At 72.4% G+C, this 226,895-nt stretch carries 200 protein-coding genes, 2 tRNA genes, 9 pseudogenes and 1 riboswitch (2 of these 212 only partly in view); of the genes and pseudogenes, 97 read left to right on the forward strand and 114 right to left on the reverse strand.

The genetic code is table 11. From position 1 onward, the window contains the following. Together OG435_RS38105 and OG435_RS38110 are read right to left on the reverse strand one after the other, a co-directional pair. On the reverse strand, positions 1-191 hold the 5' end (the start) of the coding sequence (locus OG435_RS38105) for a hypothetical protein (protein WP_266884239.1). 844 nt of this gene lie to the left of the window's left edge; only the first 191 of its 1,035 coding nucleotides appear in the window; it begins with the start codon at positions 189-191; the stop codon falls past the left edge of the window. Between the two features lie 85 nt (positions 192-276). After that, positions 277-1,185, reverse strand: a complete 909-nt coding sequence (locus OG435_RS38110) for a helix-turn-helix domain-containing protein (RefSeq protein ID WP_266884241.1) — start codon at positions 1,183-1,185, stop codon at positions 277-279. Between the two features lie 116 nt (positions 1,186-1,301). Here OG435_RS38110 and OG435_RS38115 point away from each other — a divergent pair. Then, positions 1,302-1,673, forward strand: a pseudogene (locus OG435_RS38115) (SRPBCC family protein); the annotation flags it as partial. A 42-nt stretch (positions 1,674-1,715) separates the two neighbouring features. On the opposite strand, the gene OG435_RS38120 reads toward OG435_RS38115, so the two are convergent. Further along, positions 1,716-2,681, reverse strand: coding sequence for a pirin family protein (locus OG435_RS38120; protein WP_266884243.1), 966 nt, complete (start codon positions 2,679-2,681; stop codon positions 1,716-1,718). A gap of 130 nt (positions 2,682-2,811) precedes the next feature. Between OG435_RS38120 and OG435_RS38125 the strand changes: the two genes are divergently transcribed. From OG435_RS38125 to OG435_RS38135, 3 genes are all read left to right on the forward strand, one after another. After that, complete coding sequence (locus OG435_RS38125; RefSeq protein ID WP_266884245.1) at positions 2,812-3,180, forward strand: tetratricopeptide repeat protein; 369 nt, start codon at positions 2,812-2,814, stop codon at positions 3,178-3,180. A gap of 149 nt (positions 3,181-3,329) precedes the next feature. Then, positions 3,330-4,535 carry a methyltransferase gene (locus tag OG435_RS38130; RefSeq protein WP_266884247.1) on the forward strand — a complete coding sequence of 402 codons (1,206 nt, stop codon included), beginning with the start codon at positions 3,330-3,332 and terminating at the stop codon, positions 4,533-4,535. Between the two features lie 242 nt (positions 4,536-4,777). After that, positions 4,778-6,004, forward strand: a complete 1,227-nt coding sequence (locus OG435_RS38135; protein WP_266875563.1) for an IS110 family transposase — start codon at positions 4,778-4,780, stop codon at positions 6,002-6,004. Positions 6,005-6,094: 90 nt separating this feature from the next. Here the strand turns inward: OG435_RS38135 and OG435_RS38140 are convergent, their stop codons facing one another. Continuing rightward, complete coding sequence (locus tag OG435_RS38140; protein WP_266884249.1) at positions 6,095-8,893, reverse strand: penicillin acylase family protein; 2,799 nt, start codon at positions 8,891-8,893, stop codon at positions 6,095-6,097. Between the two features lie 144 nt (positions 8,894-9,037). Here OG435_RS38140 and OG435_RS38145 point away from each other — a divergent pair, with 144 nt between their 5' ends. Beyond that, on the forward strand, positions 9,038-9,355 hold the full coding sequence (locus OG435_RS38145; RefSeq protein WP_266884251.1) for a DUF2087 domain-containing protein: 318 nt from the start codon (positions 9,038-9,040) through the stop codon (positions 9,353-9,355). Here OG435_RS38145 and OG435_RS38150 read toward each other — a convergent pair. Beyond that, positions 9,328-10,092, reverse strand: coding sequence for a phosphodiesterase (locus tag OG435_RS38150; RefSeq protein WP_266884253.1), 765 nt, complete (start codon positions 10,090-10,092; stop codon positions 9,328-9,330). The genes OG435_RS38145 and OG435_RS38150 overlap by 28 nt on opposite strands. A gap of 94 nt (positions 10,093-10,186) precedes the next feature. Continuing rightward, positions 10,187-10,915, reverse strand: coding sequence for an SDR family oxidoreductase (locus OG435_RS38155; RefSeq protein ID WP_266884255.1), 729 nt, complete (start codon positions 10,913-10,915; stop codon positions 10,187-10,189). A 261-nt stretch (positions 10,916-11,176) separates the two neighbouring features. Between OG435_RS38155 and OG435_RS38160 the strand changes: the two genes are divergently transcribed. Then, positions 11,177-12,013, forward strand: a complete 837-nt coding sequence (locus OG435_RS38160; RefSeq protein WP_266884257.1) for a PIG-L family deacetylase — start codon at positions 11,177-11,179, stop codon at positions 12,011-12,013. Between the two features lie 100 nt (positions 12,014-12,113). Here OG435_RS38160 and OG435_RS38165 read toward each other — a convergent pair whose 3' ends face one another. The 3 genes from OG435_RS38165 to OG435_RS38175 all read right to left on the reverse strand — a co-directional run bounded on the left by OG435_RS38165 (position 12,114) and on the right by OG435_RS38175 (position 14,421). Further along, positions 12,114-13,022 (reverse strand): NADP-dependent oxidoreductase, encoded by a 909-nt coding sequence (locus OG435_RS38165; RefSeq protein WP_266886450.1) that lies wholly within the window; start codon positions 13,020-13,022, stop codon positions 12,114-12,116. A 357-nt stretch (positions 13,023-13,379) separates the two neighbouring features. Further along, on the reverse strand, positions 13,380-13,568 hold the full coding sequence (locus OG435_RS38170) for a hypothetical protein (RefSeq protein WP_266884259.1): 189 nt from the start codon (positions 13,566-13,568) through the stop codon (positions 13,380-13,382). 274 nt (positions 13,569-13,842) lie between these two features. Continuing rightward, entirely contained in the window at positions 13,843-14,421 is a 579-nt protein-coding gene (locus tag OG435_RS38175) for a hypothetical protein (protein WP_266884261.1), read from the reverse strand. Positions 14,422-14,738: 317 nt separating this feature from the next. On the opposite strand from OG435_RS38175, the gene OG435_RS38180 reads away from it, so the two are divergent. After that, positions 14,739-15,308, forward strand: a complete 570-nt coding sequence (locus OG435_RS38180; protein ID WP_266884263.1) for a TIGR03086 family metal-binding protein — start codon at positions 14,739-14,741, stop codon at positions 15,306-15,308. Between the two features lie 212 nt (positions 15,309-15,520). Beyond that, complete coding sequence (locus tag OG435_RS38185; RefSeq protein WP_266884265.1) at positions 15,521-16,699, forward strand: winged helix DNA-binding domain-containing protein; 1,179 nt, start codon at positions 15,521-15,523, stop codon at positions 16,697-16,699. Positions 16,700-16,802: 103 nt separating this feature from the next. Here OG435_RS38185 and OG435_RS38190 read toward each other — a convergent pair whose 3' ends face one another. The 5 genes from OG435_RS38190 to OG435_RS38210 form a co-directional block, all read right to left on the reverse strand. Further along, entirely contained in the window at positions 16,803-18,233 is a 1,431-nt protein-coding gene (locus OG435_RS38190) for a dihydrolipoyl dehydrogenase family protein (RefSeq protein ID WP_266884267.1), read from the reverse strand. A gap of 39 nt (positions 18,234-18,272) precedes the next feature. Further along, positions 18,273-18,746 (reverse strand): thioredoxin family protein, encoded by a 474-nt coding sequence (locus tag OG435_RS38195; RefSeq protein ID WP_323187989.1) that lies wholly within the window; start codon positions 18,744-18,746, stop codon positions 18,273-18,275. A gap of 135 nt (positions 18,747-18,881) precedes the next feature. Beyond that, a complete protein-coding gene (locus OG435_RS38200; RefSeq protein ID WP_266884271.1) occupies positions 18,882-20,321 on the reverse strand; it encodes an aldehyde dehydrogenase family protein in 1,440 nt (479 codons plus the stop codon). Positions 20,322-20,457: 136 nt separating this feature from the next. Beyond that, on the reverse strand, positions 20,458-21,657 hold the full coding sequence (locus OG435_RS38205; protein WP_266884273.1) for a thiolase family protein: 1,200 nt from the start codon (positions 21,655-21,657) through the stop codon (positions 20,458-20,460). 390 nt (positions 21,658-22,047) lie between these two features. Beyond that, positions 22,048-23,076, reverse strand: a complete 1,029-nt coding sequence (locus tag OG435_RS38210) for a LacI family DNA-binding transcriptional regulator (protein WP_266884275.1) — start codon at positions 23,074-23,076, stop codon at positions 22,048-22,050. A 318-nt stretch (positions 23,077-23,394) separates the two neighbouring features. Between OG435_RS38210 and OG435_RS38215 the strand changes: the two genes are divergently transcribed. After that, entirely contained in the window at positions 23,395-24,639 is a 1,245-nt protein-coding gene (locus OG435_RS38215; protein ID WP_266884277.1) for an MFS transporter, read from the forward strand. Positions 24,640-24,766: 127 nt separating this feature from the next. Continuing rightward, entirely contained in the window at positions 24,767-25,462 is a 696-nt protein-coding gene (locus OG435_RS38220) for an alpha/beta fold hydrolase (RefSeq protein ID WP_266884279.1), read from the forward strand. A gap of 75 nt (positions 25,463-25,537) precedes the next feature. Here the strand turns inward: OG435_RS38220 and OG435_RS38225 are convergent, their stop codons facing one another. Beyond that, positions 25,538-25,945, reverse strand: a complete 408-nt coding sequence (locus OG435_RS38225) for a RidA family protein (protein ID WP_266884281.1) — start codon at positions 25,943-25,945, stop codon at positions 25,538-25,540. Between the two features lie 79 nt (positions 25,946-26,024). On the opposite strand from OG435_RS38225, the gene OG435_RS38230 reads away from it, so the two are divergent. Continuing rightward, a complete protein-coding gene (locus tag OG435_RS38230) occupies positions 26,025-26,663 on the forward strand; it encodes a TetR/AcrR family transcriptional regulator (protein WP_266884283.1) in 639 nt (212 codons plus the stop codon). Beyond that, on the forward strand, positions 26,660-27,121 hold the full coding sequence (locus OG435_RS38235) for a type II toxin-antitoxin system PemK/MazF family toxin (RefSeq protein ID WP_266884285.1): 462 nt from the start codon (positions 26,660-26,662) through the stop codon (positions 27,119-27,121). The genes OG435_RS38230 and OG435_RS38235 overlap by 4 nt, the downstream gene beginning before the upstream one ends. On the opposite strand, the gene OG435_RS38240 is transcribed toward OG435_RS38235, so the two are convergent. Continuing rightward, a complete protein-coding gene (locus OG435_RS38240; protein WP_266884287.1) occupies positions 27,118-27,969 on the reverse strand; it encodes a TIGR02452 family protein in 852 nt (283 codons plus the stop codon). The two genes, OG435_RS38235 and OG435_RS38240, sit on opposite strands and share 4 nt — an antisense overlap. Positions 27,970-28,041: 72 nt before the next feature. On the opposite strand from OG435_RS38240, the gene egtA reads away from it, so the two are divergent. Genes egtA through egtD form a run of 4 tightly spaced genes read left to right on the forward strand, consistent with a single transcriptional unit; the run spans position 28,042 to position 32,670 of the window. Continuing rightward, entirely contained in the window at positions 28,042-29,436 is a 1,395-nt protein-coding gene (gene egtA, locus OG435_RS38245; RefSeq protein ID WP_430625816.1) for an ergothioneine biosynthesis glutamate--cysteine ligase EgtA, read from the forward strand. Continuing rightward, positions 29,433-30,764, forward strand: a complete 1,332-nt coding sequence (egtB, locus tag OG435_RS38250) for an ergothioneine biosynthesis protein EgtB (RefSeq protein WP_266884289.1) — start codon at positions 29,433-29,435, stop codon at positions 30,762-30,764. Before egtA ends, egtB begins: the two co-directional genes overlap by 4 nt. Continuing rightward, positions 30,764-31,621, forward strand: coding sequence for an ergothioneine biosynthesis protein EgtC (egtC, locus tag OG435_RS38255; RefSeq protein WP_266884291.1), 858 nt, complete (start codon positions 30,764-30,766; stop codon positions 31,619-31,621). Before egtB ends, egtC begins: the two co-directional genes overlap by 1 nt. Continuing rightward, positions 31,618-32,670 (forward strand): L-histidine N(alpha)-methyltransferase, encoded by a 1,053-nt coding sequence (gene egtD, locus OG435_RS38260; RefSeq protein WP_266884293.1) that lies wholly within the window; start codon positions 31,618-31,620, stop codon positions 32,668-32,670. The genes egtC and egtD overlap by 4 nt, the downstream gene beginning before the upstream one ends. Positions 32,671-32,903: 233 nt before the next feature. Here egtD and OG435_RS38265 read toward each other — a convergent pair. The 3 genes and pseudogenes from OG435_RS38265 to OG435_RS38275 all read right to left on the reverse strand — a co-directional run. Beyond that, positions 32,904-33,437: pseudogene (locus tag OG435_RS38265) on the reverse strand (lysophospholipid acyltransferase family protein); the annotation flags it as partial. Next, positions 33,434-34,270: a GNAT family N-acetyltransferase gene (locus OG435_RS38270; protein ID WP_266884295.1), complete on the reverse strand. Its 837-nt coding sequence runs from the start codon at positions 34,268-34,270 to the stop codon at positions 33,434-33,436. The gene OG435_RS38270 and the pseudogene OG435_RS38265, both read right to left, overlap by 4 nt. A gap of 140 nt (positions 34,271-34,410) precedes the next feature. Beyond that, positions 34,411-35,670 carry an extracellular solute-binding protein gene (locus OG435_RS38275; protein ID WP_266884297.1) on the reverse strand — a complete coding sequence of 420 codons (1,260 nt, stop codon included), beginning with the start codon at positions 35,668-35,670 and terminating at the stop codon, positions 34,411-34,413. Positions 35,671-35,836: 166 nt separating this feature from the next. Here OG435_RS38275 and OG435_RS38280 point away from each other — a divergent pair, with 166 nt between their 5' ends. Continuing rightward, positions 35,837-36,064, forward strand: a complete 228-nt coding sequence (locus OG435_RS38280; RefSeq protein WP_266884299.1) for a dodecin — start codon at positions 35,837-35,839, stop codon at positions 36,062-36,064. 133 nt (positions 36,065-36,197) lie between these two features. Here the strand turns inward: OG435_RS38280 and OG435_RS38285 are convergent, their stop codons facing one another. Beyond that, positions 36,198-36,692 carry a hypothetical protein gene (locus OG435_RS38285; protein WP_266884300.1) on the reverse strand — a complete coding sequence of 165 codons (495 nt, stop codon included), beginning with the start codon at positions 36,690-36,692 and terminating at the stop codon, positions 36,198-36,200. Between the two features lie 131 nt (positions 36,693-36,823). On the opposite strand from OG435_RS38285, the gene OG435_RS38290 reads away from it, so the two are divergent. Next, positions 36,824-37,894, forward strand: coding sequence for an MsnO8 family LLM class oxidoreductase (locus OG435_RS38290; protein WP_266884302.1), 1,071 nt, complete (start codon positions 36,824-36,826; stop codon positions 37,892-37,894). A gap of 18 nt (positions 37,895-37,912) precedes the next feature. On the opposite strand, the gene OG435_RS38295 is transcribed toward OG435_RS38290, so the two are convergent. Continuing rightward, complete coding sequence (locus tag OG435_RS38295; protein ID WP_266875534.1) at positions 37,913-38,764, reverse strand: IS5 family transposase; 852 nt, start codon at positions 38,762-38,764, stop codon at positions 37,913-37,915. 127 nt (positions 38,765-38,891) lie between these two features. On the opposite strand from OG435_RS38295, the gene OG435_RS38300 reads away from it, so the two are divergent. Further along, positions 38,892-41,312: an excinuclease ABC subunit UvrA gene (locus OG435_RS38300; RefSeq protein WP_266884304.1), complete on the forward strand. Its 2,421-nt coding sequence runs from the start codon at positions 38,892-38,894 to the stop codon at positions 41,310-41,312. A gap of 64 nt (positions 41,313-41,376) precedes the next feature. On the opposite strand, the gene OG435_RS38305 is transcribed toward OG435_RS38300, so the two are convergent. The 5 genes from OG435_RS38305 to OG435_RS38325 form a co-directional block, all read right to left on the reverse strand. Continuing rightward, complete coding sequence (locus OG435_RS38305) at positions 41,377-41,748, reverse strand: cupin domain-containing protein (protein WP_266884306.1); 372 nt, start codon at positions 41,746-41,748, stop codon at positions 41,377-41,379. A 75-nt stretch (positions 41,749-41,823) separates the two neighbouring features. After that, on the reverse strand, positions 41,824-42,471 hold the full coding sequence (locus OG435_RS38310; protein WP_266884308.1) for a hypothetical protein: 648 nt from the start codon (positions 42,469-42,471) through the stop codon (positions 41,824-41,826). Positions 42,472-42,613: 142 nt separating this feature from the next. Beyond that, positions 42,614-43,360 carry a succinate dehydrogenase/fumarate reductase iron-sulfur subunit gene (locus tag OG435_RS38315; protein ID WP_254380746.1) on the reverse strand — a complete coding sequence of 249 codons (747 nt, stop codon included), beginning with the start codon at positions 43,358-43,360 and terminating at the stop codon, positions 42,614-42,616. Continuing rightward, positions 43,357-45,309, reverse strand: a complete 1,953-nt coding sequence (locus OG435_RS38320; protein ID WP_266884311.1) for a fumarate reductase/succinate dehydrogenase flavoprotein subunit — start codon at positions 45,307-45,309, stop codon at positions 43,357-43,359. Before OG435_RS38320 ends, OG435_RS38315 begins: the two co-directional genes overlap by 4 nt. Before the next feature lies 1 nt (position 45,310). Further along, a complete protein-coding gene (locus OG435_RS38325) occupies positions 45,311-46,015 on the reverse strand; it encodes a succinate dehydrogenase (RefSeq protein ID WP_266884313.1) in 705 nt (234 codons plus the stop codon). A gap of 94 nt (positions 46,016-46,109) precedes the next feature. Between OG435_RS38325 and OG435_RS38330 the strand changes: the two genes are divergently transcribed. Then, a complete protein-coding gene (locus OG435_RS38330; protein ID WP_266884315.1) occupies positions 46,110-46,988 on the forward strand; it encodes a LysR family transcriptional regulator in 879 nt (292 codons plus the stop codon). 25 nt (positions 46,989-47,013) lie between these two features. Here the strand turns inward: OG435_RS38330 and OG435_RS38335 are convergent, their stop codons facing one another. Then, positions 47,014-47,373 carry a hypothetical protein gene (locus tag OG435_RS38335; RefSeq protein ID WP_266884317.1) on the reverse strand — a complete coding sequence of 120 codons (360 nt, stop codon included), beginning with the start codon at positions 47,371-47,373 and terminating at the stop codon, positions 47,014-47,016. Positions 47,374-47,377: 4 nt separating this feature from the next. Beyond that, positions 47,378-48,022, reverse strand: a complete 645-nt coding sequence (locus OG435_RS38340) for a TetR family transcriptional regulator (protein ID WP_266884319.1) — start codon at positions 48,020-48,022, stop codon at positions 47,378-47,380. A gap of 114 nt (positions 48,023-48,136) precedes the next feature. On the opposite strand from OG435_RS38340, the gene OG435_RS38345 reads away from it, so the two are divergent. Beyond that, positions 48,137-49,252, forward strand: a complete 1,116-nt coding sequence (locus OG435_RS38345; RefSeq protein ID WP_266884321.1) for an FAD-dependent oxidoreductase — start codon at positions 48,137-48,139, stop codon at positions 49,250-49,252. 75 nt (positions 49,253-49,327) lie between these two features. Here the strand turns inward: OG435_RS38345 and OG435_RS38350 are convergent, their stop codons facing one another. The 5 genes from OG435_RS38350 to OG435_RS38370 form a co-directional block, all read right to left on the reverse strand. Next, positions 49,328-50,074, reverse strand: a complete 747-nt coding sequence (locus OG435_RS38350; RefSeq protein WP_266884323.1) for a class I SAM-dependent methyltransferase — start codon at positions 50,072-50,074, stop codon at positions 49,328-49,330. A 299-nt stretch (positions 50,075-50,373) separates the two neighbouring features. Beyond that, positions 50,374-51,135, reverse strand: a complete 762-nt coding sequence (locus OG435_RS38355) for a hypothetical protein (protein WP_266884325.1) — start codon at positions 51,133-51,135, stop codon at positions 50,374-50,376. Between the two features lie 343 nt (positions 51,136-51,478). After that, entirely contained in the window at positions 51,479-53,668 is a 2,190-nt protein-coding gene (locus OG435_RS38360; protein WP_266884327.1) for a putative bifunctional diguanylate cyclase/phosphodiesterase, read from the reverse strand. Further along, positions 53,665-54,492, reverse strand: a complete 828-nt coding sequence (locus OG435_RS38365) for an SAM-dependent methyltransferase (RefSeq protein WP_266886454.1) — start codon at positions 54,490-54,492, stop codon at positions 53,665-53,667. Before OG435_RS38365 ends, OG435_RS38360 begins: the two co-directional genes overlap by 4 nt. Positions 54,493-54,946: 454 nt before the next feature. Further along, on the reverse strand, positions 54,947-55,240 hold the full coding sequence (locus OG435_RS38370) for a hypothetical protein (RefSeq protein WP_266884329.1): 294 nt from the start codon (positions 55,238-55,240) through the stop codon (positions 54,947-54,949). Positions 55,241-55,537: 297 nt separating this feature from the next. Between OG435_RS38370 and OG435_RS38375 the strand changes: the two genes are divergently transcribed. From OG435_RS38375 to OG435_RS38385, 3 genes are all read left to right on the forward strand, one after another. After that, the gene (locus OG435_RS38375) at positions 55,538-55,693 is read left to right on the forward strand and encodes a hypothetical protein (RefSeq protein WP_266884331.1); all 156 of its coding nucleotides are present in this window, start codon (positions 55,538-55,540) and stop codon (positions 55,691-55,693) included. 40 nt (positions 55,694-55,733) lie between these two features. Further along, positions 55,734-56,504, forward strand: coding sequence for a DUF4239 domain-containing protein (locus tag OG435_RS38380; RefSeq protein ID WP_250741860.1), 771 nt, complete (start codon positions 55,734-55,736; stop codon positions 56,502-56,504). Positions 56,505-56,752: 248 nt separating this feature from the next. Next, positions 56,753-57,367, forward strand: coding sequence for a hypothetical protein (locus OG435_RS38385; RefSeq protein WP_266884334.1), 615 nt, complete (start codon positions 56,753-56,755; stop codon positions 57,365-57,367). A gap of 159 nt (positions 57,368-57,526) precedes the next feature. Here OG435_RS38385 and OG435_RS38390 read toward each other — a convergent pair whose 3' ends face one another. Further along, positions 57,527-57,874 (reverse strand): hypothetical protein, encoded by a 348-nt coding sequence (locus OG435_RS38390; protein ID WP_323187990.1) that lies wholly within the window; start codon positions 57,872-57,874, stop codon positions 57,527-57,529. A 520-nt stretch (positions 57,875-58,394) separates the two neighbouring features. Between OG435_RS38390 and OG435_RS38395 the strand changes: the two genes are divergently transcribed. Further along, complete coding sequence (locus OG435_RS38395; RefSeq protein ID WP_266884338.1) at positions 58,395-59,084, forward strand: class F sortase; 690 nt, start codon at positions 58,395-58,397, stop codon at positions 59,082-59,084. A gap of 70 nt (positions 59,085-59,154) precedes the next feature. On the opposite strand, the gene OG435_RS38400 is transcribed toward OG435_RS38395, so the two are convergent. Together OG435_RS38400 and lysX are read right to left on the reverse strand one after the other, a co-directional pair. Next, the gene (locus tag OG435_RS38400; protein ID WP_266884340.1) at positions 59,155-60,072 is read right to left on the reverse strand and encodes a polysaccharide deacetylase family protein; all 918 of its coding nucleotides are present in this window, start codon (positions 60,070-60,072) and stop codon (positions 59,155-59,157) included. Between the two features lie 89 nt (positions 60,073-60,161). Next, a complete protein-coding gene (gene lysX, locus OG435_RS38405; protein ID WP_266884341.1) occupies positions 60,162-63,476 on the reverse strand; it encodes a bifunctional lysylphosphatidylglycerol synthetase/lysine--tRNA ligase LysX in 3,315 nt (1,104 codons plus the stop codon). A gap of 61 nt (positions 63,477-63,537) precedes the next feature. Between lysX and OG435_RS38410 the strand changes: the two genes are divergently transcribed. Both OG435_RS38410 and OG435_RS38415 read left to right on the forward strand, forming a co-directional pair. Continuing rightward, positions 63,538-63,999, forward strand: a complete 462-nt coding sequence (locus OG435_RS38410; protein WP_266884343.1) for a universal stress protein — start codon at positions 63,538-63,540, stop codon at positions 63,997-63,999. 167 nt (positions 64,000-64,166) lie between these two features. Next, positions 64,167-64,925 carry a DUF4328 domain-containing protein gene (locus OG435_RS38415; protein ID WP_266884344.1) on the forward strand — a complete coding sequence of 253 codons (759 nt, stop codon included), beginning with the start codon at positions 64,167-64,169 and terminating at the stop codon, positions 64,923-64,925. A gap of 85 nt (positions 64,926-65,010) precedes the next feature. On the opposite strand, the gene OG435_RS38420 is transcribed toward OG435_RS38415, so the two are convergent. Beyond that, a complete protein-coding gene (locus tag OG435_RS38420) occupies positions 65,011-66,225 on the reverse strand; it encodes a CapA family protein (RefSeq protein ID WP_266884346.1) in 1,215 nt (404 codons plus the stop codon). A gap of 319 nt (positions 66,226-66,544) precedes the next feature. Between OG435_RS38420 and OG435_RS38425 the strand changes: the two genes are divergently transcribed. From OG435_RS38425 to OG435_RS38435, 3 genes are all read left to right on the forward strand, one after another. Next, complete coding sequence (locus OG435_RS38425; RefSeq protein WP_266884348.1) at positions 66,545-67,084, forward strand: sigma-70 family RNA polymerase sigma factor; 540 nt, start codon at positions 66,545-66,547, stop codon at positions 67,082-67,084. A 53-nt stretch (positions 67,085-67,137) separates the two neighbouring features. Then, positions 67,138-67,635 (forward strand): class I SAM-dependent methyltransferase, encoded by a 498-nt coding sequence (locus OG435_RS38430; RefSeq protein WP_266884350.1) that lies wholly within the window; start codon positions 67,138-67,140, stop codon positions 67,633-67,635. 239 nt (positions 67,636-67,874) lie between these two features. Next, the gene (locus tag OG435_RS38435) at positions 67,875-68,339 is read left to right on the forward strand and encodes a hypothetical protein (RefSeq protein WP_266886456.1); all 465 of its coding nucleotides are present in this window, start codon (positions 67,875-67,877) and stop codon (positions 68,337-68,339) included. A 6-nt stretch (positions 68,340-68,345) separates the two neighbouring features. Here the strand turns inward: OG435_RS38435 and OG435_RS38440 are convergent, their stop codons facing one another. The 5 genes from OG435_RS38440 to OG435_RS38460 form a co-directional block, all read right to left on the reverse strand. Then, on the reverse strand, positions 68,346-68,750 hold the full coding sequence (locus tag OG435_RS38440; protein ID WP_266884352.1) for a hypothetical protein: 405 nt from the start codon (positions 68,748-68,750) through the stop codon (positions 68,346-68,348). Positions 68,751-68,776: 26 nt separating this feature from the next. Then, a complete protein-coding gene (locus tag OG435_RS38445) occupies positions 68,777-69,637 on the reverse strand; it encodes an Fpg/Nei family DNA glycosylase (RefSeq protein WP_266884354.1) in 861 nt (286 codons plus the stop codon). Positions 69,638-69,657: 20 nt separating this feature from the next. Continuing rightward, complete coding sequence (locus OG435_RS38450; protein WP_266884356.1) at positions 69,658-70,878, reverse strand: hypothetical protein; 1,221 nt, start codon at positions 70,876-70,878, stop codon at positions 69,658-69,660. 279 nt (positions 70,879-71,157) lie between these two features. Then, positions 71,158-73,221, reverse strand: a complete 2,064-nt coding sequence (locus OG435_RS38455) for a SpoIIE family protein phosphatase (protein WP_266884358.1) — start codon at positions 73,219-73,221, stop codon at positions 71,158-71,160. Between the two features lie 7 nt (positions 73,222-73,228). Beyond that, positions 73,229-74,497, reverse strand: a complete 1,269-nt coding sequence (locus OG435_RS38460; protein WP_266884360.1) for a DUF6777 domain-containing protein — start codon at positions 74,495-74,497, stop codon at positions 73,229-73,231. Positions 74,498-74,671: 174 nt separating this feature from the next. On the opposite strand from OG435_RS38460, the gene OG435_RS38465 reads away from it, so the two are divergent. From OG435_RS38465 to OG435_RS38475, 3 genes are read left to right on the forward strand one after another with little or no spacing between them, the layout of a single operon-like run. Further along, positions 74,672-75,694, forward strand: coding sequence for a YndJ family protein (locus OG435_RS38465; protein ID WP_266884362.1), 1,023 nt, complete (start codon positions 74,672-74,674; stop codon positions 75,692-75,694). Then, positions 75,691-76,287 carry a DUF1990 family protein gene (locus tag OG435_RS38470; RefSeq protein WP_266884364.1) on the forward strand — a complete coding sequence of 199 codons (597 nt, stop codon included), beginning with the start codon at positions 75,691-75,693 and terminating at the stop codon, positions 76,285-76,287. The genes OG435_RS38465 and OG435_RS38470 overlap by 4 nt, the downstream gene beginning before the upstream one ends. After that, a complete protein-coding gene (locus tag OG435_RS38475; protein ID WP_266884366.1) occupies positions 76,245-77,681 on the forward strand; it encodes a lipase maturation factor family protein in 1,437 nt (478 codons plus the stop codon). The genes OG435_RS38470 and OG435_RS38475 overlap by 43 nt, the downstream gene beginning before the upstream one ends. Positions 77,682-77,910: 229 nt before the next feature. Here the strand turns inward: OG435_RS38475 and OG435_RS38480 are convergent, their stop codons facing one another. Next, complete coding sequence (locus OG435_RS38480; RefSeq protein WP_266884368.1) at positions 77,911-78,894, reverse strand: NAD-dependent epimerase/dehydratase family protein; 984 nt, start codon at positions 78,892-78,894, stop codon at positions 77,911-77,913. A 184-nt stretch (positions 78,895-79,078) separates the two neighbouring features. After that, entirely contained in the window at positions 79,079-79,255 is a 177-nt protein-coding gene (locus tag OG435_RS38485) for a hypothetical protein (RefSeq protein WP_266884370.1), read from the reverse strand. A 312-nt stretch (positions 79,256-79,567) separates the two neighbouring features. Here OG435_RS38485 and OG435_RS38490 point away from each other — a divergent pair, with 312 nt between their 5' ends. Next, positions 79,568-79,930, forward strand: a complete 363-nt coding sequence (locus OG435_RS38490; RefSeq protein ID WP_266886458.1) for a hypothetical protein — start codon at positions 79,568-79,570, stop codon at positions 79,928-79,930. Between the two features lie 100 nt (positions 79,931-80,030). Here OG435_RS38490 and OG435_RS38495 read toward each other — a convergent pair whose 3' ends face one another. Beyond that, positions 80,031-81,518 carry an SDR family NAD(P)-dependent oxidoreductase gene (locus OG435_RS38495; RefSeq protein ID WP_266884372.1) on the reverse strand — a complete coding sequence of 496 codons (1,488 nt, stop codon included), beginning with the start codon at positions 81,516-81,518 and terminating at the stop codon, positions 80,031-80,033. Between the two features lie 200 nt (positions 81,519-81,718). Here OG435_RS38495 and OG435_RS38500 point away from each other — a divergent pair. After that, positions 81,719-82,447: pseudogene (locus tag OG435_RS38500) on the forward strand (DMT family transporter); the annotation flags it as partial. A 279-nt stretch (positions 82,448-82,726) separates the two neighbouring features. Here the strand turns inward: OG435_RS38500 and OG435_RS38505 are convergent. Continuing rightward, complete coding sequence (locus OG435_RS38505; RefSeq protein ID WP_266884374.1) at positions 82,727-83,956, reverse strand: transglycosylase family protein; 1,230 nt, start codon at positions 83,954-83,956, stop codon at positions 82,727-82,729. 208 nt (positions 83,957-84,164) lie between these two features. Here OG435_RS38505 and gndA point away from each other — a divergent pair, with 208 nt between their 5' ends. Then, positions 84,165-85,610 (forward strand): NADP-dependent phosphogluconate dehydrogenase, encoded by a 1,446-nt coding sequence (gene gndA / locus OG435_RS38510; protein ID WP_266884376.1) that lies wholly within the window; start codon positions 84,165-84,167, stop codon positions 85,608-85,610. Between the two features lie 353 nt (positions 85,611-85,963). Here gndA and OG435_RS38515 read toward each other — a convergent pair whose 3' ends face one another. From OG435_RS38515 to OG435_RS38540, 6 genes and pseudogenes are all read right to left on the reverse strand, one after another. Continuing rightward, positions 85,964-86,326, reverse strand: coding sequence for a GNAT family N-acetyltransferase (locus OG435_RS38515; protein ID WP_266884378.1), 363 nt, complete (start codon positions 86,324-86,326; stop codon positions 85,964-85,966). A gap of 14 nt (positions 86,327-86,340) precedes the next feature. Continuing rightward, positions 86,341-86,760: an aspartate 1-decarboxylase gene (panD, locus tag OG435_RS38520; protein WP_266884380.1), complete on the reverse strand. Its 420-nt coding sequence runs from the start codon at positions 86,758-86,760 to the stop codon at positions 86,341-86,343. Between the two features lie 247 nt (positions 86,761-87,007). Further along, positions 87,008-87,364, reverse strand: a complete 357-nt coding sequence (locus OG435_RS38525; RefSeq protein WP_266884382.1) for an AAA family ATPase — start codon at positions 87,362-87,364, stop codon at positions 87,008-87,010. 120 nt (positions 87,365-87,484) lie between these two features. Beyond that, positions 87,485-87,865: an MmcQ/YjbR family DNA-binding protein gene (locus OG435_RS38530; RefSeq protein ID WP_266884384.1), complete on the reverse strand. Its 381-nt coding sequence runs from the start codon at positions 87,863-87,865 to the stop codon at positions 87,485-87,487. Continuing rightward, complete coding sequence (locus tag OG435_RS38535) at positions 87,862-88,254, reverse strand: MmcQ/YjbR family DNA-binding protein (RefSeq protein WP_266884386.1); 393 nt, start codon at positions 88,252-88,254, stop codon at positions 87,862-87,864. The genes OG435_RS38530 and OG435_RS38535 overlap by 4 nt, the downstream gene beginning before the upstream one ends. A 135-nt stretch (positions 88,255-88,389) precedes the next feature. Then, positions 88,390-88,647 (reverse strand): annotated as a pseudogene (locus tag OG435_RS38540) (NADPH:quinone reductase); the annotation flags it as partial. Between the two features lie 84 nt (positions 88,648-88,731). On the opposite strand from OG435_RS38540, the gene OG435_RS38545 reads away from it, so the two are divergent. The 3 genes from OG435_RS38545 to OG435_RS38555 all read left to right on the forward strand — a co-directional run bounded on the left by OG435_RS38545 (position 88,732) and on the right by OG435_RS38555 (position 92,387). After that, positions 88,732-90,240 (forward strand): carboxylesterase/lipase family protein, encoded by a 1,509-nt coding sequence (locus OG435_RS38545; RefSeq protein WP_266884388.1) that lies wholly within the window; start codon positions 88,732-88,734, stop codon positions 90,238-90,240. Between the two features lie 265 nt (positions 90,241-90,505). Continuing rightward, positions 90,506-91,213: a tRNA-dependent cyclodipeptide synthase gene (locus OG435_RS38550; RefSeq protein ID WP_266884390.1), complete on the forward strand. Its 708-nt coding sequence runs from the start codon at positions 90,506-90,508 to the stop codon at positions 91,211-91,213. Further along, positions 91,203-92,387, forward strand: a complete 1,185-nt coding sequence (locus tag OG435_RS38555) for a cytochrome P450 (RefSeq protein ID WP_266884392.1) — start codon at positions 91,203-91,205, stop codon at positions 92,385-92,387. Before OG435_RS38550 ends, OG435_RS38555 begins: the two co-directional genes overlap by 11 nt. A gap of 27 nt (positions 92,388-92,414) precedes the next feature. Here OG435_RS38555 and OG435_RS38560 read toward each other — a convergent pair whose 3' ends face one another. The 7 genes from OG435_RS38560 to OG435_RS38585 form a co-directional block, all read right to left on the reverse strand. Beyond that, a complete protein-coding gene (locus OG435_RS38560) occupies positions 92,415-94,178 on the reverse strand; it encodes a glycoside hydrolase family 35 protein (RefSeq protein WP_266884394.1) in 1,764 nt (587 codons plus the stop codon). Positions 94,179-94,217: 39 nt separating this feature from the next. Next, a complete protein-coding gene (locus tag OG435_RS50465; protein WP_353962794.1) occupies positions 94,218-95,456 on the reverse strand; it encodes a cellulase family glycosylhydrolase in 1,239 nt (412 codons plus the stop codon). After that, positions 95,342-96,169, reverse strand: a complete 828-nt coding sequence (locus OG435_RS50470) for a cellulase family glycosylhydrolase (protein ID WP_353962795.1) — start codon at positions 96,167-96,169, stop codon at positions 95,342-95,344. Before OG435_RS50470 ends, OG435_RS50465 begins: the two co-directional genes overlap by 115 nt. A gap of 96 nt (positions 96,170-96,265) precedes the next feature. Then, entirely contained in the window at positions 96,266-97,111 is an 846-nt protein-coding gene (locus tag OG435_RS38570; protein WP_266884396.1) for a carbohydrate ABC transporter permease, read from the reverse strand. After that, the gene (locus OG435_RS38575; protein WP_266884398.1) at positions 97,108-98,109 is read right to left on the reverse strand and encodes a carbohydrate ABC transporter permease; all 1,002 of its coding nucleotides are present in this window, start codon (positions 98,107-98,109) and stop codon (positions 97,108-97,110) included. Before OG435_RS38575 ends, OG435_RS38570 begins: the two co-directional genes overlap by 4 nt. Further along, positions 98,109-99,386, reverse strand: a complete 1,278-nt coding sequence (locus OG435_RS38580; protein ID WP_266884400.1) for an ABC transporter substrate-binding protein — start codon at positions 99,384-99,386, stop codon at positions 98,109-98,111. The genes OG435_RS38575 and OG435_RS38580 overlap by 1 nt, the downstream gene beginning before the upstream one ends. Positions 99,387-99,537: 151 nt before the next feature. After that, entirely contained in the window at positions 99,538-100,722 is a 1,185-nt protein-coding gene (locus OG435_RS38585; protein ID WP_266884402.1) for an ROK family transcriptional regulator, read from the reverse strand. Positions 100,723-100,841: 119 nt separating this feature from the next. On the opposite strand from OG435_RS38585, the gene OG435_RS38590 reads away from it, so the two are divergent. Together OG435_RS38590 and OG435_RS38595 are read left to right on the forward strand one after the other, a co-directional pair. Next, on the forward strand, positions 100,842-103,007 hold the full coding sequence (locus OG435_RS38590) for an alpha-galactosidase (protein WP_266884404.1): 2,166 nt from the start codon (positions 100,842-100,844) through the stop codon (positions 103,005-103,007). A 65-nt stretch (positions 103,008-103,072) separates the two neighbouring features. Then, positions 103,073-103,915, forward strand: coding sequence for an alkaline phosphatase family protein (locus tag OG435_RS38595; RefSeq protein WP_323187991.1), 843 nt, complete (start codon positions 103,073-103,075; stop codon positions 103,913-103,915). A 78-nt stretch (positions 103,916-103,993) separates the two neighbouring features. On the opposite strand, the gene galK is transcribed toward OG435_RS38595, so the two are convergent. Together galK and galT are read right to left on the reverse strand one after the other, a co-directional pair. Beyond that, complete coding sequence (gene galK / locus OG435_RS38600) at positions 103,994-105,142, reverse strand: galactokinase (protein WP_266884406.1); 1,149 nt, start codon at positions 105,140-105,142, stop codon at positions 103,994-103,996. After that, complete coding sequence (gene galT / locus OG435_RS38605; RefSeq protein ID WP_266884408.1) at positions 105,139-106,185, reverse strand: galactose-1-phosphate uridylyltransferase; 1,047 nt, start codon at positions 106,183-106,185, stop codon at positions 105,139-105,141. Before galT ends, galK begins: the two co-directional genes overlap by 4 nt. A 127-nt stretch (positions 106,186-106,312) precedes the next feature. Between galT and OG435_RS38610 the strand changes: the two genes are divergently transcribed. Next, positions 106,313-107,125, forward strand: a complete 813-nt coding sequence (locus OG435_RS38610) for a DeoR/GlpR family DNA-binding transcription regulator (RefSeq protein WP_266884410.1) — start codon at positions 106,313-106,315, stop codon at positions 107,123-107,125. 82 nt (positions 107,126-107,207) lie between these two features. Here the strand turns inward: OG435_RS38610 and OG435_RS38615 are convergent, their stop codons facing one another. The 3 genes from OG435_RS38615 to OG435_RS38625 are packed head-to-tail and all read right to left on the reverse strand — an operon-like array spanning position 107,208 to position 111,026. After that, on the reverse strand, positions 107,208-108,530 hold the full coding sequence (locus tag OG435_RS38615; RefSeq protein WP_266884412.1) for an MFS transporter: 1,323 nt from the start codon (positions 108,528-108,530) through the stop codon (positions 107,208-107,210). After that, on the reverse strand, positions 108,527-108,943 hold the full coding sequence (locus tag OG435_RS38620; RefSeq protein WP_266884414.1) for a PaaI family thioesterase: 417 nt from the start codon (positions 108,941-108,943) through the stop codon (positions 108,527-108,529). The genes OG435_RS38615 and OG435_RS38620 overlap by 4 nt, the downstream gene beginning before the upstream one ends. A gap of 58 nt (positions 108,944-109,001) precedes the next feature. Continuing rightward, a complete protein-coding gene (locus tag OG435_RS38625) occupies positions 109,002-111,026 on the reverse strand; it encodes an NADPH-dependent 2,4-dienoyl-CoA reductase (protein WP_266884416.1) in 2,025 nt (674 codons plus the stop codon). A 188-nt stretch (positions 111,027-111,214) separates the two neighbouring features. Here OG435_RS38625 and OG435_RS38630 point away from each other — a divergent pair, with 188 nt between their 5' ends. From OG435_RS38630 to OG435_RS38640, 3 genes are read left to right on the forward strand one after another with little or no spacing between them, the layout of a single operon-like run. Further along, a complete protein-coding gene (locus tag OG435_RS38630) occupies positions 111,215-112,342 on the forward strand; it encodes a L,D-transpeptidase (protein WP_266884418.1) in 1,128 nt (375 codons plus the stop codon). Between the two features lie 24 nt (positions 112,343-112,366). Then, positions 112,367-113,065, forward strand: coding sequence for an alpha/beta fold hydrolase (locus OG435_RS38635; RefSeq protein ID WP_266884420.1), 699 nt, complete (start codon positions 112,367-112,369; stop codon positions 113,063-113,065). Beyond that, complete coding sequence (locus OG435_RS38640; RefSeq protein WP_266884422.1) at positions 113,062-113,856, forward strand: hypothetical protein; 795 nt, start codon at positions 113,062-113,064, stop codon at positions 113,854-113,856. The genes OG435_RS38635 and OG435_RS38640 overlap by 4 nt, the downstream gene beginning before the upstream one ends. Positions 113,857-113,881: 25 nt before the next feature. Here OG435_RS38640 and OG435_RS38645 read toward each other — a convergent pair. From OG435_RS38645 to OG435_RS38660, 4 genes and pseudogenes are all read right to left on the reverse strand, one after another. After that, positions 113,882-116,906 (reverse strand): annotated as a pseudogene (locus OG435_RS38645) (alpha-mannosidase). 71 nt (positions 116,907-116,977) lie between these two features. Then, positions 116,978-117,484 carry a carbohydrate ABC transporter permease gene (locus OG435_RS38650; RefSeq protein ID WP_266884424.1) on the reverse strand — a complete coding sequence of 169 codons (507 nt, stop codon included), beginning with the start codon at positions 117,482-117,484 and terminating at the stop codon, positions 116,978-116,980. A 378-nt stretch (positions 117,485-117,862) separates the two neighbouring features. Beyond that, a pseudogene (locus tag OG435_RS38655) lies at positions 117,863-118,755 on the reverse strand (carbohydrate ABC transporter permease). 221 nt (positions 118,756-118,976) lie between these two features. Further along, the gene (locus OG435_RS38660; RefSeq protein ID WP_266884426.1) at positions 118,977-120,269 is read right to left on the reverse strand and encodes an ABC transporter substrate-binding protein; all 1,293 of its coding nucleotides are present in this window, start codon (positions 120,267-120,269) and stop codon (positions 118,977-118,979) included. Between the two features lie 394 nt (positions 120,270-120,663). On the opposite strand from OG435_RS38660, the pseudogene OG435_RS38665 reads away from it, so the two are divergent. Then, positions 120,664-121,259, forward strand: a pseudogene (locus OG435_RS38665) (ABC transporter ATP-binding protein); the annotation flags it as partial. A 16-nt stretch (positions 121,260-121,275) separates the two neighbouring features. Here the strand turns inward: OG435_RS38665 and OG435_RS38670 are convergent. Further along, on the reverse strand, positions 121,276-121,749 hold the full coding sequence (locus OG435_RS38670; protein WP_266884428.1) for a winged helix-turn-helix transcriptional regulator: 474 nt from the start codon (positions 121,747-121,749) through the stop codon (positions 121,276-121,278). A gap of 119 nt (positions 121,750-121,868) precedes the next feature. Here OG435_RS38670 and OG435_RS38675 point away from each other — a divergent pair. Then, a pseudogene (locus OG435_RS38675) lies at positions 121,869-122,361 on the forward strand (PaaI family thioesterase). Between the two features lie 9 nt (positions 122,362-122,370). On the opposite strand, the gene OG435_RS38680 reads toward OG435_RS38675, so the two are convergent. Continuing rightward, on the reverse strand, positions 122,371-122,931 hold the full coding sequence (locus OG435_RS38680; protein ID WP_266884430.1) for a TetR/AcrR family transcriptional regulator: 561 nt from the start codon (positions 122,929-122,931) through the stop codon (positions 122,371-122,373). A gap of 115 nt (positions 122,932-123,046) precedes the next feature. Between OG435_RS38680 and OG435_RS38685 the strand changes: the two genes are divergently transcribed. Further along, positions 123,047-123,739: an SDR family oxidoreductase gene (locus OG435_RS38685; protein ID WP_266884432.1), complete on the forward strand. Its 693-nt coding sequence runs from the start codon at positions 123,047-123,049 to the stop codon at positions 123,737-123,739. Positions 123,740-123,790: 51 nt separating this feature from the next. On the opposite strand, the gene OG435_RS38690 is transcribed toward OG435_RS38685, so the two are convergent. Continuing rightward, positions 123,791-124,789, reverse strand: a complete 999-nt coding sequence (locus tag OG435_RS38690) for a universal stress protein (RefSeq protein WP_266884434.1) — start codon at positions 124,787-124,789, stop codon at positions 123,791-123,793. A 48-nt stretch (positions 124,790-124,837) separates the two neighbouring features. After that, positions 124,838-125,194 (reverse strand): hypothetical protein, encoded by a 357-nt coding sequence (locus OG435_RS38695; protein ID WP_266884436.1) that lies wholly within the window; start codon positions 125,192-125,194, stop codon positions 124,838-124,840. A gap of 194 nt (positions 125,195-125,388) precedes the next feature. Between OG435_RS38695 and OG435_RS38700 the strand changes: the two genes are divergently transcribed. Continuing rightward, positions 125,389-125,838: a universal stress protein gene (locus OG435_RS38700; protein ID WP_266884438.1), complete on the forward strand. Its 450-nt coding sequence runs from the start codon at positions 125,389-125,391 to the stop codon at positions 125,836-125,838. A gap of 62 nt (positions 125,839-125,900) precedes the next feature. On the opposite strand, the gene OG435_RS38705 is transcribed toward OG435_RS38700, so the two are convergent. Together OG435_RS38705 and OG435_RS38710 are read right to left on the reverse strand one after the other, a co-directional pair. Next, positions 125,901-126,851 (reverse strand): serine/threonine dehydratase, encoded by a 951-nt coding sequence (locus OG435_RS38705; protein ID WP_266884440.1) that lies wholly within the window; start codon positions 126,849-126,851, stop codon positions 125,901-125,903. Between the two features lie 57 nt (positions 126,852-126,908). Beyond that, on the reverse strand, positions 126,909-127,553 hold the full coding sequence (locus tag OG435_RS38710) for a TetR family transcriptional regulator (protein WP_266884442.1): 645 nt from the start codon (positions 127,551-127,553) through the stop codon (positions 126,909-126,911). A 180-nt stretch (positions 127,554-127,733) separates the two neighbouring features. Between OG435_RS38710 and OG435_RS38715 the strand changes: the two genes are divergently transcribed. The 4 genes from OG435_RS38715 (at position 127,734) to OG435_RS38730 (ending at position 134,152) form a co-directional block, all read left to right on the forward strand. Continuing rightward, complete coding sequence (locus tag OG435_RS38715) at positions 127,734-129,449, forward strand: ricin-type beta-trefoil lectin domain protein (RefSeq protein WP_266884444.1); 1,716 nt, start codon at positions 127,734-127,736, stop codon at positions 129,447-129,449. A 119-nt stretch (positions 129,450-129,568) separates the two neighbouring features. Next, on the forward strand, positions 129,569-131,875 hold the full coding sequence (locus OG435_RS38720; protein WP_266884446.1) for an alpha-N-acetylglucosaminidase: 2,307 nt from the start codon (positions 129,569-129,571) through the stop codon (positions 131,873-131,875). Positions 131,876-132,098: 223 nt separating this feature from the next. Beyond that, positions 132,099-132,455 carry a hypothetical protein gene (locus OG435_RS38725; protein WP_266884448.1) on the forward strand — a complete coding sequence of 119 codons (357 nt, stop codon included), beginning with the start codon at positions 132,099-132,101 and terminating at the stop codon, positions 132,453-132,455. 101 nt (positions 132,456-132,556) lie between these two features. After that, positions 132,557-134,152, forward strand: coding sequence for a molybdopterin-dependent oxidoreductase (locus OG435_RS38730; protein ID WP_266884450.1), 1,596 nt, complete (start codon positions 132,557-132,559; stop codon positions 134,150-134,152). A gap of 66 nt (positions 134,153-134,218) precedes the next feature. Here OG435_RS38730 and OG435_RS38735 read toward each other — a convergent pair whose 3' ends face one another. The 6 genes from OG435_RS38735 to OG435_RS38760 all read right to left on the reverse strand — a co-directional run bounded on the left by OG435_RS38735 (position 134,219) and on the right by OG435_RS38760 (position 140,382). Further along, positions 134,219-135,232 (reverse strand): iron-siderophore ABC transporter substrate-binding protein, encoded by a 1,014-nt coding sequence (locus OG435_RS38735; RefSeq protein WP_266886460.1) that lies wholly within the window; start codon positions 135,230-135,232, stop codon positions 134,219-134,221. A 78-nt stretch (positions 135,233-135,310) separates the two neighbouring features. Continuing rightward, positions 135,311-136,126, reverse strand: coding sequence for an ABC transporter ATP-binding protein (locus OG435_RS38740; protein ID WP_266886462.1), 816 nt, complete (start codon positions 136,124-136,126; stop codon positions 135,311-135,313). A gap of 83 nt (positions 136,127-136,209) precedes the next feature. Continuing rightward, positions 136,210-137,214 (reverse strand): FecCD family ABC transporter permease, encoded by a 1,005-nt coding sequence (locus OG435_RS38745; protein ID WP_430625845.1) that lies wholly within the window; start codon positions 137,212-137,214, stop codon positions 136,210-136,212. 101 nt (positions 137,215-137,315) lie between these two features. Continuing rightward, the gene (locus tag OG435_RS38750) at positions 137,316-138,329 is read right to left on the reverse strand and encodes a FecCD family ABC transporter permease (RefSeq protein ID WP_266884452.1); all 1,014 of its coding nucleotides are present in this window, start codon (positions 138,327-138,329) and stop codon (positions 137,316-137,318) included. 179 nt (positions 138,330-138,508) lie between these two features. Next, positions 138,509-139,546 carry a metallophosphoesterase family protein gene (locus OG435_RS38755; protein ID WP_266884454.1) on the reverse strand — a complete coding sequence of 346 codons (1,038 nt, stop codon included), beginning with the start codon at positions 139,544-139,546 and terminating at the stop codon, positions 138,509-138,511. Continuing rightward, a complete protein-coding gene (locus OG435_RS38760; RefSeq protein WP_266884456.1) occupies positions 139,543-140,382 on the reverse strand; it encodes a hypothetical protein in 840 nt (279 codons plus the stop codon). The genes OG435_RS38755 and OG435_RS38760 overlap by 4 nt, the downstream gene beginning before the upstream one ends. Before the next feature lie 234 nt (positions 140,383-140,616). Between OG435_RS38760 and OG435_RS38765 the strand changes: the two genes are divergently transcribed. The 3 genes from OG435_RS38765 to OG435_RS38775 all read left to right on the forward strand — a co-directional run bounded on the left by OG435_RS38765 (position 140,617) and on the right by OG435_RS38775 (position 142,403). Beyond that, positions 140,617-140,778, forward strand: coding sequence for a hypothetical protein (locus OG435_RS38765; RefSeq protein WP_266884458.1), 162 nt, complete (start codon positions 140,617-140,619; stop codon positions 140,776-140,778). Between the two features lie 165 nt (positions 140,779-140,943). Then, complete coding sequence (locus tag OG435_RS38770; protein ID WP_266884460.1) at positions 140,944-141,201, forward strand: hypothetical protein; 258 nt, start codon at positions 140,944-140,946, stop codon at positions 141,199-141,201. Positions 141,202-141,332: 131 nt separating this feature from the next. Beyond that, positions 141,333-142,403, forward strand: a complete 1,071-nt coding sequence (locus OG435_RS38775) for an alpha/beta hydrolase (protein ID WP_266884462.1) — start codon at positions 141,333-141,335, stop codon at positions 142,401-142,403. Here OG435_RS38775 and OG435_RS38780 read toward each other — a convergent pair. Then, entirely contained in the window at positions 142,380-143,627 is a 1,248-nt protein-coding gene (locus OG435_RS38780) for a cytochrome P450 family protein (protein WP_266886466.1), read from the reverse strand. The two genes, OG435_RS38775 and OG435_RS38780, sit on opposite strands and share 24 nt — an antisense overlap. A 151-nt stretch (positions 143,628-143,778) precedes the next feature. Between OG435_RS38780 and OG435_RS38785 the strand changes: the two genes are divergently transcribed. Continuing rightward, positions 143,779-144,702, forward strand: coding sequence for an SDR family oxidoreductase (locus tag OG435_RS38785; protein WP_266884464.1), 924 nt, complete (start codon positions 143,779-143,781; stop codon positions 144,700-144,702). A 13-nt stretch (positions 144,703-144,715) separates the two neighbouring features. Here OG435_RS38785 and OG435_RS38790 read toward each other — a convergent pair whose 3' ends face one another. Beyond that, entirely contained in the window at positions 144,716-145,486 is a 771-nt protein-coding gene (locus OG435_RS38790) for a TetR/AcrR family transcriptional regulator (protein ID WP_266884466.1), read from the reverse strand. 128 nt (positions 145,487-145,614) lie between these two features. Here OG435_RS38790 and OG435_RS38795 point away from each other — a divergent pair, with 128 nt between their 5' ends. Both OG435_RS38795 and OG435_RS38800 read left to right on the forward strand, forming a co-directional pair. Beyond that, complete coding sequence (locus OG435_RS38795; RefSeq protein WP_266886468.1) at positions 145,615-146,061, forward strand: VOC family protein; 447 nt, start codon at positions 145,615-145,617, stop codon at positions 146,059-146,061. Then, on the forward strand, positions 146,058-146,678 hold the full coding sequence (locus OG435_RS38800; protein WP_266884468.1) for a DinB family protein: 621 nt from the start codon (positions 146,058-146,060) through the stop codon (positions 146,676-146,678). The genes OG435_RS38795 and OG435_RS38800 overlap by 4 nt, the downstream gene beginning before the upstream one ends. A 27-nt stretch (positions 146,679-146,705) precedes the next feature. Here OG435_RS38800 and OG435_RS38805 read toward each other — a convergent pair whose 3' ends face one another. From OG435_RS38805 to OG435_RS38820, 4 genes and pseudogenes are all read right to left on the reverse strand, one after another. Continuing rightward, positions 146,706-147,764 (reverse strand): enoyl-CoA hydratase/isomerase family protein, encoded by a 1,059-nt coding sequence (locus tag OG435_RS38805; RefSeq protein ID WP_266884470.1) that lies wholly within the window; start codon positions 147,762-147,764, stop codon positions 146,706-146,708. Between the two features lie 82 nt (positions 147,765-147,846). Next, positions 147,847-148,860, reverse strand: coding sequence for a L,D-transpeptidase (locus OG435_RS38810; RefSeq protein WP_266884472.1), 1,014 nt, complete (start codon positions 148,858-148,860; stop codon positions 147,847-147,849). Positions 148,861-149,167: 307 nt separating this feature from the next. After that, positions 149,168-150,920, reverse strand: a pseudogene (locus tag OG435_RS38815) (FAD-dependent monooxygenase). A 93-nt stretch (positions 150,921-151,013) separates the two neighbouring features. Continuing rightward, positions 151,014-151,766 (reverse strand): AraC family transcriptional regulator, encoded by a 753-nt coding sequence (locus OG435_RS38820; protein ID WP_266884474.1) that lies wholly within the window; start codon positions 151,764-151,766, stop codon positions 151,014-151,016. Between the two features lie 54 nt (positions 151,767-151,820). On the opposite strand from OG435_RS38820, the gene OG435_RS38825 reads away from it, so the two are divergent. Further along, positions 151,821-153,077, forward strand: a complete 1,257-nt coding sequence (locus OG435_RS38825; RefSeq protein WP_430625817.1) for an MFS transporter — start codon at positions 151,821-151,823, stop codon at positions 153,075-153,077. Between the two features lie 120 nt (positions 153,078-153,197). Here the strand turns inward: OG435_RS38825 and OG435_RS38830 are convergent, their stop codons facing one another. The 4 genes from OG435_RS38830 to OG435_RS38845 are packed head-to-tail and all read right to left on the reverse strand — an operon-like array spanning position 153,198 to position 157,590. Next, positions 153,198-154,547 (reverse strand): TfuA-like protein, encoded by a 1,350-nt coding sequence (locus OG435_RS38830; protein WP_266884476.1) that lies wholly within the window; start codon positions 154,545-154,547, stop codon positions 153,198-153,200. After that, the gene (locus OG435_RS38835; RefSeq protein ID WP_266884478.1) at positions 154,547-155,815 is read right to left on the reverse strand and encodes a YcaO-like family protein; all 1,269 of its coding nucleotides are present in this window, start codon (positions 155,813-155,815) and stop codon (positions 154,547-154,549) included. The genes OG435_RS38830 and OG435_RS38835 overlap by 1 nt, the downstream gene beginning before the upstream one ends. Positions 155,816-155,834: 19 nt before the next feature. Next, complete coding sequence (locus tag OG435_RS38840; protein ID WP_266884480.1) at positions 155,835-156,644, reverse strand: ABC transporter permease; 810 nt, start codon at positions 156,642-156,644, stop codon at positions 155,835-155,837. A gap of 4 nt (positions 156,645-156,648) precedes the next feature. After that, complete coding sequence (locus OG435_RS38845) at positions 156,649-157,590, reverse strand: ABC transporter ATP-binding protein (protein WP_266884482.1); 942 nt, start codon at positions 157,588-157,590, stop codon at positions 156,649-156,651. Positions 157,591-157,921: 331 nt separating this feature from the next. Between OG435_RS38845 and OG435_RS38850 the strand changes: the two genes are divergently transcribed. The 6 genes from OG435_RS38850 to OG435_RS38875 all read left to right on the forward strand — a co-directional run bounded on the left by OG435_RS38850 (position 157,922) and on the right by OG435_RS38875 (position 165,097). Next, positions 157,922-158,755 carry a hypothetical protein gene (locus OG435_RS38850; RefSeq protein ID WP_266884484.1) on the forward strand — a complete coding sequence of 278 codons (834 nt, stop codon included), beginning with the start codon at positions 157,922-157,924 and terminating at the stop codon, positions 158,753-158,755. A 55-nt stretch (positions 158,756-158,810) separates the two neighbouring features. Then, the gene (locus OG435_RS38855; protein WP_266884486.1) at positions 158,811-159,260 is read left to right on the forward strand and encodes a helix-turn-helix transcriptional regulator; all 450 of its coding nucleotides are present in this window, start codon (positions 158,811-158,813) and stop codon (positions 159,258-159,260) included. 6 nt (positions 159,261-159,266) lie between these two features. Beyond that, positions 159,267-162,230 carry an AAA family ATPase gene (locus tag OG435_RS38860; RefSeq protein ID WP_266884487.1) on the forward strand — a complete coding sequence of 988 codons (2,964 nt, stop codon included), beginning with the start codon at positions 159,267-159,269 and terminating at the stop codon, positions 162,228-162,230. Further along, complete coding sequence (locus OG435_RS38865; RefSeq protein WP_266884488.1) at positions 162,221-163,099, forward strand: S8 family serine peptidase; 879 nt, start codon at positions 162,221-162,223, stop codon at positions 163,097-163,099. Before OG435_RS38860 ends, OG435_RS38865 begins: the two co-directional genes overlap by 10 nt. After that, positions 163,096-163,734: a GAF domain-containing protein gene (locus OG435_RS38870; protein ID WP_266884489.1), complete on the forward strand. Its 639-nt coding sequence runs from the start codon at positions 163,096-163,098 to the stop codon at positions 163,732-163,734. Before OG435_RS38865 ends, OG435_RS38870 begins: the two co-directional genes overlap by 4 nt. An 82-nt stretch (positions 163,735-163,816) precedes the next feature. Beyond that, positions 163,817-165,097 carry a helix-turn-helix domain-containing protein gene (locus OG435_RS38875; protein ID WP_266884490.1) on the forward strand — a complete coding sequence of 427 codons (1,281 nt, stop codon included), beginning with the start codon at positions 163,817-163,819 and terminating at the stop codon, positions 165,095-165,097. A gap of 15 nt (positions 165,098-165,112) precedes the next feature. On the opposite strand, the gene OG435_RS38880 is transcribed toward OG435_RS38875, so the two are convergent. The 5 genes from OG435_RS38880 to OG435_RS38900 all read right to left on the reverse strand — a co-directional run bounded on the left by OG435_RS38880 (position 165,113) and on the right by OG435_RS38900 (position 170,648). After that, positions 165,113-166,978, reverse strand: coding sequence for a S9 family peptidase (locus OG435_RS38880; protein ID WP_266884491.1), 1,866 nt, complete (start codon positions 166,976-166,978; stop codon positions 165,113-165,115). Next, positions 166,975-168,516, reverse strand: a complete 1,542-nt coding sequence (locus OG435_RS38885; RefSeq protein WP_266884492.1) for an NAD(P)/FAD-dependent oxidoreductase — start codon at positions 168,514-168,516, stop codon at positions 166,975-166,977. Before OG435_RS38885 ends, OG435_RS38880 begins: the two co-directional genes overlap by 4 nt. After that, positions 168,513-168,830: a PqqD family protein gene (locus OG435_RS38890; RefSeq protein ID WP_266884493.1), complete on the reverse strand. Its 318-nt coding sequence runs from the start codon at positions 168,828-168,830 to the stop codon at positions 168,513-168,515. The genes OG435_RS38885 and OG435_RS38890 overlap by 4 nt, the downstream gene beginning before the upstream one ends. Then, positions 168,811-170,310, reverse strand: coding sequence for a StsB family radical SAM/SPASM domain sactipeptide maturase (gene stsB, locus OG435_RS38895; protein WP_266884494.1), 1,500 nt, complete (start codon positions 170,308-170,310; stop codon positions 168,811-168,813). The genes OG435_RS38890 and stsB overlap by 20 nt, the downstream gene beginning before the upstream one ends. 71 nt (positions 170,311-170,381) lie before the next feature. Next, positions 170,382-170,648 (reverse strand): StsA-related sactipeptide RiPP, encoded by a 267-nt coding sequence (locus OG435_RS38900; protein WP_266884495.1) that lies wholly within the window; start codon positions 170,646-170,648, stop codon positions 170,382-170,384. Between the two features lie 352 nt (positions 170,649-171,000). Here OG435_RS38900 and OG435_RS38905 point away from each other — a divergent pair, with 352 nt between their 5' ends. From OG435_RS38905 to OG435_RS38940, 8 genes are all read left to right on the forward strand, one after another. Next, positions 171,001-171,717 (forward strand): AfsR/SARP family transcriptional regulator, encoded by a 717-nt coding sequence (locus OG435_RS38905; RefSeq protein WP_266884496.1) that lies wholly within the window; start codon positions 171,001-171,003, stop codon positions 171,715-171,717. Between the two features lie 369 nt (positions 171,718-172,086). Next, positions 172,087-172,386: an acyl carrier protein gene (locus OG435_RS38910; RefSeq protein WP_266884497.1), complete on the forward strand. Its 300-nt coding sequence runs from the start codon at positions 172,087-172,089 to the stop codon at positions 172,384-172,386. Between the two features lies 1 nt (position 172,387). Continuing rightward, entirely contained in the window at positions 172,388-178,633 is a 6,246-nt protein-coding gene (locus OG435_RS38915) for a type I polyketide synthase (RefSeq protein ID WP_266884498.1), read from the forward strand. Further along, positions 178,630-180,261 (forward strand): long-chain-fatty-acid--CoA ligase, encoded by a 1,632-nt coding sequence (locus OG435_RS38920; protein ID WP_266884499.1) that lies wholly within the window; start codon positions 178,630-178,632, stop codon positions 180,259-180,261. The genes OG435_RS38915 and OG435_RS38920 overlap by 4 nt, the downstream gene beginning before the upstream one ends. Continuing rightward, a complete protein-coding gene (locus tag OG435_RS38925) occupies positions 180,254-181,339 on the forward strand; it encodes an LLM class flavin-dependent oxidoreductase (RefSeq protein WP_266884500.1) in 1,086 nt (361 codons plus the stop codon). The genes OG435_RS38920 and OG435_RS38925 overlap by 8 nt, the downstream gene beginning before the upstream one ends. Before the next feature lie 68 nt (positions 181,340-181,407). Next, entirely contained in the window at positions 181,408-182,196 is a 789-nt protein-coding gene (locus OG435_RS38930) for a thioesterase II family protein (protein ID WP_266884501.1), read from the forward strand. Between the two features lie 71 nt (positions 182,197-182,267). Further along, positions 182,268-182,996 carry a TetR-like C-terminal domain-containing protein gene (locus tag OG435_RS38935; RefSeq protein WP_266884502.1) on the forward strand — a complete coding sequence of 243 codons (729 nt, stop codon included), beginning with the start codon at positions 182,268-182,270 and terminating at the stop codon, positions 182,994-182,996. Between the two features lie 85 nt (positions 182,997-183,081). Further along, positions 183,082-184,290 (forward strand): cytochrome P450, encoded by a 1,209-nt coding sequence (locus OG435_RS38940; protein WP_266884504.1) that lies wholly within the window; start codon positions 183,082-183,084, stop codon positions 184,288-184,290. A 111-nt stretch (positions 184,291-184,401) separates the two neighbouring features. On the opposite strand, the gene OG435_RS38945 is transcribed toward OG435_RS38940, so the two are convergent. Then, positions 184,402-184,764, reverse strand: coding sequence for a nuclear transport factor 2 family protein (locus OG435_RS38945; RefSeq protein WP_266884506.1), 363 nt, complete (start codon positions 184,762-184,764; stop codon positions 184,402-184,404). A gap of 273 nt (positions 184,765-185,037) precedes the next feature. On the opposite strand from OG435_RS38945, the gene OG435_RS38950 reads away from it, so the two are divergent. Both OG435_RS38950 and OG435_RS38955 read left to right on the forward strand, forming a co-directional pair. After that, complete coding sequence (locus OG435_RS38950) at positions 185,038-186,012, forward strand: diacylglycerol/lipid kinase family protein (RefSeq protein ID WP_266884508.1); 975 nt, start codon at positions 185,038-185,040, stop codon at positions 186,010-186,012. After that, positions 186,009-187,526 carry an MmgE/PrpD family protein gene (locus tag OG435_RS38955; RefSeq protein ID WP_266884510.1) on the forward strand — a complete coding sequence of 506 codons (1,518 nt, stop codon included), beginning with the start codon at positions 186,009-186,011 and terminating at the stop codon, positions 187,524-187,526. Before OG435_RS38950 ends, OG435_RS38955 begins: the two co-directional genes overlap by 4 nt. Positions 187,527-187,605: 79 nt before the next feature. Here OG435_RS38955 and OG435_RS38960 read toward each other — a convergent pair whose 3' ends face one another. Both OG435_RS38960 and OG435_RS38965 read right to left on the reverse strand, forming a co-directional pair. After that, entirely contained in the window at positions 187,606-187,776 is a 171-nt protein-coding gene (locus OG435_RS38960) for a hypothetical protein (protein ID WP_266884512.1), read from the reverse strand. 91 nt (positions 187,777-187,867) lie between these two features. Further along, a complete protein-coding gene (locus OG435_RS38965; RefSeq protein ID WP_266884514.1) occupies positions 187,868-188,866 on the reverse strand; it encodes a bifunctional lysylphosphatidylglycerol flippase/synthetase MprF in 999 nt (332 codons plus the stop codon). Between the two features lie 185 nt (positions 188,867-189,051). On the opposite strand from OG435_RS38965, the gene OG435_RS38970 reads away from it, so the two are divergent. From OG435_RS38970 to serS, 12 genes are all read left to right on the forward strand, one after another. Then, positions 189,052-189,138: transfer RNA gene (locus OG435_RS38970), tRNA-Glu, on the forward strand. Between the two features lie 215 nt (positions 189,139-189,353). After that, positions 189,354-190,952, forward strand: coding sequence for an aldehyde dehydrogenase family protein (locus tag OG435_RS38975; protein ID WP_266884516.1), 1,599 nt, complete (start codon positions 189,354-189,356; stop codon positions 190,950-190,952). A 32-nt stretch (positions 190,953-190,984) separates the two neighbouring features. Further along, positions 190,985-192,124: an acyl-CoA dehydrogenase family protein gene (locus tag OG435_RS38980; RefSeq protein WP_266884518.1), complete on the forward strand. Its 1,140-nt coding sequence runs from the start codon at positions 190,985-190,987 to the stop codon at positions 192,122-192,124. Next, positions 192,121-193,404 (forward strand): aspartate aminotransferase family protein, encoded by a 1,284-nt coding sequence (locus tag OG435_RS38985; protein ID WP_266884520.1) that lies wholly within the window; start codon positions 192,121-192,123, stop codon positions 193,402-193,404. The genes OG435_RS38980 and OG435_RS38985 overlap by 4 nt, the downstream gene beginning before the upstream one ends. A gap of 6 nt (positions 193,405-193,410) precedes the next feature. Next, positions 193,411-193,902 (forward strand): type II toxin-antitoxin system RatA family toxin, encoded by a 492-nt coding sequence (locus tag OG435_RS38990; RefSeq protein ID WP_266884522.1) that lies wholly within the window; start codon positions 193,411-193,413, stop codon positions 193,900-193,902. Between the two features lie 54 nt (positions 193,903-193,956). Next, on the forward strand, positions 193,957-194,478 hold the full coding sequence (locus OG435_RS38995; protein WP_266884524.1) for a hypothetical protein: 522 nt from the start codon (positions 193,957-193,959) through the stop codon (positions 194,476-194,478). Beyond that, positions 194,475-195,023, forward strand: a complete 549-nt coding sequence (locus OG435_RS39000) for a flavin reductase family protein (RefSeq protein WP_266884526.1) — start codon at positions 194,475-194,477, stop codon at positions 195,021-195,023. The genes OG435_RS38995 and OG435_RS39000 overlap by 4 nt, the downstream gene beginning before the upstream one ends. Then, the gene (locus tag OG435_RS39005) at positions 195,020-196,045 is read left to right on the forward strand and encodes a VlmB-like protein (protein WP_266884528.1); all 1,026 of its coding nucleotides are present in this window, start codon (positions 195,020-195,022) and stop codon (positions 196,043-196,045) included. The genes OG435_RS39000 and OG435_RS39005 overlap by 4 nt, the downstream gene beginning before the upstream one ends. Then, positions 196,042-197,052: a beta-ketoacyl-ACP synthase III gene (locus OG435_RS39010; RefSeq protein ID WP_266884530.1), complete on the forward strand. Its 1,011-nt coding sequence runs from the start codon at positions 196,042-196,044 to the stop codon at positions 197,050-197,052. Before OG435_RS39005 ends, OG435_RS39010 begins: the two co-directional genes overlap by 4 nt. A 50-nt stretch (positions 197,053-197,102) precedes the next feature. Then, entirely contained in the window at positions 197,103-197,342 is a 240-nt protein-coding gene (locus OG435_RS39015; RefSeq protein WP_430625818.1) for an acyl carrier protein, read from the forward strand. Beyond that, complete coding sequence (locus OG435_RS39020) at positions 197,342-198,562, forward strand: beta-ketoacyl-[acyl-carrier-protein] synthase family protein (RefSeq protein WP_266884532.1); 1,221 nt, start codon at positions 197,342-197,344, stop codon at positions 198,560-198,562. The genes OG435_RS39015 and OG435_RS39020 overlap by 1 nt, the downstream gene beginning before the upstream one ends. A gap of 20 nt (positions 198,563-198,582) precedes the next feature. Continuing rightward, positions 198,583-199,866 carry a serine--tRNA ligase gene (serS, locus tag OG435_RS39025; RefSeq protein ID WP_266884534.1) on the forward strand — a complete coding sequence of 428 codons (1,284 nt, stop codon included), beginning with the start codon at positions 198,583-198,585 and terminating at the stop codon, positions 199,864-199,866. Positions 199,867-199,909: 43 nt separating this feature from the next. On the opposite strand, the gene OG435_RS39030 is transcribed toward serS, so the two are convergent. Next, complete coding sequence (locus OG435_RS39030) at positions 199,910-200,686, reverse strand: AfsR/SARP family transcriptional regulator (protein WP_266886474.1); 777 nt, start codon at positions 200,684-200,686, stop codon at positions 199,910-199,912. Positions 200,687-201,155: 469 nt separating this feature from the next. On the opposite strand from OG435_RS39030, the gene OG435_RS39035 reads away from it, so the two are divergent. Both OG435_RS39035 and OG435_RS39040 read left to right on the forward strand, forming a co-directional pair. Next, complete coding sequence (locus OG435_RS39035) at positions 201,156-202,613, forward strand: MFS transporter (RefSeq protein ID WP_266884536.1); 1,458 nt, start codon at positions 201,156-201,158, stop codon at positions 202,611-202,613. Between the two features lie 88 nt (positions 202,614-202,701). Next, entirely contained in the window at positions 202,702-203,556 is an 855-nt protein-coding gene (locus OG435_RS39040) for an alpha/beta fold hydrolase (protein WP_266884538.1), read from the forward strand. On the opposite strand, the gene OG435_RS39045 is transcribed toward OG435_RS39040, so the two are convergent. Beyond that, positions 203,508-204,347: a helix-turn-helix domain-containing protein gene (locus OG435_RS39045; protein WP_266884540.1), complete on the reverse strand. Its 840-nt coding sequence runs from the start codon at positions 204,345-204,347 to the stop codon at positions 203,508-203,510. The two genes, OG435_RS39040 and OG435_RS39045, sit on opposite strands and share 49 nt — an antisense overlap. Before the next feature lie 258 nt (positions 204,348-204,605). On the opposite strand from OG435_RS39045, the gene OG435_RS39050 reads away from it, so the two are divergent. Together OG435_RS39050 and OG435_RS39055 are read left to right on the forward strand one after the other, a co-directional pair. Further along, positions 204,606-206,672 carry a phosphocholine-specific phospholipase C gene (locus OG435_RS39050; protein ID WP_266884542.1) on the forward strand — a complete coding sequence of 689 codons (2,067 nt, stop codon included), beginning with the start codon at positions 204,606-204,608 and terminating at the stop codon, positions 206,670-206,672. A gap of 193 nt (positions 206,673-206,865) precedes the next feature. Beyond that, positions 206,866-208,059: a PP2C family protein-serine/threonine phosphatase gene (locus tag OG435_RS39055; protein ID WP_266884544.1), complete on the forward strand. Its 1,194-nt coding sequence runs from the start codon at positions 206,866-206,868 to the stop codon at positions 208,057-208,059. A gap of 99 nt (positions 208,060-208,158) precedes the next feature. On the opposite strand, the gene OG435_RS39060 is transcribed toward OG435_RS39055, so the two are convergent. Next, positions 208,159-208,232, reverse strand: a tRNA-Pro gene (locus tag OG435_RS39060). A gap of 118 nt (positions 208,233-208,350) precedes the next feature. On the opposite strand from OG435_RS39060, the gene OG435_RS39065 reads away from it, so the two are divergent. Next, complete coding sequence (locus tag OG435_RS39065) at positions 208,351-208,863, forward strand: DUF309 domain-containing protein (protein ID WP_266884546.1); 513 nt, start codon at positions 208,351-208,353, stop codon at positions 208,861-208,863. Positions 208,864-208,919: 56 nt separating this feature from the next. On the opposite strand, the gene OG435_RS39070 is transcribed toward OG435_RS39065, so the two are convergent. Genes OG435_RS39070 through OG435_RS39085 form a run of 4 tightly spaced genes read right to left on the reverse strand, consistent with a single transcriptional unit; the run spans position 208,920 to position 212,182 of the window. Beyond that, positions 208,920-209,309 (reverse strand): VOC family protein, encoded by a 390-nt coding sequence (locus OG435_RS39070; RefSeq protein WP_266884548.1) that lies wholly within the window; start codon positions 209,307-209,309, stop codon positions 208,920-208,922. Positions 209,310-209,313: 4 nt separating this feature from the next. After that, positions 209,314-209,946: a LutC/YkgG family protein gene (locus tag OG435_RS39075; protein WP_266884550.1), complete on the reverse strand. Its 633-nt coding sequence runs from the start codon at positions 209,944-209,946 to the stop codon at positions 209,314-209,316. Further along, positions 209,943-211,430 (reverse strand): lactate utilization protein B, encoded by a 1,488-nt coding sequence (locus OG435_RS39080; protein WP_266884552.1) that lies wholly within the window; start codon positions 211,428-211,430, stop codon positions 209,943-209,945. Before OG435_RS39080 ends, OG435_RS39075 begins: the two co-directional genes overlap by 4 nt. Further along, complete coding sequence (locus OG435_RS39085; protein ID WP_266884554.1) at positions 211,427-212,182, reverse strand: (Fe-S)-binding protein; 756 nt, start codon at positions 212,180-212,182, stop codon at positions 211,427-211,429. Before OG435_RS39085 ends, OG435_RS39080 begins: the two co-directional genes overlap by 4 nt. 18 nt (positions 212,183-212,200) lie before the next feature. Between OG435_RS39085 and cobF the strand changes: the two genes are divergently transcribed. Then, complete coding sequence (gene cobF / locus OG435_RS39090) at positions 212,201-212,953, forward strand: precorrin-6A synthase (deacetylating) (RefSeq protein WP_266884556.1); 753 nt, start codon at positions 212,201-212,203, stop codon at positions 212,951-212,953. Positions 212,954-212,993: 40 nt separating this feature from the next. On the opposite strand, the gene OG435_RS39095 is transcribed toward cobF, so the two are convergent. From OG435_RS39095 to OG435_RS39105, 3 genes are all read right to left on the reverse strand, one after another. Then, positions 212,994-214,229, reverse strand: coding sequence for an aminotransferase class V-fold PLP-dependent enzyme (locus OG435_RS39095; RefSeq protein ID WP_266884558.1), 1,236 nt, complete (start codon positions 214,227-214,229; stop codon positions 212,994-212,996). A 114-nt stretch (positions 214,230-214,343) separates the two neighbouring features. Continuing rightward, on the reverse strand, positions 214,344-214,976 hold the full coding sequence (locus OG435_RS39100) for an anaerobic ribonucleoside-triphosphate reductase activating protein (RefSeq protein WP_266884560.1): 633 nt from the start codon (positions 214,974-214,976) through the stop codon (positions 214,344-214,346). After that, positions 214,973-216,361 (reverse strand): ribonucleoside triphosphate reductase, encoded by a 1,389-nt coding sequence (locus OG435_RS39105; RefSeq protein WP_323188027.1) that lies wholly within the window; start codon positions 216,359-216,361, stop codon positions 214,973-214,975. Before OG435_RS39105 ends, OG435_RS39100 begins: the two co-directional genes overlap by 4 nt. Positions 216,362-216,542: 181 nt before the next feature. Between OG435_RS39105 and OG435_RS39110 the strand changes: the two genes are divergently transcribed. After that, on the forward strand, positions 216,543-217,769 hold the full coding sequence (locus OG435_RS39110) for an IS110 family transposase (protein WP_266875563.1): 1,227 nt from the start codon (positions 216,543-216,545) through the stop codon (positions 217,767-217,769). Here OG435_RS39110 and nrdD read toward each other — a convergent pair. Both nrdD and OG435_RS39120 read right to left on the reverse strand, forming a co-directional pair. Next, on the reverse strand, positions 217,702-218,244 hold the full coding sequence (gene nrdD / locus OG435_RS39115; protein WP_266884562.1) for an anaerobic ribonucleoside-triphosphate reductase: 543 nt from the start codon (positions 218,242-218,244) through the stop codon (positions 217,702-217,704). The genes OG435_RS39110 and nrdD overlap by 68 nt on opposite strands. A 42-nt stretch (positions 218,245-218,286) precedes the next feature. Next, positions 218,287-218,427: riboswitch (cobalamin riboswitch) on the reverse strand. 102 nt (positions 218,428-218,529) lie between these two features. Beyond that, entirely contained in the window at positions 218,530-220,122 is a 1,593-nt protein-coding gene (locus OG435_RS39120; protein ID WP_266884564.1) for a glycoside hydrolase family 71 protein, read from the reverse strand. A gap of 413 nt (positions 220,123-220,535) precedes the next feature. On the opposite strand from OG435_RS39120, the gene OG435_RS39125 reads away from it, so the two are divergent. Next, on the forward strand, positions 220,536-220,988 hold the full coding sequence (locus tag OG435_RS39125; protein WP_266884566.1) for a hypothetical protein: 453 nt from the start codon (positions 220,536-220,538) through the stop codon (positions 220,986-220,988). A 116-nt stretch (positions 220,989-221,104) separates the two neighbouring features. Here the strand turns inward: OG435_RS39125 and OG435_RS39130 are convergent, their stop codons facing one another. Together OG435_RS39130 and OG435_RS39135 are read right to left on the reverse strand one after the other, a co-directional pair. Next, the gene (locus OG435_RS39130) at positions 221,105-223,327 is read right to left on the reverse strand and encodes an NADP-dependent isocitrate dehydrogenase (protein ID WP_266884568.1); all 2,223 of its coding nucleotides are present in this window, start codon (positions 223,325-223,327) and stop codon (positions 221,105-221,107) included. A 214-nt stretch (positions 223,328-223,541) separates the two neighbouring features. After that, positions 223,542-223,895, reverse strand: a complete 354-nt coding sequence (locus tag OG435_RS39135) for a DUF805 domain-containing protein (protein ID WP_266884570.1) — start codon at positions 223,893-223,895, stop codon at positions 223,542-223,544. A 271-nt stretch (positions 223,896-224,166) separates the two neighbouring features. On the opposite strand from OG435_RS39135, the gene OG435_RS39140 reads away from it, so the two are divergent. Next, on the forward strand, positions 224,167-225,171 hold the full coding sequence (locus OG435_RS39140; protein ID WP_266884572.1) for an NAD-dependent epimerase/dehydratase family protein: 1,005 nt from the start codon (positions 224,167-224,169) through the stop codon (positions 225,169-225,171). Between the two features lie 191 nt (positions 225,172-225,362). Here OG435_RS39140 and OG435_RS39145 read toward each other — a convergent pair whose 3' ends face one another. Together OG435_RS39145 and OG435_RS39150 are read right to left on the reverse strand one after the other, a co-directional pair. Next, entirely contained in the window at positions 225,363-226,517 is a 1,155-nt protein-coding gene (locus OG435_RS39145; protein ID WP_266884574.1) for a sensor histidine kinase, read from the reverse strand. Continuing rightward, on the reverse strand, positions 226,514-226,895 hold the 3' portion of the coding sequence (locus tag OG435_RS39150) for a response regulator transcription factor (protein WP_430625846.1). Its footprint extends 338 nt past the window's final position; the window shows 382 of its 720 coding nt (coding positions 339-720); its start codon lies off the right edge, out of view; the stop codon is at positions 226,514-226,516. Before OG435_RS39150 ends, OG435_RS39145 begins: the two co-directional genes overlap by 4 nt.

A 226,895-nucleotide genomic window follows, 5' to 3' on the forward strand; every position in this document is an offset into this window, starting at 1 on the left:
AACGCGATGTTCTCGGGCGTCTGTTGCCGGGCCAGGTCGAAGTGCGTGGCGATGTGCGCGCAGCTCAGCGGGGAGGAGACGGCCGACGCGACGCCGGGGGTGGCCGCGACGACCGCGGCCGCGGTCAGTACGACGGCTGCGGTCGTCGCGGCCGTCCTGGACAAGGTGCTCTTGTTCTTGTTCTTGAACATGGTTCCTTCACTGTTTTCGGGCATGCGGCAGCGGTACGCCGACGCACGGGGGTTGGGGTGGGGGGGTGCGGTGGTCTGTGCCGGGTCAGCTGGAGGAGGCCCGAACACCCGGGCGCGCCGGGCCGTGCTGCGAGGTGACCTGGTCGAGCAGGGCCAGCGTGGTCCGCGCGGGCGAATCGGCCTCGGTGGTGGCGACCACGATGTTCTGGCCCTGTTCCTGGCCCGGTCCCTGACTCAGGGTCTGCTGGGTGACGGTCAGCGGGCCGACCAGCGGATGCCGCATCCCGTAGGTCGCGACGGCGCAGGCCGTGACGCGGTGGTCGGCCCACATCGAGGCGAAATCCGCGCTCTTCGCGCTCAGTTCACCCACCAGGGCGTGGAGCGCGGTGTCATCCGGGTGTCGGCCCGCCACCAGACGCAGGTTCCCCACCACGGCCCTGGCCTTGGCCGGCCAGTCGGCGTACAGGTCACGGGTGTGCGCGTCGAGGAACACCAGCCGGGCCATGTTGGGCCGCTGTGCCGACCGGTCCGGGGCGCCCGGGTCCAGGTGTCCGGCGAACAGGGCATGGCCCAGCCGGTTCCATGCCAGGACGTCACCGCGGCGGCCGGTCACGAGCGCCGGGACCTGGGCCAGTACCTCCAGCAGCTGGCCGGTCGCCTCCGTCACCCGCTCCGGGGCGGGTCGGCGGCCTCGGCCCGAGCCTGGGCCCGTGGCCGACGACCGGGCCAGATTGTGTAGGTGCAGGCGCTCGGCCTCCTCCAACCGCAGGGCGCGGGCGATCGCGTCCAGCACCTGCGGTGAGGCGTTCAGAGACTGCCCCTGTTCCAGCCGGGTGTAGTAGGAGACGCTGACACCCGCCAGCGACGCCAGCTCCTCGCGTCGGAGACCCGGCACACGGCGCCGCTCCCCGAAGTCGGGTATCCCGAGATCCTCCGGCTGCAGCTGGGAGCGCCGCGTCTGCAGGAACTCCCCGAGCCGCACTTTTGCGTTCATGGATCCGAGTATGGGCCGGGCCCGATCGCACAGCCTGACCCTGCCGTGGATAGGCACCAGCGGGTCTGGCTCCCCGAAGGGACCGGTGGTGACCTGGGTGTCGCCCGACATGGCACCACCCCACCCGTCACCCGTCACCCGCTTTCGACCGGGGCGCCGGGCCCCGGGTCGGGTCCTGGTTCAGCGGCCGCAACCACAAGGACGGCAGGCAGTGGACCACCCGCTCCCAGGTCGTACGGGCCGACCCCGGCGCCGCCTTCACCTTCGTGGTCGGCGGCGCCGAGGACGGCAACGTGCAATGGAGCTGGACCTGCCGTCCCCGCGGACGCGGAACCGTCCTCGAGCAGTCCTGGCGACTCCTGCGCCTCGACCCCGTACTGGGCACCACCCGCGGCGACCTCGACGCCCTGCGCGCCTACATGACCGACAGCGTCGAAACCACCCTGCTCTCGCTCGCCCAGTGGATCGCCGAAACACCTGTCGGGTGAACGCCCCTGCGGATCCGTGCACCCCAGTAAAATCAGCGCAGTTCAGCGCACTCTTCCCCTGGGCTTCAGGCGAGTCGGCGGCAGTTCGGGAGCAGGAATCGGAGCTCCGTCGTAGCCCTTGACCTCGCCGTAGCGGGTGCCGTTCATCCAGTCCTCGCGGAAGCCTGCGATATCCTCTTGGGACCGTCCGATCCAGTTCCAGAACATCACGATCTCCTCGTCGAACGGCTCGCCGCCCAGCAGCATGAGGCCGGCGTCCGAGACCGCGCGCAGGGGGAGGTCGGTGCGGCCGCAGCCGAGGTAGAGCATCGCGCCCGGGAGGAGCGGTACGCCGTCGACATGGGCTTCTCCCGACATCGACAGGACCGCGTACTCGAAGTCCGGGTCCAGCGGGAGCCGGGTTTCCGTGCCCGCCGCCAGGGCCAGGTCCGCGCCGACGATCGGGGTGTACGCGGTTCCGGGCGAGGTCGCCGAGTCCAGGGTGCCCAGGATGACCGTCGCCGTCAGGCCCGGGGCGGTGACCTGCGGGAGGTCCGCGTGGTGCTGGAAGTGCGGGTCCACATCGCGGTGCGCGTCCGGGAGGGCCACCCACAGCTGCGCGCCGTGCAGGAACCGGGCGTGCGGGCGCGGGCTCTCCTCGGAGTGGCTGATGCCCCGGCCGGAGGTCATCAGGCCGAGCTCGCGCGGGCGGATCGTCGCCAGGCTGCCGACGCTGTCGCGGTGCAGCACCTCGCCCTCGTGGAGCCAGCTGACCGTCTGCAGGCCCGAGTGGGGGTGCGGGGCCACCGCCATGCCCGGTTCGTCGGCGATGTCGTCGGGACCGTAGTGGTCGACGAAGCACCAGGCGCCGACCATGCGGCGGCCCAGGTTCGGCAGGAGCCGGCGGACCTCGGTGGACTCGCCGAGTTTGAGGGTGCGCGGGCTCAGGAGCTCGCGCACGGGCTCGGCGACGACGAACCCGCGGCCGCCGCAGGTGGAGAGAGCGGGCTGGCGATCGAGATTGCTCATACCGCACAACTTAGTCCCGTCGGCACCGCCGGGGTCATGGGAATGTGCGTACGGATCGGCGTGTTGAGCAGCCGGACAGTGACATGCACAGGGCGGAGCAGGGCAGCACCTGTACGGCGGAAGGGATCCGATGGACGTCATCAGCGCGGTCGACGGGCAGCAGGCCTACCTGGAGCACGGCACCCCCGCCGAGCGCTGGGACCGCGGCCTGCTCTTCTTCGAGGCGAAGGAGTACGCGAACGCCGCCCGCGTTCTGCACGGCGTGGCCGCCGAGGCCCCCGAGCTGCTGGCTCCGCGGCTGCTGCTGGCCCGCGCCTACTACCACTCCGCCCAGCTCTCCAAGGCCGAGCGCGAGCTCCGCGCCGTCCTGGAGCGCTGGCCCGTGGAGGACTACGCGCAGCTGATGCTCGGGCGGACCCTGGAGCGCCAGGGCCGGTCCGCCGAGGCGGCTCCGTACCTGCGGATCGCCGCCGCGATGGCCGGGGACTTCCCGGAGTAGGGGCGGCGGAGCCCCGTACGGGACAGCGGTCCGGGCCGGTCCGCGGCGGGTCGCGGACCGCGCCCCGCGGGGTCGTGGGCCGCGCCGCCCACTCTCCCGGCCCCGCCCGTGCGGGACCGGGGCGGTCCCTCGGTTAGCCTGGGGGCAATATGAACCGTCTGACCACGCCCTTCGGCTCCTACGAGCTCGCCCGCTTCCCCGAGGACCCGCGCGACCGGCTCTTCGCATGGGACGCCGCCGACGAGTACCTGCTCCGCCACCTCGAATCCGGTACGGGCGAACGCGGCCCGGTGGATCTGGCCGGCGCCGGGCAGATCACCGTGATCGGGGACCGCTGGGGGGCACTGACGACGGCGCTGGCCGCGCACCACCCCGCCCAGATCACCGACTCCAGCCTGACCCGCTCCGCCACCATGGCGAACCTGGACCGCAACGGGATCGGCACCGCCAAGGGCACCGTGACCCTGCTGACCAGCCAGGACGCGCCGCCGGAGCGGATCGACGTGCTCCTGGTCCGGGTGCCCAAGAGCCTGGCGCTGCTGGAGGACCAGCTGTACCGGGTGGCCCCGCACGTGCACGCCGGCACCGTCGTCGTCGGCACCGGCATGGTGAAGGAGATCCACACCTCCACCCTGCGGCTCTTCGAGAAGATCCTCGGACCGACGAAGACCTCCCTGGCCGAGAAGAAGGCCCGCCTGATCTTCTGCACGCCGGGGAACCCGGGTGCGACCCGTCCGGCGACCCCCGGACCCTGGCCGCTGACGTACGTCGTGGACGAGGACGGCGGCTCGGGCGCCGGGCTGACCGTCGTCAACCACGCGGGCATCTTCTGCGCGGACCGCCTCGACGTCGGCACCCGCTTCTTCCTCCAGAGCATCCCGACCAATACGGACGGGGCCCGGGTCGTCGACCTGGGCTGCGGCAACGGGGTCGTCGGCACCGCGGTCGCGGTGGCCGACCCGCGTGCGGAGGTCGTCTTCACCGACGAGTCGTACCAGGCGATCGCCTCGGCCAAGGCGACGTTCCGTGCCAACGTCACGCACGAACGGGAGCGGGCGGACTTCCTCGTCGGCGACGGTGTGTCGATGCTCGACCCCGGTTCCGTGGACCTGGTGCTCTGCAACCCGCCCTTCCACTCCCACCAGGCGACGACCGACGCGACGGCGCTGCGGATGTTCGCGCAGTCGCGCAAGGTGCTGCGTCCGGGCGGCGAGCTGTGGGTGGTGGCCAACCGGCACATGGGGTACCACACCCACCTGCGACGCCTCTTCGGCAACAGCGAGGTCGCCGCGAGCGAGCCGAAGTTCGTGGTCCTGCGGGCGGTCAAGCGGCGCGAGCAGCCCCGCGGCGCCTAATGGGACGTATCGGGTCGTAGAGACTTGATGTTGTAGCCGCCAGCAGGTGAGCACTTCCGATGCCGGAGCCGTTCGAGTTCTGTGGTCAGACCGTGCCCCTGCTGGTCGGCCGGGAGGCCATGACCGCTGATGGGATGGCGTGCCCGCCCACGGGCGTGAGCACTGGATCCATTAGGCCGCGTGCCGTGCCTTCCGCAGGCTGCTGTGCAACTGAACGAACGGATACGAGCGGGAGAGAACTGTTGCTGCTGATCGGTGACGACTGGGCCGAAGACCATCACGATGTCGAGGTCCAGGACGGGACGGGCCGCAAGCTGGCCGTCGCGACCCTGCCCGAGGGGGTGGAGGGCATCGCGAAACTGCACGCGCTCATCGCGAAGTACGGTGGCGCGGATGTGGACTCCGCCGAGGTGGTGGTGGGGATCGAGACCGATCGCGGCCCGTGGGTGCAGGCCCTGATCGCCTCCGGCTACCAGGTGTTCGCGATCAACCCGAGGCAGGTCAACCGGTTCAAGGAACGCTACGGAACCTCCGGCGCCAAGAGCGATAAAGGCGATGCGCACGCGCTGGCAGACATGGTCCGTATCGACCGTGACCAGTTGCGGCCCGTCGCTGGAGACAGCGAGCAGGCCCAGGCCGTGAAGGTCGTCGCCCGTGCCCACCAGACACTGATCTGGGAACGCACCCGCACCTTCCAGCGGCTGCGCAATACGCTGCGCGAGTACTTCCCCGCGGCCCTGGACGCCTACGCCGACTTGGCGCTGACCAGCACGGACGCACTGGAGCTGCTGATCAAGGCGCCCACGCCCGCCACCGCGGCGAAGCTGACGCGCCCCCAGATCACCGCGGTCCTGACCCGCCACCGCCGGCACAACCGGCCCCAGAAAGCCGCCACGATCCAGACCGCGCTGCGAGAAGAACACCTCGGTCTGCCCGAACCGGTGACCGCCGCCTACGCGGCCGCCGCGACAGCCCACGCGCGCCTGCTGATCAGTCTGAACGAGCAGATAGCCGAGCTCGAAAGGCAGGTGAAGGCACATTTTCTTGAGCACCCGGACGCTGAGATCTACCTCTCGATGCCCGGCATCGCGGAGATCACCGGCGCCCGGGTGCTCGCCGAGTTCGGGGACGACCCCACCCGCTACGACAACGCGAAGGCCCGCAAGAACTACGCCGGGACCAGCCCTATCACCCGGGCCTCCGGCAAGAGCCACACCGTCCAGGCCCGCTACGTCCGCAACAACCGCCTCGCCTCGGCCCTGCAACTCCAGGCGTTCTCCGCGCTGAACACCTCACCCGGCGCCCGCCGCTACTACGACAAGCAGCGCGCCCGCGACGCCGGCTACAACCCTGCCCTCCGCCAGGTCGGAAACCGCCTCGTCGGCATCCTCCACGGATGCCTCAAAACCCGCACCCACTACGACGAAGCAACCGCCTGGTCACACCACGCCCAGCTCTATCCCTCTTGACATGAAACGGCATGGGATGTCTGACCCGCGCGTACGGCCCGCCGGTCCCGGAACGAATCCGGGACCGGCGGGCCCTCGTACGTCCGGGCCTCAGCGGTGGGCGGGGAACTCCACCACCTGCTGATAGGTGGGCCGGTTCTGCCAGTTGATCCCCGGGTGGGCCAGGCCGCCCACCGGGCGCTGCACGATCGAGTCCGCGCACCACTGGTTGCCCGCGGCGCAGGTCCCGTCCGCCGGGTACACGGCGGCGGGGGTGGCGGCCGCCGCCTGCTTGAGCGTCGCCGTCATCGCGTCCCGGCACGCGGGGAGCGAGCCGCTCCCGCAGTAGGCCCGGGCCAGGGGTCCGGACACCGGGCGGCCCAGCAGCGTACGCAGGTCCTTGTCCACGTAGCTCCACCAGCCGTACTGGAAGGCCGAGCCGGCGTGCGAACCGGTGGGCCCGTGGCCCGCGTTGGGCGCCTCGTCGATGGTGAGCGAGGCGCGCAGGGCATCGTAGAGCGGCGCTCCGAGGCCGGGCTTGAACTCGGCCTCGACGAGCAGCGGCCACCAGGCGTCCATGATGCGGATCGCGTCCGCGTGGGCGTACGTCTTCGAACCCCGCGCCGTCTCCTTGCGTTCGCCGCCCGCGGCCTGCCACGCGGCGAGCTTGTCGATGGCCGCCGCGACGGCGGGATCGGTGACGGGCGCGCCGCGCAGTACGGCCAGCAGCTCGGGCAGCAGGTTCTCGGCCCGTAGGTCGGTGACGGCCGCGTCGGCCATGGCCCGGGTGAGCTTGGCCCGGGTCACGCCGCCCGCCGCGACGAGCGGTTTGACGCGCTGGTCGAGGAGGTCGCCGCGGTGGACGGAGCCCATCCCGAAGCCGGCCGCCGCGAATCCCTTGGCCTGCTTGTTGTTCCAACTGACGTAGTAGTCCTGGCCGATGGACTGCGGGTGCTCGGCGGGCGGGGTGTAGTCCGCCGTGTTCGCGGCCGGGTCGAAGCCCTGCCATTCGTAACTCTGCTTGCCCTGGACGGGCAGCGCCGCGTCGACTCCGGGCGCACGCACCGGGTTCGACCCGCTGTTGTAGTACGCGGCTTCGCGCGAGTCGGCGTAGAACCAGTTGAAGGCGTACCCGATGTGCTGGGCCGCCTCCTGGAAGGTACGGGCGTCCTTCACGTAGGAGGGGTCGTTGAACATCTGGAAGCCGATGATCGAGTCGGCCTCGTGGCGGTACGTGGAGCGCAGCGCGGTATAGGCCACGGGCTTGCCCGCGATCGACGCGCGGTGCGTGACGATGCCGTAGTGCGTGCGCCACACCCGCATCCGGTAGGAGCCGCCCGGCGTGGGGTCGGCGACCGAGGACTTCCAGGTGTTGGTGTGTTCCAGCTTCTCCATGGGCGTACAGGCGCCGCGGTAGAGGTAGGAGGTGCTCGCCTTGGTGGGGGCGCCCCCGCCGGGCTCGCACAGTTCGACGGCGAAGGTGTCGGTGATGTCCTGGCCGGCCGAGGTGGCGCTCCAGGCGTAGTCCTGGCCGCGGCCGAGCTGTACGTACATGCTGACGCCCGCGAAGGAGGCGCCGCGCGCGCTGATGCCCGGACCCTGAAGCTCCTGGAGCATGAGGAGTTGGGGCGCGAGGTAGCCGGTCTGCGGGCCGAAGACGGCGACCGGGTGGCCGCTCGCGGTCTTCGCGCCGGAGACGAGCAGGGCGTTGGACATGCTCTGCTTCACCGGCCTGGGCGGGGTGGCCGCGGCGGCGGTCGTGGCCGCGCCCGTACGGTCGTACACGAGCTGCTCGGCGGTGACCGAGCCGGCGTCGGGCAGGGCCGCGCCCTGGGGGGAGGCGGGCTTCTGCGCGTAGGGGAAGCTCGTCCCGTCGTGGACGGTGAGCACGGCTTCCGGGTCCTCGCGCTGGCGGAAGGACTCCCAGACGCGGGTGCCCTCCTCCACGCCGTACTTCTGCTGCGCGGACAACAGGGCGAGCGCGGCCTGCACTTCGCCGCCCCCGCCGCCGCCGAAGAGGCCGCCCACGACGGAGGCGAGGGCGATCAGGTCGGTGAGTTTGAAGGGCTGGATCTCACCGGCGTTGGTGATCGAGTTGATGTGCCCGGTGAGCACGTACTCGCCGGGGAAGTAGCGGCCATTCTTGGACTGCACGCGGTAGGTGTTGATGCCGTCGATGTACGCCTGCGCGTCCTCCATCGCGAGCCGCCCGCGCTCGCCCTCCGTGGTCCGGATCCGGTCCACCTGGGCCTGGAGGTCCGCCTCGGTGTACGGGGCCTGCGGCCAGAACTGCTGCTCCAGGCCTTGGTTGGCGAGGGCGCCGCCCGCGAAGGGGGTCAGATCGCCCCGGCCGACGTGCCGGAAGAGGTCCATCTGCCACAGCCGGTCCTGGGCGGCCGCGTAGCCGGCGCCGAAGGAAGTCCCGTAGCGGGTGGTGCCCTTGATGTGCGGGACGCCGCTCTTCTTGTCCCGGGTGATGGTGACGTCGGAGCGCGGGCTCGTCGTGGACTCGACCTGGTCGGCCGGGACGCCGAAGGAGGCGTCGTTGAAGAAATCGTTGAGCTTGGCGTCGGTGAGGCCCGGGTAGCCGGCCACCAGCGAGTCGTAGCGCGCCAGTTGATCGGAGGTGTGGGCGGGCAGCGTGCCGAAGGCCTTGTGGGCAAGGATCTGGGCGAGGGTGGCGTTGCCGCTCTGGCCGGGCGGCAGGATGTCCGCGCACTGCTGTCCGCAGTAATCGGCGGAGTCGGCGAAATTGGCGTAGTCGGCAGAGTCGGCGATCGGGCGCGGCACCGGGGCATCGGCCCCCGACGCGGCCGCGGCCGGAGTCAGCAGGGCCGCTCCGAGGGCGATCAGTGCGGTGGCGACGGCAGTTCTCGTGCGGGCTCTCGTGTGCGTGGTGGGGCGTCGCATACGTGCTCCTCCGTGGGGGGCAGGAACCGGTCACGGGGAGGGTACTGGCAGGTGCTACCACTCAGTAAGATGAACGACCGTCACTTTTCGCGCGCGCGGAAATTCCGTTGCCCCGGGGCGACCGGCCGGGTGAAGCTCCCTGGCATGTCCCAAAGCACCGTAGAGACCAGCACCAACACCAGTACCAACACCCGCACCCGGCGGGGCGTCAGCGACCTGTTCACCGCCGGCGGCCGACTCGCGGCCATCCCGCGCAAGGCGGCCCGCCGCGAGCAGCTGCTCGTCCACCTCACCGAGACCCTCTTCGCGGCGGACCGCACCTACACGGAGTCCGAGGTGAACGGCCTGCTGCTCACCGTCCACGAGGACTGCGCGGCGCTGCGGCGGTACCTGGTCATCGCCGGGCACCTCACCCGTACCCGCGACGGCTCCGGCTACCGGCGGGCGACGACCACCCTGTAGTGGGTCGTCAGCCGGCCGTCCTCACCGATCACATGGAAGGCCACGGCCGGCGGCTCGTCCGCGTGGATGTACTCGTTCTCCCCGGACGCCGCCTCCCAGGGCAGCCGGGTCGTGGACACCACGCCCGGAGCCACGAGCAGCGGCCGCCCGGCGAAGGTGGTCGCCGCTCCGGTGTGGGCGTGCCCGCACAGGAACGCCGTCAGGTGCGGGTGCCGCTCGGCCAGCTGCGCCAGCCGTTCCTCGCCGAACTGCCGGATGCCGTCCACGTACGGGATGTGCAGCGGGACGGGCGGGTGATGGAAGGCGACCAGGACGGGCACCTCGCGCGGGGTCTCGGCGAGCACCCCGTCCAGCCAGGCGATCGTCGAGTCCTCCAGGCATCCCCGGTGTTCACCGGGGACGGACGAATCGCACACCGCGAGGACGAAGCCCTCACCGCGCAGCACCTGGTCGACCGGGCCCGCGGACGGGCGCTCCTCCCCCAGCAATCCGCGCCGGAAGGCCGTGCGGTCGTCGTGGTTGCCGGGGCAGACGATCAGCGGATGGCGGGAGCCGAGGGCCTTGCGCGCCTCCTCGTACTCCTCCGGGCGCGCGTGATCGGCGATGTCGCCGCTCACCAGCACCGCGTCGAGCTCGTGCGGAAGCCCCTCCAGGTACTCCATGACGGTACGGGTCCGCTCGGCTGCCCGGTCCCCGCCGTCGAGGTGGACGTCACTGAGGTGGGCTATCACGATCACGGGCGGCGGCTCCTTCGGTCCGGAAGCTGGGATTGTATGCCCGGTGGACGGCGAGGACCGAGGCCGGCCGGCCGTCGCCTCGTTGCCGCCGCGGTCAGACCTGTTCGAAATGGAACGCCTTGATGAAGCAGTCGCGGGGCTGGGCGACCGCGAAGAGGATGCACTCCACGAGCGAGTGCGCGGTGAGGGTGTCCTTGGACCCGCGCGGGGCGGTTTCCCACCCCTCGGAGAGCGGGTCGGCGTTGTCGAAGTCGGGCGGGTAGAGGGATATCACCCGGACTCCTCGGGGGCGCAGGCGCTTGGAGAGGATCTCGGTGAAACCCGCCTGCGCGCTCTTGGCCACGTAGAAGGCGTCGTGGGCGTCCGAGCGGTGATGGCCGGCCGTTCCGCAGGTGGAGACCATGGTGACGACATCGGGCTTGTCCGAATTGAGCAGGAGGGGGAGGAAGTTCTTCACGGTCAGGACCGTGCCACCGGCCCCGGAGGCGATGGTGTCGACGACGTCGGCGTCCGTTGCCGAGAGCAGGTCCGGCCCTTCGAGCCAGCGGGAGCCGTTATTGACCAGCAGGTCGACATGGTCCGTGTGCCGCGCGACTCCGGCGGCGAAGTCCCGTATGGAAGAGGGGTCCGTCAGATCGCAGGCGAAGGCGTGCACCTTCTCATGACCGCGATCCCGGATCTCGTCGCGGACGCGTTCGGCGGCATCGAGACCACGGGCGGACAGGAAGACCTCGGCTCCCAGGTCCGCCAGCCGGATGGCGAGGGTCCGGCCGAAGTCGCGACCGGCCGAGGTGATGACGACGCGGTGGTTGTCGAATCGCATGGTGCCCATACTCCTGATTCCCTGACTGCTGGTTCGTCGCTTGGCGGGGCCGAAGACCCGCGATTCGGCGGCGCGGACGTCCCGCCCCGACCCTACGTCCGGCCCCCGGGACGAGCGCCGGTGGGCGCCGGTGAGCGCCGATGCCTGCAACCCGAGCGGCGACACCGGGAACAACCGGCCCCGCCGACAGGGTTGAACCGAGTGAGGTACGCCCGCCGCACGCACGGGCCACGACACATGTCCGCAGGAGGACTGCTTTTCATGACTGACCGGCCCTTGACGCTCATGGCAGTGCACGCCCACCCCGACGACGAGGCCACCGGCACCGGAGGGGTCCTCGCGCGGTATGCGGCGGAAGGCATCCGCACGGTTCTCGTGACCTGTACCGACGGCCGTTGCGGAGACGGACCGGGGGGCGTCAAACCGGGTACTCCCGGACACGACCCGGCGACGGTCGCCGCGATGCGCCGCCAGGAGCTCGAGGCGAGCCGCGACGTGCTGAAGATCAGTGATCTGGAGGTGCTGGACTACGGCGACTCCGGGATGATGGGCTGGCCGAGCAACGAGGCCCCCGGGGCCTTCTGGCAGACCCCCCTGGAGGAGGGCGCCGGCCGGCTCGCGGAACTCATGCGGCACTACCGGCCCGACGTGGTCGTCACCTATGACGAGAACGGCTTCTACGGCCACCCCGACCACATCCAGGCCCACCGCATCACGATGGCGGCGCTGGAGATGACCGACCTGACGCCGAAGGTGTACTGGACGACGATGCCCCGGTCCGCGATGCGGCGGTTCGGGGAGACCATGCGCGAGTTGCAGAGCGACGACATGCCGGAGCCGGATCCCGCCGAGGCCGCCGCGCTGGCCGAGATCGGTCTGCCCGACGAGGAGATCACCACCTGGGTGGACACCCTCGCCTTCAGCGGTCAGAAGTTCGACGCGCTGGCCGCGCACGCCAGCCAGGGTGAGAACATCTTCTTCCTCAAGATGGGCAAGGAGAAGTTCGGCGAGCTGATGGGCACGGAGACCTTCCTGCGCGTCAAGGACGCCACCGGCGCGGCCCTCCCGGAGAACGACCTCTTCGCCGGACTCCGCTGAGCCACCCGCCGAGCAGGCCTCGCCTCGGCATACCTCACCTGCCGGCCCCGGGCGCCTCACGGCTCCGGGGCATCAGCCATCAGCTATCAGGCATCAGGCATCAGGCATCAGGCATCAGCAGTACGAGCTTCCCGCGCGTGTGGCCCTTCTCGCTGACGCGGTGCGCCTCCGCGACCTCGGTGAGCGGGAAGGTCTGCGCGACCGGGAGCGAGAAGCCCCCGGACTCGATGAGCGCACCGATCTCCCCGAGTACGTGGACCGCGCGGCCGGTGTCCCCGCGGCTGAACACCACCCCGTGCTCCTGCGCGCCGGCGAAGTCGGCGATCGTCACGACGTGGCCCGGACCGCCCGCGAGGTCGATGAGCTCGGGCAACATCCCGCTCCCGGCCACGTCGAGCGCCAGGTCGACGCCGTCGGGGGCGAGCGCGCGAACCCGGTCGAGGAGGCCCTCCCCGTAGGCGACGGGCTCGGCCCCGAGCGAGCGGAGGTACTCGTGGTTCGCTGGACCGGCGGTACCGATCACGCGCGCTCCGCGGGCCACGGCGAGCTGGACCGCGGCGCTGCCGACGCCTCCGGAGGCGCCGTTGACGAGCAGGCTGGTACCGCTGCCGACGCCGAGCTGGTCGAGCGCGCGCGTGGCCGTCTCGATGGCGGCCGGCAGCGCGGCGGCGCCCGGGAAGTCGAGCGCCGGCGAGACCGGCGCCCAGTACGAAAGCACCGCCAGCTCGGCCTGCGCCGCCCCCTCGGTGGAGAACCCGAACACCCTGTCCCCGACGGCCACGTCCCGGACACCCTCGCCGACCTCGTCGACGACACCCGCGGCCTCGTACCCCAGGGTCTGCGGGAGCTCCTGGTCCATCAGACCCCGGCGCTTCTTCCAGTCACTCGGGTTGACACCGGCCGCACGCACCGCGATGCGGACCTGCCCGGGACCCGGATGCGGATCGGGAAGCTCCACGACCTCCAGGACCTCGGGTCCCCCGAACCTGCTGAAGCGAACAGCCCTCATCATTGCCCCTCTCCACACCGCCGACGCACGACTCCGCCCTCGCCCCACCGTAGGCATGACCTCGCCAGGGTGGGCGGACGGACACGATGCCGCGTGCGGCGAGCAGGTCTTCGCGCCGCCCGAAGCGAAGCCACGTCGCCCCGGCCGCACCAGATGCACTCGGCGCGGGGACCAGCCAGCCGTTCGGCCACGACGGCCGCCCAGGCACCCGGCGTGTACGGGACCGGGCGGTCGAACTCCAGGGGCTTCATGGACAGACGCCCGGCGCGTGCCATGGCCTGGGGCAAGACGCGGCCGACGGGCTCCTCCTGTGAGGGCCAGGCGGCTTCGACGGTCGGGGTCGGGGTCGAGGTCGGGTCAGGTGTTCTGGAAGTTCCAGAGGACGGCGACTTCGTCCTCGTTCACGGCGATCAGTCCGGCGCCCCAGTCGTACCGGCTGAAAGGGGCACGGGTCCGGAAGGGCTGCTTGGAGAAGTCCGGGTGGTCGGGCTGCCAGCCGAGGTTGGTGTAGAAGCGGGTGCCCTCGGGAAAGCGCGAAAGGATCACCTCGGCGCGGCGTTCCCTCTCAGGCCTGTGCTCCGCCCAGCCCGGTGTCCCGGAGAGGTCCAGCCGGCTCCCCGCGACCCCGAGCAGGACCAATCCTCGTGCTCGCGCGGAGCGACAGCGACGAACGTGCAAAGCCACTCGTAGAGCTTGAGCGCGTCCGACCAGGCCGACGCGTCGAGTCGGTCCTGCTCCACGATGTGCTCCCTCGTTCCGGTGCCGGGTGCAGCCCGCGAATGGCGGCCGCAAGTCCGGATTGTCCCTTCGGCTCTTCAGATCAGATGGACAGGAAGTTCCAGAGCACGGCGACTTCCTCGTCGTTCACCATGATCAGCCCGGCATCCCAGCCGTAGTGGCTGAAGGGGTCGAGGCCTTGGACGCCCTGCTCGTAGAAGTCGGGCCGGTCGCCCTTCCTGCCGATGTTGGAGTAGAAGCGGGTGCCGTCCGGGAACCGCGAAAGGATGACGTCTGCCCGGCGCTCCATCCGGGGTCTGCGTTCCTCCCAGCGCGGGGTCTTGGCGACGTCCAGGCCGAGTACTCCGAGCAGGACGACCAACGATCGCACCGAGGACCGGGGAAGCTCCCTCACCCTTGGGTGGAAGCGTTCAGCGTCCGCGAGGGTCGTAGGCGTCTCCAGCCACGGGAACAGCGGGTCCTCGCGTCGCTCGTCCTCGCCCTCGTAGGGGTCGATGGATTCCCAGCCCCGGGGATCACGTTTCTCCAGGCGCACGATCGCCCCGACATCGATCCACCAATCCTCGTGCTCGCGCGGAGCGACGGCGACGAACGTGCAAAGCCGCTCGTAGAGCTTGAGCGCGTCCGACCACGCCTCCGCGTCGAGTCGGCGTTGCCTCATGGTCGGCTCCTTCGTCCGCCGGTTCCTTCAGGACGTCGGTGATGGGGCCCCGTCCGAGCGCGCCCGGTGGTCCCACATGTCCGAGGACAGCTATCGGCGGATCAGGACCGCTACCTGCGGAGGGCGCCACGTCAAAAGTGATCGCCGCACGCCCTTAATCGGACCCGCCTCCGCATTGCGGACAGATCCTGTCCGCAAGTCCGTGCACTCTGAAGTTGCTGGTGCGGCTCCCCCGGCTTCGACTGGGTGCTGGAGCCGACCCGCGAGCCCTGCGGACATGCGGCCGGGCTCCTCACCCCCCTGCGAAAGGCGCAACCGTGTCCGAGATCGTGCTGCTGGAGAAGGCCCTGAACCACACCACCGGACTGCTGGGCAATGTCACTCCCGACCGGTACGGCCGGCCGACGCCGTGCGAGGACTTCGACGTGCGGGCCCTGGCCAATCACCTCGTGGCCGGCAACCCCTACTACGTGACGCTGGCCCAGGGCGGCGGCCCGGACTTCTCCCTCTTCGCCCGCGACCAGATCGGCGACGAGCGGCCCGGCGACGTCTACGCACGCGGCGCCGAGGACGTGCTCGCCGCCTGGCAGGGCGACGGCGCCCTGGAGCGGCAGATGCCGCTGCCCGGCGGCGGCTCGGGCCCGCGCATCGTGGACCTGCACCTGCTGGAGGCCGTCCTGCACGGCTGGGACCTGGCCACCGCCACCGGCCAGGACCGCACCGGCGACCCCGAGGCCGTCCAGGCCGCCTTCGCCGGCTGGTACGGGAACTTCCCCGACCAGATCCGCCCCGCCACCGGCATGTTCGGCCCCTCCAAGCCCGCCCCGGACGACGCCCCGGCAGCCGACCGGCTCGCCGCCTACTTCGGCCGCACCGTCCGACCCTGACGGCCGCAGAGCCGGCCGGTCGCCGTAGGCGGCGCACGGACGAGCCCGGATGCCCGCCGCGTGAGCCCGAGAACCCGGGAATCCGGGAATCCGGGACCACCACCTGATCCCAAGGCATGATCCCGAGGCATGAGGCTCCGCCCCGGACCACCCCGGTCCTGGGCGGAGACCCTCTCCCACCCGCACCAACGAGAGGACGGCCGGCGCCTGCCATGACCAACGCCCGAGCGAAGATCACCGACGAACAGCGGCGCGCCCGTCTCGCCACTGCCCACCTCCTCACGCCGAAGGCCCGCGCACGCACGCCCGAGGCGGTCGCCGCGGCGCTGCTCGCCCTGCATGCCACCGACCCGGCCACCGTGTACCTGTCGGTGGCGGCCCGCATGAAGGACCCGACGCCGGCGCTCCTGGAGCGGGCGCTGTACGAGGACCGGTCCCTGGTACGGATGCTGTGCATGCGCCGCACCATGTTCGTCGTCCCCCACGACCTCGCGCCCGTCGTCGACGCGTCCACCGCCCGGGCCGTCGCGGCCCGCGAACGCAGGAACCTCCTCAAGGTCCTGGGCGAACAGCACGGCCACGGCGATGCCTGGCTGGCCACCACCGAGCAGGCCGTCCTCGCGGCCCTGGCCGACCTCGGCGAGGCCACCGCCGCCCAGCTCGCCGACGCCGTACCCGCCCTCAAGACCCAGCTCTCCGTGGCCCCGGGCAAGCCGTACGCGGCCACGCCCCGCATCACCAGCCGTGTGCTCGGTGTGATGGCCGCCGAGAGCCGGATCCGCCGCGGCCGCCCCCTGGGCACCTGGGCCTCCTCCCAGTTCCGCTGGACCACGGCCGAACCCCACCCCGAACTGCACGCCGAGGACGCCAGGGCCGAGCTCGCCACCCACTACCTGCGTGCCTTCGGCCCCGCCGGCACCGAGGACGTCAAGTGGTGGACCGGCTGGACCCTCACCGACACCCGCAAGGCCATCGCCCGGACCGGCGCCGTCGAAGTCGACCTCTCCCACGGCCCCGGCCACGCCCTGCCCGACCACCTGGACCCGCCCGAGGAGACCGCCCCGGCGGCCGTGCTGCTCCCCGGGCTCGACCCGACCGCCATGGGATGGCGCCATCGCGACTGGTACCTCGACCCCACCTCCGTGCCCGAACTCTTCGACGCCTACGGCAACATCGGCCCCACCCTGTGGTGGAACGGCCGCATCGCCGGAGGCTGGGCCCAGCGCCCCGACGGCGACATCGCCACCCACGCCCTGACGCCCGAAGGCCGCACCCGCGAGGCCCGCACGGCCGCCGCCACCGAGGCCGCCCGCATGGCCGCCTTCCTCGGCGACATCCGGATCCGCCCCAGCATGCGCACCCCCCTCGAACGCCGCCTCTCCGCCCCCTAGCGTCGCGAAGAGCTCCCGGAAGCGGTTCGGCGCGGCCCCGCCGGAAGTCTCTGGCTGTCAGGCCCACGAGGGCTCCGCCGTTCGTACGCGGTGGCGGCGGTGGCTATCCCCTGTACTCCTCCAGGAGCCGCAGCCAGATCTCGCTGATCGTCGGGAACGCCGGGACCGCGTGCCACAGGCGCTCGATGGGCACCTCGCCCACGACCGCGATCGTCGCCGCGTGCAGGAGCTCGGCCGCGCCCGGTCCGGCGAAGGTGACGCCGAGCAGGATCTCGCGGTCCAGGTCCACCACCATGCGGGCCCGGCCCCGGTAGCCGTCGGCGTACAGGCCCGCGCCGGAGACCTTGCCGAGGTCGTAGTCCACGGCGCGGACCCGGTGGCCGGCGCGCTCCGCCTCCGCGAGGGTCAGGCCCACCGATGCCGCCTCCGGGTCGGTGAACACGGCCTGCGGCAGGGCCTGCGTATCGGCCGTCGCCGCGTGCGCTCCCCAACGGCCCGTGTCCAGCGACGCATTGTCCGCCGCGCGGGCGGCGATGACGGCTCCCGCGATCCGGGCCTGGTACTTGCCCTGATGGGTGAGCAGCGCCCGGTGGTTGACGTCGCCGACCGCGTACAGCCAGTCCGTCCCCGGTACCCGGCAGCTGTCGTCCACCGCGATCCACCCGCCCGGGGCGAGCCCGACGGTGTCGAGGCCGATGTCCTCGGTGCGCGGGGCGCGCCCCGTCGCCATCAGCAGCTCGTCGCCTTCCAGCGTCTCGCCGCCTTCGAGCACCACGGTGACGGGCCCGGTCGAGCCGTCCCGTACGACGGACTCGACGGCCACGCCCGTACGGACCACCGCGCCCGCCTCGCGCAGCGCGTCGGCGACCAGTTCCCCGGCGAAGGGCTCCATGCGCGGCAGCAGCCGGGAACCCCGTACGAGCACGGTCACCTCGGAGCCGAGCGCCTGCCAGGCCGTGGCCATCTCCGCGGCCACCACCGACCCGCCGACGATCAGCAGCCGGCCCGGCGCGGCCTGCGCCGACGTGGCCTCGCGGCTGGTCCACGGCCGGGCGTCCGCGATGCCCGGCAGCTCGGGGATCACGGCTCGGGTACCGGTCGCGACGACGACCGCGTGCCGGGCGGAGAGCACGTGGTGCTCCCCCTCCGGGCTGGTGACGGCGACCTTGCGGACTCCGTACAGCCTGCCGTGGCCCCGGTACACGTGGGCGCCGACCGACTCCAGCCAGTCGATCTGGCCGTCGTCCTTCCAGCTCCCGGTCCAGTAGTCGCGGTGCGCGAGGACCGCTTCCGCGTCCAGCGGACCGGCCGCCGCCCCCGCAAGACCGGGCACCCGGCGCGCATCCGCCCGGGCCAGCGCCGGGCGGAGCAGCGCCTTGCTGGGGATGCAGGCCCAGTACGAGCACTCACCGCCCACCAGCTCGCTCTCGACCAGCGCCGTGCTCAGCCCGGCGGCGCGGGTCCGGTCGACCACGTTCTCGCCGGCCGGCCCCCCGCCGAGGACCACTACGTCGTACTCCACCGCTTCGCTCATCCGGCCAGTCTCACCGCACGGCCGCGGCCCGTCACGTAATCAGGCGTCCGGCGTGCCGGGCTCCCCGGCCGCGGCGCCGTCGGCGCCCGCCTGCTCGGCGGCGATCTTCGTCCGTACCTCGTCCATGTCCAGGGCCCGGGCCTGGGTGATGAGGTCCGTCAGCGCCGCCTCGGGCAGCGCGCCGGGCTGCGAGAAGATCGCGACCTGGTCCCGGACGATCATCAGGGTCGGGATCGAGCTGATCTGGAAGGCCGCGGCGAGTTCCTGCTGCGCCTCGGTGTCCACCTTGGCGAAGAGCAGGTCGGGGTTGGCCTCGGCGGCCTTCTCGTAGACCGGGGCGAACTGCAGGCAGGGACGGCACCAGCCCGCCCAGAAGTCGATCAGGACGAAGGCGTTCTCGCTCACCGTCCGGTCGAAGTTCTCCTTGGTGAGTTCGACAGTAGCCACGGTATTCCAGACCTCCAGAGTGCTGTGCTGCTTGTTTTCCCTGAACGAACGACCGAATCGAAGCATTCCTGGCCGCGCACGATGCACGCAATGCGCAAAATGTACCCATCTGGATCGGCGGTACGGATCCGCGCGCGCCCTCGTCGCCGAGGCCACCCGGGCCGGCTGGTCGCGGGAGAGCGGGAGATGGGACGAGACCCTCTAGAACGGATGCCCGCCCGGGGTGGTGCGAAGCGTGGTCCAGCGCAGCTCGGTGAAGGCGTCGAGGTTCGCCTCGCCCCCGAAGCGGGCGCCGGTCCCGGACGCGCCGACGCCGCCGAAGGGGGCGACCGCCTCGTCGTTCACCGTCTGGTCGTTGACGTGCGCGATTCCGACCGGGATCCGTCCCGCCAGGTCCAGCCCGCGCGCCGCGTCGCCGGTCACGATCCCGAGGGAGAGCCCGTAGGGGCCGGCGGAGGCCAGCTCCACGGCCTCGTCCTCCGTCGCGAAGGACCGTACGGGCGCCACCGGTCCGAAGACCTCCTCCGCGTAGGCGGGGCTGTCGTCGCCGGCGCCCGCCAGCACCGTCGGCCGGTAGAAGAGGTCCTGGTACGAGCCGCCGGTGACGAGTTTGGCGCCCTGTGCGGCGCTGGCCTCCACCAGACCGTGGACCCGGTCCAGCTGGGACCGGTCGATGAGCGGCCCCAGGTGCACCCGTTCCCGGTACGGGTCCCCGACCGCGAGCTCCTCCGCGCGCGCGGCGAGCCGTTCGACGTACTCGTCGTAGAGCGAGGCGTGCACGAGGTGCCGGCCGGCCGTCATGCAGATCTGGCCCTGGTGGAAGAAGGAGCCCCAGGAGGCCTGCGCGACGGCCGCCGCAACGTCGGCGTCACGGAGCACGACGAGCGCCGAGTTGCCGCCCAACTCCAGGTGCGCGCGCTTGAGGTGACGCCCCGCCAGTTCGCCCACGAGCCGGCCGCTCGCGGTGGAACCGGTGAACGACACCACCCTGACCAGCGGATCGGCGACCACGGCCGAGCCCGTCCCGGCGCCGCCGGGCAGGACGTGCAGCAGTCCGCCCGGCAGGCCGGCCGCCGTGAAGACGGCTGCGAGTGCGAGGCCGCCACTGACCGCGGTACGGCGGTCCGGCTTGAGGAGCACCGCGTTGCCGAGGGCGAGCGCGGGCGCGACCGAGCGGATCGAGAGGATCAGCGGCGCGTTGAAGGGCACCACCACCCCCACCACACCGACGGGTTCGCGGCGGGTGAAGGACAGTCGCGGCGCCTCGCTCGGCAGCACCTGACCGGCCGGACGCGAGGCCAGGGCCGCGGCCTCGTAGCACTCCTGCGCGGCGACGTGCAGTTCGAAGTCGGCCTTGCCGGGGATGGACCCGGACTCCCTGACCAGCCACTCCCGCAGCTCGTCGGCGTGGGCGGTGAACAGGTCCCCGGCGCGGCGCAGCACGGCGGCCCGTTCCAGGTGGGTGGCCCGCGCCCAGTCCCGCTGGGCCGCGTGGGCCCGTACGGCGACCTCCGCCACATCGGCCGGAGCGGCCAGGTCGATGGTCGCGAGGGTCTGGCCGGTGGCGGGTTCGAGGACCGGGGCGGTACCCCCCGTGAGGGTGGGTCCGTCCTGCCAGAGCGTCGGATCGAGGAGCGGCATGGCGCGGGGCCTCCGGATGCGGTGTGCGTGGCGGGGGGCGGCACGCGCCATCGTGCCACCCCACCGCACCAGAGGCATCAATTCTCTTCGCCTGCCGAGCAGTTGATGCCTGACTATGACCGGAAACGATCGACGGTCAGCGTTCCAGCACGAGGGCGATGCCCTGTCCCACGCCGATGCAGAGGGCCGCGATCCCTGTACCGGATCCGGCCGCGGCGAGCTGGTGCGCCACCGAACCGGCCAGCCGGGCACCCGACGCACCGAGCGGGTGCCCGATCGCGATGGCCCCGCCGCGCGGGTTGACCACGGCCGGATCCAGTTCGGGCCAGGCGGCCAGACATCCCAACGCCTGCGCCGCGAAAGCCTCGTTGAGCTCGACGGAGGAAAGATCCGCCCAACCGCGGCCCGCCTTGGTGAGCGCGCGCTCCACGGCGTCCACCGGACCCAGGCCGAAGAGCTGGGGCTCGATCCCGGTGACGGCCGACGCACTGATCCGGGCCAACGGCTCCCGCCCGGTGGCGGCGAGGCCCTCCTCGTCCGTCAACAGCAGTGCGGCGGCTCCGTCGTTGAGCGGCGAGGCGTTGCCCGCGGTGACCGTACCGGTGCCGTCGCTGCGGAAAGCGGGCTTCAGACGCGCGAGCGCCTCCGGGTTGGAACCCTCGCGGATGCACTCGTCGCGCAGCAGGTCGACACCCGCGTACGGGACCACCTCGGCGTCGTACTGACCTGCCGCCCAGGCCGCGGCCGCCTTGCGGTGGCTCTCCAGCGCGAAGGCGTCCTGCGCCTCGCGGGTGATGCCGTGCTTCTCGGCGACGAGCTCGGCCCCCTCGCCGAGGGAGCCGGTCCACTCCGCGGGCATCCGGGGGTTGGTCATCCGCCAGCCGAGCGTGGTGGACCACATCTGCTGGTGCCCCGCGGGGAAGGCTCGCTCCGGCTTCTGCACCACCCAGGGGGCCCGGCTCATGGACTCGACACCCCCGGCGATGGCGACGGAGGCGTCGCCGAGGGCGATGGCGCGGGCCGCCTGGACGACGGCTTCGAGCCCGGAGCCGCAGAGCCGGTTGACGGTCACCCCGGGCACGGTCACGGGGAGTCCGGCGAGCAGCACCGCCATGCGGGCCACGTCGCGGTTGTCCTCGCCCGCGCCGTTGGCGTCGCCGAAGACGACGTCGTCGATGCGGGCCGGGTCCAGTGCGGGCGTACGGTCCACGAGCGCGCGCACCACGTGGGCGGCCAGGTCGTCGGGGCGGACCCCGGCGAGGGCGCCGCCGAACTTCCCGATCGGGGTGCGGACGGCGTCGACGACATAGACGTCGCGGACGGTACGGATGCTCATGGAGTCCCTCCGGAGCGAGCGGAAGGCGGGGCGGCACACCGATGCCACAGTCCGGCCCGGCGCACGCTCCGCCCGCGCCCGGTGGGGCGCGCCCAGAGTCTCCGTCCCCCCGGTCCCCCTGTCAACGCCCCCCCAGCCGCCGACGGGGCCCCGACCTGCGCGCCTGCCGCATGCCGCGCCCGCGCCGGCCGGCTGGATCGCCCGCAGGGCGGCTTCAGCCCCGCGGCCGCGTGAGGGGCGCGGCCCCGGCAGCCCGGGCGCAGCCCCGGGCCGTCACCCGCGGCCGACCAACAGCCGGGATCCGGGCCACAGCGGGGGTCCGAGCCGCAGCCGGGCTCCGAGCCGCAGCCGGGGTCCAAGCCCCAGCCCGCCCGGAGCGGAGCGACGAGCTCACGTCGAGTCCCGCGGCACCGCCACCGCCGCCATCAGGTCGTGCCTGCGCACGACCGCCGCGGGGTCCCGTACCGCCTGGTCCACCAGCGCCGCCAGCCGCTCCCCCGTCGGCATCTCGATCTGCACCGTGCTGAGCCTCGGCCGCAGCAGCCGCCCGATCAGCAGGTCGTCGGCGCCCATGACGGCCACGTCCTGCGGCACCCGCAGTCCCACGTCCTGGAACGCCCGCATCAGCAGCATCGCGTACTCGTCGTTGTACGCGAACGCCGCCTCCAGACCGAGCGATTCCCACCGCTCCGCCAGTTCCGCGGCCGACTCCTCCGAGTAGGCCATCCGCAGGGCGACGATCTCGGCCCCCGCCACGGACCGGGCTCCTTCGAGCCGGGGCGTGGAGAACAGCCCGAGCCCTTCCTCCTCCGGAACGACCACGCCGATCCGTCGCCGCCCCTGCTCCACCAGGTGCTCCGCCGCCCGCGCGCCTACCTCCGCCTGGTCCATGACCAGCGCGTGCGCCCCGGGAACGGCTTCCGGCCCCATCGTCAGCACCGCGCGCGCCCCGGCCCGCTTGAGCGTGGCCACGTTGTGCGCGGACAGGGTGATCTCGCCGAGGGAGAGCACCGCGACGGGCCGGAGTTCGGCCCAGGCCCGCGCGGCCTCGTCACCGGTGAGGCCGAGGCTGCCGTACTGGACCACGGTGTAGTCCAGGGCGCGCAGCGCCCACTGCAACTCGTTGAGGAAGGCGCTGTACAGCGGCCCGATCGGCACGTGCGAGGTGGGCAGCAGCACGATGCGCGTGTGCCCGGCGCGCAGGCTGCGGGCGGCGGCGTGGGGGACGTAGCCGAGCTCTTCGGCGGCCTCGCGCACCTTGCGGCGGGTCGGCTCGCTGATGCGTACGGCTTCCGCGTTGTTCAGGACGTACGAGACCGTCGCGCGCGACACTCCGGCGAGACGGGCGACGTCGGCGCTGGTCGGCACGGGTGGCTGAGGCTGCGGCGGCGCTGTGGGGGGCTTCGGTGACTGAGACATTGCCGTGGCATCTTTCCAGACCGTTTGTGCCCGGGGGCTAGCGGATGGCCGGAAACCAATGCTACACAGTGGTTACACGATTCACTGACACGTGTAACCAAGGCGTCACCGCAGCTTCATCAAAGGTGTCTCCCCACGTGCCCCACGCGTCCGTGCCGTGTCCGGTCGTGCCGCCGTCCTGTCGCGTTCCGTCGCACCCCCGCCGTCGCGACAGGGCGGCGCGCACTCCTCCCCACGCTCTTCCCACACCCCTCAGTGCACCCCTCCGTACCCCTCTCCATACCCCTCGCCCCTTCCCAAACTGCCCAGGAGGGCACCGTGGCCCTTTCCTCCCCCGGCACCGGCACCGCCGCCGCCACCACCGACGCCCCCGCCTCCCGGCGCGGCCTGCTCCCCTTGCTGCTCGTCGGCAACGGAGCCATGTACGCCCTCTACATCGGCGTCGCCGGCGTACTCCTCGCCCTCCAGGTCGAAGACATCGACGCGGCGAACAAGGTCTCCAACTTCGGCCTGATCGCGGGGGTCTCGGCGATCTTCGCGACGGTCTTCAACCCGGTCGCGGGCGCCCTGTCCGACCGCAGCGGACGGCGCAACCCCTGGATCCTGGGCGGTGGGCTCGCCGCGATACCGGCGATGTTCCTGCTCGGCGTCGCGGACACGATCCTGCTCATCACCATCGCCTGGTGCCTCGGCCAGGCCGTGATGAACATCTACCAGGCCGCCATCACCTCCGTGGTCCCCGACCGGGTGCCCATGAGCGCGCGCGGCAAGGCCTCCGCCGCCGTCGGCCTCGGCCTGCCGCTGGGCTCGACCGTCGGCGCCCTGATCGGCGCGGCGTTCTCGGACGACTACCGCACCGGGTACCTGATCTTCGGCGCGCTCGTGGCCGGCGCCGCCGTCCTGTTCACCGTCTGCACCCGCGAGGAACGGCGCCCGGCCAAGCCCTCCATGCCGGTCAAGGACCAGCTCGCCGCCTTCGCGAGCGCCCTCAAGGACCACGACTTCCGCTGGGCGTTCATCGGGCGGGCGCTGCTGGTCCTCGGCTACTTCGCGGTGAGCGGCTACCAGTTGTACATCCTCCAGGACCACACCGTGCTGCCCGAGGGCATGAAGCCGGAGGCGGCCGTGGCCGTCCTGATGCCGCTGACGAGCGTGGCGATGGTCGTCTCCACCGTCCTCGGCGGCTGGCTCTCGGACAAGTACGACCGCCGCAAGCTCTTCGTCGGCGCCTCCGCCCTGCTGTCCGCCATCGCCCTGGTGATCCCGGCCCTGTCGACCAGCTGGGCGGCCATGCTGGCCTTCGCCGTGATCAACGGCCTCGCGTTCGGCTGCTACATGGCCGTGGACACCGCACTGGTGACGATGGTGCTTCCCAAGGCCGAGGACGCCGCCCGCGACATGGGCGTACTCAACATCGCCAACGCGGGCCCGCAGATCGTCGCCCCCTTCATCGCCTCGGTGATCGTGTCCGTGAGCGGCGGCTACACGGCCCTGTTCATCGTGGCCGCCGCCCTGGCGGTGGCGGGCGCCCTGGCGGTCAAGCCGATCCGCAGCGTCCGCTGAGGCGGGCCGGGCTCCCGGACTGCTGCCCCGCTCCACCCCACCCCACCGATGCCCTGGGCATCACCCCTGATCCCCCGATACCCCGATCCTCGGATCCCCTGATTCTCTGAAGACGAAAGGCACCACCGTGCAGCTCCACACCCGCACCTGGGGCGAAGGCGACCGCATCGCCCTCCTGATCCACGGGATCATGGCCGACCACCGGACCTGGCGCCGGGTGGGCCCCGCCCTCGCCGAGCGCGGTTACCGCGTCATCGCCGTGGACCTGCGCGGCCACGGCGCCAGCGGCCGGGGCGAGTACAGCCCCGAGGCCTTCGCCGACGACCTGGCCGAAACCCTCCCGGTCGGCGCCGAACTCGCCATCGGCCACTCCCTCGGCGGCCTGACCCTCTCGAAGGCCGTCGGCCGACTGAAGCCGAAGCGTGCCGTGTTCTCCGACCCCGCCTGGCACCTGGCGGAGCTCGGCGAGGGCTTCGGCCCCGAGATGTTCGCCCAGTTCAAGTCCGCGCCCAGGGAGCAGATCCAGGCGATGAACCCGCGCTGGGAGGAGGCCGACGTCGACGTCGAACTGGCCACCCTGGCCCTCTGGGACGAGGCGACCGCCCTGAGTCTGGCTCCGCTGGCGGGTACGGACCTGCTGCCGGCCGCACCGGCGGTCCCCTCGCTGGTGCAGCTGGCGGACCCGAGCTTCCTGATCTCACCGGAGCGCGCGGCGCTCCTCAAGGAGCGCGGCTTCGAGGTCCGCTCGGCGAACGGCGCCGGCCACACCATCCACCGGGACGACTTCGACGGCTTCATGGCGTCGCTGGAGGGCTGGATCTGACAACCGGCCCCACCACCGGGGGCCTCCTCCCACCCACCCTCTCGGAAGAACTCCCGTTCGGCCGAGGGGGTGGCGTCAGTCGAGCACGGCCGTGGCTTCGACCTCGACGAGAAGATCGGGTTCCCCCAGTGCCGCGACGCCCAGCAGCGTGATCGGCTTGACGGGGTCGATGCCCAGCTTGGCCGCCGCCCGGGCCACGCCCTCCCCCAGCAGCGGCATCTTCTCGGGGCTCCAGTCGACGACGTAGACGGTCAGCTTCGCCACGTCGTCGAAGGATCCGCCGATCTCGGCCAGGGCGATGCCGATGTTGAGGTAGCACTGCTCGACCTGAGCGGCGAAGTCCCCCTCGCCGACACGGCGGCCCTCGGCATCGCGCGCGACCTGACCCGCGAGGAACACCAGTTTCGACCCGGTGGCGATCGAGAGCTGACGGTAGACGTCGGGTTTGGGCAGCCCGTTGGGATTGACCAGCTTCACGGTCATGACGGCTCCAATGTCGTCGGGGCGCAGGCTCCGGCGCTGCACCTCTCCAAACCATAGCGCTGTTATGTATTGTCTGGGCATGGCGCGAACCAAGGACCCGGCGATCCGCTCCCGCCTGATCGAGCGGGCCGCGATGATGCTGCGCACCCGCGAACCGGTCACCCTCCGCTCTCTGGTGGCCGGCACCGGCGTATCGACGATGGCCGTCTACACCTACTTCGGAGGCATGGACGGCCTGTGGACGGCCATGCGTCAGGAAGGCTTCAAACACCTGGCAGCCAGGCTCGACGCCGTGGCGATGTCCACGGATCCGGTACGGGACCTGGCCGCTCTCGGAGCCGCCTACGTGAACAACGCGCTGGCCGCCCCCGACCTCTATCGGGTCATGTTCGACGCCGGCTTCGAGCTCGAGGACGCCAAGGCCGCGGACGAGACGCTGCACTGCCTGGTCGGCGCCGTCGAACGCGCCAGGACGGCCGGCCGCTTCCACCAGGACGTCGACCCCCTGACCCTGGCGACGCGGAGCTGGGTGATCGGTCACGGACTCGCGTCCCTGGTCGCGACGGGCCCGTTGCCGCACGAAGTCCTCGCCCAGGGCGTGCCCATGCTGACCGCACTGTTCACGAGCTCGGGCGACGTGGCCGACAGGTGCCGCCGCTCCGTCGAACTCGGCTGGCGGACGTCACCCGCCCCCCACCCGGTAACCTCGCCCGAATGACGGCACTTTCGCATCACAGCAACGGTCACGTCGAGCAGCCCGGCCGGGACGGGGTCACCGCGACCGCCGAGGCCGATCCGAACGCCATCGGGCCGGTGCAGACCTCGTACGCCCCCGATCGCGACGGGGATCCCGACCCGGGCGAGATCGTGTGGACCTGGGTTCCCTTCGAGGAGAACGACGGGCGAGGCAAGGACCGGCCCGTGCTGGTCGTGGCCCGTGAGGGGAGCGGCACGCTCCTCGCCGTGCAGCTGTCCAGCAAGCGGCACGACCACGACCGGGAGTGGGTCCCCATCGGGACCGGCCCCTGGGACAGCGCGGGGCGGGAGTCCTGGGTGGACGTGGACCGGGTGCTGCGCGTGCACGAGGACGGCATGCGGCGCGAGGCCTGCGCACTGGACCGGGGCCGGTTCCAGCTCGTCGTGGACCGGCTGCGGGAGCGGTACGGCTGGCGCTAGCGCCGGCCCGCACCGCCGCCCACCAGGGACGCCAGCACCCGTTCGAAGGTCTCCCGCGTCTCCGGCTTGCGGTCGAGCACGCCGAACACCACCCGTTCGAACACACCGGCGAACCGGCCCGCCAGCAGCGCGCGGAAGGCCTCCGCCACCTGGGCGGGGTCGTTCTGGAAGACCCCGCACCCCCAGGCGCCCAGGACCAGCCCCCGGTACCCGTGCAGCGCGGCCACCTCCAGCACCAGCCGCGCGCGGCGGGCCAGGGCGGCGGGGATCTCAGGCTCCCGGTCCGGTTCCTGGCGGCGGATGGTGCCCGCGTTCGGGGCCGGCGAGGTGAGGAATCCGGCCCGGAAGGGGGTGTCCAGCAGGGTGCCCCGGTCGTCGCGGAAAACGGGGACCCCGGGCGAGTGAATCACCCGGTCGGTGTAGAAGGTGCTGACCTCGGCGCGGTGGATCTCGTAGTACTCCGGGGCCTCCAGGAGGGTCTCGTACAGCGCCGAGGCGCGGCAGAGCGCCTCCTCCTGGGCCTTGGCCCCGCGGACGTAGCCGCCCCCGGGATTCCGGGCCGAAGCGAAGTTCAGGACGGCCACGGAAACGGGTCCCGGGTGTTCCCCCGCGAGTCTGCGGGCGGCGACCGTGCTGCTCTCGCCGGTGACCTCGACGACGGTCCGGTGGGCATCCCGCGCGTCCGGCTCACCTGGAACGACCCGGTTTGGGCCATATATTCTGGTTCCTGCCTTGGCCTCCGCCACGGCGGCGGCGAGCGACACCTGCCGTCCCGACCGCGTCCGGTACCCGCCGGCCGCCACGATCTCCGCATTCTCCCGCGCGATCTCGCGCAATCTGCCGCTCATGCTGTGATCTTCGGCGCTCCGGCACGGCGCCCGCAATGGATTTGTGCCCCGAGGGACGGGTAGGCACGGGTGATGTCAGAGCCGACGACCGGAGACGAGGGCCCCGTCATGCCCCAGGACTCACTCACCCGACTGACCGAAGCCACCGCCGAGGAGCTGCTCCACGGCATCTGTTTCAAGACCGGCCCGCCCCGCCTGCTGGGCGCGGAGCTCGAATGGCTGGTGTTCGACGCCGAGGAACCCGGCCGGCCCGTGTCCCACGACCGCCTCGCCGCCGCGCACGAGGCGGCCCGCGCCCTCCCGCTCGGTTCCGGCGTCACCGTCGAGCCCGGCGGCCAGCTGGAGCTCAGCTCGCCCCCCGCCGCCTCCCTGACCGGCTGCGTCGACGGCCTCCAGGCCGATCTGACCGCCGTCCGGGGCGCCCTGCGCGACCAGGGGCTGGTGCTGCGCGGACTCGGCCAGGACCCGCGCCGTCCGCTGCGGCGGATGCTGGCCAGCCCGCGGTACGAGGCCATGGAGACCTACTTCGACCGCACCGGACCGGCCGGGCGCGCCATGATGCGCGCCTCGGCGTCCGTCCAGGTCAATGTGGACGCCGGGCACGAGGAGCCCGGCCCGCTGGGCCACGGCAGGCGCTGGCGGCTCGCCCACCTCCTCGGTGCGGTGCTGGTCGCCGCCTTCGCCAACTCCCCTGCGCACGAGGGCCCGTACGCCGGCTGGCGGTGCGCCCGCCAAGGGGTCTGGAGCGATCTCGACACCCGGCGCTCCCTCGCCCCGCCGCTGGAGGCGGAGCCGCGCGGTGCGTGGGCCCGGCAGGCGCTGGACACCGAGGTGATGTGCGTGCGGACGCACGAGGAGGGCGCGCCCTGGGCGGTACCGCGCGGGCTGACCTTCCGTGACTGGCTGCGCTCCGACGGTGGCCACGGCGGCTACCGGCCGCCGACCAAGGCCGATCTGGACTACCACCTGACCACCCTCTTCCCGCCGGTACGGCCCCGGGGGCATCTGGAGCTGCGGATGATCGACGCGCAGCCCGGCGAGGACGGCTGGCTGGTCCCGGTGGCGGTCGTGCACGCGCTGTTCGACGACCCGGAGGCCGCGGAGACCGCGTACCGGGTGGCGAAGGGGCTGGCCGACACCTACGGCGCCGGGCCCGCGCCGCGCAATCCGCTGTGGCGGTCCGCCGCCCGGGACGCGCTGTCCGATCCGGAGCTGCGGTCCGCGGCCCGCGCCTGCTTCCGGGCCGCGGTCTCGGCACTGCCCCGGATGGGGGCCGGCGGCCACGTCGTCGACACCGTCGGCGAGTTCACCGAGCGCTACGTGTCCCGCGGCCGCTGCCCGGCCGACGACCGGGCCGAACCTCAGCACGAGAAGGCCCACCCGAACCCGCGCCCACACCCGCAGCAGCCGGCGCGTCCGCACCCGCGAACCCGACCGCAGCCGACGGGCGAGGAGGCACGCTCATGACCGCCGATCCGGAACTCCTGCGCGAGCGGGCGGCCGACGCCCTGACCGCGGCGCGCGTGCGCACGGCCGGGCTCACCGATGCCGTCAGCGAGGCGGAACTGACCGCCCAGCACTCGCCCTTGATGTCCCCGCTGGTCTGGGACCTCGCGCACATCGGGAACATGGAGGAGCTCTGGCTGCTGCGCAACGTGGCGGGCCGCGAGTCCATGCACCCCGAGATAGACCCGCTGTACGACGCGTTCGAGCATCCTCGCGCGGAGCGCCCCAAGCTGCCGCTGCTGAGCCCCGACGAGGCCCGCCGGTACGCCGCCGAGGTCCGCGGCCGGGTCTTCGACCTGCTCGACCGCACCCCCCTGGAGGGCACGGCCCTGCTGGACGGTGGCTACGTCTTCGGGATGATCGCCCAGCACGAACAGCAGCACGACGAGACGATGCTGATCACCCATCAGCTGCGGCAGGGCGCACCGGTGCTGACGGCGCCCGATCCTCAGGCCCCTCAAGGTCCACCGCCACCCGCCGCCGAAGTTCTCGTACCGGCAGGCCCGTTCACGATGGGCACCTCCGCGGAACCCTGGTCGCTGGACAACGAGCGGCCCGCGCACGTCCGCGAGGTCGAGGCGTTCTGGATCGACACCGTTCCGGTGACCAATGCCGCCTACCAGGAGTTCATGGCGGACGGCGGCTACCACGAGGAGCGGTGGTGGGAGCCGGCCGGCTGGGCGGAGATCCGGCGGCACGGGATCGGGGCACCGCTGTTCTGGCACCGCGAGGGCGGTACCTGGCTGCGCCGCCGCTTCGGGGTCACCGAGCCGGTGCCCGGGGACGAGCCGGTGCTGCACGTGAGCTGGTACGAGGCCGACGCGTACGCCCGCTGGGCGGGGCGGCGGCTGCCCACCGAGGCGGAGTGGGAGAAGGCCGCCCGGCACGATCCGCGGGCCGGGCGCTCCACCCGCTACCCGTGGGGCGACGCGGACCCCACGCCCGCGCACGCCAACCTCGGCCAGCGCCACCTGCGGCCGGCCCCGGCGGGCGCCTATCCGGCGGGGGCCTCCCCGCTCGGGGTGCGCCAGCTCATCGGCGACGTGTGGGAGTGGACGGCTTCGGACTTCCTCCCCTACCCGGGCTTCCGGGCGTTCCCCTACCGCGAGTACTCGGAGGTGTTCTTCGGCCCGGAGCACAAGGTGCTGCGCGGCGGTTCCTTCGCCGTGGACCCCGTGGCCTGCCGGGGCACCTTCCGCAACTGGGACCTGCCGGTGCGCCGGCAGATCTTCTCCGGGTTCCGGACCGCGCGCGGCGCCGCCCCCGCAGGCTCGACCGGGAATGCCTGATGTGCCGTCACCTCGCTTACCTCGGGGCGCCCGTGAGCCTCGGCCGGGTGCTGAGCGAGCCCGAGCATTCGCTGGTGCGGCAGTCGTGGGAGCCGCGCCGCCAGCGTTCCGGCACGGTCAACGCCGACGGCTTCGGCGTCGGCTGGTACGCGGAGGGGGACCCGGTGCCCGCCCGCTACCGCCGGGCCGGGCCGATCTGGGGCGACCTGACCTTCAGCGACCTCGCCCGGGTGGTCCGCAGCGGGGCCGTGCTGGCCGCCGTACGGGACGCCACGCGCCCCGGCGCCGACGGGGAGGCGGCGGCGGCCCCGTTCGCGGAGGGCCACTGGCTGTTCAGCCACAACGGCTCGCTGCGGGACTGGCCGGACGCCGTGGCCCCGGTCGCGGCCGGGCTGCCGCCCCAGGAGCTGCTGTCGCTGGCCGCCCGTACGGACTCGGCGCTGGTCTGGGCCCTGGTCCTGCACCGGCTGCGGAGGGACCCGGATCTCGGTGCCGCACTGGCCGGGACGGTACGGGAGCTGGCCGGGGCCGCGCCGGGATCCCGGCTGAACCTGCTGCTGACCGACGGCCGGAGCGTCGCCGCGACGGCCTGGGGGGACTCCCTGTGGTACCTGGCCGACGCCTCTGCGCAGCGGACGGTGGTCGCCTCGGAGCCCTACGACGACGACCCGCGCTGGTGCGAGGTGCCCGACCGGACCCTGCTGACCGCCACCCGCACCGGGGTCGACCTCACCTCCCTGAAGGAGACCCCGGCGAGGGACAGCCCCACCGGAGCACCGCACGGAACGCACGACAGGCAAGCACAGCACGCACCGCACGGAACGCACGCTTCGCACCAAGGAGACGACGGCCAGTGAACGACTTCCAGCTGACCCGCACCCTCGACGAGCACGCCGCCGAGACGGCCCTGCGCGCGGATGTGGCCGACGGCCTGACCAGGTCCCCCAAGTCGCTGCCGCCCAAGTGGTTCTACGATGCCCGGGGCAGTGAACTGTTCGAGGAGATCACCCGGTTGCCCGAGTACTACCCGACGCGCGCCGAGCGGGAGATCCTCCTCGAACGGGCCCGGGAGATCGCCTCGGTGAGCGGGGCCCGCACCTTGGTGGAGCTGGGTTCCGGCTCCTCGGAGAAGACCCGGCACCTGATCGAGGCGCTGCCCGCGCTGGACACGTACGTACCGGTGGACGTGAGCGAGAGCGCGCTGGCCGGGGCGGCGAAGAGCCTGCTCGAGGAGCATCCGGGGCTGCGCGTGCACGCGTTGCTGGCCGACTTCACCCGCGCGCTGCGCCTGCCGGACTCCCCCGGGCCCCGGCTGGTGGTGTTCCTGGGCGGCACGATCGGGAACCTGCTGCCGCCGGAGCGGGCCGTGTTCCTGGCGGACGTACGGGCGATGCTGTCGCCCGGGGACGCGCTGCTGATGGGGACGGACCTGGTGAAGGACCCGGCCGTCCTGGTGTCGGCGTACGACGATGTGCAGGGAGTGACGGCCGAGTTCAACCGGAACGTACTGTCCGTGGTGAACCGGGAGTTGGGCGCGGACTTCCACACCGCCGACTTCGCTCACGTGGCGGTGTGGAACCGGGAGCACGAGTGGATCGAGATGCGGCTGCGGGCGCGGAAGCAGTTGGTGGTGAAGGTCCGGGCGCTGGATCTGGAGGTGCCCTTCGAGGCGGGCGAGGAGATCCTGACGGAGATCTCGGCGAAGTTCCGTCAGGAGGGAGTCCGTAGGGAACTCGCTTCCGCAGGACTGGAGTTGACCCACTGGTGGACCGACGCCGGGGGCCGTTTCGCCCTGTCGCTGTCGGTGGCCGACGGCATCGGCGCCGACGGCTGGGAGGGTACGCCGGGCAGCAGCGGCGCCGCCGGCCGTGACGCGGGTACCGGTTCGGCGAGCACGGCCGCCTGAGCCGCCGCCGCGAGGTCCCGCCGGGTCGTGTACCGGCCGGGCGGGATCCGCGGCAGCAGCCGGACCTCGGCGCACACCCCGCGGGCCCGGGCGATCCGCCAGAGCGAGGCGGTCAGCGGATCGTCGCCGACGAAGGCGGGCGCCCCGGCGGGCCCCCCGTCATCGAGCAGGTAGCTGATCCGTACGGGTTGTACGGGCACCCGTGCGTCCAGCGCGGCCTGGAACGCGGCACGGCGGAACGGGCCTTGGGCGCGCCCGCACCAGGTGGAGCCCTCGGGGTAGACGGTGACGCGGTCGCCGTCGGCCAGGGCCCGGGCGAGGACGCCGACGGTGGCGGGCAGGCTGCGGATCCGGTCGCGCTCGATGTAGACCGTGCCGGCCTGCCGGGAGAGCGGTCCGAGGACCGGCCAGCCGCGGATGTCGCTCTTGGCCAGCATCCGGGAGGGCAGGACCGCGGCCACGAGCAGGATGTCCAGCCAGGAGATGTGGTTGGCGACGATCAGCCGGCCACCGCCGGGGCCGGGTATCCCGTGCACGGTGATCCGTAGTCCGAGGGAGCCCAGCAGCGCGGCGGCCCAGGCCCGTACCAGGACGTGCCGGGGACGCTCCGGAAGCAGGCGCAGCGGCGGGGCGCCCAGGATTCCGAGCAGGACCAGGGCGAGGGCGGCGGCGAGCCTCAGTACCGCGCGCGGCACGCTCGCCGTGCGTCCCTCGTGGGCGGCGCAGTCCGCGGGGGTACAGGGCGAGGTCGGGAGCCAGGCGCTCATGCGGCCGGGGCGAGCGAGAGGAAGTGCTTGAGGTAGCGGGGGTTGGTGCGCCGCAGGGAGAGCAGGACGTACAGGTCGGCGCAGCCGAACTCGGCGTCCAGGGCGGGCTCGCCGCAGACCCAGGCGCCCAGGCGGAGGTAGCCGCGCAGCAGCGGGGGCAGTTCCATCCGGCCGGGGAAGGTGATGCCTTCGGGGTTCCAGGGGAGGTGCGGGGTGACCCGGTACTCGACGGGCGCGAGGCTGCGGGTGAGGACGTTCTCCCGGGTGGCGGCGGCCAGCACCCCGCCGTCGGAGAGCGGTATGGAGCAGCAGCCGGCGAGCCAGTTGTGCCCGGACCGGTCCATGTAGCGGGCGAGGCCGGCCCAGATCAGGGCGATGACGGCGCCGTTGCGGTGGTCGGGGTGGACGCAGGAGCGGCCCACCTCGACCAGGTCGGGGCGGATGGGAGCGAGGGAGGAGAGGTCGAACTCGCCCTCGGAGTAGAGGCGTCCGGCGACGGCGGCACGTTCGGGGGGCAGCAGCCGGTAGGTGCCGACGACCTGCTCGGTCTCCTCCTCCACCACGAGGAGGTGGTCGCAGTAGGCGTCGAAGGCGTCGGCGTCCAGGCCGGGCTCGGGGCCGTCGAGGCGGGCACCGAGCTCTCCGGCGAAGACCAGGTGGCGCAGCCGCTGGGCGGCGCGCACCTCGCTCTCGTCGCGGGCGAGGCGGACGGCGTAGCGGGGTGCGGGGGTGTCGGCCGCCTGCGGGGCGGACGCGGGGGCAAGGAGAGGGGCCGGTGAGGGCGCGGGGGCGGGTGCGAAGACGGAGGCGGGGGACAGCGGGGCGATGGTCATGACGGCTCCTGGTCCGGCACGGGAAGCCAGGCCGGCGGGTGTGTGGCCTGGCTTCTTTACTTCTTCCGTGACCGGCTGGATTCGACATGGCCGCTTCGCGGCCCTTGGATGTGCGGACGCTGAACTTGGTGGGCGGCGGGTCAGCGGTCGGAGCTGAGGACCTTGCTGATGGTGTCGGAGGCCGCCTTCGCCGCCTTCTCGGGGTCCCCACCGGTGAGGACGGCCGTCATGAACGGCTTGATCGGGTTCTTGGCCTCCACCTCGGCCCAGTGGGGGGACTGCGGGGTGGCGCGGCCCTGGGCGGCGCCGGGGGCCATCGCCGTGGCGCCCGCGTTGCCCGCGACCACGTGCGCGAGGGTGGTCTTGTTGGGCACGTAGCTCATCGTGGCGGCCAGCTCGGTCTGCCACTGCTCGCTGACCAGGGCCGTGATCACGTCGACGGCGTGCTTACGCTGCTTCGTCTTCTCGGGGATGATCAGGTCCGAGCCGCCGGTGAAGACCGAGCCGACCTTCTCGGCGGTCTTGCCGGGGATCGGGAAGAAGCCGAGCTTGCCCTTGAGGCCCGGGTTCGCGGCCTCGATGGCGGCGGCCTGGCCGGGCGGGGCGATGATCTGGGCGATCCCGCCGCGGGCGAAGACGTCGGACTGCGGGGGCGTCTCCTCGTCGGCGTCCTTGGGTCCGTCGCCGAGTGCCTGGAGCTGCTTGTAGAACTCCATTCCCGCCAGGGCCTTCTCCTCGTCGAGGGTGCCGACCCACCGGCCGCCGCTCTCGACCGCGAGCTCGCCGCCCTCGTCCCAGACGAACCCGGCGAGGACGTACCAGTTCTGCCCGGCCAGGTAGATGCCCTGCTGGCTGCCCTTGTCGAGCTTCGTCGTGGCCTGGATCCATTCCTGGCGGGTCTTGATCGGCGCCTTGACCCCGGCGCTCGCGAAGAGGTCCTTGTTGTAGATCACCACGCGGTTGGCGGCGTACCACGGGACGCCGAACTGGGCGCCGTTGACCTTTCCGGGCTCGGAAAGGCCCTTCAGCCAGTCCTTGCCGTCCCATTCGCGCAGGGCTTCCAGGGTGAGTTCGGAGACTCCGCCGCCCTCGACGTACTGGGCGACCTGGGTGTTGCCGACCTCGATGACGTCGGCGCCCTCCTCGCTCGTGCCCGCCAGAACGGCGTTCACCTTGTCGCCGATGCCCTTCCACTCCTGGATCTTCACTTCGAGGTCCACGCCGGGGTGTTCCTTCTCGAAGGTGGTGGTGAACTTGCCTATGAACTCCTCGGAGGCGCTGCCCTTCATCAGCCAGAGCGTCACCTTCTGCGCACCTCCGCCCGACCCGGTGAGACTGCAGCCGGTGAGGGCGGTCGCGGCCGCGAGAGCGGTGGACACGGCAAGGAAGCGCATCTTCACGAGGGGTCACCTTCTGGGGATGGATCTCAGATGGCTTGAAATTGGCATAGACCAATGGGTGGGTCAAGGGGGTATCGCTATGGATTGTTCACTCATAGTTCGCGTACCCGGACTTACTGGGGCACCGTAGAACAAGGCAACAGCCACCCAGTGTCGGGAGACCCCCATGTCCAATCACACGTACCGGGTGACCGAGATCGTGGGCACGTCCCACGAGGGCATCGATCAGGCCATCCGCAACGGCATCGCCCGCGCCGGTGAGACGCTGCACCATCTCGACTGGCTCGAAGTCGTTCAGATCAGGGGGCACATCGAGAACGGCGAGATCGCGCACTACCAAGTGGGGATCAAGGTCGGTTTCCGTCTCGACGGCGGGGCCGACGGCGAGGCCTGAGGCCCGGCTCCTCGGGGCGGTACGGGCCTGCGGGCGCTCGCCGGGGGCTCCCGGGGAGCGCCCGACGCCTTACGGGCCTACGGGCTTACGGGCTTACGGGCTTACGGGGCGCCCCTACGGGCTCCTGGGCCCCTCAGGTGCGCCCCTCGCCCTCCTGCGCGTCCTTGAGTTCCGGCGCGTCCGCCGCCCAGTCGGCCAGGACCACCCGGAAGCCCGCCGCGCGCACCGCCTGGCACACCAGCTCGTCGTCGTCCACCAGCATCCGCACCTCGCGGCCCCGCGAGATCCGCCGCAGGACCTCCAGCTTGGTCGTCCGGGCGGGCCGCCGGTCCTGGTTCCCGCGCATCCACACCCGCCCCTCGGGCAGCCCGTTCCGGACGAGCCAGTCCTCCGTGTCCGCGCGGCACCGCTCCGGGCGGCCGGTGAGGTACGTGACCTCGCAGTCGGCCGCGCTCTCCACCGCGAGCGCGATCCCGCGGGTGAGGGGCGGATCGGCCGGGGCCGCACCGAAGAACCCGCTCCAGTCGCGCGGCCGGCGCTCCAGGAAGTGCTGGCGGTGGGCGGTGTCGGCCAGGGTGTTGTCGATGTCGAAGACGGCCAGGGGCCGTCGGTTCTGAGTCTCGGTCACCCCGCCAGCCTAAGCACCGCCGGCCCGAGCACCGCCGGCCCGAGCACCGCCGGTCCCAGCACCGCCGGCCCGCGGGGACCCCGTCCCGATGCCTCGGGGAATCCTGATGCCCCCCACGCGTTGAACCCTGTGTGATCCGCACCCTCTCGATACTCGACCGGTCCCGCACCCGCGCGGGGCACCCCGCCGCCCAGGCCCTGCGCGACACCGTGGAGCTCGCGCGCACCGCCGAGCGGCTCGGATACCGCAGGTTCTGGGTCTCCGAGCACCACAGCGTGCCCGGGGTCGCCGGTTCCGCGCCCACGGTGCTCGCCGCGGCCGTGGCCGGGGCGACCGCCCGGATCCGCGTCGGCACGGGCGGTGTGATGCTGCCCAACCACCAGCCGCTGGTCGTCGCGGAGCAGTTCGGGGTGCTGGAGTCGCTGTTCCCCGGCCGGATCGACATGGGGCTCGGCCGCTCGGTCGGCTTCACTGGCGGGATCCGCCGCGCGCTCGGCCGGGACACCGCCGACGCCGACCGGTTCGAGGAGCAGCTCGCGGAGCTGCTGGGCTGGCTCGACGGCTCCCAGCGGGCGCACCCCGAGGTGCACGCCCGCCCGGCGGAGGGGATGCGGATCCCGGCGTACGTGCTGGCCACCGGCGAGGGAGCGGGGATCGCGGCCCGCGCCGGCCTGCCCCTGGTCGTCGGGGACCTGCGCAACCGGGCCCGGGTCGCGGAGATCGTCACGGCCTACCGCGCGGAGTTCCGGCCCTCCTCCTGGGGTGCGCGGCCGTACGTCGTGGCTTCCGGGACGGTCGCGGTGGCTGCCTCCGCGGAGGCAGCCCGGCGGATCCTGGTGCCCGAGGCCTGGGCGGTCGCGTACTCCCGCACCCAGGGCACTTTCCCGCCGCTCCGCCCGGCCGAGGAGATCGAGGCGCTCCCCATGAGCCCCAAGGAGCGGGAGCTGTACGAGAGCGCCCTCGCCGGGCACATCCACGGCACGGAGGAGCAGGTCGCGGCGGAACTGTCCGAGGTGGCGGAGCTGACCGGGGCGGACGAGCTGCTGGCCACCACGTCCACGTACGACCGGACGGCGCTGCTGGACTCCTTCGGACGGCTCGCCCGGCTCACGGGCCTCACGGAGCACCGGGACGGGCACGCGGAGGGGCGCGCGGACGGCGATGCGGACACCGCCGGGCAGCCCGCGGGCGTCGGACACTAAGACCGACCGGCAAATGGATCACTTGAGGCGTCGGGTGGTGGGGCGGTCGGCCCAGCGGTAGCGGCTCGTTGCTCGACGGATGAGCATGCGGAGCGTGACGAGGGCGGCGGCCAGGTACAGGTAGAAGTCCACGATGCTGCCGCTCTTCTCTGTGCAGCGCCGCAGCTTGCCGTAGTCGTTCATCCACGAGTGCGTGCGCTCGACCACCCAGCGCTTGCCGGCTTGGATCGGGGCTGGCACGCCCTTACGCGCGATCTCGGCCGTGAATCCCAACTCGGCTATAAGCGCACGGGACGTGGTGCTGTCGTAGCCGCGGTCGAGGTTGACGTTGACCGCCGTCGGCATTGCGCCGACCTGTGCCTTCGCCGCCTCCAGGGTGGGGCCCAGCAGGGGTGAGTCGTGCCGGTTCGCGCCGGCGGAGACGATTCCGATCGGGACACCGCAGGCGTCGGAGGCGACCGAGCGTTTCAGTCCTTGCTTGCCCCGGTCGACCGGGGAGCGTCCCGCCTTCTCACCGCCGGACGGGGCCTTGGTGATGCAGCCGTCCACCGAGATCTCGCCCAGCCCGAGACCGATCATCCGGTCGTGCGCCTCGAGAGCCAGTGCGTGGACCTTCTCGGATATCCCCAGTTCAGACCACTCCTTGACGCGGCGTCTGATGGTGCGGTCGGAGCATCCGGGGGTGGAGATGCGCTCGTAGCCTGAGCCGTGGACCAGCGCGAGCACGACGTGCTCGAAGACCGTCCGGTCAGCGATCCGGCGGCGGTGGCAGCCCAGCGGGTGGTCCGCAGCGAACTCTCGCCGGGCGGGCAGGAGGGCGGAGAACTGGTCCCAGAGGGGTTCGAGCAGGCAAGATGGCAGCGCGGGCACGGCCGTCCTTCGTGATCACTGAGCGTAGAGAACTCCATGATCACGTGGACCCGTGCCCGCACTGCATCCACCGCGCTCGATCACTCGACAGAGGCTGCCTATTGCCGGTCGGTCTAAACTAGGACGAATGCACCAGCCCGTCGCGCCCGCCCCGCACGCCACCACCCCGCACGCCCACGATCCCTACGTCCGCGTCCGCGGAGCCCGGGAGCACAATCTGCGCGGGGTCGACGTGGACGTTCCGCGGGACGCGCTGACGGTGTTCACCGGGGTCTCCGGCTCCGGGAAGAGCTCGCTGGCCTTCGGCACGCTCTTCGCCGAGGCGCAGCGCCGGTACTTCAAGTCCGTGGCCCCGTACGCCCGCCGGCTGATCCACCAGATCGGCGCGCCGAAGGTCGACTCCGTCACCGGGCTCCCGCCGGCCGTCTCGCTGGAGCAGCGGCGCTCCTCCCCCGGGTCCCGGTCCTCGGTCGGGACGGTGACCATGCTGTCCAACTCGCTGCGGATGCTGTACTCGCGGGCGGGCTCCTACCCGCCGGGCGCCGACCGCCTGGACTCCGACGCCTTCTCCCCCAACACCGCCGCCGGGGCCTGCCCTTCCTGTCACGGGCTCGGCCGCGTGCACGGCACGAGCGAGGAACTGCTGGTGCCCGACGCCGGGCTGTCGATCCGTCAGGATGCCATTGCCGCCTGGCCGGGCGCCTGGCAGGGCAAGAACCTGCGCGACATCCTGGAGGCCCTCGGCCACGACGTGGACGCGCCCTGGCGGGAGCTCCCGACGGCCGACCGCGAGTGGATCCTGTTCACCGAGGAGCAGCCGGTGGTGACGGTGCATCCGGTGCGCGAGGCCGACCGGATCCAACGGCCCTACCAGGGCACGTACATGAGCGCCCACCGGTACGTGATGCGGACCTTCTCCGACAGCAAGAGCCTCACCCTGCGGGCCCGCGCCGAGAAGTTCCTGAACGATGCGCCGTGCCCGGTGTGCGAGGGCAGGCGGCTGCGCCCGGAGGCCCTGGCCGTGACCTTCGCGGGCCGCACGATCGCGGAGCTGGCGGCGCTGGCGCTGACGGAGCTGGACGGGGTACTGGCCACCGCTCGCGGCGGCGGCGAGGCCTCCCGGGTGCTCACGGAGGACCTGCGCTCCCGGATCGGCCCGGTCACCGAGCTGGGGCTGGGTTACCTGAGCCTGGACCGCGGCGCCCCGACCCTGTCGGCGGGAGAGCTGCAACGGCTGCGGCTGGCCACGCAGTTGCGCTCGGGGCTGTTCGGGGTGGTGTACGTACTGGACGAGCCGTCGGCGGGGCTGCACCCGGCCGACACGGAGGCGCTGCTCGAGGTCCTGGACCGGCTCAAGGAGGCCGGGAACACGGTGTTCGTGGTGGAGCACGACCTGGCCGTCGTACGGCACGCGGACTGGCTGGTGGACGTGGGCCCGCTGGCCGGGGAGCACGGCGGACAGGTGCTGCACAGCGGACCCCCGGAAGCCCTGGCCGCGGTGGCGGACTCGGCGACGGCCCGGTACCTGTTCGGGACCGGGCCGACGGACGAGCGGCGCCCGGGGGCTCCGCGGGCGGCGACCGGGGCCGTCCGGCTCAGCGGTGTCGACCGGCACAACCTGCGGGACGTGGAGGCGGAGTTCCCGCTCGGGGTGTTCACGGCGGTGACCGGGGTGTCGGGGTCCGGGAAGTCCACGCTCGTCGGCCAGGCGCTCGCCCAGGAGGTCCACGAGCGGCTGGCGGAGCCGGAGTTCCCGGTGAAGCGGCTGGTGGAGGTGGACCAGAAACCGATCGGCCGGACCCCGCGCTCCAACCTGGCCACGTACACGGGGCTGTTCGACGTGATCCGCCGGCTCTTCACCGCGGCGCCTGAAGCGAAGGCGCGGGGCTGGAAGGCGGGCCGCTTCTCCTTCAACGTGCCGGGCGGACGGTGCGAGTCCTGCCAGGGCGAGGGCTTCGTCTCGGTGGAACTGCTGTTCCTGCCCAGTACGTACGCCCCGTGCCCGGAGTGCGCGGGTGCCCGGTACAATTCCGAGACCCTGGAGGTCCGTTACTCGGGGCTGAACATCGCCGAGGTGCTCGCTCTGACCGTGGAGTCTGCGGCCTCCTTCTTCGCCGGGGTCCCGGCGGCCGCCCGCAGCCTCGGCGCCCTGTCGGACATCGGCCTGGGGTACCTGCGGCTCGGGCAGCCCGCCACGGAACTCTCGGGCGGCGAGGCGCAGCGCATCAAGCTGGCCACGGAACTCCAGCGGGTGCGCCGCGACCACACCCTGTACCTGCTGGACGAGCCGACGACCGGTCTCCATCCGGCCGATGTCACGGTGCTGCTGCGGCAGTTGCACGGCCTGGTGGACGCCGGGCATTCGGTGGTGGTCGTGGAGCACGACATGGCGGTCGTGGCGGGCGCCGACTGGGTCATCGACCTGGGCCCGGGCGGCGGCGCGGACGGCGGCCGGGTGGTGGCGGCGGGCACCCCGGCCGAGGTGGCCCGCGCCGAGGGCAGCCGTACGGCTCCTTATCTGGCGCGGGCCCTCGCGGCGGGCGGCTGATCGGCGGGAGCGGGTCGTCACGCGACCGGGGCTCGGGGCTTCACACGTCCGGGGGCGCGGCTCGTCACGCGTCCGGGGACTTGGCGAAGTCTCCGTAGCCCTGCCAGTCGAGGACGACGCACTGTTCGTCGCCGAGTACCCAGGCGTCGTGGCCGGGGTCGATCTGGATGAAGTCCCCGGACTGCGCCTCGATGCTGTCGCCGTCGTCCATGACGATCTTCATCCGGCCGCTGATGATGTAGGCCACGTGCGCGGCCTCACAACTGTCGGTCCCCGCGATGGGCTTGATGTGCTGCGACCACTGCCATCCGGGCTCGAACACGGCCCGGCCGATCTGTCCGTGGTCGGTGTCGAGCAGGTCGAGCCTGCCCTTGCCGTCTTCGAAGCGACGGGTCTCGTCCGCGGAATCGAAGCCCCTTCGCACGATTCCAGTCATGATCGTCGACCTCCCGGCGCACCACTGCCCCGAGTCCACTTCTCAGCGTACGCCCGTACCCGGCGGTCCTCGCGGCTACGCGTCGCCCTGGAGCAGGTGCTGCGGAAGCTCGCGGAAGCTCCAGACGCCCTGTCTGCGGGCGAGCATCCACACCAGGTCGTAGCGGTCGGGCCAGGCGGCCGGAAGCCCCAGTACGTCCTGCGCTCCGAGGCCCTGGATCAGGCGGGGCATCCCCTGGTGCTCCCAGCAGACCAGGACGGGCATCCGCGCCGCCAGCACCGCCCTGGCCAGGGCGGGCTCGGCTCCGACCGCGAACTCCGCGCGGACGGGCGTACCCAGCGCGGTGGCGAGCGGTTCGACCGTCTGGCGGCACCGCGCGGGCGCCCCGGCCTTGCCGCCGGCCGCGAAGACGGCCCCGGGCCGGGGCAGGGCGGCGCCCTTGGCCGGCGGGAAGAGGGCGGTCAGCTCCTGGGCGCGGCGCAGGCCCCGGACGGCGAGGGAGCCGGGGGTCTCGTTGCCCTCGTCGTCCTCGCCGGCGTCTCCGGCGTACGGCTTCTCCGCGTGCCGGATGATCATGACCAGCGCGTCCTTGGCGGCCTCGGGGCCGGGCTGCGACGTCGGGGGCCGCTCCTCCCCGGCGCAGCCGGCCGCCGCCAGCGGGGCGAGCGCGGCGGCCAGCACGGTACGGCGGCGCGGGCCGGACCCGGCATCGGCTTGAGGCATACGCCCACTGTCACCCATGCCCGCGGAGGCGCCCGGTCACGGCGCGACCGGAGCCGCTCCGATCATCCGATCGGCGGACGCGCCGCGCCCGTACGGGGTCCACCCACGAGGTCCGGGGGCCGGGGACCCGTAGGTCCGCGTGTCAGCGCGGTCCTCGGCGGACGGCCCGCAGCCACTCCTTGTTCATGGCGGCGATCGACGGCAGCGGGATCCCCTTGGGGCAGGCGGTGGCGCACTCCCCGGTCAGGGTGCATCCTCCGAAGCCCTCGGCGTCCATGGTGGCCACCATGTCCAGGACCCGGGTCTCGCGCTCCGGCGAACCCTGCGGGAGCACGTTGAGGTGGTTGACCTTGGCGGAGGTGAAGAGCATCGCGGAGCCGTTGGGGCAGGCCGCCACGCACGCCCCGCAGCCGATGCACTCGGCGTGCTCGAAGGCGTAGTCGGCGTCGGGCTTGGGGACGGCCGTGGCGTGTGCCTCGGGTGCGGAGCCGGTGGGGGCGGTGATGTAGCCGCCGGCCTGGATGACCCGGTCGAGGGCCCCCCGGTCGACGACCAGGTCCTTGACCACGGGGAAGGCCGAGGCCCGCCAGGGTTCGACGTCGATGGTGTCGCCGTCGTCGAAGGAGCGCATGTGGAGCTGGCAGGTCGTGGTGCGCTCCGGCCCGTGCGCGTCGCCGTTGATGACGAGGCTGCACGCGCCGCAGATGCCTTCGCGGCAGTCGTGGTCGAAGGCGACCGGGTCCTCTCCGCTCAGGATGAGGTCCTCGTTGAGGGTGTCGAGCATTTCGAGGAAGGACATGCCCTCCGAGATGCCGTCGACCTCGTACGAGGCCATCGCGCCGGGGGCGTCGGCGTTCTTCTGGCGCCAGACGCGCAGGGTGAGCTTCATGCGTAGCTCCGCTGGGTGGGGTGGACGTACTCGAAGACGAGGTCTTCCTTGTGCAGGACGGGCGCGGCGCCGGTCCCGGTGTACTGCCAGGCGGCCGCGTACCCGAACTCCTCGTCGCGGCGGGCGGCTTCGCCGTCCGGGGTCTGGGACTCCTCCCGGAAGTGGCCGCCGCAGGATTCGGCGCGGTGGAGGGCGTCGAGGCACATCAGCTCGGCGAGTTCCAGGTAGTCGACGACGCGGTTGGCCTTCTCCAGCGACTGGTTGAACTCCTCGCCGCTGCCGGGCACCTTGATCCGCCGCCAGAACTCCGCGCGGATCTCCGGGATCCGGGCGAGGGCCTTGCGCAGGCCCTCGTCGGTCCGGGCCATCCCGCAGTACTCCCACATCAGTTCGCCGATCTCCCGGTGGAAGGAGTCGGGCGTGCGGTCCCCGTCGACGGCGAGCAGCTTGGCGAGGCAGTCGCGGGTCTCGCGGACGGCGGCCGCGGCCTCGGGGTGGCTGTCGTCGACCTGCTCGTGGTGCGGGTGGCGGGCCAGGTAGTCGTTGATGGTGGAGGGGAGCACGAAGTAGCCGTCGCCGAGGCCCTGCATGAGGGCGGAGGCGCCGAGGCGGTTGGCGCCGTGGTCGGAGAAGTTGGCCTCGCCGATCGCGAACAGGCCGGGGACGGTGGTCTGGAGGTCGTAGTCGACCCACAGTCCGCCCATCGTGTAGTGCACGGCGGGATAGATCCGCATGGGGACCTCGTACGGGTCCTCCGCGGTGATCCGCTCGTACATGTCGAAGAGGTTGCCGTACTTCTCGGCGACCTTCTCCTTGCCCATGCGGCGGATGGCGTCGGCGAAGTCGAGGTAGACGCCCTGGCCGCCGGGGCCCACGCCGCGCCCCTCGTCGCAGACGTTCTTGGCGGCTCGGGAGGCGATGTCGCGGGGCACGAGGTTGCCGAAGGAGGGGTAGATCCGCTCCAGGTAGTAGTCGCGTTCGGCTTCCGGGATGTCGGCGGCGGGCCGGGCGTCGCCCTTGGCCTTGGGGACCCAGATGCGGCCGTCGTTGCGCAGGGACTCGCTCATCAGCGTGAGCTTGGACTGGTGGTCGCCGGTGCGCGGGATGCAGGTGGGGTGGATCTGGGTGAAGCAGGGGTTGGCGAAGTACGCGCCGCGCCGGTGCGCGCGCCATACGGCGGTCGCGTTGGAGTTCATGGCGTTGGTGGAGAGGTAGAAGACGTTGCCGTAGCCACCGCTCGCGAGGACGACCGCGTCCGCGTAGTAGGTGTCGATCTTGCCGGTGACCAGGTCCCGGGCGACGATCCCGCGGGCCACGCCGTCGACGGTGATCAGGTCCAGCATCTCGGTGCGTGCGTGCATCTCGACGTTGCCGGCGGCGATCTGCCGCGAGAGCGCCTGGTAGGCGCCGAGCAGGAGCTGCTGGCCGGTCTGGCCGCGGGCGTAGAAGGTGCGGGAGACCTGGACTCCGCCGAAGGAACGGGTGTCGAGGAGACCGCCGTACTCGCGGGCGAACGGGACGCCCTGGGCCACGCACTGGTCGATGATCTCGACCGAGATCTGGGCGAGGCGGTGGACGTTGGACTCGCGGGCGCGGAAGTCTCCGCCCTTGACGGTGTCGTAGAAGAGGCGGTGCACGGAGTCGCCGTCGTTGCGGTAGTTCTTGGCCGCGTTGATGCCGCCCTGGGCGGCGATGGAGTGGGCCCGGCGCGGGGAGTCGGAGAAGCAGAACTGGACGACGTGGTAGCCCTGTTCGGCGAGGGTGGCACCGGCCGCGCCACCGGCCAGGCCGGTGCCGACGACGATGACCGTGTGCCCGCGCCGATTGGCCGGGTTGACCAGCTTGGCCTCGAAGCGGCGGCGGTCCCAGCGCTCGGCGATGGGGCCTTCGGGGGCCTTGGCGTCGGCGATCGGGGCGCCGGTGGTGTAGTCGGCGTAGTCGTTGCTCATGTCAGCTCACCACTCCGGTCATGACGGCGACGGGCACGGACACGAAGCCCGCGAAGAGGACGAGGGCGAGGGCGTTGGCCAGGAACTTCAGCGTCCTGTCCCGCCGGGCGTTGCCCGCGCCGAGGGTCTGGGCGGCGCTCCAGAAGCCGTGGCGGACGTGCAGTCCGAGGGCGGCCATCGCCACGAGGTAGATGGTGTTGCCGTACCAGGTGGAGAAGGTGGCGAGGACGTTCTCGTACGGGTGCCCGGCCCAGGCCCGCTCGTTCACGGTGAGCGTGGTGAGGTCGAGCAGGTGCCAGACGATGAAGAGGGCGAGGATGATGCCGCCCCAGCGCATGGTGCGGGTGGCATAGCTCGCGCGGCGGCGCTTGTGGGCGTACTTCACCGGGCGCGCCTTGATGTCGCGGCGGCTGAGCTGGTAGGCGCAGACCCCGTGCGCGACGACGGCCGCGACCAGCGCGACCCGGACGATCCACAGGGCCCACTCGTGGTGCAGGAAGGGCGAGCCGAGGGTGCGCAGCCAGTGGGCGTAGCCGTTGAACTCGTCCGCCCCGAAGAAGATCTTGAGGTTGCCGAGCATGTGCACGACGAGGTAGCCGAGCATGATCAGGCCGGAGACGGCCATCACGGACTTCTTGCCGACGGAGGAGTCCCAGAGCGTGCGCGTGGTGGACGGCCGTCGATCCGTCCGCGTTGCCAGAGCCATGACATTGACCGTAAGGACGAAGGTCCCGAAAGGTCCAAGACATGACAGAGCTGAAGTCGATAGGTTCTGCCTATGCAGGCGCTAGCCTGGGGTGATGCAGTTCCAGCAGCTGGTCTACTTCGTCGCCGTCGCCGAGACCCGGCACTTCACCCGCGCGGCCGAGCGCGAGCACGTGGCTCAGCCCTCACTGTCGCAGCAGATCAAGGCGCTCGAACGCGAACTGGGCGCCGAGCTCTTCAGCCGGGCGCGCGGGAACATCACGCTCACCGATGCCGGCGAGACCCTGCTGCCGCTGGCCCGGCGGATCCTCGCGGACGCCGACACGGCCCGGCTGGAGGTGCAGGAACTGGCGCAGCTCCGGCGCGGCCGGATCCGCCTGGGGGCCACCCCGAGCCTGTGCACCGGCCTTCTGCCGGGCGTGCTCCGCGCCTTCCACACCGCCCATCCGGGGATCGAGCTGCTGATCGAGGAGAGCGGTTCGCTGGACCTCGTACGGGAGCTCGCGCGCGGGTCCCTGGACCTCGCGCTGATCGCCCTGCCGCTGCCCCCCTCGGCGCCGGCGCTGACCACGATGGAACTGCTGACGGAGGACCTGGTGGTGGTCTCCTCGGCGGCCCTCCCCCCTCCGGCGGGCGGCGGCCCGCTCACGGTGGCCGCGCTGCGCGACGAACCGATGGTGATGTTCCGGCACGGCTACGACCTGCGGGACCTGACCGTGGCGGCCTGCCGTGCGGAGGGCTTCGAGCCGGCGTTCACGGTGGAGGGCGGCGAGATGGACGCCGTACTGGGCTTCGTCCGCGCGGGGCTCGGCATCGCGGTGGTCCCGGCGATGGTGGTCGGCCACGCGGGCTCCGGACTCCGCTCGACCCCCCTGACGGGCTCCCCCCTGCGCCGCACGATCGCCCTGGCCCACCGCACGGACGTGGCACCCCCGCGCGCGGCGCGCGAGCTGAAACGCATCTTGCTGGGCTGAGGGGCCTCGGGGGGCCGAACTAGAGCTAGGGGGCGAGCCAGGGCTCCGGTTCGAGCTCAGGCTCGGTCTCGGCTGCCGCGGGCACGACCGTGGCCGTCCATGAACCCGGCTCCGACTGCGGGTCCCAGACCACCACGACCTCTCGCCCGTGGAAGTCCCGGGCGAGCCCCTGCACCATCTCGGCGGCAGCCCGCTGCGCCTCTTCCAGGGCCGCGCCGGCAAGCGCGTCGGGAAGCCCGCCGCGCAACATCCCGCCGTTCCCGGTGACCACCCCGGTCCGCCAGCCGTTCATCCCCACGCCGCCCCGGCCGGCCATGAGGACCAGGCCGGTGGGCAGTCCGAAGGAGGGCTGCCGCTTCTTCACCTTCCGGTTCGTTCGAGCCATGACGTCAGGAACGCCGGGCGGGCAGCGCCCGGTCGAGGCCGTCGGACAGGAGGGCGAAGGCGCGCTCCGCGTCCGCCACGGCGGCCGGGTGTGCCTCGTCGGCGCTCCGGCCGGCGTCGATGCGGCGCCAGTTCTCCCGGCCCAGCTCCTGACGGGCCGCCACCAGGTATCCGGCCGACAGGCGTGCGGTGAGCGGGTCGACCGCTTCGGCTTCGAGCACGGCGGCGAGCAACTCCACCTCGCGGCCGGTGTAGTGGGCCAGCCGGGATTCCAGACTGGCGGTGCTGTAGAGCAGCCGCTCGAAGGCGAGCACGTTCGGGTGGTCGCAGAGGCCGGTGATCGGGTCGCGCTCGGCGAGCGCCGCCAGGAAGTGGGCGCGCACGGCCGCCACCGGGGTCTGACCCGCGGCCCGGTCGCGCACGACGCGCGCCGCCTCGTCCTGATGGTCGGCGAAGCGGTCGAGGACCAGGTCCTCCTTGCTGGGGAAATAGCGGAACAGCGTGGGCTTGGAGACCTCGGCGGCGGCTGCGATGTCCGCCACCGAGACGGCGTCGAAGCCCCGCTCCAGGAAGAGTTCCAGCGCCGTGGCCGCCAGCTGGCGACGCGTACGGAGCTTCTTGTTCTCGCGCAGACCCGGGGTGTTCTCCATGGAGGAAAGAATAACACGAATGAGTGACTCAGTTACTTTCGTAACCGGGTTGCATTTTCTGTCGGGACGCGCTTTCCTTGAGGCATCGACACGAGGACGACAAGGGGACATCCGATGACGACCGACACGAAGCGAGGGGCGGGCCCGGGCCGACGGGCGGAAGCACCGGACGTGCTGATCGTGGGAGCCGGCCCGACCGGGCTGACGCTGGCCTGCGACCTGGCCCGGCAGGGCATCGCGGTGCGGGTCCTGGAGAGGCGGACCGCGCCGCACCGCGAATCGCGCGGCAAGGGGCTCCAGGCCGGCAGCTTCGACGTCTTCGAGGACCTCGGCGTGGCCGAGGCCGTGAAGGCCCGAGGTAGCGAAGGGGTCGTGCTGCGCAAGTACTTCGACGGGGAGCACATCAAGGACACCGCCGTCGACGGAGGCCTGCTGATCGGGCAGTGGCAGGTCGAGGAGGTACTGCGCGACCGGCTGGCCGAGCTGGGCGTGCGCGTCGAGTACGGGTCCCGGCTCACCGGGATCGCCCAGGACGCGGCCGGCGTCCGGGCGGATCTGGAGGACGGCACCGTGATCCGGGCCGGCTACCTGGCGGGATGCGACGGCGGGCACAGCACCACCCGCGGGCTCCTCGGCATCCCCTTCGAGGGGAGCGGGGAGGAGGAACCGGCGATGGTCCTCGGGGACGTCAGGGCCCCGGGCCTCAGCCGGGAGTTCTGGCACCAGTGGTTCAGCTCGGAGGGCGGCGGGATCCTGCTCTGCCCGATGCCGGGGACGGACACGTTCCAACTGCAGGCCCCGCCCGAGAGCGACGAACGGGGCGAGTCACTGCCGCCCTCGCTGGAAAGCTTCCAGCGGCTCTTCGACCGGCATGCGCGGATGTCGGGGATCCGGCTGGCCGAGCCCACCTGGCTCTCCTCCTGGCGGGTCAACGTCCGCATGGCCACCCGGATACGAGAGGGCCGGGCCTTCCTCGCGGGGGACGCGGCGCACGTGCACCCCATAGCGGGCGGGCTGGGCATGAACACCGGCATCCAGGACGCCGCCGCCCTCGGCCGGTCGCTGACCGCCGCCCTCTCCGGGTCGGCCGGGGAGGAAGCGCTCGACGCGTACCAGGCGGAGCGGCTGCCGGTGGCAGCCGACCTCCTGGCCGACACGGCACAGCGGTACGAGCGCGTGGTGGCGGCCGTCCGCGAGCCGGGACGGGGCACGGAGGCGGGCCTGGAGTGACAGCCCGCGCCCGAGCCCCGCACGACAGGGTGAGCCGATCTTCAACACAGCTCACGGCCCTGCCCTACTGCCGCGTCAACGGGTGGCAACGGCCAGGCTGACCACGTAGCGCTCCTCGACCGTCCCGCCCGGGAAGACTCCGGTCAGCAGCTCGCGCTCCGCGGCCAGGAACGTCTCGGTGGCGTTCTTGCCGAGGACGAGGAAGTCGGAGTAGCTGGCGAGATTCGCGAGATGCGTTTCGAGTGGAACGCTCCTCGTCCAGGAGACCTGCCGGGTGACGAAGTCCAGTTGGGGCGGCAGGCCGCGGAATCGGGCCATGGGGTCGGGTTCGCTGTCCTCGGCGCCGAAGAGGCGGCGCAGGCGGGCGTCCTGGTCGGCGATCCAGCCGACCGTGCCGTCCGAGTCGTTCCACCAGAGGGCGAGCGCGCCGCCGAGGCGCAGTACGCGGAGGGCTTCCGGAACGGACTCGACCGGGTCGGTCCAGTGCCAGGCCTGGGCATAGGTGAGGAAGTCGACGGACTCGGAGGCCAGCGGCAGATGGTTGCCGTCACCGAGCACGACCGGAACCTCGGGCAGCCTGAGGCGGAACTGGGAAGCCATCCCAGGGCCGGGCTCGACCGCGACGACGTGGGCGCCGCGGGCATGGAGGAGAGCGGTCGCCAGTCCCGTCCCGGCGCCGATGTCCGCGATGCGGGCGCCCTTCAAGGGGCGGGCCGCGAGTTCCTCGACCGCATCGAGCAGAGCGGGCGGATACGAGGGACGGTTCGCCGCATAGTCGGCGGCAGCCTTGTCGAAGGACCGGGCCTGCGAAGTGATCGTCATTCGACCATCCTCGACGGCCCCGGGCCCTGACACGCCACATTTTGACGCCGTTTCCCCGACAGGCAGATACGGAGAGGACGCCAACCACCGGACATGACCGGGCCGAGCTGACGACGAAGGCGTACGCCGACGGCGTCGCGCTGTAACTGCGGTGGTGCGGCGCAACAGGCTGGCCGCGGGCCGGGACCTGGGCCTGTTCATCGTCTGGCTGAAGTACACGCCAGCTCCCCCGGGGCGGGGTAAGAGCGGGTGCGAGTGGACGCCCACCGGCAGGGCCTCAGCCCGCCTCTCCCTGCTGTTCACATGAACGGCGGGTCGACCGGCGGCCACGGGTAGCCGAGTTGTTCGGCATCATGCGAACCTCCCCATACCTCGGCGATGGCACGGGGATCGCCTGCGGTCAACTGCGCCGCTAGGCGCTCGGCCTGGTCCGACGGGGCGTCCGCGGAGATCGGGAGGTTCATCCCGAACTGGATCCAGGGCAGATCCGTATCGGGCCCGTTAGGGGGGTGCATCAGGATGACCTGGATGTGGTCGGGTTGCTTGCGGGAGGCCCAGACGTATTGCAGTTCGCACTCCCACCGGAGAAGCCAGTCCTCGCGTCCCCTCAGCCCCGCCTCGAGCAGCCGCGCAACTGCTCCTGACGGCCACTCCCAACTGCGGTCCTCTCCGGCTCGTAGGACTTCGGCCTCGTACTGAGCTGCGGTGAACCGAAGCTCCGGCAGGGCGATGTCCTGGTTGGCCAGGTCGCGCCAGCCCGCCCAGACAACATGATCCCCCTCACGCACGACCGTCATGTACAGGGCACCACAACACACCTCCACGCCGCACCCGGACCAGGCGAGACGGGCTTCGTGGGGTGTCGTGGTGGCGTGCAACGGCCCGTCCCGGTCCAACAGATACCGGGGGCCCACCCCCCAGTACCGGGAGCCTCCCATGCCGCCAGGGAGCACGTCAGCCAGAAGATCCCGGCCATGGACCATCGGGCGCACCTTCACGCCGCCCTCGTCGGGCGGTGGGCACAGGACGCTCAGGCTGAGAAGATCCGGTCGCACGATCATCGGCTCATGGTCGTGGAACCGGCCACAGGTGTCATGTGAATTCGTGTGGCCCCTACCCCGGTCGGTAGTTCGGGCTGCTGAGAGGTACGCCGGCCCACCGGCCGCCTTCGGAACGTCGGGGTGACCGCCTGCCCCGTCCAAGTCAGGGCGTCCAGAGCTTGCAGCAGCAGACGCTTCGTGGTGGCACCCCCGGTGTTGACCGCACCCTAGTCGGCTCGCCTGTCCGAACCCGCCTGGACCCCACCGCACGTCGCACCGCAGGGTCTCCACCGGAGAACCCGCTCTGTCCGCAGCGCGTATCGCAGCCGTAGCGCCGGCCGGGGGTGGCCGGTACGGGGCGGGGTCAGAGGGTGGGGACCGCGTCCGACAGGGACAGGGTGTGGATGCGGTCGGCGGCGCCCGGGCGGGCGTAGTACCAGCCCTGGGCCGTGTCGCAGCCGAGGGCTCGGAGCTGGGCGGCCTGGGCGCCGGTCTCCACGCCCTCGACGGTGACGGCGAGTTCGAGGCTGTGGGCCAGCGCGACGATGCCCTCCACGATCTTGACGTCGACCGGGTTGGCCGGGTGCTGCTGCATGCCCTTGGTGAAGGAGCGGTCCAGCTTCAGCACGCTGACGGGCAGGCGGCGCAGGTTGGCCAGGTTCGAGTAACCGGTTCCGAAGTCGTCGAGGGCGATGTCCACGCCCAGGGCGGCGAGTCGGCGCAGCGGTTCGAGGAGTTCGTCGTCGGCGCCGATCAGGGCCGACTCGGTGACCTCCAGGCACAGCGTGCCCGGGGACAGGCCCGAGGACTCCAGGACGCGGATCGTGTCGGCGACCAGGCCGGGGTGGTGCAGCTGGGTCGGTGACAGGTTGACGTTGATCCGCAGGGTGGCGCCGCCCTGCTGGTGCTGCCAGGCGCGGGCCTGGCGCACGGACTCCTCCAGGACCCAGCGGCCGAGCGGCACGATCAGCCCGGTGCGTTCGGCGAGGGGGATGAACCGGTCCGGGCCGAGCACCCCGTGCTGCGGGTGCGACCAGCGCACCAGCGCCTCGGCGCCGTGCACGCTGCCGTCGTGCATGTGGACCAGCGGCTGGTACTCGATGAAGAACTCGCCGCGTTCCAGCGCTGCCGGGAGGGCGTTGGTCAGCCCGTGCCGGGTGATGGCGCGCGCGTCGGCGGCGGCGTCGGCGAACTCGAACCGGTTGCCGCCCGCCGCCTTGGCCCGGTACATGGTGATGTCGGCGCTGCGCAGGACCTCCGCGGGGGTGCGCTCGCGGGCCGGGCCCTCGACGATGCCGATGCTGCCCCGGACCGTCAGCTCGCGGCCCTCCAGCCGGATCGGGACGGACAGCGCGGAGAGGATCCGGACCGCGAGTTCGGTGGCCTTCTCCTCGGTGTCGGGGCCGGTGGTCAGCGCCACGAACTCGTCACCGCCGAGCCGGGCGACCACCTCGCCCGGACCGGTCGCACAGCTCTGCAGGCGGTCGGCGACCTCCACCAGCAGCCGGTCGCCGGCCGAGTGGCCGAGGCTGTCGTTGACGGCCTTGAAGCCGTCGAGATCGAGGTAGCACAGGCCGAAGCGGGATCCGCCGGCTCCGCCCAGGGCCTTCTCCAGGCGTTCGAAGAAGAGCGTCCGGTTGGGCAGGCCGGTCAGGGCGTCGTGGGTGGCCTCGTAGCGCAGGCGCAGGTTGAGCAGCCGGCGCTCGGTGGTGTCCTCCATCAGGGCCAGCTGGTACTGCGGCACTCCCTCGGCGTCGCGCAGCAGCGAAACCGTCAGGTTGGTCCACAGCACGGTCCCGTCGTGCCGGTAATACGGCTTCTCGACGCGGTAGCTGTCCCGTTCGCCGCGCACGAGCTCCCCGTACATCCGCCATACGTGCGGGGTGTCGTCGGGATGGCTCCACTCGCTGACGTTGCGGCCGCGGACGTGCCCGTCCATGCCGCCGAACATCTGCAGCAGCGCGTCGTTGATCTCCAGGACGTTGCCGTCCAGATCGGCGATGCCGATTCCGATGGCCGCTCCCTCGAAGACCGCCCGGAAGCGGGCCTCGCTGGCGTGCAGCGCCTGCTGGGCGTCGGCGCGGGCGGTCAGGGCGGAGCGGGCGATGGCCTCCTGCTCCTTGAGGGTGCGCTCCCGCAGGGCGCGGGCGAACCCGGCCGCGATGCCGTGCTGGAGCCGGGCGCAGCGGGACCGGTACTCCTCGGTCCCCTCGACGCTCTCGGCGTCGGGGCCGTCCGGACCGCAGTACAGCACCAGGTAGGACTCGACGACGCCGAGCGTGCCGGCCAGGGCCTCCGGGTCGGTGCAGTGGACCGCGACGAGCTCCTCCCCGACCCGCTGGCCGACGGAGGAGTCGAAGGGGCGGGCCCGCAGGGCCTCGACGAGGGTGCGGGTGAGCGGTACGAGGTGGCGTTCGAACTCGGCGCGGGTGAGCGAGGTCGCGGTGACCGGGAAGATCGCTCTTCCCCAGATGGTCGCGAACCGCCCGATCCGGTCCTCCAGACCGCCCTGCGGCGCGGCCGGGTCGTCCGCCGTCTGCGTCGGCAGTCTCACGCCTTGCGTCCCACGCCCGCGAATCCCGAGAAGGCGTAGGGGTCCTCGTCCGCGGACCCGCCCTCCTGCCCGGTCGTGTCGGGCCGCCAGTTGGGCATGGACACCAGCCCGGGCTCGATCAGGCCGAAGCCGTCGAAGAAGGTCCGGATCTGCTCCGCGTTCCGCATGACGAGCGGGTTGCGGATCTCGCGGTAGACGTCGACGGTGCCGCTCGCGACCTCCTCCGAGAGCGGGATCCCCTCGTACGAGGCGTGCGTGAGGATCAGCAGGCTGCCGGGGGCCAGCGCGTCGCGCAGTTGGGCGACGGCGGCGTAGGGCTCGTCCGTGTCCTCCAGGAAGTGCAGGACGGCGACCAGCAGCAGGGTGACCGGGCGGCTCAGGTCGAGCCCCTGCGCGACCTCGGGGGCGGCCAGGATGTCCTGCGGCTTGCGCAGGTCGGCGGCGACGACCCCGGTCCGCTCGGTGCCGGCCAGGACGGCCTGGCTGTGCGCGACGGCCACCGGGTCGTGGTCGACGTAGACCACGCGCGCCTCGGGGCTGGCGGCCTGGGCGATCTCGTGGACGTTGCCGAAGGTGGGGATGCCGGAGCCGATGTCGAGGAACTGGGTCACGCCCTCGGCGACGGCGTGGCGGACGGCCCGGCGCATGAATGCCCGGTTCGCCTGCATGATCTTGGGGAGGCCCGGCATGAATTCCATGGCCCGACGGGCTGCCTGCCTGTCGACCTCGAAATTGTGGGAGCCGCCCAGGTAGTAATCGTAGATGCGGGACACGCTCGGCACCGATATGTCGATGCCTGGCGGGGCCCAGGCGGGGCGCTCCATCGAGGTCTCCAAGCCTTGGTCCTGCAGCAGTCCGGAGGGATCGGACTCCTGTCCGAGCCGAATGTACTGATCATTGCCCAACGGAGCGAGCGAAAGCGGAAATTGGCGATCCGTTCTTCGTCACACGTCAAAGGCCGGACGATCAGCCTCCGCGGAATGATCGAAACCGACAAATACCTTTTGAGAAAAGGTCGGTGAACGATCGGAGGCGACGCGAATCTGGCTCAAACCTCCGTAGCCAAAGCCTCACCCGTTCAGGCGAACCAGCAGCAACCTTCCCGCGCGCGAGCGCGCGCGACCCCATGCTCCCCGGGTGAAAAGAGCCTCTTCCAGGCGCCTGCTGGCAGTCCCGGTCCTCCTGTGGGCTGCCCTGTCCGCGACACCGGCCATGGCCGATAGCAGCGCATACGCGACGATCGACCCCGGCGACGGGACGGCCGCCGTCAGGCAGGCCTTATCCGCCCTGGGTGGCGCGACCGGGGGCGTCCGAGGTGGCGGACGTCACGGTGAGCGGGCCGACCAGGGCCGCCGGGGCGACCACGGCAACCGGGGCAACCAGGACGACCGGGGTGATCGCGGCAACCGGGGTGATCGCGGCAACCGGGGCGGACCCGGTCAAGGCCGCGACCAAGGCCACGGTCAAGGCCCCGGCGGACACGGCGGTGGCCACGGCGGCGGACCCGGTGGTGGCCACGGCGGCGGACCCGGTGGTGGGCACGGCGGTGGGCACGGCCACGGCGGTGGGCACGGCGGCCACCACCACCCGCCCTGCCCTCCACCGCCACCTCCCCCGCCCTGCCCGCCCAAGCCCACACCACCGCCGCCTCCCCCGCCCCACCCGAAGCCCACGCCCGTCCCGACCCCGCCACCACCGCCCCCGCCCCCGCCCGCTCCGAAGCCGGTGCCCGAACCCCCCGCACCGGCCCCGCCCCCCGCACGCCCGGCTCCCGCACCCCCGGCCGCCAAGCCGGCCCCGAAGCCTGTTCCGAAGCCGGCCCCGAAGCCGGTTCCGGAACCCGTCGCAGAGCCACCGGCCCCGCCCCCGGTGATCCCCGCGGCCGCGCCCAAGAAGGCGATCGCGCGCCCCGCGTACCACGCGGCGGCCCGCAAGCCGGTCGAGCGCCACATCTCACCGGTGACCTTCACCTTGATGACCGCGGCCCCCGCGGTGCTCGCGATCGTCGCGCTGCGCCCGCGGTAGAGCCGCCGCATTCCACCCCCGTAATCGATTGGGAGTCATCTTGTCGGAATGGCTCGTCCTGTCCCTCGCGATGGCCGCCGCGTGTGCCGTGGTGCTGTCCATCGCCTTCTTCAACCAGCGCCGGATCGGCGAGGACGACGATCCCAGCGAGACCCCGGACGTCATCGAGTACATGACGATGATGATCGGCGTGATCTACGCGATCGTGCTGGGCCTGGCCATCGCCGGTGTCTGGGAGGGCCGCGGGGCCGCCCAGGAATACGTGCGCCAGGAATCGCAGGCCCTGCACGAGATCAGCGTCCGCTCCGAGGTCTACCCGGCGGACGTGCGCAAGAAGATCAGGTCCGACGTGGACGCCTACGTGACCTACGTCGTCGACACCGAATGGAAGGAGATGGCCGAGAACGGCGAGCTGACGGACCGCAGCGGGGAGCTGCTGGAACGCATCCGCCGCGATGTGACGGACTACGAACCGCAGACGGACCACGAGGGCCAGGCGTACCAGCCGCTCGTGGACCAGGTCGCCGTGGTCGACGACGCGCGCAACGCGCGCGGCCAGAGCGCCGGGGCCACGATGCCCGGGGTGGTCTGGTTCGGCCTGATCGCCGGGGCCCTGGTGACGGTCGGGCTGATCTTCACCCTGCAGATCAGGCGCTCGTTCCGGGAACTGCTGCTGGCCGGACTGTTCAGCGCGCTGATCGCGTTCCTGCTGTTCCTCATCTGGGACTTCGACGCACCCTTCGGACGGGGCATCGCCGCCACCGCCGAGCCGTTCCTCTCCCAGTTCCCGCATCTGGGCCTGGGCGACTGAGACCACGTCGCCCCTGCCGGGCCCGGGAAACCGATGACCGGTAACCCTCTACCCCTCCAACCCGACAGCCCGCCAAAACCGGGGACGGGTCTCCCGTCCCCGGTTCGGCCTACAGCCATGCCCCATTCGCCCGTTCCTGATCGCGGGTCACCGCGCCCGGACCTAGCGTGGCGGACATCGAGGCGCACGACCCCCCCACGTGCGGAAACCGTTCCGCGGCTGCTCCTCGGGGATCCGGAGAATCTTCCATGGGCGCGATACCCACCTCCCCCACAGCCCTGTTGGGCGCCGCCGCGGCGGGCGCCCTCCTCCTCTGTGGCGCAGTCGCCGCCCCCGCCGCGCATGCGGCCGAGGCCGCGCCGATCACCCCGTTCAGTTTCACCATCACCCCCTCGACGGTCGCCCCCGGCGGCAAGGTGGAGCTGTCCGTCACCGGCTGCAACGCCGCCTTCGCCACCGTCTCCTCCGGCATCTTCAACACCGTGAGCATCGACCGGGGCAAGACCGCACAGGTCACCGTGGACCTGGACGCGCGGCGCGGAGCCCAGTACTCCGTCTCCTTCACCTGCGCCGGCAAGACCGGCTCGGCCGATCTCACCATCACCGGCGGCACGAGCAGGCCCACGACCAGTTCCACCGTCGCCCCCCCTAAGACCCCGACCGCGAGCGCGGACGCCAGTAGGAGTACGGGCACCGGTACGGGCGCCTCGCGCCCCGCCACCCTGGGCGTACGCGGCGGCCTCGGCGGCAGCATCGCCAGGCTCGATCCCCTGCAACTCGGCGCCGGCGCGGGGCTCGTCCTCGGCGGGCTGGTCGGTCTCGGTTACGCCCTGCGCCGCCGGGACATCCGCCGCATCCACTGACCGCGCGCCACCACGGGCCGCCCCCACCCGGCCCGTCGGAACCGCATCTCCCCCCGGAACGCCTGCGCCGCATCTCCCCCGGAACGCCGGTCGCCCCGTGTCCTGGCCAGGACACGGGGCGACCGGCGGTTGTCCGGGCCGACCGGGGAGGTCGGCCGGTCAGGCCCGGCCGCGGATCGGGCGCCGGCGGCGCATCACGTGGGCACCGGCACCGAGGGCCGCCGCACCGACGAGACTCGCGCCGATGGCGGTCTCGGCGGTGGACGGGCCGATGGAACCGCCGAGGCCGCCCTGTGCGCCGCGGCCTTCGAGGATCGTGAAGCGGTACGTGGCGACCAGGCTGTTGTCGTGGCACTTGACCGACAGCGTTTGGAGGCCCGGCGAGGCGTGGTTGAAGATCCGGACCGTCGCGAAACCGACGGAACCCGCCGACAGCTCGGTCTGCGGAAAGTTGCCGTGCGAGAAGACGATCCCGCCCAACTGGCAACCGGCCGCGCTAACCTGCATCGTCGAGCCCTGGTGCACGGAGTCCGTGCTGACCGTGAGATGGCGGGGCCCGCCGTTTCCTCCCGAGGGCGGACCGCCCGCAGGGTTCGCGGAGGCGAATGGGGCACTGAGGGCGATGGCGGCGCAAGTGGCCGCCGCGGTCACGGTAAGAGCGCGGAGAACACGCATGGTGGAACCTCCAGCGGGAAGCGCCCCGGAACGGTGGCCCGGGCAGATCGACGAGAACGCCTCCCACCACGAACCCTCGGCTCGAACCGCAACCAGCGCATTTCCGCCTTTGGGCCGCAAGGTTGAGCGACACGCCGATGCGCGGACGCGCATCCTGACGGATCCGCAGGTCACGACCCGTCAGGCATTTATGTGACGATTACCTGGATGGGCGCACCCCTTCCGGCCCCACCACCCGTTCGCCCTTCCCCGTTCGCCGTCCCGCACGCACCGCCTTAGCGTGCGTGAAGTAGGGCGTATAGGGGTGGGACAGGAACGCGGGTCGGGACCCCCGCGTCGGGAAGGGAGAACCATGCTCGAGGACGAGAGTGAGAGGCCACCGAGGAGGCGCTCCCCCTGGGGTGCGATCGCGCTGGTCATGCTCACCGGCCTCGCCATGATGCGCAACGGAGCCGAGGCCGGCGACGGACCCCCGCAGCCGGCCGCGGCCGCCGCGGTCAGTGCACCGGCCGGGGCGGCGGTCGGGCAACCGGCCGACCAGGCACCCGCCGAGCTGCCCGCTCCGGCGCCGGATGTGGAGGTGCTGGACCACTCGTCGGTCCAGCGCATCCGGATCCCGTCGATCAGCGTGGACGCGCCGGTGATGACGGTCGGGCTGGACGCGCAGGGCTGGATCGACGCGCCGCCCCCGCAGGACAAGAACCTGGCCGGCTGGTACCTCAACGGCATCTCGCCGGGTCAGCGGGGTTCGGCGGTGATCGTGGGCCACGTGGACAACGCGCAGGGCCCCGCGGTCTTCTACGGGCTGGGATCGGTCCAGAAGGGCGGCCGCATCGAGGTGTCGCGCTACGACGGCCGCACGGCGGTGTTCGAGGTGTACGGAGTGGAGGTGTTCTCCAAGAACACCTTCCCCGGATCCCGGGTCTACGGGGACACCGGACAGGCCGAGCTCCGGGTGATCACCTGCGGTGGCGGCTACGCGAAGGGGCGCGGCTACGACGGCAACGTCGTCGTGTTCGCGCGGATGGTGGAGGCCCGCTGACCGACCCGCGCGGCGGCGGCGGACGGCGCCGCCGCCGTGCGGGGGTTCGGCCCCCGGCGGGGTGAGGACCTCAGCGTGGCGGCAGCTCGGGCAGCGTCATCCGGAATCCCCGTCCGAGCAGTTGCGGCAGGTAGCTCGCCAGCGCTTGCACGCTCTGCGAGCGGTTGCCGCCCGCGTCGTGGTTCAGCACGATCACCCCGGGCGCGGCCTGCTTGAGGACCCGCGACACGATCACGGTGGTGCCCGGCTCCATCCAGTCCAGGGTGTCCACGGTCCAGGCGAGCGGCTCCATGCCGAGCTCCGCGCCGATCTCGAAGGCGGCCCGGTTCCAGGCTCCGTAGGGCGCCCGGAACCACAGCGGAGCCGTGCCGACGGCCTGTTGTACGACCTCGCTCGTGCGGCCGATCTCGGAGGCCATCGCCGGCCTGCTGATCGTGGTGAGCTGTGGGTGGGTCCAGGTGTGATTGCCGATGACGTGTCCTTCGGCCACCATCCTGCGCAGCAGGTCCTGGTTGTCCACGGCCCTCTCCCCGCAGACGAAGAACATGGCGCGGACGCCGTGGCGCGCGAGCGTGTCCAGGATGCCCGGGGTGTAGTGGGGGTCGGGGCCGTCGTCGAAGGTGAGGGTCATGGCGCTCGCCGACCCACTTCCTCGTTGGGCACCGGCGGGCAGTTCCAGGATCGGCCGGGTCCGTACGGCGGGCTTCGCCGCGGGGACGCGCTCCGGGACCCCTTCGGAGGTCATCGGTTCGAGCCGGTACGGGGATCCGCGCGGGAACTGCGGCAGCCCGGCGGGGGCTCCGGTGAGGGGGCCGGGCCCCGCGGCCCCGCCGGGCGGTCCCGCCGCGGGGGTGCCCGTACCTCCGGCGCCCGGTGTCGGCAGATCGGTCTCGCCGTCCGTGAGCAGCCCTGCGGCGGCGGCGACTCCGAGGAAGACGGCGGAGCGCAGGAGCACGCGTCGCCCTACTGTCGGCTCGTCATTTTTCATTACTACTACGTATCAACGACATCGCCGCAGATGTCGAGAGGCGCGGACGCGCCTCCGCTCGCTCACCCGCTAGGCGTAGTCCTCGCGGGTCAGCCCCGCCGCACCAGCGGGAACGGCAGCGTCTCCCGGATCGTCAGGCCCGTGAGGAACATGACGAGCCGGTCGACTCCGATGCCCAGCCCGCCGGTCGGCGGCATCGCGTACTCCAGCGCGTCGAGGAAGTCGTTGTCGAGCTCCATCGCCTCCGGGTCGCCGCCCGCCGCCAGCAGCGACTGCGCGGTCAGCCGGCGCCGCTGCTCGACGGGGTCGGTCAGCTCCGAGTAGGCGGTGCCCAGTTCGGTGCCGAAGGCCACCAGGTCCCAGCGCTCGGCGAGCCTGGGGTCCTTGCGGTGCTGCCGGGTGAGCGGGGAGACGTCGGTCGGGAAGTCCTTGTAGAAGGTGGGCAGCTTGGTCCGTTCCTCCACGAGCCGCTCGTACATCTCCAGGACCACGTCGCCCCGGGTGTTGTCGGGCGTGTGCGGCACGGCCGCGCGGTCGCACAGCCGCCGCAGGACGTGCTCCTCGGTGTCGGCGTCGACCTCCTCGCCCAGCGCCTCGCTGATCGCCCCGTACATCGTCTTGACCGGCCAGGGTCCGGAGATGTCGTGGACGACGAGCTTTCCGTCCGGTCCGGCCTTGTGCGCGATCGGCGAGCCGAAGGCGGCCGTGGCGGCGCCCTGGATCAGCTCGCGGGTGAGGTCGAGCATCACGTCGTAGTCGGCGAAGGCCTGGTAGGCCTCCAGCATCGTGAACTCGGGGTTGTGCTTGTAGGAGACGCCCTCGTTGCGGAAGGTGCGGCCCATCTCGAAGACCTTCTCCATGCCGCCCACGCACAGCCGCTTCAGGTACAGCTCGGGCGCGATGCGCAGGTAGAGGTCGAGGTCGTAGGCGTTGATGTGGGTGCGGAACGGCCGGGCGTTGGCCCCGCCGTGGATCTGCTGGAGCATCGGGGTCTCGACCTCCAGGTAGCCCCGGTCCAGGAGCCCCTGCCGCAGGGCCTGGACGGCGCTGGAGCGGGCCCGTACGACGTCGCGCGCCTCCGGGCTGGCGACCAGGTCGAGGTAGCGCTGGCGGACCTTGGCCTCCGGGTCGGCGAGGCCCTTGCGCTTGTCGGGCAGCGGGCGCAGGCACTTGCCGGTGAGCTGCCAGGAGTCGACGACCACCGACAGTTCGCCGCTCCTGCTCGCGCCGACCTCGCCGCTCGCGACGACGTGGTCGCCGAAGTCCACCTGGGAGGTGAAGGTGTCGAGCACGGCGGCGCCCGCCTCGTCCCGGGTGAACATCAGCTGGATGTCCCCGGACCAGTCCCGCAGCACCGCGAACACCACGCCGCCGAGGTCGCGTACGACCATGACGCGGCCTGCGAGGGTGACCGGCTGGCCGGTGCGGGTGCCCGGCGGGTAGCCGGGGTGCGCGGCCTTCAGCTCGGCGACGGTGTGGGTGCGCTGCGGGATGCCGACGGGGTACGGGTCGGTGCCGGCGGCCCGGATCCGCTCCAGCTTTTCGTGCCGGACCCGGACCTGTTCGGGCTGCCGCTCGGCCCGCGCGGCCTCCCCGTCCTCCTCTCCTACGGATTCCAGCCCGAGGGATTCGATGGGCGGCAGGCCGGCGGTGGTGGCGGGTGCGGTGAGCCCGCGCGGGCGGCCGTTGCCCCACAGGGTGCGCATGCTCGGCACGGAGACGAACCCCTCGGCGATGCCGGAGGCGAGGCTGACCCGGGCGAGCGAGCCGGCGTCCTGGAAGCAGAGGAACCGCGGGTACCACTCGGGGCCGTACTTGACGTTCGAGCGGTACAGCGCCTCCAGCTGCCACCAGCGGGAGAAGAAGAGCAGCAGCTTGCGCCACACCTTGAGGACGGGACCGGCGCCGATGCGGCCGCCCTCCTCGAAGGCGGAGCGGAAGACGGCGAAGTTGAGGGAGATGCGGCGCACGCCCAGGCCCGGGGCGGCTGCGCAGAGCTCGGCGACCATGAACTCCATGACCCCGTTGGGGGCGGCCCGGTCGCGGCGCATCAGGTCGAGGGAGATGCCGTCCTTGCCCCAGGGCACGAAGGAGAGCAGGGCGATCAGCTCGCCCTTGTCGTCGAAGGCCTCGACGAGCAGGCAGTCGCCGTCGGCGGAGTCCCCGAGCCGGTCGAGGGCCATGGAGAAGCCGCGTTCGGTCTCGGTGTCGCGCCATTTGTCGGCGCGGTCCACGATCATCTGCATCTCGTCCTCGGAGAGGGCGGAGTGGCGGCGGATGACGGTGCTGGCCCCGGTGCGCTTGACCCGGTTGACGGCCTGGCGGGTGACGCGCATGTCGCGGCCGTCGAGGTCGAAGTGGGCGACGTGCAGGATGGCCTCGTCACCGAGCTGGAGCGCGCCGAGCCCGGAGCGGGCGTACGCGGTCGCCCCGTCCTCGGAGGCGCCCATGACGGCGGGCTGCCAGCCGTAGCGCCGGGCGACGGCGAGCCAGGCGTCGATGGCGGGGGTCCACGCGGCGGGGTCGCCGACGGGGTCGCCGCTGCCGAGGCAGACGCCGGCCTCGACCCGGTAGGTGACGGCGGCCTTGCCGTTGGGGGCGAACACGACGGCCTTGTCCCGCCGGGTGGCGAAGTAGCCGAGGGAGTCGTTGCGCCCGTAGGCGCCGAGCAGCGCCCGGATGCGGGGCTCCTCGTCCCCGTGCAGGGCGGCGGTCAGCCGCTGCGAGCGGAAGAGGGTCGCGGCGGCGTTCAGCAGGGCGAGGGCGCCGAAGAGGCCGAGCAGGAAGTACAGGAGCCTGGCCGGGTGGCCGTCGAACTGCCGGGCCGAGAACAGCCCGCCGAAGACCTGCCTGGCGGACCAGTCCAGCCACTGCCCCTTGGGCAGGGTTCCCGGGAACAGCGCGACCAGGCCCCAGCCGAGGAGGACGGCCGCGAGCAGGCCGAGGCCGAGCACGAGCATGGCCCGCCACAGGGCCCCCGGCCGGGAGGCGGCGTTGAACTCCTTGCGCGCGGCGATCAGGATCGCGAGGGCGGCGACCGCGACGGCCATGGAGGAGAAGCCCACCCAGTAGTCCTCGGCGGCGATGGTCAGTACGTCGACCAGGAGCAGCAGGGCCAAATAGGTGACGACGATCCACCAGGCGACCTTCTTGCGCATGCCGAGGGCGGCCGCGAGCAGGAAGAGGAACACGGCGTAGGCGAGGTTGGCGCTGACCGGCACGACGATGGCGTCGAGGAAGCGCACGACGGGCCGCAGCAGGCGGCGCAGCGCCGGGGAGAGGGCCAGCAGGGCGCAGAACAGCCCGAGCGTTCCGAAGAACGCTCCGAAGGCGTCGGGCACCCGGTTCAGGAAGCGGCTGCGGCTGCCGCGCGTCCCGCGCGTCTCCTCCACGGTGGCACTCATGGTTCGCACTGTAGGGAGGGCCGCGCCCCTTCGCGCGGTGAGCGCAGATAGCCTCGGAAGGGTGACGGAGCATGTGAGTACGGGATTCGAGCGCGGTACGGACGGTCCGAAGGTGATCCTCGCCGGGGTGGACGGTTCGCAGTCCTCGCTCCGCGCGGCCTCCTACGCGGCGGGGCTGGCCCGGCGGCAGAACGCCCTGCTGGCGCTGGTGTACGTCCAGCCGGTGATGCCGGCCGGGGCCTCGCTGGGAGCTCCGGTGGCGGAGGCCACCGGGGAGATCGCGGAGGGGCTGGTGGCCGAGATCCGGGAGTCGGCGGAGCGGCTGAAGGGCGTCTACGACGTCCGCTGGCAGTTCCACACCTTCCGCGGGGACGCGTACGCCGGGCTGGTGAGCGCGGCGGAGGAGCTGATGGCGGACGCGGTGGTGGTCGGTGCCTCGGAGCAGGCCGGGCACCGGATCGTGGGCTCGGTGGCGATCCGTCTGGTGAAGGCGGGGCGCTGGCCGGTCACCGTGGTGCCGTAGCCGCCCCTGGCCTCCGCCCCGACTCAGGGCGTTCCTTTGCCTCCGCAACCGGATCTCCGTAGACGCCGGGCACGCACGTGACTTAGGTTTGGGCAGCTCGGGCCGCCCGTCAGGCGGCCCGTTTCCATGTCGCACGTCGCAGTTGTTCCCGTGGGGGGTACTTCGCCATGTCCTTGAGCACGCCCGGCCCGTCGCCGTCGCCGCCTTCTCCCGAGCCGTATCCGCAGCCGTACCCGTATCCGTATCCGCCGGCCGCGCCCACCCCGGTGCTGGGGTCCCCCCAGGGGGCGGCGACGGCAGCGACCGCGCTGCTGTGGGTGGTGGCGGGGCTCTACCTGCTGTCGGCCGCCTTCAACGTGAACGAGTGGCTGGAGCTGGGCCGGGTGCTCGCCGACCCGGTGGGTGTCGACCACAGCGGGATGGCCTCGACCGATTACCTCCGCGCCTTCACCGGGCTCGCCCAGGACGCCGCGATGCTGGCCACGGCCATCGTCTTCCTCGTCTGGTTCCACCGGGTCCGCGGCAACGGCCAGGTGTTCCGTCCCGACGGCTTCAGCCAGTCGGCGGGCTGGGCCATCGGTGGATGGTTCGTCCCGATCGCGAACCTCTTCCTCCCGTACCGGACGGCCCGGGAGATCTGGGACGCCAGTGCGCAGAACGCGCCCGACGGGTCGTTCCGGCGGGTCCCGGGCACCCCGGTGGTGGCCTGGTGGCTGACGGTCGTCCTCGCTTGCGCCCTCTCCCAGTTCGCCGCGTGGAAGGAGCTGCTCGGGGAGACGACGGAGGCGGCCCGCGACGCCCACGGTCTCGGCGTGTTCGCGGACCTGGCCACCGTCACGGCCGCCGTGCTGGCCGTGGGATTCGTGCGCAAGCTGACCGCGATGCAGCACCGCAAGGCCCTTCAGGGCCCGAACGCCGCGGTCTGAGGAGGCCGGAGACCCCGGAGCCCGATCTCCGATCGCCGGAGCCCGACCTCCGGCGCCCGCAGCCCGGAGGCAGCTCCGGGCAGGCCTACTTCGCCTCCGTCAGCCCGTCCTTGGCCGCGCCGCGGCTGAGGACGGCCTCGGTGATCTCGTCGCGCGCCTCCTCGTATTCCCGGGCGGACTCGCGGCCGGGCGACTGGGCGAGGGCGGCCGGGAGGTTGACGACCCGGCCCGTTCCGAGGTCCATCATCTGCGGGACGAACTCGGCCTTGGTGACCTGCCAGCGCTGCCCGGAGGCGGCCGGCGGGGCGAAGGTGAAGCGGCCGATGGAGCCGTAGTTCCCGCGCATGTCGCGGGCTCCGTCGTAGTTGAACATCTCGCCGGCGACCTGGTCGCCCATGCCGTAGACGATCCAGGTCCCGTTGACCTTCTCGTACGCCTGCGGGATGTGGGCGTGCGTGCCGAGGATCATGTCCACGTCGGGGCGGCCGCCGGTCTGCGAGGCGGTCAGCGCCTTGCCGAGCGCGAGCTGCTTCTCGTCCGGCTCGGTCTGCCATTCCGTGCCCCAGTGGAGGCTGACCAGGACCACGTCGGCGCCCGCCTTCCGGGCCGCCCGGGAGTCCGCGATGATCTTCTTCTGCTCCATCAGGTTGACCGCCCAGGGCCGGCCCTCGGGCATCGGGTAGCCGTTGGTGTCGTACGTGTACGCGAGGTGCGCGACCTTCGCGGAGCCCGCGGCGTACAGGGTCACGGTGCCCGCCTCGGCCGCCGTACGGGCCGAACCCGCGTGCTTCAGACCGACCTTGTCGAAGCGGTCGAGGGTGCGCTTCAGCCCGTCCGCGCCCGCGTCGAGGGTGTGGTTCGAGGCGGTGGAACAGCCGTCGTACCCGGCGTCCTTGAGGCCGTCGGCGACCTCGGGCGGGGACTGGAAGGCGGGGTAGCCGGTGAACGGGCCGCCCTCCGGACCGTAGATGGTCTCCATGTGGCAGAGGGCCAGGTCGGCCGCCGAGACGATCGGCTTGACCGCGGAGAACATCGGCCGGAAGTCGTGGCCGTCGCCGTCCGCGTCGGAGGCGGCCCGCCGGATGACCGACTCGTGGGGCAGTACGTCGCCGCTCGCGACCAGGGTGAACCCCTTCCCGGCGGGGGCCGTGGTCGAGCCGGGAGCGCCGGAGGGTGCCGGGGCGGTCCGGGAGCCGCCGAGACGGGCCGACGCGGAGTCCCCGCCGGCGGAGCAGCCGGCTACGGCCGACAGCGCCACGACGGTCAGGAGTGCGAGGGCGTGGCGGGTGCGCGCGGTCATCTGTCCCGGCTCTCCTTGGTTAGTACGACTACCTGATCTTCCGTCAATCCATAGAAAGAGACGCCTGAAGTCAAGGAACGGCTCCGCCGGCCGGCCGCGCACTCACCCCAATGGCCGTTCGGCGCGCCGTTCGACCGTTCACCGCCCCGCGCGGCCGCCCACCGGATGACCCGGGTGCTTGGGCGCACCGTCCGGACGGGACGGTTCCCGGGCGGCCCGGTGCAGGTCAGGGTGGATCCGTCGACCCCGACCGACGCCCGACCGGACGCCCGACCGGACGCCGGACCGACCCCGCACCGACCCCCGGAAGGAGCCCCCCGTGCCCCTCGCCCCCGCCCTGCTACGCACCGACCCCGAGGCACTGGCCGAACTCCAGCGCGAACACGGAAGGGCTCTGTTCGGTTTCCTGCTGGGCCTCACGGCCGGGGACGCCCAGCGCGCGGAGGACCTCGTCCAGGAGACCCTGCTGCGGCTCTGGCAGCATCCCGAGGTCCTGGGCAGCGCCTACGAGTCCCTGCGGCCCTGGCTGTTCACGGTGGCCCGGCGGCTCGCCATCGACGCCCGGCGGGCCCGCCTGTCCAGACCCCTGGAGGTGGACCCGGAGGGACTGGACCAGGCGCCCGCGCCGGGGGACGCGGTGGCGGGCTCGGTGACGGCCATAGACGTGCGGCGGGCCGTGGGCTCCCTGGGGCCGGAGCACCGGGACGTCTTGGTGCAGGTCTACTTCCAGGACCGCTCGGTGGCCGAGGCCGCGGCCGAGCTGGGCATTCCGGCGGGAACGGTCAAGTCCCGGACGTACTACGCCCTGCGCGCCCTGCGCAAGGACCTCCAGGGCTACGGGTACGGACTCGGCGCCTGAGGACGGGCCGGTGTCCGCCGGGCGTTGTCAGTGCCGGCTGAGAGGCTAGGGGGATGCCCGACTCCACGAACACCGCTGCCATCACCGCCTATTGGGACACCGCCGCTCCCCGGTTCGACGAGGATCCGGACCACGGCCTGCGGGCCCCGGAAACCCGCGCCGCGTGGGCGGACCTCCTCGGCTCCTGGCTGCCGGCCGGACCGCTCGACGTCCTCGACGTGGGCTGCGGCACCGGGTCCCTGTCCCTGCTGGCCGCCGAGGCCGGGCACCGGGTCACGGGCGTGGACCTCTCCCCGCGGATGGCCGGGCACGCCCGGGCGAAGCTGGCCGCCGCCGGCCTGCCCGGCCGATTCCTGGTCGGCGACGCCGCCGCACCGCCCACGGGCGACCAGCGGTTCGACGTCCTCCTCTCCCGCCACCTGGTGTGGACCCTGCCCGCCGCCGTAAGGCCGCTCGTGACCGACCTGCGCGTCGAGCCCCTCGGGGGAAACCCGGCACTATGGGGACGGGCGGTGACCGACGAACGCTACGCCGTGATCGCCACGGTCTGACCGTCCCGGCCGGGGCGCGGCGAACGCGTCAAACATTGGCCTGAACGCCCGCGAACCGGACACGAACCGCATCGAAACCGGCACCGGAACGTTCAAGTTGAGTAAACAACCCCCGCTCCGCGAGCCGCGCAAGGAAGGCTCGGCGCTGACGGCGGGAAGACGCGACGCATGCGGGAGAAGGTGGAACGGTGCAGCCCGAGGGTACGAACGGCACCAGTGACGGTGGGCTCGCGGTGCCCATGGCGTGGCTCTACGCGGAGTACATCGCCGACGAACTGCTGCGCACGGGCCGGCTGATCCCGGTCAGCACCCTGGAGTTCCGCGCCGGACGCGACACGCTCGCGCTGACCATCTACCTCTCGGACGCCGCCGGCGAACTCTCCGGGATCCGGGTCGTCTCGCAGCTCGACGAATGGATGTCCCTGACGGCGTACGGTCACCCCTGGCGCGACTGGGTCCACACCCGGTTCCTCGCACTGGGCGAGGAGGCCCGCGAGCGCGGCCGGGGCGAGGACGCCGATCTGGAACTGGCCCGGGCGGCCTGGCGCTGGCTGGACCACACCGAGCTGTTCGCCACCAACCTGGACCCGGGACGCCACGGCCACGCCGACACCCCGCCGGGCCTGGACGAGAACGCCCGGGTCTGGACTCCGGCTTGGCAACTCGGCCTGCCGCTCGGCCACTTGGCGATGCACCTGTTCTGAGCCCCGCTACTCCGGCCGCCACGGCCCCGGCGGCTCCGTCGGGTCGGTGACCAGCCCGGTGAAGTCGGCCTCGTTGCGCTCGGCCCGGATCACGTACGCGCGGGCCACGCACCACAGCACCGGGTACACCAGCACCCCGAGCACGATCCAGACCAGCGGGCCCGACGCGACCCGCGGGAGCAGGAACAGCAGCGGGAGCAGGCCCACCAGGAGGACGAGCGCGGCCAGGGCGACGAGTCCGGCGCGCAGCTGGCTGCGCATGAGGGCCCGTACGTAGGTGGCGCCCAGGGTGGTCTGCTCGGAGATCTCGGACCGGGCCGGCGTGTGCGCGGGGGCCCTCCTGCGGCTGCCGCGCGGGACCCCGGTGACGACCTCCCGCCGGGGCGGCTGCGGCTGCTGCTCCTCGGCCATGGGCCGGAGTCTAACCGGAGCCGGGCCTACTTCAGCAGCTTCGACAGCCTGCGGTCGGCGAGCGGCTTCCCGCCGGTCTGGCAGGTGGGGCAGTACTGGAGCGAGGAGTCGGCGAAGGAGACCGAGCGGACGGTGTCCCCGCACACCGGGCAGGGCTCGCCCGCGCGGCCGTGGACCCGCATCCCGCTCCTCTTCTCGGCCTTGAGCCGTCCGGCGGCCACCCCGTGCGCCCGCTCGACGGCGCTGCGCAGGGTCTCCTCGACGGCCGCGTACAACTGGTCGACCTGCGCCTCGTCGAAGGAGGCGGCCAGTTTGAAGGGCGAGACCTTGGCCTGGTGGAGGATCTCGTCGCTGTAGGCGTTGCCGATTCCCGCGATGACGCTCTGGTCGCGCAACACGCCCTTGATCTGGCGCCGTTCCCCGGCAAGCAGCGCGCCGAAGGCCTCCCGGTCGAAGTCCTCGGCGAGCGGGTCCGGGCCCAGGCGGGCGATGCCGGGAACCTCCTGCGGATCGCGGACCACGTACACGGCGAGCCGCTTCTGGGTTCCGGCCTCGGTGAGGTCGAAGCCGCCGCCGCCCTCCAGGACGAGGCGCAGCGCGAGCGGCCCCTTGCCGGGGCGCGGCGGCCGGTCGGGCATGCTGTCGATCCAGCGCAGCCAGCCGGCCCGGGCGAGGTGGGTGACGAGGTGCAGTTCCCCGATGCGCAGGGCGAGGAACTTGCCGTACCGGGCCGTGGTCCCGGCCCGCTGCCCTTCGAGTGCGCTCAGCGGTGGGTCGTAGGTCTTGAGCACGCTCACGGCGAGCGGGAGGACGCGCTCGACCACCCGCCCGGTCAGGTGCTCATCGAGGAACTCCCTCAGGGCCTCGACTTCGGGCAGCTCGGGCATGTCCCCAGCCTGCCGTGGCCTCAGGCGAAGCGCGAGCTGGGCACCGGGCCCGGGGAGCCGATCCGGTCCCGGGGGCCGGTCAGCCAGCCGGGTGCGAGGGCCGCGGCGTAGGCCCGGAAGGCCTCGTCGCCATCGGGCGGGGTCGCCCCGTCCCCCTCGTCCGGGGTCGGGTCGGCGGCCGCGATGTCGCGCGCGATCTCCGCCTCGGCACGGACGTCGTCCTTCCACGGCTCCGTGACGAACTGCGCCTGCAGCGCGCTGAAGTCCGCGCTGACCTGCGGCGGACTGGTCCACCGCGTGGCGTGCTCGTACAGGATCTGCCCGTCGGCGCGCTCCCCGAGCCCGGGGTCCGCGTCGCCGAGGTCGTACGCGACGACGACGGTGTCGGTCCGGCCGGGCTCGTACGGTACGGCGGGCAGCGCGAGTACGGTCGCGGCGGCGAGGCCCAGGATCCGGTCGGAGCGGCCGGGCAGCAGCGAGACCGTGGCGGGGCGGTGCCCGGTGGCGTCCAGGGCCGTGGCGAGGCGGGCGAGGCCGAGGCGGCAGGTCTCGTGACTGTCGCCGAGGAAGGCGTACCGGCCGGTCATGCCGGCGTCGTAGCCGTACGGGGAGAGGGTGCCGAGCAGGGTCCCGGTGAGCGCGAACTGCCAGCCGCGCAGGTCCGTGGAGTCCAGCGGTCCGGCGGAGGCGGCGAGTTCGGCGCGCGCGAGCATCCGGCGCTGGCGGGCGTGGGCCCAGCTCCAGGTGTCGTCCTCGGGGGCGGGCAGCCGGCCGGCGGCGGCGCGGGCGCCGGGCAGGTCCCCGGCGAGGAGGGTGTGGTGGACGAGCAGGTACCTCTCGGGCCACGCGGGGAGCCGGTCTCCGCGGGCGGCGAGCAGAGCCGCGGCCTCGGCGTGCCGATTCTCGTCCTCCAGGGCGGAGACGAGCTCGGTGAGCAGCGGGCGCGCGTCCGGCACCAGCGCGAGCGCGGCACGCAGTGGGGCGATGCCGAGGAAGGCGATGCCGTGTTCGACGCAGCCGTAGCCGAGGTCGTAGAGGGCCTGGGGGTCGTCCGGCCGTTTGGCGGCGGTCTTGGCCGCCTTGGCCAGGTCCTTGAAACCGGCCGCATCGGCCAGCGCCCTGACCGCCCGTGCGAGTGCGGTGAGGGGGAGGGTCTCGGCGCGCGGGCGCAGCGACCGTACGGCGCCGGGCAGATCGCCGGATTTCAGCAGGGTGCGGACCTCGTCCAGGGTGTCAGTCATCGCCACCGATCATCGACGCGTCCCCGGCGGCCCCGCAACGGACTTTCGGCCCGGCCGGTGCGCCGGAGGACCCGGCCGGTGCGCCGGGAGGCCGTTCCTGGCCCGGTTCGTCACGGTTCCCGGCCCGGCTCGCGGCACGGTTCCCGGCCCGGTGCGGTTCCCGGTTCCCGGCCCGGCTCGCGTCACGGATCCGGCCCGGTGCGGTTCCCGGCCCGGTGCGGGTCACGCCCGGTGCGGGTCACGCCCGGTGCGGGTCACGCTCCGGGGCACGGTGCGGGCTCACGGCATGGCGAACTCGCACCACACGCATTTGCCGCTCCCCCGCGATTCCACGCCCCAGACGTCGGCCAGCCGGTCCACCAGCATCAGGCCGCGTCCGGAGACCCCGGAGTCGCCCGCCTCCCGGCGGCGCGGCAGGGCGCTGGAACGGTCCTCGACCTCCACGCGGAGCCGGCGTTCGGGGCCGGCCAGGACCCGCAGGGTCACGATGGCGGGGCCGTCCGTGTGCATGAGGGCATTGACGATGAGCTCGTCGGCGATCAGCTCGATCTCGTCCGCCCGGTCCCGCGCTCCCCACGCCCGCACCGCCGCGCCGATCATGTGGCGGGCCGATACGAGGGCTTCCGGGTCGCCGGGGGCCACGTGCTGCTGGAGGCGGCGGCCGGCCTGCTGGATCTCCTCGGCGTCGCGGCGGAGCAGCAGCAGCGCCATGTCGTCGTCGCCGCCCCGGTCGTCCACGACCTCACACAGCCGGTCGGCGAGCAGGGCCAGGTCCGCCGGTCCGGCGCGCACGAGGGAGGCGAGGAGCCGGATGCCGTCGTCGAGGTCGGCCCCGGGCTCTTCGACCAGGCCGTCCGTGCACAGCAGAAGCGTTTCCCCGGGTCCCAGTTCGACCGTGGTCACCGGATACTCCAGCAGCCCGAACTCCGCCGACAGCCCCAGCGGCATCCCGCCCTCCAGGGCGAGGCGCTCGCAACCCCCGTCACGGGTGCGCAGCAGGGGGTCGATGTGGCCCGCCCGGACCAGTTGCAGCACCCCGGTCGAGAGGTCGGCCTCGGCGTACGTGCAGGTGGCGAAGCGGTCGGTGTCCAGCTCGTGCAGGAAGACGGAGGCCCGGGCCATGACGGTGGCGGGCGAGTGCCCTTCGGCGGCGTAGGCGCGCAGCACGATCCGCAGCTGGCCCATGACCGCCGCGGCGTGGGTGTCGTGGCCCTGGACGTCGCCGATGACCGCGCCGACCCGGCCGCCGGGCAGCGGGATGACGTCGTACCAGTCGCCGCCGATGTCCTGGCCCATCTTGGCCGAGCGGTACCGTACGGCGATCTCGGCGCCCGGCACCGAGGGGATCCGGCGCGGCAGCATCGCCTGCTGGAGCCCCTCCGCCAGATCGTGCTCCTGCTCCAGCAGCATCGCCCGCTGGAGGCTCTGCGCGATGCTGCTGCCGAGCGCGACGAGGAGGTTGCGCTCGTCCGGGGTGAAACCGTCCTTGTCCTGGTAGAGCAGGCCGATCGCGCCGATCGGGCGGGCCTGGGCGATCAGCGGCAGGTAGGCGGCCGCCGAGATGTGCATGGAGGAGATCTTGGCCCAGAGCCCGGGATACCCGGCGGCGAACTCGGCCGCGGAGTCCAGGAAGCGGGGCTGGAGCGAGCGGACCACCTCGCTCATCGGGTACTGCTCGTCGATGCGGGTGTAGCGGGTGCCGGGGACGAAGCTGCCCGCCGGACCCTCGGCGACGAGGTGGATCCGGCCCGCCTCGACCAGTCCCATCACCATGCCCATGGACCCGAGCCGCTCCATGCCGTGTGCGTCGCCGAGCACGTCGATGACGTCCTGGACGGTACGGGCGTGCGCGAGCGCGGCGGTGGTGGACTCGACCACGGACGTCTGGCGGCGCCGCTCCTCGTCCAGCCCGAGGCGTTCCGCCGAGTGGCTGAGCTCCTCGGTGGCGTCGCGGACGATGCCGATGATCCGGTACGGGCGGCCTTCCGGGCCGCGCATGACCCGGCCCTGGGTGTGCGTCCAGCGCAGGGTGCCGTCGTGGCAGCGGATGCGGAAGTAGGCGCCGTAGCTGTCCACCCCGCTCTTGAGGGCGGAGGAGACCAGTGCGTCGAGCCGGGCGCCCTCGGCGGGCGGGACGCGCGGCGAGAGGGAACCCGGCCTGCCGTCGTACTCCTCGGCCGTGGTGTCGAAGACCTCCAGGGCGGCCGAGTCCATGTGCATGAGACCGGTGACCAGGTCCCAGTCGAAACTGCCCATGCGGTTCAGCGAGAGCGACCGGTCCGGATGTGCGGGCCAGTCCTCCGGCAGCGATACGGCGGTCGGCACCGGTCCACCATGACACACGGGCCGGTCAGGCGCTCTCCAGGTACTGGCCGTCGTACGGGGCCGAGGGCTGCTGCTCGGGGACGGAGTAGGGGTCGGCGTACGGGTCCGCGTACGGGTCCGCGTACGGATCGGCGTACTCCTCGCTCGGCAGCGGCGCCCCGTCGGGGCCCACCAGCGTCCCGGGGTCGCTGGGGAGCTGCCCGGGCAGGTCGGAGGGGATGTCGGTGGCGGGCGGCGGGCCCGTGGGCACGCCGGACGAGGGCTGGTCGGGCGCCGTCGGGGTGTTCGGGCCGGCCGGGTCGCCGGGGGCGCTGGGTGCCGTCTGCGGGGAGCTCGGCGGGCAGTCGGGCAGGCTCGGGGCGGGGCTGGCGCCGGGGCTCGGCGGGCCGGTGGGCGGCGGCTCGGTGCGGGCCAGGCTGTTGCTCTCCGGGGTCCGGCACGGTTCCGGAGAGGTGCCGGGCGGGGTCGCGGGCCCGCCGGGGATCCCGTCCGCCGGATCGTACGGGGGCGGCGTCTTGGGGGTGCGGTCCTGGGCTCCGTCGTCACCGATGGTGCGCTCGATCCAGGTGTTGTCGGCGACGTTGACGATGACCAGGTTGTTGATCACCTGCATGGTCGGCTCGATGACCACGACCTGGGCGGGCTGGTAGCCGCCCCAGGGCTCCCCCTTGAGCACCGGTGCGCCCTTGGCGGCGCGCGGGGCGAGCAGCGGGTTCCCGCAGGCGCAGCGGACGCGGGGCATTCCGTGAGCGTCCACGAGGACGGCGGTGCCGGCCTGGAGGACGGACTGGAAGGCGTTGGGCTTCCCGCCGACGAAGCCGTGGTTGGTCATCCGGGTGTCGGCGCGCAGCACGACCGGGGTGAGGCCGCGCAGGAAGTCGGGGATCTGCCCCTGCTCCACCTGGGAGGCCTCGGCGAAGGCGCGGGCCTTGGCGTCGTCGGAGGTCAGGGACTCGACCTGCGCCTCCACGTCGCAGCTGCCGAGGCGCTGGGTTCCGCCGTACAGGCCGGGGGTGGCCGCGTTGACGGTACGGATACCCTGGCCGGTCGCGTTGGGCAGCGGGGGCTGGACGGGGGCCGATTCGCCGGTGGCGGAGGAGGTGGTGAAGGGGTCCGGGCCGGCCGAGGCCACGGGTTGGAGGTGGACGTCCTGGCTCTCGGCGGCGGGGCCCTTGGTCCGTCCCTCGTCGGCGGAGGCACCGCAGGCCGCGGCGAGGAGTCCGAGGACGGTGAAGAGGGCCGCAAGGGCCGGTGCGTGACGACGCGGCGCCTGACGAGGTGTCGGTGCGTACACGTTACATCTCCCTTTTCGCCCCGGTTGCTCCCTCTTGTCTGCCGTATGTACGGGGTGGCCGCAACCGGAGATCACGGATCCGACGCTCTCTTGAACATGTTCAAGAGAGCGCCTAGGCTCACGACCGTGAGTTGAACGCGTTCAACGCGTTCGTTCCGAGGAGGGGGATCCGCGGTGACCGTGCTGGTGAATCTGATCGTCGCGCTGGGCATGCTCTACGTCGTCCCGGCGGGTCTGCGCCTGATCGATCCGGTCCGGTTCGGGCGGACGGCCCGGCTCTGGCCGCTGTTCGCGGCCCCCGGAGCGGTCTGCCTGTGGCTGCCCCGGGGAGCCCCGGCCACGGCACTCGCCGCGCTCTACGCGGCGGCGACCCTGGCCCTGGCGGTGCGGGCCCCGGTGCCGGCGGTACGGGCCTTGGTCCCGGCTGTACGGGGTCCGGGTTGGGCGGTACGGGCGGCCACGCCCGGACGGGGCACCGGTCCGGGACCTGGACCCGGACTCGGGCCTGGCCCCGGACCCGGGCCCGGACCCGCCGAAGTGGCCGTGCTCACCGCGCTGGTGGCGCCCTCGGTCGCCGGGACCGCCCTGGTCGCCGAACGCGCCGGACACCGGCTCTTCGGCTTCGACCTCGACATCCTGGCCCTGACCGTGCCGCACTTCCACTTCGCCGGTTTCACCGCGGCCCTGGTCGCCGGCCTGGTGTGCCGGGCCTCCGCCGCCGGAGCCCTCGCGCGCTGGGCGGCGTACAGCGTCCCGGCCGGGACCGGGCTCGTGCTCCTCGGCTACTTCATCGACGACTGGGCCGAGCTGGTGGGCGCGGTGACGCTGACCGGCGGCATGTGGGCGGTGGCCCTGCTGACCTGGCGGGACGTCCGTCCCGGGGCCCGCGGTCGGGACCGGATCACCGGCGCGCTGCTCGCGTGCTCGGCGGTCGTTCTGGTGGCCACCATGCTGCTCGCCCTGTGGTGGGCCCTCGGCGAGGCCACCGGGATCGTGCACCCCACCCTGACCTGGATGGCCGCGACCCACGGCCTCGGCAACGCCCTCGGCTTCGGCCTGTGCTCGCTGCTGGCCTGGCGCCGCCTGACCACATCGGCCGCTCGGCCCGCACCCGCACCCTCACCCACGCCTGCACCCGCACCTACACCCGCATCCGCGCCCGCCGCCCTGCCCGACCGAACGGAGATCCCGGCGTGACCCGCCTCATCAGCGAAGCCCGCAGCACCTTCAACTACCCCGAGCGGGGCGCCACGGCCCGGCGGCCACTGCCCGCCGGGTACCACTTCACCCACCACCGCACCCGGGTCGGACACGGGCAGGCAGCGCTGGACGCCGCCGGGGCCGCCGTCACCACCTTCCGCGCACACCGCGCCTCGGGCATGCTCGTCGCGGCCGGAGCGTTCCCCGTCCGGCCCGGTGACCGGGTCGTGGTCGGGATCGGGATCGGCCCGGTGCGGATCGACGCCCCGTGCGAGGTGATCTGGACCGCGTACGAGCCCCGGCGGACCGGTTTCGCGTACGGGACGCTGAGCGGGCATCCCGAGTGCGGCGAGGAGTCCTTCGTGGTGGACATGGAGGCCGACGGCTCGGTGTGGTTCGAGGTGAACGCCTTCAGCCGCCCGGCGAGCTGGTACACCCGCCTGGCGGGCCCGGTCGTCCCCTTCCTCCAGCAGGCCTACGCCCGCCGTCTCGGCCGGTACGTCCGGCAGCTGGCGACCGGTGACCGGCCGGCCGGATACTGGAGGCGATGGACTGGTTCACGGCGCCCGGATACTGGCTGGGACGGCTGATCTTCCAGCGGGCCCTGGCCGGTGTCTACCTCGTCGCCTTCGCCGGGGCCGCCCTGCAGTTCCGGGCACTGATCGGGGCGCACGGCATGCTGCCCGTGCCGCACCACCTGCGGTACGTGCCCTTCCGCCGCGCCCCGAGCCTGTTCCACCTGCACTACTCCGACCGGTTCTTCGCCGCCTGCGCCTGGACCGGCGCGGCCCTGGCGGCGGCGCTGGCCGCGGGGGCGGGGGACGCGGTGCCCCTGGGCGCGGCCATGGCGATGTGGGCGCTGCTGTGGCTGCTGTACCTGTCGATCGTGAACGTGGGGCAGACCTGGTACTCCTTCGGCTGGGAGTCGCTGCTGCTGGAGGTCGGCTTCCTGGCCGTGTTCCTCGGCAACGCGCGGGCGGGGCCGCCGGTGCTGGTGCTGTGGCTGCTGCGCTGGGTGGTCTTCCGGGTGGAGTTCGGCGCGGGGCTCATCAAGATGCGCGGCGACCCCTGCTGGCGCCGGCTCACCTGCCTGTACTTCCATCACGAGACGCAGCCGATGCCCGGCCCGCTGAGCTGGTTCTTCCACCATCTGCCGAAGCCGCTGCACCGGGTGGAGTGCGCCGCCAACCACGTGACCCAACTGGTCGTGCCCGTCCTGCTGTTCACTCCGCAGCCGGTGGCCTCGTACGCCGCCGCGGTCATCGTGGCGACCCAGCTGTGGCTGGTGGTGTCGGGGAACTTCGCCTGGCTGAACTGGATCACGATCACGGCGGCCCTGCCGGCCTTCGACTTCAGCGCACTGGCGGGCGACCCGCCGCCGGCCGCCTCCCGGCAGGGGCCGCTCTGGTACGTGGTGCTGGTGTGCGGGGTGACCGCGCTGGTGCTCGTGCTGAGCCGGCATCCGGTGGCCAACATGATCTCGCGCGGCCAGGTCATGAACCGGTCCTTCGACCCCCTCCATCTGGTGAACACCTACGGGGCGTTCGGCACGGTGGGCCGGATCCGCGAGGAGGTGGTGGTCGAGGGCACCGCGGACCTGCGGCCCCGGGAGGACGGCGCGTGGCGGGAGTACGGCTTCCGGGGCAAGCCGGGTGACGTGCGCCGGATCCCGCGCCAGTTCGCCCCGTACCACCTGCGCCTCGACTGGCTCATGTGGTTCGCGGCGCTCTCCCCCGGCTACGCCCGCGACTGGTTCGGCCCGTTCGTGGAGCGCCTCCTGGCGGGCGACCGGGACACCCTGAAACTGCTCCGCCACAATCCCTTCCCGGACGCGCCGCCCCACTACGTCCGCGCACGGCTGTACCGCTACCGGTTCACGACGTGGCGGGAGCTGCGCGAGACGGGCGCGTGGTGGCACCGCACCTTCGTACGGGAATACCTGCCACCGACACGGCTGGAGGACGCCGTCGGTCGCGTCCGCTAGGAGCGGACGCTCCAGACCTTGGCCTCCAACCGCGACGCGGTGGGTGGCGGCGGGTCGTCCGGGGACGCTGCGGACGCGGACGGGGCGGACGCCGATGGAGCGGGCACAGGCGGACCGGACCCGGGCGAATTCTTGCCGGACCGGCCGGATCGCGCCGGGGCGCCGGGACAACAGGCCGAGGAGAAGCACCCGTTGCCCGAGCGGCCGGCTCGTCCGGGGTGTGGGCCGGTCAGAGTCCCAGGAGGGCCGCCTCCTGTTCCGCGCTCATGCCCGGCGAGGGCCGGTCGGGGCGCTGCGGGGCGGCTCCGCCCAGCTCCTGGAGCCAGGTCCAGGTGTCGGCCACGGTCTCCTCGACCGGGCGGCACTTCAGGCCCGCCGCGAGCGCCTTCGTGACGTCCGCGCCGTACATGTGGTCGTGCATCTCGCCCTCGGGCATCCAGGCCGGCAGTTCCGTCCAGGCCTTTACGCCCACCTCCTCGATCCGGGCCGGATCGGTCCAGCGGAGCTCGGCGGCGCCTCCGGTCACCTTCGCGCACGCTTCCAGGAAGCTGCCCATCGTGGCGTGGCCGGTCGGGGATACCAGGTTGTAGGGGCCGCCGTGCCCGGCCTCGGCGGCGTCGAGGGTCCACTGCGCGAGGTCGCGCACGTCCACGTACTGGAGCGGGAGGTCACGCGGCCCTGGGGCGGGCAGCGGGCCGCCGCGTGCCGTGCGGTTCAGCCACCAGGGCAGCCGGCCGACGTTCTCGTACGGGCCGAGGATGAGCCCGGCGCGGACCAGCAGGGCACGGTCGCCGAAGGCGTCCACGGCCGCGATCTCGGCGCCGCGCTTGTCCTCGGCGTAGGCGACGGAGTCCGCGTCGGGCGAGCCGTCGACGAGCGGGCCGTCCTCCTTCAGCCCCGCCGCGGCGGGGTAGGTGTGCACCGAGCGGCTGGATATGTACACGTACCGTCCGACCCGGTCGGCCAGCAGGCGGGCGCTGTCGCGCACGGCCGTGGGGGCGCCGCCCCAGGTGTCGACGACGAGGTCCCAGTGCCCTTCGGTGAGGGCGTCCAGGCCTCCGGGGGCGGTGCGGTCCCCGTGCAGGGCCGTGGTGCCCGGCGGGGGCGCGTGGTGCCCGCGGTGGAAGACGGTGACGTCCCATCCGCGGCTCAGGGCGTCTTCGGTGATCGCGCGCCCGACGAACTCGGTCCCACCCAGCATCAGTAGCTTCATGCGGGTCAGCCTGCCCGCGCCCCGGGGTGCGCGGAACCCTTGATCGCCCACAGCGATGACGCCCACGGCGTACCGGCAGCGGGAACTTCCGGGCGCCGTCGCGCATGGAACGCCGTCGGGAAAAGCCGCCGCCCGCCGTCCCGGGGCCGTACACCGGGGCGACGGGCGGACCGCGCCTACGCGTCTAGTCGATGCCGGGCAGGATGTGCGGCTCCGCGAGGTCGTCCTCGTAGCCGGCGAGCCGGATCGGAGCGGACCGGGCCCAGACCTCCAGGTTGCCGAGGGTCTCGGGGCGCTTGCTGTTCCGCGTCCCCGTCCGTTCCCTGGGAGCCTGTTCCGTCGTCGTCAGTTCTGGTGTCACCGCGCACTCCTATGTGTCGCGTAACCCGGCGGGCGAACCGCGCGCCGGTGCGGGAAGAGAAGGTTTCCGGACGCGGTGGCGCCTTGGTGGAGCGAGGGCCCGTGTGGGGCTCTCTTGGCGATCAGAGTACACATATGAGCGCACCCCTGCTCGATAGCATAGTAAAATCCGCTCCGGACAGCTTGTTTTCGCCACGAGTTCATCACCTCGCACGTCGGCGCGTCGCGTACGGCTGATCTGCTCGACGGCGCCATACGGGTGATACGCGGTCGGGCGACGGAAGGAACGACAGTGGCGAAGTCCGAGGTGCCGGTGGTCGTCGGAAGCGTCGGGGAACTGATGGACCTGCTGCGGAGCGGGCACGGCGACGGCCATGGGCTGCGCGTCGCCGCGCTGCTGCGCCGGTCGCACCCCTCCGACAAGGAACTGCAGGTCGCGGGGCTGTTGATCGATCACCCCGCGGAGGCGATCCGCCCCTTGCTGGGCGAGCGGGTGGCCCGGCTCGTACGGCTCCACGGACCGGGGGCACCGGCTCCCGGGCCCGACCCCGACGCGGAGTCCCTCGGCCACGCGGCGGAGGCGGGCCGCTCCACGGGGCTGGACGCGGGCGTGCTGGAGGACTGGCGCCCGGTGCTGGAACTGGTCGCGGCGGGGGCCTACGGCCGCACCGCCTGAACGGGGAACGCCCCCGGCCCCTCTCGCAAGGAGAGCAACCGGGGGCGCTCATATGAGCCGAGGTTGGTGGCCCGGGGCGGGCGACCCGGGGCCCTGCGGTCTACCAGTTGGCGGGCGCGTAGTCCTTGAGGAAGACCCCGTACAGGTCCTCGCCGAGCTCGCCGCGGACGATCGGGTCGTAGACCCGGGCCGCGCCGTCGACCAGGTCGAGGGGGGCGTGGAAGCCCTCCTCGGCGAGCCGCAGCTTGTCGAAGTGCGGGCGCTCGTCCGTGATCCAGCCGGTGTCGACCGAGGTCATCAGGATCCGGTCGGTCTGGAACATCTCCTGGCCGCTGGTCCGCGTCACCATGTTCATCGCGGCCTTGGCGGCGTTGGTGTTCGGGTGTCCGGCGCCCTTGTAGCCGCGGCTGAAGACACCCTCCATCGCCGAGACGTTCACCACGTACGCCCGCCCGCCGGCCGCCTTGCGCGCGGCCTCGGCCATGGCCGGCCGGAGCGCGCTGATCAGGATGAACGGCGACGTGTAGTTGCACAGCTGGGTCTCGAGCAGCTCCACCGGGGAGATCTGGTCGATGGTCTGCACCCACGTGTTGCTCTCGACGACGTCGGGCAACAGGCCGCCCGCGTCGATGGCGGTGCCGGCGAGGTGCCGCTCCAGGCTGGCGTTGCCCGCGACCAGTGCGAGGTCGGCGACCTTCTGCGCCTCGAGCCCGCTCACGCCGATGGGCAGCGCCGCCAGGCCGTCGACCGCGCCGGAGTTGAAGGCACCGATGACGTGGTGGGCGGGGAGCTCGCCGGCCGGGAGCGGGGCGCTCTCCCCCTCGACCAGCGCCGCGTAGGCGCTGGGCAGGCGGCGCACGGTCTGGGTCGCGTTGTTGATCAGGATGTCGAGCGGACCGGCCGCGGCCACCTGGTCGGCGAGGGCCACGGACTGGGCCGGGTCGCGCAGGTCGATGCCGACGACCTCCAGCCGGTGCATCCAGTCCGCGGAGTCGTCCATCGCCTTGAAGCGGCGGATGGCGTCCTTGGGGAAGCGGGTGGTGATCGTGGTGTGGGCGCCGTCGCGCAGCAGCCGCAGCGCGATGTACATGCCGATCTTGGCCCGGCCGCCGGTGAGCAGCGCGCGCTTGCCGGTGAGGTCGGCGCGGGCTTCCCGCCTGGTCCGGTTCTCGACGGCGCAGCTCGGGCAGAGCTGGTGGTAGAAGTAGTCGACCTCGACGTACCTCGCCTTGCAGACGTAGCAGGAGCGCGGGCGCTCGAGGATCCCGGCGATCCGGCCGGTCTCCGTGACCGAGGAGGGCAGCAGGCCCTCGGTCTCGTCGTCGATGCGCTCGGCGGAGCCGGTCGCGGTCGCCTCGGTGACGGCCCTGTCGTTGGCGGTCTTGGCGGCGCGCCGGTCCTGGCGGCGGCGCTGCTTGACCGTCCGGTAGATACCGGCGGTGGCGCGGCGCACGGTGATCGCGTCCGGGTGGTCGACGTCGATCTTGTCGAGCTCGTCGAGCACGCTGAGGCAGAGGGCCAGGCGGTCGGGGTCGATGCCCGGCCCGAAGGCGTGGCCCTGCTCCTGGCTGTCTTCGGTCACCGTCATACCCGCTGCGTTCCTTGATCAGTCGTCCGCGTCCGCCGGATGCGGAAGTCCCCAAAAGGGCTAGTGTACGGATCCTGCGGGCGGGAAGACAAACGCACTCCGCCGCTCCGGACTACTGCGTTAGGAGTACGCCCCAGGGCGTACCCGTCCCCGCCTTCAGGGGGAGGAATAGCTCTCCGGACTCGGGCATTGTGACTTTTATGAGCGCCCTAGCTTTCTCGGTCCTGCTGTGCCTGGTGTCCGCCGTGGCGTACGCGGCCGGAGCGATCGTCCAGGAGCGGGTCGCGGCCGGTACGACGGGCCGGCCGTACGCCCCGGTGCGCCGGCCCGCCTGGTACGCCGCGATCGCGCTGAACGGCCTCGGGGCCCTGCTGCACGTGGTGGCGCTCGCCTTCGGACCGCTGAGCCTGGTGCAGCCGCTCGGCGCCCTCACCATCGTCTTCGCGCTCCCCATGGCGGCCGTTTTCGTACGGCGGCGGGCGGGTGCCGCCGCCTGGCGCGGGGCCGTACTAGCCACGGCCGGTCTGGCCGGGCTGCTGGCCCTGACGGGCGGGGGCGGGCGGGCCGAGCAGTCCCTGTCGGGCGGGGAGCAGAGCCTGCTGCTGACGGCGACCGGGGCCCTGGTGTCCGTACTGTTCCTGGCCGCGCGCCGGGTGCGGCGGGTCACCGCCCACAGCGTGCTGCTGGCCACGGCGGCGGGGGCCGCCTTCGGGATGGCCTCGGTGTTCACCAAGTCGGTGGCCGAGAGCTTCGCCCCGGACGCGCTGGTCACGCTGTGGCCGGAACTGACCGCGATCGCCGCGCTGGCCACGGCCGGACTGCTGCTGTCGCAGGCGGCCTACCGGGGTGCTGGGATGACCGCCCCGCTGGCCACCTTGACGGTGGCCAATCCGGTGGTCGCGGCGGCGGTCGGCATCGCGCTGTTCGACGAGGGCTTCCGCTACGGGGCGGCCGGCGCCGCCGCGGCGCTGGTGAGCGCCGTGGCGGCGGCGACCGGGCTGGTCCTGCTCACCGTCGCCCCCCGGGAGGCGCGGGTGCCCACACCGTCGGGACCCGCGGCGGTTCCGGCTCCGTCCGCGGCCGGGACCCGATCGGCGGCCGGTACTCGTTCCGCGGCCGGTACTCGTTCCACGGCCGGGGTTCGCACCCGGTCGGTGGCCGGGACGCTGTCCGTGGGCGGGACACCGTCTTCCGCCGCGGCCCCGGCTTCAGATGCTGACTCCGTGCGCCCGCAGGTACCTCAGCGGGTCGATGTCGGTGCCGTAGCCGGGTCCCGTGCGCACCTCGAAGTGCAGGTGCGGCCCGGTCACGTTCCCCGTCGCCCCGGAACGGCCGATCCGCTGCCCGCCGGAGACCGCCGAGCCGGCTTTGACCGAGACCGCCGAGAGGTGCGCGTACTGGGAGTACCGGCCGTCGGTGTGCCGGATGACGACCTGGTATCCGTACGCACCGGCCCAGCCCGCTGACACGATCTGCCCGCTGCTGACGGCCTTGACGGTGGTCCCGGTGGCCACCGGGAAGTCGATCCCGGTGTGGTAGCCGCTGGACCAGGACGAACCCGCGACGTGATAGCCGGTGCCGAGGCCCGCGTCGACCGGGGCGCTGAAGGCTCCGGAGGGGGTCTGCGGCTTTTCCGCGGGCTTCGCGGGCTTGGTGCCGGCCTGCTCGGCGGGCTTGGCCGGCGCCACGGGCTTCACGGGTTCGGCCGTGCGCGGCGGCTTCTCCGGGTTCTGCGCGGGCGGCGCGGCCGTGACGCGCAGGGTGAGCCGCTGCCCGGGGAAGATCAGGTCCGGATCGCCGCCCACGACGGCCCGGTTGGTCGCGTACAGGGACTGCCAGCCGCCCTCGACGTGCTGCTCGGTGGCGATCGCCGACAGCGAGTCCCCCGGAGCGACGACATAGGGGTTGGGCAGGACGGAACCACCGGTCGGGCGGGGCGTCGTGTCCGCAGTCGCGGCCTTCGGAGCCGCCTTCGGGGTGGTCCGGGCCACGACCTTCGGCGCCGTCGCCCTCCCCGGGCCCGTCACCTTGCCCTGGGCCCCGAGTGCGGGCGCCGGGCCGCTGCGGCTCAACCCCGCCTGCTTCCCGCAGACCGGCCAGGCCTGCGGCCCCTGACCCTTCAGCACCTTCTCCGCCACGGCGATCTGCTGATCCCTGGTGGCCAGATCCGCACGGGCGGCGTATGCGGTTCCGCCGAAGGCGCGCCAGGTGCTCTGGCTGAACTGGAGTCCGCCGTAGTAGCCGTTGCCGGTGTTGATGTGCCAGTTGCTCGTGGATTCGCAGGCGGCCACCTTGTTCCAGGTGTCCACCGACGCGGCGTGTGCCGCGCCCGCTCCGATCAGGGGCAGCGCGATCCCGGCTCCTCCCGCGGTGACGACGAGCGAAGCACGGTTGATGCTGCTCGGCTGATACCGGCGGTGCCGGCCCCGTACACCCATGGGAGCCCCCATCGAAGACATCAGGAACCTCGCAACCTAACGCCACGACCGGGGCATGACAAGGCGCACAACACAACGCGTTCGAGCGGAAGTTGATTTATCGCCGAATGTATGACGCCGGTAAGGATCTCCGTCGGGGTAGCGTCGGTGTTTCCTGCATTCCTCCGCACATCGGATGCATTGTCGACGCCCTCAGGAGCGCACGCACATGACCAGCAGCACCGCCCAGATCGGAGTCACCGGACTCGCGGTGATGGGCAGCAACCTCGCCCGCAACTTCGCCCGCAACGGCTTCACCGTCGCCGTCCACAACCGCACCACCGCCAAGACCACGGCGCTCGTGGAGGAGTTCGGCCACGAGGGATCCTTCGTGGCCGCCGGGAGCGCGAAGGAGTTCGTGGACGCGCTGGAGCGCCCGCGCCGTCTGATCATCATGGTGAAGGCCGGCGAGCCGACCGACGCGGTGATCCGCGAGTTCGCCCCGCTGCTGGAACCGGGCGACGTGATCATCGACGGCGGGAACGCCCACTTCGAGGACACCCGCCGCCGCGAGAAGGAGCTGCGCGAGCAGGGCCTGCACTTCGTGGGCGTCGGCATCTCGGGCGGCGAGGAGGGCGCGCTGCTCGGCCCGAGCATCATGCCCGGCGGATCCGAGGAGTCCTGGGCCTCGCTCGGCCCGATGCTGGAGAAGATCTCCGCCAAGGCCGCCGACGGCACGCCCTGCACCTCGCACGTGGGCCCCGACGGCGCCGGGCACTTCGTGAAGATGGTGCACAACGGCATCGAGTACGCCGACATGCAGCTGATCGCGGAGGCCTACCACCTGCTGCGCGAGGTGGCCGGCTACTCCCCCGCGAAGATCGCCGAGACCTTCCGCGCCTGGAACCGGGGCCGGCTGGACTCGTACCTGATCGAGATCACCGCCGAGGTGCTCGCGCACACGGACGCCGCGACCGGCCGGCCGTTCGTGGACGTGGTGGCCGACGCCGCCGAGCAGAAGGGCACCGGCCGCTGGACCGTGCAGATCGCCCTCGACCTGGGCGTGCCGGTGTCGGGCATCGCCGAGGCGGTCTTCGCCCGCGCGGTGTCGGGCCACGGAGAACTGCGCACGGCCGCCCGGGGTCTCGCGGGTCCGCAGGCCGAGCCGCTCTCCGCCGAGGCCGCGGACGCCTTCGCGGCCCAGGTGGAGCAGGCCCTGTACGCCTCGAAGATCGTCTCGTACACGCAGGGCTTCCACCAGATCCAGGCCGGCAGCGAGGAGTACGGCTGGAGCGTGGACCCGGGCGCCGTGGCCTCGCTGTGGCGCGGCGGCTGCATCATCCGCGCCGCGTTCCTGGACCGGATCCGGGCCGCGTACGACGCCCGCCCGGAGCTGCCGAGCCTGCTGGCGGACGCCGGCTTCGCCGATGAGATCGGCGCCGCGCAGCACGACTGGCGCGAGGTGCTGGTGGCGGCGGTCCGCCAGGGCATCCCGGTACCGGCCTTCGCGGCCTCGCTGGCGTACTACGACGCCCTGCGCTCGGAGCGGCTCCCGGCCGCCCTGACCCAGGGCCAGCGCGACTTCTTCGGGGCGCACACCTACCGGCGCACCGACCGCGAGGGCTCCTACCACACCCTGTGGAGCGGCGACCGCTCCGAAGTCCGTACGGACTGACGCGTACGGGCCGGCGCAGACCTACTGGGCCTACTGGCCGGCGCGGCCGCCGTCCGCGTCGGCCGGACGGCCCGGCGTCAGCCGCTCCGCGTCAGCTCCACGGCTCCGGCGCCGGCTGCGGCGCGGGGCCGGGCGGCGGCGGAACCGGGTCGGGTTCGGGCACGGGACCCGGCGTCGGCGGCTCGGGCCGGGGCAGCGGCCCCGGTTCAGGGAACGGGTCGGGCACCGGGGCCGGGCCGGGGACGGGAGGCTGTGTCATACCTCCAGCCTCCCCCGGTCCGCGTTCCGGCGCCCGCCGGGCCGCTGCCGCAGGGCGGCCGCAAGGCCGGACAGGACCGGCGGCCCGGACGGCGTCACCAGAGGTCGGAGTCCGAGTCGAGCTGCGCCTTGGCCGCGGCCACCACCCCGGCCGGCGCCTCGGGCGCCTGCTCGGGGTGTTTGGCGGCCCAGCTCGCGGCATACGGGCAGAGCGGGACCACGGGTACGCCCTCGTCGGCCGCGATCCCGTAGAAGGTCTTCACCATGCTCCCGGCGATCCCGCGGCCCTCGTGCCCCGGCTCGACGACGGTGTGCACCGCCACCAGGGCGTGGGGCGCCTCGGCGACCACGAAGTAGGCGATGTATCCGACCACCGCCCCGTCCTCGACGGCCAGCAGCCGCCCGGACGGGCGGTCGTCCACGATCTTGACCGATTCGCTCGACCCGCTCTGCGACATCGTCTCGACTCCCCTCAGACAGCCACCGCGTGGGGGCTGCGCTCCTGGTCCGTTCCCGGAACCGGGGCGGACGGATCCGCACCCAGCTCGATGATGCGATTGCCGGCGTCGACATGCACGACACGCGGCTCGAACACGCGCGCCTCGGCGTCTTCCATCTGCCCGTAGCTGATGAGGATGACCAGGTCACCGGGGTGCACGAGGTGCGCGGCGGCCCCGTTGATCCCGATGACCCCCGAGCCGCGCTCACCCTTGATGACGTACGTCTCGAGCCGCGCCCCGTTGGTGATGTCCACGATGTGCACGAGCTCACCGGGCAGCAGATCCGCCGCGTCGAGGAGATCGGCGTCGATGGTCACGGACCCGACGTAGTGCAGGTCGGCCTGGGTGACGGTGGCCCGGTGGATCTTGGACTTGAACATGGTGCGAAGCATTTTGAACTCCTAGAAGACGGCTCCCTGCCAGCTTTCCGCAGGTCAAGGGCGTTCTTCACTGTACATCGGCACGCGTCAGATCGAAGTCTATTAGGAAGATCGGCCCCCTCTGGCGAGAGGGCTCCCTGCCTGCACTTCCATGCGAACCAGGCTGTCGTGACGCCGCCGACCAGGCGTCCAATCGGTCAGCCACTCTGGAACGCCTGAGGACTGATGCTGATCAGATGCTGACTTGCCTGACGGCACATCAGAGACATGGGGGCACAGGACGACCCGCTCCCCCCGGGAGCCGCCTCAGACTTCCGACCGTGATCAATTGGCCGGTCGCCGCGAGGCGGGTTGCACCCTCCGCATCGGGCCAGTTGCCGTGCTGCCAGCACTCACTCCCGCCTGACCGAATTGCCCAAGCTCGTAGACCACCTCGCTCACCCCTTCCCTCCGGTGACTCTTTCAGCCACATCTGAGAAAGCTGCCGACAGTGGCTCAAGGCAAGACCGGTGCGCTCGGCCAGGAGGCGGGCGATGGTGGTCCTTCCGCAGCCGGGCGGGCCCCACAACAGTGGAGACCAAACGCCGTCCGGCCACCATGCGGCCAAGCGGGACATCCGGGGCCAGGAGATGGTTCTGGCCGACCACGTCGGCGAGGGTACGCGGGTGCAGCCGATCGGCCGGCGGGCGCGGCGGCTCGTCGCCGAACAAGGGCGGCGCGGGTTCCGTGCGGGTCATCAGATGCCCTGGCTCAGCGAGGCATCCTTGGGCGGTGGGCCGTGGACGAGGTCGTAGGAGTGGCTGACCAGGTACTCGATCAGGTCGGCGGTGATATCGGGGCCTGCGCCGACCGAGATCCAGTGCGCCTTGCTGAGATAGCGGCCCGGCACGATGCTCTCGTAGCGCATGCGCAGCGAACTACCCTGCTCCGGCTCGCACTTGACGGTGATGATCTGTTCGGCAGGCTCGTCGGGGGCATCGGTGACGATCAGGAACACTTTGCCCGCCGTCTTGTAGACGTCGAGCTTCGGGGTGAAGGGGCGGTCTTGGCTGACGTCCGGGAGGCCGGTGGCCGTGCGGCGCGCGGTCCGCCGGATCCGGGCACCGGTGAGGGTCACCGCGCCCCCGCGCGGATGCCGAAGGTCTTCGGGTTCACGGGCTGCTTGGCCTTGGGGAGTCGGGCGACGACCAGCCGGTAGGAGTCGGTGACCAGACCCTCGACCAGGTGCGGGTCGATCGAAGCACCGGGAGCGAGGGTGATCCCGTGCGTCTTGTTCATGTGGTAGCCGGTAGTGATGTCCGCGTGCGTCGCCCGCAGCGCCTCGGCCTCCCCCGGCCTGGACTTGAGGATGACGACCGGTCGGCCGGGCACCCCCGTCATGAGCATGACAACCTTGCCGTGGACCTTGAAGACCTCCCATTCAGGCCCGAACCGGTACTCCAGTGTGGCCATCGGCAGGCTCTCACCTCGCTCCCGGGCCGTCTCCTGCAGGGTCTGTCCATCCATCAGGGCAACCTCCCTTTCGTGTCCGGTGGTTGAGCATCGTTTCAGTCGAGTACGACGACGTGCTTGCCCGGGAACGCGCCGGACTCCGAGTCGGCCTGCGCCTCGCGGACGGATTCCGGGCCGTGATACACCGGCATCGGCGATCTCACCGTCGTCGAGGACGGGGTGATCGACGCCGAGGTCGCACCGCATGTCCGCGCGGTCGGGGCGGCGGGTGGTGGCCAGCACGGTGGCGCCCAGGCCCTTGGCCATGGCGGCGGCAGTCAGACCGACCGTGGACGTGCCGCCGCGGATCAGCAGAGTCTGTCCGGCACGCAGGTCCAGGCCGGTGGCCAGGGAGCCGTAGGCGGTCTGGACCATCTCCGGGAGCGCGCCGAGCGTCGCCCACGGCAGGCGACGGGCGCCGCACTGCTCTCCGGGGTGGCGGGCGGGCGCGCGGCCCAAGCCGCCCCGCGCACGGCCCCGTCCCCACCCGTCGTGGTCCTGCCCTCGGGCCGACTGCTCGGGGGCACGGAAGGGGGTCTCGCCGTGTTCAAGGGCATTCCCTACGCGGCGCCGCCGATCGGCGCCCTCCGGTGGCGGCCTCCGGTGGCGGCCGGCCCAGCCCACCCCGGCTGGCAGGGCACGCGCGACGCGACCGCCTTCGGCCCCAGCGCCCCGCAGCCCTACCGGGAGGGGGGCGACCAGGTGCTCGGCACCCACGGCTCGCCGCCCTTCGACGAGGACTGCCTCACCCTCAACGTCTGGACGCCCGGAACGGACGCCGCCAAACGCCCCGTCATGGTGTGGATCCACGGCGGCGGCTTCATCTCCGGATCCGGCTCGATGCCGGGCTACTCCGGCGAGACCTTCGCGCGCGACGGCGACCTCGTCGTCGTGACCGTCAACTACCGCCTCGGCCCCCTGGGTTACCTCCACTTCGGCGAGGAGGGCGCCGGCGGGAACTTCTGGCTCACCGACCAGCTCGCCGCCCTGCGCTGGGTGCGGGACAACATCGCCGCGTTCGGCGGCGACCCCGAGGACATCACCCTCGCCGGCCAGTCCGGCGGCGCGCTGTCGGTCGCGGCGCTGGCCGACGTCCGTCCCAAGGGGCGCCCGCTGTTCCGGCGCGCCGTCCTGCAGAGCCCGCCGCTCGGGCTGAAGATCCCCACCCGTACCGAATCCCTGGAGCGCACCGCCGCCTACCTGGACATCCTGGGGGCCCGGAACGTGACGGAACTGCGGGCCGTGCCCTGGCAGCGCCTGATCGCCGCCACCTTCGAGATGTTCGGGCGCACCGGACGGTGGGGCTACTGGTCCACTCCGTTCCTGCCGGTGCTCGACGGGGTCACGCTGGACCGCGACCCCGCCGATCTGCTGCTCGGCGGAGCCGGGGCCGACATCGACGTCCTGGTCGGCTGGACCAGGGAGGAGGCCAACTTCGCCTTCGCGCTGAGCGAGCCGTACGCCGCCGCGACCAGGGACCAGGTGGTCGCCCGGGCGCGGGACACCTTCGGGAACCGCGCGGAACAGGCGTACACCGCGTACGAGGAGGCCCGCCCGGGCGCCCGGCCCGTGGACGTGCTGATGGATCTGATCACCGACGAGCTGTTCCGCATGCCGGCCGTGGCGCTCGCCGAACGGCGGGCGGCCCGCGGACGTCCGGTCTGGGCGTACCAGTTCAACCTTCCGACCCCCGCGCACGGCGGAAGGCTCGCGGCCGCGCACTGTCTGGAACTGCCCTTCGTGTTCGACAACTTCGACAAGTGGGCGCAGGCGCCCTTCCTCGCCGGTCTGAACCCCGGGGTCCGGGACGGTCTGGCCTCGACGATGCACGCGGCATGGATCTCCTTCATCCGCACCGGCGACCCCAACCACCGCCCCATGCCCCGCTGGGACCGCTACGACCAGGACACCCGCACGACGATGACCCTCGACTCCGTCACCACCGCCGTCGCCGACCCCGCGGGTTACTGGCGGCGCCTGCACCATCCGGCGGGCCGGTAACCGCCGGCCACGCCTTCGGGGGTCGCCGGCCCGGGGCCCGGTGACCCTCCGCGCATGGCGCGGACCAAGCCGGCGACCACCCCAATTCGAGCCACTGGCTGGAGAACGTGCTCGTCGCCCCGGGCAACGGTGGTGTCCAGCAGGTGAGTTACTTGCCGGAAGGCATAGGACGGCGCGCAAGGTTCCGGTAGCTTTCCGTCACGTCGCCGCCACACCCGGGGCACAGGGCCCCATGGGACTTGCGGCGCGAAGGACCCGACTCCTGTTGACGACAGCGACCGAAGTCTTCACAGTCCGGCCGTACACCCCGCACTGCCAGGTGATCAATACCGAAGGCGATCACGCCGTGATCGGCATATCGCCCGGAAACAGCTACTTCTCCGCCCAGCGTGTCCTTGATCTCGCGCAGTGGGGCATGCGCAACTTCGCGCAGGTCGATCTCATCTATACCGACCTGCACGTGGCCGAGATGTACGAGGCCCTTGGCTACGACCCCGACGAGGCGCGGCGCAAGGCCGTCAAGAACCTCCGCGGCGTCCGTGCCAAAGTCAACAACGCCGCGGCGGAGACCGACCCCACCGGCGCCCGGCTACGCGCCCGGCCCATGTCGGCCCTCACCGACATCCCCGCGTACCGCAGGCTCCACGCCCACCTGTACAACCTGCTCGACAGCGACCCGGAATTCCGCAGCACCTGCAATTCCCTGGTCGACTCGTTCCTGTCCTCCAAGGTGCTGGGCGGGGAGACCGCCACCACCCGGCAGCGCGAAGTCTGCCTGGAGTACGTCTGCGCCGAGGCGCCGCTCTTCCTCGACACCCCCGCCATCCTCGGGGTGCCGTCCTCCCTCAACTGCTACCACCAGCTCCTGCCGATGGCGGAACTGCTCTATTCGCGCGGCTCCGGCCTGCGCGCATCCCGCAACCAGGGCCACGCCGTCATCACCCCCGCCGAAGGATCATCCGATGTCCACTGAGACCCTCCTCGACTTCCCCTTCTCCGCGCGCGGCGACCAGCTCCCCCACCAGGTGGAGGAGTTGCGGGACGAGCCGGTCAAGCGGGTTCGTACCATTGCCGGGGACGAAGCCTGGCTCGTGTCCTCCTACGAGCTGTGCAAGATGGTCCTTGAGGATCCCAGGTTCAGCCTGAAGGACACCTCCGCCCCCGGGGTGCCCCGCCAGTACGCGCTGACGATCCCGCCCGAGGTCGTCAACAACATGGGCAACATCACCGGCGCCGGCCTGCGCAAGGCCGTCCTGAAGGCGATCAACCCCAAGACCGACGGCCTCACGGACTGGATGCGCGCCGAGGCCTCCGCCCTCGTCGACGGCCTCCTCACCCATGGGGCGCCGGTCGACCTGCGCGGCCAGTTCACCAACCCGTACGCCGAGAACCTGCACTGCCGCATCCTCGGCATCCCGCAGGCCGACGCCCCGCGCCTGGCGTCCAGCCTCGACATCGCGTTCATGAACTCGGCCTGCCCCGTCACCGGTGCCAAGCTCAACTGGGACCGGGACATGGCCTACATGGTCGAGCGCCTGGACGACCCCGCCACCACCGGGCTCGTCGCGGAGCTGGCGGCCCTGCGTGAGGACCCCCAGTACGCCCACCTCACGGACGAGATGCTCGCCACGGTCGGGGTGACCTTCTTCGGCGCCGGCGTCATCTCCACCATGGGCTTCCTGACGATGGCCATCTTCTCCCTGCTCCAGAACCCGGACGTATGGGAGCAGTTGCGGAAGGCGCCGGAGAAGATCCCGGCCGCCGTGGACGAACTCCTGCGGGTCAACCTCTCGATCGCCGACGGCCTGCCCCGTCTCGCCCTCGAGGACGTCACCCTCGGGGACGTCGAGGTGAAGAAGGGGGAGCTCCTCCTCGTGCTGGTCGAGGGCGCCAACACCGACGCCGCCGTCTACAGCGACCCCCACGTCGTCGACATCGACCGGGAGAACGCGGGCACCCACCTCTCCTTCGGCGGCGGACAGCACTACTGCCCCGCCACCGCCCTCGGCAAGCGGCACGCCGAGATCGCCATCGAGGTGCTCCTGGAGAAGATGCCCCGCCTCCAGCTCGCCGTGCCGGTCGACCAGCTCGTCTGGCGCACCCGCTTCATGAAGCGCATCCCCGAGCGGCTCCCCGTCCTGTGGTAGCCGCCCGGTAGGACGCACCTGGGCGGGTCAGTCCTCGGACCCGCCCAGGTCGGGACGGTCGCGCAGCTCTACGGTGCGGGTGGCCGAGGCGTGCAGTTCGAGGACGGTGATCTCGTTGCGGCCCGCCCGGAGCACCGGTGCGGGGACGTACAGGGTGGCCTGGGCGCCGCGCGACCAGTACCGGCCCAGGGCGAAACCGTTGATCCAGACACAGCCCTTGGTCCAGCCGGGCAGCGCCAGGAAGCTGTCGGCCGGCTCTTCGACGTCGGCGTACCCGCGGTGGAAGGCGGGGCCCACCGGGGGTGCGGCCGGGTCGAAGTCGCCGAAGGGCAGACGGGCGAGGTGTGCGGGATCGTCCAGGGGCAGGGGCCGGCTGGTCCAGCGTTCCGGGGCGCGGCCGTTGACGAGGACCTCGCCGAGAAGGCCCTTGCGGTCGTGGATGCCGGGCCCGTAGTTGACCCGCCCCTGGTTCTCGACGAGTACGGACAGCCGGGCTCCGGGGCGGGGGACGGTGAAGGCGAGGGCGTGCTCGTGGCCCTCGCGTTCGAGTACGCCGACGGGCTGTCCGTCGACGAAGACCTGCGCGCGGTCGCGGACGTCCTCGGCGTACAGCACGGCCGAGCCGGCGGCCGCGGCCCGCGTCTCGTACAGGACGAAGCCGAAGCCCTGGCCGAGTTCCTCCATCGTGAGCGGCCGGTGGCTCTCCACCGGTCGGCCGAGGAGGTCGGCGCACTCCAACAGGGGTGCGGATGCGGTGAGTTCGACGGGCCCGTGAGCGAGCTTCGGGCCGGGTGCGGGCACCGGTCCTCCGGGGACGGGGCCGTGCTTCGCGAGGACCTCCCGGAAGGCGGTGTACTTGGCCGTGGGATCGCCGGCCTCGTCCAGGAGCGCGTCGTAGTCGTACGAGGTGACCGTGGGCCGGTACGTTCCCTTGTCGTTCGCGCCGTTGGTGAAGCCGAAGTTCGTCCCGCCGTGGAACATGTAGATGTTCACGGAGGCTCCGGCCGCGAGCAGCCGGTCCAGGTCGGCCGCGGCGTCCTCGGCCTCGCGCACCGTATGGGGTCCGCCCCAGTGGTCGAACCAGCCGACCCAGAACTCCGAGCACATCAAGGGCCCTTCGGGCCGGTGGGCGCGCAACCGCGCGAGCCCGGCTTCGACCTTGCCGCCGAAGTTGACGGTGCTCAGCACTCCTTCCACGCTGCCGCGGGCGAGGTCCGCGGGCTGGTCGCAGGTGAACAGCGGTACGTCCACCCCGTGCCGGCGCAGCAGTCCGGCCAGTTCGGCGAGGTAGCCGGGGTCCTGCCCGTAGGCCCCGTACTCGTTCTCGAGCTGGACGGCGAGCACCGGGCCGCCCCGGCTGCCCAGCCGGGACAGCAGGGGCGGCAGGAGAGCGCCGAGGTACTCGTCCACGGCCCGCAGGAAACGCGGGTCGCGGCTGCGCAGGGCGATGCCCTCCTCGGTGAGGAGCCACGGGGGCAGGCCGCCGCCCTCCCATTCCGCGCAGATGTACGGGCCCGGGCGCAGCAGGACGTGCAGGCCCTCGGCGGCGGCGAGGTCGAGGAACCGGGGCAGGTCGAGACCCGCGTCGAGCCGGAACTCCCCGCGCCGTGGGGCGTGGAGGTTCCACGGGACGTAGGTCTCGACCGTGTTGAGCCCCAGCACGCGGGCCTTGTGGAGCCGGTCGGTCCATTGCTCCGGATAAACACGGAAGTAGTGCAGTGCACCGGAGACGATGCGGAACGGCCGGTCGTCGAGACGGAAGCCGTCTGCGGCGATCTCCAGTCGGGGCATGCCGTGCGCTCCTAGGGGAGGAGGGGAGGGGGAACGGGGTCAGCCCAGGGGGCGGCAGAGCAGGGCGTCGGGGACACCGCCGTGGTTCCACTTCCAGGTGTGGGCGACCCCGGCGACGTACTCGGTGTCGTTGCACTGGCCCTTGTACTTGCCGGGGGCCCAGTCGCTGGCGTTCGAGCCGCCGGTGGCGGGGCGGTTGTCACCCTTGTCGAACCAGAGCAGGCGGTTCGTGACGGGCAGGGTGGCGGCGGCCGGGGCGCAGAGCAGGGCCGACATGGCGTTGCCGCGGACGCTGTAGCCGACCGCGAAGGAGTTGGCGGGGCATTGCAGCTTGTTGTAGCCGCTCGCCCAGTCGCCCCCGGTGACGAATCGCTCGTCCGTGACCGTGGTCCAGGCGCCGCCCGCCTTGGCGGGTCCGCCCGCGTCGGTGCACAGACCCCGGCCGGAGCTGCGGGCCAGGCCCGTCAGCCGTTCGGAGTCCGGGCAGTTGCCCTTCCGGTTGCCCGGGGACCAGTCCGCCCTGGCGGACATGACGGCGGAGACGTTGTAGTCGGCGTGGTCGAGATCGAGCATGTTCCAGTGGCTGACCTGCGGTACCTGGCCGGTCCGGCCGGCGGTCCCGACGAGCCTGTTCCAGTCGTCGGCGCGCCAGTCGCCGCCGTCCTCGATGCCCTGGCGGGCGCCGGTCGCCGCGTAGGACAGCAGCGCCCAGTTGTCCATCGGGGCTCCGGCCGCGTCGGTCCAGCCGACGAGGGGCCAGATCGCGAAGTCCGTGTCGTTGGCCACGAGGATGTCGGTGAAAATGCGCAGCCAGGCCTTCTCCTTGGCGTTGTCGGAGCCGCGGCCGCCGGCCCCGAACTCGCTGATCCACACCGGAGCGGTGAAGTGCTGGCCGGCCCGGGTGACGAACAGTGCCTCGGAGTCGACCACCTGGGCGAGCTGCTGGGGGGTGAAGTCCTGGTAGCGGGGGTCGTTGGTGGAGCCGGGTCCGCTGCCGGCGCCGGTGTTGGCGGGGCCGGTGTAGGCGTAGAAGTGCGCGGAGTAGACGAGCTTGCCCGATTCGATCAGCGTGTGGGAGAGGTTGGCGACCGGTGTCAGCTGCGGCCGTCCGTGCGGGAGTCCCGCGAGCGGGATGCCGTACCAGTTGATGCCTTCCATGACGATCAGGGTGTCGGGGGCGGCGCGCAGGATCCGGTTCCCGGCCTCTTCGTAGGCCGCGTAGGCGTCGTGGTCGTCGTACCAGCCCCAGTTGGGGTCGTCCCAGGTGTCGCGGCGCACTCGTTGCGCAGGTCGGCGCCGACCACCCGCTTGTCCGCCTTGTAGCGGTTCACCATGAACACCCAGTCGTCCAGCCACTGCTGGGTGCTCTGGCTGCTGTTCCACCGCTCGTTCCCGTCGAGGCCGCAGCAGAAGCGGGCGGTGGTGGTGTGGTTGTTGAGGATGACCGCGAATCCGTCGGCGGTGAGCGCCGCGATGACCGCGTCGAGGACCTGCAGCGGGGTCTTGCCCTTCAGTTGCGGGTTGGCGGCGACCGCGGCGTCCGGGACGGGGACGGTGTCGTGGACGAGGGCGTTGGAGAACGGCAGCCGGATGCTGTTGAGGCCCAGTCCGTGGAAGTCGGCCAGGATGGCGGAGACGGGGGCGCGGTCCAGGCCGAGGGGCATGCTGTGGGCGGATATGCCCTGGTGGTGGTTGGCGGGATCGTTGACGTCCCCGCTGCCGGTCCATGTCCCTTGGGCACCGGCCCAGTTGCCCGCCTTGAGCTTGAAGCGGTTGCCCGCGGCGTCGACGATCCAGCGGCCCCGGGTGCTGAGCGGGGCGGTCCAGGAGACGGCCAGCTCGGGACCGGTCAGGACGGCGGGCGCTGGTGGGGCGCCGGCCGCGGTGGGAACGGCGGCCGTCGCACCGGCCGCGGTGGTGGTGGTGAGGAGCAGCGCGGACAGCACGGCGAGTGCCGAGGCCGCGCGTCGGAGCAGTGGTGTGCCTGTCACGTTGGATCCTTCGGAGAGGGAGGATGGCCGTGGAGTGCGGTGGACTGCTGTGCGGTGCCGTGCCGTGCCGTTTCGTGCGCTTCGTGCGCTTCGTGCTCAGCCCTTGAGGCCGCTGGTGGCGATGCCCGCCACGATGTAGCGCTGGGCGACCAGGAACATGACGACCAGGGGGACGATCGTCACGACGGCCCCGGCGAACAGGCCGGGCAGGTTGATGGTCTGCGAGGTGAGGAACGTCGACAAGGCGATCTGGGCCGTCCAGGCCGACGGGTCCTGTCCGATGACCAGGGGCCACAGGAAGGAGTTCCAGCTGTCGATGAAGGCCAGTGCGCCGAGCGAGGCGAGCATCGCCCCCGAGTTGGGCAGGGCGATCCGGCGGTAGAGGCCGAACCAGCCGAGCCCGTCCAGCCGCCCGGCCTCTTCGATCTCGGCCGGGAACTGGAGGTAGAAGTTGCGGAACAGCAGGACGGCGAAGGGGTTGAACAGCCCGGGCGCGATGATGCCCCACAGCGTGTTCACCCCGCCCAGGGAGCCCACCACGACGAAGGTCGGTACGAAGGTCACCGAGCCGGGAATCATCAGGGTGGCGACCACCAGGGCCAGCAGGACGCCGCGTCCGCGGACCGGGATCCTGGCGAAGGCGTAGCCGGCGGCGGAGGCCAGGAGCGTGGAGACGGGGGCCGTGATGAGGGCGATCACGGTGGAGTTCCCCAGCGCCCGGCCCATGGACAGGGTCGGGTCGTCGAAGAGCGCGGTGAAGTTCTCGAAGTGCATCGTCGACGGCCACCAGGTCCAGTCCGGCGACGTGATGCCCCGGGCGTCCATCAAGGAGCCCCGCAGCATCAGGTAGAAGGGCGTCAGGAAGGCCGTCGTCAGCAGGCCCACCAGTAGTCCGCGCGCGCCCAGCCGCAGCGCTCCGGGCAGTCTCGCCGCGGTCCTCACGAGCGGCTCACCCCTCGCTCCTGCCCGAATCCCGTGAAGCGCCCCTGGATCAGGGTCACCCCGACGATCAGGGCGGTGAGTACGAAGGCTCCGGCCGATCCCAGTCCGTAGTCCTGGCTGCCCATCGCGGTGTTGTACAGGTAGCCCAGCGGAGTCTGGACGGGGGCGCCGCCGGTGCCGGAGAGCCCGCTGTTGAAGAGGTTGTAGAACTCGTCGAAGGCCTGGAAGGCGGCGATGAACAGGAGCATCAGCACGGCGACGGAGGTTCCCCGCAGCATCGGGAGCGTGATCCTGCGCAGCAGCCGCAGGCCGGTCGCGCCGTCGAGGGCCGCGGCTTCGTAGAGCTCCTCGGGGATGCTCTGGAGGCCGGCCAGGAAGAGCACCATGTAGAAGCCGACCTGGAGCCAGAGCCGCAGGGTGACCAGCACGATCCAGTACAGCGGTGGTGTGGTGGTCTGCAGCCAGGGCACCGGTTCCATGCCGAACCAGCCGCCGAGGGTGTTGGCGACGCCGGCCGGGAGCCCGTTGAACAGGCACATCTTCCACAGGAGCGAGGCGGCGACGTAGGACACGGCCGCCGGGACGAGGAAGACGGTGCGCAGTACCGCGCGCCCCCGCCGGATCCGGTGCACCAGCAGGGCGAGCCCGAGGGAGGACGCGAAGGTGACCGGCACGATGAAGGCGGTGAACAGCAGGATCTGCGTCAGGGAGCCGCGGAACGTCCCGTCGGAGAGCAGGGTCCGGTAGTTGTCCAGTCCCACCCACCGGCTGGGGGCGATGGTGCCGCGCGCGTCGCTCAGGCTGAGCAGGAAGCTCCAGCCGATGGCGACGTACTTGAAGACGCCGAGGCCGATCAGGACCGGAGCGGTGAGCAGCGCGAAGGCGATCCGGCCGGAGCGGCCCGCGCGGGAGCGGCCGGTGCGGGCCGCACCCGAGGTGGAGCGCCCGGGTGGTCCGGGCAGCCCGGACCGCCGTGTGGTTTCCGGTGCGCAGAGCATCAGCCGCGCTGCTTGTCGATGGCGCCCTGGGCCTGCCTCACCGCATCCGCGAGGACCTCCGCCGGGGCCACCTGCCCGCCGACGATCTTCGCGGCGGCTGCCGTGAAGGCGGAGCTGACGGCGGTGTCCCAGGTGCCCGGGTTGGACTTGCCGTACTTGGCGGCCAGATCCACGGCATCCTTCGCGGCTCCGTCGGTGAGCTTCGCGGCCCCGGCCGCCACCGACTTGCGGGGCGGGACGTGGAACCCGTAGCTCTCGGCCCAGTCCTTCTGCAGGTCCGTCTGCCGGATCCACAGCCACTGGACGAACTTCTTCGCGGCGTCGGCGTTCCCGCTCTTGGCGTTGACGCAGCTGGTCCACCCGCCGACACGTACGACGGGGCTGCCCCCGGCCTTGAAGGCGGGCCAGGGCAGGACGCCGAAGTCCTCGCCGAGCGCGGCCTTGACGGCCGGCATCGCCCACAGGCCGCACCACTGCATCGGGACGACGTTCTGCGTGAGGGCGGACGGGTCCCACCAGTCGGTGGTGAATCCGAGCAGCAGGGACTTGTCCTCGTGTAGGCGCTTCAGGCCGGTCAGGGCCTCCAGGGCCTGCGGGGAGCCGAAGGTCACCTTGCCCCCGGTCACCAGGTCGCCGCCGTTCGAGCGGACGGCGAGGATCGGGCTGTCGCCCAGCCCGTCGTTGCCGAGGAACAGGCCCTTGCCGGACTTGGTGGTGAGGGCCCTGGCCGCCGCGGCCAGCTCGTCGAAGGTGGTGGGCGGGGTGATGCCGGCCTTGGTCAGCGCGCTCTTGCGGAAGTACAGCATCATGACGTCGTCGATCATCTTGACGCCGTAGAGCTTGCCGTCGACGCCCACGCCGGCGACGGCGTTGTCGTTGAAGTCCGACCGGTCGCCGCCGTAGAGCTCGTCGAGGGCGGCGATCTGACCGCGGCGTGCCAGGCTCTCGCTGAAGTCGCCGATCTCGAAGACGTCCGGGGCCGCGTCCGTGAGCAGGGTCGCGTTGAGCTTGCCGGAGTAGTCGCCGGGGACCCAGGTGACCTTGACGGCTATGTCCGGGTGGGCCTTGGTGAAGGCGGTCGCGTAACGCAGCGCGGCCTGCTGCGTGCCGACCTCGCCGTACGCGTGGTACCAGACGTTCAGGGTGGTCTTCGCCCCGGAGGAGGCACCCGCGGTCGGGTCGGTGGAGCAGGCGGTGGTCACCACCGCTCCGGCGGCGATCAACAGCGATCCGCCGAGAAAACGCCGTCGGCTAAGCTCGGTTCCGTGCGCGCTCATGTCGCATCCTTCCGTGAGGGTAGGCGGGATGTGGGTGTGCCCGGCGCGGCCGGTGCCCTCCATCAGTGCTTGCCGGCAGTGAGGGGCACCGGCCGGGTGAGCCGGAGGTGGTGTTGCGGGTGTTGCGGGCATTGCGGGTATGGCCGGTCGACTACGGGAGTGCCGCCGCGGCCGTGCTCGGCGGGAACAGAGCCTGGACCGCCACCGCGGCGGCTCCGCGGGCCCACTCCTCCCAGGGGAGCGGGCGCAGGGACAGGGGGCATTTGACCGCGGCCCCGAAGGCGTGTGCCGCGTAGGCGTCCTTGATGTGCTGTCCGAACAGGTCGTAGGTGCCCGCTCCCTCGCCGCTGACCACGACGCGTTCCGGGCCCACGAGGTTGACCAGGGCGGCGATGCCGACGCCGATCGCGCGGCCCGCCCGGGCGAAGGCCTCGCGTGCCACGGGGTCCCCGGCGCGGGCCAGCTCCACGGCGCGCTCGAAGGCGAGGTCGGGCACGCCCGTCCCGCGGCGGACCGCTTCGAGGATCGCGCCGGTCGAGGCGATGGCCTCGACGCAGCCGACCGCACCGCAGCGGCAGCGCGGACCGGCCGGGTCCACGCAGACGTGCCCCAGTTCCCCGGCCACGCCGTAGGCGCCGGTCACCAGTTGTCCGTTGACGACGAGCGCGGAGCCGATCCCCGCGCCGATCGTGACCAGTGCGAAGTAGCCGGTGCCGACCCCTTCCCCGAACCAGTGCTCGGCGATGGTCAGTGCTTTGACGTCGTTCTCGACGGTGACCGTCAGACCGGTGGTACCGGCGAGGATCTCCGCGAGCGGTACGTCGCGCCAGCCGAGGCGGCCGGAGAAGCGGACCCGGCCGCCGCCGCGGTCCACGTCCCCCGAGACGGCGATGCCGAGATGCCGGGTGCGGTCGCGGAACGCGGTGTCGGAGTCGAGCAGTTCGTCGACCAGCTCGGTCAACATTCCCGCCATGGAGGCGGGTTCGTGACTGTCGAGGGTCCGCTCGGCCGTGGCCCGGACCCGGGCCCGCAAATCGCACACCACGCCGAACAGGCGGTCGTCACTGATCCTGACCCCTACGAAGAACTCCCGGTCCGGGGTGATCGCCAGCGGGTTGACCGGCCGGCCGGCCCCGGGAGCGGTGCGCTCCGGCGGGAGTTCGTACAGGTACCCGTCGTCGATGAGCGGCCTCGCGGCCTTGGTGATGGCCGTCGAGGAGAGCCCGGTCCTGCGCGCGAGCTCCACCCGACTGAGGGGCCCCTCGGCCAGGAGCAGGGCGAGGACCGCCGTTTCGGCGGGTGCGGAGACCAGGGGCAGCTGTTGGTTTCGAAACACGGGTGCAACGTAGAGCAAATAAATAACTTCGTCCAGTATTGATTTCGGGACCGGGTCAGCCCTAGCCTCTGGCCAACTCCTTGCCCGTACACGGGCCTTCGACCTCAGGGGACCCCTTCGTGCCTGCCGCGCTCCCGCTCGTCACCTTCGACCCCGGCTCCGGCCTCGCAGTGCTCCGCACGCCCAACAGCGTGTACGCCTTGCGCACCGGCCCCGACGGCAGCCCGCGGCACCTGTACTGGGGCGCGCCGCTCGACACGGCCGACCTGGCCCTGCTGCCGGAGGCCGCCTCCCCGGCCGCGAGCAGCTTCGAGGCCGGGGCCGCCGCGGACGAGCTGGCTCCGCAGACCGGGGCACGGTTCGGTCCGGCCGGCCTCCAGGTCCGGTTCGCCGACGGAACCAGCGGCGCCCAGTGGGAGTTCGCCGGACACCGCATCGACGGCGGGGAGCTGCGGTTGTTCCTCACGGACCGCCACTACCCCCTGCGCGCGGAGCTCTGCTACCGCGTCCGGCCGGGCAGTGACGTCGTCGAGCGGTGGGTGGAGCTCGCACACACCGGCAGCGGGTCCGGCGCCGGGGCCGAAGTCGGGGTCGGGACCGAAGCCGGGGTCGGGGCCGGCCCAGTCACCGTCGAGCGGCTGGACTCCGCCTCCTGGACGGCCCCGGCACTCGCCGACTACCGGCTCAGCCACCTCACGGGCGGCTGGAACAGCGAGTTCCAGCTGTACCGCGACCGCCTCCCCGTCGCCGAGACCGTCCTCACCAGCCGCCGCGGGCTCACCGGCCACCACGCCAGCCCCTGGCTCGCCCTCGACGACGGCACGGCGACCGAGGAGCAGGGCGAGGTGTGGAGCACCGCCCTCGCGTGGAGCGGCAGTTGGCGCATCACGCTGCACCGCGACGCGGTGGGCCGCACTACCTGGACAGGAGGGTTCGGGCACGAGGGGCTGCGCTGGACCCTGGAACCGGGGCAGAGCCTGCGCACCCCCGTGTTCGCCGGGCTCCACACCCCGCACGGCTTCGGCGCGGCCAGCCGGGCCTGGCACGGCTACGTCGCGGACCACGTGCTGCCGGACCCCGGACGGGAGCGGCCCGTCCTCTACAACTCCTGGGAGGCCACCGGCTTCGACGTCGACCAGGCCGGCCAGATGAAGCTGGCCCGACTGGCCGCCGGAATCGGCGCCGAGCTGTTCGTCCTGGACGACGGCTGGTTCGGCGCACGGCGCGACGACCGGGCCGGGCTGGGCGACTGGACCCCGCGCCCCGACGCCTTTCCCGAGGGGCTGCGCCCCCTCGCCGACGAGGTCCACCGGCTGGGGATGGCCTTCGGCCTGTGGGTGGAGCCCGAAATGGTCAACCGGGAGAGCGAGTTGTACCGCGCCCATCCGGACTGGGTCCTGCACTCCCCCACCCGGGAGGCGACCGAGCTGCGCCATCAGCTGGTACTGAACTTCGCCCGGCCCGAGGTCGAGGCCTGGGCCCTGCACACCCTGGACCACCTCGTACGGGAGAACCGGGTGGGCTGGCTCAAGTGGGACGCCAACCGCGCCTTCACCGAGGCCGGCTGGGCGGGGAGCCCCGATCCCGACCGGCTCTGGATCGACCACACCCGGGCCGTCCACCGCGTCATGGACCGGCTGCGCGCCGACCACCCCGGCCTGCGCATCGAGGCCTGCGCGGGCGGTGGCGGGCGCGCCGACCTCGGCATCCTGGCCCGCACCGACCAGGTGTGGACCTCCGACAACACCGACCCCGTGGACCGGATCGCCATCCAGGACGGCTTCAGCCAGCTCTTTCCGGCCCGGACCATGGCCGCCTGGGTCACCGACAGCCCCAACCCGGCCACCGGCCGGCGCACTCCGCTGCGCTTCCGCTTCCACGTCGCCATGTCCGGTGCGCTCGGCCTCGGCGGGGACCTGACGGGCTGGTCCGCCGAGGAACTCGACGAAGCCGCCGCGCTCGTGGCCCAGTACAAGCAGATCCGCCCGCTGGTCCAGTACGGGATCCAGTACCGCCTCAGGAGCGGTGACGGGGTGACGGCCGTCCACTACGCCGCCGGTGACGGCGGCGAGCACGCCGTGCTCGCCTGGCGGCCCTCGACGCGGTTCGGGCACCGGCCCGCCCCCGTCAGACTGCCCGCGCTGGACCCCGGCGCCCACTACCTGGACCCTGACCGGGAGCAGGTGTACAGCGGCGCCCTCCTGGTCCGCCGCGGCATCGAACTCCCTTTGCCCGCCGGTGACTACGCGAGCCGGCTGATCCGGCTGCGCCGCATCACCCCCTGAGCCCCGCGCACGGACCACCCGTACGCGGAGAACCGCACCCACTCACAGACACCCTGGACCGGACTATGCACACTCAACACGTTCTGGTCGTCGGCATCGACGGCGTTCGGCTCGACCTGCTGCCGCAGCTGGACACCCCCCACCTGGACGAGATCACCGACGCGGGTTTCCTCGCTCCCGTCGAGATCGACGAGGCCACCCCCACGATGTCCGGGCCGTGCTGGTCCACCATCGCCACCGGGGTCGGCGTCGCCAAGCACGGGGTGTGGGGCAACCGCCTCGACGGCAACCGGCTCGACGTCTTCCCCGACTTCACCACCCGCCTGGCACTCGAATGCGGGCGGCGGACCTTCGCGACCGGCGGCTGGGCCCCCCTGTTCCTCGCCCAGCAGGGCGGTCCGCTGTTCACCGCCCCCAGCCGGCTGAGCTACATCGCCCCCCGCGCGGACACGCCGGAGGCCTGGGAGGAGGCCGACGAGGCCGTGACCGCCGAAGCGGCGCACGTCCTGGGCTCCGGGGAGGAGCTCCACGCCTCCTTCGTCTACCTCGGCGCCGTCGACGAGACCGCCCACTTCCTCGGCTGCGGCGAGGAGTACCGCCGCTCGATCGAGACGGCGGACCAGCGGCTGGGCCGCCTGATCAAGGCCGTGCGCGACCGCCCGGGCCACCCCGGCGAACAGTGGACGGTCATCGTGGTGACCGACCACGGGCACCGTGACGAGGGGGGCCACGGCGGCCGCAGCGAGCTGGAGCGCACCGCCTGGGTGGCCGCGTGCGGACCCGGGCTGACCGCCGGCGCGACCCCGGCGGTGGTCCGGCACGCGGACGTCGCCGCCCATGTCTACGCGGCCCTGGGCATCGGCCTGGACGGCCACTGGACGCTGGACGGCATACCCTTCACCGCCTGAGCGGGCGGGCCGCCGGGGCCGGGGCTCCGGGCACGGACATCGTCCGGGGCCCGACTCCGGCCCCGGTTCCCACTCCGGTTACAGCCGTCGGGCACCCGCCGCCGGGGTGACGGTGAGGAGCCGCGGGAAGCGGTGGCCGGCGGCCCCGAAGGCCGCCGTGACGCGGTCGCCCACCGCGCTCTCGCGCCCCGCCTCCACCAGCGCGATGACGGAGCCGCCGAAGCCGCCTCCCGTCATCCGGGCCCCGAGGGCGCCGGCGCCCAGCGCGGCGGTCACCGCGAGGTCGGTCTCCGCGCAGGAGACCCGGTAGTCGTCGCGGAGCGACGCGTGACCGGCCGTCAGGATCGGTCCGAGGGCGGCCGCGTCGCCCTCCCGGAGCCGGGCGACGGCCGCGTCGACCCGGCCGTTCTCGGTCACCACGTGACGGACCAACGGAACCAGTTCCGCAGGGAGTTCGTCCAGGGCAGCCGCGAGGTCCCGGGCGGGCAGGTCCCGCAGGGCGCGCAGGCCGAGCAGCCCGGCCGCCCGTTCACAGCCCGCGCGCAGGGCCGCGTACGCCCCGTCGCCCAGGTCGTGGGAGACCCGGGTGTCGATCACGAGCAGTCCGAGCCCCTGCCCCGGGAGGTCGAGGGGCACCTGCCGGTGGAGCTCCGGGGTGCGGGCGTCGAGGTGGAGGGCGGCCCCGGTGGTGCAGCACACGGAGGCCATCTGGTCCATGATCCCGCAGGGGACGCCGGCGAAGGCGGTCTCCGCCCGCTGGGCGATCCGGGCCAGTTCGGGCCCGGGCAACCGCAGTGCGTACAGCTCGTCGTAGGCGACCGCGACCGCGCACTCCAGCGCGGCGGAGGAGGACAGGCCCGCGCCCGTGGGCACCGTGCTGTCGAAGTGGAGGTCCGCGCCGCCGACCGGGTGGCCCGCCTCGGTGAGGGCCCAGACCACTCCGGCCGGGTACGCGGCCCAGCCCCGCACGGCTCCGGGTACCAGGTCCGCCACGGCCAGTTCGGTGATCCGGCCGTCGCCCTGCGCGCTGTGCAGCAGCAGCCGGCCGTCCGTACGGGCACGGGCGGCGAGCAGGGTGGTCTGCGGGAGCGCGATGGGGAGGGCGAACCCGTCGTTGTAGTCGGTGTGTTCACCGATCAGGTTGACCCGGCCGGGCGCCGCCCAGACCCCGTCGGGGGAACCGCCGAAGAGCTTCGCGAAGGCGGCGGCCTGTTCGGTCCGGTTCATGCCAAGGCCTCCCGCAGTCGCCGCGCGGCCGTCTCGGGGGCCACGTCGTTGATGAAGGCCTCCGTCCCGGATTCGGTCCCGGCGAGGAACTTGAGCTTGTCGGGAGTCCTCCGGATGGTGAACACCTCCAGGTGCAGGGCCAGTTCACCACCGTCGGTGCGGGGCGCCTGGTGCCATGCGGAGATATACGGGGTGGGGGCGGCCACTTCCGCCTCCGGTACGGGGAACAGCCGGTCGAAGCGGCGGAGCAGGTCGAGGTAGATGCCGGGGAACTCGGCCCGCTCGGCTTCGGTGAGGCAGGTGAGGTCGGGGACCCGGCGGTGGGGGTAGAGGTGGACCTCGTACGGCCAGCGGGCGGCGTAGGGCACGAAGGCGGTCCAGTGCTCGCCGGCCGCAACGACCCTCTCGGTGGCGGCGCGGGCCCCGGAGAGGAGGTCCTCGAAGAGGTTGCGGCCGGTGGCGGCGCGGTGTGCCCGCGCGGCGGCCGTCATCTTGGCGGTGCGCGGCGTGACGAACGGGAAGGCGTAGATCTGGCCGTGCGGGTGGGCGAGGGTCACACCGATCTCGGCTCCCCGGTTCTCGAAGCAGTACACCTGCTCGACGCCGGGGAGCGCGGAGAGTTCCGCGGTGCGGTCGGTCCAGGCGTCCAGGACCAGCCGGGCGGCGGCCGGGGTGAGGTCGGCGAAGCCGGCTTCGTGCTCGGGGGTGAAGCAGACGACTTCGCAGCGTCCGGCCTCGCCCGCGAGGGAGGGGAAGCGGTTCTCGAAGACGGCGACCTCGTAGTCGGCGGCGGGGATCTCGCTGAGCCGGCCGTCCCGGGAGGGGCAGAGCGGGCATTCGCCGGCGGGCGGGTGGTAGATCCGGTTCTGGCGGTGGGAGGCGATGGTGATCCAGTCACCGGTGGCCTCGTCCCGCCGCAGTTCCGGCCTGCTGTCCACGGGATCCAGTGGGCGCAGGTCGGGCGCGTCGCGCACGGCACCTTCGCCGCTGTCGAAGTAGATCAGTTCGCGGCCGTCCGCGAGTTTCGCGAGGGTCTTCTTCACTCACCGAGAATAAACACTCTCGAACATTTTCCACCAGCCCACGTCGGGGTTTCCCCCATACTTCAACAACATTGCCGTGTTACCTTGCTGCCTTCTGACCGGTTTCACCGATTCCCGGGAGCGACCCGTGGCCGAGCAGGCTGCCCAACTGGCCCACCAGCGACGCGCTCTGATCCTGGACGCGGTGCGGCGCGAGGGCGCGGTACGCGTGGCGGACCTGGTCGGGCAGCTCGGCGTCTCGGACATGACCGTCCGCCGGGACCTGGACGCCCTCGCCCGGCAGGGCCTCGTGGAGAAGGTCCACGGCGGAGCCGTCGCCCCGGCCGGGGCGAGCGCGCACGAGCCCGGATTCGAGGCCAAGTCGGATCTGGAGGGCGACGCCAAGGCCGCCATCGCGGACACCGCCGCGACCCTCGTGGAACCGGGCAGCGTGGTCGCCGTCTCGGGCGGCACCACCACGCACGCCGTCGCCGCCCGGATCCTCGGGGTCCCGCGGCTCACCATCGTCACCAACTCCCTCCCGGTGGCGGAACTGGTGTGGGCCGAGGGCCGGGACCGCGGCGCCGGCGCCCCCACCCTGCTGCTCACCGGCGGCTCGCCCACGCCCTCGGCCGCCCTGGTCGGACCGCTCGCCGATCAGGCGATCGGCTCCCTCCACGTGGACCTGCTCTTCCTCGGCGCGCACGGGGTGGCGCAGGGCGCCGGCCTGACCACCCCCAACCTCATGGAGGCCCAGACCAACCGCGCCCTGGTCGCCTCGGCGCGCCGGGTCGCCGTCGTGGCGGACCACAGCAAGTGGGGGGTGGTGGGGCTCAGCGGGTTCGCGTCGCTCCGGCAGGCCGACTGGTTCGTCACCGATGCCGCTCTGCCCGTGCCCGCCCGCGCCGCGCTCGCGGAGGAGGTGGGCGAGCTCCTCGTCGCGGGCGAGGAGCGGCGCTGAGTCCACGCCGGGGTCCGGGGTGCGGCGCTGAGTCCACGCCCGGGTCCGGAGTGCGCGCAGAGCTCCCGGCCCTGCCCCGGGATCAGTCCGCCGCCCCCGGCCGATCGCCGCGCCGGGAACCGGTGGCCGGGCGGTCCGGCAGCGGCCCGCCCGCGCCGGCCACCGGTTTGGGCGGCGGGCCCGGGCGGGCGGAGCGCAGGGGTGTCAGGAGGCCCGTGCCCGCGATCAGGAGGCAGAAGGTGCCCGCGGCCAGGCTGGTCGACGGGACCCCGTGCCGGGCCGACAGGGCGGTGAGCGCCGCGGCCCCCACCGGGCCCGAGGCGTTGTGGACCGTCCAGAACGCGGAGGTGACCCGCCCGAGCAGGTGGTCCGGGGTGACTTCCTGGCGCAGGGTCATGGAGCAGATGCCGCCCAGGGTCAGCCCGAACATGAACAGGACTGCCATCACCGCGATCAGGGCCACGCTGCGGCTGACCCCCATGCCCGCCACGGACAGGCCGATCAGTGCGGTCGAGCCGAGCCAGCACGGGCCGAAGCCGAGGGTCCGGCGCAGCGGCCCGGCGGCGAAGGAGGCGCAGACGATGCCGATGCCGCTCACGGCCATCACGTAGCCGATGGTCGCCGGGGGGCGGTCGAGCTCTTTGCTGAGGCGGAAGATCAGCAGGTCGGTGGCGCCGATGGTGACGAAGGTGAGGAGGGTGAGCAGGACCGTCAGCGGGCGCAGCAGCGCGTGCGCCCACAGGAAGCGGAAGCCGACCACGAAGACCTCGCGCAGGGAGGTGCTCTTCCGCGGCGGCCGGGGCGTGGCCGCGTTCCCCCGCACGCCGAAGCGGACCCACCGCAGGCTGATCCCCGAGACGAGGAAGGTGGCCCCGTCCAGGGCGAGCGCCCAGGACCCGTCGACCCCCGCGACGAGCAGACCGGCCACGACCGGGCCGAGGAGGGTGCCGAGGGCGAAGGTGCCCATCAGCCGGCCGTTGGCGGCGACCAGGTCGGCCGGTTCGACCAGGGAGGGCACGGCGCTCACGTAGGCCACGTCGAAGAGCGTCTTCAGTACGGTGACCAGCGCGGTCAGCACGTACAGCCACCAGATCCGCGGGCCGCCGAAGGACCACGCCAGCGGTACGGATCCCAGCAGCACCGCCCGCGCGAGATCGCAGCCGATCATCAGGCGGCGGCGGTCGACCCGGTCCACCACATGGCCCGCGAAGGTTCCCGTGGCGATGGCGAAGACCCCGGAGAGGGCGGTGATCAGGCCGAGCTCGACCAGGGATCCGGTGGCGTCGAGGACGACCAGCGGCAGGGCGAGCATCGATACCGAGCCGCCCAGCACCGACAGGGCCTGGCCGAGCCAGAAGAGGGTGAAGGAGCGGTTGTGGATCAGTCCGGTGCGTTGGCCCGTCATCCCAGCAAGGCGTAGACGGTGGAGGCCTTCGCGGCCGGTTCCTCAGCGCCCTCCGGCGTCATGGTGATGTCGGCGAAGGCCATCCGCTTGCCGAGTTTGGTGATCCGTACGTCGATCAGCACATCGGCGCCGACCACCGGCCGCTGGAAGCTGGTGGACTGCTGGACGGTGGTCATCGGACCGTACGCCCCGCGCGCGGCGGAGATCGCGATCACGGTGGCGGTGTCCGCGGCGGCCATCAGGGCCTGCCCGCTGAGGCCCCCGCCGTCCCGGGCGAGGGTGTCCGACCAGGGCAGCCGCAGTACGGCGTGCCGCTCGCCCGTCTCCTGGACGGTGAGTCCGAGGGCGAGCACCCAGGGGGCGAAGTTGTCGTGGAGGATCTTGTCCGCGTCTGCCGGTGTCAGCGTCGTCACCGGGTGATTGTGGCGGCCCGGCCCGGGCCGCCACAACTCCCTTTGCACCGACCGGTCCTCAGAGGGCGGCGGCCAGTTCCGTGCCCTGGCGGATGGCCCGCTTGGCGTCCAGTTCGGCGGCCACGTCGGCGCCGCCGATCAGGTGCGCCTCGATGCCGGCCGCGCGCAGGGCCTCGTACAGGTCGCGGCGCGGTTCCTGGCCGGTGCACAGGACCACCGTGTCGGCGGGTACGAGGCGCTGCTCGCCGTCCACCGTGATGTGCAGGCCCTCGCCGTCGATCCGGTCGTACGCGGCCCCCGCGACGGAGACGACACCGCGGTGCTTGAGCTCCGCCCGGTGGATCCACCCGGTGGTGGTGCCGAGCCCGGCGCCGACCTTGGTGGCCTTGCGCTGCAGCAGGTGCACCTGGCGCGGCGCGGCGGGCCGCTCGGGGGCCGTGAGGCCGCCGGGGCCGGTGTAGGCGGTGTCCACGCCCCAGTGGCGGAAGTAGACCTCCGGGTCCTGGGAGGCGCCTTCGCCGCTGTCGGTGAGGAACTCGGCGACGTCGAAGCCGATTCCGCCGGCGCCGAGGACGGCGACGCGCTGCCCGACGGGGGCGCGGCCCTGCAGGACGTCCAGGTAGCTGACGACGTTCGCGCCGTCGACGCCCTCGATGTCGGGGATGCGGGGGGTGACGCCGGTGGCGACGACGACCTCGTCGTAGCCGCGCAGGGTCTCGACGTCGGCGCGGGTGTTCAGTTTGACCTCGACCGCGTGCTCGGCGAGCTGGGTGCCGTAGTAGCGGATGGTCTCCTCGAACTCCTCCTTGCCGGGGATCCGGCGGGCGATGTCGAGCTGGCCGCCGATGTGGCCGGAGGCCTCGTAGAGCGTGACGGCGTGACCGCGGCCCGCCGCGGAGACGGCGCAGGCCAGGCCGGCCGGTCCGGCTCCGACGACGGCGACGCGCTTCTTCAACTGGGTGGGAGACAGGATGAGTTCCGTCTCGTTGCAGGCGCGCGGGTTGACCAGGCAGGTGGTCAGCTTGCCGCTGAAGGTGTGGTCCAGGCAGGCCTGGTTGCAGCCGATGCAGGTGTTGATGGTCTCGGAGCGCCCGGCTGCGGCCTTGGCGACGAAATCGGCGTCGGCGAGGAAGGGGCGGGCGAGCGAGACCAGGTCGGCGCGGCCGTCCGCGAGCAACTCCTCCGCGATTTCCGGGGTGTTGATGCGGTTGCTGGTGACGAGGGGGACGGAGACCGCGCCCATCAGCCGCTTGGTGACCCAGGTGTAGGCACCGCGCGGGACGGAGGTGGCGATGGTGGGGATGCGGGCCTCGTGCCAGCCGATGCCGGTGTTGATGATGGTGGCGCCGGCCGCCTCGACCTCCTTGGCGAGGTGGACGACCTCGTCGAGGGTGGAGCCGCCGGGGACGAGGTCGAGCATCGAGAGGCGGTAGACGAGGATGAACTCCTCGCCGACGGCCTCGCGGGTGCGCCGGACGATCTCCAGCGGGAAGCGCACGCGGTTCTCGTAGGCGCCGCCCCAGCGGTCGGTGCGCTTGTTGGTGGCGGCGGCGATGAACTCGTTGACCAGGTAGCCCTCGGAGCCCATGATCTCGACGCCGTCGTAGCCGGCCAGCTTGGCGAGGCGGGCGGCGCGGACGAAGTCCTCGATGGTGCGCTCGACTTCGGCGTCGGTGAGCGCGTTCGGGACGAAGGGGCTGATGGGGGCCTGGAGGGCGCTGGGGGCGACCAGGTCCTTGTGGTAGGCGTAGCGGCCGAAGTGGAGGATCTGCATCGCGATCTTCCCGCCCTCGGCGTGCACCGCGTCGGTGATCACCCGGTGCTCGGCGGCCTCCTCCTCGGTGGTGAGGCGGGCGCCTCCCTCGAAGGGGCGGCCCGCGTCGTTCGGGGCTATGCCACCGGTGACGATCAGACCCGCGCCGCCGCGGGCGCGCTCGGCGTAGAAGGCGGCGAGACGCTCGAAGCCCCGCTCGTGCTCTTCGAGGCCGGTGTGCATGGAGCCCATGATCACGCGGTTCGGCAGGGTGGTGAAACCGAGGTCCAGGGGGCTCAGCAGGTGCGGGTACCGGCTCTGGGGACTCATGAGGGGCGCCTCCTCGCGCGGGGGTGATGAACCTGTTCTAGCTGAGCGGGCGCTTATTATGCAACTAGGTGCACAACCGGGTGTGGAATCCCGCGGCCCGGAGATGCGGGGATTCCCGGGTCCAAGGACCCTCGCCGGCGGGACCTGTGGCGCAGTTCACGGCCGGGGTGATCGCCATGGATGGGGGGATGCCCGCACCCCCCGCCCCTACCTCCGTCCCCGCCCCCACCCTCCGTGCCGCCCTGGCCGCCGCCGCGGCGGCGGTGCTGCTCGCCGGCTGCGGCATCGCGGAATCCGACACCGATCGGCTGAGCCGCAAGGTCGCGGCGGGGTCCGTGGACACCGTGGACTCCGTGGATGCGGTCGACGCCGTCGACGACGCCGTCGACGGCGTGGACACCTCCGCCTCCCGGCCGCCGGGCGCGCCCGGGCCCGCGCCGACCGCCACCCCCGACCCGACCCGCTCCCCCGCACCCGAGGCCGCGCTCCTGCGGAACCCGGCCCGCCAGGTGCGCCCGGCGATCGCCCCCGCCCACGGCGCGACGGTCGGCATCGGCCAGCCCGTCTCGCTGGTCTTCAAGGGCCAGAAGGTGGACCCGGCACTGCGGGCCGGCATCGAGGGCCGGGTGCGGATCAAGACCTCCACCGGGGTCGTCGGCGCCTGGCACTGGGCGGAGGCCAAGGGGGACACGTACCTCCACTTCCGGCCGCGCGAGTACTGGCCGGCGGGCACGAAGGTGACCTTGGACGCCCGCCTCGCGGGGGTGAGACTGGACGCGCGCACCGCGGCGGCCGGGGACCGCCAACTGGCCTTCACCGTGGGCCCCGCGATGGTCAGCAAGGTCGACCTCGCCGCGCACACGCTCACGCTGGTCAAGGACGGCACGCCCCTGCGTACCATCCCGGTCAGCGGCGGCGAGGACCGGTTCAAGACCCGCGAGGGCGTCAAGACGATCCTCAGCAAGGACGGCACGGTGCTGATGGACTCCCGGACGATCGGCATCCCGCGCACCAGCCCGGACGGTTTCTACGGCCGCTACGAGTGGAGCATGCGCGAAACGGTCAGCGGCGAGTACGTCCACGCCGCCCCCGACAACGCGGAGTCCTTCGGCAGGGCCAACGTCAGCCACGGCTGCATCGGCATGTCGGTGGCCGACGCGAAATGGCTGTACGAGCGGTCCTCCGTCGGCGACGTCATCGAGGTGACGGGCACGACCGGCAAGCCCATGGACCGCTTCGGCAACGGCTACGGCGACTGGAACCTGAGCTGGGACGAGTGGCTCAAGGGCAGCACCCTCGGCGCCTTCAAGGCCTGAGCCGGCGCCGGTAGCGTGCACCGCATGACGACGCGGAAGACCGAACACCACGCCCTGACCGTGAACGGAGGCGTACGCCTCGCCTACGAGGTCACCGGCCCGCCGGACGGACCGCCGGTGCTGCTGCTCCCCGCGCTGGGCAGGACCGCCGCCGACTGGGCGGCCGTACGGGACGAACTCGCCCGGGAGCGGCGGGTGTTCGCGCTGAACCTGCGCGGCCACGGAGCCAGCGCATGGCCCTGCGCGTACTCGCTGCCGCTCATGCGGGACGACGTACTGGCCTTCCTGGACGCCCTCGGACTGGAGCGGGTGGACCTGGTGGGGCATTCGCTGGGGGGCGTCGTCGCGTACCTGGCGGCAGCCGCGCAGCCGCACCGGATCGGCCGCCTCGTCCTGGAGGACGCCCCGGCGCCGCTCCCCCGCGAGCCCGTGATCCCTGAACGCCCCGAGGGCGAGCTCGCCTTCGACTGGGCGATGGTGCTCGCGGTCCGGCCCCAGCTCGACCGTCCCGACCCGGCCTGGCTCGCGGACCTGGCGCGGATCACGGCCCCGACCCTGGTCGTGTACGGCGGCCCCACCAGCCACCTGGCGCCCGCCTCCTTCGACGAGGTGGTCCGCCGTATCCCGGACGCCCGCCTGCTCACCCTCCCGTACGGCCATCTGATCCACGCGGCGGCGCCGGCGGAGTTCACGGCGGCCGTGGCGGCGTTCCTCGCCCGGTGACCCCGGGGAGGGAAGCGCACCCGGAAACGGCCCTGGCCAGGGCCTGGCTCGCCGAGGAGGGGGTGACCCAGGACGCGGGCGGCGCATGGTGGTGCACGGACGACGACGCCCCGGATGATCCGCCCGAAGCCACGAGCACGGACGACATCGCGGACACGTACGGATTCCTGGTCTTCGACGACGAACGGATCGACCCGGCCGACCGGATCCGGGTGGCGCTCGGCCTGATGGACCTGGTCGGCAGCCACGTCCTGGTGCACCGCCCGATCCACAGGGCGCACCTCGGACCCGCCGGGCCACTGCCGGTCGAGGTGCTGTGGGAAGGCTACCGGCGGCGCCTGGAGGCCGGGCCGGAGCCGGAGGCCGTCCTCGCCTCGCTCTGGCTCGACTGGTTCGAGCACGGGCAGACCGCCGAAGCAGCCTTCGCCGGGGTGCTCGGCCGGAACGCCGGACGGATCTTCACCGGGGCCCCGGCAGGGTTCCTGCGGCGGACCCGGCGGGTCCTGGAGTGTTCCGGGCCCGTGCCGTGGGCCGCCAAGGAGCTCGCCTACCGGGCCGCCGCGGCCGTGCCCGAGCTGCATCAGGCCGTGTTCCGGGCCCTGCTGGCCAGCTACCACGACCTGTTCGGGCAGCTCGAACCGACCGCCGCGCTCGCCCTCCTCGACACCCTGCCCCTTCCGTCCGCCACCGAACACCCGGCCGCGCTGCGCACCGTACTGACGGCCGGGCACGCGAACCACTACCGCGCGCTGGACGCCTGGCGGGAGGCGCTGGGGCCCCGGCCCGGGTGATCCGGGCCGGGGCCGGTCCGCGGGCTCAGGCCCGGTGGAGGCGAAGCGTGACGATCTGGAACGGGCGCAGGGTCAGGGCGACCGTCCCGTCCGCGGCGAGGGCGGAGACGGCGGAGCCCTCCAGGGGGCGTTCCAGCAGGTCGCTCTCGACCGCCGCGGTCAGCGGGAACCCCGCCGTCAGGGTGGCCCGCGCCCGGCCGCCCCGGGATTCGTAGAGGCGGACGACCACGTCGCCGCTGCGGTCCTCGGCGAGTTTCACCGACTCGACCACCACCGCGTCCGTGTCGACCGCGACGAGCGGGGCGACCGGACCCGCGCCGCGCAGCACGCGCTCCGGCAGGTTCAGCGCGTGGCCCTCGCGGACCGCGTCGCCGACGGCCGCGCCGGGGGCAAGCGAGAAGCGCAGGGTGTGCGCGCCCCGGTCGGTCTCCGGGTCCGGGTAGCGCGGGGCCCTCAGGAGGGAGAGGCGGACGGTGGTGGTCTGGCCGCCGTCGGGGCGCACGTCGCGGGTCACGTCGTGGCCGTACGTGGAGTCGTTGAGGACGGCGACCCCCCAGCCCGGCTCCTCCGCGTGGATCCAGCGGTGCGCGCAGATCTCGAACTTGGCGGCCTCCCAAGAGGTGTTGGTGTGGGTGGCCCGGTAGACGTGCCCGAACTGCGTTTCGGAGGCGGATCGTTCGGCCTTGATGTCCAGCGGGAAGGCCGCCTTGAGGAACTTCTCCGTCTCGTGCCAGTCCACGTCCGTGACGATGTCCACCGTCTTGGCCCCGGCCCGCAGGGTCACCGTCTGGACGACGCGGGACAGGCCGAACGAGCGGCTCACCCGTACGGCGACCGAGTCGGGCCCGGCCTGCGTGACCTCCAGCGCGTCCAGGCCCACCAGGTCGGTGACCTTGTTGCGGTAGAACTCGTCGATGTCCCACGCGTCCCACATGTTCGGGAAGTCGGGGTGGATCTGGAGCAGGTTCGCGGCGGCCCCGGGAGCGACCGATTCCCGGCCGGCCTCCAGGTCGTACGCGGACACGATCAGCCCGCGGCCGTCGATCTCCACGAGGAGCCGCCCGTTGGCCAGGACGTGGCCCCCGCCGTGCCGCTCCTCCACCGTGACGGGCTGCTCGGCCGGAGCCGGCAGGCCCGCCCCGCCGGCCGGGACTCCGCGCCGGGCGTGCGGAGCGCAGTTGAAGACAAGCTCCTCCTCGCCCGCTCCGGCGAGGCCCGTCTGCGCGGCCACGGTGATCGCGGTCAGCTCCTCGCGCACCTTGGCGTACGTCTCGCGGGCCTCGCGGTGCACCCAGGCGATGGAGGATCCGGGGAGGATGTCGTGGAACTGGTGGAGCAGCACGGTCTTCCAGATCCGCTCCAGGTCCTCGTACGGGTACGCGTACCCGGGGACCTTCACCGCGGCCCTGGACGCCCACAACTCGGCCTCGCGCAGCAGTGATTCGCTGTGCCGGTTGCCCTGCTTGGTCTTGGCCTGGGAGGTATAGGTGCCGCGGTGCAGCTCCAGGTAGAGCTCGTCGGCCCAGACCGGCGCGTCCTCGTACTCGGCGTGCGCCTTCTCGAAGAACGCGTCGGGGCGCTCGATCTCCACCCGCGGAGACCCTTCGAGGTCCCGCTGCCGCTTGGCGCGGCCCAGCTGCTCGCGGGTCGGGCCGCCACCGCCGTCACCCCAGCCGAAGGGGGCCAGCGAGCGCGAACCACGGTCCTTCTCCTGGTAGTTGCGTGCGGCGTGCGCCAGTTGGGCGCCGCCGAGGCCGGAGTTGTAGGTGTCGACGGGCGGGAAGTGCGTGAAGACGCGGGTGCCGTCGATGCCCTCCCACCAGAAGGTGTGGTGGGGGAACTTGTTGACCTGGGACCAGGAGATCTTCTGCGTGAGGAACCACTTGGAGCCGGAGAGCTTGACGATCTGCGGCATGGCGGCGGTGTAGCCGAAGGAGTCGGGCAGCCAGACGTTGTTCGTGTCGATGCCGAACTCGTCCAAAAAGAACTTCTTGCCGTACAGGAACTGGCGGGCCATGGCCTCGCCGCCGACCATGTTGGTGTCGGACTCGACCCACATGCCGCCGACCGGAACGAACTGCCCGTCGGCGATCTTCTTCTTGACCCGCTCGAAGAGCTCGGGGCGGTAGGTCTTGATCCAGTCGAGCTGCTGCGCCTGGGACATGGCGAAGACGAACTCGGGGTGCTCCTCCATCAGGCCCAGCATGTTGGACGTGGTCCGCGAGACCTTGCGGACGGTCTCGCGCAGCGGCCACAGCCACGCGGAGTCGATGTGGGCGTGACCGATGGCGCTGATCCGGTGCGCGGAGGCGTTGGCGGGGGCGGCCAGGACCTCGGTGAGCAGCGCGCGGGCACCGGCCGCGGTGCCGGGGACGTCGCAGAGGTCCACCGCGTCGAGGGCGGAGTCGAGGGCGCGCAGGATCTCGTAGCGCCGGGCATCGCGCTCGTCGAGCTGCGTCATCAGGTCGTAGAGGACTTCGAGGTCCTGTACGAGTTCCCAGACCTCGGTCTCGAAGACGGCGAGGTCCATCCGGGCGAGCCGGTAGAGGGGCTGGTCTCCGCTGGTCAGCCGGTCGCCGTCGTAGGTGACCGAGTGGTCGACGAGGATCGGGTTGGAGGCTCCTTCGACGTACCACTCGACGCGCTCGCCGCCCTCCGCGCGGTCGGCGACGCGCACCCAGTCGTTGTACGGGTTGAGCGCCTTGACCTCGCCGCCGTCGGCGCGGTGGACCAGGCTCTCGCACTGGAAGCCGGGCATCATCCGGTCGAAGCCGAGGTCGAGTACGGCTTCGACCGTGCGGCCGGCCCAGTCGGCGGGGACGGTTCCGGTGACCTTGAACCAGGTGGTGCCCCAGGCCGTGGCCCCACATGTCGCCGATGGCGCAGGGTTCGTAGGAGGCCGCCAGGCCCTCGGCCACGGGGACGGGCTCGCCGGGTGCCTCCCAGCGCTCCACGGTCAGCGGGACCGCGCGGGAGTGGACGGCGGGCTTGACGCGCTCCTTGAGGACACGGCGGAGGCGGTGTTCGGTGATGCTGCGGTCGTCGTGCATGACGGCTGCTCCAGGGTGGGGGTGGACTGCGATCCCGCGGTCGGTCGGGGGCGGGTGGTGCGGTGGCCCGGTCAGGTCTTGACGGCTCCCTCGCCCACGCCCTTGAAGAGGAAGAAGCGCTGGAGGGCGAAGAAGAGCAGCATCATCGGGATCAGCGCGGCCATCGCACCGGCGGCGATGATCCGCTGGTCGCTGACGGTGGTGGCGCCGGCCAGGGTCTTCAGGCCGAGCTGGAGGGTGTAGTTGTCGCTGTTGGTCAGCACCAGCAGGGGCCAGAGGAAGTCGTCCCAGGCGCCCATGAAGCTGGTGATGCAGACGACGGCCAGGGCTCCCTTGGCGGCGGGGAGGAAGACCCGGGTGAAGCGGGTCCACTCGTTCGCGCCGTCCAGGACCACGGCCTCCTCGACCTCCTTGGGGACGGAGAGGAATGCCGATCGCATGATCATGATGTTGAGGACGGAGACCGCGCCGGGCAGCCAGACGCCGATGAGGGTGTCGACCAGGCCCATCTCGCGGACCGTGAGGAACATCGAGATCATCACGGACTCGAAGGGGAACATCAGCGTCGCCACCAGCACGGTGAAGACGATCTTGCGGCCCTTCCAGGCGGCGCGGGAGAGGGCGTAGCCCCCCCATGGCCGCGAAGAGCATGTTCGAGGTGATGGCGAGGAGCGCCACCGTCAGGGTGTTGCCGACGTACTGGAACAGCGGGAACGACTCGGCGACCCGGAAGTAGTTGTCGAGGGTGGGCTGCGAGGGCAGCACCCCGTCGTACACGTTCTCGGTGCGGCCGCGGATCGAGGTCAGGAACTGCCAGACGATCGGCCCGAGCATGATCACGAGCATCAGGAGGAGCGTGGCGTACCGGCCGGCGAGGCCGATCCAGTACCGCCGCGCGTCGGCTCCGACGCGCTTGCCCGCCTTGTTGTCCCGGGATCCGAGGGAAGCGAGGGTGGTCAACTTTCGTCTCCCTTCGAGAGACGGCGGCCCAGCAGGCTGAAGACCAGCGTCAGGAGGAACAACAGGATGGAGATGGCGGCCGCGTAGCCGGTCTCGCCGGAGAAGCGGAGGCCGACCTGCCGGATGAGGAAGGGCAGCGTACGGGCGCCGCCGCCGGGGCCGCCGCTCTCGCCGCCGAGGATGTAGATCTCGGTGAAGACGCGGAGCGCGGAGATCGCGGAGAGGGTGCCGACCAGCAGCATCATCGGCTTCACCTGGGGGACGGTGATGCTGAAGAAGCGGCGGACCGGGCCCGCGCCGTCGAGCGCGGCGGCCTCGTAGAGCGAGGTGGAGACGTTTCCGAGGGCGGCGAGGTAGAAGACCATGTAGTAGCCGAGGCCCTTCCACACGGTCACGATCATCGCGGAGACCAGCAGCATGGTGCTGTCGGTCAGGAACGGGATGGGCTCGGAGATGATGCTCAGCTTCTGGAACAGCGTGTTGACCAGGCCGTCGCTGCGCAGCACCCACTGCCAGATGAGGCCGACGACCACGGCGGAAGCGATCACCGGGGTGTAGAACGCCGAACGGAGAAGCCGATGCCGGGGACCTTCGTCTGCACGAGGACGGCGAGCGCCAGCGGCAGGAAGACCAGACACGGGACGACGACCACGAGGTACAGCACGCTGTTGCCGGTGGCGACCCAGAAGTCGGGGTCGGCGAAGGCGCGGGTGTAGTTGTCGAAGCCGACGAACCCGCCGCCGCGCAGGATCTGCGCGTCGGTGAAGGAGAGGATCACGGTGTTGACGAACAGCCAGAGGCTGAACATCGTCACCATGATCAGGCCCGGGGCGAGGAAGAGGTACGGGGTCCACCACTTGCGGTGGCGCAGCCCGGTCTCGGCCTCCATGGCCTTCCTGGCCCGCTTCGCCCGCTGGACCGCGGCCCTGCTCCGCGGGGCCTCGGCTCCGGCGCCTGCTGTCACCGGGCCTCCGGTCCGCGGCCGGGCCCGTACCTCGTCGAGGGTGGGGGCGGGGTCGGGCGCGTCCCGCAACGGGCCGGCCTTCTCCCGAAGTTCCGGTCCTGAGGATGGGCTCATGGCGTCCGCCTCCCCTTCGTCCGCTGCCGCCGTCACCGCTGGGCCGTCTTCGCGAGCAGCTTGTTCGCCTCCTCCTGTGCCTTCTTCACCGCCGTCTTGGCGTCCTGCTCGCCCTTGATGGCCTTCTGCATCTCGCGCACGACCACGTCGCCGACCTGGTTGGTCCACTGGACGGGGGTGTTGGCGTCGAGTCCCGCGGTCTTCAGCTGTTCGGCGCCGACCGCGCGGGCCAGCGTCTCCGCGTCTTTGCCGTCGCCCTTGTCGGAGAAGAAGGGGTCGGCGAGTCCGGTGGCGTTGGAGGGGTAGATGGTCGCGCGCTTCGAGAACGCCACCTGGTTGGGGCCGTTGGTGAGCCACTTGGCGAACTCGGTCGCCGCGTCCATGTGCTCGGTGTCCTTCTTGATGCCGAGCGACTGGGCGTAGATGCCGATGTGGCCGAGCTGCCCGGTGACGGCGTTCGCGACCTGCGTGTTCGCGTAGATCTGCGGGGCGTTCTGCTTGATGTCCTTGACGAAGCCCGGGGAGCCAGGCCCGAAGACGATCTTGCCGCCGCCGTAGAGCTGGTTGATGTCGTCCTGCTTGAGCAGGGACTCCTTGGGCATGGCGCCCTTGGCGTACAGGTCCTTCATCCGCTCGACCCACGCGACGGCCTTGTCGGTGTCGAAGGTGAACCGGTCCTGCTTCTCGTTCAGGATCGGGACGCCCATCTTCTGCCAGTCCCCGGGCAGTCGGCCCTTGGGGTCGGCCATGAAGGCGGAGTACTTGCCCTCCGACTTGGCGGCGATCCGCTCGGCGTAGTCGAAGAACCGCTCGACCGTGGTCGGCGGCTCGGCGGGGTCGAGACCGGCCTTCTCGAAGAGCTCCTTGTTGTACGTCAGGATCTCCGGGGTCACGTACCAGGGGTACGCGAACACGCTGTCCCCCTTGCCGGGCAGCTTGAACTGCTCCCAGACGCCGGGGACGTAGTCCTTGGCCACCTCGGGGTCCAGCTTCGCGAGGTCGGCCAGCATGCCGCGGTCGCCGAGGAGCTGGAAGGAGTCGGTGGAGAGGTTGACCACGTCGGGGAGGGCTCCCGCCTGGGCGTCGGCGACGATCTTCTCGTTGTAGCCGTCGCCCGGCACGTCCTCCCATGTGACCTTCGCGTCGGGGTACTTCTTCTCGAACGCGTCGATGACCCCCTGGACGTACGACGTGAACATGGGCTTCAGCTGGAGCGTGCGGAACGTGATCTGACCGGTCACCCTGCCGGTCTTCTCCCCCTCCTTCACGTCGCCGGCGCCGCCGCTCATTCCGCACGCGGAGGTCGCGAAGAAAGTGCCGGCCACGAGCGTGGTGAGCTATACGGGTCACGTTCTTACGGGGCATCGTCGCCGCCTTCAGGGGGAGTTCCGGCATCGTCGCCGGATCACTGGGCCCAAACTCACCCGAAATCAAGATTCCGTCAATATGACCAAAATCCCGTGCGACAGGTACCCGTACGTCCCGAATGACCACAGAGAAGAGCGGAACAGTCCGAAAGTCACTCCCCTAGTATGACTCTGACCTGCACTGATGCGCTTTAGCCCTCATCCCCGCTGGCGTGATATAGATTCGATAACGAACTTCTGCGTACGATCAAGGTTGACTTCTTATCGCCGGTTAACGAATACTGGCACTAATGCGGTTTATCCAGCGTGGCACATTCGCCCGCATACCGCTGTCGCCACCCGCTGCGCATCACTGGACCTCGACATCGCCGACGGCGAGTTCCTCGTCCTCGTCGGCCCCTCGGGCTGCGGCAAGTCCACCGCCCTGCGGATGCTCGCCGGCCTCGAGGAGGTCACGTCCGGCTCCATCTCCATCGGCGGCCGCGACGTCACGCACCTGCCGCCCAAGGACCGGGACATCTCGATGGTGTTCCAGAACTACGCGCTCTCCCCCCATATGACGGTCGTTCAGAACATGGGCTTCGCCCTGAAGATCGCCAAGGTGGACAAGAGCCCAAGGCCCTCTCCGGCGGTCAGCGCCGGCGCGTGGCCATGGGCCGGGCGATCGTCCGCGAACCGCAGGCCTTCCTGATGGACGAGCCGCTGTCCAACCTGGACGCCAAGCTCCGCGTCCAGACCCGCGCCGAGATCGCGAACCTCCAGCGCCGCCTGGGCACCACCACCGTCGTGGCCGGGTTCATCGGCTCCCCCGCCATGAACCTGCTGAGCCTGCCGCTGCACGAGGACGGCATCCGCTTCGGCGGCTCCACCGTCAAGATCGGCCGGGCGGCCCGCGCGGCGGCGGGCGGCAACGCCGTCGCCCTGGGCATCCACCCCGAACACCTGGACTTCCACAGCGGGCCGTTCAGGAGGAGCCGCGCGCGCCCGGCCCCGGGCGGACGGTGACGTCCTGCGGGGTCAGGGCGATGTGCTCCGCGGTGCACTGGACGGTGACGCGGACCGGGGCGCCACAGTCGGTGTGGGTCACGTCCAGGACGGGGCGGGGGACATCGGGGCCGAGGGCGTACGTCTCGCCCCACTGGCCGAGCGCCATCAGGACGGGCCACAGGTCCCAGCCCTTACGGGTCAGGCGGTACTCGTTGCGGGAGCGCCGTCCCGGTTCCCGGTAGCTGACGGTCGTCAGCACTCCGGCCGCGGTCAGCTTCCGCAGGCGGTCACTGAGGACGGCCTCCGAGAGGCCGATGTGACGGTGGAAGCCGTCGAAGCGGCGCACCCCGTTGACGGCGTCGCGCAGTATCAGCAGCGTCCACTTCTCCCCGACCACGTCGAGCGCGCGCTGGACGGGGCAGTTCTCCGTACTGACCTCAAGCCACTCCATCCCGTCATCGTAAGGCCCACGGCTCCGCTGGCTTCGTCATTGACAGTCAGCCGCACGCATGGCTAGCTTCAGCCGAAGAAGCCAGATCCTGGACAGGATGGACAGGAAGGCACCGGACCGTGGGGCGAACGCGTACGTACAGCTGGGACGACCCCGAGATCCCGGCACGGGCCGCCCGCGGCATGGCGGGCCTGGACTTCCTGCGCGAGGTGCAGGCGGGGCGGGTCTCGCGGCCGCCGATCGGCCGGACCCTCGACTTCGAGCTGGACGAGGTGGAGCACGGCCGGGCGGTCTTCTCCCTGATGCCGGGCGAAGAGCACTACAACCCGATCGGCAGCGTGCACGGAGGCGTGTTCGCCACCCTGCTCGACTCGGCGGCGGGCTGCGCCGTGCAATCCACCCTCCCGCAGGGGATGGCGTACACCTCGCTCGACCTGACCGTGAAGTTCCTGCGCCCGATCACCGTGGACACGGGCCGGGTGCGGGCCATCCGGGACGGTACTGAACGCCGGCCGCCGCATCGCCCTCGCCGAGGCCCAGCTGGTCGACGCGCAGGACCGCCTGCTCGCCCACGCCACGAGCAGCTGCATGCTCTTCCCCGTGCCCGCGTAGCACTCCGCATCAGTCGGCCGGCGTCAGGGCCGCGTGCGCCGAGGCGAGGATTTCCTCCGAGAGCGGCGAGCCCTTGGTGGCCCGGGACAGGAGCAGCGCGCCCAGCAGGGTGCAGAGCCGGACGGTCCCGTCCTGATCGTCGGTGGCGAGGAAATCGGCGAACCGGGCCGCTCCCTCGGTGTAGACGCGCCGGGCCTCCGGCCACCCGTCCTCCCGCGCCATGTCGGTGGCGAGCGCGGCGACCGGGCAGCCGTCCGCCGGGGCGTCGCGGTGCCCGACCGAGAGATAGGCGTCGATCAGGGCCTGCTGGGCGGCGCCCCGCTGCCCGTCGTGCTGCTCCAGCCCAGCGGTGTGCCGCAGGGCGAGTTCGGCGAAGGCCTGGGCGGTCGCCTCGGCCACGAGCGCCTCCTTCGAGGCGAACTGCTTGTAGAAGGCGCCGTGGGTCAGGCCGGCCTCCTTCATCAGGTCGGCGACGCTGACCTGTGTCCCCCGCTCCCTGAGGAGCCGGGAGGCGGTGTCCACCACCCGCCTGCGATTTTCCTCCGCCTGTGCCTGCGACACGCGGCCCATGGCCACCTCCCGTTTGGATGTCGACTGGCATCTATCCTAGGGCAGTGGTTAGATTGCATCCATAATCTAATTACCGCGGGCCGCCGGACGGCACCCGCCAGGGCGAGGAGCAGGCATGGAACTGAAGAACGCGGTCGCGGTCGTCACCGGCGCCAACCGGGGCCTCGGGCGGCACCTGGCCGCCCAGCTCGTGGAGCGCGGCGCGAAGGTCTACGCGGCGGCCCGCCGCCCGGAGTCGGTCGACCTCCCCGGCGTCACCCCGCTGCGCCTGGACGTCACGGACCCGGAGTCCGTGCGGGAAGCAGCCCGCATCGCGTCCGACGCGACCCTGCTGATCAACAACGCGGGCATCTCCACCGGCGCGACGCTGATCGGAGGCGATCCGGACGAGGTGCGCCGGGAGATGGAGACCAACTTCTTCGGCCCGCTGACCGCGACCCGCGCCTTCGCCCCCGTCATCGAGGGCAACGGCGGCGGAGCCGTGCTCAACGTCCTGTCGGTGCTGTCCTGGGCACACCCCGCCCACCTCGGCTCCTACGCCGCCACCAAGGCCGCCGCCTGGGCCCTGACCGGCGCGACCCGCGAGGAGCTGGCATCCCGGGGCATCGCCGTCTCGGCCCTGCACGTGGGCTACATGGACACCGACATGGCCGCCGCCGTCCCCGCCGACCGGAAGGTCTCCGCCGCCGACGTCGCCGCCCAGACCCTGGACGGCATCGAGGCCGGCCTGGCGGAGATCGTCGCCGACGAGCTCACCCGGCAGGTCAAGCAGGGCCTCGCCGCCGCACCGCAGCCGATCGCGGCCTGAGGCCCACCGTCCCGGGTCGGCCGGCCTGACCGACCCGGGACGGCCTACGGCCTAGCCGCGTACGGGAACCACCGCCACCGGGCACAGGGCGTGCAGCAGTACCGCGTTGGAGACCGAGCCCATCAGCAGGGAGTTCGCCCGCAGGCGGCGGCGGTGGCGGCCCACGACGATGAGGTCGGCCCGCTGGGAGGCGGTGACCAGGCGGCCGGTCGGGTCGCCGGGGGCGACCACCGCTTCGACCGTGACGTCGGGGTAGCTCCTCGTCAGGTACGGCTGGAGGCGCGTGCGCTGGTTCTCGGCGAGTTCCCGGGCCGTTTCGGTGGCCTCGCCGCCGGCCGTGCCCGGCGGGTAGCCGCCGCCGCGCTCGGCGACCAGGGAGCCGACGAGGGTGAGCGAGGACAGCGGGACCAGGTGCGTGGAGACGACCTGGAGCACCGCGCCTCGGCGGCGGGCCTCCGCGAAGGCGAACTCGATGACGCCCTCGGCGGTCTCGTCGGGTGCCAGGCCCAGCACGATCCTTCGCTCGCCGGCCGGGGCCCCGCCGGGGTCCCGACCGGGGTCCGCGCCGGGGACCCGCCCCGCGGCCTCCTCCGTGACGAGCCGCGCGGTGTGCGGGACGACCACGACCGGGCAGGGCGACTGGGCCGCGCAGACCCGGCTGTTGGAGCCGAGCAGCAGGCTGGCGAAGCCGCCGAGGCCGCGCGAGCCCATGACCAGGAGCTGCGCCCCCGCCGTGAGTTCGATCAGGGTGGCGGAGGGGGTTCCGTCGCGGGAGACGCAGGTGACCGGCGGCAGGTCGTCCCGCCCGGCCAGGCGCGCCCGTACCGCGTCCAGGACCGGATCGGCGTCCCCGCCGGGCTGCGGTACGAGGGCCTCGCCGTGGGCGTGGAACCGCGGGGCTTCGGGCCGTACGTGTGCCACGTGGAGCGCCGCCCCGCGCGAGCGGGCGGTGTCGAGGGCCCAGTCCAGGGTCCTCAGGCTGTGTTCCGAGCCGTCCACGGCGGCGAGGACGGGGCGGGCCGGGGCGGTGGCGGCCGAGTTGGTCTGCATGCCTCCACCCTCCGGCGGGGCGGGCCCGGCGGGCAGGGACCGAAGGCCCTACTTCACACGGTAGTCGGCCTTCTCGGCGAGCTTGCCGTCCTTGTAGCAGAAGCGCAGGACCGTATCGCCGTTCCCGGAGTCGGACAGGTACCAGGAGCACCGGCTGCCAGCGGGCACGGCCGGGCCGCCCTCCTTGAGGGCCGAGGTGACGAAGCTTTCGCCGGACGGCAGTTCGCCGCGGACCTCGGCCTCGGAGTCGCCGACGCTCACGGCGTCGTACACCTTCCGGTCGACGAGGGTCTTGTCGGCCACGTCCATGACCTTGCCCACCCCGAAGAGCAGCGCCACGAGCAGCCCGATCCCCAGCACCCCGGCCACCGCACAGCCGATCAGACATCCATTGCGTCGCGCCACGTCGAACTCCTCGTTCCTCTGCGTGCCCCCGCGTGCCTCTGCCCGCCGGTCCTCCCGACTCTCGCAAGCGGGTGCGGCCGCCGCTGTTCTCCAAAGTCTCGGGTCCGCGCAACGATCGTCGTTCGAGGTCGGACCGGGTGCGGCGTGTATACAGGGATCAGAACGATCATCCGGACGAAACGTGAGGAACCATCGTGAGCCAGAACACCGAGCCTCTGATCGTCGTCGGCGTGGACGGTTCGAACCACTCGAAGCAGGCCCTGCGCTGGGGCGTGGGCCAGGCGAAGGCCATCGGCGGCCGCGTGCACGCCGTGATGAGCTGGGAGTGGAACACCAACCCCTTCGGTGTCAGCGCGGCCGAACAGACCGAGCTGGTCCACGCCGAGGACGCGGCCCGGCAGAAGCTCGCCGACACCGTGGCGGAGGCGGTCGGCACCTCGCCCGGCGTTCCGGTCTTCCGCCGGGTGGAGCAGGGCTCGCCCGCGCGGGTGCTGGTGGAGGCCTCGAAGGAGGCGGCGCTGACGGTGGTCGGCACCCGCGGCTACGGCGGCATCAAGGGCGCCCTGCTGGGCTCGGTGAGCCAGCAGGTGGTGCAGTACGCGGCCAGCACGGTCGTCGTGGTCCGCGAGGACGGCTCCGCCTGAGGTTCCGCGGCCGGGGGCCGGCCGCGGACAGGGGCCGGGTGCAGGGGCCGGGGGCAGGGCTCCTAGGCCGGCACCGTACCCAGGTCCGCCGGGTCGGTGTTGGCCCCGCAGAGCACCACGGCGACCCGCTCGCCGAGCGGTCCGGGTGCGGTGCGTACGGCCGCCAGGGCGGTCGCGGCGCCCGCTTCGACGACGATGCGGTGTTCGTCCCAGAGCGCGCGCCGGGCGGCGACGATCGCCGAGTCGGGGACCAGGACGGACACGGCGTTCGGCTCACGGACGGCGGCGAGCGCGTCCGCGGAGACCCGGGTGGCCCCGAGGGAGTCGGAGGCCACCGAGTCCACCGGGACGTCCACGAGCCGGCCGGCTTCGAGGGCCGCGTTCAGGGCCCGGCAGTTCTCCGGCTCGGCCGCGACGACCCGTACGCCGTGTTCCCGCGCGGCGGTCGCGATGCCCGCGAACAGCCCGCCTCCGCCGACCGCGACGACGACCGTGTCCAGGCCGGGCAGGGCGGTGCGGATCTCGTCGAGCAGGGTCCCGGCGCCCGCGGCGATGAGCGGATGGTCGTACGCGTGGCTGCTCAGCGCCCCGCTCCCGGCCGCGAACTCCCGGCAGGCGGCGAGCGCTTCGGCGTACCGGTCGCCGACGAGCCGTACGTCCGCCCCGTAGCCGCGCAGCCGCTCCACCTTCACCCGCGGGGCCGTGGCCGGCAGGAACACGGTGGCGGTCACTCCCTCGGCGCGGGCCGCCCAGGCGCAGGCGAGCCCGGCGTTGCCGCCGGAGGCGATGGTGACCCCGGCGCCGGGGAGGGTGCCGGCGGCGCGGTGGGCGGCGAGGAAGTTGCGGGCTCCGCGTGCCTTGAAGGAGCCGGTGTGCTGGAGGTACTCCAGGGCGTACGAGATCCCTCCGCCCGCCGGCACCACCGTGACGGGCCGCACGGCCCCGGCGATCCGGCCGGCGGCGGCGCGTACGGCGCCGTAGTCGAGGGACACCGCGTCGAGCTGCTGTTCCATGGACCCGCACTCCTGTCGTTCGAAACTCTTGGCTCTGGCTCTGGCTCCGGCTCTGCCTCAGGCCCCCACGGGCCGGTTCGCCTCGATCAGCTGCCGCAGGGCGCCGTAGTACACCTCGTGGTCGGTCAGCGCGGGCAGTACGTCGGCCATCCCGGCCGAGAGCACGGGGAACTCGGCGGGGTCCAGGGCGGCCAGTGCCCCGCGCGAGGCGGCGGTGGCGGCGGCCGGGTCCCGGTGGTCGACGAAGGCCGCGCTGCCCAGGGTCAGCAGGTACATCCGCCGGTACGCGGTCATCGCCTCGGCGGGGGTCATCCCGGCGGCCACGCTGTCGGCGAGCGCCGGCTCCACGAGCCGGGCGAGCAGCTGCCGGCCCAGCCAGGGGCGGCCGCCGCGCAGGATCATCAGCCCGGGGTGGGCCGCGAGGAGCCGGTAGAGCGCGCTGAACCGCTGCTCGGTGGCTCCGGCCCAGCCCACCGCGGCCGGGATCTCGGGCAGCTGGGCGGCGAGGTGCTCGGTGCAGAGGTCGAGCAGGCCGGCGAGGTCGGCGCACCGGCGCTGGACGGTGGCGTGCGAGACGTCGAGCCGCTCGGCGAGCGCGCGGAAACTGAGCGCGGCGGGCCCCTGCTCGTCGATGATCCGCAGGGCGGCGGCGGCGATCGTCGCGGGTGTGGCGCGGTCCAGGGCGGCTGACCTTCTCGGCATGAGATACACCGTATCAGCCACTGTCACATCCAGCGTATCGAGCGGCGCGTTACCTCCTTCGCGCGCGCTCGACTACACCCATATTGCTGGTCATTGGTCCATAACCCCCGACTTATGTTGACAGCGGGTAGTCACACCGCTGCACTGAGCCCTCGACAGCCCCCACGTCAAGGAGACTCCGTGCCGCCTCGCCTGCGTGCGTCGCTCCCCTGTCTGACCGCGGCCGCCCTGCTCGCCCTCGCGCTCTGCCCCGCCCCGGCGACGGCCGAGCCCCACGCGACGTCGGACACCCCGCTCGCGCTCACCCCGCCCATGGGCTGGAACAACTGGGCGCACTACATGTGCGACATCGACGAGGCCAAGGTCGTGGCGAACGCGGACGCGCTCGTGGCCACCGGCCTGGCAGCCAAGGGGTACGACACCGTCACCATCGACGACTGCTGGATGACCAAGAGCCGTGACGCGGACGGCAATCTGGTGGTCGACACGCAGAAGTTCCCGCACGGGATGGCCTGGCTCGGCGCGTACCTGCACGCCAGGAAGCTGAAGTTCGGCATCTACCAGGACGCCGGCTCCCTCACCTGCGAGCGCTACCCCGGCAGTGGCTCCCCCGAGGGCGGCGGCCCCGACCACTACGCCCGCGACGCGCGGCAGTTCGCCTCCTGGAAGGTGGACTACGTCAAGATGGACGGCTGCAACCTCTGGGTGCCCGAGGGCAAGACCAAGGAGCAGGCCTACCGGGACGCGTACAACTCCGTGGCCAGGGCGCTGCGCGGCAGCGGCCGGGACATGGCGCTGTCCGCCTCGGCGCCCGCCTACTTCCAGCAGGGAGAGTGGGGCGGATCCGACTGGCACAAGGTGATCGACTGGGTCGGCGAGACCGGCCAGCTGTGGCGCGAGGGCAAGGACATCAAGGTCTACAAGCCGACCGCCCCGGACACCTCGCGCTGGAGCTCGGTCATGGGCAACTACGGCTACAACCGCTGGCTCGGCCGGTACGCCGGCCCCGGCAACTGGAACGACCCCGACTTCCTGATCGCCGGCGCCCCCGGGCTCACCGCGGCGGAGAGCCGCAGCCAGGTCGGCCTGTGGGCCATGATGGCCGCGCCGTTCATCCTGTCCTCGCAGGTCTCCGAGCTCTCCGCGGAGGGGCTCGCCGCCCTCGGCAACACCGATCTGATCGCGCTGGACCAGGACCCGATGGGCCGCCAGGGCGCGGTGGTCTCCTCGAACGCCACCTTCGACATCCTGGTGCGGCCGCTGGCGAACGGGGACCGCGCGGTCGCCGTGCTCAACCGGTCCGGCGCCGCCCGCGACATCCGCGTACCGCTCGACGAGCTCGGGCTGGACTCCTGCACCGTCGAGTCGAAGAACCTGTGGAACGGTGAGACCCGCGAGCTGTCCGAGACCCTGACCGGAACGCTGGCCCCGCACGACACGGGCGTCTGGCGGCTCACCCCGCGCACCGGCTGCGCCGAGGCCGTGCCGACCGGGCAGATCGCCGGCCGGGGCGCCGGCACGAACGCCGCCTGCGCCGACGGGGTGAACACCACCGGCGTCGGCGCCGTCGTGATGGCCGCCTGTACGGGCGCACCCGACCAGCGCTGGACCGTGGGCCGGGACAGCAGCCTGCGCCTGGCCGGTGCCTGCCTGTCGGCGGGCGAGGAGGGCCTCGTGGAGCTGGCCGGCTGCGCGGACGGGCGGCAGCGCCGCGCGGCGGGCCAGAGCTGGACCCCCCGCCGGGACGGGGCCCTGATCGACGACGCGAGCGGACTCTGCCTGACGGCTCCCGCCCCCGCGGCGGCCCCGGTCGAACCGGGCACCCCCGCCGAGCGGCTGCGGCTGACGCCCTGCGGCGACCACCAGGTCGACCAGGCGTGGGCCCTGCCGGTCTGACGGCCCGCCCCATGGGGAAGCCGACGAGGCGCCAGACGAGGAAGCACCCACCCACCGAGCCGAGCGAGCCGGCCGCAGCGCCTGAGCGGGCGGAGCCGACAGAAACAAGGACGACGCGCATGCCGGTCCCCCTCCCACGACGCGGCCGGGCCGCCCGGCGGGTGCGCCACCGGGTCACCCTGGCCGCGCTGCCCGCGGCCCTGCTCACCCTGACCGCCGCCGGGGCGGCCCCCGGCGCGACGGCTCCCACGGCCGGAGCCCCCGCCCGCTCCCCCGCGACGGCCGGCGCGGGACACACCGCGGCGACGCCCCCGGCCCGGCCGCGGGTCTTCGACGCCGCCCCCGCGCGGGCCTCGCTGCAGCGGCTGCTGCCGCGCCACGCCGGGCAGTTCACGCTGGTGCCCGACGCGGGAGCCGGGCCCGACACCTTCACCGTGTCCGGCACGGCGGGCCGGATCACCGTCCGGGGTTCCACCGGCGCCACCCTGCTCACCGGGGTCGGCTGGTACCTCCAGCACGTGGCCGGAGCCGACATCGGCTGGCCCGGGGACAGCATCGGCCTGCTGCCCGCCGAGCTGCCGGCGGTGCCGTCGCCGGTCACCCGCAGCGCGCAGGTGGCTCACCGGTACGCACTGAACGACACCGACGACGGGTACAGCGGCCCGTACCGCACCTTCGAGGAGCACCAGCGCCAGGTCGACCTGCTCGCCCTGCACGGCATCAACGAGGTGTTCGTCCAGGTCGGCGCCGAGTACCCGTACTACAAGGCGCTCCAGCGGTTCGGCTACACCGCCGAGGAGCTGCGGGAGTGGATCCCGGGTCCAGGTCACCAGAGCTGGTGGCTGCTGCAGAACCTGAGCGGCTTCGGCGGTCCGGTGTCCGAGGAACTGATGCGCGGGCGCGCCGAGTTGGGCGGGAAGATCGCCGAGCAGCTGCGCGGACTCGGCATGACCCCGGTCCTGCCGGGCTACTTCGGGACGGTGCCGCCGGCCTTCGCCGGACGCAACCCGGGGGCGATCACGGTCCCGCAGGGCGACTGGGCGGGCTTCGACCGGCCCGACTGGCTCGACCCGATGTCGCCGCCCTTCGCCACACTGGCCGCCGCGTACTACGCCGAGCAGCGCGCGCTGTTCGGGGACAGCACGATGTACCGGATGAGCCCGCTGCACGAGGGCGGCCAGACCGGTTCGGTGGACGTCAAGGCGGCCGCCGGAGCCGTGCAGCAGGCCCTGTGGGCGGCGCATCCGGGGGCCCTGTGGGCGGTGCTGGGCTGGCAGGACGATCCGACCAAGGAGCTCCTGGCCGGGGTGGACACCTCGAAGCTGCTGATCCTGGACGGGCTCTCCGACCGGTACAACCGGCTGGACCGCGAGACCCGTTGGGGGGGGACCTCGTACGCCATCGGCTCGATCTACAACTTCGGCGGGCACACGACGATCGGCGCCAACACCTCGGTGTGGATCGACCGGTTCGAGTCCTGGCGCGCGAAGCCCGACAGCGCGCTGACCGGCATCGCCTACCTCCCCGAGGCCACCGGGACCAATCCGGCGGCCTTCGACCTCTTCACCGATCTGGCGTGGGAGCCCGGCCCCGTCGACCAGCAGAAGTGGTTCGCCGACTTCGCGGCCCGCCGGTACGGGGCTCCGGACGCCCAGGCCGCCGCGGCCTGGGAGGAGCTGCGCAAGGGCCCGTACAGCACCTCCTCGGGGCTGTGGTCGGAGTCCCAGGACAGCCTGTTCACCGCCCGGCCGAGCCTGACGGCCGTGGGATCGGCCTACTGGAGCCCCAAGGCCATGCGGTATCCGGCGGGTTCGGTGCGCCAGGCCCTGGACCACCTGCTCAAGGTGGCCCCCCGGCTCCGCGGCTCCAGCGCCTACCGCTTCGACCTGGTCGACACCGCCCGGCAGGCCCTGGCCAATCACTCGCGGGTGCTGCTGCCCCGGATCAAGGCCGCCTACGAGGCCCGGGACCTGGCCCTGTTCCGCGAGCTGACCGCCGAATGGGCGCACGGGGAGCAGCAGTTGGACGCGCTCGTCGGCTCCGATCCGAACTTCCTGCTCGGCTCCTGGCTGTCGGCGGCCCGCGCGCACGGCGCGGACGAGGCCGAGCAGGACCGGTACGAGTACGACGCCCGCTCGATCCTCAGCGTGTGGGGGCGGCAGAGCACCAGCGAGGGCGGCTTCCTGCACGACTACGCGAACCGCGAATGGAGCGGTCTGGTCAGCGAGTTGTACGCCCGGCGCTGGTCCTCCTACTTCGCCTCGCTGGAGGAGGCCCTGGTGCGGCGCGCGGCGCCGAGGGCGATCGACTGGCACGCCTTCGAGGACGACTGGGCCAGGCTCACCACCCGCCACCCGACCCGGCCGACCGGCGACCCGTACGCCCTGGCGTCCGGCATCGCCGCCACCCTTCCCGCCGTCAACTGACCTACGTCACGAGGGAGGTGGGGATCCTCCGATGAAGCGGCGCTCACCCTCCGGGGGGAGGCTCCCCACCCGCCCGGGGGACAACCGGGCCGACTGCCCGACGCTCTAGCGCGGCACCGGGTTCACTGAAGGACACTGCCGGAAACGGAGCAGGGGCGGTCACCGGAGCCATCGTCCGGCGACCGCCCTTTCCGACGCCGCCACCGCCGGAAGGACGCCCGCCATGTCCGAGACCGACCCGTACCGCACCTCCGCGACGCTGGAGCTGCCGGCGCCCCCCGCCGATGGGAGCGCCTCGCCTCCCGCCGGGCCCGGCACCGCGCCTGCCCTCGCACCTGGTCCCGCACCCGCCGGCCCGGCCACCACCGGCCGCTTACGGCCGCCCGCGGACCGGGAGCAGCAGCCGTGGTACCGCTCCGATCCGCGGGAGCACCTCACCGACGGAATCGTCGAACTGCGCAAGCGCCGGCAGATCGCCACCCACCGGACGGCGGGCCCGGCCGATCCGGCCGATCCGGAGAGCCGCCTCGCGGCCATGGCCCGGCGGGCCGCGGAGCGGGCCGTGCACCCGCTCGCCTAGGTCGTCTCTTTCGGATCTTGCCGGGCGCGGACCCCCGCTTCGGAGGCACCCTGGTACCTGGGGGTCCATCCCACCGAGCGGCGCGCGGGCGGTGACTGCGCATGATCCGTACGAAAGCGGGGCCGGACGACCCCGGCGGGCGCTCCCGGTACGCCCTCGGCGCCGTCGCGGGGCTGCTCGCCGGCTTCGCCGGGCTGGCCCTGGCCCAGCTGGTCGCGGCGGCCGTCCGGCCCGAGGCGGCCCCGCTCACCGCCGTCGGCGGGACCGTGGTCGACGCCACCCCGGCCGCGGTCAAGGAGTGGGCGATCCGCAGCTTCGGTACGGAGGACAAGCTGGTCCTGACCCTGGGCATCGGCGCCGTGCTGGCGGCCGTGGCGATCGCGGCCGGGCTGCTCGCCGTACGCCGCCCGGCCGCGGGCACGGCGCTCGCGGCCGCTTTCGGCGTGCTCGGCGCGGCGGCCGCGCTCACCCGGCCGGAGGCCTCCTGGCAGGACGCGCTGCCCTCGCTGGTGGGCGGGGCCGCTGCCGCCGGAGTGCTGTACGTGCTGGTCAGAGCCATCCCGCGGCCCCATCCGCGGCCCTCGGGGGCCCGCCCGCCCGGCGCCCTGGACCGGCGCGGCTTCGGCCGTCTCGCCGTCGCCGTCCTGGCCCTCTCCGCCGGAGCCGGGTACGCCGGGCGGCGGCTCGGCGCCTTCGGAGACGCCGGAGCCACGGCCTCGCGGGCCGGGCTCGTCCTGCCGCCGCCCGCCGTGGCGGCCCCACCGGTCCCGGCCGGTTCGGACCTGCGGATCCCCGGGGCCACCCGGTTCATCACCCCCGACCGGGAGTTCTACCGGGTGGACACCGCCCTGGTGATCCCCCGCCTGGACGCGGACACCTGGCGGCTCACCGTGCACGGGGAGGGGGTCTCCCGGCCCCTCACCCTGAGCCTGCGGGAGCTGCTCGACCGGCCCCTGGTCGAGCACGACGCCACCCTCACCTGCGTGTCGAACGAGGTCGGGGGCCCGTACGCGGGCAATGCCCGCTGGCTGGGCGTGCGCCTCGCCGATCTGCTCCGCGAGGCGGGGGTGCGACCGCCCTCGCAGGGCGGCCGCGCCGACCAGCTCGTGGCCCGCTCGGTGGACGGGATGACCCTCGGCACCCCGGTCGAGACCGTGATGGACGGCCGGGAGGCGCTGCTGGCCGTGGGCATGAACGGCGAACCGCTCGCCTTCCGGCACGGCTTCCCCGTACGGATGATCGTGCCGGGCCTGTACGGGTACGTCTCCGCGTGCAAGTGGCTGCGCGAGCTGCGGCTCACCACCTTCGCCGCGTACGACGCGTACTGGGTCCGCCGGTCCTGGGCGCAGCGGGCGCCGGTCAAGACCCAGTCGCGCATCGACACCCCGCGCTCCTCGGCCGAGGTCGCGGCGGGCCCGGTGGCCGTCGCCGGGGTGGCGTGGGCGCTGCACCGGGGCATCGCGCGGGTCGAGGTACGGGTGGACGGGGGCCCGTGGCGGGAGGCCCGGCTCGGGACGGCGGACGGGAACGACACCTGGCGCCAGTGGGTGTGGCCCTGGGAGGCGGCTCCGGGCGGGCACACCCTGGAGGTCCGGGCCACGGACGGCACGGGCGCCGTACAGACGGCGGAACGCGCCGGAACCCTCCCGGACGGCGCCACCGGCCTGCACAGGGTGACGGTCCGGGTGCGGGGGTAGGACCCGAAGCGGCCGCCGGTCGTGGTCCCGACGTGCGGGGCTCCCCCGGCGAGTCGGCCGGCTCCGCTACTTCAGGGCCTTGGCGATCTCGGGAACGACCTGGTCCAGGGCGTAGGAGACGGAGAGGACGGAGTCGGTCGCGAAGGCCGAGCTGAGGGTCGACTCGGGTTCGAAGACGAGGTCGTGGCCGGCCTTGACGACGGGGATCTCCTTGAAGAGGGCGTCGTCCTTGGCCTTGGCGGCGGGCACCCCGATCGGCACCATGATCATGAGGTCGGCATCGAGCATGTCCAGGTCCTCGCGGGAGAACTCGGTGAAGAACGAGCCCCCCGCCTTGGCGTCGACCTTCGGGTTGTTCTTGAAGCCGAGGCGCTCCAGGAAGTCGACGCGGCCGCTGCCGTGGACGTAGGCGCCGTAGCCGACGCTGGTGAGGGAGCCCGCGGTGACGGTCTTGCCCTGGAACTCGGGGTGCTGTGCCACGGCCGCCTTGAACTTGCCCTCGACGGCGTCGACGAGTTCCTTGCCCTTGTCGTGCAGGCCCAGGGCGTCCGCGACCATCCCGGTCTGGGTCTCCCAGTTGGTCAGGTACTGGTCTCCGCCCTTCGGGACGCCGATGGTCGGGGCGATCTTGCTGAGGGTGTCGTAACGCTTCTGGTCGCCGCTCGACTTGGTGTCGAGGATCAGGTCGGGCTTGAGGGCCGCGATCTTCTCGTACTCCGGCTCCATGGTGCCGATCTTCTGGGGGCTCTTGGTGTAGAGGCCCTTGGCCCAGGGGCCGGTGCCGTCGCCGCCGAAGGCGAGCCAGTCGCTGGCGCCGACCGGCTGTACGCCCAGGGCCAGCGCGGTCTCGGCGTCGCCCCAGCCGAGGGCGACGACGCGCTGGGGCTTCTTGCCGACGGTGATCTCACCGAACTTGGTGGCGACCTTGGCGGGGAACCCGGCGCCGGCCGCGGGAGCGGTGGCCTTGTCGTCCTTGGAGCCGGCGGAGCACGCGCCGAGGGCGGTGGCCAGGGCCGTCGCGGCGGCGAGGGCGATCACGGTCTTCGTACGGCGGTTCCGGGGCGCGGCGGTGCGGGTCATGCGGGTCATGCGGGATGCAACCTCGTTCGGGTTTCGGGGATGGGCGTCGTACGGGGAGAGAAGGCGGTGCCGGACCGCTCAGGGGCTCGTCCGGTCGGTGCGGTGACGGCCGATGGGGACGATCAGGGGAGTTCCGGAGACCGGGTCGGGGACGAGCGTGCAGCGCATGCCGAAGGCTCGGGTCACCAGTTCCTCCGTGACCACTTCGGCGGGCGGGCCCTCCGCGATGACCCGGCCGTCGCGCAGCGCGACGATGTGGTCGGCGTAGCGGCAGGCGAGGTTCAGGTCGTGCAGGACGACGGCGATGGTGGTGCCGTGGCCCTGGTTGAGGTCGACGAGGAGGTCGAGGACGTCGAGCTGGTGGCTCACGTCGAGGTAGGTGGTGGGCTCGTCGAGCAGCAGGATCTCGGTGCGCTGGGCGAGGGCCATGGCGATCCAGACGCGCTGGCGCTGGCCGCCGGAGAGCTCGTCGACGGAGCGGTCGGCGAGTTCGAGCACGTCGGTGGCCAGCAGGGCGTCGGCGACGGCCGTGTCGTCCTCGGAGGTCCACCGCCGGAACCAGCCCTGGTGCGGGTAGCGGCCGCGGCCGACGAGGTCGGCCACGGTGATCCCGTCGGGGGCGACCGGGGTCTGGGGCAGGATGCCGAGGCGCGCGGCGACCTCGCGCGTCGCCAGGGTGTGGATGTCCCGGCCGTCGAGCAGGACGCTCCCGGACAGCGGGGGGAGCAGCCGGGCCATGGAGCGCAGCAGCGTGGACTTCCCGCAGGCGTTGGGGCCGACGATCATCGTGATCCGGCCCGGCGGGATGTCGAGCGTGAGGCCGTGGACGATCTCGCGGCCGTCGTAGCCGAGCCGGATGTCACGCGTTCCCAGGGTGGGTCCGCCGCAGGGCATGTCGGTTTCCTTGTCGTCCTTGTCGTGACGGGTGGCCCCGGTCGCCGGTCCGGGGGCGGGCGGCGCGGTGCCGGCGGTACGGGTCATCCGAGGCGTCCCGTCCTGTTGGCGCGGGCCAGCAGCCACAGCAGGTACGGGGCCCCGATGAGGCTGGTGACGACTCCGACGGGGAACTGGCTCGACCAGAGCAGGTGCTGCGCGGCGAAGTCGGCGACGATCACCAGCAGGGCTCCGGTGAGCGCGGCCGGCACCAGGGCCGCCCCGGAGGTGGGGGCGAGCCGGCGGGCGATCGGCGCGGAGACGAAGGCGACGAAGGCCACGGGTCCCGCCGCAGCCGTGGCGACGCCCGCGAGGGCCACGGCGCAGCCGAGCAGGGCCAGGCGCGAGCGTGCCACGGGGGTGCCGAGGCCGGCGGCGGTGTCGTCTCCCAGACGCAGCGTCTCCAGGTCCCGGGCGGCCACGGCGGTGAGCGGCAGCAGCACCAGGAGGGCTCCGAGGAGGGGCCACAGCTGGGCCAGGGTGCTGCCGTTGAGGCTGCCGGTGAGCCAGAGGAAGGCGTTCTGGGCCGCGGTCACCTGGGAGCTGGTCAGCAGGTAGGAGGTGATGCTCGACAGGGCGGCGCCGATGCCGACTCCGACGAGGACGAAGCGTGCGCCGGAGACGTGCCCGCGACGGGCGAGCGCGTGGATGAGGGCGGCGCTGAGCAGAGCTCCGGCCAGCGCCGCCGCGGACAGCGCGAGGCCGCTGAGCGCGAACCCGAGGGAGGCCAGGACGGCCGCCGCACTCGCGCCCTGGCTGATCCCGATGACGTCGGGACTGGCGAGGGGGTTGCGCAGCAGGGCTTGGAAGAGGGCGCCGGACAGGCCGAAGGCGGCGCCCACGAGCAGACCGAGCAGGACCCGCGGCAGGCGCAGCTCGACCACGATGAAGTGGGCCCCGGGGTCCGCCGTACCGGTGAGGGCGCCGATGACGTCGCGCAGCGGTACGGCGAGGTCACCGACGCAGAGGGCCGCGCAGAAGACGGTGATGATCGCGGCCGTCAGCGCGAGCGTGACGGTGCGTCCGCGGGTGCGCCGCGCCCGGCGGATCGTACGCAGCGTGGCGGCGGCCTCGGCGCGGGAACCGGCCGGGGCGTGGGGCTCGGGGGTGTCCGTCGGGAGGGGCCGCGTCGAGAGGGGCCGGGAGGCGGTCACAGTCCGGCCGCCTTCCGTCGGCGGACCAGCAGGACGAAGGGGACGGCGCCGATGGCGGCCGTCACGATGCCGGCCTGGACCTCGCCGGGCCGGGCGATCAGGCGGCCGGTGATGTCCGCCACGAGCAGCAGCACGGGAGCCGCGAGAGCGCTGTACGGGAGGATCCAGCGGTGGTCCGGACCGGTGCACAGGCGCACGGCGTGCGGGACGACGAGGCCGAGGAAGGCGATGGGGCCGGCCACGACGGTGGCGGCCCCGCAGAGCAGGACCACGACCACCGCGCACAGGGCGCGGGTCGGGCCGACGCGCTGTCCGAGCGCCCGGGCGATGTCGTCGCCGAGGGCGAGTGCGTTCAGCCGCGATCCGAGCAGCAGCGCGACGAGGGCTCCGACGGCGATGAACGGGAGGGCCTGCCACAGGACGGCGGGGTCGCGTCCCGTCAGTGAGCCGACCTGCCAGAACCGGTACTGGTCGAAGGACTTGGAGTCGGTGAGCAGCATCGACGTGGTCAGCGAGAGCAGGGCCGCGCCGGTCGCGGCGCCGGCCAGGGTCAGCTTGACCGGGGTGGCGCCGTCGCGGCCCAGGGACCCGATGGTGAAGACGAGGAGGGAGGCGACGAGGGCTCCGAGGAACCCGAACCAGATGTAGTGCGCGGGGTCCGTCATGCCCAGGACGCTGAGGGCGAAGACGACGGCCGCGGAGGCGCCCGCGTTGACGCCGAGGATGCCCGGGTCCGCGAGCGGGTTGCGGGCGATGCCCTGCATGACCGTGCCGGCCAGGCCGAGGGCGGCTCCGGCGAGGAGCCCGGCGGCCGTGCGCGGGATCCGGACCTCCAGCAGGATCAGCTGGGCCTTGTCCGTCCGGTCGGGGTGGAGGAGCGCGGGCAGCAGGTCGGCTGCCGCGACGTGTCCGGAGCCGGTCATCAGGCTCGCCCCGACCGTGAGGAGCAGCAGGGCCGCCAGCACGACGAGGCCCAGCGACCGCAGGACCGTAGCGCGGTGTCCACGCATGCCTCACCTGCCCTTTCGCTCGGGCAGGCAGCGGCCGACCACTTTGCGTTCGAATGGAGTAAGGCGACCCTAACAATGCATTTCGGGGGCCCGTGCGGGCTTTGGTCCCTTTTTCCCGGCCGTTGTGCCCTGCCCGTTCGGCAGGCGGCAGGCGGTGGGCAGCGGGCGGTGGGCGGGGGTCAGCAGGCGGTGGGCAGGCCCTCGGCCGGGCAGACCATGGCGGCCGGGCCGGCCAGGGCCCGGGCCTCGTGGAGGAGGCCGGGGGCGGTGGCCGAGCTGAGGGTCCAGACGACGGCGCCGCCCCCGGACGGCTCCGGGACCGCGGCGAACCGGTCCTTGAGGTCGGCCTCGGCGGTGTCCCGGTGCGGGAGGTGGAGCGTCTCGTACCGCACCGGGGCGGTGTCCACGGGGAGGGTACGGATCCGGCGGCCACTGCCGGAGGAGCCCGGGGCCAGGTCGGGGCCCCGGTACTGGTCCGGGTCCGGGTCCGCGAGGGAGTCCCCGATCAGCAGCTCGGTGAATCCGCGGCCGCCGGACTCCGCGGGTCCGCGGGCGTGCGTGTTGCCCGGGTAGGCGGCGAAGGAGCCGGCGCCGGGGACCAGCCGGTGGTGGACGTGGCCCAGCGCCCAGTAGTCGTAGCCGGCGCGGGCCAGCGTCCGCGGGTCGGCCGGCGCGCAGATCCGGCGGCTCCAGGCTCCGTGCAGGCTGGTGTGCAGCAGCCCTATGTTGACGGCGCCGGGTATCGCGGGCGGGAAGCCGGCCGCGAGGTCGCGGCGTTCGTCGGGCTCCGCCACCGACTGGCCGTGGACGGTGATGCCGAGATCGGGCCAGGTCACCGACTCGGGGGCGTCGGCGCCGAGCCAGCGCACCGAGGGCGGGAGGTGCAGTTTGTGCGGCAGCGGGGACTCGGCGTCGTGGTTGCCCGAGACCACCACGGTGCGCAGGCCCGCCTCGTGGAAGGCGCCGAGCGCGTCCTGGCAGGCGGCGAGCGCCCGGGCGTCGCAGTGGCGGCGGTCGAAGACGTCCCCGGCGATGAGCACCGCGTCGTAGCCGCCCTCGACGATGCGGCGCACGGCCGCGCGCAGGGCCTCGTACGGGGCTTCGCGCCCGTCTATCGCGGGCGCCCCGGGGTAGTCCACCAGCCCGTACAGGGCGGAGCCTATGTGCAGGTCGGCCAGGTGGGCCACGCGTATCGGCGCGGCCTGGGAGGTGTTCACCGGCCGAGGATGAGGTCGGTCTTGAAGGCGTCCCGCTCCAGCAGCCAGCCCTCGGCGCGGAGCTTGCCCATCAGGTCGGAGCGCAGCTCGACCGCGTCGCGCAGGGTGCGCCCCTTGGCGGTGACCTCGGCGAACCAGGCCAGCTCGCCGGAGGCGGTCCGCAGCCGGCTGACTTGCGTCTCCATCGCGTGATCGAGCATCCGCCCAGGATAGTTGGCCTGTCTTACGGGACCGTGGAGCCGGGATGAAGCGGTGACCGACTCCGCCCAACCGGCAGGCTTCGCACCCCACTTGGCGAGCTTTCCGGGGAGGCGGTCCAGGACGAGTGCGCGGGAGGCGTCGAGCCCGGGCAGCTCGCCGGGCGCCAGGCCCGGGACCGGACGGCACTTCTTGTTGGTGAAGTCGAGGGTGGCGCGGGTGTGGCTCAGGTTGACCTGGACGGAGTAATTGCCGTCGCCCGCGCAGAAGTTGTGTCCGGAGGCCTGGTCCATGACGCGTCGCACGGCGGCCGGGTCCGCACCGTCGCCCTCGATGTCGAAGCGGGCCTTGTAGGCGAGGCGGATCCGGTTCTCGTCGTCGTGGCGCCGGATGCGGACGATCCAGCCCTGGCCGTTCAGGCTGCGCCCGGCGTCGTCCATGTACTGGGCGACCTCGAAGCGGCCGGGCGCGCCGAGCGACAGCGCGGCCGCCGCGGCGGCCGTGGGCAGGCCGTCGGCGTCGAGCACCCGGTCCGGGTCCACCAGCAACTTGACCTGGTAGCCCGCGCGCGCCGGAGTCACCGGCGAGATTCCGGACCGCACTGTGGAACGGATCCGCAGACCGGTCCCTTTCGTCATCTTCCGCGTGTTACGCATATCCCCGTCGATCATGCCGCATACGACACCAGCCCGCCCGAAAGCCCCGGAACCGCGCAGGTGAACAGGCGGTGAATCTACCCCAGGACCAAGGTCCTGACCTGCGAGGCCTCACGGCCCCCCGGTTCGGGATCTTCGCCGCACGTTCACGCCAGATAAGGATCATAGATTGTGAATGCATTCACAAGATCCCGGCAACGGACAAAGGTGCACGTCATGGCCGCTCTGCTCACCCCTCCTCACAAGATCACCACCCCTGGCGCGGCCGCCTGGGCAACCGGAGCCGAGAACGGCGGCGAGAGCGGTCCCACACTCGCCCTGCCGGCCCGCATCGCCCTCGCCGCCCTGCGCGTCCTGGTCGCCTGGACCTTCATCTGACCCTTCCTGGACAAGCTGTTCGGGCTCGGATTCAGCACTCCGTCGGCCAAGTCCGTCATCAACGGCGGCTCGCCCACCGAGGGATTCCTGCTGCACGGGACGAAGGGCCCCTTCGCGCACACCTTCGACTCGGCAGCCGGCGCCGGCTGGCTTGACGCGATCTTCATGACGGGCCTGCTCGGCATCGGCCTGGCGTTCCTGCTCGGCATCGGCACCCGCATCGCCGCCGCGTCCTGCGCGCTGATGATGGGCTTCATGTGGCTCGTCGCGATGCTGCCCGCGACCAACCCCCTCACCGACGACCACTGGATCCTCGCGGTGGCCGGGGCCGTGGTGGCCACGACCGCCGCGGGCAACCACTTCGGGCTCGGCCGGGCCTGGCGCCGGACCGCGCCGGTCCGCCGGTACCGCTTCCTCGTCTGAGGCGACTACCCGTCCGGCGGCACCGGGCCCGACACGATGCGCACCGCCCCTCCCCGGGGCGGTGCGCATCGTAGATTTGGCGTATTGTCCGGAATTCTCCATCATTCCGTCGTACGTCAGGAGCCGGCGCAGTGGAGCTGACCAGTACGTCGTTCCTCATCACGCTGATCGTCGTCACCGGACTCGCGATGCTCGCCGCGCTGCTCCTGTGGAACCGGATCCCCGGCCCCCGCTGGGTGCGCTGGCCGGCCCGGCTGCTGATGATCGGCCTGTGCCAGCTCACCGCCATCTGCGTGGTGGCCACCTGGATCAACGGGAGCTACGGCCTCTACTCCTCCTGGGACGACCTGCTGGGCACCGAAGCCGGGCAGAACGACTCCCCCATGACCGGGCCGCCGCTGGGGCGGGCCAAGTTCACCCTCGGCGGCGACGGCACCCGCACCACGTACTTCCGCGGCTCCCACTCGAAGCTCGCCGGCCAGGTGATCGTGTGGACTCCCCCGGAGTACGACGCACCGGGCGCGGACAAGACCCGGTTCCCCGTGCTGATGCTGCTGCACGGCTATCCGGGCTCGCCCCGCTCCTGGCTCGACGTCGGCGACATGCCCGGCGCGCTGGAGCAGCTCGTCCAGCTCGGCGCGGCGCACCCCTTCATCCTGGTGATCCCCGACCTGTACCCGGGCGGGGTGAACACCGACTGCACGGACACCCCGCAGCGGAAGGTGGCGAGCTGGCTCGCCGAGGACGTGCCGGATCTGGTCGCCAAGAACTTCCGCACGCTCCCCGAGCCCAAGGGGTGGGGGCTGATGGGCATCTCCACCGGGGCGTTCTGCGCCGCCAAACTGCCGCTCCAGTACCCGAAGGCGTTCCGGGCGGGCGCGGCCCTGGACCCGGATCCGCTGACGGGCGACCCGGACGTGCTGTCCGATCCGGTGCTGCGCGAGCGCAACAGCCCGATGTGGCTGGTCACGCACGAGAAGAATACGGACGTCGGGCTGTTCCTCGCCACGTCCGCCCAGGACAAGGACAGCCCGCCGCAGCAGCTGGCCGACTTCACGAAGGCGGCCCGGAACTCCGGGGTCCGGGTCAAGACGCTGGTCCGCCCTCTGGGCGGACACAACTTCCAGACCTGGATCGCGATGTACCCCGACGCACTGGGGTGGCTCAGTACGGAGATCTCACCGCCGTCCGAAGCCCCGTAGGCGGACCGGCAGCGATTCGACGCTGTTGCCTACGAAGCTGCGCTGGTGCGGGAGTTCGGCTTCGGGCACGGCCAGGTCCAGGTCCGGGAAGCGGGCGAAGAGGGCTTCCAGGGCGATGGTGGCCTCCAGCCTGGCGAGCGGGGCTCCGACGCAGTAGTGGGCGCCGTGTCCGAAGGAGAGGTTGCGGGCCGCGGTGGGGCGGGTCAGGTCGAAGCGGTCGGCGTCCGAGCCGTGGAAGGCCTCGTCGCGGCCGGCCGCCGTGTAGCCGGCGAGGACCGGGGTGCCCCGCGGGATCACGGTCCCGTCGATGGTCAGATCGCGGGTCGGATAGCGGAAGGGGAACCAGCTGACCGGAGCGTCGAAGCGCAGGGTCTCGTCGACCACGTCCGACCAGGTGGCCTTCCCCTCCAGGACCAGCGCGAGCTGGTCGCGGTGGGTGCACAGGGCGCGTACGGCGTTGCTGATCAGGTTGAGCGTGGTCTCGTGGCCCGCGACCAGCATCAGCCTCATGGTGCCGGTGAGCTCGGCCTCGCTGAGCCGGTCGCCGTCGTCGTCGCGGGCGGCGATCAGCGCGCTCGTCAGGTCCTCGCCCGGATCGGCCCGGCGGGCGGCGGCGATGGTGGCGATCAGCTCGACGAGCTCGCGCAGGGCCGCCATGACCTCGGCCGGGGTCTTGTCGGTGGCGACGATGACGGTGTTGGACAGCTCGTGCAGCCGCCCCCGGTGCTCGGGGTCCACCCCGAGGAGCTCGCAGATCACGCTCATCGGGAGCGGGAGCGCGACGTGCGTGCGCAGGTCCGCCACCCCGTCCGGGGAGGCCTCGGCCGCCCGCTCCAGATCGCCGAGCAGAGCGGCCGTCAGCTCCTCGATGCGGGGGCGCAGCCGCGCGACCTGGCGGACGGTGAAGGCGTTGCCCACCAGGGAGCGCAGCCGGCGGTGGTCGGCGGCGTCGGCGGTGTGCATGCCCTGGGCGTTGGCGAAGACGCGCAGCGGCCAGTCCGGGGGGATGGTGCCGTCGTGCAGGGCGGGGAAGTGCCGGGCGTCCTTGGCCACATCGGGGTGGGCGAGGAACTCCCTCAGCGCCTCGTGACCGAGGACGACCGCTCCAGGAACTCCACCGGGCAGCACCACCTCGGCCACGGCCCCCTGGGCGCGCAGCCGCGCGTTGAGGGCGTGCGGGCAGCCGCCGGCGGGGTCGATGACGTACGGGGGCGCGGGGTCGATGGACAAACCTGTCTCCTGACAATACGAACGGATCTCAGCCAACAGTGCGGCCTCCGGGGCCGGTTGTTCAAGGCCGCACCCTCCCCGTCTCACGGATCCGCAGGCGCGCCGCACCGCCCCCGCCGCGCGCGGGCGTCGTAGGGTCGCGGTCATGACGGAGGCAGAACGGACTCTCGCAGGCAAGGTGGCCCTGGTGGCCGGGGCCACCCGTGGCGCGGGCAGGGGCATCGCGGTCGAGTTGGGTGCCCGGGGCGCGACCGTGTACGTGAGCGGGCGCAGCACCCGGGGCAGGCGCTCGGAGTACGACCGGTCCGAGACGATCGAGGAGACGGCCGAGCTGGTGACGGAGGCCGGCGGACACGGGATCGCGGTGGTGGCGGACCATCTGGTACCCGAGCAGGTCGAGGCCCTCGTCGGGCGGATCGACTCGGAGCAGGGCCGGCTCGATGTCCTGGTGAACGACATCTGGGGCGGCGAGCGGCTCTTCGAATGGGAGAGCACGGTCTGGGAACACGACCTGGACAAGGGACTGCGGCTGCTGCGGCTGGCCGTCGAGACCCACGCGGTGACCAGCCACTACGCGCTCCCCCTGCTGCTGCGCGAGCCGGGCGGACTGGTGGTGGAGATGACGGACGGCACGGCGGAGTACAACGCGAGCCGCTACCGGGTCTCCTTCTTCTACGACATCGCCAAGTCGGCGGTGCTGCGCATGGCGTTCGCGCTCGGACACGAGGTCGGCCCGCGCGGGGCGACGGCGGTGGCCCTGACCCCGGGCTGGCTCCGGTCGGAGATGATGCTGGACAACTTCGGTGTCACCGAGGCGAATTGGCGGGACGCGCTGACCACGGTCCCGCACTTCGGCATCTCGGAGACCCCGTTCTACGTCGGCCGCGCGGTCGCCGCGCTGGCCGCCGACCCGGAACTGTCGCGCTGGAACGGGCAGTCGCTCTCCAGCGGGCAGCTGGCAGGGGTCTACGGCTTCACCGACGTGGACGGCAGCCGGCCGGACGCCTGGCGGTACATGGTCGAGGTGCAGGACCCGGACCTCCCGGCGGACCCCACCGGCTACCGGTAGGGCGCGCCTGCCGTCAGTCCCGCTCCAGCAGCCGGGCGATCCCGTCGAGGACGCAGCGCAGGCCGAAGTCCCACACGGTCTCGGGGCTGTACCCGCCGACCGCGCTGCCGACCCGCCCGGCAAGGGGGTAGCGCTCCGGGTCCATGGCCCGCTCCAGCAGCGGGGCGCTGAGTTCCCACCACTCCTGGTCGCTCTGGTGCGCGTTGTGCGCGGCGGCGTCGGCGGCGGCCAGGGCCTGGGCGTGGACGAAGCCGAGGAGGTGGGTCAGGGCGGCGTCCATCTCCACGTCGGTGAGGCCGATGCCCTCGAAGGCCGCGAGCTCGTACTCGTACTTGCCGATCACGCCGGGCCCCAGCGGGGGGCGGGTGACGGACAGCTCGGCGGTCCACGGGTGACGCAGGAACAGCGCGCGGTTGTCCGCGGCGACGCGGGTGACCTTCTCCCGCCAGGACCCGTCGGGGCCCGGCCCGGCACGGTCCATGGCCAGGTACGCCGCATCCAGCATCAGGTCGAGCAGTTCGGCCTTGCCGGGCACGTAGGTGTAGAGGGTCATGGGGGTGACCCCCAGCCGTTGGGCCAGTGCCCGCATCGTCAGCGCGGCCAGCCCCGACCGCCCCTCGCTCGCCGCCTCGTCGGCCAGCGCGATCGCGCCGTCGACGACGGCGTCGACGGTCAGGCCCTGCCGGGGCCCGCGCCGCCCGCTGGGCGCCCCCTGCCCCGGCTCGCGCCACAGCAGCTCCAACGTGCGAACGGGATCGCCCGCGCCGCTCCTGTCCGTGGCCACTCCCGACCCCTTTCCGCCGCCTTCCGGCAGCCCGCTCATTTAATCTTCTACGCCGTATAGAATACTGTGTATAATGAAACTCCGAGCCACGATACCAGGAGGACCCCACGCGGATCACCGACACCGCCATCTGCCTCACCGTCGAGGACGCCACCACCTCTTCCGCCTTCCTGGCCAGGCATTTCGGATTCAAGGAAACGATGGCGGCCGACGGGTTCACCTCCCTCTCCCACCCCGACGGCCCGAACGTGATCTTCGTACGGCGCGGCCTGGAGGTGCTTCCCGAGGGCCTCCGCGAACAGCACGCCGCCGGAGTACTGCTCGCGTTCACCGTGGCCGACCTGCCCGCCGAGTACGAGCGACTGCGCGCGGAGGGCGTCCCGATCGCCATGGAGCCGCGCGTGGAGCCCTGGGGGGAGCGGGTGTTCCTGGTGGCCGACCCCAATGGTGTGATCATCGAACTGGTTGACTGGGTGGAAACCGGCGGCGGCACCGAGACCGGCGCCGAGGCCCCCACCGAGACGACCACCGCCGCGGCCACCGCCACCGCTGACGACAGGAGCGCCCTCCAGTGACCCCACCCCGTCTGATCCCCCTGCTGGCCCAGTTCGACTTCGCCCGCACCCGCCTCTCCGGCCGCCTGGCCGGGCCCGTCATGGACAGCGGCGACGGGTCGGACACCGTGGTCGACGGCCCCCTGACGGACGAGGAGTACCTCTGGGAGCCGGTACCGGACTGCTGGTCGGTGCGGCGCCGCACGGACGGGCCCGGCCCGCGGGCGACCGCACTGGCCGGCGCGGGTGACTGGGGGCGCGACGCGGCGGCCTATCCACACCCCTGGCCGCCGCCGTTCACCACGATCGCGTGGCGGCTGAGCCACCTCACCGAGATGCTCGCCCTGCGGGCCGACCACACCGCCGGGAGCCGCGCGCTGACCCGGACCGACCAGCGCGTCGAGGGCGGGGCCGCGGGAGCGCTCGCGGGCTTCGACTCCGCCGCGGCGGCCTGGCACGACGCGCTGTTGAGCGTCGACGAAGCGGCCCTGGACACCGTGGGGTACTGCACCTACCCCCACGGCAGCGACGCGGAGGAGCCGTTCGTCGACATCGCCTGGTGGGTCAACCAGGAACTGCTGCACCACGGGGCCGAGATCGCCCTGATCCGCGATCTCTACCGGGCACGGCGGCCCTGATCCGGTGTCCGCGCCCCGCGGACGGGTTCACTCCGCGGCGATCCCGGGGCCGTCTCCGGCGAGCGGGGCGAAGAAGCGGGCCACGTCCTGTTCGGTGACCTCACCGAGGGTGGCCGGGGACCAGCGCGGGCTGCGGTCCTTGTCGACCACCTGCGCCCTGATCCCCTCGACCAGGTCGGGCGAGGTCAGCGCATTGCAGGAGACCCGGAACTCCTGCTCCAGCATCGGCTCCAGCGCGCCGAGCGCGGCGGCCCGGCGCACGGACTCCAGGGTCACCTTCAGCGCGGTCGGGGACTTGCCGAGGATGGTCTCGGCGGCCTCCTTCGCCGCCGGCTCCCCGTAGCCGAGCAGCCGGTCCACGATCTCCTCGACGGTGGCGGCGGCGTAGCCGTGGTCGATCCAGTCCCGAGCCCCGGCCAGCGCCCCCGGCCCGGGCTCGGCGGCGTACCGCTCCAGCACCTCCCGGGCCGGGGCCGCGGCGAGCCCGGCGGTCAGGGCCGGCAGCCGGTCGGCGGGTACGAAGTGGTCGGCGAGCCCGCACAGCAGCGCGTCGGCGGCGTCCACCGCGGAGCCGGTGAGGGCGAGATGGGTACCGAGCAGGCCGGGGGCCCGGGCCAGCAGGTGGGTGCCGCCGACGTCCGGGACGAAGCCGATGCCTGTCTCGGGCATGGCCACGCGGGAGCGTTCGGTGACCACGCGGACGCTGCCGTGGGCGGACACGCCGACTCCGCCGCCCATGACGATGCCGTCCATGAGGGCGACGTAGGGCTTGGGGTAGCGGGCGATGTACGCGTTGAGCCGGTATTCGTCGCGCCAGAAGTCGGCGGAGGACCGCGTCCCGGCCCTGGCGTCGTCATGGATGGCCCGGATGTCACCGCCGGCGCACAAACCCCGCTCGCCCGCGCCACGGATGAGCACCTGTTCCACACCCGGATCCCGCTCCCAGCCGGTCAGCGCCTCGGTGATGCGGAGCACCATGGGGTGCGTGAGGGCGTTGAGGGCCCTGGGGCGGTTGAGGGTGATCACCCCGGCACGCCCTTCGACGGCACACAGGACGGTATCGGCGGCTTCGGCTGCGGTGTTCACACCGCCCAGTATGGACGGCACACAGAACCCGCACCGCGACGCCCACCTGGCCGACAAGATCACCGAGGCCGGGGCGGGGGGGTCAGGCGGCCTTGCTCAGCTTCTTCCAGTCGGCGTAGGTGATGCTCCAGTCCGCGTATCCGTTGCCGGGGCCGTCGACGTTCTTGATGGCTTCCTTCCCCTTGATCGTGAGCAGGTCGCCGAGGATGGTGTTGTCGAAGAGCCACTTCGAGTCGGCCGGGGTCATGCCGATGCAGCCGGCGCTGTGGTTGGTGTTGCCGACGTACTTCTGCGCCTCGGGAACGCCTTCGTGGATGTAGGCGCCGGTGTCGGTCACCCGCATCCCCCAGTTGACGATCACGTCGTAGTCCACCGGTCCGCCCACGGACGCGGAGGTCATGTGCACCTTGGGTTCCCGGGTCTTGAGGGCGTAAGTGCCCAGTCGGGACTGGCGGCCCTTGACGGGCTGTCCGCCGGAGATGGGGATGGTCTTCACCACCTTGCCGTCACGTTCGACGATGAGCCGGTGGGTGTCGAGGTCGGCGGTCAGCTGCTGGTCTCGGCCGATCTTGAACGTGCGGTCCAGGTCCCGGTCGAAGTGCGCGCCGCCGGGGTCGACCGTGGTGAGCGTGCCCTTGACCGTGACGTCCGTACCGGGCTTCCAGGGCTCCCTGGGGCGCCAGTCCAGGCGGTCGTGGCCCGAGGGCGTGGTGACCCAGCCCCAGGAACCCTCGGTCGGGTTCGACGCGGTGACCGTCAGCGCCTTCTCCACCGCGGCCTTGTCCTTGACCGGCTTCTCGAACTGCAGGGACACCGGCTGACCGGTGCCCACCGTCTTCCCCGCACCCGGAATCAGGTCGAAGTCCAGCACGGCTCCGGTGGTCACCTTCGGCGGAACGGCCGCCTGCGACGCCGCCGCGTGCACACCCGCCACGTCGGCGGACACCTTCGCGTCGTCCGCCCGGCCCGTGTCCCCGCCGGATCCGCAGGCCGTGAGGAGCAACAACCCGGCGACGGCGGCGAACAGCGGGACCGCGGGGCGACCGCGGCCCGGGGCGGAAGCGGCCGGGGTTGCCTGGGGGCGAACACGCATCATGGGGGACGGCTCTTCTCTGGAAAGGGCTGGTACAGCAGTGAGGACGGCTGCCCGCAGACGGCCGGTTCTCATCTGCTGATGACCGTTGTGTGACAAACGGCAGGCCCGCCTCGTCCCGCATCGGCCGGGCCGGACAGCAGCGAGGCGTTCCTCCGTGATGCCGACCGGCGCCAGACCTCCTGGGCGGACAAGCCGCCGGCCCTGCGCGTCGTCGCCGGTCACCACGACGTCGGACGCGTCGACTTCGCCGGGGAAGCCCGGCGGTGGGTCGGTGGCCTCGACGGCCTCGCGAGGGGGGAGCTGCGGTCTAGGCCGTCTCTGGGTGGGTTGTCCCCGGCGCGGACAGGGAGGCCAGGTAGTCGGTCAGGGCCGGCGCCGTGTCGGGCAGTGGGAAGCGGGCGCCCAGGTAGCCGTCCGGGCGTACGAGGAATCCGGTCGGGCCGTCCGTTCCGTACAGGCGGGCGAACTCGCCTGCGGCGTCCCGGTATCCGGGGACGGGGCCGGGGAGGTCCGCTGCCGCGTCGGGGGCGGAATCGCGGGCGAGGACCGCCACTGTGTGCAGGCTGGGGGCGCCGGCGTCCGCACCGCTCTCCGCCAGCGGCGACCCCGCGGCCCGGGCCTGCTCGGCGGCCTCGGTCAGGGCCGCGCCGTCGTCCCCGTACAGGAGCACCACGTGGCCGACGCGGCCACGCAGGACGTCGAGCAGCCGCGACGGGTAGGCGGCGACGGGGAGCGTCAACCCGCCGCAGTCCGGAGCCCGTTCACCCGGCTGCGGGGCTTCGGCCGGGCCGGACGGACTGCCGGCGAGCGGTCCGTCGCGGTAGCCGACGAGCAGTTGGGCCTCACGGAACAGCATGGTCCGCAGAGCGTCCCGTTCCTTGTCCATGCCCTGCTTCGCGTGCCGCACGGTCCGGCCCACGACCTCCTCGCCGACGGGGCGGCGCTCGGCGTCGTAGCTGGTGAGCAGGGCGGGCCCGGCGGACTCCCGCAGGACGAGCGCGAGCTTCCAGGCCAGGTTGCAGGCGTCCTGGATCCCGGTGTTCATGCCCTGGGCACCGGTGGGCGGGTGGATGTGGGCGGCGTCGCCCGCGACGAAGACCCGCCCGTCGCCGTAACGGTCGACGATGCGGTGACTGATGCGGAACACGGAGGACCAGCGCATGCCGGACACCGTGGCCGGGGCCGGGGCCAGGCGGTCGACGACGGCCTGGATGTGGGAGAGCGCGGGGACCCGGCCCCCCTCCAGCCCGTGCAGGACGCCGTCGCCGGCTCCGGGGCCGCCCGCCGATCCGCCCGCCGGCCCGCCGGCCGGCTGCGCGGAGAGTTCGGGCGGCACCAGCATCGACATGCGGTACCGGCCCCGGCCCGGCAGCGGGACGCACACCAGCAGGTCGTCGGTGGTCCCGTCCGCGCCCTGGTGCATGGACCGCAGGCCGTACCCCTCGGGCAGGTCCCAGTCGCTCACGACGTCGGCCAGCATGTACTCCTCGGCGAAGGCCCCGCCCTCGTAGGAGAGTCCCAGCCCCTTGCGCACCGTGCTGTGCGCTCCGTCGCAGCCGATGAGGTAGCGGGTGCGCAGCTCCTCGTCGTCGCCCGATGCGGACCGCAGGATGCTGGTGACGCCGCCCGCGGGACCGTCCCCGTCCTGGGTGAACGACAGCAGCTCGGTGCCGCGTTCGATGACGGTGCCCAGCCCCGCGAGGTGCTCCTCGAGGATCCGCTCGGTCTCGTACTGCGGCAACGCGGCGAAGCGGTACGGGACTTCGGGGGGGCAGCGCGAGCTCGATCCGGGCCTGCTCGGTGCCGTTGACGTAGATCAGCTGACCGCGCAGGCAGGCGGCGGCCCCCATGACGGTGCGGGCCAGGCCCATCCGGTCCCAGATCTCCAGCGTGCGCGGCTGGATGCCGACCGCCTTCGCGTACGGGAGCCGGGCGGGCAGCCGGTCGACGAGTCGGCAGCTCACGCCGTGCCGGCGCAGTTCGATGGCCGCGCTCAGGCCGACCGGGCCCGCGCCCACGATCAGTACCTCGGTCGTCGGGGTGTGCGCGGTGTACGCCATGGGGTCCTCCCGATCGCCCGGCCCCGAACCGGTTCCCACCCTCCATGCTGACCCGGTGCGACGCGGACGGCCAGACGAACCCAGACGAACCGGTCAGCCCGCCTTGGCGTGCGCCCCCGGGGTGTGGCCGAAGGCCCGGCGGAAGACGTCGATGAACGCGCTCGCCGAGGACCAGCCGCAGCGGTGTGCGACCGCCGTGACGGGGGTGTCGACCGCCAGCAGCCGCAGCGCGTGGTGCAGGCGCAGCTGGGTCCGCCACTGGGGGAAGGTCATGCCCAGCTCGGCGCGGAGGAGCCGGCTCAGGGTCCGCTCCCCCGCCCCGGCCCCGGCCCGCGCGGAGAGCTCCGCCAGGCCGCGCGGATCGGCCGGGTCGGCGTACAACAGCGCGCACACCGCGGCCAGCCGGGGATCGGAGGGAGCGGGCAGGTGCAGCGGCTGCAGCGGCGAGGCCTTCAGCTGGTCGAGCAGCACCGCGAGCATCCGCCGCCGCTCGGCGCCGGCGTCCTGCGGGGCCCGGGTGTAGGCCAGGATCAGCTCGCGCAGCAGGGGGCCGACGGCGAGCACGGCGGGCGCGGAGAGGGAGAGCGGGTTGAGGTGGGTGGGCAGCCCCACGCAGTGCAGGTCGACGCGGCCGAAGGCCCGGTGCTCGTGCACGGTCCCGGCGGGGATCCACAGGGCGCGGGTGGTCGGGGCCACCCAGGTACCGGCGTCGGTGGTGACGGACAGCACCCCGGAGCCCGCGTAGCAGATCTGGTGGTCGTCGTGGCGGTGCGGATCGATGCCGAGGTGGGTATCGAGCTCGCGGATGCTCGTCGCTGCGCGCGGAGTGTGGCGGATTTTCTGCATCACCCGGCAATTTATCGGAAGCGGGCCGCCCCTGGCGAGAGCGATTCTCGACCGGTGACCTCCTTGAGACCCACCCCGGCCCCGACTCCGAACCCGACTGCTCCCCCGGCCCCCGCGCCCACCGCGGGCGCGGCGCCCGGACCGGCAAGGCTCCGTACGGCCGCCTTCTCCGCGGGCCACTCCTGTGTGGACGTCTACCAGGGCGCCGTCGCCGCGCTCGTGCCGTTCCTCGTCTCCGAGCGCTCGTACGGATACGCCGCCGCGTCCGGCGTCGTACTGGCCGCCTCGCTGCTCTCCTCCGTGGTCCAGCCGCTGTTCGGAGCGCTCACCGACCGGTGGCCCATGCCCTGGCTGATCCCGCTGGCCACCGCCGCCGCGGGGCTGGGCGTGGCGCTGGTCGGACTCGACGCCGGATACGCCGCCACCCTCGCCGCCGTCGCCCTGTCCGGGCTGGGCGTCGCCGCCTACCATCCGGCGGCAGCCCGGCTGGTCCGTACCGTGGGCGGACCCGGGCACCGTGCGATGAGCTGGTTCGCGCTCGGCGGCAACATCGGCTTCGCGTGCGCCCCGCTGCTGGTCGTCGGCGCGCTCGCGCTCCCGGGCCCGGCGGGGTGGTGGCTGCTGGCCGCTCCGGCGGCGCTGGGCGTGTTCCTCAACCGGCCGCCGTCCGCGAAGCGTTCGGCGGCGCACCGGGCGGCCGCGGTCCCGGATCCGGCCCCGGCCCCGGCCCGGCTCCCCCGCGACGACTGGCGGGCGTTCCTGCGGCTGTCCCTGGTGGTCGTGGTGCGCTCGGTCGTCTTCACCGGCCTGAGCACTTTCATCGCGCTGTACGTCCGCGAGCGCGGCGGCGGCGGGACCGCGGGCGCCGTCGCCCTGTTCGCCCTCTTCGCCGGGAGCGCCGGCGGCACCCTCCTCGGCGGACGGCTGGCCGCCCGCTGGGGCCGCGTCACCACCGTGCACCGTGCCTACGCGGCCGTGGTGCCGGCCGTCGCCGGCATCCTCTTCCTGCCGCTGCCGCTGGTGTACGTCTGCTCCGCGCTGGCCGCCACCGCCCTGTACGTGCCGTTCTCCCTCCAGGTCACCCTGGGCCAGGACTACTTGCCGAACCGCATGGGCACGGCGAGCGGGGTGACCCTGGGCCTGACCGTCAGCGTGGGCGGCCTCGCGAGCCCCCTGATCGGCGCGGCGGCCGACGCGGCCTCCCTGCGCACGGCCCTGCTCCCGCTGGCCGCGCTCCCGCTGGTGGCCTGGGCCCTGGCCCGGCACCTGCCGGAGCCCGTGGAGCCGGAACTCACCGCGGCCCGGGGGTGACGCGGCCTCCCGCCGCCCGGAGCGGTGTGCGCTCCGGGCGGCCAGGCCCTGCGGGCGGGTACCCACGGGGCTCCGGGACGAAGTACTCCCGCAGCACCTGGCTGCACCGCCCGGCCGCGGTCAGCGGGCCGCGGCGCCCCGGCGTTCACGGCCCCGCAGGGCGTCCAGGGCGAAGAACCTCGGGACGGCCGCGCCCAGCACGTCGGTGCCGGTGAACCCGCGGCGGGCCATCTCCACGTCCGGTGAGGTGCCGCGCCCCTGCCAGTGGCGCAGGAAGAGCTTCGCGCACATCTGCGGCGGCGGGACCACGAGCCTGGGACGGGTCTCCTCCGAGGCCCCGTCGGCCGCGGCCACCAGAGCGCACCACTCCTCCCAGCGCTCGGAGTCCCGCAGGCGTGCCAGGACCGCCGGCCGCCAGTCCACCGACTGCCACACCGGCCACACCCGCACCATCAGGAGCCGGATCAGCTCGGCGGCGGGGAGTTCTTCCCGTTCCCGCTCCGTGAACCAGCGCGCGAGGGAGTCCGGCAGCGGCGACCGGCCGTCGAGCCCGATCTTGGCCCGTGCGTACGTCGCGAGGGTCATGCCCCTCGATCCGGCGAGCTCCTCCAGCAGCCCGGTCAGCACCTCCTCGTGCAGCGCCGGGTAGCCCTCGTCGAACAGCCGGGCGGCGTCCAGTACGTCGAGGTCCGACATCCACCGGCCGGGAGCGTGCTCCCTGCGGGTCCGGCGGACCAGGGACTGGGTCCGGCTGATGCCGGTGAAGGGCACCTCGGGCGCGACCGGACCGGGGGTCACGGCGCCCCGGCCCGCGAGCGCGCGCAGCGCCGCCAGGGCGTCGAGCCGCTTGAGGTCCCAGACGCCCGAGGCGATCATCTCCTCCAGCGTCCACAGGGAGTCGTGGTCCTCCTCGTCGAGCGCCCCTTCGATGTCCTTCCAGCCCCGGTGGGTGAAGGGCAGCGCCGCGGCCGCCGCCAGGATCCGCCGCCCGGCGCCGGGCGGGATCAGGTCGCTCTCGACACCCTCCTTGCAGCCGTAGCGGAGGTTCACCAGGGCCGCGGTCAGGGCCGGGTACCCCATCTCGGCCGGGCCGTGCAGCACCCCCACCTCGTCGTCCCCGTCGATCTCGCCCGAGGCGTACATCGAGAAGACGGTGCCGAGGCCCCGCATCCCGCACGGGGCGAGTTCCGCGGCCCGCAGCGCGCCCATGCTCGCGGCGCCGATCACCTCCGCGCCCTCGGTGAGCACCTGGAGGATCTCCTTGTGGCCGACGGAGCGCCGTTCCCGGAAGTAGCCGTCGAGGACCACGACCACGTCTCCGGGGTGCCACTGCTCCGCGAGGAGGTCGCCCCGGCCCGCGGGCGGCCGTACGTCCGCCTCCGGGAGCACCGCGCGGACGTCGGCGGCCGAGAGCGTCGGCCCCGCGTAGACGACCACCCTGGCCCCGCTCACGCTGCTGGCCCCGTTCACTACAGCACCTCCGGGCATACGCGGCTCCCCGGAGCCACGACCTTGACGACCGGGACCCCGATCTCCTCGCGCGTCAGGTCGACGAGGAGGGGCGGATGGGAGAAGGCGGCGGCCGCCCGGCGCACCACGTGGGCGAGGGCGCCGGCCAGACTGTCGTGCGGTACGGGGTCCTCCACGAGGCCCCTGAGGTCGGCGGCCGCCGGGGCCGACCGTGCGCTGCGCAGCCGGTCGGCGTCCACGTGTCCGAAGTCCTCCCGGAGGTCGTCCCGGGCCCCCGAGATGTACGCGAGCCTGGCCTGGGCCGCCTCCGAGACGGCTCGGGTGAGGGCGATCTCCGGGCTGAGGTGGCAGCCGAAGCCGAACATCGGCGCCGGGTACTCCTCGTCGGCCACCCAGGAGAGGAAGCACGGCAGGCCGGTGGGCGAGGGGACGAGGCGCACCTCCAGGGTGACGTCGGCCCGTTCGATCAGCGTGCACAGCTCGTCCGCCACCGGTGACCCGAGGGAGCGCGGGTCGACGCGTACGCCCATCTCCCCTCCCCCGGTGACGGCGGCCGTCATCGCGTCGCGCTCGATGACCTCGCAGAGCGCGTGCAGAGCGGCTTCGATCCGGGTGTTCCCGCCGGCCAGGCCGTTCGTCGATTCGAAGAACACCGGCGGGTTCCAGTCGGTGTGCTCCTCCAGCGTCAGCCGGACGACGTTCACGGGAACGAGGGTGCGCGCTCCGTCGACCAGGGATCTGGCCGCCACCCAGTCCAACGGCAGCCCGTCGTGGAGCAGGTTCGGCGCGGAGGGCGCCAACGCGGCCACGTCGTAGACCAGTTCGGTACGTAGCTCGCGGGGCGAGGCGGTCAGTGCGGGCAGGGCCGGCTGTTCGACGTGCCAGGTCTCGACCGACTCCATCACGGCCGAGAGCCGGGCCAGTTCGGGTGTCATCCCCTTGCCCTGGGAGACGGCGAGCGTCCTGGACAGCGGCCGGATCGCCTGGAAGGTCGGGATGCCGATGGAGTCGAGCCGGGTGATGTCGGCGACCCGGGTGACACCCACCTTGGCCGCTGCGCGGGTCACCATCTCCCAGGTGGTCTTGGGTGGTTGGGCGCGGTCCGTGCCCGGGAGGCGGTGCACGGAGCGGTCCGCCGGTGTCGCGAGCCAGGCCAGGGGCGCATCGCCGGGCCGCACGGCGCCGGTGCCCTGCGTGGCGTCAGCGCTCTGCGCGGCGTCGTCGGTCTTCACTGTGTCGTCGGTCTGCACGGTGTCGTCGGTCTGCACGGTGGGGAGCTCCTGCGGGTCAGAGGTTCCGGGTGCGGCGCAACAGCGCCCGGCCGGCGACGAAGTTGGCGACGATCGCGACGACGGCGAGCACCACCAGGGAGGGCCAGGCCTTGCCCAGCCCGAAGATCGCGGCGTCACGCATGCCGGTGACGGCGTACGACACCGGGTTCACCGTGGAGATCCAGCGGAGCACGGTGGGAAGCTGCTGCGAGGTGGACAGCGACGGCGCGGCGAAGACCAGGACGGGCACCGACACGCTGGTGAGCACCATGAAGGTGCGGTAGTCGCTGATGAGGACGGCCGCCGCGAGGTACAGCCCGTTGAACGCCACCGACGAGAGCACCAGCGCCAGCAGCAGCCAGATCCAGTGGGACGCGTGGAACGGGTAGTCGAAGATGACCGCGGCGACGGCCAGGGCCAGCAGGCTCTGGGCCAGCACGAGCGAGACCCCGGCCAGGAGTTTGCCCGCCAGGAAGCGCGAGCGGCGCAGCGGCCAGCTCCAGAGCTGGGTCGACACCCCGCTCATCTCCTCCTGGAACATCGCCATGCCCGTCGTCCCGGAGGCGCTGACCACCGACATGGCCAGCACCATGGGGAGGAGGAAGACGGAGAAGGGGAGGGTCTCGCCGCGGTAGGTGATGTTTCCGACGACGTTGCCCAGTGAGGTGTTGACCAGGAGCAGGTACACGAGCATGGGGGTCAGACCGAGGATGAGGTTGACCCGGTTGCGGGCGAGGAGCGCGTACTCCCGGTAGAACACGGCGGTGAAGTCCGCCGGTTTGCCCGACGCGACCGGCGCGGTGGTCTTGATTCCCAGATCGGCCACGGCGTCAGCCCTCGTTCCCGGTCATGCGCAGGAAGACCTGCTCCAGCGAGTCGGTGACGGTGGAGATTCCGGTGATCGCGACTCCGGAGTCGTGGCAGTGGCGGGACAGTTGCGGCAGTACGTCCCGGACCTGCGCGTGGTCGATGCGCACCTCGGCATCCTGGGCCGTGGCGGTCAGTCCGGCCGTGGCCGCCCACTCCTTGACGACCTTGGCGCCGACCGCGTCGTCGACACTGACGAGCAGGTGTGCTCCACCGAACTCGCGGACCAGTTCGCTCGGTTGGGCGAAGCGGACCACCTTGCCCTGGTTGATGACCAGGACCCGCTGGGCGTTGCGCTCCAGCTCCTGGATGATGTGGCTGGTCCAGATCACGGTCATGCCGTACTCCTCGCGGAGCCACCGGACGAAGCGCTCGATCTGGTGCCGCCCGGCCACGTCCAGTCCGGCCGAGGGTTCGTCGAGGATGAGCAGTTCGGGGATGGTCAGCAGGGCCCGTACGAGCTGGAGCCGCTGGCGCTGTCCGCCGGACAGCTGGAAGACGAGCCGGGACAGGTGGTCCGCCAGGCCGAGGTACTCGGCCACCTCCATCGCCCAGGGGCGGGTGGTGCGCCAGGACAGGCCCTTGAACCGGGTGGCGATCAGCAGGTTGTCCAGCGCCGAGAGCATCTCGTCGTAGGGGGCGGACTGGTGCATCGCGCCGATGCCGGTCTTCGCGGCGACCGGGTCGCGGGCCGGGTCCACGCCGAACACCCGGATCCGCCCGGTGGTGGGAGGGGTGACGCCGCAGATCATCTTCATCAGGGTGGTCTTTCCGGCACCGTTGGGTCCCAGCAGCCCGATGGTCTCGCCTTTGGCTATGTCGAATGAAATACGGTCGACTGCCGGCGTCTCTTTCCCGCGATAACGCTTGGTCAGTTCCTCGGCGTTCACCACACCATTCGCCACGGTCCGCCCTCCAGAATGTGATCGGTGTTTCTCTTGATGTTTCTCCGGCTCGGCCGAACAGGCTTGCTGGGGCTGGACGTTACGCCCGTGGCGCGGCACGGAAGCGGCCGCTTCCCAAGCTGCCTCGGAACTGCCTCCGTTCTGCCGCCTTCCGTGCGCGGCCGTTGGCTAGCATGCGCAGATGAGCCGTTCAGGACAGACGCAAGACCGTGACGGCCGACCCGTCGTGGTTCTCGTGAATTGCGCGGGCGGCCGTGAATTGGAGGTCGTACGGGATGCTTTGACAGGCCCTCTGGAAACTCCCGCCATTCTGATCCGGCAGGACGAACTCATGTCGACGCCCATGGCTCTGGACGTGGACACCGGCCTGCTGGAGGTCTCCGGGCGCCGGGTCAGGCCGGCCGTGGTGTGGGTGCGGCACGGTTCGGCCTGCGCGCTGATGGCGCAGGCGAGGCCCGCCGGTTCGATGACTCCGCTGCGGGCGGAGTCCTGGTCCGGGTTCCTGCGCCAGGTGGCGGCCACGGCGAGCAGCGCACTGCCCGGCGGAACGGTCGTCGGGCCGGGCCAGTTGGCTCAGGCGCGCGCCCTGGGCGTGCGGACGCCCCGTACGGTCGTCACCAATGACGTGCCGGCGGGGGCGCGCCGGGTGGGGGCGCCCACCCTCGTGGTCAAGACTCCGGACTTCCGGCTGTTCGAGCCGGACCGGCGGGGCTGGAAGGACTGCCTGCCCTCGGTCGCGGGCCGGGAGGCGGTGGAACGGGGTACCGGATCGGCCCCGGGCGGCGCGGGAGGGCGCCCGGTCGTGGTCCAGGAGTACGTGCCGCACCAGCGTGAACTGCGCGTCTTTCAACTCGACGGCGGGATCTGCGCCTTCGAGGTCCGCAAGCCCGATCCGTCGAGCCCGATGACGGATCCCGACAGCGTCACCGTGACGCGCGTCGACTGTCCCGTCCCCGCGGCCGAGGCGGTGCGCACCCTGTGCGCCGCCTGGAACCTGCGCTACGGGGCGTTCGACCTGCTCGTGTCCGACACCGGGGACGTGGTGTTCCTGGAGGCCAACCCGGACGGGGACTGGCTCTGGTTCGAACGCAAGGCGCGCTGGCACGGCGTCTCGTTCATGGCCGCCGTGATGATCCGCGAGCTGTTCGTACGCAGTACGTCGTGAGGAGTACGTCGTGAGGAGTGCGCCGTGAGGAGTGCGTCGTGAGGAGCTCGCGCCGGTGACGGCGTTACGGGGTGCCGAGATCTCCAGCCGGGGCCTGGTGCTCGTGGCCCTGGTGGCGCGGGGTCATACGACCGACCGCGTGGCCCGTGCGCTGCGCCTGAGCAGGCACACGGTGGGCGAGGAGATCAGTGTCCTGCTCGACCGGTTCAACTGCAGGAACAGGGCGGAGCTGGTGGCCTACTGCTACGTCCACCGGCTCCTGCCGATCGATGTCTGGCCGCCGCCGTGCGGCCCCGTGAAAGGGGTGGATGACGTGTTCGACCCTCTGACCGCTCTGCGCGAGGCCGGGCTTCCGGTCGACCAGTTGAGCACCGCGCAGCGCGAGGTGCTGGCGGGCCTGACCGAGGAGGAGACCTCGGTCGTCGTATCGGTGCAACTGCGGCTGGTCGAGGCGGATTCCGGTGCTGACGCCGAGGTGTGGGCGCACGACCTGAAGCTGCTCTGAGCCCGGATGAGCCGGAGACTGGTGGTCGTCCTCTTCCTCGATCTGGTCGGGTGGACCCGGCTCGCCGAGCGCGTGGACCCGGAGTCGCTGCAGGGGCTGCTCGACGAGTACTACGAGATCTGCTCGGTCGCGGTGGAGGAACAGGGCGGGGTCGTCGAGAAGTTCATCGGTGACGCCGTCATGGCGGTCTTCGGTGCGGACACCTCCCAGGAGGACGACGCCCCGCGGGCGCTGCGCGCGGCCACCCGGATCCGCGCCGAGGTCCGCGATCTGCGCACGCCCGCCACCGACGCGGCCGCGGTCGAGGTCCACTGCGGAATCGCGGCCGGCGAGGCGCTGGTGACGCGTTCGGCCCGGGCCGGCATCCGGGTCGTCGGCGACGTGGTCAACCTCGCCGCGCGCCTCCAGTCCCTGGCCGTCGCCGGGGAGATCATCGTGAACGAGACCGTGGCACACCTGGCCCGCCCGCACTACACGATGGTCCCGGTGCCGCCGGTGACGCTGAAGGGCAAGTCCGAACCGGTCCCGGTCCTGGTGGTCACCGGTGAGGCGGCCGCGGACGGGGCGGGCGAGAACTCCCTCATGGTGGACCGCAGCGCCGAACGCCACCGGCTGCGCCGGATCTACCACCGGGTGGCCCGGGAGCGGCGCGCCGAACTGGTGACCGTGCTCGGGCCGCCCGGGATCGGCAAGACCCGCCTGGTCCGGGAGGCCGTGGACGATCTCGTGGCGGCCGGGGCGAGGCCCGTCGCCGTGTTCGGCAGTTGCCAGTCGTACGGAACCGCCGGGAACCACGGGGCGCTCGTCGAGATGCTGGACGCGCTGATCCGGCGGGCGCCGTCCTGCGCGGAGCTGCTGCGGGCGGACGAGCGGATCGCCGCAGTGCTCGCGGCCCTGCGCGAGGCCTCGCTGCCCCGGCGGGCCGGTGCGGTCCCGGGCCCGGGCGTGGAGGAGGTGTCCTGGGCGACCCGCGAGCTGCTCACCACCGCGGCCGGCAGCCCGCTGGTCGTGGTGTGGGACAACCTCGCCTGGGCCGGGCAGTCGCTCCTGCGGCTCATCGGCGAGCTGATGGACGGGCTGCGGGACCTCCCGCTCCTGATGGTCTGCGTATCCCGGCCGGAGCTCGCGGAACGGGAAGGGCCCTGGTCGCAGGAGGCCGACCTGATCGAGGTCGGGGCGCTGGTCCCGGCCGACAGCGCGCGCCTCGCGGTCTCACTGGCCGGGTCCGGGAGCGGTGACGAGGTGGAACTGCACGGGCTCGACCTGGCCGAACACGTGGACCGGGTCGCCCTGTACAGCGCGGGCAACCCGCTGTACATCCGGCTGATGATGGACTGGCTGAGGAACGGCCGGACCGTCGACGAGGTGCCGCCGAGCATCACGGCCATGGTGGGGGCGATGATCGACCGGCTGCCCGCGCCGGGCCGGCGGCTGCTGGGCGCGGCTTCGGTGATCGGGCCCTCGTTCACCCTGGAGCAGCTCGCGCTGCTGGGCGAGCCGGCTCCCGAGGCGGCGGTCGCGGAGCTCGCCGGGCGGCGGCTGTTCCGGGCCACGGAGGAGGCGGGGGGCTACCGCTTCGTCCAGCAGCCGGTGCACGAAGTGGCGTACGGCAGGCTGGAGAAGGAGCAGCGCGTCTCCTGGCACCGGCGGCTGGCCGAGCACGGGTTCAGTCCGGGCTTCCACCTCGAAGCCGCCACCCGGCTCCTCGGCGGGCTGCGCCCGGACGACGCGGAGCTGCCCGAGCTGGCGCGGCAGGCGGCCGGGGCCCTGCTGGGCGAAGGCACCGTGGCGCTGCGGCAGCGCGACGTGCCGACGGCGATCGGGCTGCTCGGACGGGCCCTCGTACTGGCGCGGGGCGGACCCGACCGGTGCCGGTCGGTCGCGGCCGTCCGGCTGAGCGACGCCCTCATGCTGTCCGGGGACACCCGGGGGGCGCTGGAGGTGGTGGAGGGTGGGTGGCGCGACACCGGGCCCGGAGGCGGGCCCGGGACCGGCACCGCCCCGGCCCTGGTGCGAGTGCAGCGGCTCCTGCTGGCCGCCCGGCTCGGCAAGGTCACGGCCGCGGACCTGGAGGGGCTGCGGGCCGCGCTCGGCGGCGCGGAGCCCGACCGGTCGGCGCCGTGCCGGTTCGAGCAACTGCGGATGCTGATCCACCTGGACCACGGCCGGTTCGGGGCGGCCGAGGAGGCGGCCTGCGCCGCGCTCGCCCACGCCCGGGACTCCGCCGACGCGTACGAGGAGGACCGGCTGCTGGTGGCCCTGTGCGAGATCCGGCAGTGGTCGCCGAGTCCCATCGCGCAGAAGCTCGCCGGGTGCGCGGAGCTCCTGGAGCGGTTCGCCGCCGACCGCTTCCTGGCCCTGCCCGCGCTGGCCGCCCGCGCACGCTGCCTGGCACTGACCGGGGACCGGAGCGGTGCGCGTTCGGCGCTGACCGAGGCCGAGTCCGTCGTCGTACAGCTCCGGCTGACCATGGGGCGGGTCCTGGTCGATCAGGTGGCCGCGCTGGCCGCCTCGCTGGACGGCGAGCACGCGGAGGCCGAGCGGCGCTACCGCCGCGCGGCGGACGCTCTCGAAGAGGCCGGCTACGTACCGGTGGCGCTGACCATGCGGGTGCAGGCGGCCCGCGAGTGCGCCCGCCGGGGCCGGGCGGACGAGGCGGCCCGCAGGATCGCGGAACTGCTCGCGCGGCGTGAGGAGATGGACGTCCGGGGCCGGATCCTGTGCCTGTCCGCCGCCGTACTGGGCGCCGCGGCGCAGGGCCGCGCCGAGCCGGTGCGCGCCGAGGTGCTGCGCCTGCTCCGGGACCTCGACGACCCGTGCCTGCGGGGCGAGGTCTGCTTCGACCTGGCCCGGGCCCACCGCCTCCTGGGCGAGGGGACCGAGGCCCTGGCCATGGCCGGGCGGGCCGCCGAGAGCTACGCGGCCGTCGGCGCGGTGAAACCGCTGGAGGCGGTACGGGCATGGATGTGAGCGGTGCGCCCTGGCGGCGCGAGCGGCGGCCGCACGCGTCGGGGATGCCCGCGTGGAGCATGCCGGCCGGCGGGGACCCCGGCGACGCCCTGCCGACGGCCCTGTTCGCGGGGATCGGCCCGCGCTGGGCGTGGGAGGGCGCGACCGGAGAGGGCGTACGGGTCTGCGTGCTCGACAGCGGTGTCCAGGCCGGGCATCCGCTCGTCGGCACGGTCGAGCGGGCCTGGCAGGTGGTGACCGCCGAGGGCCGGGCTCCGCGGGTGGAGGAGTGCGAGCCGCAGGACGGTGCCGGGCACGGCACCGCCTGCGCGGGGATCATCCGCTCCCTCGCGCCCGGGGCTTCGCTCAGTTCGCTCAAGGTGCTCGGCGACGGAAGGGCGGGCAGCGCCTCCGCGCTGATCGCCGGGCTGGCCTTCGCGATCGAGGAGGGGTTCGATGTCATCAGCATGAGCCTGTCGACGACCCGGGTCGAATTCCGCGACCGGCTGGCCGAGTTGTGCGACCGCGCCTACTTCCGGCGGACCGCGGTGGTGGCGGCGGCGCACAACCTGCCCATCGAGAGCTTTCCCTGGAACTTCGCCTCGGTGATCTCGGTCGCCAGCCACGCCGAGCCGGACGGCATGCGCTTCTACTACAACGCCGCTCCCCCGGTCGAGTTCCGTGCCCGGGGGGTGCGCGTACCGGTGGCGAGCCTGGGTGGCGGCACGGTCCGCAACACCGGGAACAGCTTCGCGGCGCCGCACATGGCCGGGATCGCGGCCCTCGTCCTGAGCAAGCATCCGTGGCTCACGCCGTTCCAGCTCAAGAGCGTCCTGTACCACTGCGCGGCGAACGTATCGGTCCGAGGAGAAGGAGGCAGAGAAGAATGAAACCCTGGCCGCACGATCTGATGGCCACCGAACGCCGGCTCCTGCAGTCTGTCGTCACGGTGGCCCGGTACATCTACGGGGCGGCCGCGTCCTCGGTCTTCATGGTGAGCCCCGACACCGGCGAGCTGATCTTCGCGGCGGTGGCGGGCGAGGGCGAACAGGGCCTGGTCGGCCGGCGCTTCGAGCCAGGCACCGGCATCGCCGGCTGGGTGGCGGCCAGCGGGCAGCCGCTGATCACGGACGACGTGGGCGCGACGGACCGGTTCGCCCGCGACGCCGCGGCCTCCACCGGGTACGTTCCCGCGAGCATCATGGCCGCCCCGCTCATCGCGGACGGGGAGTGCATCGGCGTGATCGAGGTACTGGACCGCCACGCCCACGCCGAGCACGCTCCCGGCCGGGAGCTCGACGACATCGAGCTGCTGGGTCTGCTCGCCACGCAGGCCGCCCTGAGCCTCGCGCTGCTGCGGCGCAGCGAGCAGGCCGCGAGCGGGGGGCCGCGCCTGGGAGAGCTGGTGGCCCGGCTGTCCGAGCACGCGGTCATGGACGCGTCCGACCCGTTGGCCGTCTCCCTGCTGAGCCTCTCGCTGGACCTGCTGGACCGCGGCGCGCACCCCGGTTCGAAGGTGGTCTGACGGCCGAAGGAGACGGAACGCAGACGTACCGGCGACGCACCGGAGACGCGCACGGAACGGGCCCCTCCTACCCTCCTGGCCTATGGTCCACAGTGCCGAGGCCGAGGCTCCGTCGTTTCCCGAACTACTGCGCTTCAAGCGCGTCCAGGCCGGGCTCACCCAGCGGACGCTCGCCGACCTGTCGACGATCAGCCCGCGGACGATCCGCGCCCTGGAGTCGGGGCGGGTGAACGCGCGGATGCAGACCGTCCGGCTGCTCGCCGACGCCCTGGGCCTGGACGGCCTGGCGCGGGAGCTGTTCGTCACCGCGGGGCTGCGCGGCGGGGGGCCGGCTCCGGTCGGGGCCGAGCCCTGCCCGGCGGTGCCCCGGTCCGTCAACGCCCTCCTCGGACGGGACGTCGAGGTCCGGGCGATGGTGGGCGCCCTGGAGTCGGACCACCGCCGGATGATCTCGCTCTCGGGGCTCGCCGGCGTGGGGAAGTCGCGGGTGGCGGTGGAGACGGCGGCCCGGCTGAGCTCCCGGCGCGGCTGGCCGGTCCTGTGGATCGGTCCGGGGACGGCCCCGGGCGGTCACGGCACGGCCTTCGGCCCCTTGCTGCGCTCCTTGCGCCTGCTCGTCGAATCGGGTGCGCAGGACGTGTCCGCGGTCTGCCGGCTGATCGGCCGGCACGAGCTGCTGCTCGTGCTCGACGGGGTCGCGGACGCGCGGGACCCGGTCGGGGTGGAGGAGCTGCTGGCGTACTGCCCGGGCATCCGGGTGGTCAGTACGTCGCGGGCGCCGTGGAACGTGGCCGGGGTCCAGGCGACGGTGCTCGCGCCGCTGGACGTCCCCGGACCGGAGGCGGAGGGGCCAGGGTCCCTGGACGTCCTCGGCGCCGTACCGTCAGTGCGGCTGCTCGTGGACCGGCTCTCGGAGGTCCGGCCGGGGTTCGTGCTCGGCCGGGCGGACGCGACGGCGGCGGTGCGGCTGTGCCGGACCCTGGACGGTCTGCCAGCCGCGCTGGAAGCGGCTGCGGCGGGGTGCGGGGTACTGAGCCTGCGCCGGCTCGCGGACATGCCGGCGGCCGAGTTGCTCGATCTCCCGGCGGCCGCCCGGCCCGTGGGTGCGCCCGGGACGATCGGCTGCCCGATCCGGTCGGGGGTCCAGCGGCTGGCCCCCTGGCCCCGTAAGCTCCTCGGCGAACTGGCCGGATTCGCGAAGGCGTTTACCGCCTGCGAGGCCGCCGAGGCGCTGGGCCTGCCGATGAACCAGGTAGTCGACGGACTGGGCGCGCTGACGGGCGGAGGGTTCGTCCGCGCCGCGCACGAGGAGGCGGAGACCCGCCTGCACCTGCCCAACCTGGTGCGGGCGGCCCTGGCCTGAACACCTGACTCCGGTTCAGCCCAGGTGCTCCGCGAGGAAGCGCTCCACGGCTGCGTAGTAGGCCTGCCGGTTGGCGGGCCGGGCAATTCCGTGGCCCTCGTCGGGGAACAGCAGGTACTCGTACGGGAGGTGCTTGGCCTCCAGCGCCGCGACGATCTGCTCGGCCTCCGCCCGGGGCACGCGGACGTCGTTGGCGCCCTGGACGATCAGGAGCGGGATGCGGATCTCGTCGACCCGGGACAGCGGAGAGCGCTCCCACAGCATGGCGCGTTCCGTTTCCGGGTCCCCCACCTGGGCGTGCATGAACGAGCGCAGTGCGGTGCGGTAGGGCGCCCCGGCCGCGAGCAGCGTCAGCAGGTTCGACGGACCGCAGAGGTCGATCGCGCACCTGAACACCTCCGGGGTGAAGGCGGCCCCGACCAGGGCGGCGTACCCCCCGTACGAGCAGCCCATGATCGCGATCCGGGCGGGGTCGATGCCGCCGCCCGCGACGAGGTGCGCGACCGCGTCGAGCAGGTCGGTCTGCATCGCGGCGCCCCACTGCTTTGCGCCCAGGTTGCGGAAGTGCTTGCCGTAGCCCGTCGAACCGCGGAAGTTGACCTGGACGCAGGCGTAGCCGCGATTGGCCAGGAGCTGCGCCTCCTCGTCGAAGGCGAAGGTGTGCCGGGCCCAGGGCCCGCCGTGCACGTTCACCACCGCGGGCAGGCCGGTGCGTTCGGCGCCGGGCGGCCAGGTGACGTAGCCGTGGACGGTGACCCCGTCGCGCGCGGAGAACGCGAAGGGCTCCATCCGGGCCAGCGTGTACGCCTCCAGCTCCCGCTGGTGGCTGAAGAGGTGGCGCAGCGTCCCGGCCGGCCGGTCGTAGACGTAGTAGAGGACGGGACCGGCTCCGGTCACCACCGAGACCGTCCACAGCCGGTCGGCCCGGTCGGTGCGGTCCACGTAGACCTCGCCGTCGACCGACAGGAGGGCGAGCTCGCCGTGGATCCGGCCGATGTCCTTGCCGAACTCCTCGTCGAGGAAGACCCGTTCGTCGCGGTCCTTGGCGAAGAGCACGGCTTGCGGCAGGCGGCTCACCGGGTCGAACTCGACCTGTTTGACGTCGTACACCGGGTCCTCGGCGAGCAGCGTGCGCCGTCCGGTCGCGAGGTCGACGGCGAACAGCCGGCCGGCGTTGGCGCCGATCGAGGAGAGCAGGTGGCAGGTGGCGCCGTCGCGGGAGAAACCGACGACGCGCGTCCCCATCGCGTCCTCGTACGGCACGTCCAGCCAGGGCGGGGCGCCGTCCGGTCCGCCCGGCGCCCCGGGTCCCTGCGGCGGGTCGAGGAACACGGACAGGCCGCCGTCGGGCTTCATCACCGTGCCGCCGCGCACCCGCAGATCGGTGTCCACGAGCCAGCTGACGTAGCCGGGGTTCTCCGCGACCTTGGTGAGCCGGTCCGTCAGCAGATCCAGGGCGTAGACGTCGTGCAGCCCCGGCCGGTCCTTGTTCAGCCCGATCAGCAGGGTCGTCGGGTGCCACCGGTTGTGCGCCAGCACGCGGGCCTGGACGCCGTCGAAGGGCGTGGCGCAGCGCTCGCGGCCGGTGACCAGGTCGACGAGGTGGACCCGCCAGCTCTCGTCGCCGTCCCGGTCGCGCAGGTAGAAGAGCGTGCGGTCGTCGTGGCACAGCCCGTACGTGCGGATGCCGCGGCCCCGGTCGTGCGTGACGGGCCTCCCCTCCCCGGGCCGGTCCACCGGGGCCGTCCACACGTTCAGCACGCCGTCGTCCGGAGCCAGATGGAAGAGACGGGTGCCGTCCGGGGAGATCTCGGGGACGAGGTGGGTCGGGTTGCCGAACAGGACGGAGTGCGGGATCAGCGGTACGGCTCGCGTGGTCACGGTTCCCTTCCCGGGGTGGGTGGTTGGACGCCGCGCTCCGAGAACCACCAGTCGCGGAGCCCGGGGAACTGCGCGACGGCCTCGTCGGTGTCGAGCGGCGGGGCCGCGGGGCGGCCGGCGGAGGGGGTCGGGAGAGCCGCACCGGAGGGGACCAGCGTCTGGGCGCGGAACAGCCGGGTCATCAGCACCGGGCTGCCGAGCACCGCGCGGGACACCCTGGCCCGCATCCGCTGCCCGGCGGCGGACAGGGGCGCTGCCGCGGGGCCCTGCACCGAGCCGTCCGCGGGGCCCTGCGTGAAGCCGTCCGCGGAGCCCTGCGTAGAGCCTTGAGCGGGACCCTGCGCGGGGCCGTCCGTGGAGCCCTGCGTAGAGTCCTGCGCGGGGCCTTCCGCCAGGCCGGAGCCCTCCGCGAGGGCCCGCGCCCGGTCCTGTTCGGTCGCCATCCGCCAGGACTCGGAGGCCGCCTCCGCCACCGCGGCCTGGACCGCGGGCAGCACCGAGGGCCGGGCGCCGCGCTCCCCCAGCTCCCGGTCCAGTCGCAGCGCGCCGAGCAGCGCGACGGACATCCCGTGCGAGTAGACGGGGTTCACCGCCGTCAGCGCGTCGCCGATGACCAGGAAGCCTTCGGGCAGGGGCAGCCGCTCGAAGTACCTCCGGCGGTTCGCGGTGGCGCGGAACGGCCGTACCGCGCCGAGGGGTTCGGCCGCCGCCAGCAGCTCCGCCGCGATCGGCGAGCGCAGCGAGCGCGCGCACTGTGTGAACCCCGGCTCGTCCGACGGCGGTCTGGCCGCGCGCGTGCCGGTCAGGGTGAAGATCCACCGGCCGTCCTCGATGGGGAACAGCGTGGCTCCGTACCCCGGACGGCCCCGCTCCGGCCGCGGGTGCACCATGATCGCCGGGAGGTCGGCGGCGAGGGCGGGGGGTGCCCGGTAGATCCGGGTGGAGTACGCCAGCCCCGGGTCGACCACCTCCTCCTCGACAGCTGGTGCGCCGATCGCGGTCAGCCATCGCCCGGCCCGCGAACGCCGGCCCGTCGCGTCGACCACGAGCTCGGCGCCGAGCGTCTCGCGGGAGCCGTCCTCGTGCGCGACCAGGACACCGGTGACGCGGGACGCGTCCCCGGCCAGTCCCAGGACCCGGGTGCGCTCCCGTACCGCGACCGCCCCGTCGGCCAGGGCCCGCTGCCGGATGACGTGGTCCAGCAGCCAGCGGCTGCACGAGACCATGAAGGCCCCGGTCTCGTGGCGGCGGAACCAGCCGTCCGCGCTCAGGATCAGCGCGCCGTCCGGCAGCCCCCGGCGGTGCGCGCCCCGGGCCAGGAGCGCCTCCAGCGTTCCGGGGAGCACCGTGTCCAGCGCCTCGGCGCCGGCGGTCACCAGCACGTGGCTGTGGAACGCCTGCGGCAGCCCCGGCCGGACACCCGGTCCGGCCGGGTACCGGCCGCCCTCGACGACGGTGACCTCGTCGACGTGCCGGGAGAGCACCTTGGCCACCAGCACCCCCGCGAAGCCTCCGCCGAGGACGACGGCCCGGGTCATGACCGCGCGGCCGGCTCGCTCCGTGTGGGCCGCGTTCCGGCTTCCGTCTCCTCGATGAGGTCGGCTTCGACCATGGAGCTGATGAAGGCGTCCACTTCCGCGCGGATGCGGGCCGTCATCACCGGGTTGTGCCCCGCGAACAGCAGGGAGAGGTTCCTGATGACCGTCTCCCGGTCCCCGTCGCTCTCCACGAGCGCCCAGATCTGGGCGGCCGTCGCGTTCAGGGTGCGGAAGTCGCCGGACTCGCTGTGGTAGAGCGAGATGCCGTCCCCGGTCTCCTGCCAGATCACCGCGTCACTGATGTGCAGGGACATCGCCCAGCCTCCTGTTCACCGGCATGATCGGAATCAGTTCGCCCACCTTGATCGCGGGCACGGGCGCCGGCGGGCGGACGTAGGTCTTCCACTGTTCGTGGGCCTCGTGCACCTCCCCGGTGGCGACCAGCCGCGGGACGGTCATCTCGGGTCCGTCCAGAGCGAGTTCGGCGCGGGTCACCCCGGTCTCCTGCCACAGCTGCGTGGTGACTCCGTGCCGCAGGATCCGGCACAGGTGGCGGCTGTTGCGCCGCAGGTCCCCGGACTCCGACATGTGCGCGGCCCGGCAGCCACCGCCGCAGTTCGCCTTGATGTAGCACTTCTCGCAGTCGGCGTGGAACTCCCCGCCGTACACGGTGCTCCGGCGCATCGAGGTGAGCACCGGACTGGCGAAGATCTCCGACAGCCGCTGCTTCCTGATGTTTCCAGCGAACTCCCCTTTGCCCGTGACGAGTTTGCACGGGTAGACGTCACCGAGGGAGTTGACGTAGATCTCGTGCCCGCCCATCCCGCAGTTGCCCTTGACCGAGCACGCGGTGACCGGCCTGGGGCCGTCCGGCTTGAGCTTGCCGGCGACCGGCGAGGTCCAGACGAGCTGCTGCACGTCGAGGTGGTCCTGCCACCCGAAGTCGTAGGAGTCGTCCGCGCCCCGGCCCAGGTCGTTGTGGTTCATCAGCCGGACGCTGTGGATCTCGATCCCGTCGAGGAAGGAGGCGAAGTCCTCCAGCTCGTGGATGTTGTCCGAGGTGACGATGTGGTTGATGGCCGGCGCCACCCCGGCCTCATTGAGGAGCTGGATCGCCCGGTGGGTCTTGGCGAAGGCGCCCTTGCCGCGGGTGCGGTCGTGGGTCTCGGCCGTACCTCCGTCGAGGCTCACGGTGACGGCGTCGAAGAGCTCGGCGAACCGCCTGGCCTTCTCCTCGGTCCGGATCATCGTCGCGTTGGTGATGATGTTGACCTTGAGGCCGCTGTTCTTGGCGTGCTCGACGACCTGGAAGAGATCCTTGCGGAGCATCGGCTCGCCGCCGGTGAAGATGATGGTCCCGGCGCCGAAGTCGGCGATCTGCGAGACCAGGTCCAGGGACTCGGCGGTGTCGAGCTCTCCCGGAAGGCACTTCTCCGAGGAGGCGTAGCAGTAGGGACAGCGCAGGTTGCAGCCGTCGGTGATGGCGTAGTACGCGACGCCCAGGGGCGGTTCGCCCAGCCTGACCTTGGGCTTGTTGCCGTTGAAGTACACGATCCAGTTCAGGATGAGCTTGGCGAGGACGCGTTCCGTCGCATCGTCCTGCTCCAGCCCCGGCTGCTCCCCGCGGGCCCGGGCCGCCGCCAGTGTTTCGAGGACCCGGAACTCGTGTCCGGAGAGGACGCACCGGGCGGCCACCTCCGGGTTGACCACGAGGTGGTCCTCACCGTGCACGAAGTACGTCAAGTCGTTGGGCACCTCGAACAACGACAGGTTCCGAACCAGGTTTCCGCGCATCCCGCCTCCTCTCTGGACTGGCACAGGCGCGGCCCGACGCGAACGGCCGCCGGACCCCGCCTGTGGAACGGTCAGTTCTCGGCCTGGCCCGATCCCGACCAGAGGCCGCAGGCACACAGCATCGCGGCGTCGAAGCCCTCCTTCGTGGCCTCCGGGGAGGTCCAGTCCTGGGAGTGCGCCACCACGTCGGGCAGGATCGCCGCGAGGCGGGTCTTCGTCGAGATGAGGACCTTGGTCTCCTCGGGGGTCAGGCTGGCGTAGAACTCTTCGAGAGCGGGCGCCATCGTGCCGCCGATGACGCCGGCCGCACGCAGGGACTCCAGGGCGTTGAAGGACATGCTTCCACCTTTCGCTGTCGCGTTCGATCGGGGACGCAACCGAGACTGCGCGCGGCGGACCCGTGAAACAACCCCACGAATGTGGGTTGTGCCGAAGCCGCGAAGGGGACATACGCAGCGCGGGCGGGACGTCTCGCGGGAGTGCCCCGGGACGGCCGGAACGCGCCGCGCACGGGTGTTGACGATCTCCAGACCGTGCCTCACGCTCGTACCCACAGCCGTTGTGAAGCTCATGTGAAGCGAACGTGGAAATCGGGATCAATGGAGCGCCCACCCGGCGGCCGGCGGCCCGTCGGAGGACCCGAGAGGTGCGATGAACCCCACCGGCTTAGGCATCGTTCACATATCGCTGTTGCCAGGCTTCGTCTGCCGCACCGACCAACGGGTCACCGATCTCAGCGACATCCAGCAACGGCTCGTCGCGGCCCTGGTGCTCGGCGACCGTCCGCTCCGCCGCGTCGATCTGGCCGCCCGGCTGTGGCCCGACGCCCCGCCCGACCGGGCGGGTGCCCGGTTGAGACAGACCCTGTGGCGGCTAAATCAGGCCACAGCCGGAGGCCTGTTGCGGGCCTCGCACACCACCATCACCCTCGCCGATCACGTCGAGGTGGACTACCGGGCGGCGGCCAGGCTGATCTCGGCGGTGTCCGGAGCGGTAGGGGCGGTCGGGGCCGGCGGGGACCGGCTGCCGCAGGCGTGGGGCGTACTGCGCCACCCGCTGCTGAACGACTGGGACGACGACTGGCTCGTACCGTTCCAGGAGAAGTGGAAGGTCCAGCGCGTCCAGACGCTGGAGCGCCTCGCCGAGAAGTTCCTCCAGCGCCACCAGCACACCGCGGTGCTCGAACTGGCCGACGCCGCGACCCAGGCCGACCCGCTGCGGGAGGGGCCCCGGCGGATCGCCGTGCAGTCGTGCCTCTTCGCCGGCGAGGTGGCCGACGCGCACCGCCGCTACCGCGGCTATCAGGAGCTGCTCTCCACGGAGTTGGGCGTAGCACCGAGCGACGCCATCCCGCAGCTCCTCAGGCAGGACCGCGAGCGCCAGCTCGCCCTGGCGGCGGAGTACTGACCGGGCTTCGCCGCACCACGTCCGGTACGACGCCACCCGGCCTCGCGTAGGCGCCGTCCACGGCGAGTAGCGGGTGGTGCGTGCCCTGTCCACCGATCCGTCCGCGGCGAGTAGCGGTGGCGCGTGCCCCGTCCGCCGATCAAAGCCCGCGGCCGAGGACGACGGCCTGCTCCGTAGTGGCGGCTGTGCCCAGCCGGTGCGCCACCACGAGCGCCGCGCACGTCGCCGGCTCCTCGTTCGAGCTCCGCCATCAGCCCTCGGTCAGTGCAGCGTCAGGGTGCCCTGTTTGTATCGCCAGGCATACCGAATGTCGCCGGGCGGTACGTTTCGCCCCTCACCAGAGGCGGGTGGACCGGCATGCCGGAACCCTTGAGTGTCGACCTGCGGCTGCGGGAGCTGCCCCGGGCGGAATTGCACGATGCGCTGGAAGCCCTCGTCGTCACCCGGTTCAAGCGGGTGCTGCTGATGGACGACGACGAGGAGCTCGCTCTCGACAGCAGCTTCTTCGACCTGGGGCTGACCTCCCTGGGCCTCGCGGAGCTGCGCAAGGGCCTGGAAGGCCTCCTCGGTGTCGAGATCGACGCGACCGTGCTCTTCAACAAACCGACGATCGACGAGCTCGTGGGCCATCTCGGCGCGAAGCTCTCCGACCACGTCAGGAAGGCGTGAGATGTCACGTGACTCCCAGGCTTCCCAGGACTCCCAGGACTCCCAGGGCTCCCAGGACTCCCAGGCCCCCGACGCACTCGAGGCCCCCGAGGCGATCGCCATCGTCGGCATCGGCCTGCGGTTCCCCGGCGGCTGCGATTCCGCCGACGACTTCGACGCCCTGCTGCGCGGCGGACGGTCCGGCATCCGGCCCCTCCCCGAGGACCGTTGGGACGCCGCCGCGTTCAAGCCCACATCGCCCGACGAGAAGGGCAAGATCCAGACCGAGGGCGGCGGCTTCCTCGATCGCATCGACCTCTTCGACGCGCCGTTCTTCAACATCTCGCCCAAGGAAGCCCAGTACATAGACCCGCAGCAGCGGCTGGTGCTGGAGACGGCCTGGCACGCGCTGGAGCACGCGAACATCGATCCGACGCCCCTTCGCCGTGGCAACGGCGGCGTCTACATAGGGGCCAGCTCGATCGACTACGCGCTGGAGACCGAGTCGCTCCCCTACGAGGCGGTGGACGGCCATCTGGCCTCCGGCATCACCATGTTCCCGCTGAGCGGCAGGCTGTCGTACTTCCTGGGCTGGCGCGGTCCGAGCATCAGCGTCGACACGGCCTGTTCGTCCTCGCTGAGCGCCCTGCACATGGCGGTCCAGGGTCTGCGGAACGGCGAGTGCGACATCGCCCTGTCGGGCGGCGTGAACGCGCTGCACCATCCGCGCATCATGGTCATGTTCTCGCACGGTCAGATGCTGGCCCCGGACGGGCAGTGCAAGACCTTCGACGAGGACGCCGACGGGTACGTCCGCGCCGAGGGCTGCGGAATCCTGGTGCTCAAGCGGCTCGGTGACGCCCGGCGCGACGGCGACCGGATCCTCGCCCTGGTGCGCGGTACGGCCATCGGACAGGACGGCGACAGCGCGGGGCTGACCGTACCGAACGGGCCCGCGCAGGAGCTGGTCATCCGGCGCGCGCTGACCGCGGCGGGGCTGGAGCCGCGCGACATCCAGTACGTGGAGGCGCACGGCACCGGGACTCCGATCGGCGACCCCATCGAACTCGGCGCCATCAACGACGTGTTCTGCGACTCGCACTCCGAGCAGGAGCCGCTCCTGGTCGGTTCCGCCAAGACGAACCTCGGGCACATGGAACCGGCGTCCGGGGTCGTCGGCGTGATCAAGACGGTGCTCCAGCTGCGGGCCGGGACGATCTACCCCCATCTGAACCTGCGCACGCCCTCCACCCGCATCCCCTGGGACACCTATCCGCTGTCGGTGCCCACCGAGTGCCGGGAGTGGCCGGGCGAGACCCGTCGGGCCGTGGTCAACAGCTTCGGCTTCGCCGGGACGATCGCCGTCACCGTGCTCGAACAGGCGCCCCCCGTCACCCGGCCCGAGCCCCGGCCCGAGTCCCGGCCGGAGCCGGCGGCGGACGACGCGAGCACCGCGTCCGCGCCCTCCGTGTTCACCCTCTCCGGCAAGAGCGCCGCGTCGCTGCGCCGCCAGATCGAGCGGTACCAGGAGTTCGTGGCGGGCGCCGGGGACGACGGCCACGACGTGGCGAGCCTGTGCCGGACGGCCAACACGGGCCGGGCGCACTTCGGTCACCGGCTCGCCGGAGTCGTCCAGGACCGCGAAGGGCTCCTGAAACTGCTGGCGTCGGGCCTGGGCGACGAGGCCGGCGCCGCCGCGAAATCTCGCAAGACCGCCTTCCTCTTCAGCGGCCAGGGCGCGCAGTACGCGGGCATGGGCGCGGATCTGTACCGGCGCTTCCCCGTCTTCCGCGACGGTGTCGACGCCTGTGACGCGCTGTTCGCCGCGCACCTCGACGTCTCCGTACGGGATTTGCTGACCGGAGAGGCGCCCGACGGCGAGCTCATCCACCGTACGCGGTACACCCAGCCCGCACTCTTCACCCTGGAGTACGCGCTGGCCCGGCTGTGGATGTCGTGGGGCCTGAAGCCGAACGTCCTCATCGGGCACAGCATCGGCGAGGTGACCGCCGCGACCGTGGCCGGGCTGTTCACGCTGCCCGGAGCGGTCGAGCTCGTCGCCGCTCGCGCCCGCCTGATGCAGTCCGTCCGGGCCCGGGGCGGGATGGCCGCGGTGAGCCGGCCCGTCGGGGAGATCGAGGGCCTGCTCGCGGACCGGCCCGGGCTGGCCGTGGCGGCCGTGAACGCGCCGGGCCAGTGCGTGATCTCCGGGGACGTCGAGCAGCTGCGCGCCCTGAGCGAGGAGCTGACGGCATCCGGGACGCGGGTCGAGCAGCTCTCCGTTTCGCACGCCTTCCACTCGCCGCTGATGGCCGAGATGTTCGACGACTTCCGGGAGGCCATGGCGGACATCGAGTTCCACGAGCCGTCGATCCCGCTGATCTCCAACCTCACCGGCCGGGTCGCCAAGTTCACCGAACTCGCCACCCCCGACTACTGGGTGCGGCACATCGGCGAGCCGGTCCGGTTCATGGAGGGCATCCAGGCCGTCGAGAAGCGCGGCCGGCACCTCTTCGTCGAGATCGGCCCCTCCGCCGCCCTGACGGCCCTGGCCCGGCAGTGCGTGGCCGGCGACGGCCACCACTGGATCGCCAGCCAGCGGCGCAGCGGCAGCGGCGAGCTGGCCGTCCTGCGGGCGCTCGCCGAGGTCTACACCGCCGGCGCCCCGGTCGACTGGGCGGGTGTGCACGCCGGACAGGACCGGACCGACCTGGTGGGGCTGCCCGGGTACGCCTTCGAGCGCAAGCGCTACTGGCTGCCCGCGGGCGGGCCCGTACAGAGCGTGCGGGGTTCCACCGCGCATCCGCTGCTCGGGCAGGAGGACGGAATCCAGGAGGGAGCCCACGACGGAAGCCGGGACGGAAACCAGGAGTCCGTCCTGGAGTTCACCGCCCGCTACGCCCCCGGCGCGCCCTCCTGGCTGGCCGACCACACCGGCTCGGACGGCGAGGTGGTCGTTCCCCCCGCCGCGTACGTGGAACTGCTGCTGGCGCTCCAGGACAGCGCGTACGGACACACCCGTGCGCCGGTCCGGGACCTGCGGCTGCACGAGCCCCTGCGGCCGGCCGAGGAGACCCCGAGCACGGTCCGTACCCGCATGCGGCCCCGGGCCGGCGGCGGCGCCGACGTCGAGGTCGTCAGCGGCCCCGCCGGCGAGGAGGTCCTGCACGCCACCGCCGTGCTCGGGCCGGCGTCCGGCCCGTACCCCGCGGCCGGCCCGGAGGTGACCGCGCTCGTACCGCCGCCCGGCGCGGTGCGCGAGCGGGTCTCGGGAGCCGACGTCACCACCGACCTGGCGTCCGTGGGCCGGGCCTACGGGGAGGCGTTCCGGCTGCTCACGGAGGTCAGGCGGCACGAGGAGGGCGTGTACAGCGCCACCTTGGCCCTGCGCCGCTCCACCCCCGTCGAGCACCTGCCCGTCGAGGCGCTGGAGTGCGCGCTGCACGCCGCCGTGGCCCTGGACGACGAAGGGCCCTTCTTCTCGCCCGTACGGTTCGGATCCGTACGCCTGCTGAAGAAGCCGCGCGGCGAGCGGCTCACGGTCCTCGCCCGGGTCACGGGCGCGGGGACCGGGGCCCGCACCGTCGACCTGCTGGTGCACGACGAGCACGGCCCGGTCGCCGAACTGACCGGGGTCGAGTACCGGCCCTTGCCGGACCCCGGCCGTACGCCGTCGTTCGTCCACCGCCACGCCTGGGTGCGCCGCTCCGCCGCGAAGGCCACGGACCCGGCGGGCCGGCACGTACTGGCGCTCGGGCCCGACACCGGACAGCTGGCGGCGCACGCCGACGAGCGGGGCCTGCGCCTCACCGCGCTCGACGGCGCCACCGCGCTGGGCGCGGCGCTCGCGGATCCTTCGGTGACCGACGTCTGCTGGTTCTGGCGGCCCGTCGGCGAACCCGGTGCGCCGTTCGGCCACGCGCTGCTGCGCGCCGAGTGCGAGCGCAACTACCGGGAGCTGCTGGAGGTCGTGGCCGCCGTCAGCGGTGGCGATCCGGGCCGCGCAGTGCGCCTGTGGCTGGTCACCAGCCGTGCGCAATGGCTGCCCGGGGACCTGCCGGACGCCGGGCTGCGGCCCGCGGCCGCCACCCTGTGGGGTTTCGGGCACGTCCTGCTGAACGAGTACCCGCGCTCCCGGGCCACGCTCGTCGACCTGCCCGCGGACGGCGCACACGCCGCGCTGATCGAGGAGTTGCTGACTCCGGACGCCGGTGAGCACCAGGTCGCGCACCGCGGCGGTGAGCGCCACGTGCGAAGGCTGCTCGCCGGCCGGACCACGCCCGCCTGGCACGGCGACTTCGAGGTGCGCGCGGCCGAGCCCGGCAGCACGGCCGAGCCCCGCCCCGTACCAGCCGAGGCCGTCGCCCCCACCGAGGACCTCATCCAGGTACGGGTGCGGGCCGCGGCCCTGGGGCGGCGCGCCGACGGCGCTCCCTCGCCCGCGCTGGGCTCCGGCTGCGTCGGTACCGTCGTCGCCGCCGGACCGCTGGCGGGCGTCCCGGTCGGGACCGAGGTCGTCGTGGCGCACCACGGCACCCTGGGCCGCACCGTGACCGTGCCGGCCTCCTCGGCCGCCCCCGCCCCCGCGGGAATCGGACCGGCCGAGGCGGTCGCCTCCTGCACCGCGTACGCCACCGCCCGCCACGCACTGCACGGCCGGGCCGCGCTGACCCCCGGTGAGCGGGTCCTGGTGCACGGAGCGGACCGGGCCACGGTGCGGGCGGCAGTGGCGTCGGCGGCCCGGGCCGGTGCCGAGGTCTTCGTCACCTCCGAGTCCGGGGAGGAGGAGCAACTGCGCGAGCTCGGCGCCCACCACGTGCTCGACGTGCACGATCCGGGTCCCGAGGCCGACATCCTGCTGCTCACGGAGGGGCACGGCATCGACATCCGGCTCGGCGCCCCGGACGAGCCGGTACCGGCCGCGCTCAGTGGCTGCCTCGCCGCCCACGGCAGGACGGTGACGGCATCCGCCTGGCCCGGCGGGGCCGACCCGGAGGAGCTGGCCGCGATCGTACGGGCCCTGGAGAGCGGTGAACTGCCGCGGCTGCCCGTCGCGGTGTACGGCATCGACGAGTTGCCGGAGGCGGTGGCGGCGGCCGAGGAGGGCGCCCGCGGCCAGGTGGTCGTGGCCCTGCCCGAGGAGCCCGGGGAAACGCTCCCCGCCGGGGGCGCGGGCGTGCGGGGCGACCGCACCTACCTCGTCACGGGCGGCCTGGGCGGGCTCGGACTGGAGAGCGCCCGAAAGCTCGTGGACCTGGGAGCCCGGCACCTGCTGCTGGTCAGCCGGGGTGGCAGCGCGACCCCGGAGGCCGCCGAGGTGCTCGCCGAGCTCTCCGGACGGGCCGCGATCACGGTGGAGCGGGCCGACGTGTCCGTACCCGCCGACATGGACCGGCTCCGGCACCTGCTGCGGAGCGGTCCGATGCCGCTGGGCGGGATCGTCCACGCCGCGGGCGCCGCCGGGAAGTCCCTGATCGGCAATCTGACCTGGGAGGCGATCGACGCGCAGCTCCGGGCGCAGGCGTACGGCGGCTGGCTGCTGCACGAGCTGTCCGAGGGGTTCCCCGAGCTCGAGTTCTTCTTCGTCCACTCCTCGATCGCCTCGGTCCTGGGCGGCTCGACGCAGGCGCACTACGCGGCGGCCTTCGCCTTCCTCGACGGTCTGGTCGCCTGGCGCCGCGCACGGGGGCTCCCCGCGCTCTCGGTCAACTGGGGGGCGTGGAGCAGGGTCGGCATGTCCGCCCGGCTGGACGAGGGCCTCGGACGCGAACTGGAGCGCAGCGGCGTGCGGTTCTTCTCCCCGGCGCGGGCCCTGAGGCTGTTCGAGCGGATGCTCGCCCACCCCGAAGGCCCGTACGTGGCGGGCGAGTTCGACTGGAACGCGTACGTGGCGCCCAGCATGGTCGACAACGCCCTGTACGCCCGGCTCGTGGACGAGGACCGTGGGGCCGGCGGCTCCGGCTTCGACCTGGCGGCCCTGTTCGCCAAGCCGCAGGCGGAGCGCAGGGAAGCCGTCGACCGGGTGGTGCGCGAGCGCGTCGCGGCGGTGCTCCAGGCAGACGACTCCGACCAGATCGAGCCGGCCACCCCGTTCGTCGCGCTGGGACTCGACTCCCTGATGGCCCTGCAGCTCAAGACGGGCCTGGAGTCGGTCTTCCGGGTACCCCTGCCCGCCACGCTCACCTTCGACCATCCCTCACCCGGTGAGCTCACGGACTTCCTCGAAGCCCAGCTCACCGCCCTCCTCGCCCCGGAGAGTTGCCGATGACCACGATCGAGACGGACTCCCTACGAGCCGAATGGACGCTGACGTCCACGTCGGCGGTGCACGCCCGCGACCGCGGCGGGCACCCGGCGATCCTGTGCGAGGACCGCTCCGTCACCTACGCACGGCTGCACCGCGACTCCGACCGCATCGCGCACGGCCTGCTCGACGCCGGAGCGGCGCGCGGCACCCGCGTCGCCTACCTGGGCCGCGAGTCCGAGTACTACTACATGACCGTGATCGGCTGTGCCAAGGCCGGGGCGGTCCTGGTACCGGTGAACTGGCGGCTCACGGGCGGCGAGATCGACCACATCCTGCGCGACTCCGACGCCTCGGTGCTCTTCGTGGACGAGGAGTTCAGCGCCGTCGTCGACCGCCTGCGGCCCGAACTTCCGGGACTGCGGACCGTCGTACGGACCGATCTGCCCGGCGAGGACGATCCGGGCGCCGGGCTGCGCGCCTGGTGGTCGCGGGCGCCGTACGCCGACCTCGACCCGGGCACCGGACCGGACGACGCGGTGGTGCAGATCTACACCAGCGGGACCACCGGCCGCCCCAAGGGCGCGGTCGTCCCGCACCGGGGCTTCTTCACCCTGCCGGCCGCCCAGCGCGCCGCCGGCGTCGACTGGATCGACTGGCACCCCGAGGACGTCAGCCTCATCTCGCTGCCGGGCCTGGGCACCGCCGGGATCGGCTGGTTCATGCACGGTTTCAACGCCGGGCTGACGAACGTGGTGATGCGCCTGTTCCTGGCGCAGGAGGCGGTCCGGCTGATCCGCGAGCACCGCGTGACCACCACCTTCGCCGCGCCCGCGATGCTCCAGATGATGCTGGACGAGCGGGGCGCCGACCGGGCCGCCTTCACCTCGTTCCGCAAGATCGCGTACGGCGGCGCGCCCATCACCGAGAGCCTGCTCGCGCGCTGCATCGACGTCTTCGGCTGCGAGTTCGCCCAGATCTACGCCAGTACGGAGACGGTCAGCGTGGCCGTGTGCCTGCCGCCCGAGGACCACCGGCCGGGCAGTGCGCTGCTGCGCTCCGCCGGCCGCGTCTGCCCGGGCAACGAACTGAAGATCATCGACACCGAGGGGCGGAGCCTGGGTCCGGGCGAGATCGGCCAGGTCTGCGTCAAGGCCCCGTCGAACATGCTCGGTTACTGGAACCTGCCCGACGCGACCCGCGAGACGCTCGTGGACGGCTGGCTGCTGATGGGCGACGCCGGCTACGTCGACGAGCAGGGCTATCTCTTCCTGTGCGACCGGATCAACGACACCATCATCGTGGCCGGGCAGAACATCTACCCGGCCGAGGTGGAGAAGGCGCTCGGCGAACACCCCGCGGTGGCCGACGCGGCCGTCGTCGGCCTGCCCCATCCGGACTGGGGCGAAGCGGTGCACGCCTGCGTGGTGCCCCGGGCCGGCACCACCCGCCCCACCCCCCGGGAACTGCTGCTGTTCCTGCGCGGCCGGCTCGCGGACTACAAGATCCCCACGGCGTTCCACTTCTCCGACGCCCTCGAGCGCAACCCGGCCGGCAAGGTGCTGCGCCGGGCTGTGCGCGAACGCCTCGGCGGCGGCGCCCAGCCCGCGCCCGCCGCCGCCCGACCAGGGACGGACACCCGACATGACTGACCTACGCGCCGGCCCGCGGGCCGACCCGCGCACCGACCTACGCACCGACCTACGCGCCGACCTACGCGCCGACCTACGGGTGGGCATCCTGCTGCCCACCAGGGAACAGGCCATCACCGGCGGTTTCGCGGCCGCCCCCCTGCTGGACTTCGCCCGCCGTGCCGAGGACCTCGGCTTCGACTCCCTGTGGGCGGGCGACTCGCTCACCGCCCGCCCCCGGCTGGACCCCCTGATCATCCTGGCCGCGGCCGGCGCGGTCACCAGCCGGATCACCCTGGGCACGGCCGCCCTCACCGCCGCCCTGCGCCACCCGCTGCTCGGCGCCCACATGGTCGCGAGCCTCGACCACGTAGGCGCCTCCCGGCTGATCCTGGGGCTGGGCGGAGGCTTCCCGCTGCCGGAGACGGAGGAGGAGTTCGGCGCGGTCGGCGCCGACTTCGCCACCCGCGTGGGGCGACTGGACGAGACGGCCGCGCTGTGGCGCCACGCCTGGAACAGCACCCGCGACGGCGCCCCCGAGGACTTCGAGGGCCGGTACTGGCAGGCCCGGGGGCTGCACCGGCTGCCGCCCCCGTACCGGCCCGGCGGCCCGCCGCTGTGGCTGGCCGGCAGCGACACGCCGAAGGTGCTGCGCCGGGTGGCCCGCCACTACGACGGCTGGCTGCCCTTCGTGCCCTCCGCCGGGCAGTACGAGAAGGCCTGGCAGCAGATCGGCACGGAGCTGGAGGAGGCCGGCCGACCCGCCGGCGCGGTGACACCGGCCCTGTACGCCACCCTCACGGTCGATCCCGACCGGGAGGGCGCCCGCCGGGAGCTGGACCACTACCTGCGGCACTACTACGGCCGCTCCCTGGAGCAGATGGCGCCGCTCCAGGCCTACGGCTGGGGCGGCGCCGAGGAGTGCGCCGCCTGGCTGGCCGGCTACGTACGGGCCGGCGCCCGGCACCTGGTGCTGCGGATCGGCTCGTTCGACCCGCGGCCGCACCTGGAGGAGATCGCCGCGACGGTGCTGCCCGCGCTGCGCGCCCTCCTGAAGCCGGGCTCCGCCGCCTCCACGACCACCTCGCACCTCCAGTGAAGCCCGCCCCGGGCCGTCCGCCCGGCGCGTCGGCACGCATCGCCACACATCGCCCAGAGGGGAACACCGTGAACAACTCCATCGTCAGCAAAGTCTCCGCACCCGGCCAGTGGTTCCACCCCGCCGAGACCTCGCCCGAAGCCCGGATCCGGCTCTTCCTCTTTCCCCACGCGGGCAGCGGGGCGATCATCTACCGGGACTGGGCGGATCTGCTGCCGCCCGACATCGCCGCCCAGGCAGTGACCCTGCCCGGCCGCCAGGAGCGCCGCGAGGAGACCGCGTACACGGCCTGGGAGCCGCTCCTCGACGGGCTGTACGAGGCCGTGCTCGCCGAGTGCGACGACCGCCCGTTCGGCTTCTTCGGGCACTGCCTCGGCGCCCAGCTGGCCTACCACCTCTCCGTACGGATGGAACGGGACGGGGTGCGCGGCCCGGTCCTGATCGGCATGTCCGGCTGGGCCCCCGAGGGCTTCTTCAACCCGACGAAGGAGCACATCGGCATGCCGGAGGAGGAACTGGTCGGCTGGATCAAGAAGCTGGGGTCCTTCCCCGCGGAGATCTACGACAACCCGGAGATGCTCCAGATGGTCATCCCGGCGCTCCGGGCCGACCTGTCGGTGGCGGCCCAGCGCGTCGACGAGGGAGCCCTCGTCCCCTGCCCGCTCGTCTCGTACGGAGGGAAGTCGGACCCGCTGATGGAGGAGGACGACGCCTTCGCCTCGTGGGTGCCGCGCGCCCCGCGGTACCTGGGGCACAGCGAGTACTCGGGCGGGCACTTCTTCATCGACAAGCACGCCCTGGCCGTGACCTCCGACTATTCCCGCCACCTCAACCGCCTTGCGGAGAAGGCCGGATGACCCCTCCGGCGGGCCCGTCCTTACCTGGGACGTAATCGACGTACGGGTCCCGGTCTGAGAAGGTCGGAATCATGACATCCGTTCCCGATGACCTGTCCCCGTCCGACCCGCAGAACGAGAACCGCGACGCGTCCGTCCGTCGGATGAAGGCGGAGGCGGTCCGCCGGCTGGCGGACCGCCAGTTCGTCGATCTGGACACCCGGGCGGTCGCCCTGGGCGCCGGCCTGGAGCCGGCGGAGGCGCAACGGCTCTTCCAGGACGAGGAGGCACTCCTGACCGCGCTGATCCTGGACGCCTACCACGGCATGGGAGAGAGCGCCGAGAACGCGGCGGAGGCGGCCGGGGCCGCCGGCGCCGGCCTGCTGGGCCGCTGGACCGCGATCTGGCAGGGCGTCCGGAGCTGGGCGCTGGCCAACCCCGAGGAGTACGTCCTGATCTGGGGCCGTCCCGTGCCCGGCTACAGCGCACCGCCGGAGACCATGGCCGCCGGCGCGCGTACCGTGCTGGCGCTCATCGGGCTCCTGCGCGAGGCGCAGAAGGACGGCGCGCTCATGGGTGGGCGCCCCGGCGAACCGCCCCTGTCCGAGGGCATGGCGCGGAACGCGGAAGCGCTCGCGGCCGGACTCCTGGAAGGGCTTCCGCTGCCCGTCGTCGCCCGCATGCTCGTCGTGTGGACGCAGTTGCACGGCATGGTCGGCTTCGAGGTCAACGGCCACATCGCCGGTGTCGCGGCCGACCCGGCGGCGTTCTTCGACCACGCCGCCGCGGCGATGGGAGAGTTCGCCGGACTGCCCCGCTGACGACGTCAGGCCTGCGTCAGTCACTCGTCAGGGCGTACGGGGATAGTCGGCGGAACAGGAGCCTTCCCGCCGAAGGAGACGAGTGATGCTCGAATCAGCAGAGACGGTTCTGGACTGGCCGTTCCCGCGTACCAAGTCCGGTTGCCCGGCGGCCGTCCTCGCGGAACTGCGCGAGGAGCCGCCGAGCGTCGTGCGCATCCCGGCAGGAGCGTCGGAGTCCCGGCGCGCCTGGCTGATCACCAAGTACCCCGACGTCCGCCAGGCCCTGATGGACCCCCGGCTAAGCGCGGACGAGACCCTGCCCGGCGCACCGGTCCGCATCCAGGTGGACCCGGCCCAGAAGCCCGGGTCCTTCCTGCGGATGGACGACCCGGAGCACGCCCGGCTGCGGGGGCTGATCGCCACCGAGTTCACCGCCCGCCGGGTCCGGGCGCTGCGCCCGGCGATCCAGCAGCTGATCGACGACCTGCTGGACGAACTGGAGGCCCATCCGCAGCCGGCCGACCTCCAGGACATCTTCTCCAGGAAGCTGCCGACGCTGGTCATCGCGCGACTGCTCGGGGTGCCCGACGAGGACTCCCCCTACTTCGTGGAGAAGACCCGGCTCACGATCGGGCAGGGCGACCCGGCACGCTCGTACGCCGCGTACACCGAGATGTCGGAGTACCTGGGGGTCCTCGCCACCCGCAAGCTCGACGATCCGCAGGACGACCTGATGAGCAGGCTGGCCGTCGACCACCTCGGCCCCGGGCACATCACCCTCGACGAACTCGTCGGCATCGCCCGGCTGGTGCTGGTGGCCGGCCACGAGACGACCACCAATCAGATCGCCCTGAACATACTGAGCCTGCTGCTCGACGAGAAGCTCAAGGAGGAGGTGCTGGCCGACGACGGCGCGCTCATCGCGCAGTACGTCGAGGAGGCCATGCGGTACTGGTCGATCTCCCAGGACGCCATCGTCCGGCTCGCCGTCGAGGACTTCGAACTGGGCGGGGTGTCCATGAAGAAGGGTGACGCGGTGGTCATCTCCATCCCGGCGGGAAACCACGATCCGTCGGCCTTCCCGGATCCGCTCCGCATCGACCTGCGGCGCGACGCCGGCAAGCACATGCAGTGGGGCATCGGCCCGCACTACTGCCAGGGCGCCCCGCTGGCCCGGCTGGAGATGGAACTCGCCCTGCGCACGCTGTTCCGGCGCTTCCCGGGCCTCCGGCTCGACGCCGAGGACCCGGACAGCGTCTTCCGCACCGGGACCGTGTTCCACGGCGTCCGGCACCTGCCCGTCACCTGGTAGGCGTCCGCGGCAGGGCAGCACGAAGGGGAAGGGCGCCTGCCGGGGCGCCCTTCCCCTTTTGTCCGGCCGTTCGCGTCCGGCCGTCTCCGTCCGGCCGTGCCGCCGTCGGCCTCAGATCTCCTCGGGGAACTGGTGGTCGGTACGGATCCGGCCGTCCTTCGCGAAGGTCAGGTACTGGGTACCGCGGGCCGCGATGTCACCGCCGTCCTTCGGCACCATGTTCCAGGTGATCCGCGCGGCCTCGTGATTCACGGAATGGGCGTGCAGCCGGAAGGCGAACCCCTTGGCGACGAAGTCGACGTACGCCTCGGTCACCGCCGCCTCGATCCCCTCGTGACCGCGGAATTCCTGTCCGGTATTGGCGTACAGGCCGTCCTCGGACCAGATCTCCGCCACCGCTTTCCGGCGGTTTTCGGCATCGGATTCGTTCCAGACGGCGAGATAGCGCTCCACAAGGCCTTCGGTCAAGCTCATGGTCATTCCTCCTGAGAAAAGGGGTGCCGGTCACGGGGGTCCGGTGCCCTGTGCTCGGTGTGTGACGGGTCGAGCCTTCCACCGGCCGGGGTGGTGTGTCGATTACCTGCCGGGTAATGCACGGGTGTGCGGAATGCGGGGAACGGCGGTGTCAGCCGCGCATCAGGCCCGGGTCAGGCACTACGGAGATGCTGGCCCGCGCGTGCGAATCCCGGCGCAGAGCCGTGCCCATCGTCATCCGACCGATGTCATCCGACCGATTGGAGTGAAGCCATGGCGGACACCGCCGGGGCATATCCCGAGGACTGTCTGGTCATCGCGAATCCGGCAGCCGGCACCGTCACCGAGGAACTGGTGCGGGAAGTGGCCGACCGGTGCGCACGCCACACCCGCGTCACCGTCACCCGCACCGAAGGACCCGGCGACGCCGAGCGGGCCGCCCGGGAGGCCGTCCGCACCCGGACCGGCGAGGGGACGCGGGTGGTCGTCGCCATCGGCGGCGACGGGACGGTGCTCGAGGTCGTGAACGGCCTGATGGACGGCGCCGGGCCCGGCGAGTACACCGCGCTGCTCGTGGTACCGGCCGGCACCGGCAACTCCGGCTACCGCTCCCACTGGGGCACGCGCCCCTGGCAGGAAGCCGTCGACACCGGACTCGGCGCCCTTCCCTCGGCCCTGCGCCGGCTCGACCTGGCGCGGGTCAGGGAGCTCGACGCACTGGTGGTGCTCGGCGCCGGCGCCGGACTCACCGCCGAAGTGCTGCGCAGCGCCCGGGAGGTGACGCTGCGGGGCCGGGCCCGGCTCCAGGCGGGACTGGAACACGCCGCGTCCGTGTTCACCCCGTACCCCGGCCGGGTGGCCGTCGACGGGGCCGTCGTGCACAAGGGCGAGACGGTGCTGGTCAACATAGGCGGCGGCCGGCACCGCGCCTGGCAGTACCTGGTGCTGCCGCATTCGGTGCTGGACGACGGGCTCCTGGACGTCTGTGTGGTCGGCGCCGGCACCGACCCCGTCGACGTGCCCCCGCTGCTGCTCACCGGGGAGCACGTCGACCGGACCGGCGTGGTCTACCGCACCGGCCGCAGCGTGGTCGTGGAGCGCACGGACGGCCTGCCGCTGTGCTTCGAGCACGACGGCGAACTGGTGGCGTACGAAGGATCGCGGCTGACCGTCGACATCCTGCCCGGGGTGCTTCCGGTGCTGTGCGCACCCGTGCCCGGCCCCGCCCGGCCGGAGCGGACCCGATGACCGGGCGGCGCCCCGGGCCCGGCCCGGCCGGGGAAACCCCGCTCCCGCCGTCCCGGACCGCCGAGCTGGCGGGCTGGGCCGCCGGACTGCGCCTGGAGGACCTCCCCACCCGGGTCGTCGGGCTCGCGCGCAGTCAGGTCCTGTCGCAGCTCGCCGCCATCCGCACCGGCCTCGGCCACCCGCTCGGGCGCCGGCTGGTGTCCGCCTTCGGGGAGCCGCTGCAGTCCGATCCGGCCCGGTCCGCGGCCGTCCTGGCGGGCCTCGGCTCCTGGCTCAACCTCGACGACACGGCGTACGCCGGGCACTTGTCGAACTCGACGGTCGCGACGCCCCTCGCCTACGTCCGCTCCGAGGGGCTCGACGGCGCCGCCTGCCTGACCGCCGTCGTGGCGGCCAACGAGTGCGCCGCCCGGGTCACCGCGGCGGCGACGCTCGGACCCTTTCGAGGCCAGACCGCCGCGCACACCAGTCTGATCGGCGGTGTGACCGGCAGACTGCACTGCACCGGAGCCGGAGCCGGCACCTGGACCCATGCGATCGGGCTGGCCATGACCATGCCGCCGTGGACCCTCCTGTACGGCTTCCTCAGCGGCGACGCCCGGGTCCTCACCGCCCTGACACCGGTGCGCGCGGCGATGGACGCGTGCGACGCGGCCGAGGCCGGACTGACCGCGGCCGCGGACGTGGTGGAGCACCCCGACGGCTTCCTGAGCAGGTTCGCGGTGGTGCCGCTCCCCCGGGCCGTGGACGAGGGGCTCGGCCGGCGCTGGCACACCGACACGCTCTCCTTCAAGGTCCGTCCCGGCGGACCGGGTGTGGACACCGCCGTGGACTGCGCCCTGGAACTGCGCCGGCGGTCACCGGGGGCCGGCTTCGCCGACGGGATCGAGGAGATCGTCGTGGAGACGTCGCGCTACACCACGTACGTCGCGCACCTGACCGACCGGCACGGAAACGGGCCGGACACCCCGCCGAGCATCCTGCCGCTCTCGGTGCCGTACGCCGTCGCCGTGGCGCTGCTCACCGGCGATCTGTCCGTGGCCGACTTCACGGCGCCCGCCACGCACGAGGCGCGGCGCTGGGAACTGTCCTCCCGGGTGCGGCTGGTGGAGGATCCCGGGATGACGGACGACCTGCTGGCGAGCGCCGCGCCGTTCGGAGCGGCGGTCCGGCAGGCGGGGCGGCCCGCCGTCGACTGGCTGGCCGCGTTCGCGGGGCGGGAGGCCGCCGAGCGGGCCGTACTGGGCGCCCCCGAGGACACCTTCGAGCAGGCGACCAAGCACACCGGCTCCCGGCTCACCGTGCGCTGGGCGGACGGCCGCACGGCCACCGCGCGGCGCGACATCCCCATCGGGGCGGCGGGAGAGGAGACCCGGGCACTCCACTGGGAGCTGGTCAGGGAGAAGTTCCGCCGGGCCGGGGGTCCGGACGAGGCCGCCGACCTGTGCGCCCATCTGGAGGAGCTGTCCCCGGCGGAGCTCGCCAAGCTGACCGCGACGGCGCTCGGCGGCTGAGCCGGCGTACGCGAGGGGGGCGGCCCGGGCTTCGAAAAGCCCGGGCCGCCCCCCTCGCGTACGTGCCTTCCGGCGCCCCTCAGACGCGCTGGGCCTGCTCCGCGGCCATCCGGACGTCCAGCTCGCGCACCACCTGGGCGGCGTTCCTGGCGATCTCCTCGTCGTCCGGGGCACCGATGATCTCCATCAGGAACGTGACGAGCGACTCCTGCAGGGCCTGGGTCTGCGACTTCCGTACTTCTTCGGACATGACCGACTCCTCTACGGCGCGGCGTTGGACGGGTGTGGTGGGTGGTGGTGGACGGGTGTGGCGGACGGGTGTGGTGGACGCCTGTGTGCGCTCAGAACGCCTTGCAGGCGCGGAAGACATGGGCGAAGGCGGCCGGTGAGGCCGGCCCGTCGAAGGCCACGTACTCGGGGATCAGCTCCTCCGGAGCCCATTTCTCCTTGTAGGACAGCTGGGTCCGGGCCGGGTACAGGGCCTCCCCGTTCTCCCACAGGAAGTGCATCAGCCACTGGAACGCCGGACTGTGCCCCGGTACCTCGTGCGCCGGGTCCAGTCCGGTGAACGGGGTGAAGCCGAAGTGCAGCCAATCGACCCCCTCGGCCCGGAAGACGTCGATCGCCCGGGAGTTGATCGCCTCCATCAGCCCGGGCGAACCGCCGGGGATGCGCCGGCTCAGGTCGTGCATCCAGCCCGACCGGCTTCCGTAGACCGGCGAGTAGGAGATGTAGCCCACGGCGGCGCCGTCGATCGTGCCGAGGAAGAGCCGGCGGTGCTCCTGTGCCGGGCCGCCCAGCTCGCCCACCAGGAACTCCAGCGGACGGGCGTGCTCTCCCTTGGAACCCAGCCACGCCCGGTCGATGTCGTGCAGTGCCTCCTCCCACCGGCCGGAGTCCACCTCCTCCACCTCCAGGCCGTTGCGGAACGCCCTGGAGATCTTGTTGCGCAGCTGCATGAAGCGGGTGCCGCGCAGGGTGAAGGCGGGCAGGTGGACGGCCCACGAGGCGCCGATCTGGTTGACCGTGAAGCCCTGGCGCCGGTACGCCTCGGCGTCCTGCCGCTGCAACTGCACGCCCACCAGGCCCAGATCCTGCTCCCGGGCGAAGGCGGTGAAGCGTTCGAGCAGGGCCTCGTACGCCTCCGGGGTGGCGAACGGGCCGCCGAACTGCACCAGATGGCGCCCGGTCCGCCGGTAGACGACGAGGCCGTCCAGGCCGGGTGCGGTGAACACCTCGTTGCCCCGGTTGAGGGCCAGAAAGGAACTGGGGTTGTCGGACCGGGTGTGCCGCCGGACGGCATTCAGTACCGGATTTTCGAGAGCGGGGGAAGTGGTCACGGTCTGCTCCTTGTCAGTACGAAGCAACTTGCCGGAAGTACATCAGCTGCAATGGCCCGGCGAAAGGGCAACGGGAGAGCGGCCGCCCAGCGGTCAGATCCGTATCAGCGCCGTATAAGCGGGATATCAGGCGGGCCTGGCAATGTAGTTGTTGTGAACGGCACGGGAAACCGGGCCGGGAACGAGGAGAGGTGCCCGGAGCGGTCTATCGGGGTCCGGCGTTCGCGCCGGTCTGGCTCAGGCCTCCGCAGGTTCAAATCCTGCCCTCTCCGCCCTTCGTGAACGAATGCTTCGTGAACGAATTGAGAACGGCCGGTCGCCCGGAAGGGCAGCCGGCCGTTCTTTCGTTGCGGGAAAGGCGGGAGAAAGGCGAGAGTCAGCCGCTCATCAGCGGTCGGTCAGGTGCGGCTGTAAGCATCGATGCGTTCCGTGCGGAGACTGCCGAGACTGCGGAGTCCGCGGAAACCGAATTCGGGGAGGCGTGAGGATGCGCGACAAGCCACTGCTCAGCTACGAGCTCTACATCGCCGGGAAGGACGTGGAGGGCGACGGCTGGGTGTACACGGTCAGCTCCCGGTCCCTGCTCGAGGACGTGTTCACCAGTGTCGGCCTGAAGCGGGACCTGGAGCGCGACCCGGCGTCCGAGGCCGCGCAGCACCCCTACGTCATCGGCCGCTGCGCCATCGCCTCTTCGGGCGCCATCGACCTGGCGACCGAGGCCGCGGCCGCCGCGGCGCCCGGCTGGGCCGCCGTGCCGCTGGAGCGGCGGATGCGGCTGGGCACCCGCTTCCGTGAGGAACTCCTGGCCCGGCAGGACGAGTTCGTCGACATGCTGGTGGCCGAGGGGCACCCCGTCAAACTCGCGCGGTGGGAGCTCAGCTGCCTGTTCCAGGTGTACAGCGAGGAGAGCCTGGGCTGGTACCGCGAACAGATGCACACCGAGTTCAGTCACGGCGACCGCCGGCTGATCGTGCGCCGCCGCCCGGACGGAGTCGTCGGTTTCCATCCGCCGCAGAACGCCCCGGCCCCGAGCGCCGCCCTGGCCGTACTGGCCCTGATGGCGGGCAACGCCGTCGTGGTCAGGGCGCCGCGCTCGATCGCGCTCAGCACGATGTGGCTGATGCGCGACGTGGTGGGGCCGCTGCTCGACGAACTCGGGGCGCCTCCGGGCGTGCTCAACGCCATCTGCGGCAATCCCAAGCAGACCCTGGACCGCTGGCTCGCCGATCCGCTGATCGACGACATCTTCTACATCGGCGGAAGCAAGGAGGGCCTGCTCTTCGAGCGGGACTGCGTCGCGGCCGGCAAGAAGCCCATTCTGGAGCTGGCGGGCAACGACACCATCGTGGTGTGGCGCGACGCCGACGTGGAGAAGGCGGCGCAGGCCCTCGCCGAGGCGTTCTACGGCTCCGGCCAGATCTGCATGGTGCCCAACTGCGTCGTCGTCCATCCCGCGGTCGCGGACCGGCTGTTCGAGGAGGTACGGGCCCGGGTCGCCGAGGTCCGCCCCGGATACCCGCAGGACCCCGAGGTCCTGCTGTCCCCCGTACGCCGCAGCGAGCGGTTCTTCGGGCTGCTCAAGCAGGCCACGGACCGGGGCGCCGAGCTGGTGATCGGGGGCCTGCGCACGGAGTTGGACGGCACGCCGTCCCAGACCGGTGTCTTCCTCCAGCCGACCGTGGTGCGGGTGAACGGGCTGGCCGGGGCGCGCGCGTACGACGTGGTGGACCAGGAGACGTTCTTCCCGCTGCTGCCGATCGTGGTCGCCGAACCCGCCGACGACGACGAACTCCTCGACCGCTTCGTCGACTTCGTCAACAGCAACCGGTACGGCCTGCGCAACTCGCTGTGGGCCGGGTCGGACCGGGTGATCGACACGTTCGTCGGCCGGATCTCCAACGGCGGGCTGCTGAAGGTCAACGACTCGCACATCGGGTTCCTGCCCTACCTGCCGAGCCACGGCGGTACCGGTCTCACCGGCGGAGCCTTCGGGGAGGCGAACTACCCGATGCTCAAGACCTCGCACCTCCAGGGCGTCAGCATCGCCCGCGGCATCAGTCCGCACGAAGCGGTCTTCGGCTCATGACCGTCCCCGTACCCACACCCCCAAGGACTGCCATGCGTTCCCTCTCCACCGCACGAGAGCTCTGCGACCACTACCACCCCGGCCTGCTCAAGGCCCTGGGGGACATCCCGTACGCCCGGCGCGAGGTCCCCGGCAGCCCGGTGATCGACCTGTTCCGCGCCCACGACGGGGCCGGACTGCTGGTCCCGCGGGAGTACGGGGGCCACGGCGCGGACGCGCTCGACGCCATCCGGGTCCAGCGCGCCCTCGGCTCGCTCTCGCCCTCCGTGGCGGCCGCGGCGGCCATGCACCACTTCACCACCGCGACGCTGTACGCCCTCGCCGTCGATCCCGGCCGGCTCACCCCCGCCCAGCTGGAGGTGCTCTCCGGCATCGCGCCCGGGCGCCGGCTGATGGCGTCCGGCTGGGCCGAGGGACGGACCCAGCAGAACATCCTCGTTCCGGCGGTGTCGGCGACCCCCACCGAGGGCGGCTACCTCCTCAACGGCACGAAGAAGCCGTGCAGCCTGTCCCGTTCCATGGACCTGCTGACCGCCAGCATCGCGGTGCCCGGTCCGGACGGCGCGCCCGAACTGGCCCTGGCGATGGTGAACCTGCCCGCGCGGGGGCTGTCCGTGCACCCGTTCTGGGGCAACGACGTCCTCGCCGGCGCCGAGAGCGACGAGGTCCGGCTGACCGACGTCTTCGTCCCTGAGGAACTGGTCGTCCGGACCACCGCCGAGGACCCCGGCAGGCTCGACGACCTGCAGACGGTCGCCTTCGTCTGGTTCGAGCTGCTGATCTCGGCCGCCTACGTCGGCGCGGCGAGCACGCTGGCCGAGCAGGTGGTGAGCCGGGAGCGGGGCACCGCCGGGGAACGCGCCGCCCTCGTCATCCGGGTCGACTCGGCCTTCGGCCTGCTGGAGGGCGCCGCCCGGGCGGTCCTCGCCGGGCTCGGCGGCGAGGAGGCCGTCGCCCAGGTACTGGTGGCCCGGTACACCGTGCAGGACCTCCTCGCCCAGGCCGTGGACCAGGCGGTGGAACTGCTCGGGGGCCTCGACTTCATCCGCTCCGGCGACCACGCCCGGCTGGCCACCGCCGTGCGCGCGCTCGCCTTCCACCCGCCCGGCCGCGGCGCGGCCGCCGAACCCCTGCTGGCCTGGTTCGCGGGCCACCCCCTGGAGCTGTCATGACCACCACCCACCTGGTCCCCGGGACCCACACCGAGCAGCGGATACTCGACCTGTACCGGGCCCATCTGAGCAAGGGCCGGGCCACCCTCGCGGAGCTCTTCGGCACCCACATGGAGGTGGCGTCGGAGGGGGCGTGGATCACCACCAGCGACGGGGAGCGCTTCCTGAACGCCGGCGGGTACGGGGTCTTCATCATGGGCGCCCGGCACCCCGTCGTCATGGAGGCGGTCGAACGGCAGCTGCGGACCCACCCCGTCGCCACCCGCATCCTGCTGGAACCGACCGTCGCACTGGCCGCCGAGGCCCTCGTCTCGGTGATGCCTCCGGGTCTGGACCGGGTGCACTTCGCCCTGTCGGGCGCCGAGGCCGTGGAGACCGGACTCAAGCTGGCGCGGGCCAACGGCCGCAAGCGTACGGTCTCGATGCACGGCGGCTACCACGGCAAGACCCTCGGAGCCCTCTCGGCCACCGCGAAGGAGGTCTACCAGCGGCCCTTCCGCCCGCTCCTCCCCGACGTCCGGCACCTCCCGTACGGGGACGCCGACGCCCTGGAGGCGGAACTCGCCGCGCACCCCGGCGAGGTGTGCGTGATCCTGGAGCCCCTCCAGGGCGAGGGCGGCGTGATCATCCCGCCCAAGGGCTACCTCAAGCGGGTCGAGGAACTCGTACGCGAACACGACGGGTTCCTGATCCTCGACGAGGTGCAGTCCGGCTTCGGCCGCCTCGGCGAATGGTGGGGCGCCGACATCGAGGGCGTGGTCCCCGACGTCCTGCTCGCGGGCAAGGCGCTCGGCGGCGGAGTGGTCCCGGTCTCGGCCGCCGTCGCGACCCGGGAGGCGTTCCGGCCCTTCGACAAGGACCCCTACGTCCACACCGCCACCTTCTCCGGACAGCCGCTGCTGATGGCCGCCGTCCAGGGCGCGATCCAGGCCGTACGGGACGGCCGGCTGGTCTCCCGCGCCGGTGACCTCGGGGCGGTACTGCTGCCCCGCATCGCCGAGATCGCCCGCCGCAACATTCCCGACCTGCTCGTCGACGTACGCGGTCAAGGGCTGCTCATCGGTGTCGAGCTCACCGAGGCCGGCCTGGCGGGCGAGCTGCTCATCGAGCTGTTCAACCACGGAGTGGTGGCGAACCACTCGATGAACGGCAGTTCGGTGGTGCGGTTCACACCTCCCGCGACCCTCACCGACCAGGAGGTCGACGTGCTCCTCGACTCCTTCGACAAAGCCACCCGCGCCCTGATCAGCGGGTCGGCCACCCTGCCCGGAAGGCGGTAAGAGATCGTGCGGCACGTCGAACTGGAGGCCTGTGTGCGCTCCGAGAAGGCCCGGCACGTCTACGACAACGTACTGCGCTGGGAGCGTTATCCCGAGCTCGCACCGCACGTGCAGTCGACCACGGTCCACGCGACCCACCCCGACCCGGAAGCCGGCTCCAGCTGGGAACTCCACTTCCGCAGCGGACTGCTGCGCTGGACCGAACGGGACCGGTTCCTCCCCGACCAGCTGGAGATCCAATTCGAGCAGACCGAAGGGGACTTCGACGTCTTCTCCGGTACGTGGCGCCTGGAGCAGCGGGGCGATGACGTCGCGGTCCGCTTCTCGGCCGACTTCGACTTCGGCATCCCCAGCCTGGAAGGAATCCTCGACCCCATCGCGGAGCGCGTGATCAGGGAGACGGTCGCCTGGGCCGTCACGGGGCTGTTCCCCCGGACCGACCTGGTCGGCGACACCGGTCTCGACGACTCCGCCCCCGGCCTCCCGGCCACCGTCTGATTCCCGCCCGCCACCCCGGCGGGGCCCCTCAGCAGGATCCGCAGGAGACGACCCATGGACCAGGCCAACCCCTTCGAAACCCCCAGGACCTTCAGCCTCCACCGCGCCGAGTATCTGGTCGGGCTGGCCGTGTCCACCGGGCTGATCATCGCTCACTTCGGGGAGATCCGGTGGCTGCCGGCCATCGCGCTGTTCCTCTACATCGACCTCATCGGCTACCTGCCCGGCGCCATCGCGTTCCGGCGCAGCGGCGGCCGGCCCATCTCCAAGACGTACTACGTGCTCTACAACGTGATGCACAGCCTGATCACCCAGGGCGCGGTCGCCGCGCTGTGGTGCTGGCTGGTGAAGCCCGAATGGGCCCTGCTCGTGCTGCCGTTCCACCTCTTCGGCGACCGGGGGCTGTTCGGCAACTTCATGAAGTCGTTCGCGCTGCCCTTCGAACCGGTCCCGCAGAAGGGCTACCTGCGGCTGCTGGACGATCTCGGGCTCGCCCACCCCAAGCCCGTCGGGCACACCACCGAGCCCGCCCCCGTCGGCCACGTGGCCGCGCGGTCGGCCGGAGCGGCCCGATGAGGTCCGCGGCGAAGGCGCCCGCCCGGCTGCTGATCGACCAGCTGGCCGCGCCGGTGGCGGTGCTCACCGTGCGCCACCAGGGGCGTACGCACGGCACGACGGTCAGCACCCTGACCCGGGTCTCGCACCGCCCGCTGCTCCTCGGGGCGGCGCTGCGGGCCGGGTCGGTGCTGTCCCGGCTGGCCTCCGCCGAAGGCCGGTTCGCCGTCAACGTGCTCGGGGCGTCCCAGAGTTCCGTCGCCCGCTGGTTCGCCTCCAGCGCCCGCCCGGACGGGGTCGAGCAGTTCGCCGCCGTCGACTGGCACCCCGACCCGTACACCGCGGCGCCCCTGCTCGACGGCGCGCTCGCGCACTACGCCTGCCGGCTCTCCGCCCGTCACGTCGTCGGCGACCACGAGGTGCTGCTCGGACACGTCGTCCGGGTCGACAGCGGCGCCGGTGACCCGCTGCTGAGCTACGGGGGCGGACTCTTCGCCGGCGCGCTGCACCCGCGGACCCCACCGGGCGGCGGACACCGACCCCACATCGAGGAGGAAGCGGGATGACCGACACCACACGCGACCGGACGGCCGGCGCGGGCGCGGACCGGGTCACGGCCCCCGAGGCCGACTGGGACACCGCGCCGGGCCTGCTCGACGGCGCCATGAAGCTCACGCTCGGGCCCGAGGACTGCGACCTGGCTTACTGGATCACCTCGGTCGCCCAGGGCACGCTGCGCGACCGGGGGGTGACCGGACACCACGAGGACGCCGGTGTGCCGGAGCTGCTGACCCGGCCGGGTCCGCTGAACGAGGCGCTGACCCTGGAGTTCGGCTTCCGCAGCGTCGCCGAGGAGATCGCCACCCGGCTGCTCGGGCACTACGTGGCCCGCGCGCCCGGCATCCCCGAGATGGAGTTCTACGCCACCCAGATGATCGACGAGGCCCGGCACTCCCGGGTGTTCCGCAATCACCTGGTGGAGCTCGGCAGGCCGGCCGCGACCCTGCTGCGGGACATCGACGAGATGGCGGCCGACTACCGGCGCCGGGTACTGCGGCCGGTCGAGGAGTTCACGCTCGAAGTCATCCGGGACGAGGGGGACTTCCTCGGCGGTGTCGCGGTGTTCGCCATCGTCATCGAAGGGGTCCTGGCCCCCGCGGCCGAACTCAGCGAGCGCAAGTGGACCCCCCTCTCCCCCGCCACCGGGGAGATCTCCCGCGGGACGGCCATCGACGAGATCCGCCATCTGACCGTCGCGAGCACCATCCTGCGCGACCGACTGCGGGAGCACCCCGAGGAGCGGCAGCGGGTGCTGGACGTCATCGGGCGGGGCGTCCGGCTGTGGGACGAGATCCCCGACCGCGAATTCGTCATCCACCGCGAGGAACTGTTCCAGGAGGGCATGGAGGAGCACGCCGACCTCATCGGGGACCACGAGATCTGGCCCGGCGTACGGATGCTCGACACCACAGCCGAGCAGCGCTACGCCATGGCGGAGCGCTGGACCGACGAGATGGCCGAGACGCGCATGGCCTACATGGAACTGCCCGTCGACGTGCTGACCGGCGGTCCGGGGCGGTCGGCATGACAGCGGGCGCACCGGCCGCGGTGATCTGCGGCATCGGCGGGTACGTACCGCCCGGTGTGGTCACCAACCAGGACCTGACCAGCCGTCTGGACACCACCGACGAGTGGATCCGCAGCCGGACGGGCATCGCGGCCCGGCACGTGATCGCGCCCGGCACCGCCACCTCCGACCTCGCGGTCGAGGCGGGTGGGCTGGCCCTGGTCTCGGCGGGCGGCGAGCCCCCGGACGCGGTGGTGCTCGCCACCACCACGCCGGACCGGCCCTGCCCGGCCACCGCACCCGACGTGGCCGCCAGGCTGGGGCTCGACGGTGCGGCGGCGTTCGACGTCGCCGCCGTGTGCTCGGGATTCCTGTACGGCCTCGCCACGGCCTCCGGACTGATCGCGTCGGGGACCGCGCGCAGGGTCCTGCTGATCGGCGCCGACGCCTTCACCACCATCGTGGACCCGGCCGACCGCGGGACCGCGGTCATCTTCGCCGACGGCGCGGGAGCCGTGGTGCTGCGCTCCGGTGACGCCACCGAGCCGGGGGCCGTCGGTCCGCTGGTCCTGGGCAGCGACGGCCGGCTGAGCGACCTGATCGAGGTCCCGGCGGGCGGCTCGCGCCAGCGGTCCTCCGGCCGTCCGCCCGCTCCGGGCGAGGAGTACTTCCGGATGCGGGGGCGCGAGACGTACCGGCACGCCGTGGAGCGGATGAGCGCCGCCTCACGCACGGCCCTGGCGTCGGCGGGCTGGGAGATCGGCGACGTCGACCGGTTCGCCGCCCACCAGGCCAACGGCCGCATCCTCACGGCGGTGGCCGAGGAGCTCGGTGTGCCGGCGGAGCGCTCCCTGTCCAACATCGAGCGGGTCGGCAACACCGGCGCCGCCTCGATCCCCCTGCTACTGGCCCAGTGCACGGCCGACGGCTCCCTCTCAGGGGGCCACCGGCTCCTCATGACCGCCTTCGGCGGAGGTCTCGCCTGGGGCGCCGCCGCCCTGGTCTGGCCGGACGTCAAGGCAGCCTGACCGACACCGCCCCGGCTCACCACGGATCGACACGACTCAAGGAGACCGCAATGCCGAACATGTTCGAGACCCTCAAGGAAATCCTGGTCAGCAAGTTGAAGGTGGAGGCCGGGCAGGTCACGCCCGAAGCCACCCGGGAGGAGGTCGAACTGGACTCACTGGCAGTGGTCGAACTCTCGCTGCTGCTGGAGAAGGAGCTCGGCGTGAACGTCAGCGACGACGAGCTGCTGGACCTGGACACCATCGGCGACATGGCGCTGCTCGTGGAGCAGCGGATGTCGACGGTCTGATGCCCGCCACCGACACCGCGGTCACCGGCCTGGGTCTGGTCACGCCCGGCGGCGTCGGGACGGAGCCGACCTGGGAGGCCGTCCTGGCGGGGCGGGCCACTACGGCCCTCGACCCCGTGCTCGACGGCCACCCGGTCCGGCTCTCGTGCCGCGTCCCCGGATTCGATCCGGACGCGCTGCTCGGGGGCCGGCGGGCGCTGCGCCTCGACCGGTTCGTGCAGTTCGCGCTGGTGGCCGCCGGGGAGGCGGTGGCCGACGCCGGACTGGACCCGGCGACCTGGGACGGTGCCCGGGTCGGCGTCGTACTCGGCTGCGCGGACGGCGGGCCGGGCACCGTCGAGAAGGAGCACCGGACGCTGCTGGAGCAGGGCCCGCGGCGGGTGTCCCCGCTGCTGCTGCCCATGCAGCTGCCGAACATGCTGGCGGGGCAGGCCGCCATCGAGTTCGGTGCCCGCGGCCCCAACCTGGTGGTGGCCACCGCCTGCGCCTCGGGTGCCACCGCGATCGGTACGGCCCGCGACCTGCTGGCGATGGACCGGTGCGACATCGTGCTGGCGGGCGGCAGCGAGGCCATGATCACGCCTTTGGTCATGGCCGGCTTCGCGAGCATGGGGGCCCTGTCGCGGCGCGAGGACGACCCGGCGACCGCGTCGCGCCCCTTCGACGCCGGGCGGGACGGGTTCGTCGCCGGTGAGGGAGCGGGGGTCCTGGTCCTCGAGCGGGCGGCCGACGCCCGTGCCCGCGGCGCCCGGATCCGGGCGCGCATCGCGGGCTACGGAGCCAGCGCGGACGCCCACCACATGACCAGCCCGGACCCGCGGGGCCGCGCCGTCGAGGCCGCCGTACGGGCCGCGCTCGCCGATGCGGGCGCCGCCCCCGGTGACGTCGCGCACGTCAACGCACACGGTACGTCGACTCCGTTGAACGACCTGATGGAGGGGCAGATGCTCGCCCGGGTGTTCGCGGGTCGCCCGCTCGTCACCTCCACGAAGGGGGTGACGGGCCATCTGCTGGGGGCCGCCGGAGCGGTGGAGGCGGCGCTGGGCGTACTCAGCGTGGAGAGGTCGGTGGTTCCGCCCACGGCCTCGCTGGGGGAACTCGATCCGCGGCTCGACCTCGAGGTGGCCACCTCGGCCACCGGTGCGCGCATCGACCTGGCCCTGAGCAATTCCTTCGGATTCGGTGGCCAGAACGCGGTCCTGGCCATCGCCGCCGCCTGACCCGACGACAGGGGACTCCCGTGCACGACGTACGAGAACTGATCGAGCGGGACGGGCCGACGACGGCGGCGCTCACCCGCCGCGGCTACGAGTTGCGGGTCGCGCCGCTCCGGGAGGCGCAGCAGCGCCGTACCCGGGCCGCCGACCGGGTGACCCGGCTGCGGGCCGAGCTGAACCGGGCCTCCCGGTCCGCCCGCTCCTCCGGCGGACCGTCCGATGCCGCGCGCGACGCGGCCAGGGAACTGCGCGGCGCGGTCCGGCAGGCCGAGGAGGCGCTCTCGGCGGCCGGACGCGAACTGCGCGACCTGCTGCTCACCGTCCCCAACGTGCCGTACGACGACGTGCCGGACGGAGCCACCGGGGACGACGCGGTGGAGGTGCGCCGGGGCGGGCCGCCGCCCGTGCCGGCCGATCCGCAGCGCCATCACGCCGGGATCGGCGAGGCCCTGGGGATCCTGGACGCCGCCGCGGCCGGCCGGCTGTCGGGGGCCCGGTTCAGCGTCGCCCGCGGCGCCGGAGCCCGGCTGGAACGGGCGCTGGCCGACTTCTTCCTGGACCTGCACACGCGGAGCCAGGGATACACGGAGTACTCGGTGCCCTATCTGGTCAGCCGGGAGACCATGACGGGCACGGGGCAACTGCCGAAGTTCGAGGACGATCTCTTCGCCACCTCGGTCGGGGGCCGGGAGCTGATGCTCATTCCGACCGGCGAGGTGCCGCTGACCAACCTCTTCGCCCGGCAGACGCTCGACGCGGCGGGACTGCCGCTCGCCGTCACGGCCCGCACCCCCTGCTTCCGCGCCGAGGCGGGCTCGTACGGCCGTGACACCCGGGGGATCCTGCGGCTGCACCAGTTCGAGAAGGTGGAGCTGGTCAGGATCTGCCGCCCGGAGGACTCCCGTGCCGAGCTGGAGGTCCTGCTCGGGCACGCCGAGGAATGCCTGCGGAGGCTGGAGCTCTCCTACCGGGTCGTGCTGCTGCCCGCCGGCGACCTCGGGTTCTCCGCGCGCATGACCTACGACATGGAGGTGTGGCTGCCGGGCTCGGACGCCTACCGGGAGATCTCCTCGGTCTCCGACTGCGGCACCTTCCAGGCGCGCCGGGCCGGGATCCGCGTGCGCACGCGCGACGGCGTCAAGACGCCCGCCGCCACCCTCAACGGCTCGGCCCTGCCGATCGGCCGTACGGTCGCGGCGCTGCTGGAGCAGGGGTTGCGCGAGGACGGTTCGGTGGAGCTCCCGGCCGCGCTCGTGCCGTACGCCGGGTTCCGCCGCGTGCTGCCCGACGGCGGTACGGCACCGTGAGCGGCCGTGGACTACACCCGTCCGTCGCCGCTCACGATGCCGGTCAGGAGACCGGGAAGGGCTGACGCAGCGACGGGTCCTGGTTGAGGATGTTCCTGAAGCGCTGCCGGAGCTGGACCGACGGCTCCATGCCCAGTTCCTCCACCAGCCGGCTGCGCGCCTTGTTGTACGCCTCGACCGCCTCCGCCTGCCGTCCGCAGCGGTAGAGGGCCAGCATCAGCATCTCGGTGATCCGCTCCCGCCACGGGTGGACGGTACTCATCCGCTTGAGTTCCCCTATGACGTGGAACGGGTCCTCGCATCCGATTCCGAGCCAGAGCTTGTCCTCCAGCGCCGTCATGTATTCCTCGTCGAGCTGGAGGGCCACGCTCTGGCACATCGGCCCGGCGGGCACGTCCTGGAGGGGCGAGCCGCGCCACAGCCCCAGCGCCTCTTCCAGTAATCCGTAGGCCCGCCGGGGATCGTCGGCGACGACCCGACGGGATTCCGCGATCCGTCCGCGGAAGACGTTCATGTCGAGGTGATCGGCCGCGACCTCCAGGGTGTACCCGGAGGCCCTTGTGGCCAGGTGGGCGGGTGGGGCGGTCGATCCCGCCATCTTCTGGAGCGTCCCGCGCAGCCGGTAGATGTGGGCCTGCAGAGAGTTGTTCGCCGTCGGCGGCGGACTTTCCCCCCACAGCTCCGTGTAGAGCTGCTCGGCGGGCACCGGCCGGCCACCGCTCACCAACAGGGCCGCGAGAAGCGTCCGCTGTCTTGCCCCTGGAATGCTGTGGAATTGACCGTCCAGCTGATAACCGACCGCGCCGAGTATTCGGAACATCACCGGTTCGATTCTCCTTACGCGTGCTCTGCGTTGGCATATCCTCGGCGGGCCAGCAACCCGTGGGGAGGGTGGCCCGTGTCACAGATGGTTGCGCCATACAGTTGGGGGATTCGCACTCGATTTCAAGATTGCCATGGAACGTCCGCGCCGAGGCGGGGCATTTACAACCGGCCGATGCTTCTCCGCCAATGGAATGATCAAATCCGCAGCATTTTCGACCGATTCGTCACCATCTCCACGCCTGATCGACCGTACGCATGTACGCCCTTCGGCCTGCGCTTCGACGGAGTACCCCTACAGCGAGAGGCCAGTGGCAATACCGCGACGGGAACACACCCAAAGGCGGTGCCGCGTTTTGGCCTGATCTCTTCATTACCTCCGACGTAATTGACGGAACTGCAGGAGAGGCAGAAGCTGTTTGCCCGGTTGTAAATTCCGGATGAGCAAGCCGAACTGGAGTCCTGGGATGACGTCAGAAGCAACTCCTCGCACCGACACCAGGAGCGGTGGCAAAACAGCAGGCGGCGACGGACCGTCCTGGGGCGCATTGGTCGTCGTCATGGTGGGCACCTTCATGACCGTCCTCGACTACTTCATCGCCAACGTGGCCATCCCCGCCATCCAGAGTGACCTCGAGGCCAGTGCCGCACAGGCGCAGCTGGTCATCGTCGGATACGGCGTGGCCTTCACGGCCGGTCTGATCACGGGTGGCCGGATCGGGGACCTCTTCGGCCGCCGGCGGATGTTCGCCCTCGGCCTCCTGCTCTTCGCGGTCGCCTCCGCGGCCTGCGGCCTGGCGCCCAACGCCGACCTGCTCGTCGTGGCCCGGGTGGTCCAGGGCGCCGCGGCCTCACTGATGGTGCCCCAGGTCCTCGGCATCATCGGCACGGTCTACACCGGCCCGAGCCGCGCCGCCGCCTTCAACGTCTACGGCATGGTGGTCGGCCTCGCCGGGGTCTTCGGGCAGGTGATCGGCGGCGTACTGATCACCGTCGACATCGGCGGCCTCGACTGGCGGAGCATCTTCCTGATCAACGTGCCGGTCAGCCTGGTGGCGTTCCTGTTCGTCTTCCGTACGGTCCCCGAGTCGCGCAACGCCGACGGCACCCGCCTCGACCTGCCCGGCGCGGTCCTGGTGACCGCCGCTCTGGCCCTGCTGGTGACCGCCCTCGTCGAGGGACGCGAACAGGGCTGGCCCGCGTGGAGCTGGGTGTCCCTGCTCCTGGCGGTCGTCCTGTCCGTCGCGGCCGTCTCCCACCTGCGCAAGCGCGAAAGGGAGGGACGCGGCCCGCTGATCTCGCTCGCGCTCTTCCGCAGCCGCGTCTTCTCCGTCGGGCTCGCCGCCACCGTCACCTACTTCCTCGCGATGGGCTCCTTCTTCTTCCTCCTCGCGCTCTATCTCCAGCAGGGCCGTGGACTGTCCCCGCTGGAGTCCGGACTGCTCTTCCTCGCCCTGGGCGCGGGCTACTTCGGCTCCTCGCTGATGTCCGGCCGACTGGCCGGCCGGCTGGGGCGGAGCCTGGTGGTCTCGGGGCCGCTGACCCTCGCCGCCGGATACGTGCTGACGGGTGTCGCGGTGACCCTGAACGGCACCGACGGCAGCATCCTGTGGCTCGTCCCCTCCCTGCTGATCGCGGGCATGGGCATGGGGATGACCACCGGTCCGCTCACCGGGCTGGTGCTGTCCGGTTCCGCCCCCGAGCACGCGGCCTCCTCCTCCGGAGCGGTCAACACGGCGCAGGAGGGCGGCGCCGCGATCGGCGTGGCCGTCGCCGGCACGGTGTTCTTCCCCGCACTCGGCGGAGCCGCCGTGGCGGCCGACTACCCGCACGCCTTCACCCTCTCGCTGATCCCGCTCGTCGTCTTCTGTTGCGCCGCGGCCTTCATGATCCGCATGATTCCGGCCGCCGCCGACGCGGACTGAGACACCGGGCACCCCACCGGGCCGGGCGCCCCGTGCACCGCGTCCACTAGCCGGCACGAACGAGTCATGAACGAAGGGGCCGATCTCCATGCCGTACGTCACCACGGAAGACGGCACGAACCTGTACGTCACCGACTGGGGTTCGGGTCGCCCGGTCGTCCTGCTGGGCACCGGGGTGATGAGCTCACGGGTGTGGGAGTTCCAGGCCTCGTACCTGGCCGAGCGGGGCCTGCGCTGCGTCAGCTACGACCGGCGGGGCTGCGGCCGCTCCGACTGGCCGTGGTCCGGGTACGACTACGACACCCTGGCCGGTGATCTGGCCGCGGTGCTGGACGCTCTGGACCTGCGCGAAGTGGCCCTGGTGGGCTGCGGCGTGGGCGCCGGGGAGGCGGTGCGCCACCTCTCCCGGTACGGTGCGGACCGCATCGACAGGCTCGTACTGATCAGCCCGACCACGCCGTTCATCATGCGGACGGACGACAACCCGGACGGCGTCGACGTGGCCGCGCTCGACGCGATGGCGGCGACGATCGACGCCGACCGGCCGCGCTGGGCGGCCGGTCTGGCGGCGCCGTTCTTCGCAGGACCCGGCGCGGGACCCGGCACGGGCCCCGGGGCCGCCCCCGAGGACCTCCCCGTCTCTCCCGAACTGGCCCGCTGGATGGCGGACCTGGCCCTGGACAGCTCACCGCGGGCCACGCAGGAGATCTACCGGACCCTGTTCACCACCGACCAGCGCACGGAGACCGCCGAGGTCGCCGTTCCCACCCTCGTCATCCACGGGGAGGCCGACCTGGCGGCGCCGGTCGAGCTGTGCGGAGCGCGGACCGCGGGCCTCATAGCGAACAGCTCGTTCATCCGCTACGAGGGCGCGGCCCACGGCCTGTTCGCCACTCACGCCGACCGGCTCAACAAGGACATCCTGTCCTTCCTGTCCGGCTGACGCTCCGCGGCCGCCCGGAAGGCGGCGGCCGTGTGCGCGTCCGCCGGGTGCATCGTCTCCAGGGACAGTTCGGCCACCGTGATGTCGGTGGCCGCACCGAAGGTGGTGATCGTGCTGAAGAGCTTCAGCTCCGTGCCGAGCGCGCGGATCCGGATCGACGCGACGATGGTGTCCGAGAGCTCCTGGCAGTCCTTCGCCGTGCGCCGGCCGTATCTCGTCACCTCCTCGTACAGCTCGCGCAGGCTCTCCCGCCCCGAGTACACCGACTGGCGGTAGAGCCGCCCGAGCAGATGGCTGCGCCACTCCTCGACGTTCACGACCTGACGGGCCAGCCCCTCGGGGTGCAGGCAGACCCGCATGACGTTGACCGGAGGGACGAGCAGGTCGGGCGAGACTTCCGCCAGCAGCAGTTCGGCGCCGAGGTTCATCGCGACGATGTCCTCGTCGGCGTCGACGGCGAGTGCCGGGTAGGGGGCGTGGGCGGTGATCAGCCGGTCGACCGCTTCCCGCACCACCTTCAGCCTTGGGGCCTCGAGGGGGGTCTCCTGGTAGAGCGGGGAGTATCCGGCCGACACCAGCAGGGTGTTGCGCTGCCGGAGCGGGATCTCCAGGCCGTCCGCCAGCCTGTGGAGCAGTGACCGGCTGGGCCGGGACCGCCCGGTTTCGACGAAACTGAGATGACGTGCCGAGGTCTCGACCTGAAGGGCGAGCTCATGCTGACTGATCTTCCTTCGTCGGCGCCACTCACGTAAGAGGGAGCCAACTCCGCCTTCTGTAATGGGCAATGTCATGCTGGGAGCATAACGGGCCAGGATCCGCGCGGGCTGACGCGCGCGCCACGATCCCGTCAGCACCAGCCCCCGCCCGGGGTGATGACATGCCTGCGACGCCCTTCTCGCGATAGCCCAGAACCGGCCGACCTGCGCGCCGAACCGACCGCCGTTCGCCTGGTGTACGCACCGGCGTCACGTCAGGCTCCCTTACCGGGCCCCCGGACGCGCTGTGCTGGGGTACTCAGCCACCCCTCAACCACGGAGGTCGTTCGCGCCATGGCAGAACTGAATCGTCGGCGTTTCCTGCAGCTCGCGGGCGGAACCACGGCCCTGACGATGCTGGGCGAGAGCATCGCCCGTGCCGCCGCGATCCCCGCGCAGGGGACCACCGGCTCCATCGCGGACGTCGAGCACATCGTGGTGCTCATGCAGGAGAACCGTTCCTTCGACCACTACTTCGGCGCGATGCGCGGTGTCCGCGGCTTCGGCGACCCGCGCCCGGTGACCCTGCCCAGCGGCAAGTCCGTCTTCCACCAGTCCGACGGCACGAAGGAGACGCTCCCCTTCCGGCCGCCGTCCGAGGACCTCGGCATGGAGTTCCTCCAAGGTCTCAACCACGACTGGGCGGGCGGACAGAGCGCCTTCAACAAGGGTAAGTACGACAACTGGGTGCCCGCCAAGACGCCGACCACCATGGCGCACCTGACGCGCGACGACATCCCGTTCCACTACGCCCTCGCGGACGCCTTCACCATCTGCGACGCCTACCACTGCTCGTTCATCGGCTCCACCGACCCCAACCGCTACTACCTCTGGTCGGGCCACACCGGCAACGACGGCAAAGGCGGCGGCCCGGTCCTCAACAACGCCGAAGCCGGGTACGGCTGGACCACCTACCCGGAGCGCCTGGAGGCGGCCGGAGTCTCCTGGAAGGTCTACCAGGACATCGGCGACGGCCTCGACGCCGCCAGCTCCTGGGGCTGGATCGACGACGCGTACCGCGGCAACTACGGCGACAACTCGCTGCTGTACTTCAACAACTACCGGGGCGCCCAGCCCGGCAGCGCCCTGTACGAGAAGGCCCGTACGGGCACCGACGCCGCGGCGGGCGAGGGCTACTTCGACAAGCTGCGCGCGGACGTCGTGGGCGGCAACCTCCCGCAGATCTCCTGGATAGCCGCACCCGAAGCCTTCAGCGAGCACTCCAACTGGCCCTCCAAATACGGCGCCTGGTACATCTCCCAGGTCCTGGACGCCCTCACCGCCGACCCCGACGTGTGGGCGAAGACGGCCCTCTTCATCACCTACGACGAGAACGACGGCTTCTTCGACCACATCGTCCCGCCGTACGCCCCCGCCAGTGCGGCGCAGGGCCTGTCGACCACGCCCACCGCCCTGGACGTGTTCCCCGGCAAGGCCGGTTACGTGGCCGGACCCTACGGCCTGGGCCCGCGCGTGCCGATGCTCGTCGTCTCCCCCTGGAGCACCGGCGGCTACGCCTGCTCCGAGACCTTCGACCACACCTCGGTCATCCGCTTCATGGAGCAGCGCTTCGGCGTCCACGAGCCCAACATCTCGCCCTGGCGCCGTGCCGTCTGCGGCGACCTCACCTCCGCCTTCGACTTCGGCCGCAAGGACACCTCCCCGGCCCCGCTGCCCGACACCGACGGCTGGTTCCCACCGGACCGCGAGCGCCACCCCGACTTCCGGGCCACCCCGCCGGCCCAGGGGGTCATGCCGCGCCAGGAGAAGGGTCTGCGCCGCACGCGCGCGCTCAAGTACGCCCCGTACGTGGACGGCGCCGCGCTCGTCTCCGACGGCAGGTTCCGGCTGACGTTCAGCGGTGGCCCGGAGCTGGGCGCGCAGTTCTACGTCACCTCCGGCAACCGCACCGACGCCCCCTGGACCTACACCACCGAGGCCGGCAAGTCGATCGCGGACACCTGGAACACCGCCTATTCGGCCGGGTCCACCGATCTGACCGTGCACGGCCCCAACGGCTTCCTGCGCGGCTTCCGCAACCCCGGCACCACCCCCGGCCCCGAGGTCACCGCCCGCCACGACGCCGCGACGGGGAACCTGGACCTCACCCTCACCAACGCGGGCGCCACCACCGCCACCCTGACCCTCACCAACGCCTACGGCGGCGGCCCCAAGCGCCTCAAGGTCGCCAAGGGCGCCACCGTCCGGCACACGGTCTCTCTGAAGAACACCCGCCGCTGGTACGACGTGACGGTCACCGCGGCCGGCACTCCGGGCTTCCTGCGCCGCTTCGCGGGCACGGTGGAGACCGGCCGGGCGGGCCTGTCCGACCCGGCGATCCTGACAGAGCACTCCTCCTGACGGCACCCGTCCCGCGCAGTGCCCGCGGGGCCGCCTCCCCAGGCGGCCCCGCGGGCACTTCGCCCTGTGGCGGCGATCGGCCGAACTCGACGACCCGTCCGGCACCACCCGCCCGGTTGACCGCCGCGAGCCCGGCGGGCTGATGAAATGCCCTCTACGGCAGAGGGCGGCGGGTGGCGGGCGGAGGAGGCACGTGTCGGAACAGCGCGGACCGGGCGCACCGGAGGCGCGGCTGCGCTCCATGGAGGAGGCCCTGGAGCAGATCGGCACCTCCCCCGACGAGCGGCAGACCTGCCGGGAGCTGGCCGCGTTCCTGCTCCGCACCCTGTCCGACACCGCGGCCGTGGACCTGATCCGCCCCGGCGCCCGCGTCGAACGCGTGGCGGCGGCCGGTGCGACGGACCTCCTGGAAGGTTCCGCCGTCGAAAGCGCCCCGCTGGTCCGGGCCCTGGACCGCGACCATCACCTGGAGACCTGGGCCACGGGCTCCGGGGCCGCCCGAACCTACGCCGCCTCGGTACCCGTGACCGCCCGGGGCGAGCTGTACGGCAGGCTCCTGACCGTCCGCACGCGGGCGGAGTACGGGGACCACGAGCTGGCGACCCTGCACTTCGCGGCGCGCCTGGCCGCCATCCACCTCGGTCACGCCCGGCGCCTCGCGGCGACCGAGAAGACCGCGCTGGACCTGCAGCGCGCCCTGGTCGCGGAACCCGGCCGGCCCCACCCCAACCTGGAGATCGCCAGCCGCTACCTGCCCGTCGGGGACCGCGCCCTGGTCGGCGGCGACTGGTTCGAGACGATCCGCCTGCACTTCGGCCGCACCCTCCTCGCCGTCGGGGACGTGATGGGGCACGGCCTGGAGGCCGCGGTCGACATGAACGCGTACCGCTCCGTGCTGCGCGAGGTCGCCTCCACCGATCTCGCCCCGCACCGGGTACTGCGCCAGCTCGACTCCATGTCCGCGTCGGACGACACCCGCAGGCCCGCGACCTGCCTGCTCGTGCGCATCGATCCGGCCCGGGGCATGGCCCTCTACTCCAGCGCGGGGCACCTGCCGCCCGCCCTCTTCACCGGCGACGGCACGGGCGAACTCCTGGACGTACCGGTCGGCCCACCGCTGGGCACCGGCCTCGGCGGCTACGAGGCCCTCGCCCGGCCGCTCACCCCCGACCAGACCCTGCTCCTCTACACGGACGGCCTGGTGGAACGGCGCAGCGAGGACATCGACACCTCCCTCGCCCGGCTCGCCGCCCTGCGCCTGGGCTCCCGTACGAGCCTGACGGAGGTGGTGGACGCGGTCTGCGCCGGCCTGGACGCCCAACACGCCGAGGACGACGTGGCCGTACTGGCCGCACGCCTGCGCCCCCGGCTCAGGGACCCGGAGTGAGGGCTCCCCGGGTTCCGCTCGGGAGCACACGGCCCCGAACACACGAAAGGCCGCCTTCCCATTTCTGAGAAGACGACCTCCGACTCGCACGAAGCGAAGTCGGGACGACAGGATTTGAACCTGCGACCCCTTGACCCCCAGTCAAGTGCGCTACCAAGCTGCGCCACGTCCCGATGTGCGTCTGATCTGGGGTTTCCCCCGTCTCGGCGGCACATGCAGAACATTACCCCACACCGGGGGGTGTCCATGCACCGGTTATCGGCGAGAAGGGGATGAAGCGAGGATGGAAGGGTGAACACACGGGATCGGGACGACGAGGGGCGGGCGCGCAGCGCACGGCCCAGGGACGGGCTGGGCCGGCCGCTGCCCTACGGGGCGCAGGGGGTGGAGCGGCAGCCCGAGGGAGTGGTGCGCACGCCCGGGGAGACGGTGGCGCAGGCGCAGCTCCTGCTGGACGCCGGGATGCCCTTCCACGCGCACGAGGTGTTCGAGGACGCCTGGAAGTCCGGGCCCGGGGCCGAGGCGCCGCTGTGGCGGGCGCTGGCGCAGCTGGCGGTCGGCCTGACGCACTCCGCGCGCGGCAACGCGGTCGGCGGGGCCCGGCTGCTGCGCCGCGGAGCCCTTGCCCTGGCCGGGCCGGTCGCAGCAGCCGGGGCCGCCCCCGAGGCCGGGCCCCCGTACGGCATGGACATCCCGGGACTGGTCCGGTGGGCCCAGGAGCTGGCGGCTCGGGTGGAGGCCGGCGCGGCCGTAGACGCGGCGGCCGAGGCCCCGCACCTCACGGGCGGCCCCGGCCCAGCCTGAGCGCGGGGCGGCGCAGCGGACTCCCCAGGTTGTCGCCGTCCGGCGCCCGGCCGGGGCTACGCCGGCTGGAGGAGGTCCCAGCGGTTGCCGTAGAGGTCCTGGAAGACGGCGACCGAGCCGTACGGCTCGTGCCGCGGCTCCTCCAGGAAGCGGACGCCCTCCGCGGTCATCCGGGCGTGGTCGGCGGCGAAGTCGTCCGTGTAGAGGAAGAAGCCGACGCGGCCGCCCGTCTGGTCGCCCACGCGGGAGCGCTGGGCCTCGTCCTTGGCGCGGGCCAGCAGCAGTGCCGATTCCTTGGCGCCCGGCGGGCGCACCACGACCCAGCGGGAGCCGTCCGGGCGCGGGGTGTCCTCGGCGAGGTCGAAGCCGAGCGCGCGGGTGTAGAAGTCGATGGCCTCGTCGTAGTCGTGGACCACGAGGGCGGTGAGGGCGAGGTGGGAGGACATGCCCTCATTGTGCGCCGAGGAGGACCACGTCCAGGATGCGGGGGCCGTGCACCCCCTCCACCCGGTCCAGCTCGATGTCGCTGGTGGCGGAGGGGCCCGAGATCCAGGTCAGTGGGCGGGTGGGGTCCAGCAGCGGTAGTGCGCGGGGGACGGAGTCCACCACCTGGCCGGGGACGCGGACCACGCAGACGTGGTGGTCCGGGATCAGGGTGATCCGGCGCCGTCCCTGCCCGGGTCCGCCGTCGAGGACGATCGTGCCGGTCTCGGCGATCGCCAGGGCGCAGCCGGTCACCACGCTGTCCACGGCGTCCAGTTGGTACGGGGTGGAGGCCGCGCGGTCGTGGATCCGGGTCGCGTCGACGGCCGCCATCCAGTGCGGAGGCAGCCCGGGCGGTACCAGGACCGACTCGGAGCCCCGCTCGGCGAGGAGCCGCACCAGCAGCATGGCAATGCCGTCCTCGTCGACCCGGTGGACCTTCGCCCGGTACTCCGCGAGGTTCGCGGCGAGCAGGTCCACGTTCTCGGCCGGGGTGCGGACGCCGTGGACCTCGAGGTAGTCCCGGGGGATCCCGGTGTCCGGGCGCGGCTCCGGCAGGGCCCGGCGGATGCGGGCCAGGATCTGCTCCCTGGCGCTCATGGGCGTGCCTCCTTCTCGCGCGCCGCCCACCAGTCGCGGAACGAGCGCTCCGGGAGCTCCGGCAGCTCCCTGCTGTCCGTCCAGGCCCGCCCCGGCCCCGGCAGCCGGCCCGGTCGCAGCCGGCGGGCGCGGGCCAGCAGCCGCTCTCCCGCGCGCAGCGCCCCCGGGCGGTCGAGGAGGAGCCGGGCGGCCCGCATCGCGGCCCGTTCGGCGGTGTGGCCGTGGGCGGGGCGGATGCGGACCCGGATGCCCTCGCGGGTCACCGGGCCGCCCTGGACCACCCGTTCGCGCAGGTGGAGCAGGACTTCGGGGATGTCGATGGCGACCGGGCAGACCTCGTAGCAGGCCCCGCACAGGGTGGAGGCGTAGGGCAGGGTGGCGTCGATCTCGCTCCCGGTGCCCCGGAGCTGGGGGCTGAGGATGGCGCCGATCGGGCCGGGGTAGACGGAGCCGTAGGCGTGGCCGCCGGCGCGCTCGTACACCGGGCAGACGTTGAGGCAGGCCGAGCAGCGGATGCAGCGCAGGGCCTGGCGGCCCACCTCGTCGGCGAGGGTGTCGGTGCGGCCGTTGTCGAGCAGGACGAGGTGGAAGGCGGAGGGGCCGTCGCCGTCCGCCGCGTTCGACGGACCCAGCCCGGTCCACATGGTCGTGTACGGGTTCATCCGCTCGGCCGTCGAGGAGCGGGGCAGGGTCTGGAGGAAGATCTCCAGGTCGCGGAAGGTCGGGATCACCTTCTCGATGCCGACCACCGAGATCAGGGTCTCGGGCAGGGTCAGGCACATCCGGCCGTTGCCCTCGGACTCGAAGACGACCAGGGTGCCGGTCTCGGCCACCATGAAGTTGGCTCCGGACAAGGCGACTTTGGCCCGCAGGAACTTCTCGCGCAGGTGCAGCCGGGCGGCTTCGGCGAGCTCGCGCGGGTCGTCGCCCAGTCCCTCGGGGGCCGGACGGCCCCAACCGCCCATCTCCGCGGCGAAGATCTCGCGGATCTCGCCGCGGTTGCGGTGGATGGCCGGGACCAGGATGTGGGAGGGCCGGTCGTGGCCGAGCTGGACGATGAGCTCGGCGAGGTCGGTCTCGTACGCGGCGATCCCGGCCGCCTCCAGGGCCTCGTTGAGGCCGATCTCCTGGGTGGCCATGGACTTGACCTTGACGACTTCCCGCTCCCCGGTGGCCCGGACCAGGTCCGTCACGATGCGGTTGGCCTCGTCGGCGTCGGCCGCCCAGTGGACGGTGCCGCCCGCGGCGGTGACGGCGGCCTCCAGCTGGAGCAGGTAGCGGTCGAGGTGCGCCAGGGTGTGGTCCTTGACCGCCTTGCCGGCCGCGCGCAGCCGGTCCCAGTCCTCCAGTTCGGCGACGGCCCGGGCCCGCTTGTCGCGGATCGTGTGCGTGGCGTGGCGGAGGTTGGCCCGCAGCACCTCGTCCCGTACGGCTTCGCGGGCCGCGTCGGGGAAGGCCGGCATGCCGAGGTACGTGCCCGTCATACGAGTGGTTCCTCCTCCGTCGCGGCCAGGATCTCGGCGAGGTGCAGGGCCCGCAGCGGGGCGGCCCGGCGGCGCAGGATGCCGTCGAGGTGGGCGAGGCAGGAGTTGTCGGCCCCGCACAGCACCTCGGCGCCGGTGGACAGCGCGTGGGCGGTCTTGTCGGTGCCCATCACGGCCGATACGTCGGGGTTCTTGACGGCGAAGGTCCCGCCGAAGCCGCAGCACTCCTCGGCGCCGGGCAGTTCGCGCAGCTCCAGACCGCGTACGGCGGCCAGCAGCCGCCGGGGCCGGTCCCCCAGCCCGAGGCCCCGCAGGCCGTGGCAGGACGGGTGGTAGGTGACGGTGTGCGGGAAGTACGCGCCGACGTCCGTCACCCCGAGGACGTCGACCAGGAACTCCGTGAGCTCGTACACGCGCGGTACGAGGTCCTCGGCCAGCGCGGCCAGGGCGGGCCCCCGGCCCTCGGCCTCGGCCGCGCGCCCGATCCGGGGGTAGTGGGCGCGGACCATGGCGGCGCAGGAACCGGACGGGGTGACCACGTACGGGTACCCGGCGAAGGCCTCGGCGGTACGCCGGACCAGTGGTTCGGCCTCGCGCCGGTAGCCGGTGTTGTACTGCGGCTGCCCGCAGCAGCTCTGCGCGGCGGGGAAGTCCACGGTGACCCCGAGCCGCTCCAGGAGGCGGACCACGGCGATGCCGGTGCGCGGGTAGAGCGCGTCGTTGACGCAGGTGACGAACAGGGCGGCGCGCATGATGGGCACAATAGCCCGGTGAAGAAGTTCTCAGTGATCGGCATAGGCGCGGGCGACCCGGACCATCTGACCCTCCAGGCGGTCAGGGCGATCGGCGCGGCGGACGCATTCCTCATCCTGGAGAAGGGCGAGGAGAAGGCGGATCTGACCGGGCTGCGGCGCGCGATGCTCGACGCGCACGCCCGCCCGGGACACCGGCTGGTGGAGGGCCGCGATCCCGACCGGGACCGGACCCCCTCCGACTACACCCCGACGGTGGACGGCTGGCGCAGCGCGCGGGCCGAGCTCTTCGAGCGGTTCATCGCCGAGGACCTCGCGGAGGGCGAGACGGGCGCGTTCCTGGTGTGGGGCGATCCCTCGCTCTACGACTCCACGCTCGCGATCCTCGACGAGGTGCTGGAGAAGGGCCGGGTCGCCTTCGAGCACGAGGTGGTGCCGGGCATCAGCAGCATCTCCTCGCTGCTGGCCCGCCACCGCACCACCCTGAACCGGGTGGGCCGCCCGGTCCAGATCACCACCGGGCGCCGGCTCGCGGAGGGCTGGCCGGAGGGTGTGGACGACGTGGTGGTGATGCTGGACGCCCGGCACGCCTTCACCGCCCACCTCGACCAGGACCTGTACATCTACTGGGGCGCGTACGTCGGCACGCCCGACGAGATCCTGGTCTCGGGGAAGCTGGCGGAGGTCGCCGGCCGGATCGAGGAGCTGCGTACCGAGGCCCGTGCCCGCAAGGGCTGGATCATGGACACGTACCTGCTCCGGCGCGACTGAGGCCGCACGCCTCGGCGCGGGTGGGCCTCGCGGGCAGGCCTCAGCGCAGGTAGGCGGGCAGGACCTCGGCGAGCCGCTCGTACTCCTCGGCCCGGTTGTAGATCTGCCCGCTCACCCGGATGCCGCCGCCGCCCGGCCAGGGCCAGATGAGCACCCGGATCCGCTGCTCGGCCGCGATCCGCTCGCGCAGTTCGGCGGAGGCCGCCGGGGATTCGGCCACCCCCGGCGGCAGGCGGAGCGTGCGCAGGGCGAGGCCCTGGGTGTGCGGGAGCGGGACGATTCCCCGGATCCCGGCGAGCAGGGCCGCGCCGTAGGCGGCCATCGCGCTGTTGTGGGCCCGCACCTTGGCCGCGTCGAGCTCCTCCAGCAGGTCGAGCCCCTCGGGGGCGGCGAGCCAGCCGGTGTAGTCGAAGGTGGCGCGGTTCTCCACGGAGCGCGGGTAGCCGTGGTGGTCCTCCCAGGAGCGCACCGGCGGGCGGATCCGGTCGCGGTGCCGCGGGGCGACGGACAGGATCGCCGTCCCGGACGGGGCGTAGGCCCATTTGTGGAGGTTGCCGAACCAGAAGTCGGCGCCCCCGCCCAGCGGGTCCGGGATCATGCCGGGCGCGTGGGCGCCGTCCACGATGGTGATGACGCCCCGCTCGGCGAGTTCGGCGAGCAGCCGGGGCGAGGCGATGAGCCGGGCGGTGGCCGAGCTGATGTGGTCGAGCACGGCGACCCGGGTCCGCGGGGTGACCCCGGCCAGCACGGCTTCCCGTACGGCGTCCTCGTCGGGGAGGTCGGTGCCCAGGGCCACGGTGGTGAGCGGGGCGCGCCGGGCGGCGGCCGCGACGGCGGTGCCGTAGCCGTGGTCGGTGACCAGGATCTCGTCGCCGGCGGCGAACTCCACCGCGTCGAGGGCCACGTTGGCGGCCTCGGTGGCGTTGGACACGAAGGCGAGCCCGTCCGGATCGGCGCCGAGCCGGGCGGCGATCCGGGACCGGGCCTCGACGAGCCGGCCGGAGACGCCGATGAAGAAGGCGTCGGGGTCGGCGTGCACCTCGGCGCGCAGGGCGGCCTGTGCTTCCTGGACGGGGACGGGCACCGCGCCGAACGATCCGTGGTTGAGGTGGGAGACCTCGCCGGAGAGCCGGAACAGTTCGCGGCCGCCCGGGAATTCGGCGGGGCGGTGTACGGACCCGCCGTGTGAGGCGGCCCCGGCCCGTCCGGTGGCGTCGGCGGGGCCGGCGCCGCCGGTGCGGTCGGTGCGGTCGGTCGGCTCGGCGGGCTGGGTCACGGGGGACCTCCGTGGGTGCGGCGCGGCTGTCGAACCGATCATGCCCCGCCGCCCGCCCGGAGGGACAGCTCCCCCCGGCCGTCGCGGCCGCCGGGCCCCCGGGCTCCCGGGCTCTCAGGCCGCCGGCGGGCGCACGGTCTGGCGGAGCGTGGGCCCCGCGCTCAGGTCCGCGAGCCAGTCGTCCAGGTCGGCCACGGCGGGCGGGCCCAGGAGGGCCGGGTCCACCGTGGTGCGGAGCTGGTGGGGAACCCCCGAGGCGAGCAGGAGGCGCAGGCTGCGCTCGGCGGAGGCCGCCGCGTGGCCGATGCCGGTGACCCGTTCGTAGCGGGTGGGCGGCGCCTTGACGTCGAAGCCGACCCAGTCCAGCAGGCCCGCGTCCAGCAGCCGGGCCAGCCGACGGGGGAAGGCTCCCCCGGTGTGGAGCCCGACCTCCAGGCCGAGCGCGCGGGCCTCCCGTACGGCTCGGGGCAGGCCGCGCTGGAGCAGCGGTTCCCCGCCCGAGAAGACGATCCCGTCGAGCAGCCCGGTGCGGCGGGCGAGGTGGCCGAGCACCTCGTCCCAGGAGACGGCCGCCGGGGCGCGGGCGGGCAGCAGGCCGGGGTTGTGGCAGTAGCCGCACCGCCAGGGGCAGCCCTGGCAGAAGACGGTGGTGACCAGCCGGCCGGGCCAGTCGCAGGTGGACAGCCGGGACCAGCCGCCGATGCGGATGACCTCGTCCGGCGGGACGGCGGCCGCCCCGGGGCTCACACCGCCGCCTTGAAGTGGACGCGCTCGGCGTGCTCGCCCTTCTTGCCGATGTTGAAGGAGGACACCGGGCGGTGGTAGCCCATGACCCGGGTCCAGACCTCGCACACGGCCCCGCAGGTGGGGCAGTGGGGCTGCTCCCCCGCCAGGTAGCCGTGGTCCGCGCAGATGGAGAAGGTCGGGGTCACCGTCAGGTACGGGAGCCGGAAGGTCTCCAGCGAGCGCCGGACCAGCTTGCGGCAGGCCTCCGCCGTCGGGATCCGCTCGGGGGTGTACAGGTGCAGGACGGTGCCGCCGGTGTACTTGCCCTGCAGCTCGTCCTGGCGCTCCAGCGCCTCGAAGGGGTCGTCGGTCCAGCCGACGGGCAGCTGCGAGGAGTTGGTGTAGTACGGGTTGGCGTCGGTGCCGGCCTGGAGGATGCCGGGGAAGCGGGCCCGGTCCTCCTTGGCGAAGCGGTACGTCGTGCCCTCGGCGGGGGTGGCCTCCAGGTTGTAGAGGTGGCCGGTGGTCTCCTGGAAGTCGACCATCCGGGCCCGGACCCGGTCCAGGAGGCGGACCGCGAGGGCGTGGCCCTCGGGGGTGGTGATGTCGTGGGCGTCCGCGCTGAAGTTGCGGATCATCTCGTTGACGCCGTTGACCCCGATGGTGGAGAAATGGTTGCGCAGGGTGCCCAAGTACCGCTTGGTGTAGGGGAAGAGACCGCCGTCGATCAGGTCCTGAACGGTGATCCGCTTGAGTTCGAGGCTGTCCTTGGCGAGCTCGCACAGCCGGTCCACCTCGGCCAGCAGCCCTTCCTCGTCACCCGCGTGAACATGGCCGAGGCGGGCGCAGTTGAGGGTGACGACGCCCAGCGAGCCGGTCTGCTCGGCGCTGCCGAAGAGGCCGTTGCCGCGCTTGAGCAGCTCGGTCAGGTCGAGCTGGAGCCGGCAGCACATGGAGCGGATCATGTTCGGTTCGAGCTCGGAGTTGATGAAGTTCTGGAAGTACGGGAGCCCGTACTTGGCGGTCATCGCGAAGAGCCGCTCGGCGTTCTCGCTCTCCCAGGCGAAGTCCTTGGTGATGTTGTAGGTCGGGATGGGGAAGGTGAACACCCGGCCGGTGGCGTCCCCCTCCGTCATCACCTCGATGTACGCCCGGTTGATCATGTCCATCTCGGCCTGGAGCTCGCCGTAGGTGAAACCGGTCTCCTCCCCCGCGACCACCGGGACCTGCTCGCGCAGGTCCTCGGGGCAGATCCAGTCGAAGGTGAGGTTGGTGAAGGGGGTCTGGGTGCCCCAGCGCGAGGGCACGTTGAGGTTGTGCACGAGTTCCTGGACGCACTGCCTAATGGGACGTATCGGGTCGTAGAGACTTGATGTTGTAGCCGCCAGCAGGTGAGCACTTCCGATGCCGGAGCCGTTCGAGTTCTGTGGTCAGACCGTGCCCCTGCTGGTCGGCCGGGAGGCCATGACCGCTGATGGGATGGCGTGCCCGCCCACGGGCGTGAGCACTGGATCCATTAGGCCGCGTGCCGTGCCTTCCGCAGGCTGCTGTGCAACTGAACGAACGGATACGAGCGGGAGAGAACTGTTGCTGCTGATCGGTGACGACTGGGCCGAAGACCATCACGATGTCGAGGTCCAGGACGGGACGGGCCGCAAGCTGGCCGTCGCGACCCTGCCCGAGGGGGTGGAGGGCATCGCGAAACTGCACGCGCTCATCGCGAAGTACGGTGGCGCGGATGTGGACTCCGCCGAGGTGGTGGTGGGGATCGAGACCGATCGCGGCCCGTGGGTGCAGGCCCTGATCGCCTCCGGCTACCAGGTGTTCGCGATCAACCCGAGGCAGGTCAACCGGTTCAAGGAACGCTACGGAACCTCCGGCGCCAAGAGCGATAAAGGCGATGCGCACGCGCTGGCAGACATGGTCCGTATCGACCGTGACCAGTTGCGGCCCGTCGCTGGAGACAGCGAGCAGGCCCAGGCCGTGAAGGTCGTCGCCCGTGCCCACCAGACACTGATCTGGGAACGCACCCGCACCTTCCAGCGGCTGCGCAATACGCTGCGCGAGTACTTCCCCGCGGCCCTGGACGCCTACGCCGACTTGGCGCTGACCAGCACGGACGCACTGGAGCTGCTGATCAAGGCGCCCACGCCCGCCACCGCGGCGAAGCTGACGCGCCCCCAGATCACCGCGGTCCTGACCCGCCACCGCCGGCACAACCGGCCCCAGAAAGCCGCCACGATCCAGACCGCGCTGCGAGAAGAACACCTCGGTCTGCCCGAACCGGTGACCGCCGCCTACGCGGCCGCCGCGACAGCCCACGCGCGCCTGCTGATCAGTCTGAACGAGCAGATAGCCGAGCTCGAAAGGCAGGTGAAGGCACATTTTCTTGAGCACCCGGACGCTGAGATCTACCTCTCGATGCCCGGCATCGCGGAGATCACCGGCGCCCGGGTGCTCGCCGAGTTCGGGGACGACCCCACCCGCTACGACAACGCGAAGGCCCGCAAGAACTACGCCGGGACCAGCCCTATCACCCGGGCCTCCGGCAAGAGCCACACCGTCCAGGCCCGCTACGTCCGCAACAACCGCCTCGCCTCGGCCCTGCAACTCCAGGCGTTCTCCGCGCTGAACACCTCACCCGGCGCCCGCCGCTACTACGACAAGCAGCGCGCCCGCGACGCCGGCTACAACCCTGCCCTCCGCCAGGTCGGAAACCGCCTCGTCGGCATCCTCCACGGATGCCTCAAAACCCGCACCCACTACGACGAAGCAACCGCCTGGTCACACCACGCCCAGCTCTATCCCTCTTGACATGAAACGGCATGGGATGTCTGACCTGGTCGTACGTCAGCGCGTCGAGGCGGACGTAGGGGGCGAGGCAGGTGTCGAACGAGGAGAAGGCCTGGGCGCCCGCCCATTCGTTCTGCAGGGTGCCGAGGAAATTCACGATCTGCCCGACGGCCGAGGACAGGTGCCGGGGAGGTACGGAGTCGATCTGTCCGGGGACTCCGTTGAAGCCCTCGGTCAGCAGGGTGCGCAGGGACCAGCCGGCGCAGTAGCCGGAGAGCATGTCCAGGTCGTGGATGTGGAAGTCGCCCTCGCGGTGGGCGCGGGCCACGGCGTCGGGGTAGACCTGTTCCAGCCAGTAGTTGGCGGTGATCTTGCCGGCGGCGTTGAGGATGAGGCCGCCGAGCGAATAGCCCTGGTTGGCGTTGGCGTTCACCCGCCAGTCCCGGCGGTCCAGGTATTCGGTCACGGTCTCTACGGCGTCGACGACAGCAGTCACGGCGGCCCTCCCACGAGGCTCGGCACGGAAGATTGGCGGGCCGTCCGAAGGCCCGTGCCGGCAGGTGTCGGACTCGTCCGCCTGGGCGGATTCACCGTTGCGGGGCAGTCCCGGATTCCCACCGGGTTCCCTGTTGCCTCGGTCGGGGAGAGGCCCCGCCGAACCGGCAGAGTCAACACTACATATAGATGTGAGCCCGGGTAGCCACCACTACATATGGGGTGACGAAGGTCCCAGAGCAAGGGACTTCGGGCCCTGCCAGCTCACGCCGGAGCCTCCGCGGGCTCAGCTCCGGCCGCTGGTGGCGGCGTAGTACTGGAGGTCCTGGACCTCCACCGTGCGGTCCACCCGGTAGGGCAGCTCCACCCGGGCCCCGGTCCTGCCGTCCCGCACCACGGCCGCCGAGCCGGTGCCCGGAGCCAGGGGCAGCAGCCGGGAGTGCACCCCGGCCGGGGCCTCGTGCGCGTCCCCGGCCGCTCCCACGGACGTACGGATGCGCGCGGGCGCGGTCAGGAAGCTCAGCACCTCCACCGTGTCCCGGGCCGCGGCGCTGCCGCCCCGCAGCGACATCACGAGGGACTGGCCGCCGCTCGGGTCGGCGGCGGCGAACTGGGTGCGCGAGCTCAGGTACAGCGTGTCGCGGACGACCCTCGGCCAGCCGCCCGTCTTGAACCGCGTGAGGTAGTAGGAGGAAAGGTCCAGGTAGGCATGGCCGTTGTGCAGGGAGGGCGCGAACTGGCTGCCCTCGCTGTAGTCGTTCCAGGTGGTGAGCTGGACCCAGTCCGCCCCGTCCTCGATGGCCCGGTTCCATGTGGCGCGCAGGGTGGCGGTGTTGCCGGCCTCGTCGTAGATGCCCTGATTGGGCCGGGCGTCCTGGACCGATACGGGCTGCATCCAGATCTTGCCCGCGGCGTGGGCGCGCCGGACGTCGCGCGTGGAGCCCTCCTGGCCGACGTAACTGCGGCTGCCCCACTCGGAGAATCCGTAGCTGATGGGCTCGAACGCGCCGCTGTGCGCACCGAAGTCGAGGAGGAGCGGGACGAAGGCGGTACGGATGCCGTGCCGGGACTTCAGCACCTCCATCATCCGGGTCCACCAGGCGGCGCTCTTCTCCTCCGCCTTGAACGGCGAGACGACCAGCCGGCCGTCGGGCAGCCGGTGGGCGGCCGGGGCCTTGCCGAGGTCCGCGAGGAGGTCGGCGAGCACCGCCGGGTCGTCGGTGCCCAGGGAGGTCATGTCCGGCATCAGCATGACCTTGAAGGCCGGATCCACCGAACGGGCGGCTTCCATCAGGAGCTTGCAGCGCTCCAGGTTCTTCCCGGTCAGGGAGAGCAGGTCGAGGGTGAACCCGTCGAGGCCGGCGGCGCGGGCCGTGCGGACCTCCTGCTGGAGGTTGGCGAGCTCCCAGTTCCCCGCCTTGGGCGGGACGGGCAGCGGCCGGTCGCGCAGCAGGCCGCCGTAGCGCTCGTGCTTGCCGTTCTCGCCGTCCGGCTTCAGATAGTTGCGGGTGTAGTAGTCGGCGTCGGCGCTCGCGTTGTCCAGGGAGAGCGGGTACGGGGTGAAGTAGTGGGCGAAGACCAGCTTCTTGCCGGCGGCGCCGGAGCGCAGGGCGGCCGGCTGAGGCATGTCGAAGGGCAGCGGGCCGGAGGGGCGGACTCCGTCGCCCGTACCGGGCCCCGGGTCCTCGGGGTCCGGGGACGGACCGGCCGGGCTCTGCGGGGCGGTGGCGCCCGGGCCGCCGGCGGTGGGGCCGGTCACGGGCGGCGCGGAGCCGTCGCCGGGGGTCACGGGCAGGGTGGCGACCGGGCCGGGCAGCGGGCGGACCTGCGCGCCGGCGACGGTACGGGTGTCCCAGGCGATCCCCGCCGCGGCGCTCACGCCCACGAGGAGGAAGGCCGACAGGAAGAAACCCAGAAGGGGTCTTCGGCTCCGGAGACCCGCACGGCGCCGGTGCGCCGCCCGCCTCGCGCCCCGCCCTGTCCGACGCCGATCCGCACTCATCCTGGCCCCTCCCCCGAACGTGCCCGGGCATCGGGCCGCACCGCAGCAGTACAGCGGATTCCGGGCTCCCGGACAACCATGGCCGGAACCGGGTGGACAGGGCGCCCCTCGCGCAGGGGTGGACAAAGGGATGTGACCTGTACAACTCATGTGATCATCGGGCGCCACGGGCCTTTCACCGGAATAGGGAATTCCCCTGGCCTTTCCCGAAATCTGGCGCATAATCGTCTTCATGCGGCTCGAAACAACCCTCTTGCCGCAGGTCACGCATGCAGGGGGGCATCGTGCCGATGAGGGATTCCAGAGGAGCCGGAACGTTCCCGGCGACCTCCGCGGAGCTGTCCCGTCTTTTCACCGCAGTGCGCCGGGGCAAGGTGGTGACCGTCACCGGTCGGTTCCGTGAGCCCCGGAGCCAGTTGGTGCGGGAGATCGGGCAACGGCTCTCTTCCAATTTCTACGACGGCGTGGCCGTGGTGTCCATGGAACGGCGGTTCGGAGTCCGCGACCTGACCGCCGCGCTGGGCTGCGTACCGGGCATGCCGTTCCTGCCGTACGGGACGTCGAACGCGGCCTCGTGGCTGGCGGAGCGCGACATGCTGCTCGTCCTCGACGGCTGCGAGCACCTCGCCTCCGAGGCCCTGGACTGGCTGCGCGAGCTGCTCGCCGTGGCTCCCGGGCTGCGGATCCTGGCCGCTGGGCGCGACCCGCTGGCCTTCTCACCGGATCAGGTGCACCGGCTCTGACCGACGCCTCCTGACCGGACGCGCAAACGGGTCCGCCCCGGCCGGCAGCTGCCGGCCGGGGCGGACCCGTGCGAACGGTGGACCTCAGTCCTGAGGGAACTCAGTCCGGAGGGAACTCAGCCGAGGAGCGCGAGCGCCGCGTTCAGCGTCGCGGACGGCCGCATGATCGCCGCGGCCTTGGCGGCGTCGGGCTGGTAGTAGCCACCGATCTCCGCCGGGGCGCCCTGTACGGCGATGAGCTCGCCGACGATCTTCTCCTCGGACTCGGCCAGCGTCTTGGCGAGCGGGTCGAACGCCGCGGCCAGCTTCGGGTCCTCGGTCTGGCGCGACAGCTCCTGCGCCCAGTACAGGGCGAGGTAGAAGTGGCTGCCGCGGTTGTCGATGCCGCCGAGCTTGCGGCTCGGGGACTTGTCCTCGTTGAGGAAGGTGCCGGTCGCACGGTCCAGGGTGTCCGCGAGGACCTGGGCGCGGGCGTTCCCGGTGGTGGTGGCGAGGTGCTCGAAGGAGACCGCCAGCGCGAGGAACTCGCCGAGCGAGTCCCAGCGCAGGTAGTTCTCCTTGACGAGCTGCTGCACGTGCTTCGGGGCGGAGCCGCCGGCGCCGGTCTCGAAGAGGCCGCCGCCGTTCATCAGCGGGACGACCGACAGCATCTTGGCGCTGGTGCCCAGCTCCAGGATCGGGAACAGGTCGGTCAGGTAGTCGCGCAGCACGTTGCCGGTCACCGAGATGGTGTCCTCGCCGCGGCGGATCCGCTCCAGGGAGTAGGCGGTGGCCTCGACCGGGGACAGGATCTTGATGGTAAGACCGTCGGTGTCGTGCTCCGCGAGGTACGTCTTGACCTTGGCGATCAGCTGCGCGTCGTGCGCGCGGCCCTCGTCGAGCCAGAAGACGGCCGGGACGCCGGTGGCGCGGGCGCGGGTGACGGCGAGCTTGACCCAGTCCTGGATCGGCGCGTCCTTGGTCTGGCAGGCGCGGAAGATGTCGCCGGCGGCGACCCCCTGCTCGATGACCGTGGCGCCCGAGGCGGCGTCGACGAGACGGACGGTGCCGGCGGTGGCCAGCTCGAAGGTCTTGTCGTGGCTGCCGTACTCCTCGGCCTTCTGGGCCATGAGGCCGACGTTCGGCACCGAGCCCATCGTGGACGGGTCGTACGCGCCGTGCGTGCGGCAGTCGTCGATGACGACCTGGTAGACACCGGCGTAGCTGCTGTCCGGGAGGACGGCGAGCGTGTCGGCCTCGGCGCCGTCCGGGCCCCACATGTGGCCGGAGGTGCGGATCATGGCCGGCATGGAGGCGTCGACGATGACGTCCGAGGGGACGTGCAGGTTGGTGATGCCCTTGTCGGAGTCCACCATCGCGAGGGCCGGGCCCTCCGCGATCTCGGCGTCGAAGGAGGCCTTGATCGCGGCGGCGTCGGGCAGCGCGCCCAGGCCGTTCAGGATGGTGCCGAGGCCGTCGTTCGGGGACAGACCGGCGGCCGCCAGGGTCTCGCCGTAGCGGGCGAAGGTCTTCGGGAAGAAGGCGCGGACCACGTGGCCGAAGATGATCGGGTCGGAGACCTTCATCATCGTGGCCTTGAGGTGCACGGAGAACAGGACGCCCTCGGCCTTGGCGCGCTCGATCTGGTCGTTGAGGAAGGTGCGCAGCGCGTCGACGTGCAGGACGGACGCGTCCACGACCTCACCGGCGAGCACTGGTACGGAGTCGCGCAGCACGGTGACGGCGCCGTCGGCGTCGACGTGCTCGATGCGCAGCGTGCCGGCCTCGGCGATCACGGCGGACTTCTCGGTGGAGCGGAAGTCGTTCTCGCCCATGGTGGCGACGTTCGTCTTCGACTCGGAGACCCAGGCACCCATGCGGTGCGGGTGCGCCTTGGCGTAGTTCTTCACCGAGGCCGGGGCGCGGCGGTCGGAGTTGCCCTCGCGCAGGACCGGGTTGACGGCGCTGCCCTTGATCTTGTCGTAACGGGCGCGGTTCTCGCGCTCCTCGTCGTTCTTCGGGTCGTCCGGGTAGTCCGGAAGCGCGTAGCCCTGGCCCTGGAGCTCGGCCACCGCGGCCTTGAGCTGCGGGATCGACGCCGAGACGTTGGGCAGCTTGATGATGTTGGCCTCGGGCGTCTTCGCCAGCTCGCCGAGCTCGGCGAGGGCGTCCGCGATCCGCTGCCCCTCTTCCAGGTATTCCGGGAAGCTGGCGATGATCCGGCCTGCCAGGGAGATGTCACGGGTCTCGACATTCACACCGGCCGTCGACGCGTACGCCTGGATCACAGGCAGGAAGGAATACGTCGCGAGGGCCGGGGCCTCGTCAGTGTGCGTGTAGATGATGGTCGAGTCAGTCACCGGATGCTCCGCTCCACAGTCTGCGTCTCTCGTCTGCAACATTGCTCGACATCAAGATATCTCGTGATCGGGCCGGTCTGGACAGCCCCCCGGCGCAAGGTCGGACGAGACGCGCGTCACGCGGGGCGCCGCGGACGCCCGGAACGCCGAAGCGCCACCATCGGCTGTTTCCAGCCAGGGGCGGCGCTCGGGCACTACGGGTTCACGGACCCGCTCAGGCGTGGACGGCCTTGGGGCTCGCGCCGTACTGGTTCGGGCCCGGGGTGCCCTCGGTGGCCATCAGGACGATGGCCCAGATCCAGCCGACGAGGGGGATGAAGCCGACCAGGATCCACCAACCGGACTTGTCCTGGTCGTGGAGGCGGCGGACGCTCACCCCGAGCGTGGGGAGGAAGAGGCCGAGCGCGAAGAGCGAGTACAGCAGCGGGTAGGTGCTGAGCGAGAAGTCCACGATCATGAGCACGATCAGCAGCGCCGCGTAGATCAGCGTGTACATCCAGTACTCCTGGCGCCGGGCGCGACCGTTGAAGTCGACGTAACGCTTGACCACATCGGTGAAGTAGTGCATGGGTCCCCCCAGAGGACGACGTTCCGGCCCACCCGGACGGAGCAAGCCGGGGCAGAATTTATGCCCCGCTTACGTCGCGGTCAAGCCATTTGGCGAGGCACCAAAAGGGTTACCTTTCGCCGCTCGACGACTCAAACACACCGGTACCGGGCGCAACTTGGGACCCCCTGCCCCCAGGCGCTCACCGCCCGTGACGAAATGACCTGACGGAAGTCTTACGGCGGGGCGTGGGAGCCCCCCGCCGGCCCCGGCGGTCCGTAACGTCCCGGTCATGCGCGTACTCGTCACCGGCGGATCCGGGTTCATCGGCTCCCACATCGTTACCACTCTGCGTCTCCACGGCCACGACCCGCTCGTCCTGGACCTCGTTCCCCCGGCGGACGGCGGCGCGTTCGTGCGGGCCGACGTCCGCGATCCAGAGGCCGTCGCCGAGGCCCTGCGCGGGGTGGACTCCGTCTGCCACCAGGCCGCGATGGTCGGCCTCGGCAAGGACTTCGCGGACGCCCCGGCGTACGTCTCCCACAACGACCTCGGCACGGCGGTGCTGCTCGCCGCCATGGCGGACGGCGGGGTCCGGAACCTGGTGCTCGCCGGCTCGATGGTGGTCTACGGGGAGGGCCGCTACGAGTGCCCGCGCCACGGGGTGGTCCGCCCGGGCCCGCGCCGCGCCGCCGACCTGGCGGCCGGCCGCTTCGAACCGCACTGCCCCGTCTGCGACGCGGAGCTGACGCCGGGGCTGGTGGCCGAGGACGCGCCGACGGATCCGCGCAACGTGTACGCGACCACGAAGCTGGCCCAGGAACACCTGGCGGCCTCCTGGGCGCGCTGCGTGGACGGCCGCGCGGTGTCGCTGCGCTACCACAACGTGTACGGCCCGGGTATGCCGCGCGACACCCCGTACGCGGGTGTGGCCTCCTTCTTCCGCTCCTCGCTGGCGCGGGGCGAGGCACCGCAGGTGTACGAGGACGGCGGCCAGCGGCGGGACTTCGTCCACGTCACGGACGTCGCGGAGGCCAACTTCCTGGCTCTGGAGGCCTCGACGCCGCCCGGCGCGTGCACCGCCTACAACACCGGCAGCGGAACCCCGCACACGGTCGGCGAGATGGCCACCGCCCTGGCCACGGCCCACGGCGGCCCCGCTCCCGTGGTCACCGGAGCCTTCCGCCTGGGCGACGTCCGCCACATCACGGCCGACTCCCACCGCCTGCGCACGGACCTGGGCTGGCGCCCGGAAGTCGACTTCGCCGAGGGCATGACGGACTTCGCCCACGCCTGACCCGGGCCGGGCCCAGGCGGCCGCCGGCAAATCCGGCCCGCCTGGCCCCGCCCGGCCCATGGGCCCGCACCTCCAAGGCGGCCGCCGGCCAAATCCAGCCCCGCCGGCGATTGAGGCGCGGGGGTCCGGGGGCTGGCCCCCGGCAACGGCGCCGCACCCGTCCGCGGCGGGGACCACCATCCAGCCCCGGCTCAGACCGGCAGCGGCAAGGTCACCTCGAACCGGCATCCTCCGGGAACGTTCCACACCGCCGCCCGCCCCTCGTGCGCCTCCACGATGCCCCGTACGATCGCCAGCCCCAGCCCGGCCCCCGCCGGCGGCGCCGGCACCGACGCCACCCCCGTCACCCCCGCCGGAGGCGTCCGCGCCTGCGTGCCCCGCCACCCCGTGTCGAAGACCCGCGGCAGGTCCTCCGCCGGGATCCCGCCGCAGCCGTCCGTCACGGAGACGACCACCGCTCCCCCGTCGGCCCGCACCGAGGCCGCGATCGCCACGGTGCCGTCCGCCGGCGTGTGCCGGATCGCGTTGATCAGCAGGTTGGCCAGGACCCGCGTCATCTCCTTGCCGTCCACCTCCACCGGCACCCGGTCCACCGCTCCGCCGTCGAGCCGTACCCCGCGCTCCCGCGCCAGCGGGTGCACCCCGGACAGTGCGTCGCCGACCAGGTCGTACACGGACATCCGGCTCGGGCTCAGCGCCAGCGCCCCCGCGTGGATGCGGGACAGTTCGAAGAGGTCGCCGACCATGGAGTTCAGCCGGTCCACCTCGGTGCGGATCTGCCGGTGGTAGCGCGCCTGATCCTCCGCCATGCCGTCCTCCAGCGCCTCGGACATCGCCCGCAGCCCCGCGAGCGGGGTCCGCAGATCGTGCGAGATCCAGGCCACCAGCTCCCGCCGCGAGGTCTCCAGCGCGCGCTCCCGTTCCCGGGACACCGCCAGCTTCCCGCTCGTCGCCGCCAACTCCCGCGACAGCGAATCCAGTTCCGCCGTCGCCAGTCCGGGCGGCGCCGCGAAGCTGCCGCCTTCACCGAAGTCCCGGGCGGCCAGCGACAGCTCTCTGCTGCGCGCCACCACCCAGCGTCCCAGCACCAGCGCCACGGCCAGTGAGACCATCGCCGCCATGGCCACGACCAGGGTGACCACCCCGAGGTCGTGCCGGGAGAGGAACATCGCCTGGGCCACGGCGAGCGTCCCGGCCAGCATCGCGGTGACCGTCACGGCGGCGATCACCGTCAGGGACACCGCCACCGACCGGTGCCGCACCAGCCTCAGCACGAGCGCCCCGAGCATTCCCGCGCACACGGCCCCGCCGAACGCGAACAGCGCGATGAGCAGTATGTCCTTCATGCCGCGGCCACCTCGTCCGGGTCGCCCGGTGCGAAGCGGTAGCCGACGCCCCACACCGTCTGGATCAGCTTCGGCCTCCCCGGGTCCTCCTCGACCTTCGCGCGCAGGCGGCGTACGTGCACCGTCACCGTCGAGAGGTCGCCGAAGTCCCAGCCCCACACCTCGCGCATCAGCTCCTCCCGCCCGTGCGCCTGCCCGGGATGCCGGAGGAAGTGCGCCAGCAGGTCGAACTCCCGCACGGTGAGCGCCAGTTCACGCCCATCCTGCGCGGCCCGGTGGGTGGCCGGATCGAGGGTGATCCCGGCGCCGGTGAGCGGGCCCCCTCCCCTGCCGTCCCCCGCCGCGACCGCGGGCCCGGCGGCCGCCGCGCGGCGCAGC

It is taken from the genome of Streptomyces sp. NBC_01264, from assembly GCF_026340675.1.
Classification (GTDB): domain Bacteria; phylum Actinomycetota; class Actinomycetes; order Streptomycetales; family Streptomycetaceae; genus Streptomyces.

What these genes read in the sequence shown, in the direction of transcription:
- OG435_RS38110 (WP_266884241.1), bottom strand. Translation starts at nt 1,185, where the DNA reads ATGAACGCAAAAGTGCGGCTCGGGGAGTTCCTGCAGACGCGGCGCTCC.
- OG435_RS38120 (WP_266884243.1), bottom strand. Translation starts at nt 2,681, where the DNA reads ATGAGCAATCTCGATCGCCAGCCCGCTCTCTCCACCTGCGGCGGCCGC.
- OG435_RS38125 (WP_266884245.1), top strand. Translation starts at nt 2,812, where the DNA reads ATGGACGTCATCAGCGCGGTCGACGGGCAGCAGGCCTACCTGGAGCAC.
- OG435_RS38130 (WP_266884247.1), top strand. Translation starts at nt 3,330, where the DNA reads ATGAACCGTCTGACCACGCCCTTCGGCTCCTACGAGCTCGCCCGCTTC.
- OG435_RS38140 (WP_266884249.1), bottom strand. Translation starts at nt 8,893, where the DNA reads ATGCGACGCCCCACCACGCACACGAGAGCCCGCACGAGAACTGCCGTC.
- OG435_RS38145 (WP_266884251.1), top strand. Translation starts at nt 9,038, where the DNA reads ATGTCCCAAAGCACCGTAGAGACCAGCACCAACACCAGTACCAACACC.
- OG435_RS38155 (WP_266884255.1), bottom strand. Translation starts at nt 10,915, where the DNA reads ATGCGATTCGACAACCACCGCGTCGTCATCACCTCGGCCGGTCGCGAC.
- OG435_RS38160 (WP_266884257.1), top strand. Translation starts at nt 11,177, where the DNA reads ATGACTGACCGGCCCTTGACGCTCATGGCAGTGCACGCCCACCCCGAC.
- OG435_RS38165 (WP_266886450.1), bottom strand. Translation starts at nt 13,022, where the DNA reads ATGAGGGCTGTTCGCTTCAGCAGGTTCGGGGGACCCGAGGTCCTGGAG.
- OG435_RS38175 (WP_266884261.1), bottom strand. Translation starts at nt 14,421, where the DNA reads ATGAGGCAACGCCGACTCGACGCGGAGGCGTGGTCGGACGCGCTCAAG.
- OG435_RS38185 (WP_266884265.1), top strand. Translation starts at nt 15,521, where the DNA reads ATGACCAACGCCCGAGCGAAGATCACCGACGAACAGCGGCGCGCCCGT.
- OG435_RS38190 (WP_266884267.1), bottom strand. Translation starts at nt 18,233, where the DNA reads ATGAGCGAAGCGGTGGAGTACGACGTAGTGGTCCTCGGCGGGGGGCCG.
- OG435_RS38195 (WP_323187989.1), bottom strand. Translation starts at nt 18,746, where the DNA reads ATGCTTCGATTCGGTCGTTCGTTCAGGGAAAACAAGCAGCACAGCACT.
- OG435_RS38200 (WP_266884271.1), bottom strand. Translation starts at nt 20,321, where the DNA reads ATGCCGCTCCTCGATCCGACGCTCTGGCAGGACGGACCCACCCTCACG.
- OG435_RS38205 (WP_266884273.1), bottom strand. Translation starts at nt 21,657, where the DNA reads ATGAGCATCCGTACCGTCCGCGACGTCTATGTCGTCGACGCCGTCCGC.
- OG435_RS38210 (WP_266884275.1), bottom strand. Translation starts at nt 23,076, where the DNA reads ATGTCTCAGTCACCGAAGCCCCCCACAGCGCCGCCGCAGCCTCAGCCA.
- OG435_RS38225 (WP_266884281.1), bottom strand. Translation starts at nt 25,945, where the DNA reads ATGACCGTGAAGCTGGTCAATCCCAACGGGCTGCCCAAACCCGACGTC.
- OG435_RS38230 (WP_266884283.1), top strand. Translation starts at nt 26,025, where the DNA reads ATGGCGCGAACCAAGGACCCGGCGATCCGCTCCCGCCTGATCGAGCGG.
- OG435_RS38235 (WP_266884285.1), top strand. Translation starts at nt 26,660, where the DNA reads ATGACGGCACTTTCGCATCACAGCAACGGTCACGTCGAGCAGCCCGGC.
- OG435_RS38240 (WP_266884287.1), bottom strand. Translation starts at nt 27,969, where the DNA reads ATGAGCGGCAGATTGCGCGAGATCGCGCGGGAGAATGCGGAGATCGTG.
- egtA (WP_430625816.1), top strand. Translation starts at nt 28,042, where the DNA reads ATGTCAGAGCCGACGACCGGAGACGAGGGCCCCGTCATGCCCCAGGAC.
- egtB (WP_266884289.1), top strand. Translation starts at nt 29,433, where the DNA reads ATGACCGCCGATCCGGAACTCCTGCGCGAGCGGGCGGCCGACGCCCTG.
- egtC (WP_266884291.1), top strand. Translation starts at nt 30,764, where the DNA reads ATGTGCCGTCACCTCGCTTACCTCGGGGCGCCCGTGAGCCTCGGCCGG.
- OG435_RS38270 (WP_266884295.1), bottom strand. Translation starts at nt 34,270, where the DNA reads ATGACCATCGCCCCGCTGTCCCCCGCCTCCGTCTTCGCACCCGCCCCC.
- OG435_RS38280 (WP_266884299.1), top strand. Translation starts at nt 35,837, where the DNA reads ATGTCCAATCACACGTACCGGGTGACCGAGATCGTGGGCACGTCCCAC.
- OG435_RS38300 (WP_266884304.1), top strand. Translation starts at nt 38,892, where the DNA reads ATGCACCAGCCCGTCGCGCCCGCCCCGCACGCCACCACCCCGCACGCC.
- OG435_RS38305 (WP_266884306.1), bottom strand. Translation starts at nt 41,748, where the DNA reads ATGACTGGAATCGTGCGAAGGGGCTTCGATTCCGCGGACGAGACCCGT.
- OG435_RS38310 (WP_266884308.1), bottom strand. Translation starts at nt 42,471, where the DNA reads ATGCCTCAAGCCGATGCCGGGTCCGGCCCGCGCCGCCGTACCGTGCTG.
- OG435_RS38315 (WP_254380746.1), bottom strand. Translation starts at nt 43,360, where the DNA reads ATGAAGCTCACCCTGCGCGTCTGGCGCCAGAAGAACGCCGACGCCCCC.
- OG435_RS38320 (WP_266884311.1), bottom strand. Translation starts at nt 45,309, where the DNA reads ATGAGCAACGACTACGCCGACTACACCACCGGCGCCCCGATCGCCGAC.
- OG435_RS38325 (WP_266884313.1), bottom strand. Translation starts at nt 46,015, where the DNA reads ATGGCTCTGGCAACGCGGACGGATCGACGGCCGTCCACCACGCGCACG.
- OG435_RS38330 (WP_266884315.1), top strand. Translation starts at nt 46,110, where the DNA reads ATGCAGTTCCAGCAGCTGGTCTACTTCGTCGCCGTCGCCGAGACCCGG.
- OG435_RS38335 (WP_266884317.1), bottom strand. Translation starts at nt 47,373, where the DNA reads ATGGCTCGAACGAACCGGAAGGTGAAGAAGCGGCAGCCCTCCTTCGGA.
- OG435_RS38340 (WP_266884319.1), bottom strand. Translation starts at nt 48,022, where the DNA reads ATGGAGAACACCCCGGGTCTGCGCGAGAACAAGAAGCTCCGTACGCGT.
- OG435_RS38345 (WP_266884321.1), top strand. Translation starts at nt 48,137, where the DNA reads ATGACGACCGACACGAAGCGAGGGGCGGGCCCGGGCCGACGGGCGGAA.
- OG435_RS38350 (WP_266884323.1), bottom strand. Translation starts at nt 50,074, where the DNA reads ATGACGATCACTTCGCAGGCCCGGTCCTTCGACAAGGCTGCCGCCGAC.
- OG435_RS38355 (WP_266884325.1), bottom strand. Translation starts at nt 51,135, where the DNA reads ATGATCGTGCGACCGGATCTTCTCAGCCTGAGCGTCCTGTGCCCACCG.
- OG435_RS38365 (WP_266886454.1), bottom strand. Translation starts at nt 54,492, where the DNA reads ATGGAGCGCCCCGCCTGGGCCCCGCCAGGCATCGACATATCGGTGCCG.
- OG435_RS38385 (WP_266884334.1), top strand. Translation starts at nt 56,753, where the DNA reads ATGGGCGCGATACCCACCTCCCCCACAGCCCTGTTGGGCGCCGCCGCG.
- OG435_RS38390 (WP_323187990.1), bottom strand. Translation starts at nt 57,874, where the DNA reads ATGCAGGTTAGCGCGGCCGGTTGCCAGTTGGGCGGGATCGTCTTCTCG.
- OG435_RS38395 (WP_266884338.1), top strand. Translation starts at nt 58,395, where the DNA reads ATGCTCGAGGACGAGAGTGAGAGGCCACCGAGGAGGCGCTCCCCCTGG.
- OG435_RS38400 (WP_266884340.1), bottom strand. Translation starts at nt 60,072, where the DNA reads ATGAAAAATGACGAGCCGACAGTAGGGCGACGCGTGCTCCTGCGCTCC.
- lysX (WP_266884341.1), bottom strand. Translation starts at nt 63,476, where the DNA reads ATGAGTGCCACCGTGGAGGAGACGCGCGGGACGCGCGGCAGCCGCAGC.
- OG435_RS38415 (WP_266884344.1), top strand. Translation starts at nt 64,167, where the DNA reads ATGTCCTTGAGCACGCCCGGCCCGTCGCCGTCGCCGCCTTCTCCCGAG.
- OG435_RS38420 (WP_266884346.1), bottom strand. Translation starts at nt 66,225, where the DNA reads ATGACCGCGCGCACCCGCCACGCCCTCGCACTCCTGACCGTCGTGGCG.
- OG435_RS38430 (WP_266884350.1), top strand. Translation starts at nt 67,138, where the DNA reads ATGCCCGACTCCACGAACACCGCTGCCATCACCGCCTATTGGGACACC.
- OG435_RS38435 (WP_266886456.1), top strand. Translation starts at nt 67,875, where the DNA reads ATGGCGTGGCTCTACGCGGAGTACATCGCCGACGAACTGCTGCGCACG.
- OG435_RS38440 (WP_266884352.1), bottom strand. Translation starts at nt 68,750, where the DNA reads ATGGCCGAGGAGCAGCAGCCGCAGCCGCCCCGGCGGGAGGTCGTCACC.
- OG435_RS38445 (WP_266884354.1), bottom strand. Translation starts at nt 69,637, where the DNA reads ATGCCCGAGCTGCCCGAAGTCGAGGCCCTGAGGGAGTTCCTCGATGAG.
- OG435_RS38450 (WP_266884356.1), bottom strand. Translation starts at nt 70,878, where the DNA reads ATGACTGACACCCTGGACGAGGTCCGCACCCTGCTGAAATCCGGCGAT.
- OG435_RS38475 (WP_266884366.1), top strand. Translation starts at nt 76,245, where the DNA reads ATGGACTGGTTCACGGCGCCCGGATACTGGCTGGGACGGCTGATCTTC.
- OG435_RS38480 (WP_266884368.1), bottom strand. Translation starts at nt 78,894, where the DNA reads ATGAAGCTACTGATGCTGGGTGGGACCGAGTTCGTCGGGCGCGCGATC.
- OG435_RS38495 (WP_266884372.1), bottom strand. Translation starts at nt 81,518, where the DNA reads ATGACGGTGACCGAAGACAGCCAGGAGCAGGGCCACGCCTTCGGGCCG.
- OG435_RS38505 (WP_266884374.1), bottom strand. Translation starts at nt 83,956, where the DNA reads ATGGGTGTACGGGGCCGGCACCGCCGGTATCAGCCGAGCAGCATCAAC.
- gndA (WP_266884376.1), top strand. Translation starts at nt 84,165, where the DNA reads ATGACCAGCAGCACCGCCCAGATCGGAGTCACCGGACTCGCGGTGATG.
- OG435_RS38515 (WP_266884378.1), bottom strand. Translation starts at nt 86,326, where the DNA reads ATGTCGCAGAGCGGGTCGAGCGAATCGGTCAAGATCGTGGACGACCGC.
- panD (WP_266884380.1), bottom strand. Translation starts at nt 86,760, where the DNA reads ATGCTTCGCACCATGTTCAAGTCCAAGATCCACCGGGCCACCGTCACC.
- OG435_RS38525 (WP_266884382.1), bottom strand. Translation starts at nt 87,364, where the DNA reads ATGTCCCGCTTGGCCGCATGGTGGCCGGACGGCGTTTGGTCTCCACTG.
- OG435_RS38535 (WP_266884386.1), bottom strand. Translation starts at nt 88,254, where the DNA reads ATGGATGGACAGACCCTGCAGGAGACGGCCCGGGAGCGAGGTGAGAGC.
- OG435_RS38555 (WP_266884392.1), top strand. Translation starts at nt 91,203, where the DNA reads ATGTCCACTGAGACCCTCCTCGACTTCCCCTTCTCCGCGCGCGGCGAC.
- OG435_RS38560 (WP_266884394.1), bottom strand. Translation starts at nt 94,178, where the DNA reads ATGCCCCGACTGGAGATCGCCGCAGACGGCTTCCGTCTCGACGACCGG.
- OG435_RS38575 (WP_266884398.1), bottom strand. Translation starts at nt 98,109, where the DNA reads ATGCTCTGCGCACCGGAAACCACACGGCGGTCCGGGCTGCCCGGACCA.
- OG435_RS38580 (WP_266884400.1), bottom strand. Translation starts at nt 99,386, where the DNA reads ATGAGCGCGCACGGAACCGAGCTTAGCCGACGGCGTTTTCTCGGCGGA.
- OG435_RS38595 (WP_323187991.1), top strand. Translation starts at nt 103,073, where the DNA reads ATGCACACTCAACACGTTCTGGTCGTCGGCATCGACGGCGTTCGGCTC.
- galK (WP_266884406.1), bottom strand. Translation starts at nt 105,142, where the DNA reads ATGAACCGGACCGAACAGGCCGCCGCCTTCGCGAAGCTCTTCGGCGGT.
- OG435_RS38615 (WP_266884412.1), bottom strand. Translation starts at nt 108,530, where the DNA reads ATGACGGGCCAACGCACCGGACTGATCCACAACCGCTCCTTCACCCTC.
- OG435_RS38625 (WP_266884416.1), bottom strand. Translation starts at nt 111,026, where the DNA reads ATGAGTCCCCAGAGCCGGTACCCGCACCTGCTGAGCCCCCTGGACCTC.
- OG435_RS38630 (WP_266884418.1), top strand. Translation starts at nt 111,215, where the DNA reads ATGCCCGCACCCCCCGCCCCTACCTCCGTCCCCGCCCCCACCCTCCGT.
- OG435_RS38635 (WP_266884420.1), top strand. Translation starts at nt 112,367, where the DNA reads ATGACGACGCGGAAGACCGAACACCACGCCCTGACCGTGAACGGAGGC.
- OG435_RS38670 (WP_266884428.1), bottom strand. Translation starts at nt 121,749, where the DNA reads ATGGAGTGGCTTGAGGTCAGTACGGAGAACTGCCCCGTCCAGCGCGCG.
- OG435_RS38680 (WP_266884430.1), bottom strand. Translation starts at nt 122,931, where the DNA reads ATGGGCCGCGTGTCGCAGGCACAGGCGGAGGAAAATCGCAGGCGGGTG.
- OG435_RS38685 (WP_266884432.1), top strand. Translation starts at nt 123,047, where the DNA reads ATGGAACTGAAGAACGCGGTCGCGGTCGTCACCGGCGCCAACCGGGGC.
- OG435_RS38690 (WP_266884434.1), bottom strand. Translation starts at nt 124,789, where the DNA reads ATGCAGACCAACTCGGCCGCCACCGCCCCGGCCCGCCCCGTCCTCGCC.
- OG435_RS38705 (WP_266884440.1), bottom strand. Translation starts at nt 126,851, where the DNA reads ATGGAACAGCAGCTCGACGCGGTGTCCCTCGACTACGGCGCCGTACGC.
- OG435_RS38710 (WP_266884442.1), bottom strand. Translation starts at nt 127,553, where the DNA reads ATGCCGAGAAGGTCAGCCGCCCTGGACCGCGCCACACCCGCGACGATC.
- OG435_RS38720 (WP_266884446.1), top strand. Translation starts at nt 129,569, where the DNA reads ATGCCGGTCCCCCTCCCACGACGCGGCCGGGCCGCCCGGCGGGTGCGC.
- OG435_RS38725 (WP_266884448.1), top strand. Translation starts at nt 132,099, where the DNA reads ATGTCCGAGACCGACCCGTACCGCACCTCCGCGACGCTGGAGCTGCCG.
- OG435_RS38730 (WP_266884450.1), top strand. Translation starts at nt 132,557, where the DNA reads ATGATCCGTACGAAAGCGGGGCCGGACGACCCCGGCGGGCGCTCCCGG.
- OG435_RS38735 (WP_266886460.1), bottom strand. Translation starts at nt 135,232, where the DNA reads ATGACCCGCACCGCCGCGCCCCGGAACCGCCGTACGAAGACCGTGATC.
- OG435_RS38740 (WP_266886462.1), bottom strand. Translation starts at nt 136,126, where the DNA reads ATGCCCTGCGGCGGACCCACCCTGGGAACGCGTGACATCCGGCTCGGC.
- OG435_RS38750 (WP_266884452.1), bottom strand. Translation starts at nt 138,329, where the DNA reads ATGCGTGGACACCGCGCTACGGTCCTGCGGTCGCTGGGCCTCGTCGTG.
- OG435_RS38760 (WP_266884456.1), bottom strand. Translation starts at nt 140,382, where the DNA reads ATGACGAAAGGGACCGGTCTGCGGATCCGTTCCACAGTGCGGTCCGGA.
- OG435_RS38765 (WP_266884458.1), top strand. Translation starts at nt 140,617, where the DNA reads ATGGCCGCTCTGCTCACCCCTCCTCACAAGATCACCACCCCTGGCGCG.
- OG435_RS38770 (WP_266884460.1), top strand. Translation starts at nt 140,944, where the DNA reads ATGACGGGCCTGCTCGGCATCGGCCTGGCGTTCCTGCTCGGCATCGGC.
- OG435_RS38785 (WP_266884464.1), top strand. Translation starts at nt 143,779, where the DNA reads ATGACGGAGGCAGAACGGACTCTCGCAGGCAAGGTGGCCCTGGTGGCC.
- OG435_RS38810 (WP_266884472.1), bottom strand. Translation starts at nt 148,860, where the DNA reads ATGATGCGTGTTCGCCCCCAGGCAACCCCGGCCGCTTCCGCCCCGGGC.
- OG435_RS38820 (WP_266884474.1), bottom strand. Translation starts at nt 151,766, where the DNA reads ATGCAGAAAATCCGCCACACTCCGCGCGCAGCGACGAGCATCCGCGAG.
- OG435_RS38850 (WP_266884484.1), top strand. Translation starts at nt 157,922, where the DNA reads ATGTCGACGCCCATGGCTCTGGACGTGGACACCGGCCTGCTGGAGGTC.
- OG435_RS38860 (WP_266884487.1), top strand. Translation starts at nt 159,267, where the DNA reads ATGAGCCGGAGACTGGTGGTCGTCCTCTTCCTCGATCTGGTCGGGTGG.
- OG435_RS38865 (WP_266884488.1), top strand. Translation starts at nt 162,221, where the DNA reads ATGGATGTGAGCGGTGCGCCCTGGCGGCGCGAGCGGCGGCCGCACGCG.
- OG435_RS38870 (WP_266884489.1), top strand. Translation starts at nt 163,096, where the DNA reads ATGAAACCCTGGCCGCACGATCTGATGGCCACCGAACGCCGGCTCCTG.
- OG435_RS38875 (WP_266884490.1), top strand. Translation starts at nt 163,817, where the DNA reads ATGGTCCACAGTGCCGAGGCCGAGGCTCCGTCGTTTCCCGAACTACTG.
- OG435_RS38885 (WP_266884492.1), bottom strand. Translation starts at nt 168,516, where the DNA reads ATGACCCGGGCCGTCGTCCTCGGCGGAGGCTTCGCGGGGGTGCTGGTG.
- OG435_RS38890 (WP_266884493.1), bottom strand. Translation starts at nt 168,830, where the DNA reads ATGTCCCTGCACATCAGTGACGCGGTGATCTGGCAGGAGACCGGGGAC.
- stsB (WP_266884494.1), bottom strand. Translation starts at nt 170,310, where the DNA reads ATGCGCGGAAACCTGGTTCGGAACCTGTCGTTGTTCGAGGTGCCCAAC.
- OG435_RS38900 (WP_266884495.1), bottom strand. Translation starts at nt 170,648, where the DNA reads ATGTCCTTCAACGCCCTGGAGTCCCTGCGTGCGGCCGGCGTCATCGGC.
- OG435_RS38915 (WP_266884498.1), top strand. Translation starts at nt 172,388, where the DNA reads ATGTCACGTGACTCCCAGGCTTCCCAGGACTCCCAGGACTCCCAGGGC.
- OG435_RS38920 (WP_266884499.1), top strand. Translation starts at nt 178,630, where the DNA reads ATGACCACGATCGAGACGGACTCCCTACGAGCCGAATGGACGCTGACG.
- OG435_RS38925 (WP_266884500.1), top strand. Translation starts at nt 180,254, where the DNA reads ATGACTGACCTACGCGCCGGCCCGCGGGCCGACCCGCGCACCGACCTA.
- OG435_RS38935 (WP_266884502.1), top strand. Translation starts at nt 182,268, where the DNA reads ATGACATCCGTTCCCGATGACCTGTCCCCGTCCGACCCGCAGAACGAG.
- OG435_RS38940 (WP_266884504.1), top strand. Translation starts at nt 183,082, where the DNA reads ATGCTCGAATCAGCAGAGACGGTTCTGGACTGGCCGTTCCCGCGTACC.
- OG435_RS38945 (WP_266884506.1), bottom strand. Translation starts at nt 184,764, where the DNA reads ATGAGCTTGACCGAAGGCCTTGTGGAGCGCTATCTCGCCGTCTGGAAC.
- OG435_RS38950 (WP_266884508.1), top strand. Translation starts at nt 185,038, where the DNA reads ATGGCGGACACCGCCGGGGCATATCCCGAGGACTGTCTGGTCATCGCG.
- OG435_RS38955 (WP_266884510.1), top strand. Translation starts at nt 186,009, where the DNA reads ATGACCGGGCGGCGCCCCGGGCCCGGCCCGGCCGGGGAAACCCCGCTC.
- OG435_RS38960 (WP_266884512.1), bottom strand. Translation starts at nt 187,776, where the DNA reads ATGTCCGAAGAAGTACGGAAGTCGCAGACCCAGGCCCTGCAGGAGTCG.
- OG435_RS38975 (WP_266884516.1), top strand. Translation starts at nt 189,354, where the DNA reads ATGCGCGACAAGCCACTGCTCAGCTACGAGCTCTACATCGCCGGGAAG.
- OG435_RS38980 (WP_266884518.1), top strand. Translation starts at nt 190,985, where the DNA reads ATGCGTTCCCTCTCCACCGCACGAGAGCTCTGCGACCACTACCACCCC.
- OG435_RS38985 (WP_266884520.1), top strand. Translation starts at nt 192,121, where the DNA reads ATGACCACCACCCACCTGGTCCCCGGGACCCACACCGAGCAGCGGATA.
- OG435_RS38995 (WP_266884524.1), top strand. Translation starts at nt 193,957, where the DNA reads ATGGACCAGGCCAACCCCTTCGAAACCCCCAGGACCTTCAGCCTCCAC.
- OG435_RS39000 (WP_266884526.1), top strand. Translation starts at nt 194,475, where the DNA reads ATGAGGTCCGCGGCGAAGGCGCCCGCCCGGCTGCTGATCGACCAGCTG.
- OG435_RS39005 (WP_266884528.1), top strand. Translation starts at nt 195,020, where the DNA reads ATGACCGACACCACACGCGACCGGACGGCCGGCGCGGGCGCGGACCGG.
- OG435_RS39010 (WP_266884530.1), top strand. Translation starts at nt 196,042, where the DNA reads ATGACAGCGGGCGCACCGGCCGCGGTGATCTGCGGCATCGGCGGGTAC.
- OG435_RS39015 (WP_430625818.1), top strand. Translation starts at nt 197,103, where the DNA reads ATGCCGAACATGTTCGAGACCCTCAAGGAAATCCTGGTCAGCAAGTTG.
- OG435_RS39020 (WP_266884532.1), top strand. Translation starts at nt 197,342, where the DNA reads ATGCCCGCCACCGACACCGCGGTCACCGGCCTGGGTCTGGTCACGCCC.
- OG435_RS39030 (WP_266886474.1), bottom strand. Translation starts at nt 200,686, where the DNA reads ATGTTCCGAATACTCGGCGCGGTCGGTTATCAGCTGGACGGTCAATTC.
- OG435_RS39035 (WP_266884536.1), top strand. Translation starts at nt 201,156, where the DNA reads ATGACGTCAGAAGCAACTCCTCGCACCGACACCAGGAGCGGTGGCAAA.
- OG435_RS39040 (WP_266884538.1), top strand. Translation starts at nt 202,702, where the DNA reads ATGCCGTACGTCACCACGGAAGACGGCACGAACCTGTACGTCACCGAC.
- OG435_RS39045 (WP_266884540.1), bottom strand. Translation starts at nt 204,347, where the DNA reads ATGACATTGCCCATTACAGAAGGCGGAGTTGGCTCCCTCTTACGTGAG.
- OG435_RS39050 (WP_266884542.1), top strand. Translation starts at nt 204,606, where the DNA reads ATGGCAGAACTGAATCGTCGGCGTTTCCTGCAGCTCGCGGGCGGAACC.
- OG435_RS39070 (WP_266884548.1), bottom strand. Translation starts at nt 209,309, where the DNA reads ATGTCCTCCCACCTCGCCCTCACCGCCCTCGTGGTCCACGACTACGAC.
- OG435_RS39075 (WP_266884550.1), bottom strand. Translation starts at nt 209,946, where the DNA reads ATGAGCGCCAGGGAGCAGATCCTGGCCCGCATCCGCCGGGCCCTGCCG.
- OG435_RS39080 (WP_266884552.1), bottom strand. Translation starts at nt 211,430, where the DNA reads ATGACGGGCACGTACCTCGGCATGCCGGCCTTCCCCGACGCGGCCCGC.
- OG435_RS39085 (WP_266884554.1), bottom strand. Translation starts at nt 212,182, where the DNA reads ATGCGCGCCGCCCTGTTCGTCACCTGCGTCAACGACGCGCTCTACCCG.
- OG435_RS39125 (WP_266884566.1), top strand. Translation starts at nt 220,536, where the DNA reads ATGAGGGATTCCAGAGGAGCCGGAACGTTCCCGGCGACCTCCGCGGAG.
- OG435_RS39135 (WP_266884570.1), bottom strand. Translation starts at nt 223,895, where the DNA reads ATGCACTACTTCACCGATGTGGTCAAGCGTTACGTCGACTTCAACGGT.
- OG435_RS39140 (WP_266884572.1), top strand. Translation starts at nt 224,167, where the DNA reads ATGCGCGTACTCGTCACCGGCGGATCCGGGTTCATCGGCTCCCACATC.
- OG435_RS39145 (WP_266884574.1), bottom strand. Translation starts at nt 226,517, where the DNA reads ATGAAGGACATACTGCTCATCGCGCTGTTCGCGTTCGGCGGGGCCGTG.